This window comes from Chryseobacterium gotjawalense (assembly GCF_030012525.1).
GTDB lineage: Bacteria > Bacteroidota > Bacteroidia > Flavobacteriales > Weeksellaceae > Kaistella > Kaistella gotjawalense.
Genome location: NZ_CP124855.1, coordinates 2,421,854 through 2,652,539, shown reverse-complemented (window position 1 = coordinate 2,652,539; position 230,686 = coordinate 2,421,854). Strand labels below are relative to the sequence as shown.

Annotated in this window: 215 protein-coding genes, 1 tRNA gene and 2 pseudogenes (1 of these 218 only partly in view); 73 read left to right on the top strand and 145 right to left on the bottom strand. The window is 36.3% G+C overall.

Annotated elements, in window-relative coordinates:
• Positions 1-211, bottom strand: partial view of an RNA polymerase sigma factor gene (locus tag QGN23_RS12145; RefSeq protein ID WP_133439576.1) — the beginning only. 302 nt of this gene lie to the left of the window's left edge; the window shows 211 of its 513 coding nt (coding positions 1-211); the start codon lies at positions 209-211; its stop codon lies beyond the left edge, outside the window.
• Positions 212-568: 357 nt separating this feature from the next.
• On the opposite strand from QGN23_RS12145, the gene QGN23_RS12140 reads away from it, so the two are divergent.
• Positions 569-2,017 carry an IS1182 family transposase gene (locus QGN23_RS12140; RefSeq protein ID WP_282904540.1) on the top strand — a complete coding sequence of 483 codons (1,449 nt, stop codon included), beginning with the start codon at positions 569-571 and terminating at the stop codon, positions 2,015-2,017.
• Between the two features lie 225 nt (positions 2,018-2,242).
• Here the strand turns inward: QGN23_RS12140 and QGN23_RS12135 are convergent, their stop codons facing one another.
• The 10 genes from QGN23_RS12135 to QGN23_RS12090 form a co-directional block, all read right to left on the bottom strand.
• Positions 2,243-2,599 (bottom strand): helix-turn-helix domain-containing protein, encoded by a 357-nt coding sequence (locus QGN23_RS12135; RefSeq protein WP_282904539.1) that lies wholly within the window; start codon positions 2,597-2,599, stop codon positions 2,243-2,245.
• 145 nt (positions 2,600-2,744) lie between these two features.
• Complete coding sequence (locus QGN23_RS12130) at positions 2,745-3,158, bottom strand: PaaI family thioesterase (protein WP_282904538.1); 414 nt, start codon at positions 3,156-3,158, stop codon at positions 2,745-2,747.
• A 37-nt stretch (positions 3,159-3,195) separates the two neighbouring features.
• On the bottom strand, positions 3,196-4,344 hold the full coding sequence (locus QGN23_RS12125) for a 3-hydroxyacyl-CoA dehydrogenase NAD-binding domain-containing protein (RefSeq protein ID WP_282904537.1): 1,149 nt from the start codon (positions 4,342-4,344) through the stop codon (positions 3,196-3,198).
• 57 nt (positions 4,345-4,401) lie between these two features.
• Positions 4,402-5,199 carry an enoyl-CoA hydratase-related protein gene (locus tag QGN23_RS12120; RefSeq protein WP_282904536.1) on the bottom strand — a complete coding sequence of 266 codons (798 nt, stop codon included), beginning with the start codon at positions 5,197-5,199 and terminating at the stop codon, positions 4,402-4,404.
• 82 nt (positions 5,200-5,281) lie between these two features.
• Complete coding sequence (gene paaD / locus QGN23_RS12115; RefSeq protein WP_282906401.1) at positions 5,282-5,749, bottom strand: 1,2-phenylacetyl-CoA epoxidase subunit PaaD; 468 nt, start codon at positions 5,747-5,749, stop codon at positions 5,282-5,284.
• 128 nt (positions 5,750-5,877) lie between these two features.
• A complete protein-coding gene (gene paaC, locus QGN23_RS12110) occupies positions 5,878-6,627 on the bottom strand; it encodes a 1,2-phenylacetyl-CoA epoxidase subunit PaaC (RefSeq protein ID WP_282904535.1) in 750 nt (249 codons plus the stop codon).
• An 82-nt stretch (positions 6,628-6,709) separates the two neighbouring features.
• Positions 6,710-6,991 carry a 1,2-phenylacetyl-CoA epoxidase subunit PaaB gene (gene paaB, locus QGN23_RS12105; protein WP_027376696.1) on the bottom strand — a complete coding sequence of 94 codons (282 nt, stop codon included), beginning with the start codon at positions 6,989-6,991 and terminating at the stop codon, positions 6,710-6,712.
• A 35-nt stretch (positions 6,992-7,026) separates the two neighbouring features.
• The gene (locus QGN23_RS12100) at positions 7,027-8,100 is read right to left on the bottom strand and encodes a DUF695 domain-containing protein (protein WP_282904534.1); all 1,074 of its coding nucleotides are present in this window, start codon (positions 8,098-8,100) and stop codon (positions 7,027-7,029) included.
• Positions 8,097-9,326, bottom strand: coding sequence for an imidazolonepropionase (gene hutI, locus QGN23_RS12095; protein ID WP_282904533.1), 1,230 nt, complete (start codon positions 9,324-9,326; stop codon positions 8,097-8,099). The genes QGN23_RS12100 and hutI overlap by 4 nt, the downstream gene beginning before the upstream one ends.
• A gap of 77 nt (positions 9,327-9,403) precedes the next feature.
• Entirely contained in the window at positions 9,404-10,549 is a 1,146-nt protein-coding gene (locus QGN23_RS12090) for an MFS transporter (protein WP_282904532.1), read from the bottom strand.
• A gap of 353 nt (positions 10,550-10,902) precedes the next feature.
• Here QGN23_RS12090 and ruvB point away from each other — a divergent pair, with 353 nt between their 5' ends.
• The 6 genes and pseudogenes from ruvB to QGN23_RS12060 all read left to right on the top strand — a co-directional run bounded on the left by ruvB (position 10,903) and on the right by QGN23_RS12060 (position 16,569).
• Entirely contained in the window at positions 10,903-11,925 is a 1,023-nt protein-coding gene (gene ruvB, locus QGN23_RS12085) for a Holliday junction branch migration DNA helicase RuvB (RefSeq protein ID WP_282904531.1), read from the top strand.
• A gap of 238 nt (positions 11,926-12,163) precedes the next feature.
• A complete protein-coding gene (locus QGN23_RS12080; RefSeq protein WP_282904530.1) occupies positions 12,164-13,030 on the top strand; it encodes an MBL fold metallo-hydrolase in 867 nt (288 codons plus the stop codon).
• A 217-nt stretch (positions 13,031-13,247) separates the two neighbouring features.
• Positions 13,248-13,874 (top strand): dephospho-CoA kinase, encoded by a 627-nt coding sequence (gene coaE, locus QGN23_RS12075; RefSeq protein WP_282904529.1) that lies wholly within the window; start codon positions 13,248-13,250, stop codon positions 13,872-13,874.
• Between the two features lie 201 nt (positions 13,875-14,075).
• Positions 14,076-15,107, top strand: a pseudogene (gene nirK / locus QGN23_RS12070) (copper-containing nitrite reductase); the annotation flags it as partial.
• A gap of 38 nt (positions 15,108-15,145) precedes the next feature.
• Positions 15,146-15,997 carry a formylglycine-generating enzyme family protein gene (locus QGN23_RS12065; RefSeq protein ID WP_282904528.1) on the top strand — a complete coding sequence of 284 codons (852 nt, stop codon included), beginning with the start codon at positions 15,146-15,148 and terminating at the stop codon, positions 15,995-15,997.
• Entirely contained in the window at positions 15,994-16,569 is a 576-nt protein-coding gene (locus tag QGN23_RS12060) for an SCO family protein (protein ID WP_282904527.1), read from the top strand. Before QGN23_RS12065 ends, QGN23_RS12060 begins: the two co-directional genes overlap by 4 nt.
• Before the next feature lie 73 nt (positions 16,570-16,642).
• Here the strand turns inward: QGN23_RS12060 and QGN23_RS12055 are convergent, their stop codons facing one another.
• The gene (locus QGN23_RS12055) at positions 16,643-17,719 is read right to left on the bottom strand and encodes a DUF4407 domain-containing protein (RefSeq protein WP_282904526.1); all 1,077 of its coding nucleotides are present in this window, start codon (positions 17,717-17,719) and stop codon (positions 16,643-16,645) included.
• Between the two features lie 200 nt (positions 17,720-17,919).
• Here QGN23_RS12055 and QGN23_RS12050 point away from each other — a divergent pair, with 200 nt between their 5' ends.
• Both QGN23_RS12050 and QGN23_RS12045 read left to right on the top strand, forming a co-directional pair.
• Positions 17,920-19,743, top strand: coding sequence for a zinc-dependent metalloprotease (locus tag QGN23_RS12050; RefSeq protein ID WP_282904525.1), 1,824 nt, complete (start codon positions 17,920-17,922; stop codon positions 19,741-19,743).
• Positions 19,744-19,797: 54 nt separating this feature from the next.
• Positions 19,798-20,268, top strand: a complete 471-nt coding sequence (locus QGN23_RS12045) for a hypothetical protein (protein ID WP_282904524.1) — start codon at positions 19,798-19,800, stop codon at positions 20,266-20,268.
• Between the two features lie 6 nt (positions 20,269-20,274).
• On the opposite strand, the gene ruvC is transcribed toward QGN23_RS12045, so the two are convergent.
• Together ruvC and QGN23_RS12035 are read right to left on the bottom strand one after the other, a co-directional pair.
• Entirely contained in the window at positions 20,275-20,829 is a 555-nt protein-coding gene (gene ruvC / locus QGN23_RS12040) for a crossover junction endodeoxyribonuclease RuvC (protein ID WP_282904523.1), read from the bottom strand.
• A 33-nt stretch (positions 20,830-20,862) separates the two neighbouring features.
• Positions 20,863-21,924: a fatty acid desaturase gene (locus tag QGN23_RS12035; RefSeq protein WP_282904522.1), complete on the bottom strand. Its 1,062-nt coding sequence runs from the start codon at positions 21,922-21,924 to the stop codon at positions 20,863-20,865.
• Between the two features lie 169 nt (positions 21,925-22,093).
• Between QGN23_RS12035 and QGN23_RS12030 the strand changes: the two genes are divergently transcribed.
• Both QGN23_RS12030 and QGN23_RS12025 read left to right on the top strand, forming a co-directional pair.
• Positions 22,094-22,330, top strand: a complete 237-nt coding sequence (locus tag QGN23_RS12030) for a T9SS type A sorting domain-containing protein (RefSeq protein ID WP_282904521.1) — start codon at positions 22,094-22,096, stop codon at positions 22,328-22,330.
• A 195-nt stretch (positions 22,331-22,525) separates the two neighbouring features.
• A complete protein-coding gene (locus QGN23_RS12025) occupies positions 22,526-25,258 on the top strand; it encodes a M16 family metallopeptidase (RefSeq protein WP_282904520.1) in 2,733 nt (910 codons plus the stop codon).
• 176 nt (positions 25,259-25,434) lie between these two features.
• On the opposite strand, the gene QGN23_RS12020 is transcribed toward QGN23_RS12025, so the two are convergent.
• From QGN23_RS12020 to QGN23_RS11995, 6 genes are all read right to left on the bottom strand, one after another.
• Complete coding sequence (locus QGN23_RS12020; RefSeq protein ID WP_282904519.1) at positions 25,435-26,166, bottom strand: pirin family protein; 732 nt, start codon at positions 26,164-26,166, stop codon at positions 25,435-25,437.
• Between the two features lie 94 nt (positions 26,167-26,260).
• Positions 26,261-27,406, bottom strand: coding sequence for a serine hydrolase domain-containing protein (locus QGN23_RS12015; RefSeq protein WP_282904518.1), 1,146 nt, complete (start codon positions 27,404-27,406; stop codon positions 26,261-26,263).
• A 419-nt stretch (positions 27,407-27,825) separates the two neighbouring features.
• Positions 27,826-31,206 carry a methylmalonyl-CoA mutase family protein gene (locus QGN23_RS12010; RefSeq protein ID WP_282906400.1) on the bottom strand — a complete coding sequence of 1,127 codons (3,381 nt, stop codon included), beginning with the start codon at positions 31,204-31,206 and terminating at the stop codon, positions 27,826-27,828.
• Between the two features lie 109 nt (positions 31,207-31,315).
• Positions 31,316-31,864 (bottom strand): hypothetical protein, encoded by a 549-nt coding sequence (locus tag QGN23_RS12005; protein ID WP_282904517.1) that lies wholly within the window; start codon positions 31,862-31,864, stop codon positions 31,316-31,318.
• A 5-nt stretch (positions 31,865-31,869) separates the two neighbouring features.
• The gene (locus tag QGN23_RS12000; protein ID WP_282904516.1) at positions 31,870-32,247 is read right to left on the bottom strand and encodes a hypothetical protein; all 378 of its coding nucleotides are present in this window, start codon (positions 32,245-32,247) and stop codon (positions 31,870-31,872) included.
• Between the two features lies 1 nt (position 32,248).
• Entirely contained in the window at positions 32,249-33,835 is a 1,587-nt protein-coding gene (locus QGN23_RS11995; protein WP_282904515.1) for a hypothetical protein, read from the bottom strand.
• Positions 33,836-33,966: 131 nt separating this feature from the next.
• Here QGN23_RS11995 and QGN23_RS11990 point away from each other — a divergent pair, with 131 nt between their 5' ends.
• The 4 genes from QGN23_RS11990 to rpsB all read left to right on the top strand — a co-directional run bounded on the left by QGN23_RS11990 (position 33,967) and on the right by rpsB (position 36,265).
• On the top strand, positions 33,967-34,299 hold the full coding sequence (locus QGN23_RS11990) for a hypothetical protein (protein WP_282906399.1): 333 nt from the start codon (positions 33,967-33,969) through the stop codon (positions 34,297-34,299).
• 171 nt (positions 34,300-34,470) lie between these two features.
• Complete coding sequence (rplM, locus tag QGN23_RS11985) at positions 34,471-34,926, top strand: 50S ribosomal protein L13 (RefSeq protein WP_282904514.1); 456 nt, start codon at positions 34,471-34,473, stop codon at positions 34,924-34,926.
• 5 nt (positions 34,927-34,931) lie between these two features.
• Positions 34,932-35,318 carry a 30S ribosomal protein S9 gene (gene rpsI / locus QGN23_RS11980; RefSeq protein WP_282904513.1) on the top strand — a complete coding sequence of 129 codons (387 nt, stop codon included), beginning with the start codon at positions 34,932-34,934 and terminating at the stop codon, positions 35,316-35,318.
• Positions 35,319-35,494: 176 nt separating this feature from the next.
• Positions 35,495-36,265, top strand: a complete 771-nt coding sequence (gene rpsB, locus QGN23_RS11975) for a 30S ribosomal protein S2 (RefSeq protein ID WP_282904512.1) — start codon at positions 35,495-35,497, stop codon at positions 36,263-36,265.
• Between the two features lie 89 nt (positions 36,266-36,354).
• Here the strand turns inward: rpsB and QGN23_RS11970 are convergent, their stop codons facing one another.
• Positions 36,355-37,041, bottom strand: coding sequence for a DUF6759 domain-containing protein (locus QGN23_RS11970; RefSeq protein ID WP_282904511.1), 687 nt, complete (start codon positions 37,039-37,041; stop codon positions 36,355-36,357).
• 15 nt (positions 37,042-37,056) lie between these two features.
• Entirely contained in the window at positions 37,057-37,734 is a 678-nt protein-coding gene (gene trmB / locus QGN23_RS11965; RefSeq protein ID WP_282904510.1) for a tRNA (guanosine(46)-N7)-methyltransferase TrmB, read from the bottom strand.
• Positions 37,735-37,805: 71 nt separating this feature from the next.
• Here trmB and QGN23_RS11960 point away from each other — a divergent pair, with 71 nt between their 5' ends.
• Positions 37,806-38,015 (top strand): hypothetical protein, encoded by a 210-nt coding sequence (locus QGN23_RS11960; protein ID WP_282904509.1) that lies wholly within the window; start codon positions 37,806-37,808, stop codon positions 38,013-38,015.
• 85 nt (positions 38,016-38,100) lie between these two features.
• Here the strand turns inward: QGN23_RS11960 and QGN23_RS11955 are convergent, their stop codons facing one another.
• The 13 genes from QGN23_RS11955 to lpxB all read right to left on the bottom strand — a co-directional run bounded on the left by QGN23_RS11955 (position 38,101) and on the right by lpxB (position 56,051).
• Complete coding sequence (locus QGN23_RS11955; protein WP_317622305.1) at positions 38,101-38,817, bottom strand: hypothetical protein; 717 nt, start codon at positions 38,815-38,817, stop codon at positions 38,101-38,103.
• 253 nt (positions 38,818-39,070) lie between these two features.
• Positions 39,071-41,971 (bottom strand): reprolysin-like metallopeptidase, encoded by a 2,901-nt coding sequence (locus QGN23_RS11950; protein ID WP_282904507.1) that lies wholly within the window; start codon positions 41,969-41,971, stop codon positions 39,071-39,073.
• A gap of 249 nt (positions 41,972-42,220) precedes the next feature.
• Positions 42,221-42,880 carry a DUF6048 family protein gene (locus QGN23_RS11945; RefSeq protein WP_282904506.1) on the bottom strand — a complete coding sequence of 220 codons (660 nt, stop codon included), beginning with the start codon at positions 42,878-42,880 and terminating at the stop codon, positions 42,221-42,223.
• A complete protein-coding gene (locus tag QGN23_RS11940) occupies positions 42,846-43,322 on the bottom strand; it encodes a hypothetical protein (protein WP_282904505.1) in 477 nt (158 codons plus the stop codon). Before QGN23_RS11940 ends, QGN23_RS11945 begins: the two co-directional genes overlap by 35 nt.
• Positions 43,322-45,826 (bottom strand): zinc-dependent metalloprotease, encoded by a 2,505-nt coding sequence (locus QGN23_RS11935; RefSeq protein ID WP_282904504.1) that lies wholly within the window; start codon positions 45,824-45,826, stop codon positions 43,322-43,324. Before QGN23_RS11935 ends, QGN23_RS11940 begins: the two co-directional genes overlap by 1 nt.
• Before the next feature lie 30 nt (positions 45,827-45,856).
• Complete coding sequence (gene rlmD, locus QGN23_RS11930; protein WP_282904503.1) at positions 45,857-47,266, bottom strand: 23S rRNA (uracil(1939)-C(5))-methyltransferase RlmD; 1,410 nt, start codon at positions 47,264-47,266, stop codon at positions 45,857-45,859.
• 100 nt (positions 47,267-47,366) lie between these two features.
• Positions 47,367-47,672: a hypothetical protein gene (locus QGN23_RS11925; protein ID WP_282904502.1), complete on the bottom strand. Its 306-nt coding sequence runs from the start codon at positions 47,670-47,672 to the stop codon at positions 47,367-47,369.
• Between the two features lie 74 nt (positions 47,673-47,746).
• Entirely contained in the window at positions 47,747-49,243 is a 1,497-nt protein-coding gene (locus tag QGN23_RS11920; RefSeq protein ID WP_282904501.1) for a TlpA family protein disulfide reductase, read from the bottom strand.
• 183 nt (positions 49,244-49,426) lie between these two features.
• Complete coding sequence (locus QGN23_RS11915; protein ID WP_282904500.1) at positions 49,427-50,194, bottom strand: succinate dehydrogenase/fumarate reductase iron-sulfur subunit; 768 nt, start codon at positions 50,192-50,194, stop codon at positions 49,427-49,429.
• A 20-nt stretch (positions 50,195-50,214) separates the two neighbouring features.
• Entirely contained in the window at positions 50,215-52,227 is a 2,013-nt protein-coding gene (locus QGN23_RS11910; protein WP_282904499.1) for a fumarate reductase/succinate dehydrogenase flavoprotein subunit, read from the bottom strand.
• Positions 52,228-52,284: 57 nt separating this feature from the next.
• Complete coding sequence (locus QGN23_RS11905; protein ID WP_282904498.1) at positions 52,285-52,947, bottom strand: succinate dehydrogenase cytochrome b subunit; 663 nt, start codon at positions 52,945-52,947, stop codon at positions 52,285-52,287.
• A 176-nt stretch (positions 52,948-53,123) separates the two neighbouring features.
• Positions 53,124-54,800, bottom strand: a complete 1,677-nt coding sequence (locus tag QGN23_RS11900) for a ComEC/Rec2 family competence protein (protein WP_282904497.1) — start codon at positions 54,798-54,800, stop codon at positions 53,124-53,126.
• A gap of 144 nt (positions 54,801-54,944) precedes the next feature.
• Positions 54,945-56,051 carry a lipid-A-disaccharide synthase gene (gene lpxB / locus QGN23_RS11895; protein WP_282904496.1) on the bottom strand — a complete coding sequence of 369 codons (1,107 nt, stop codon included), beginning with the start codon at positions 56,049-56,051 and terminating at the stop codon, positions 54,945-54,947.
• 93 nt (positions 56,052-56,144) lie between these two features.
• Here lpxB and QGN23_RS11890 point away from each other — a divergent pair, with 93 nt between their 5' ends.
• Together QGN23_RS11890 and QGN23_RS11885 are read left to right on the top strand one after the other, a co-directional pair.
• Positions 56,145-56,651, top strand: coding sequence for a DUF2480 family protein (locus QGN23_RS11890; RefSeq protein ID WP_282904495.1), 507 nt, complete (start codon positions 56,145-56,147; stop codon positions 56,649-56,651).
• An 87-nt stretch (positions 56,652-56,738) separates the two neighbouring features.
• Complete coding sequence (locus QGN23_RS11885) at positions 56,739-57,401, top strand: DUF937 domain-containing protein (protein ID WP_282904494.1); 663 nt, start codon at positions 56,739-56,741, stop codon at positions 57,399-57,401.
• Between the two features lie 82 nt (positions 57,402-57,483).
• On the opposite strand, the gene QGN23_RS11880 is transcribed toward QGN23_RS11885, so the two are convergent.
• The gene (locus tag QGN23_RS11880; RefSeq protein ID WP_133439533.1) at positions 57,484-57,654 is read right to left on the bottom strand and encodes a 30S ribosomal protein THX; all 171 of its coding nucleotides are present in this window, start codon (positions 57,652-57,654) and stop codon (positions 57,484-57,486) included.
• Between the two features lie 299 nt (positions 57,655-57,953).
• Between QGN23_RS11880 and aspS the strand changes: the two genes are divergently transcribed.
• From aspS to recQ, 4 genes are all read left to right on the top strand, one after another.
• Complete coding sequence (gene aspS / locus QGN23_RS11875) at positions 57,954-59,708, top strand: aspartate--tRNA ligase (RefSeq protein ID WP_282904493.1); 1,755 nt, start codon at positions 57,954-57,956, stop codon at positions 59,706-59,708.
• Positions 59,709-59,773: 65 nt separating this feature from the next.
• Entirely contained in the window at positions 59,774-60,067 is a 294-nt protein-coding gene (locus QGN23_RS11870; protein ID WP_282904492.1) for a type II toxin-antitoxin system HigB family toxin, read from the top strand.
• 4 nt (positions 60,068-60,071) lie between these two features.
• Entirely contained in the window at positions 60,072-60,425 is a 354-nt protein-coding gene (locus tag QGN23_RS11865) for a helix-turn-helix domain-containing protein (protein WP_282904491.1), read from the top strand.
• A 132-nt stretch (positions 60,426-60,557) separates the two neighbouring features.
• Complete coding sequence (gene recQ / locus QGN23_RS11860) at positions 60,558-62,750, top strand: DNA helicase RecQ (RefSeq protein WP_282904490.1); 2,193 nt, start codon at positions 60,558-60,560, stop codon at positions 62,748-62,750.
• Between the two features lie 95 nt (positions 62,751-62,845).
• Here recQ and QGN23_RS11855 read toward each other — a convergent pair whose 3' ends face one another.
• The 8 genes from QGN23_RS11855 to eno form a co-directional block, all read right to left on the bottom strand.
• Positions 62,846-63,574 (bottom strand): SDR family NAD(P)-dependent oxidoreductase, encoded by a 729-nt coding sequence (locus QGN23_RS11855; RefSeq protein WP_282904489.1) that lies wholly within the window; start codon positions 63,572-63,574, stop codon positions 62,846-62,848.
• A gap of 9 nt (positions 63,575-63,583) precedes the next feature.
• On the bottom strand, positions 63,584-64,351 hold the full coding sequence (locus tag QGN23_RS11850; RefSeq protein WP_282904488.1) for an enoyl-CoA hydratase/isomerase family protein: 768 nt from the start codon (positions 64,349-64,351) through the stop codon (positions 63,584-63,586).
• A complete protein-coding gene (locus tag QGN23_RS11845; RefSeq protein ID WP_282904487.1) occupies positions 64,351-65,052 on the bottom strand; it encodes an SMUG2 DNA glycosylase family protein in 702 nt (233 codons plus the stop codon). Before QGN23_RS11845 ends, QGN23_RS11850 begins: the two co-directional genes overlap by 1 nt.
• A gap of 39 nt (positions 65,053-65,091) precedes the next feature.
• Positions 65,092-65,427 carry a DUF6150 family protein gene (locus QGN23_RS11840; protein WP_282904486.1) on the bottom strand — a complete coding sequence of 112 codons (336 nt, stop codon included), beginning with the start codon at positions 65,425-65,427 and terminating at the stop codon, positions 65,092-65,094.
• Between the two features lie 12 nt (positions 65,428-65,439).
• Complete coding sequence (gene paaZ / locus QGN23_RS11835) at positions 65,440-67,935, bottom strand: phenylacetic acid degradation bifunctional protein PaaZ (RefSeq protein ID WP_282906398.1); 2,496 nt, start codon at positions 67,933-67,935, stop codon at positions 65,440-65,442.
• Entirely contained in the window at positions 67,932-68,213 is a 282-nt protein-coding gene (locus tag QGN23_RS11830; RefSeq protein ID WP_282904485.1) for a hypothetical protein, read from the bottom strand. Before QGN23_RS11830 ends, paaZ begins: the two co-directional genes overlap by 4 nt.
• Positions 68,214-68,521: 308 nt before the next feature.
• Positions 68,522-69,808 (bottom strand): citrate synthase, encoded by a 1,287-nt coding sequence (locus QGN23_RS11825; RefSeq protein WP_282904484.1) that lies wholly within the window; start codon positions 69,806-69,808, stop codon positions 68,522-68,524.
• 82 nt (positions 69,809-69,890) lie between these two features.
• Complete coding sequence (gene eno / locus QGN23_RS11820) at positions 69,891-71,183, bottom strand: phosphopyruvate hydratase (protein ID WP_282904483.1); 1,293 nt, start codon at positions 71,181-71,183, stop codon at positions 69,891-69,893.
• 177 nt (positions 71,184-71,360) lie between these two features.
• Here eno and QGN23_RS11815 point away from each other — a divergent pair, with 177 nt between their 5' ends.
• Positions 71,361-71,786 (top strand): hypothetical protein, encoded by a 426-nt coding sequence (locus QGN23_RS11815; protein ID WP_282904482.1) that lies wholly within the window; start codon positions 71,361-71,363, stop codon positions 71,784-71,786.
• Between the two features lie 179 nt (positions 71,787-71,965).
• Here QGN23_RS11815 and rplQ read toward each other — a convergent pair whose 3' ends face one another.
• The 41 genes from rplQ to QGN23_RS11610 all read right to left on the bottom strand — a co-directional run bounded on the left by rplQ (position 71,966) and on the right by QGN23_RS11610 (position 97,935).
• Positions 71,966-72,496 carry a 50S ribosomal protein L17 gene (gene rplQ, locus QGN23_RS11810; protein ID WP_282904481.1) on the bottom strand — a complete coding sequence of 177 codons (531 nt, stop codon included), beginning with the start codon at positions 72,494-72,496 and terminating at the stop codon, positions 71,966-71,968.
• Positions 72,497-72,502: 6 nt separating this feature from the next.
• Positions 72,503-73,498, bottom strand: a complete 996-nt coding sequence (locus QGN23_RS11805; RefSeq protein ID WP_133439516.1) for a DNA-directed RNA polymerase subunit alpha — start codon at positions 73,496-73,498, stop codon at positions 72,503-72,505.
• A 34-nt stretch (positions 73,499-73,532) separates the two neighbouring features.
• Complete coding sequence (rpsD, locus tag QGN23_RS11800) at positions 73,533-74,141, bottom strand: 30S ribosomal protein S4 (RefSeq protein ID WP_193811643.1); 609 nt, start codon at positions 74,139-74,141, stop codon at positions 73,533-73,535.
• Positions 74,142-74,230: 89 nt separating this feature from the next.
• Entirely contained in the window at positions 74,231-74,620 is a 390-nt protein-coding gene (rpsK, locus tag QGN23_RS11795; RefSeq protein WP_027376638.1) for a 30S ribosomal protein S11, read from the bottom strand.
• 12 nt (positions 74,621-74,632) lie between these two features.
• The gene (rpsM, locus tag QGN23_RS11790; protein ID WP_133439512.1) at positions 74,633-75,010 is read right to left on the bottom strand and encodes a 30S ribosomal protein S13; all 378 of its coding nucleotides are present in this window, start codon (positions 75,008-75,010) and stop codon (positions 74,633-74,635) included.
• A 9-nt stretch (positions 75,011-75,019) separates the two neighbouring features.
• Positions 75,020-75,136, bottom strand: coding sequence for a 50S ribosomal protein L36 (gene rpmJ, locus QGN23_RS11785; protein WP_007839480.1), 117 nt, complete (start codon positions 75,134-75,136; stop codon positions 75,020-75,022).
• Positions 75,137-75,279: 143 nt separating this feature from the next.
• Positions 75,280-75,495, bottom strand: a complete 216-nt coding sequence (gene infA, locus QGN23_RS11780; protein WP_031503426.1) for a translation initiation factor IF-1 — start codon at positions 75,493-75,495, stop codon at positions 75,280-75,282.
• An 8-nt stretch (positions 75,496-75,503) separates the two neighbouring features.
• The gene (gene secY / locus QGN23_RS11775; RefSeq protein WP_282904480.1) at positions 75,504-76,886 is read right to left on the bottom strand and encodes a preprotein translocase subunit SecY; all 1,383 of its coding nucleotides are present in this window, start codon (positions 76,884-76,886) and stop codon (positions 75,504-75,506) included.
• An 8-nt stretch (positions 76,887-76,894) separates the two neighbouring features.
• Positions 76,895-77,341: a 50S ribosomal protein L15 gene (gene rplO, locus QGN23_RS11770; RefSeq protein ID WP_282904479.1), complete on the bottom strand. Its 447-nt coding sequence runs from the start codon at positions 77,339-77,341 to the stop codon at positions 76,895-76,897.
• Positions 77,342-77,418: 77 nt separating this feature from the next.
• Positions 77,419-77,595: a 50S ribosomal protein L30 gene (rpmD, locus tag QGN23_RS11765; RefSeq protein WP_133439507.1), complete on the bottom strand. Its 177-nt coding sequence runs from the start codon at positions 77,593-77,595 to the stop codon at positions 77,419-77,421.
• 11 nt (positions 77,596-77,606) lie between these two features.
• Complete coding sequence (gene rpsE, locus QGN23_RS11760) at positions 77,607-78,128, bottom strand: 30S ribosomal protein S5 (RefSeq protein WP_282904478.1); 522 nt, start codon at positions 78,126-78,128, stop codon at positions 77,607-77,609.
• Positions 78,129-78,146: 18 nt separating this feature from the next.
• Positions 78,147-78,494 carry a 50S ribosomal protein L18 gene (rplR, locus tag QGN23_RS11755; RefSeq protein WP_282904477.1) on the bottom strand — a complete coding sequence of 116 codons (348 nt, stop codon included), beginning with the start codon at positions 78,492-78,494 and terminating at the stop codon, positions 78,147-78,149.
• A gap of 17 nt (positions 78,495-78,511) precedes the next feature.
• Positions 78,512-79,057 (bottom strand): 50S ribosomal protein L6, encoded by a 546-nt coding sequence (gene rplF / locus QGN23_RS11750; protein WP_282904476.1) that lies wholly within the window; start codon positions 79,055-79,057, stop codon positions 78,512-78,514.
• 17 nt (positions 79,058-79,074) lie between these two features.
• Positions 79,075-79,473 carry a 30S ribosomal protein S8 gene (gene rpsH, locus QGN23_RS11745; RefSeq protein ID WP_282904475.1) on the bottom strand — a complete coding sequence of 133 codons (399 nt, stop codon included), beginning with the start codon at positions 79,471-79,473 and terminating at the stop codon, positions 79,075-79,077.
• 149 nt (positions 79,474-79,622) lie between these two features.
• Positions 79,623-79,892 (bottom strand): 30S ribosomal protein S14, encoded by a 270-nt coding sequence (gene rpsN / locus QGN23_RS11740; protein WP_133439502.1) that lies wholly within the window; start codon positions 79,890-79,892, stop codon positions 79,623-79,625.
• A gap of 1 nt (position 79,893) precedes the next feature.
• On the bottom strand, positions 79,894-80,445 hold the full coding sequence (rplE, locus tag QGN23_RS11735) for a 50S ribosomal protein L5 (protein ID WP_193811636.1): 552 nt from the start codon (positions 80,443-80,445) through the stop codon (positions 79,894-79,896).
• Positions 80,446-80,455: 10 nt separating this feature from the next.
• A complete protein-coding gene (rplX, locus tag QGN23_RS11730; RefSeq protein WP_133439500.1) occupies positions 80,456-80,782 on the bottom strand; it encodes a 50S ribosomal protein L24 in 327 nt (108 codons plus the stop codon).
• A gap of 18 nt (positions 80,783-80,800) precedes the next feature.
• Positions 80,801-81,169, bottom strand: a complete 369-nt coding sequence (rplN, locus tag QGN23_RS11725) for a 50S ribosomal protein L14 (protein ID WP_133439499.1) — start codon at positions 81,167-81,169, stop codon at positions 80,801-80,803.
• Positions 81,169-81,426, bottom strand: coding sequence for a 30S ribosomal protein S17 (gene rpsQ / locus QGN23_RS11720; protein WP_088263399.1), 258 nt, complete (start codon positions 81,424-81,426; stop codon positions 81,169-81,171). Before rpsQ ends, rplN begins: the two co-directional genes overlap by 1 nt.
• A gap of 10 nt (positions 81,427-81,436) precedes the next feature.
• A complete protein-coding gene (gene rpmC, locus QGN23_RS11715; RefSeq protein ID WP_282904474.1) occupies positions 81,437-81,628 on the bottom strand; it encodes a 50S ribosomal protein L29 in 192 nt (63 codons plus the stop codon).
• Between the two features lie 9 nt (positions 81,629-81,637).
• A complete protein-coding gene (rplP, locus tag QGN23_RS11710; RefSeq protein WP_282904473.1) occupies positions 81,638-82,063 on the bottom strand; it encodes a 50S ribosomal protein L16 in 426 nt (141 codons plus the stop codon).
• An 83-nt stretch (positions 82,064-82,146) separates the two neighbouring features.
• A complete protein-coding gene (gene rpsC, locus QGN23_RS11705; RefSeq protein ID WP_133439496.1) occupies positions 82,147-82,890 on the bottom strand; it encodes a 30S ribosomal protein S3 in 744 nt (247 codons plus the stop codon).
• Positions 82,891-82,897: 7 nt separating this feature from the next.
• The gene (rplV, locus tag QGN23_RS11700; protein ID WP_125024494.1) at positions 82,898-83,299 is read right to left on the bottom strand and encodes a 50S ribosomal protein L22; all 402 of its coding nucleotides are present in this window, start codon (positions 83,297-83,299) and stop codon (positions 82,898-82,900) included.
• Positions 83,300-83,301: 2 nt separating this feature from the next.
• Positions 83,302-83,580, bottom strand: coding sequence for a 30S ribosomal protein S19 (rpsS, locus tag QGN23_RS11695; RefSeq protein WP_039341565.1), 279 nt, complete (start codon positions 83,578-83,580; stop codon positions 83,302-83,304).
• Positions 83,581-83,582: 2 nt separating this feature from the next.
• Positions 83,583-84,404, bottom strand: a complete 822-nt coding sequence (gene rplB, locus QGN23_RS11690) for a 50S ribosomal protein L2 (RefSeq protein WP_282904472.1) — start codon at positions 84,402-84,404, stop codon at positions 83,583-83,585.
• Between the two features lie 66 nt (positions 84,405-84,470).
• Positions 84,471-84,761 carry a 50S ribosomal protein L23 gene (rplW, locus tag QGN23_RS11685; RefSeq protein WP_133439493.1) on the bottom strand — a complete coding sequence of 97 codons (291 nt, stop codon included), beginning with the start codon at positions 84,759-84,761 and terminating at the stop codon, positions 84,471-84,473.
• Between the two features lie 3 nt (positions 84,762-84,764).
• Positions 84,765-85,394, bottom strand: a complete 630-nt coding sequence (gene rplD, locus QGN23_RS11680) for a 50S ribosomal protein L4 (protein WP_282904471.1) — start codon at positions 85,392-85,394, stop codon at positions 84,765-84,767.
• Entirely contained in the window at positions 85,385-86,011 is a 627-nt protein-coding gene (rplC, locus tag QGN23_RS11675; RefSeq protein ID WP_282904470.1) for a 50S ribosomal protein L3, read from the bottom strand. Before rplC ends, rplD begins: the two co-directional genes overlap by 10 nt.
• Positions 86,012-86,307: 296 nt before the next feature.
• Positions 86,308-87,144: a GLPGLI family protein gene (locus QGN23_RS11670; protein WP_282904469.1), complete on the bottom strand. Its 837-nt coding sequence runs from the start codon at positions 87,142-87,144 to the stop codon at positions 86,308-86,310.
• Positions 87,116-87,367, bottom strand: a complete 252-nt coding sequence (locus tag QGN23_RS11665) for a hypothetical protein (protein ID WP_282904468.1) — start codon at positions 87,365-87,367, stop codon at positions 87,116-87,118. Before QGN23_RS11665 ends, QGN23_RS11670 begins: the two co-directional genes overlap by 29 nt.
• 372 nt (positions 87,368-87,739) lie before the next feature.
• The gene (gene rpsJ, locus QGN23_RS11660) at positions 87,740-88,045 is read right to left on the bottom strand and encodes a 30S ribosomal protein S10 (protein ID WP_056035238.1); all 306 of its coding nucleotides are present in this window, start codon (positions 88,043-88,045) and stop codon (positions 87,740-87,742) included.
• 19 nt (positions 88,046-88,064) lie between these two features.
• Positions 88,065-90,182 carry an elongation factor G gene (gene fusA, locus QGN23_RS11655; RefSeq protein ID WP_282904467.1) on the bottom strand — a complete coding sequence of 706 codons (2,118 nt, stop codon included), beginning with the start codon at positions 90,180-90,182 and terminating at the stop codon, positions 88,065-88,067.
• Positions 90,183-90,188: 6 nt separating this feature from the next.
• On the bottom strand, positions 90,189-90,665 hold the full coding sequence (gene rpsG / locus QGN23_RS11650; protein WP_133439483.1) for a 30S ribosomal protein S7: 477 nt from the start codon (positions 90,663-90,665) through the stop codon (positions 90,189-90,191).
• A gap of 25 nt (positions 90,666-90,690) precedes the next feature.
• Positions 90,691-91,104 carry a 30S ribosomal protein S12 gene (rpsL, locus tag QGN23_RS11645; RefSeq protein ID WP_034718671.1) on the bottom strand — a complete coding sequence of 138 codons (414 nt, stop codon included), beginning with the start codon at positions 91,102-91,104 and terminating at the stop codon, positions 90,691-90,693.
• A 415-nt stretch (positions 91,105-91,519) separates the two neighbouring features.
• Positions 91,520-92,713: an ADP-forming succinate--CoA ligase subunit beta gene (gene sucC / locus QGN23_RS11640; RefSeq protein WP_282904466.1), complete on the bottom strand. Its 1,194-nt coding sequence runs from the start codon at positions 92,711-92,713 to the stop codon at positions 91,520-91,522.
• 116 nt (positions 92,714-92,829) lie between these two features.
• On the bottom strand, positions 92,830-93,696 hold the full coding sequence (locus QGN23_RS11635; protein WP_282904465.1) for a DMT family transporter: 867 nt from the start codon (positions 93,694-93,696) through the stop codon (positions 92,830-92,832).
• A 2-nt stretch (positions 93,697-93,698) separates the two neighbouring features.
• A complete protein-coding gene (locus QGN23_RS11630; protein ID WP_282904464.1) occupies positions 93,699-93,962 on the bottom strand; it encodes a hypothetical protein in 264 nt (87 codons plus the stop codon).
• A 19-nt stretch (positions 93,963-93,981) separates the two neighbouring features.
• Positions 93,982-94,368: a DUF423 domain-containing protein gene (locus QGN23_RS11625; RefSeq protein ID WP_282904463.1), complete on the bottom strand. Its 387-nt coding sequence runs from the start codon at positions 94,366-94,368 to the stop codon at positions 93,982-93,984.
• A gap of 1 nt (position 94,369) precedes the next feature.
• Positions 94,370-94,540, bottom strand: a complete 171-nt coding sequence (locus tag QGN23_RS11620; RefSeq protein WP_282904462.1) for a hypothetical protein — start codon at positions 94,538-94,540, stop codon at positions 94,370-94,372.
• 1 nt (position 94,541) lies between these two features.
• A complete protein-coding gene (locus tag QGN23_RS11615) occupies positions 94,542-95,870 on the bottom strand; it encodes a hydroxymethylglutaryl-CoA reductase, degradative (protein WP_282904461.1) in 1,329 nt (442 codons plus the stop codon).
• A gap of 139 nt (positions 95,871-96,009) precedes the next feature.
• The gene (locus tag QGN23_RS11610; RefSeq protein WP_282904460.1) at positions 96,010-97,935 is read right to left on the bottom strand and encodes an ABC-F family ATP-binding cassette domain-containing protein; all 1,926 of its coding nucleotides are present in this window, start codon (positions 97,933-97,935) and stop codon (positions 96,010-96,012) included.
• 268 nt (positions 97,936-98,203) lie between these two features.
• Between QGN23_RS11610 and QGN23_RS11605 the strand changes: the two genes are divergently transcribed.
• Positions 98,204-98,335 (top strand): hypothetical protein, encoded by a 132-nt coding sequence (locus QGN23_RS11605; protein WP_282904459.1) that lies wholly within the window; start codon positions 98,204-98,206, stop codon positions 98,333-98,335.
• Between the two features lie 649 nt (positions 98,336-98,984).
• Here QGN23_RS11605 and clpB read toward each other — a convergent pair.
• Positions 98,985-101,576, bottom strand: a complete 2,592-nt coding sequence (gene clpB, locus QGN23_RS11600; protein WP_282904458.1) for an ATP-dependent chaperone ClpB — start codon at positions 101,574-101,576, stop codon at positions 98,985-98,987.
• A gap of 337 nt (positions 101,577-101,913) precedes the next feature.
• On the opposite strand from clpB, the gene QGN23_RS11595 reads away from it, so the two are divergent.
• The 10 genes from QGN23_RS11595 to pyk all read left to right on the top strand — a co-directional run bounded on the left by QGN23_RS11595 (position 101,914) and on the right by pyk (position 110,295).
• Entirely contained in the window at positions 101,914-103,002 is a 1,089-nt protein-coding gene (locus QGN23_RS11595; RefSeq protein WP_282904457.1) for an FAD-binding oxidoreductase, read from the top strand.
• 27 nt (positions 103,003-103,029) lie between these two features.
• On the top strand, positions 103,030-103,287 hold the full coding sequence (locus QGN23_RS11590; protein WP_282904456.1) for a hypothetical protein: 258 nt from the start codon (positions 103,030-103,032) through the stop codon (positions 103,285-103,287).
• Positions 103,288-103,315: 28 nt separating this feature from the next.
• Positions 103,316-104,236, top strand: a complete 921-nt coding sequence (paaA, locus tag QGN23_RS11585; protein ID WP_282904455.1) for a 1,2-phenylacetyl-CoA epoxidase subunit PaaA — start codon at positions 103,316-103,318, stop codon at positions 104,234-104,236.
• 24 nt (positions 104,237-104,260) lie between these two features.
• The gene (locus tag QGN23_RS11580) at positions 104,261-104,848 is read left to right on the top strand and encodes a hypothetical protein (RefSeq protein WP_282904454.1); all 588 of its coding nucleotides are present in this window, start codon (positions 104,261-104,263) and stop codon (positions 104,846-104,848) included.
• Positions 104,849-104,852: 4 nt separating this feature from the next.
• A complete protein-coding gene (gene hutG / locus QGN23_RS11575; RefSeq protein ID WP_282906397.1) occupies positions 104,853-105,776 on the top strand; it encodes a formimidoylglutamase in 924 nt (307 codons plus the stop codon).
• Between the two features lie 343 nt (positions 105,777-106,119).
• On the top strand, positions 106,120-106,359 hold the full coding sequence (locus QGN23_RS11570) for an acyl carrier protein (RefSeq protein ID WP_002976354.1): 240 nt from the start codon (positions 106,120-106,122) through the stop codon (positions 106,357-106,359).
• Positions 106,360-106,385: 26 nt separating this feature from the next.
• Complete coding sequence (gene fabF / locus QGN23_RS11565) at positions 106,386-107,630, top strand: beta-ketoacyl-ACP synthase II (RefSeq protein ID WP_282904453.1); 1,245 nt, start codon at positions 106,386-106,388, stop codon at positions 107,628-107,630.
• A 17-nt stretch (positions 107,631-107,647) separates the two neighbouring features.
• Positions 107,648-108,412, top strand: coding sequence for a ribonuclease III (gene rnc, locus QGN23_RS11560; RefSeq protein ID WP_282904452.1), 765 nt, complete (start codon positions 107,648-107,650; stop codon positions 108,410-108,412).
• Entirely contained in the window at positions 108,387-108,857 is a 471-nt protein-coding gene (locus tag QGN23_RS11555; RefSeq protein ID WP_282904451.1) for an IPExxxVDY family protein, read from the top strand. Before rnc ends, QGN23_RS11555 begins: the two co-directional genes overlap by 26 nt.
• Positions 108,850-110,295, top strand: a complete 1,446-nt coding sequence (gene pyk, locus QGN23_RS11550; RefSeq protein WP_282904450.1) for a pyruvate kinase — start codon at positions 108,850-108,852, stop codon at positions 110,293-110,295. Before QGN23_RS11555 ends, pyk begins: the two co-directional genes overlap by 8 nt.
• Positions 110,296-110,504: 209 nt before the next feature.
• On the opposite strand, the gene groL is transcribed toward pyk, so the two are convergent.
• The 4 genes from groL to QGN23_RS11530 form a co-directional block, all read right to left on the bottom strand.
• Positions 110,505-112,130, bottom strand: coding sequence for a chaperonin GroEL (gene groL, locus QGN23_RS11545; protein WP_282904449.1), 1,626 nt, complete (start codon positions 112,128-112,130; stop codon positions 110,505-110,507).
• Positions 112,131-112,227: 97 nt separating this feature from the next.
• Positions 112,228-112,506: a co-chaperone GroES gene (locus tag QGN23_RS11540; protein WP_133439465.1), complete on the bottom strand. Its 279-nt coding sequence runs from the start codon at positions 112,504-112,506 to the stop codon at positions 112,228-112,230.
• 160 nt (positions 112,507-112,666) lie between these two features.
• Positions 112,667-115,039, bottom strand: coding sequence for a M1 family metallopeptidase (locus QGN23_RS11535; protein ID WP_282904448.1), 2,373 nt, complete (start codon positions 115,037-115,039; stop codon positions 112,667-112,669).
• An 80-nt stretch (positions 115,040-115,119) separates the two neighbouring features.
• The gene (locus tag QGN23_RS11530) at positions 115,120-115,698 is read right to left on the bottom strand and encodes a HupE/UreJ family protein (protein ID WP_282904447.1); all 579 of its coding nucleotides are present in this window, start codon (positions 115,696-115,698) and stop codon (positions 115,120-115,122) included.
• Positions 115,699-115,865: 167 nt separating this feature from the next.
• On the opposite strand from QGN23_RS11530, the gene QGN23_RS11525 reads away from it, so the two are divergent.
• Both QGN23_RS11525 and QGN23_RS11520 read left to right on the top strand, forming a co-directional pair.
• Complete coding sequence (locus tag QGN23_RS11525) at positions 115,866-119,111, top strand: S8/S53 family peptidase (RefSeq protein WP_282904446.1); 3,246 nt, start codon at positions 115,866-115,868, stop codon at positions 119,109-119,111.
• A 78-nt stretch (positions 119,112-119,189) separates the two neighbouring features.
• Positions 119,190-119,705, top strand: coding sequence for a DUF6702 family protein (locus QGN23_RS11520; protein ID WP_282904445.1), 516 nt, complete (start codon positions 119,190-119,192; stop codon positions 119,703-119,705).
• Here QGN23_RS11520 and QGN23_RS11515 read toward each other — a convergent pair.
• The 5 genes from QGN23_RS11515 to QGN23_RS11495 form a co-directional block, all read right to left on the bottom strand.
• Complete coding sequence (locus tag QGN23_RS11515) at positions 119,702-120,274, bottom strand: acyl carrier protein phosphodiesterase (protein ID WP_282904444.1); 573 nt, start codon at positions 120,272-120,274, stop codon at positions 119,702-119,704. The two genes, QGN23_RS11520 and QGN23_RS11515, sit on opposite strands and share 4 nt — an antisense overlap.
• The gene (locus QGN23_RS11510) at positions 120,274-120,618 is read right to left on the bottom strand and encodes a type II toxin-antitoxin system PemK/MazF family toxin (RefSeq protein WP_282904443.1); all 345 of its coding nucleotides are present in this window, start codon (positions 120,616-120,618) and stop codon (positions 120,274-120,276) included. Before QGN23_RS11510 ends, QGN23_RS11515 begins: the two co-directional genes overlap by 1 nt.
• Positions 120,608-120,838, bottom strand: a complete 231-nt coding sequence (locus tag QGN23_RS11505; RefSeq protein ID WP_282904442.1) for a hypothetical protein — start codon at positions 120,836-120,838, stop codon at positions 120,608-120,610. Before QGN23_RS11505 ends, QGN23_RS11510 begins: the two co-directional genes overlap by 11 nt.
• 73 nt (positions 120,839-120,911) lie before the next feature.
• The gene (radA, locus tag QGN23_RS11500; RefSeq protein ID WP_282904441.1) at positions 120,912-122,258 is read right to left on the bottom strand and encodes a DNA repair protein RadA; all 1,347 of its coding nucleotides are present in this window, start codon (positions 122,256-122,258) and stop codon (positions 120,912-120,914) included.
• Positions 122,259-122,351: 93 nt separating this feature from the next.
• On the bottom strand, positions 122,352-122,879 hold the full coding sequence (locus QGN23_RS11495; protein ID WP_133439456.1) for a YceI family protein: 528 nt from the start codon (positions 122,877-122,879) through the stop codon (positions 122,352-122,354).
• Positions 122,880-123,091: 212 nt separating this feature from the next.
• Between QGN23_RS11495 and QGN23_RS11490 the strand changes: the two genes are divergently transcribed.
• The 3 genes from QGN23_RS11490 to QGN23_RS11480 all read left to right on the top strand — a co-directional run bounded on the left by QGN23_RS11490 (position 123,092) and on the right by QGN23_RS11480 (position 128,345).
• Positions 123,092-124,699, top strand: coding sequence for a CTP synthase (locus QGN23_RS11490; protein ID WP_282904440.1), 1,608 nt, complete (start codon positions 123,092-123,094; stop codon positions 124,697-124,699).
• A gap of 164 nt (positions 124,700-124,863) precedes the next feature.
• Positions 124,864-126,675 carry a membrane protein insertase YidC gene (gene yidC / locus QGN23_RS11485; RefSeq protein WP_282904439.1) on the top strand — a complete coding sequence of 604 codons (1,812 nt, stop codon included), beginning with the start codon at positions 124,864-124,866 and terminating at the stop codon, positions 126,673-126,675.
• 122 nt (positions 126,676-126,797) lie between these two features.
• Positions 126,798-128,345 (top strand): IS1182 family transposase, encoded by a 1,548-nt coding sequence (locus tag QGN23_RS11480; RefSeq protein ID WP_282906372.1) that lies wholly within the window; start codon positions 126,798-126,800, stop codon positions 128,343-128,345.
• 259 nt (positions 128,346-128,604) lie between these two features.
• Here the strand turns inward: QGN23_RS11480 and QGN23_RS11475 are convergent, their stop codons facing one another.
• Positions 128,605-129,195: a ribonuclease HII gene (locus tag QGN23_RS11475; RefSeq protein WP_282904438.1), complete on the bottom strand. Its 591-nt coding sequence runs from the start codon at positions 129,193-129,195 to the stop codon at positions 128,605-128,607.
• Positions 129,196-129,307: 112 nt separating this feature from the next.
• Here QGN23_RS11475 and QGN23_RS11470 point away from each other — a divergent pair, with 112 nt between their 5' ends.
• From QGN23_RS11470 to QGN23_RS11440, 7 genes are all read left to right on the top strand, one after another.
• A complete protein-coding gene (locus tag QGN23_RS11470; protein ID WP_282904437.1) occupies positions 129,308-132,286 on the top strand; it encodes a SusC/RagA family TonB-linked outer membrane protein in 2,979 nt (992 codons plus the stop codon).
• 30 nt (positions 132,287-132,316) lie between these two features.
• Positions 132,317-133,936: a SusD/RagB family nutrient-binding outer membrane lipoprotein gene (locus tag QGN23_RS11465; RefSeq protein WP_282904436.1), complete on the top strand. Its 1,620-nt coding sequence runs from the start codon at positions 132,317-132,319 to the stop codon at positions 133,934-133,936.
• Positions 133,937-134,021: 85 nt separating this feature from the next.
• The gene (gene argS / locus QGN23_RS11460) at positions 134,022-135,800 is read left to right on the top strand and encodes an arginine--tRNA ligase (RefSeq protein ID WP_282904435.1); all 1,779 of its coding nucleotides are present in this window, start codon (positions 134,022-134,024) and stop codon (positions 135,798-135,800) included.
• Positions 135,801-135,919: 119 nt separating this feature from the next.
• On the top strand, positions 135,920-136,954 hold the full coding sequence (locus QGN23_RS11455; protein ID WP_282904434.1) for an AMP-binding protein: 1,035 nt from the start codon (positions 135,920-135,922) through the stop codon (positions 136,952-136,954).
• Positions 136,955-137,044: 90 nt separating this feature from the next.
• Positions 137,045-137,440: an alternative ribosome rescue aminoacyl-tRNA hydrolase ArfB gene (gene arfB, locus QGN23_RS11450; RefSeq protein ID WP_282904433.1), complete on the top strand. Its 396-nt coding sequence runs from the start codon at positions 137,045-137,047 to the stop codon at positions 137,438-137,440.
• Positions 137,441-137,569: 129 nt separating this feature from the next.
• The gene (locus tag QGN23_RS11445) at positions 137,570-138,544 is read left to right on the top strand and encodes a deoxyhypusine synthase family protein (RefSeq protein ID WP_282904432.1); all 975 of its coding nucleotides are present in this window, start codon (positions 137,570-137,572) and stop codon (positions 138,542-138,544) included.
• 234 nt (positions 138,545-138,778) lie between these two features.
• Positions 138,779-139,084, top strand: a complete 306-nt coding sequence (locus QGN23_RS11440) for an MGMT family protein (RefSeq protein WP_282904431.1) — start codon at positions 138,779-138,781, stop codon at positions 139,082-139,084.
• Between the two features lie 103 nt (positions 139,085-139,187).
• Here QGN23_RS11440 and htpG read toward each other — a convergent pair whose 3' ends face one another.
• Positions 139,188-141,080, bottom strand: coding sequence for a molecular chaperone HtpG (gene htpG / locus QGN23_RS11435; RefSeq protein ID WP_282904430.1), 1,893 nt, complete (start codon positions 141,078-141,080; stop codon positions 139,188-139,190).
• Positions 141,081-141,505: 425 nt separating this feature from the next.
• Positions 141,506-142,513, bottom strand: a complete 1,008-nt coding sequence (gene recA / locus QGN23_RS11430; protein ID WP_282904429.1) for a recombinase RecA — start codon at positions 142,511-142,513, stop codon at positions 141,506-141,508.
• A 146-nt stretch (positions 142,514-142,659) separates the two neighbouring features.
• Between recA and QGN23_RS11425 the strand changes: the two genes are divergently transcribed.
• The 12 genes from QGN23_RS11425 to QGN23_RS11370 all read left to right on the top strand — a co-directional run bounded on the left by QGN23_RS11425 (position 142,660) and on the right by QGN23_RS11370 (position 155,212).
• Positions 142,660-142,730: transfer RNA gene (locus QGN23_RS11425), tRNA-Gln, on the top strand.
• Between the two features lie 363 nt (positions 142,731-143,093).
• Entirely contained in the window at positions 143,094-144,137 is a 1,044-nt protein-coding gene (gene xerA / locus QGN23_RS11420) for a site-specific tyrosine recombinase/integron integrase (protein WP_282904428.1), read from the top strand.
• Between the two features lie 133 nt (positions 144,138-144,270).
• A complete protein-coding gene (locus QGN23_RS11415) occupies positions 144,271-144,852 on the top strand; it encodes a hypothetical protein (RefSeq protein WP_282904427.1) in 582 nt (193 codons plus the stop codon).
• A 147-nt stretch (positions 144,853-144,999) separates the two neighbouring features.
• On the top strand, positions 145,000-145,722 hold the full coding sequence (locus tag QGN23_RS11410) for a leucine-rich repeat domain-containing protein (RefSeq protein WP_282904426.1): 723 nt from the start codon (positions 145,000-145,002) through the stop codon (positions 145,720-145,722).
• A gap of 162 nt (positions 145,723-145,884) precedes the next feature.
• Complete coding sequence (locus tag QGN23_RS11405) at positions 145,885-146,310, top strand: hypothetical protein (protein WP_282904425.1); 426 nt, start codon at positions 145,885-145,887, stop codon at positions 146,308-146,310.
• 280 nt (positions 146,311-146,590) lie between these two features.
• The gene (gene lnu(I) / locus QGN23_RS11400; protein ID WP_282904424.1) at positions 146,591-147,361 is read left to right on the top strand and encodes a lincosamide nucleotidyltransferase Lnu(I); all 771 of its coding nucleotides are present in this window, start codon (positions 146,591-146,593) and stop codon (positions 147,359-147,361) included.
• Positions 147,362-148,382: 1,021 nt separating this feature from the next.
• Positions 148,383-149,087, top strand: a complete 705-nt coding sequence (locus QGN23_RS11395) for an outer membrane lipoprotein-sorting protein (protein WP_218249355.1) — start codon at positions 148,383-148,385, stop codon at positions 149,085-149,087.
• A 176-nt stretch (positions 149,088-149,263) separates the two neighbouring features.
• Positions 149,264-150,091 (top strand): GLPGLI family protein, encoded by an 828-nt coding sequence (locus QGN23_RS11390; protein WP_282904423.1) that lies wholly within the window; start codon positions 149,264-149,266, stop codon positions 150,089-150,091.
• 622 nt (positions 150,092-150,713) lie between these two features.
• Positions 150,714-151,589 carry a hypothetical protein gene (locus QGN23_RS11385; protein ID WP_282904422.1) on the top strand — a complete coding sequence of 292 codons (876 nt, stop codon included), beginning with the start codon at positions 150,714-150,716 and terminating at the stop codon, positions 151,587-151,589.
• Between the two features lie 285 nt (positions 151,590-151,874).
• Positions 151,875-152,966, top strand: a complete 1,092-nt coding sequence (locus QGN23_RS11380) for a DUF4369 domain-containing protein (RefSeq protein ID WP_282904421.1) — start codon at positions 151,875-151,877, stop codon at positions 152,964-152,966.
• Positions 152,967-153,267: 301 nt separating this feature from the next.
• Positions 153,268-154,506 carry an erythromycin esterase family protein gene (locus tag QGN23_RS11375; protein WP_282904420.1) on the top strand — a complete coding sequence of 413 codons (1,239 nt, stop codon included), beginning with the start codon at positions 153,268-153,270 and terminating at the stop codon, positions 154,504-154,506.
• Between the two features lie 166 nt (positions 154,507-154,672).
• Positions 154,673-155,212, top strand: a complete 540-nt coding sequence (locus QGN23_RS11370) for a GNAT family N-acetyltransferase (protein ID WP_188322013.1) — start codon at positions 154,673-154,675, stop codon at positions 155,210-155,212.
• 58 nt (positions 155,213-155,270) lie between these two features.
• Here the strand turns inward: QGN23_RS11370 and QGN23_RS11365 are convergent, their stop codons facing one another.
• Entirely contained in the window at positions 155,271-156,272 is a 1,002-nt protein-coding gene (locus QGN23_RS11365; RefSeq protein ID WP_282904419.1) for an IS110 family RNA-guided transposase, read from the bottom strand.
• 418 nt (positions 156,273-156,690) lie between these two features.
• On the opposite strand from QGN23_RS11365, the gene QGN23_RS11360 reads away from it, so the two are divergent.
• Positions 156,691-158,475 (top strand): outer membrane beta-barrel family protein, encoded by a 1,785-nt coding sequence (locus QGN23_RS11360; RefSeq protein ID WP_282904418.1) that lies wholly within the window; start codon positions 156,691-156,693, stop codon positions 158,473-158,475.
• A gap of 100 nt (positions 158,476-158,575) precedes the next feature.
• Here the strand turns inward: QGN23_RS11360 and QGN23_RS11355 are convergent, their stop codons facing one another.
• From QGN23_RS11355 to QGN23_RS11190, 34 genes are all read right to left on the bottom strand, one after another.
• A complete protein-coding gene (locus tag QGN23_RS11355) occupies positions 158,576-159,649 on the bottom strand; it encodes a phytase (protein WP_282904417.1) in 1,074 nt (357 codons plus the stop codon).
• A gap of 69 nt (positions 159,650-159,718) precedes the next feature.
• A complete protein-coding gene (locus QGN23_RS11350; RefSeq protein WP_188322134.1) occupies positions 159,719-160,720 on the bottom strand; it encodes a metallophosphoesterase in 1,002 nt (333 codons plus the stop codon).
• Between the two features lie 76 nt (positions 160,721-160,796).
• Positions 160,797-163,607, bottom strand: coding sequence for a TonB-dependent receptor (locus QGN23_RS11345; RefSeq protein WP_282904416.1), 2,811 nt, complete (start codon positions 163,605-163,607; stop codon positions 160,797-160,799).
• Positions 163,608-164,007: 400 nt separating this feature from the next.
• The gene (locus QGN23_RS11340) at positions 164,008-169,644 is read right to left on the bottom strand and encodes a helicase-related protein (protein WP_282904415.1); all 5,637 of its coding nucleotides are present in this window, start codon (positions 169,642-169,644) and stop codon (positions 164,008-164,010) included.
• A complete protein-coding gene (locus QGN23_RS11335; RefSeq protein WP_282904414.1) occupies positions 169,644-170,297 on the bottom strand; it encodes a hypothetical protein in 654 nt (217 codons plus the stop codon). The genes QGN23_RS11340 and QGN23_RS11335 overlap by 1 nt, the downstream gene beginning before the upstream one ends.
• 145 nt (positions 170,298-170,442) lie before the next feature.
• On the bottom strand, positions 170,443-172,599 hold the full coding sequence (locus QGN23_RS11330; RefSeq protein WP_282904413.1) for a JAB domain-containing protein: 2,157 nt from the start codon (positions 172,597-172,599) through the stop codon (positions 170,443-170,445).
• Positions 172,600-172,635: 36 nt separating this feature from the next.
• Complete coding sequence (locus QGN23_RS11325) at positions 172,636-173,340, bottom strand: hypothetical protein (RefSeq protein ID WP_282904412.1); 705 nt, start codon at positions 173,338-173,340, stop codon at positions 172,636-172,638.
• Complete coding sequence (locus QGN23_RS11320; RefSeq protein ID WP_282904411.1) at positions 173,330-174,199, bottom strand: M23 family metallopeptidase; 870 nt, start codon at positions 174,197-174,199, stop codon at positions 173,330-173,332. Before QGN23_RS11320 ends, QGN23_RS11325 begins: the two co-directional genes overlap by 11 nt.
• Positions 174,180-176,168: a type IV secretion system DNA-binding domain-containing protein gene (locus QGN23_RS11315; RefSeq protein ID WP_282904410.1), complete on the bottom strand. Its 1,989-nt coding sequence runs from the start codon at positions 176,166-176,168 to the stop codon at positions 174,180-174,182. Before QGN23_RS11315 ends, QGN23_RS11320 begins: the two co-directional genes overlap by 20 nt.
• Before the next feature lie 11 nt (positions 176,169-176,179).
• Positions 176,180-177,049, bottom strand: a complete 870-nt coding sequence (traN, locus tag QGN23_RS11310) for a conjugative transposon protein TraN (RefSeq protein ID WP_282904409.1) — start codon at positions 177,047-177,049, stop codon at positions 176,180-176,182.
• The gene (traM, locus tag QGN23_RS11305) at positions 177,042-178,265 is read right to left on the bottom strand and encodes a conjugative transposon protein TraM (protein WP_282904408.1); all 1,224 of its coding nucleotides are present in this window, start codon (positions 178,263-178,265) and stop codon (positions 177,042-177,044) included. Before traM ends, traN begins: the two co-directional genes overlap by 8 nt.
• Positions 178,255-178,620: a hypothetical protein gene (locus QGN23_RS11300; protein WP_282904407.1), complete on the bottom strand. Its 366-nt coding sequence runs from the start codon at positions 178,618-178,620 to the stop codon at positions 178,255-178,257. The genes traM and QGN23_RS11300 overlap by 11 nt, the downstream gene beginning before the upstream one ends.
• Complete coding sequence (gene traK / locus QGN23_RS11295; protein ID WP_282904406.1) at positions 178,620-179,234, bottom strand: conjugative transposon protein TraK; 615 nt, start codon at positions 179,232-179,234, stop codon at positions 178,620-178,622. Before traK ends, QGN23_RS11300 begins: the two co-directional genes overlap by 1 nt.
• Before the next feature lie 48 nt (positions 179,235-179,282).
• A complete protein-coding gene (locus tag QGN23_RS11290) occupies positions 179,283-180,506 on the bottom strand; it encodes a type IV secretion system protein (RefSeq protein ID WP_282904405.1) in 1,224 nt (407 codons plus the stop codon).
• Positions 180,507-180,509: 3 nt separating this feature from the next.
• On the bottom strand, positions 180,510-181,334 hold the full coding sequence (locus QGN23_RS11285) for a hypothetical protein (protein WP_282904404.1): 825 nt from the start codon (positions 181,332-181,334) through the stop codon (positions 180,510-180,512).
• A gap of 35 nt (positions 181,335-181,369) precedes the next feature.
• Positions 181,370-182,044 carry a hypothetical protein gene (locus QGN23_RS11280; RefSeq protein ID WP_282904403.1) on the bottom strand — a complete coding sequence of 225 codons (675 nt, stop codon included), beginning with the start codon at positions 182,042-182,044 and terminating at the stop codon, positions 181,370-181,372.
• Between the two features lie 9 nt (positions 182,045-182,053).
• Positions 182,054-182,731: a hypothetical protein gene (locus tag QGN23_RS11275; RefSeq protein ID WP_282904402.1), complete on the bottom strand. Its 678-nt coding sequence runs from the start codon at positions 182,729-182,731 to the stop codon at positions 182,054-182,056.
• A gap of 16 nt (positions 182,732-182,747) precedes the next feature.
• Positions 182,748-183,404: a hypothetical protein gene (locus tag QGN23_RS11270; RefSeq protein ID WP_282904401.1), complete on the bottom strand. Its 657-nt coding sequence runs from the start codon at positions 183,402-183,404 to the stop codon at positions 182,748-182,750.
• Positions 183,391-186,456: a TraG family conjugative transposon ATPase gene (locus QGN23_RS11265; protein WP_282904400.1), complete on the bottom strand. Its 3,066-nt coding sequence runs from the start codon at positions 186,454-186,456 to the stop codon at positions 183,391-183,393. The genes QGN23_RS11270 and QGN23_RS11265 overlap by 14 nt, the downstream gene beginning before the upstream one ends.
• A 92-nt stretch (positions 186,457-186,548) precedes the next feature.
• Complete coding sequence (locus tag QGN23_RS11260) at positions 186,549-186,767, bottom strand: hypothetical protein (RefSeq protein ID WP_317622304.1); 219 nt, start codon at positions 186,765-186,767, stop codon at positions 186,549-186,551.
• 77 nt (positions 186,768-186,844) lie between these two features.
• Positions 186,845-187,138 carry a DUF4134 family protein gene (locus QGN23_RS11255; protein WP_317622303.1) on the bottom strand — a complete coding sequence of 98 codons (294 nt, stop codon included), beginning with the start codon at positions 187,136-187,138 and terminating at the stop codon, positions 186,845-186,847.
• A gap of 61 nt (positions 187,139-187,199) precedes the next feature.
• Positions 187,200-187,736 carry a hypothetical protein gene (locus QGN23_RS11250; RefSeq protein ID WP_282904398.1) on the bottom strand — a complete coding sequence of 179 codons (537 nt, stop codon included), beginning with the start codon at positions 187,734-187,736 and terminating at the stop codon, positions 187,200-187,202.
• A gap of 40 nt (positions 187,737-187,776) precedes the next feature.
• Positions 187,777-188,427: a ParA family protein gene (locus QGN23_RS11245; RefSeq protein ID WP_282904397.1), complete on the bottom strand. Its 651-nt coding sequence runs from the start codon at positions 188,425-188,427 to the stop codon at positions 187,777-187,779.
• An 11-nt stretch (positions 188,428-188,438) separates the two neighbouring features.
• The gene (locus tag QGN23_RS11240) at positions 188,439-189,884 is read right to left on the bottom strand and encodes a relaxase/mobilization nuclease domain-containing protein (RefSeq protein WP_282904396.1); all 1,446 of its coding nucleotides are present in this window, start codon (positions 189,882-189,884) and stop codon (positions 188,439-188,441) included.
• 41 nt (positions 189,885-189,925) lie between these two features.
• Complete coding sequence (mobC, locus tag QGN23_RS11235) at positions 189,926-190,279, bottom strand: plasmid mobilization relaxosome protein MobC (RefSeq protein ID WP_282904395.1); 354 nt, start codon at positions 190,277-190,279, stop codon at positions 189,926-189,928.
• Between the two features lie 246 nt (positions 190,280-190,525).
• Positions 190,526-192,472, bottom strand: a complete 1,947-nt coding sequence (locus QGN23_RS11230; RefSeq protein WP_282904394.1) for a T9SS type A sorting domain-containing protein — start codon at positions 192,470-192,472, stop codon at positions 190,526-190,528.
• Between the two features lie 9 nt (positions 192,473-192,481).
• Complete coding sequence (locus QGN23_RS11225; protein ID WP_282904393.1) at positions 192,482-194,014, bottom strand: hypothetical protein; 1,533 nt, start codon at positions 194,012-194,014, stop codon at positions 192,482-192,484.
• A gap of 715 nt (positions 194,015-194,729) precedes the next feature.
• Positions 194,730-197,132, bottom strand: a complete 2,403-nt coding sequence (locus QGN23_RS11220; protein WP_282904392.1) for an AAA family ATPase — start codon at positions 197,130-197,132, stop codon at positions 194,730-194,732.
• The gene (locus QGN23_RS11215) at positions 197,122-197,316 is read right to left on the bottom strand and encodes a hypothetical protein (protein ID WP_282904391.1); all 195 of its coding nucleotides are present in this window, start codon (positions 197,314-197,316) and stop codon (positions 197,122-197,124) included. Before QGN23_RS11215 ends, QGN23_RS11220 begins: the two co-directional genes overlap by 11 nt.
• Position 197,317: 1 nt before the next feature.
• Complete coding sequence (locus QGN23_RS11210) at positions 197,318-197,770, bottom strand: hypothetical protein (protein WP_282904390.1); 453 nt, start codon at positions 197,768-197,770, stop codon at positions 197,318-197,320.
• Positions 197,771-197,772: 2 nt separating this feature from the next.
• Positions 197,773-198,486: a Cthe_2314 family HEPN domain-containing protein gene (locus tag QGN23_RS11205; RefSeq protein WP_282904389.1), complete on the bottom strand. Its 714-nt coding sequence runs from the start codon at positions 198,484-198,486 to the stop codon at positions 197,773-197,775.
• A gap of 60 nt (positions 198,487-198,546) precedes the next feature.
• On the bottom strand, positions 198,547-200,523 hold the full coding sequence (locus QGN23_RS11200; RefSeq protein WP_282904388.1) for a site-specific DNA-methyltransferase: 1,977 nt from the start codon (positions 200,521-200,523) through the stop codon (positions 198,547-198,549).
• Positions 200,524-201,343: 820 nt separating this feature from the next.
• Complete coding sequence (locus tag QGN23_RS11195) at positions 201,344-204,049, bottom strand: restriction endonuclease (protein WP_282904387.1); 2,706 nt, start codon at positions 204,047-204,049, stop codon at positions 201,344-201,346.
• 258 nt (positions 204,050-204,307) lie between these two features.
• Positions 204,308-205,786 (bottom strand): RNA-binding domain-containing protein, encoded by a 1,479-nt coding sequence (locus tag QGN23_RS11190; RefSeq protein WP_282904386.1) that lies wholly within the window; start codon positions 205,784-205,786, stop codon positions 204,308-204,310.
• 362 nt (positions 205,787-206,148) lie between these two features.
• On the opposite strand from QGN23_RS11190, the gene QGN23_RS11185 reads away from it, so the two are divergent.
• Both QGN23_RS11185 and QGN23_RS11180 read left to right on the top strand, forming a co-directional pair.
• Positions 206,149-207,333, top strand: a complete 1,185-nt coding sequence (locus tag QGN23_RS11185; protein ID WP_282904385.1) for a Shedu immune nuclease family protein — start codon at positions 206,149-206,151, stop codon at positions 207,331-207,333.
• Between the two features lie 50 nt (positions 207,334-207,383).
• Complete coding sequence (locus QGN23_RS11180; protein WP_282904384.1) at positions 207,384-208,223, top strand: hypothetical protein; 840 nt, start codon at positions 207,384-207,386, stop codon at positions 208,221-208,223.
• A 54-nt stretch (positions 208,224-208,277) separates the two neighbouring features.
• On the opposite strand, the gene QGN23_RS11175 is transcribed toward QGN23_RS11180, so the two are convergent.
• From QGN23_RS11175 to QGN23_RS11145, 7 genes are all read right to left on the bottom strand, one after another.
• On the bottom strand, positions 208,278-208,508 hold the full coding sequence (locus QGN23_RS11175; RefSeq protein WP_282904383.1) for a DUF2188 domain-containing protein: 231 nt from the start codon (positions 208,506-208,508) through the stop codon (positions 208,278-208,280).
• Between the two features lie 100 nt (positions 208,509-208,608).
• A complete protein-coding gene (locus tag QGN23_RS11170; RefSeq protein ID WP_282904382.1) occupies positions 208,609-209,451 on the bottom strand; it encodes a toprim domain-containing protein in 843 nt (280 codons plus the stop codon).
• A 408-nt stretch (positions 209,452-209,859) separates the two neighbouring features.
• Positions 209,860-210,957 carry a hypothetical protein gene (locus QGN23_RS11165; protein ID WP_282904381.1) on the bottom strand — a complete coding sequence of 366 codons (1,098 nt, stop codon included), beginning with the start codon at positions 210,955-210,957 and terminating at the stop codon, positions 209,860-209,862.
• 49 nt (positions 210,958-211,006) lie between these two features.
• Positions 211,007-211,222, bottom strand: a complete 216-nt coding sequence (locus QGN23_RS11160) for a hypothetical protein (RefSeq protein WP_282904380.1) — start codon at positions 211,220-211,222, stop codon at positions 211,007-211,009.
• 18 nt (positions 211,223-211,240) lie between these two features.
• Positions 211,241-211,969: a hypothetical protein gene (locus QGN23_RS11155; RefSeq protein WP_282904379.1), complete on the bottom strand. Its 729-nt coding sequence runs from the start codon at positions 211,967-211,969 to the stop codon at positions 211,241-211,243.
• A complete protein-coding gene (locus QGN23_RS11150) occupies positions 211,962-212,216 on the bottom strand; it encodes a DUF3853 family protein (RefSeq protein WP_282904378.1) in 255 nt (84 codons plus the stop codon). Before QGN23_RS11150 ends, QGN23_RS11155 begins: the two co-directional genes overlap by 8 nt.
• A complete protein-coding gene (locus QGN23_RS11145; protein ID WP_282904377.1) occupies positions 212,216-212,500 on the bottom strand; it encodes a DUF3853 family protein in 285 nt (94 codons plus the stop codon). The genes QGN23_RS11150 and QGN23_RS11145 overlap by 1 nt, the downstream gene beginning before the upstream one ends.
• 335 nt (positions 212,501-212,835) lie before the next feature.
• On the opposite strand from QGN23_RS11145, the gene QGN23_RS11140 reads away from it, so the two are divergent.
• The 5 genes from QGN23_RS11140 to QGN23_RS11120 all read left to right on the top strand — a co-directional run bounded on the left by QGN23_RS11140 (position 212,836) and on the right by QGN23_RS11120 (position 217,620).
• Entirely contained in the window at positions 212,836-213,285 is a 450-nt protein-coding gene (locus tag QGN23_RS11140) for a hypothetical protein (protein ID WP_282904376.1), read from the top strand.
• Between the two features lies 1 nt (position 213,286).
• On the top strand, positions 213,287-213,961 hold the full coding sequence (locus tag QGN23_RS11135; RefSeq protein ID WP_282904375.1) for a hypothetical protein: 675 nt from the start codon (positions 213,287-213,289) through the stop codon (positions 213,959-213,961).
• A 14-nt stretch (positions 213,962-213,975) separates the two neighbouring features.
• Entirely contained in the window at positions 213,976-215,244 is a 1,269-nt protein-coding gene (locus QGN23_RS11130; protein ID WP_282904374.1) for a site-specific integrase, read from the top strand.
• A gap of 1,049 nt (positions 215,245-216,293) precedes the next feature.
• The gene (locus tag QGN23_RS11125; protein ID WP_282903875.1) at positions 216,294-216,647 is read left to right on the top strand and encodes an ISAon1 family transposase N-terminal region protein; all 354 of its coding nucleotides are present in this window, start codon (positions 216,294-216,296) and stop codon (positions 216,645-216,647) included.
• A 28-nt stretch (positions 216,648-216,675) separates the two neighbouring features.
• The gene (locus tag QGN23_RS11120) at positions 216,676-217,620 is read left to right on the top strand and encodes an ISAon1 family transposase (RefSeq protein ID WP_282903905.1); all 945 of its coding nucleotides are present in this window, start codon (positions 216,676-216,678) and stop codon (positions 217,618-217,620) included.
• 59 nt (positions 217,621-217,679) lie between these two features.
• On the opposite strand, the pseudogene QGN23_RS11115 reads toward QGN23_RS11120, so the two are convergent.
• Positions 217,680-219,650 (bottom strand): annotated as a pseudogene (locus tag QGN23_RS11115) (M1 family metallopeptidase); the annotation flags it as partial.
• A gap of 269 nt (positions 219,651-219,919) precedes the next feature.
• Here QGN23_RS11115 and QGN23_RS11110 point away from each other — a divergent pair.
• A complete protein-coding gene (locus QGN23_RS11110) occupies positions 219,920-220,588 on the top strand; it encodes a carbonic anhydrase (protein WP_282904373.1) in 669 nt (222 codons plus the stop codon).
• A 103-nt stretch (positions 220,589-220,691) separates the two neighbouring features.
• Here the strand turns inward: QGN23_RS11110 and pth are convergent, their stop codons facing one another.
• From pth to mfd, 3 genes are read right to left on the bottom strand one after another with little or no spacing between them, the layout of a single operon-like run.
• The gene (pth, locus tag QGN23_RS11105; RefSeq protein WP_282904372.1) at positions 220,692-221,255 is read right to left on the bottom strand and encodes an aminoacyl-tRNA hydrolase; all 564 of its coding nucleotides are present in this window, start codon (positions 221,253-221,255) and stop codon (positions 220,692-220,694) included.
• 9 nt (positions 221,256-221,264) lie between these two features.
• A complete protein-coding gene (locus QGN23_RS11100) occupies positions 221,265-222,143 on the bottom strand; it encodes a hypothetical protein (RefSeq protein WP_282904371.1) in 879 nt (292 codons plus the stop codon).
• A 55-nt stretch (positions 222,144-222,198) separates the two neighbouring features.
• Positions 222,199-225,609 (bottom strand): transcription-repair coupling factor, encoded by a 3,411-nt coding sequence (mfd, locus tag QGN23_RS11095; protein ID WP_282904370.1) that lies wholly within the window; start codon positions 225,607-225,609, stop codon positions 222,199-222,201.
• Positions 225,610-225,883: 274 nt separating this feature from the next.
• On the opposite strand from mfd, the gene QGN23_RS11090 reads away from it, so the two are divergent.
• From QGN23_RS11090 to QGN23_RS11065, 6 genes are all read left to right on the top strand, one after another.
• Positions 225,884-226,312: a hypothetical protein gene (locus tag QGN23_RS11090; RefSeq protein ID WP_282904369.1), complete on the top strand. Its 429-nt coding sequence runs from the start codon at positions 225,884-225,886 to the stop codon at positions 226,310-226,312.
• A 293-nt stretch (positions 226,313-226,605) separates the two neighbouring features.
• Positions 226,606-226,887, top strand: a complete 282-nt coding sequence (locus QGN23_RS11085) for a hypothetical protein (protein ID WP_282904368.1) — start codon at positions 226,606-226,608, stop codon at positions 226,885-226,887.
• A 68-nt stretch (positions 226,888-226,955) separates the two neighbouring features.
• Positions 226,956-227,324, top strand: a complete 369-nt coding sequence (locus QGN23_RS11080; RefSeq protein WP_282904367.1) for a hypothetical protein — start codon at positions 226,956-226,958, stop codon at positions 227,322-227,324.
• Positions 227,321-227,935, top strand: coding sequence for a hypothetical protein (locus QGN23_RS11075; protein ID WP_282904366.1), 615 nt, complete (start codon positions 227,321-227,323; stop codon positions 227,933-227,935). The genes QGN23_RS11080 and QGN23_RS11075 overlap by 4 nt, the downstream gene beginning before the upstream one ends.
• 71 nt (positions 227,936-228,006) lie before the next feature.
• Positions 228,007-229,506: a GH3 auxin-responsive promoter family protein gene (locus QGN23_RS11070; RefSeq protein ID WP_282904365.1), complete on the top strand. Its 1,500-nt coding sequence runs from the start codon at positions 228,007-228,009 to the stop codon at positions 229,504-229,506.
• Between the two features lie 20 nt (positions 229,507-229,526).
• A complete protein-coding gene (locus QGN23_RS11065) occupies positions 229,527-229,898 on the top strand; it encodes a hypothetical protein (RefSeq protein WP_282904364.1) in 372 nt (123 codons plus the stop codon).
• Here the strand turns inward: QGN23_RS11065 and QGN23_RS11060 are convergent, their stop codons facing one another.
• Complete coding sequence (locus tag QGN23_RS11060) at positions 229,899-230,237, bottom strand: DMT family transporter (protein WP_282904363.1); 339 nt, start codon at positions 230,235-230,237, stop codon at positions 229,899-229,901.
• Positions 230,238-230,686: the final 449 nt, after the last annotated feature.

The window sequence follows — 230,686 nt, the reverse complement described above, 5'->3', positions numbered from 1 at the left end:
GTCGGTTCAGACATTCATTTTTCACCGATTTCATCGCGTAGGATTTCAGATTGCCGAAATTAGCGAGTTCTTCTTTTTTCTGCCAGAATTTCATCATTAAATCCTGTACAACATCTTCGGCTTCATCGCTGCTCATGACAAATCTTTTCGCAAAACGATACATCTCATCTTTGAGGCAAAATACCGTATCCTTAAAAACTGCATGAGTCATTGTTTTGTTTCTATAAGTAAGACAACTAATTTCCGAATTTTATTACATCAAAATAAAAAAAACTTCAAAATTGTTTTTGAAGTTAAGTTTTTAGAATGAGTTTTCAATCGGAAAATTTATATTTGGGCAGACATTTCCGCCTTCCACTCCCGCTTTTTTTCTTGGCAGCGTCGCCTCCGCTCAGCTACCAAGAAAAAAGAGCTCCGTTCAAGTCGGGCTGCAGTTCAGGTTTTATAAAAAAGTGGGGCGAAAATATGAAGCCACTGAAAAAGTGTTTTTTAATAAACAAAGGAGCGAAAACAGTTTTGTTTTCGCTCCTTTTTCGTATCTTAAAGAAGTATTTCAAAAGCAGAATATATGTTGGTACAGCAAGAGAAACTAGCACTGAGTTCCTATTCCGGATTATATGATTTAATTGTTCCCAGAGAAAATCTTCTTCGTAAAATTAATGAGCTTATTGATTTTTCTTTTATCTATGATGAGCTTTTGAACAAATATTGTTTAAGCAACGGGCGTAATGCAGAAAGCCCTGTGCGGATGTTCAAGTACCTGCTTTTGAAAAGTATTTATACGGTTTCTGATGTAGATGTGGTGGAGCGTTCCCGGTATGATATGTCGTTCAAGTATTTTTTGGGAATGACTCCCGAGGAGAATGTCATTAATCCCAGTTCGCTTACAAAATTCAGAAAACTGCGTTTGAAAGACAGCGATCTGTTAAGTTTACTTATAGGCAAAACTGTGAGCATTGCCATTGAAAAAGGGATCATCAAATCCAAATCAATTATTGTAGACGCGACGCATACCCTGTCGAGAAGCAACCCGTTTTCAACGATAGAAGCATTGCGGGAACGCTCAAAATTACTTCGGAAAACCATTTATCAGTTTGATGACGAATTTAAAACCAAAATGCCTTCAAAAAACACCGATAATGATCTAAACAAGGAATTGGATTATTGCAGAGAACTCGAAAAACGTATTGAAAACGAACCCGCTGTCTGTGAGATCCCTGCCGTAAAGGAGAAGCTGAACCTTCTGAAAGAAATGATGGAAGATACTAACGAGCAATTGGTTTTTTCAAAAGATGGTGACGCCAAAACAGGTCACAAATCTGCTGACAGTTCATTTTTCGGATACAAAACACATCTGGCGATGACCGAAGAGCGCATTATCACGGCAGCCGTTGTAACTTCTGGGGAGAAGGGTGATGGCCCGGAGCTTCCAAAATTATTGCAGATGAGCCAAGATAACGGGATGGAGGTAGATGCCATTATTGGCGATGCCGCGTACAGCGGAAAAGAAAATCTGAAATTAGCAAAGGAACAAAACATCAAAGTGGTCGCCCGACTGAATCCCGCCATCACTCAAGGGTTCCGAAAAGATGAAGATCAGTTTGATTACAATAAAGATGCTGACCGTTTTGTTTGTCCCGCAGGGCACATCGCAATCCGCAAGGCTAGGCAGGGCAAAAAAAACAAAGGAAAAAATCAGGTTGACACTTATTATTTTGATGTCGAAAAGTGCAAGGTTTGCCCACTGAACGAAGGCTGCTACAAAGCCGGGGCGAAATCCAAAACCTATTCAGTCTCCATCAAATCCAATTTTCATCAGGAACAAATGGTTTTTCAGGAAAGCGATTATTACAAGGAAAAATCGAAACACCGCTATAAAATTGAAGCCAAAAACAGCGAACTTAAAAATGTGCACGGCTATGACAGAGCGATTGCTTACGGCATCGAAAATATGCAAATGCAGGGTGCAATGGCTATTTTCGCAGTTAATTTGAAGAGGATACTGAAGTTAATATAGAGAAGAACGATATCTGAGCAGTAATTTATCAAAAGTCGTCACAGAGCACACATCCAAGACCGTAAAGCCACAAAAATTTTATACTCAAAAAAAGAAAAGAGCTTATTACGAAAGTTTTAAACATCGTAATAAGCTCTCATTGTAACCCAAATTAGAAGGATAAACTAAAAATCATAGGGTTTTTCAGTGACCTCGAAAATATAATTTGTTTTTTTTATTAAATCATCAATAAGATTGAATTAATACTTCAGTTGGTATTTTCATGATTGCATGCAGGTTTCTAATCATTTCCAAAGAAAGTTTTCTTTTTTTATTTAAAATTTCACTTGCTCTACTTTTTAAACCAATAACTTTTGCCAAATCATTTTGGGAATAATCCATTTGTTCCATCCTGAATTTTATGGCTTCAATAGGATCCGGTAAATCAATCGGAAAATTATTATCTTCATATTTTTCAATCAGAATAGCCAAGACTTCAAGTTCGTCGCCTTCTTTTGTTCCTTTTTTTGCATCAAAAATAAGTTCAAGTCTTTGCAATGCCTGGTTATAATCCTGTGCAGTTTTTATAGGTTTAATTTCCATTTTCTTTAAATTTTATTTGCATCAATTTTATCATATTCAGCGTGAGTTCCAGTAATGTACAATTATTTCCCAATATGGGAATTGTGTAGAAATAAAAAAACTTCAAAATAGTCTTTGAAGTTTTAGTTGTAAATTAAAAGCAGGATTACAAATCCGTCACCTTTTTCTCAATTTTATAAACCGTTCCACGGAAAGTCGCCACCAGAACTTTATGCTGATTGGTGATCGAAATATCATAAACTCCGGTTTTTCGGGTGTCGGAAATCAGAACGCTTTCCGCAATTAAAGTATCACCCAATCTTACGGCTTTGGTAAAGTTCATGGAACAATGCAACGCCACAGAAGCTTCATTGGTATTATTGCTCGAAAAAGCCAAAGCAGAATCGGCAAGTGAAAAGGTAACGCCGCCGTGAACGGTTCGTAAACCATTGATCATTTCCTGTTTGATTGGCATTTCGATCAGGCAATATTTTTCCCGCACTTCGATGAGTTTTATTCCCATCCATTGCGAGAAATGATCCTGATTGAGCATGTATTGAGCGAGTTCGTGTGGAGACATATTGATCTGTTGATGTGGTGATTTGATGATGAGGCGATTAATGCATTTTCCGAAGTAACGGGCTTTGTCTGTATCTTTCTTCCTGATATTCGTCGTACAATTTTTGCAAGGTTTCAGAAATTATTGAATAACCGATTTCTTTTCCCCAAGCCAATAAACCTTTTGGATAATTCACGCCTTTTTGCATCGCGAGTTCCAGATCTTCATCATTCGCAATTCCGAGTCGTTTTGCTTCTACGGCTTCATTGATGAGCATTGAAATAATTCTCATGAAAATCATTTCATATAATTCTCTGTTTATCGCAATGTCTTGGCTCTTTACTCTTGGCTCTTGGCTCTCTTTAGAATAATCATAGAATCCTTTTCCAGTTTTTCTGCCGAGTAATTTTCCTTCTGCCATTCTTTGCTGCAGCAAACTCGGTTTGTATTTCGGATCGTGAAAATAATCAGCGTAAACGGTTTTCGTTACTGAGAAATTGACGTCAATTCCAATAAGATCCATTAATTCAAACGGTCCCATTTTGAAATTCCCCAAAGTTCGCATCGCATCATCAACCTGTTCAGGAGTCGCGATGTTTTCTTCAACAATTCTCAACGCTTCACCATAAAACGAACGTGCAATTCGGTTCACAATAAATCCTGGAACATCTTTCGCAATCACGGGAATTTTCCCCCAGCTTTCCATTAAAGTATAAATTTCCTGGGCTAATTTATTTTCTGTTAATAATCCCGGAATCACTTCAACCAAAGGCATTAAAGGTGCAGGATTAAAAAAATGAATTCCGATAAATCTTGAAGGTATTTTTAATTCCGAAGAAAGGGAAGTAATTGAAATCGAAGAAGTATTGCTCGAAATAATACATTTATCGGAGACAATTTCTTCTAAATTCTGGAAAACTTTGGTCTTGATTTCTTTGTTTTCAATAATGGCTTCAATCACCAAATCGCAATCTTTGAAATCCAGAAGTTTGGTGCAAGGTTTGATTTTATTGAAAATATACTCGCTTTTTTCTTCAGCTATTTTTTGTTTTTCAACCAATATGTCCAGAATTTTCTTAAGGTTTGCTAATGATTTTTCTGTTTGCGCAACATTTGTGTCATACAGAAAAACCTCACATCCAGAAGTTGCCGCAACCTGCGCAATTCCTATTCCCATTGTTCCAGAACCGATAATTCCTACTTTCATAATGTACTATATATTAATGTGTTGATAAGAAAATCGTCAAATTATCACATCATCGAATTATCTTCCTTTATATTCCGGCTTTCTTTTTTCTAAAAACGCAGAAACTCCTTCCATAAAATCTTCTGACTCAGCAGCTTCCTGTTGTAGAATTCCCTCGATATCCAGTTGTTTGCTCAAGCTGTTATCGTAAGATTCATTGAATGCTTTTTTGGTTAAAGAAATTGCTTTTGTCGGTAAATTTGAAATCTGTTCCAAAACTCCCATTGCATTCACAAGGAAATTCTCGTCTTCAAAAACATCAGCAATTAATCCTAAATCTTTTGCTTCTTTTGCAGATAATTTCTTTCCTGTAAAAGCCAGATAATTCGCCTGTTGTCTTCCCAAAAGTTTTGGTAACCAGTATGTTCCGCCCGTATCAGGAATCAACCCGATGTTCACAAAAGCCTGGGAAAAATAAGAAGATTCCGTCGCCAAAGTAAAATCACAAATCAAAGCCAACATCGCGCCGGCGCCAACTGCAGGACCGTTCACCAAAGAAATAACCGGCTTTCTAGCGTTTGCGATTTCTTTCACCAAAGGATTATAATAATCGATCACCATTCTTTGAATCACGCGGTCTTCTTCGGGATCGCTAAAAGACATGGCATCTTTTAAGTTTTGCCCGGAGCAGAAGGCTTTTCCACGACCTGAAATCGCCAGACAACGAACTTGTTCATTGCGGCTTCCATCGTGTATGAAGTTTTTCAGTTCCGTTAATAAAGTTTTATTTAAACTGTTAAAAGTTTCCGGATGATTCAGGAAAGCGATTTGTAATTTTCCGTCAAGGTGAGATTCGATTTCGAGATTCGTATACATGATTTGTTAATTTTTTATTGAAGGTCCAAATTACCATTATTTTCTCAGTCGGAAAATTTTAAAACTATGCCATCAATTCTATTTAGTGGCATTTGAAATAATCGAAAGGTTCCAAACAGTCGTTGCACTGATAACTGGCTTTGCAAAGCGTAGAACCGAAACGGCTGATCTGTCTGGTGTTTTCAGAACCACATCTCGGACATTTTTTCGGGATATTCAAATGATCTTCGTGCGAACCTTTTTCGGGAGGCGTGATTCCGTAAACGCGGAGTTTTTCCCGGGCTTCGTCGGTAATCCAGTCGGTGGTCCAAATTGGGGAGATTTTCGTGGTGACTTTTGCCTGTATTCCTTTTTCTTTAAAAAGTTTAATAATGTCTTCTTCAATATTAAACATGGCGGGGCAAGCCGAATAAGTCGGTGTAATCACAATTTCGACTTCATTGTCAGAAATCATTTTTGCTTCGCGCACGATGCCGAGTTCCACAATATTGATCACGGGAATTTCGGGATCGGGAATCAGGGAAAGGAGTTCGAATAAGTCTTGTTCTATTTTAACCACAGGATTTATTTTTTTTAACCAAAAAGTCACAAAAATTTTAGGATTATTAAAGTGAAAATCATGCTACATAAAAGTTCAAAAAAACTGAAAATCAATAATTTTATAACTATCAACTAAATTTACCAAGCGCAATTCGGATAAGTTCTCTGCATAAACTGCAGTTCGCACAAAATAAAACCAAAATATTCTGTGTGATAACCGGTTCGCGAACCTTTTTGCATAAAATCACTTTCCGGAATTTCTATTCCAAAATTTTTGAAATCTTCAGTCACTGTTTTTGTCCACACTTCGTGAATGTGTTTTCCGTCGGGAACGATTTCTAATTTTGCTAAATCTTCTTCGCCTGGAGTTTCCGCAAACATTCCGCCGGTATATTCCCACAGATTTTCAACTGCATTTTTTACGCGGATTTTACTTTCTTCGGTTCCGCCTGCAAACATTTTAATCCAGGTTGAAGTATGCGTATAATGGTATTTTACTTCTTTTAAAGATTTTTCGGCGATGGCGGAAAGTTGTTCATCGCTGCTTTTCATTAATTCCTGATAAAGAATTTTCTGATAAACCGAAAAGAAATAGACTTTCAAAATTGTGTTCGCATAATCGCCATTTGGAAGTTCGGATAACTGACAGTTCAGATATTCTTTTTCCAAACGCAGGAACGCCAAATCGTCTTCTGTTTTTCCCAAATCCTGAATTTGAGCGGCGTATTTATAAAAATTATTGGACTGTCCGAGATAATCCAGCGCGATATTCGTCAAGGCGATATCTTCTTCCAGATAAGGTCCCTGTCCGCATAATTCGCCCAGTCTTTGACCAAAAATCAAAGTATCATCGGCTAATTTTAAAGTATAATTAAAAAGTGGATTCATTTATTTTTTAGATTAAAGATGAAAGAACAAAGAGTAAAGACGATTGTCTTTTTTCTATTCTCTTTTTTCTCAAAGTCTATTGCTACATGTTTTTTACATCATTCGGGATTTCGTAAAAAGTCGGATGACGGTACAGTTTATCATCTGCCGGATCAAAAAATGCTTCTTTATCGATTCCTTCAGAAGTTACCAAATATTTACTCGGAACGACCCAAATTGAGGTTCCTTCCATTCTTCTGGTATACACGTCTCTTGCGGCTTGAAGTGCCATTTCTGCCGTTGCGGCCTGTACAGTTCCTGCGTGTTTATGGGAAAGTCCGGGTTTTGTCTGGATAAAAACTTCCCATACATCTAAGTTGCTCATTGCTCTGTTTTTTATGGTTTTAAAGATAAAGATTTTTAATGAATTCCGTATCGTTCAAATGATTGCCAATACTTATCTTTATAGATTTCGAACGTCATATCGTAGTCCGGATATTTTTGAACGGTTTCTGCCAAAACTTTAGATATTTTACGGAAATCTTTGCTCACGAAGTAAATTTCTCTGATATTATCAGCAGTTTCCCTGCCCAAATTCAAGTTTCCTTCTTCAGAATTGAGTTCGAGTATTATTTCCTCTTCGATTTTATTAAACAAATCATAATCTTCATCATCCGGAAAACCGTTGTCTTTGTCACCTAAATAGGCAATTCTCAAAACTGAGATCCACGGATGCGAAGCTTTTTCATTCCATTGTAATAAATCGACATTCACGGTGGCGAGCAAAGGAAAACCGTTTTCCAAAGTTCCTTCTAATAAAGAGTAAGAATCTTCAGTAGTGTCAATTTTTGAATCTTCGTATTTTTCAGTAAATTCTCTTTCGCGCCAACTTAGAAAATCTTTTAATTTTCCGATAGGAATCAGTTCTTTTTCAACTTCACTTTTTCCTTCGATGCTAAAATTATCAATCTGAGTTACAAAATTTAATTCACCCAAATAATTATCGATAAACAGATAAGTTCCATTGATGATCTCGTTTTCATTTTGGTCATTTAAATCTTCATGAACAAAAACCAAATCAATTTCATCCGGATAATCCTCGTCGTCGTTGGAATAGAAATAGATATTGTTTTTGTCGAAAATGTAATCACCCATTCTGATGCTCACATTCTCAATATCCAGCTCCGGTTTGAGCGCGGTGAGCTTCCAATTTTCAAGAGGAGGAGCTTCAGCAATAAGTTCTTCGGCGTACACGATATCTTTAATGCTTCCATCAACGGTGATAATGAGTTCGGCAGTAAGATCATCAGACATTCCTACAAGGATGAAGAAATTTTCATTCAATTCCTTCAATCGCGGCAGAATGATATTTAAGAAAATTTCATCAATATTTTGGCGTTCTTTCACCGCATTGAAAAATTCTTTTTCCTTGGTTTCAAACCACTTCCAAAACTCTTGATAAGTGGATTTGTTCAGTTTTTTTAATTCAGTCATGATGATTGTTTTTCGCCGTCAATATAAATAGATTCCGCTTTTAAACTTCCCTGCTGATAAAGCACGTTCTGGAAATTATCAGTTTCAAAAGTAACAAAATCTGCTTTCTTCCCTTTTTCTAAAGTTCCGCGGTCTTCTAAATTTAAAGCAAAAGCCGAACGGAAAGTGATTCCCGCCAAAACTTCTGCCGTTGATAATTTTTCGAAAGTGGCTAAAATGGAAGCTTGTGTAATCAGATTTCCCATCGGTGCAGAACCGGGATTCCAATCGGAAGCGATGGCTAGAATTCCACCTGCATCTAAAATTTTTCTGGCTGGCGTAAATTTTTCTCCTAAACCTAAACTCGCTCCCGGAAGTGCTGTTGCCACAGTTTCTGATTTCGCTAGAAACTCAATATCTTCATCAATTGTTGCTTCTAAATGATCGGCGGATTTTGCGCCAACTTCTACCGCAAGTCTTGAACTTCCCGACGTAAACTGATCGGCGTGAACGGTTATTTCAAAACCTAATTCTTTAGCTTTTAATAGAAACGTTTTACTTTCTCCCGGTAAAAACGCAGATTTTTCAATGAAAATATCAACTCTTTTCGCCAGGTTTTCTTCTTTTACTTTGGGTAAAATTTCAGCAATAATATAGTTTAGATATTCTGCTGAACTTCCTTCAAAATCTCTTGGTTTTAAATGCGCTGAAAGACAAGTCGGAACTAAAGTCGCTTTTGTAAATTCCTGTGCTTTTTTGATCACACGCAACATTTTCAACTCATTTTCTACATCCAAACCATAACCGGATTTTATTTCAATCGTCGTAATTCCCAATGAAATCAGGAAGTTGATTCTTTCTAAAGTCGTTTCTAACAATTCTTCTTCATTCGCCAATCTTGTATGTTGCACGGAACTCCAAATTCCGCCGCCACTTTCTGCGATTTCAAGATAAGTTTTTCCGGCATTTCGCATGGCAAAATCATTGGCCCGGTTTCCACCGAAACAAATATGCGTGTGAGAATCAGTAAAAGCCGGCAAACAAATCTGTTCACTTTCTATATTTTCAATCTCAACATCTGGGAATTTGTTTTTTAAATTTTGAAAAGAATCTACGATTTCTATTTTTCCGTCTTTAATTAAAAGTCCGCCTTCATTAATGATTTCAAGTTGATTATCTGATAATTTCCCACGTAAAGGAAGATTGGCAAGGGTAACAATTTGTTTGAAAGGACCAATTAATTTCATGACGGAGGTTTTTTTAAATATTTTCAAAAATAACACAATAGACTTGAAAACCTAAATAAATTTAATTTTAAAAAAGTCTAAGTAGTTTTCTTTAAATGATCAAAAACGAATTTGGAAAGTGGTATGAACATCAGGCCAGCAAAAATAAAGGTGATAAATGCTTTTTGCAGTCCAAATGCACTTGCGAGATAACCAATAATGGGCGGTCCTAAAAACATACCCACCGTAGAATACGTGCTGATAATGGAAATCACAATGGGAACCGAATATTTTTTAGTCTTACCAGCCAGGATAAAAGTCATAGGATAAAGGCCGGAAACGCCAAATCCCACCATGCAAAATCCAATAAGAACAGGTAAAAGGAACGGGTAAATCGTAGCAAGAAGAACTCCCGAAATGATAAGAATTGAACTTGTGATGTAGAGTTTTTGCATACCAAATCGCCCCATCAGATTATCGATCGTTAATCTGGAAATCGTCATGCAAACCATGAACAGTAAATAACCGTAAGTGAAAACTTCTTGATTTACAATTTCTTTTAAATAAACGCCATTCCAATCGTACATTCCACCCTCGCAGATAGCCGCAAAAAAAACAATGAATCCTAACAGGGAAATGTATTTGTTGGGCTTTTGAAATTTGAATGGATTGCTGGCCTTGGCTTTGTCATTTTTAATGAGAAAAGGAAACATGCAAATAATTATTAAGAGCCCAAACAACATGATCATCAGAAAGTGCCAGAAAATCGAAACCTCATATTTGATCATAACCGTCGAAAAAAGCACGCCTAAAATACCGCCAATACTCCAAACCCCATGAAATTTCCCCACGATTCTCTTTTCGAATTTCTGCTGTATCGAGAGTGATTGCGTATTAATTGCAACATTAATAATTCTGAGCGATATTGAAAATAAAACAAGGGAAATTACAAGTCCAACCAGAGAAAATCCCCAACCGATAGAAAATAAAGATAGCAGAAACATTACACTGGCGAATTGTAAAGGAACTCTGCTGTCATATTTTGCGACGAGCCAGCCGGAAAGCGGAATTCCAATAATGGCGCTTGCTGGCATAATCATTAATAAATTTCCCAGATCTCCTTCTGTAAGATTGAAAATCGCTTTGATGGTGGGTATTCTTGAAGCCCAGGTAGAGAAACAAATTCCAGATAAAAAGAAGTAGGCAGATAATGCAATTCTTTGCTTTTGAGGTGTTGAAAACATAATCGCACAAAATTACGACTTTAGCCTTTTAATACCTGCCTAAAAATTCAAACTTTTCTTTTTTTAACCGCAGAAGTGACAAAAGAAAGATAAATGCATAAATAAAGATTTTCAAAAGTTTGCAAAATAAGGAAATCTTGATTTTTTAGGGCTTTTACAAACTTTTGATTCATTTATATTAAAATAACACTGCTGCCTTTTTTGCGGTTTAAATAAATTTATACAGTCGCTTATATTTTGGATTTTAAATTAAAGGTTGAAGAAGAAAAGACAAGTCTCTATTTTTTTATTTAAAAAAAAGATAAGAATATTTCCGTTCTAAAATTTTCTATCTTTGAACAAAATTTATAAAAATGCCCGATTTTTTGCATCCCGATCAAGAAAATTTCTCCGAGGATGAATTGATTTTAGAAGAAAAGATCCGTCCGCAGAGTTTTCAGGATTTTGCCGGTCAGCGCAAAACTTTAGATAATCTTGAAGTATTTGTGGCGGCCGCAAAAAACCGAGGTGGCGCTTTGGATCATGTTCTTTTACACGGTCCGCCGGGATTGGGAAAAACGACTTTAGCCCATATTATTGCGAATGAATTGGGAGTGGGCTGTAAAATCACTTCGGGTCCGGTTTTGGATAAGCCCGGAAGTTTGGCAGGACTTTTAACCAATTTAGAAGAAAATGATGTTTTATTCATCGATGAAATTCACCGGCTTTCCCCGATTGTAGAAGAGTATTTGTATTCGGCGATGGAAGATTATAAAATCGACATCATGCTGGAAAGCGGTCCGAATGCCAGAAGTGTGCAGATCGGTTTGAATCCTTTTACGTTGGTTGGAGCAACCACCAGAAGCGGAATGCTGACCAAACCGATGCTCGCAAGATTCGGAATCCAGTCCCGGTTAGAATATTATACGATTGAACTTTTATCGATGATTATCGAAAGAAGTGCACGGGTTTTAGATGTTAAAATCTACGAAGATGCTGCTTTGGAAATTGCGAGAAGAAGTCGTGGCACTCCCAGAATTGCAAATGCACTTTTGCGGAGAGTTCGGGATTTTGCAGAAATTAAAGGAAATGGCGAAATCGAAATTGAAATTACGAAATTTGCATTAAATTCTTTAAATGTTGATGAATTCGGACTCGATGATATGGATAATAGAATTATGCGCGTGATGATTGAAAATTTCCGTGGGAAACCCGTGGGGATTTCTGCATTGGCAACTTCAATTGGCGAAAATCCGGAAACTTTGGAAGAGGTTTATGAACCGTTTTTGATTCAGGAAGGTTTTATTATCCGAACTCCGAGAGGACGGGAAGTAACGGAAAAAGCGTACAAACATCTGGGGATTTCTGTGCCGAAAAGACGGGATGAATTGTTTTAGATAATAGATAATAGACGAAAAGATAATAGATTTGAATGTTGTTTTTTAAGAAGCAGAACTCTACAGCCTGACTTGAATTGAGTTCATGTTTTTAGCGTTCCCAAAAAGTAGCGGCAAGAAAAATAGCGGGAATCCCGTCTTTTAGGACGAGAGAAAAAAGCTGATTAAAAAAAATAATTAAATTTAAAGCGTTGTTAGAGCTTAAAGTTCTAACAAAGCTCAACAAAAAATATAATTTATGAAACTCTATCCCATACAATGCGGAAAATTTAAGTTAGATGGTGGTGCCATGTTTGGTATCGTGCCGAAAACCCTTTGGCAAAGAACGAATCCTGCCGATGAAAATAATTTAATTGAACTCGGAACCCGTTCACTTTTGGTGGAAGACGGTAAAAAACTGATTCTCATCGATTGTGGTTTGGGAAATAAACAGGATGATAAATTCTTTGGACATTACTCCTTGTACGGCGATGATACTTTGGATAAAAATCTTAAAAAATATGGTTTTGTAAAAGAAGATATTACCGATGTTTTCTTGACTCACCTTCATTTCGACCATTGTGGAGGAGCAATAGAATGGAATGATGACCGAACAGGTTACCGATCTGCTTTTAAAAACGCGCATTTCTGGACGAATGAAAACCATTGGAAATGGGCGACCGAACCCAACCCGAGAGAAAAAGCGAGTTTTTTGAAGGAAAACATTCTTCCGATTCAGGAAAGCGGACAGTTGAATTTTCTGCCAACACCGAAAAGTGGAAATTATGCTTTCGCCCCAGATTTGAAAATGGATGTTATTTTTGTCGATGGACATACCGAAAAACAAATGCTTCCGGTGATTCAGTATCAGGAAAAAACGATTGTTTTCGCGGCCGATTTAATTCCGACGGTTGGGCATATTCCGCAGGTTTATGTTATGGGTTATGATACGCGTCCACTTTTGACCATGGAAGAAAAAGGAAAGTTTTTGAAACAGTGCGTTGATAATGATTACCTTCTGTTTTTTGAACACGATGCACACAATGAATTGGCAAGTTTAAAAATGACTGAAAAAGGAATTCGGTTAGACCAAACCTTTAGTATGAATGAGGTTTTTGGCTATTAAGTAAATGTCAAAAATTTAAATCTCTATTCTTTTAACCGCAAAAGTAACAAAAGACAAATGAAGATAAAGAGATTTTCAAAAGAATGCAAAATAGTAAATGCGTTATTTTATAGTGCTTTTGCAAATTTTTGATTTGCTAATATGATGAAGCTTTTGCATCTTTTGTGGTTAAAAAAAATTAGACAGATTGTAAGTATAGAAAATTTTAAATAAAGTTATGATAGAAGAAGAACCTGAGCCTGAACCCAGGGTCAACACAAAGATTATTGGAATAACCGGAGGAATTGGCTCCGGAAAATCAACCGTATCGAAATATATCGAAGAAGCAGGTTTTCCTGTTTACTATTCAGATATCCGTGCGAAAAATATTGTTAATGATCATGCACAGCTTCAGCAGGAGATTGTAGAACTCTTAGGCGAAGATGCCTACGATGAAAACGGATTGTACGACCGGAAATATGTTGCTGGAATTGTCTTTAATAATGAAGAATTATTATTAAAATTAAATTCACTGATTCATCCGGCGGTAAAAACCGATTTTGAAAACTGGGTTTCTCAGCAAACCACGGATTTTGTTTTTAAAGAAACCGCGCTTTTGTTTGAATTAAAATTAAATGAAAGTTGCTACAAATCTATTTTGGTCACTGCGGATGACAATTGCCGACTCAAAAGAGTCATGGATCGCGACAACAAAACCTACCGTGAAGTTGAATCAATTATGCTGAAACAAATGCCGGAAAAAGACAAAGTGAAACTGGCCGATTTTGTTATTTTTAATAATGATGGTTTGGAAGAGCTTCAACAGGAAACGAAGAAAGTATTAGAGGAAATAAAATCGTTGTAACTAAAGTTTTATCAAAAAATTAAATCAAACTCTATCGGATTTTTTGTAGAAAAATAAAATGACAGACAATGACAGCAAAGTCTTACATGCAATTTTCAAATTATTGTGTTTTAATCTGATAAAACTCATGCCACCAAATTTTCAAACACAATCTAATTAAGATAAATTTGTCCTATTAAGAAACAGCATAACAAATTAATTATGAAACGAATCGTAACCTGTTTTACATTAGCCCTTTTAACATTGCAGGCTTGTAAACAAAATCCTTCCGAAAATCCCACAGCAACATCGGAAAACACAATGGACATCAAAGTCAGTGGTGAAACCGAAACCCAGGCAATTGTAAATCCACCGATGGTGCCTGCTCCAATTGGTGACCGCGCTGCCAAAAAAGTAGTCGTTCATTTAGAAGCAACCGAGGAAGTTGGTGAATTAGCCGACGGGGTAACTTACAAATTCTGGACTTTCAACAGTACCGTACCGGGAACTTTTATCAGAATCAGAGTGGGTGATGAAGTTGAACTGCACGTGACCAACAGAAGCGACAGTGTAATGCCTCACAATATCGATCTTCACGCAGTGAACGGTCCGGGTGGTGGCGCAGAAGCGACCAACGTAGCTCCGGGAAAAGAGGCGGTCTTCAATTTTAAAGCGCTCAATCCAGGTTTATATGTTTACCATTGTGCCGCAGCGCCAGTTCCATTACATATTGCCAACGGAATGTATGGTTTGATTTTAGTAGAACCAGCAGGTGGATTGCCAAAAGTTGACCGTGAGTATTACATCATGCAAGGTGAATTCTATACTAAAGGAAAAACTGATGAGAAAGGACTTCAAGAATTTGATCAGGACAAAGGAGTTGATGAAAGACCATCTTATGTAGTTTTCAATGGTAAGAAGAATGCTTTAATGGGAGCAAATGCTTTAGAAGCTAAAGTGGGCGAAACAGTAAGACTTTTCGTAGGAAATGGCGGACCAAACCTGGTTTCTTCTTTCCACGTGATTGGTGAAATCTTCGACAAAGTATATATGGAAGGAGGAAGTGCCGTTAACAAAAACGTACAAACTACAGTAATCCCTGCAGGCGGAGCAGCCATCGTAGAATTTAAGGTTGAAGAACCTGGAAACTATATTATCGTAGACCACTCAATTTTCCGGGCATTTAACAAAGGTGCTATCGGAATGTTAAAAGTGACTGGAGAGAAAAATCCAAAAATTTACAATAAAGTAAAATAATCCTTTTACCATTAATTATAATTAAAGAAACCGCCATGGCCCAAATTATTAAAATATTCCTGTTCCTTGGTGGTTTCTTTTTTCTGATGGTTTCCTGTGAAAAAGCAAACACACTCAAATCAACAGAAGGATCTTCAAGTTCAACTCAAAAGGAAGTTGCCATCACTCCTGATATTAAAATGGTTTTAATAAAAGGCGGCGACTATCAACCCTTTTACGGTGAAGACAGTACTTTGGTGAAAGTAGAAGATTTCCTATTGGATGAAAGACCGGTTACGAATGCCGAATTCCTCGATTTTGTTAAAAAAAATCCGCAATGGAAACGCAGCAAAATCAAAGCAATATTCGCAGATGATACCTATTTGAAAGATTGGCAGGATGATGAAACGCTTCCTGAAAATGCGGATCCAAATGCAGCCGTAACTTACGTTTCGTGGTTTGCAGCCAAAGCTTACGCAAAAAGTGCAGGCAAAAGATTACCGACTTTAGATGAATGGGAATATGTAGCGATGGCCGATGAAGAAAGTCCGAACGCCAGAAATAAACCGACCTACTCTGCCCATTTGATCAATCTTTATAATGAAAAAGACAGGCAGAAAAACAAAGTAAAAAGTTCTGCGCCTAATTACTGGGGCGTTTACAATATGTTCGATCTGGTTTGGGAATGGACGGATGATTTTAATTCGATCATGACAACCAGCGATTCCAGAACGGCCGAATTCGATGACAAAGGATTATTCTGCGCCTCTGCAGCAACTACTGCAACTGATGTTTTAAATTACGCTTCCTTCATGAGGTACGCTTTCCGATCAAGTTTAAAAGCAAATTATACCGTTGGGAATCTCGGTTTCCGCTGTGCAAAAGATGCATCAAATACACCAAAATGAAAAATTTAATTGTAGCTTTATTTTCAGCGATATTTCTTTTTTCCTGTTCTGAAAAACAGGAACCTCAAACTGCAAAAAAAGAAACTTCTGCAGGATCCATCTTTACGTTGGATTCAAAATGGCAAAACCAGGATGGTAAAGAACTTCAGCTAAAAGATTTAAAAGGTAAAAACTTAGTTGTCGTCATGATATTTACAAGCTGTACCACGGCTTGCCCGATTTTGGTTGCAGATATGCAGAAGATCGAATCGAAAATCGACAAGAATAAACTGAAAGAAACCACCATGGTTTTAGTTTCCATTGATCCGGAAAATGATACACCGGAAGTTTTAAAAGCATATGCAAAACAAAGAAATATGGATGGCGAACCTTGGCTTTTCTTAAGAAGTGACAAAGAATCGGTGCGTGAATTAGCAAATGTTCTTGCCGTAAAATACAAGAAAATTTCGCCAATCGTTTTCTCCCACTCCAACATCATTTCGGTCTTTAATAAAAACGGCGAAATGGTGAGTCAGGTTGAAGGAACTGTGAAATCCGAAGAAGTTGCACAAACCGTAAATGGCCTGAATTAAAATAACACTAAATCAGCCATCAAAGCCTGCTTAAGAAATTTTGCAGGTTTTTTTTGGTCCTGAAAATAAGCAACTATGATTTTCCCAGTTTATCTTTAAAATCATCAATTCTAAAATCGGTTAAAGCATTTCCTTTTTCAATTTTCTCTTTCGAATACAGTTTAAAATCATTTTCGGTTTTTTCTAAAAGATGGTCATAAGGCCCCACAGAGGAAATTAGTTTTATCAGAACGGGAGAAATTTCCAAGGTAATAAAAAGGCCCATAATAAAAGCTGCGGCAAGCCCAATAACGGCTGAGTTTTTTCCGAGTTCATCTAAGGCTTGCAACCGGGCGGCAAATCCATTGAACTGATCTTCGAAAGTTTCGGTTTTATTTCTTTCTTTTTCGATATTGGTGTAGACTTTCGATACTTCTTTGTCCAGATATTCCAATCTTGGGGCAATCTGTTTTTGGTAATTTTCCAAATCCAGACGGTGCTGTTCTTTCAGTTCAGCTTTACGTTTTGCGTTAGACCCAAATCCCACTTTCCCACTGGTTAAGCCGCTTTCCTTGCCGAGAATTTCTTTTTCTAATTCTACAGAAGCAGAATCGTAGGATTTTTGGTAGTCTACAATTTTGGTCTGAATTTGTTTTTTCTCGGTTTCAAACGGGCCGGACTGTTGCAAAATTCGCCCATTCATTTCTGCCTGAAGCTGGGTTTTATTTCTTTGAATAATAGTATTGAGTTGTTTGTTGACTTCCTTTTCAAAAATTTTTAATTCTAAAGGTTTAGAAATAATGATTCCTAAAAAAGCAGCCAGGATTAATCTGGGAATCGCCATCAAAATCTGGTTCCACCAGGTTCCTGTTTTCTTGATTGAAGAAACAATATAGCGGTCCAGATTGAAAATCATCAATCCCCATAAAATGGCAAACGCAACCGAAATCCAGATATCATCGAAAACGGTAAACATAGCATAACCTGCCGAAAGTGTGGCAAAAACTGCCGTAAATAAAACAATGCCGCCAATACCGGAGAATTTATTCCATTCGCTTGGTGTTTTTCGAAGAATATGAAGGTTCCCACCAGAGCAGACCATCAGAAATTTCTGAAACCAATTCATGGAATGATTGACATGTTGTACGGGATTTATTTTTTGAGATTTCATTCTTTTTAAATTAGACTTTAAACAATTGGTATTCAAAAACGGAACAATGTTACAGACAGTATTAGGTTTAACATTCTAATCCTAAAAATTTTAGTAATTATTATGAATCAGTATTAAACATTCTTAAATTTTGAGCTGACTTACTCAAAAGCAGTAACTTAGCAGTCCGCCTTTCAATTTAATAACTAAAAACCTTAACCATGAAAAAAATTATTATCGTTGTAGCAATGGTTTTTTCAATTGGAATTATTGCTCAAACTTGTGGATTCGACGAGGTTCAGAAAAACCTGGAACTCAAATATCCTGAAATTAAAAAGAACAGAGAATTGGCAGAAACTCAACTTCTCGGTACCGATGTAAAATCCTATCTTAAAAAAATTGGAGCAACATCCAGAAACGGACTTTATGACGGGACGATTTACGAAATCCCTGTTGTCGTACATCTTATTACATCGACCGCAGCTAGTAATTCAGGTCTTGCTTTAACAGACAACCAAATTATCAACTGGATTAATAACTGCAATAAAATGTTTGCAACCACTTACGGAAACGGTTTTTTTCCGGAAGGTACAGGAAGTATTGACGGAAATGTAATTCCCATAAAATTGGTTTTGGCAAAAAGAACTCCCCAATGTACACCAAGTAACGGGATCGTAAGGTATAATGGCAGTACAATTTCTGGATATGACCAATTTGGTGTGCAAAGAAGCACAGTAAATGGAGCAATGATAGAACAGGTGAAAGCGCTGGCACCACATTGGCCGGAAAACTCCTATTTCAACATCTACGTTGTGATTGGCTTTGACGGAGATAAATCGACATTTGGCTTATTGGGCTGGAGCGGCTACCCAACTAATCCGGATGCTTTTTACGAAAGTTTTATGAAAGTTACGGTGGTCACCAATAACAACGATTCCACGCTGGCTCATGAGTTTGGTCACGGCCTTGGACTTCTTCACACTTTTGAAGGAGCACCGTCCTCACCCACCAACAATCCGCCAATCGCGGCAGACTGTCCTATTAACAACAACTGCCTTATCGATAATGACAGAGTGTGTGACACTGCTCCCTGCGCAAGTCTTTTGAATGTAAATCCCACACCGACAAATGCCGTTGTAAATCCCTGTACCGGAACATTTTATGACGGTGTGCAGTACAATATCATGAACTATACCCGCCAACCAAGAAAGTTCACAGCGGGACAGCGGGATCGTGCGCTTTCAGTTTTCATGCAGTATAGAGCAAATTTAACGAACTCCCTGGGTGGAACAGACCTTGCTACGGATCCTGGTGCAGGAACTTTAACTGCGGCAAACTGCAGCCCAACAGGAATCACAAATTCCGGTAATTTCGGTATGGGACCAACAACTGTTTTTCTGGGCAACATTAACAATGTTTCTGATCCTTACAACACTATCAATAATCAATATTATGTGGATTACAGCCTACAAAACTGTACCAGCAAAGCAGTATATACTGATATTCCACCCAATAAATCGAGTGAGCTCAATGTGAGTTTCGGTACCAATCCTCAGTTTATTAAAGCTTGGATTGATTATAACAATAATGGAATTTTTGAATCTTCAGAGTTAATTGGCGCTTCGGCTACAAGAGTTTCCACTGAAAGTTCCCCATTTGTCATCATATTTACTCCGCCGACAACTGCTGTGAAAGACACTTTCCTAAGAATGAGAATCATCGCAGATTATACCAATGATACTGCTTGCCAGAATTTGAGTTACGGACAAACCGAAGATTACTCGGTAAGAATCGCCACCAGTTTGGCAACTTCTGAAAATTCTAAAGATTCATCTGATTTACTTTATTATTCAAAATCCGAAAACAAGTTATCACTCACCAAGTTCAACAGCAAAGGTTTTGGGGCCTATAAAATCTATGATATGAATGGCAACATCGTACAGAAAGGAAATGCGGCAAGTGAAATCCTGATTAATCAAGTTCTTCCGAAAGGCACGTATATCGTTCACTATCAAAACACTTCTAAAAAATTCATTAATAATTAATAACACAAGAAAGGGCCATTTTACATGATGGCTCTTTTTTCTGAAATATAAATCATGAAAAGAACAATCCTGTTTTTCGCTATTGTTTCGTTTTTCTATCAGTGCTGTTCTCAAAAAAAAGAACCAAATCCTCAACCCGTTTTAGAAAAAACCAGTAGTGAGCTACCAAGTAAAAAGTATCTTGTCGGCAAATGGGTTAATACCGAAACATATTACCTTACCGCAAGCAAGAAAAAGCTGCAACCGGCATCCCTTTGTCAGCTGAATTCCTACTGGGAATTTAATGAGGAAAATGAAATTTTGACCCAATCAAAATTTACCGCAAAAGGAAAAAACTGTTCCGAGTTCATATCTACAAATAACGGTTCGGTAATTTTCACAAATAACGACATGCAGTACTTTGTTGATGACGTCTTATATTCTGTAAAAATAAAGGTCATTTCTGACCATAAATTCATGCTGATCACCAATGATTTTGTTGGCGGGGAAGCGGTGAAAATTGAAAAAATTTATGAAAAAAAATAAAGTTGACTACTTTACGCGATCTGGATTTTGTTTTAAAAAACTGTCCCAACCGGTATATGATTTCTCCGACGATAAGTTGCCGGAATTAAAATGATGACAAACCGCCACCGCCAATCCATCCGAAGCATCGAGGTATTTCGTTGGAAATTCTTTTAGATTGAGTAGACTTTTCAGCATTCCTGCGACCTGCTCTTTACTGGCGTTTCCGTTTCCGGTGATGGCCATTTTAATTTTTTTCGGAGAATACTCGGTAATGGGAACATCGCGGTATAAGGAAGCTGCCATAGCAACACCCTGCGCCCGACCCAACTTCAACATCGACTGTACATTTTTCCCAAAGAAAGGAGCTTCAAGAGCTACCTCATCGGGATGATACTCATCGATAATTGACAGGGTCCGTTCAAAAATATATTTAAGTTTTGTTTCGTGATTGGGATATTTCTTTAGAATAAGTTCATGCATTGAAACCAATTCCATTTTATTTCCTTTCACCGAGATGAGTCCGAAACCCATAATTGCGGTTCCGGGATCGATCCCTAAAATAATTTTTTCGCTCTTCATCACCGCAAAGGTAAGATAAGTAAATATAGAATATTAAGATTTAATTCGAATTTCCTTCAGTTGCGAGAATTTTATCATGCGGTTATTCTCTTCATCCCAAAGGGTAAAAAATGCGTACTTTAGGCTACTCCAAAAGGTAATCTCAGAAACGTGCTTCTGAAAGACCGGATTTTCATGGCTGCATTTCTGCAACTTATAAAACGGAATTTTTGGCGCCAAGTGATGGAGATGATGGTAGCCTATATTTCCGGTAAAGAAATTTAAGACGGCGGGCAACTTATAATAAGAACTTCCTTTTATCGCAGCCAGTACGTATTCCCAATCTTTTTTCCAGGCTTTGTAATTGGGGTCGTGCTGGTGTTGCACGTAGAAAAACCAGATGGCGGTAAAAACAAAAGTGAGTAAAATAGGCACATAAATAATTGCCAGTTTTTTGAAACCATATAACAGATCAAAATGCGGCAGGCAGAGTATGAAACCCAACACCAAAAAGAAAAGCACCAAATAAACATTGGTAAGATGCAGCATTTTTCTTTCTTTATCCCATCCCTTTAAAGTTATAAAAGGAATCCGGTTATGGATAAAAATATAATAAGCCGGTCCAATAATAAACATCACCGGAACAGAACGGTAAATGCGGTATCTGAATTTTTCAAATTTGGAAAGTGCTTCGTACTCGCGTACCGTAAGAAGATTTACATCTCCGATCGTCCGTGTATCAAGCTGTCCCTGATGCGCGTGGTGGTGGTTATGGGATCTAGCCCAGTATTTATAAGGGATACAGGTGAGAAAGCTTGTCACAAAGCCGGTTCTGTCATTTTTCTTTCGATCCGGAAAGAAAGCTTGATGTCCACAATCGTGCTGAATTATAAATACGCGGGTCAAGAAAAGCCCGCCAATAATTGAGATCAATAAAGTAGCTAACAATGAATAATCATAGACAATCGCCGCCAGGACGAATATGCCGATAAATGGTAAAATGGTGTTGAAAATCTGTTTCCAGGCTAGTTTTGTTTCGGGTGAAGCATAAGGTTTAATGAGGCGTTTCCAGTCTTTTAAGTCTTGAATAATAATTTCTTCGTGCTCTTTCGTCATATTTTATATTAAGTTGCAAAGATATTCAATTAAAGGAATTATGTCATAGATGAGACGCACCAATATTCAATGAACTATTGATATAAAATTTCTGCAGTCTTTCCGGCTTTTGCGTCTATTGTTATAGCATACCAAATTCCATCGAAATGCAGCTCAGCGAAATTTTCAGGTGTATCCAAATCCTGCAAAATCTCAGATTTTCATTAAAGATGAAACTAAAAATTTAAAAAATATCACCGTAGAAATTTCAGATGCTGTTGGAAGAAATTTAAAAAATCCACGGGTTCAAAACTTATCTTCAACTGAGATTTCTGTAGATGTTGACGGATTATTGCCACAATCTTACATTATTAAAGTATATGAGAATAAAACCTTAATCCTGACTCAAAAAATTATTAAAGAATAAAAATATTACTTAATCTAAAGTTAATCCGGTGTCGAAAACACCGGATTTTTTTGTGGAATTTCAGCATACATTAAAACAATGGTTTTGTAGGGTTAAATCACCCTTTTTATAGGTTTCCTATTAAATAATTCAGTCTATGATATTAAATAACTAAAACATCTCCATAAATTTGATAATATCAAAAATAAAAAACCTATGAAAAAATCATTACTCGGCTTGCATTTACTATTGGTCATTATGTTGTCCAATTTTATTTTAGCCCAAAAAGCGACAGCTCCAAAATTCCTCGGAAATATAGAAGGAATAAAAGAATACTCCCTTATCAACGGCATGAAACTTTTGCTGATTCCAGATGGATCACAGAGCAATATGGTCGTGAATATTGTATACAATGTCGGCTCCAAAGATGAAGGTTACGGCGAAAAAGGAATGGCACATTTGCTGGAACACATGCTTTTTAAAAGCACCAAAAACATGGGCGATATCAAAAAACAACTTTCTGATAAAGGCGGTGCTGCAAACGGAACCACTTACTACGACCGAACCAATTACTACGAAATATTTCCGTCCAATGATGAAAACCTGAAATGGGCAATTCAGATGGAAGCAGACCGAATGATTAATGCAACAATCTTGCAAAGTGATCTGGATAAAGAGTTTTCCGTAGTAAGAAATGAATTCGAAATTGGAGAAAATCAGCCCAGTGGTGTTTTAATGGAAAAAGTTTTTTCCACCGCTTATACATGGCACAATTACGGTAATTCCACGATTGGAAGCAAAGAAGATATCGAACGCGTAAAAGCACCAACATTAAGAAAATTCTATGAAAAATATTACCAGCCCGATAACGCAACATTAATCATTGCCGGAAAATTCGACGAAACGAATGCATTAAAGTACGTAGGTGAATATTTCTCTACGCTCCCAAAACCGACACGGGCATTGGGCGGAACTTACACCGTAGAACCATCACAAGACGGTGAAAAACTAATCGAACTGAACCGCACCGGAGAAAGTAAAATAGTGGCTGCGGCTTATCACACTGCTGCGTATGCAGATAAAGATTATGCGGCTTTAGCAGCTTTGAGCGAAATCTTAACCTCCAATCCTTCCGGATATTTGTATAAAAATCTAGTCGAAACTCACAAGGTTTCAAGTATCTGGGCTTATTCACCGGAAGTAAGAGATCCGGGGATGATGTATATTAATTTCGATGTGGCGAAAGACAAAGATTTAGAAACAACCAAAAACTTAGTAAAAACCGAACTCGATAAAATTTCCGGTTTGAAATATACGGAAGAGGATTTGGCAAGAGCAAAATCAAAACTTTTAAAACAAATTGAAGATTCTAAAAACAACACCATCAACTTCGCCATTAATCTCACCGAAATTATTGGTGCAGGAGATTACAAGCTCGCTTATTTATATCGTGATAATGTAGAAAATCTAAAACTTGCGGATATTAAAAGAGTAGCTGAAAAATATTTCAAAAGTAATAACCGCACCATCGGTCTTTTTATTCCAACCTCAAACGAAACCAGAGTACAGCCTGCAGAATTCCGGGCGGATCAGATTGCTGCCTTAACTCAAAATTACAAAGGCAAAGCGCTGGAAAAAGACATTGCACCTTTTGAAGCAAGCATTGCAAATCTCAAAAAAAACCTGACAGAAGGCGCTCTTTCAAACGGAATGAAATACGGATTAATCAGTAAAGAAGTGAAAGGCGACAAAGTTATGGCCAACTTTAAAATGCTTTTAGGAAACGAAAAAGACTTAGCCGGTAAAAATGAAATAGGAAGTTTAACCGCCGAACTTCTTAATGCAGGAACAAAAACGAAAACGAAAGAACAGATTCAGGACAGACTTGATCAACTGAAATCGTCGATCAGTACAAGGATCATGGGCCAAAATTTACTTATTTCCGTAAACACTTATAAAAACAATTATCCTGAAGTAATGGAAATCCTGAAAGACATGCTGATGAATTCGACTTTTCCTCCAAACGAAATCACCAAAACTGTCACAGAATACAACACTTATCTGGAAGGCCAACTGAAAGACCCACAGGCCATTGCCCAAAATGAACTCCAGAGAACTGCTTCCCCTTATCCGAAAGAAAGTGTTTTCTACACGCCTTCTTTGCAGGAGGAGATCGATAACAACAAAAAGGTTACCCGCGACCAAATCGTAGATTATTATCAAAATATTTTGGGTGCAAATAATGGTTTTGGAACCGTTCTCGGGAATTTAGATGCGAAGACTGCCGTTAATTCTTTAGAAAACACTTTCGGAAAATGGAATGCCAAATCAAAATATACGGAAGTAAAACCTACTTTTTTTGAAACTAAAAAATCAGATAAAAACTTCCTGACCCCGGACAAAGAAAATGCAATGGCTTTAGGAACCGAAAGTTTCAAAATGAATCAGAAAAGTGCAGATTATCCGGCCTTGGTTTTAGCCAATGAAATATTGGGAAGTGGCGGCTTTTTATCAGCACGTTTGCCAATGAGACTGCGTGAAAAAGAAGGAATAAGTTATGGAGTTGGCTCGTTTGTGAATATTCCTGTTTCTCATGAGGTGGCTTCCTGGGGCTATTACGCGTTACTTAATCCGACCAAACGTGATGCTGTAGAAAATGCGGTAAAAGAAGAGGTAAGCAAAGCACTGAAAGATGGTTTCACTGCTGATGAATTGGTGACGAACAAAAAAAGTTACGCCAATATTCAAAAAACCATGTTGGGAATGGACAATACCTTGATCAATCTGGTCAACAAAAAATTACAATATGGCGTTTCTTTGGATGAGTACGACGCACTTCAGTCAAAAGTTCAGGCATTGAAATTAGATGAAGTGAATAATGCGCTTCGAAAATATGTAAGCTTAGACCGAATAACTTCAGTATATGCGGGGGACTTTAATAAAAAATAGAAATGGATTCTTCAATATCAGTCCGGCTCAGAAATGAGCCGGATTTTTTCGCCTTAAAAAAAATAAAAAAAACTTTGATTTTAATTCTTAATGCATCGTGTGAAAATTGATAAAAAAATCCTCTAAAATTTTCAGAAAAAAAAACCGACTTATCACTAAGCCGATTCTTTTACCGTTTACTGTTTAAGATAATCTGGCAGTTCCATTGGCACTTCCATTAAAAGAATTTCAGTGTCATCTAAAGCTTCCACATTAAAACTTTTAGTATCCCAAATTCCTAAACCATCTCTTTCATTTAAAATCTGGTCACCAATTTTTGCACTGCCTTTCAAAACAAAAGCATAGACTCCATTTCCATTTTTGTTGAGCGTATAATCTTTTGCGTAGCCTTTTTCAAAATTTGCCAAATTGAACCAGGCATCCTGATGGATCCAAACACCATCATCGTCCTTATTGGGAGATAATATTTGCTGAAAGTCATTAATTTTTGCACCTTCTACAATACTCTTTTGATCATATCTTGGTTCAACACCTGTTTCCCGGGGGAAAACCCAAATCTGCAAGAACTTAACTTCTTCATCTTTGTTTTTATTGTATTCACTATGCTGAACTCCGGTTCCTGCACTCATCACCTGGATTTCGCCTTTTCTGATTACCGCAGTGGTTCCCATAGAATCTTTATGTTCTAAATCGCCTGATAATGGAATTGAAATAATTTCCATATCCCGGTGCGGATGTGTCCCAAACCCCATTCCTTTCGTAACTGAATCATCGTTCAGCACGCGCAAAACTCCGAAGTGGACGCGTTCAGGATTTTGATAATTTGCAAAGCTAAAAGTGTGATAACTGTTTAACCAGCCATGATTTGCATGACCTCTTGAATCTGCTTTATGATAAATTGTTTTCATATTTAATGATTTTAACAATGCAAATTTACAACATGTTCATTTACAAACCATTGATGTATGACAAGAAGATATTTCAACTTTAAACCTCTCCGTATTATTCGGAAAGGGAAGTTTTCAACATCTCTTTTCGAAATTCAACAACTGCATTTTCCACCCAATCAGTTGCTTTCTTCACTTCTTTGTGCGGATAAAAAACGGCATTTTTCCCTTTGCTTTCATCGGCGAAATTAGACAAAACCACCACCGAAGTATTTGTTTCCGGATAATACATATTTAAAGAAGGCGACCCTTTTACATAACCGGTATGAAAATACGATTCAGGTTTTTGTACATTCATCATCAAACCAAAACCATAACCCATTTTCCCTAGAATCTGGTGATTCCGGTCAGCAGATTTTTCCGTTACCTTTTTTAAAGAAGATGTTTTTAAAATATTCCCATTAAATAAACCATTATTCCAACGGTGCAAATCAGTAACCGTTGACAAAATACCACCTGCAGGCACAGAAATTTCTTTTGCTGAAAGTCGCTCCGGCATATTTTCAACTTTAGAAAAATTCTTTGAATTACCGATATAAGCGGACGCGAAATGCGCTCCTTTAAAAAGATTCGCAGTGGAAGAATTTTTCATCTCCGCTTTTCTGAAAAGATCCATGACATTTTCATCATACGACTTACCCGAAACCTTTTCAATGATCTTTCCCAAATAATAAAATCCTTTATTGGAATAATTAAATTCCTGCCCCGGTTCTGAAAGCAAACCATTTCCGAAATCGCTGATTCCTGAAGTGTGATTCAGTAACTCTTTAATCTTAATATTTTCAAATTGTCGTGGTTGAAATTCCGTTAAATATTTTGAAACTTTGTCCTCTGTGGAAAATTTTCCTTCTTCTTCCTGCAACAAAATCAAAACTGCCGTAAACTGTTTGCTTACCGAACCAATTGCGAAAACCGAACTGCGGTTGAGTTTCGTTTTGTCCTTAAAATCTTCAAAACCGTTTTCTTTTTGATATAAAATTTTCCCATCCTGAAGAACAGAAACGCTGCCATTAAACTGGGTTTTCGCAAACACAGAATCGATTTGAGCCTTCAAGAGCTTTTGCTTAAAAACGGTGAGTGTACTGTCGATGACCGCATTTCGCGCTACGGTTCGCTCAACCTGCTTATCTGCTTCCGATTTACAGGAAAACATTGCAGCTAATAGAAAGAGAAAATAAAGCAGTTTGAATTTTTGAAGCATTTTTGAAGTTTTTATAAAAATATTGAAATTAACCTGAAAGAAAAAATGGGGATTAAACCATAAAATTTGGGGAGAAATATATAAATATTTAATTTTGAAGAATATTGACTGCTTTGATTTTTGCAGATCTGAAAAGAGCAATAAAAAAACCAGTTCTGGAAATTATTTCCCAAGACCGATATTCGGACAATGAAACAATGAAAGGAGTCAGCATAAGGTCAGCATACACCAGGGGTTGCTATGGCGTTGAGTGCAGTTTGAACACCTTAGAGAATACGTGTAAGCGGAGATTATTTACTGGGTTCCAATGTCTTTTTAGAGACCACTGAAGCTAAAATATTCTTAAATAAAAAACCGTGTCAATATTTTTAAACATTGACACGGTTGATAAAATCACATTTAAACTTTTCGAAAGCAGCCTACATATTCCTTCTGTACATTCCGCCTACTTCAAACAAAGCGTTGGTGATTTGCCCAAGCGAACAATGTTTCACCGCTTCCATCATTTTTTCGAATAAATTCTCCTGGTTGATGGCGGCAGTCTGTAAATCTTTCAAAATTTGCTCACTTTTCTCAGCATGCGACTTCTGGAAATTTTCCAAATTCTGAATCTGTAATTGTTTTTCTTCTTCGGTGGAACGGATCACTTCTCCCGGACGGACCGTTGGCGAGCCGTCTTTTCCAAGGAAAGTATTTACACCGACAATCGGATATTCTCCCGTATGTTTCAGCATTTCGTAATGCATACTTTCCTCCTGAATTTTGGAACGTTGATACATCGTTTCCATCGCTCCGAGAACACCTCCTCTTTCCGTAATTCTGTCAAATTCCGTATAAACTGCTTCTTCCACTAAGTCTGTTAGTTCTTCAATAATAAACGAACCCTGTAATGGATTTTCGTTTTTCGCTAAACCTAATTCTTTATTAATGATGAGCTGAATTGCCATTGCACGTCGAACAGAATTTTCCGTCGGTGTTGTGATTGCTTCATCATAAGCATTGGTGTGCAGAGAATTACAGTTGTCATAAATCGCATACAAAGCCTGCAAAGTGGTTCTGATATCATTAAAATCAATTTCCTGGGCGTGGAGCGATCTTCCGGAAGTCTGAATATGGTATTTCAGCATTTGACTTCTTTCGTTCGCGTGGTATTTGAACCTCATCGCTTTTGCCCAAATTTTACGGGCGACGCGACCGATAACTGCATATTCAGGATCAACTCCATTGGAGAAAAAGAACGATAAATTCGGTGCGAAATCATTGATATCCATTCCACGGCTCAAATAATATTCTACGTAAGTGAAACCATTGGCCAACGTAAATGCCAACTGCGTAATCGGATTGGCGCCCGCTTCTGCAATGTGATAGCCGGAAATGGAAACCGAATAAAAGTTTCTCGCTTTCTGATCAATGAAATACTGCTGTACATCGCCCATTAATCTCAACGCAAATTCCGTAGAGAAAATACACGTATTCTGCGCCTGATCTTCTTTCAAAATATCTGCCTGAACCGTTCCACGAACTGTCGCGATGGTTTCTGCTTTAATTTTATTATAAGTTTCAGCATCAATCACTTCGTCACCGGTAATTCCCAATAATTTTAAACCTAAACCATTATTTCCGTGCGGAAGTTCGCCTTCATAAGCGGGTCTTTTCAAACCTTGATCGTCGAATTTTGCTTTTAATTTTGCTTCAACCGCTTCCCAAAGATTATTTTCTGATAAATATTTTTCAACATTTTGATCGATGGCAGCATTCATGAAAAACGCGAGCAACATTGGAGCAGGACCATTAATCGTCATGGAAACTGATGTCATGGCATTTACCAGATCAAAACCGGAATACAGTTTTTTAGCGTCATCTAAAGTTGCAATGGAAACTCCGGCATTTCCGATTTTCCCATAAATATCGGGCGGAAAAGCTGGATCCTGCCCATATAAAGTCACCGAATCAAATGCGGTTGACAGACGTTTAGCATCCATATCTGCGGAAACATAATGGAATCTTCTGTTTGTTCTTTCCGGACCGCCTTCGCCGGCAAACATTCTCGTTGGATCTTCGCCCGTTCTTTTAAAAGGAAATAATCCTGCAGTATAAGGAAATTGTCCCGGAACATTTTCCTGACCTTTCCATCTTAATAAATCTCCCCAATCCTGAAATTTCGGCAAAGAAATTTTCGAGATTTTTAAATGCGATAAAGATTCATATTTGGTTTCCACTTTAATTTCTTTTCCACGAACGAAATAAGAAAACGCATCTCCGGACATTTCTTCTTTGAAATGCTTCCATCCTTTTAGAAAAGCGGTATTTTCTTCGGAAAGTTCTTTTTTAGTTTTCAGAAATACTTTCTCTAATTTATCATGCGTATGCTGATCATCGGTAATCAACACTTTTGCACCTTCCAAAAGATACATTCTTTTTGCAATTAAAGCCTGGCGCTCAACTTCTTTATCGTACTCGCGGTTCGATTCTACAATTTCAGAAAGATAACGCACGCGTTTCGGCGGAATTACAGTAGTATCATCGGAAACATTCTGTTCTACGAATTCTTTAAATTTATGCGCATTTTCACCTTCCGATTTTTCTAAAGTTTCATTGACTTTATTAATTAAAGCATTGTATAATTCCGTGGTTCCGTAATCGTTGAACTGGCTGGCTTTTGTAGAAAAAACCGGCATTTCTTCCAACGTTTTATCAAAAGCGGTATGATTTCTCTGATACGTTTTCCGAACGGCCTGAAGCGCATCTAAAGCGCCCCGTTTGTCCGATTTATTTAAGGCAATCAAATCAGCATAATCCAACATATCGATTTTCTCCAATTGCGTAGAAGCACCATATTCGGGAGTCATGACGTACATTGAAACATCGGCGATATCGGTAATTTCAGAACCTGACTGTCCAATCCCTGAGGTTTCAAGAATAATAACGTCAGGTTTTGCTAATTTTAAAATATTTAAAGCGGAATGAATATAAGGCGAAACCGAAACATTATTTTCCCGGGTCGCCATTGAACGCATATATACACGCGGATCATTAATGGAATTCATACGGATTCTGTCGCCCAAAAGCGCTCCTCCCGTTTTCTTTTTTGAAGGATCTACAGACACGATCGCAATTTTCTGATCAGGATTTGAACGTAAAAAACGACGAACCAATTCATCCGTCAAAGAAGATTTTCCTGCTCCACCAGTTCCGGTAATTCCGATTATTGGAATTTTAGAATCTTTTGCTTTTTCATCGATGGCTTTTACGAGATCCGGTTTTTCATCGGAGAAATTTTCTACGGCAGAAATGACTTCTGCGATGGATTTAGAATTTTCAAATTTAATCTGATCTAAATCTGAAACTTGAATATGTTCACCAGTTGCGAAATCTGATTTTTGCACCAAATCATTGATCATTCCCTGCAATCCCATTTCGCGGCCATCATCAGGAGAATAGATTCGGTCGATTCCGTAGTCCATCAATTCTTTGATTTCTTCGGGAAGAATTACGCCTCCGCCACCACCAAAAATCTTGATTTGAGGTGCACCTTTTTGACGTAAAAGATCGTAGATATATTTAAAATATTCGTTGTGACCGCCCTGATAAGAAGTTAATGCAATAGCGTTTGCATCTTCCTGAATCGCACAATCCACCACTTCTTCAGCAGATTTATCGTGACCGAGATGAATAACTTCGGCCCCAGTTGCCTGAATCATTCTTCTCATAATATTAATAGCAGCGTCGTGTCCATCAAACAAAGAAGCAGCGGTTACGACACGGACTTTATTTTTGGGCGTATATTTTTGGGATTCCATAATTGAATTTTCGATTGGTTTCAAAGATAGGGATTTTTGAAATTTTGGGAAAAGAAAACCCTTCCTGTTTATGGAAAGGGTTTTGTAGATTTATTTTTGAAATTTCAGGTTAGAAATCGTAACCGATTTTAAAACTTAATTCCGGTACAACTTGGGTATCATATCCTTTTTGCAAAATTTTACCAATTCCTAAACCTGCTTTAAATTCATAATTAAAATTCGTTGCGATATTTCTTCTTAAACCCCAAGTTGGAATAAAAGAAATCATGTCATTTACTCCAATCCCCGGAACATTTGAAATAACAAACCAATTAGGAACATACTCTAATTTTGCGGAAATATAATTCCCTGAATTGTTGGAAATATTTCTTCCTTTATCTTTTCTTTTTTGGAGATTATAATAATATTTTGGAGTAACTGAAAGCGCAGGAGCCAAAGCGAAACCTGTTTTGCTGTACAAATCCCCGCCCCAAATGGAAGAATATAAAGCCAATTGACTTCTCAGTGAAACCGCATCTGAGAGTTTTGCTTCATTATAAATTTCCACCCCGAAAAACCCAATTTGTATTCCGGTTACAGATTTTTCTAGGCTTGCTTTTTCTTGTGCAGATGTATAAATTGCAATGATAATTGAAAAAATAAGAGTAATTTTTTTCATAAGTTTTATTGTTTTTTAAGAGTGAAAGTACCTTTGGCAGTTCCGTTCTGCAAAATTTGCGTCCATTGACCTTCTAAAGGTTTTACGTTGTCTAAATAGCCTGAAAAATAATATTTTGCTTTAGTGTTAACATCAAACTTTCCATTAAAATTAACATAACCCTCAAAGTTTTCTGAAAAACCAGAAGTAGTAGAAGATAAATTTCCTTCAAGGGTTCCTTCTTTTTTTACGTTGAACGTGATAATTCCAGTATCATCACCAGTAAAACTGCCGATCCATTTTCCTTGATAGCCAGAATTTACTTGCCTTTGCCTTTCTTCATCAGAAATACAAGATATATTCACAAAAAAACAAAATAAGAGTAACCAATGGATTTTTTTCATATTACTTTGCATCCAGCTTTACACCATGCCATGCACCATTCTTTTTAGCAATACCATACATTTTAACAGCAGTCGCTTTTGGTCTTAGAAAATCAAATTTATAACTTGTAATTGATACTCCATTACCGACACCACCTCCAAATGTGTATGTAAATTGTGGAGTTGCAATACCCCAGTCAAAAACCCTTTCAATTACATCTTGATTATCTTCTATTTGGCTAAAATCATAATAACGTATATATGTTGAACCATAGGAATCTACAATAAAAGCAACTCTATTCAGTTTTTTATTTTGCCCCTCAAGAAGTTCATTAGCCTGTTTCCAAGCATTTTCCCAGAATAGTTTGTCTAATTGTTCCTCAGTAAGACTAGTAAAGTCTGTAACAAACTGAATGACTCCATCTAAATTAGATGCGAAAGGTAAAGATGGTATATTTTGGTTTTGCTCAAATGTGAAAGAAATTCCATTAGTAGATGTATACATATTACTTCCAAACCAATATGCTTGCTTCGGAACTCCAACAGGGGCGCTCATATTCATTGAGTGGCTAAAAGTCCAACTGATGGAATTTACCCCAATACCTAACTTGTCTGCATTTTCTTTTCTCCATGTTCCTGGCCATCCTTTATATTGGTGTTTTACTTTACTACCAACAGTATAAACTAAATACAAATTTTGAGAATAAAATTTCACCTTAACCCTTCTTTTACTTTCATATACGTCATCAGTTACCCATGTAGTACCAAAAAGGTTTCCTAATTTAGGTTTTCTGACTTCCCCGATTTTCAAATTATTTATGATTGTTGCTAAATCTTCCGTGGGTGGATTTGTCGGGGGATTATATGGCGGGTAATAAGTGTCGCCACCTCCATTAGGATCATCTTCTTCCTCCGTTATAGATCGATTATTAAAATACGTGATACCATCAGCAACATTAGTTTCCAATCCGGCAGGTTTACTTTGAATATAATTGGTTTGCACAGTTTTATTGGTAGGATATAAAAGATCATCAGAAATATTGTTAATTGCTAAGTATTGGCTTAATTCGTCATATCTTGTATCTTCAACAATAAACAAACCAACATCTGTATATTTATAAATTTTGTTTGCTACTTGAATTTCTGCACGGCTATCTAAAAAGGCAGCGTAAGCATCATCTCCGATAATTTCTTCTAAATCATCAATATCATCTACAATTTCTTCTGTATTTTCTGTTTTGCTTTGGATTCCTTTAGATTCCAAATAAGTCATGTACCTTTTATTACTTTTTAATATAGCTATTCTTTCTTTCAGTTGTTTTCCGATTTTATTTTCATTTTTTTCGGTAACAATAGGTCTCAGAGAAATAATATTCTTAGAATCTACATAATCAGCAATTACTTCATCCTCCGCATTTTTAATTTTGTCATATGCAAAAGTTAAAGATTCCTTATTTAGGAAATATAACCTCCCGTTTTTTACTGTAGCTTCCGCCAATTCAACTTTGTTCTCTGCTGAATCTTGCTGCACCATTTCTTCCCTACACGAGTATAAACTCACCGCAAGCGCTGCTGTTAAAACGATTTTTGAAAACTTAATTTTCATCATTTCTTGTTGTTTTTTGTTGTTAAAAATCGCTAGTAAAAGAAAAAAAAAAAAAACTACATACACAAATGTTATTTCTTTTTTTTGACAGGGCAGACAAACAATTCATTATTTTTGTGGAAACTTTAGTCATTATGCAAAGAGCTTTTCTTTATTTATTCGCCGGAACCGCCCTCAGTTTTTTCCTGAGTTACTTTTTATTGGGAAGTCAAGGTTGGGAACTGGATTTGTATTACGGCTTTGCTTTTGGTTTAGCCTGGGGAACTGCTTATTTTTTAGATGACCCCAGATTTTCTCTTCCTCAAAAATTGGGAATTTCTTTTCTGGGAATGGGTTTACTCATTTTATTAGGTTTGTTTCTTTTTAATCTTCAGCTCGCCGTTCCTTCTGTAATTAAATTCTCGATGGTTTTTGTTGCCTATTATTTAATTGCAAGTTTTCGAAGATCGAAATCTCTGCGTAAATAAGGCATTCAGAACGTTCCTTGGCTTTCATTTAATGAATAAAAAATGATGCTAAGAATTTCAATTTCGAATCCCTGAAATAATCTTGTTGAAAACATTTTCAGTTAGAAAAAAAATTTATACCTTTGCACACCCGTATTGGGGAAAATTATGTTTAATCGTAAACGAAAAATTGTGAATACATTAAGTTACAAAACCGTTTCAGCTAACAAAGCTACTGCAAATAAAGAATGGGTTGTGGTAGACGCTGAAGGACAGCCTCTAGGAAGATTAGCTTCTAAGGTTGCAAAGATTTTGAGAGGTAAGCACAAAACGAATTTTACACCTCACGCAGATTGCGGAGATAATGTAATCGTTTTGAATGCAGGGAAAGTTACTCTTTCCGGAAACAAGTGGGCTGACAAAACTTACATTTGGCATACTGGTTATCCAGGTGGTCAAAAGTCAATGACTGCGCTCGAACTTCAAAAGAAAGATTCTTTGAAAGTATTGGAAAAATCCGTAAAAGGAATGATTCCAAAAACTAAATTAGGGAATCAACTGTTCAAAAACCTTTATTTATATGAAGGAACAGAGCACAAACATGAAGCTCAGCAGCCAAAAGTAATTAATATTAACGAATTCAAATAATTAATATGTCAATAGTTCATAAAATCGGAAGAAGAAAAACTTCTGTTGCAAGAGTTTATGTGAGACCAGGTTCTGGTATGATCACGATAAACAAAAAGGATTCTAAGGAATACTTTGGAACTGACGTTTTAGTTTACAAAGTGAATCAGCCATTTTTGTTAACAGAATCAGTAGGTCAGTATGACGTAACTGTGAATGTTTTCGGTGGAGGTATTACCGGTCAGGCTGAAGCTATCAGATTAGCTATTTCTAGAGCAATGTGCGAAATCAACGAAGAAAACCGTTTGCTTTTGAAGCCACACGGATTGCTTACGAGAGACGCAAGAATGGTGGAAAGAAAGAAACCAGGTCAGAAAAAAGCAAGAAAGAAATTCCAATTCTCGAAACGTTAATACGAGACTGGAGACTTATAGATTGGAGACCAGAGACTTTTTGTCGAATGTCTGTTATCTATTCATCTATTATCTAATCAAAAAATGCCCCGTTAGTTTAGCACCCAAACATTTCTCCCATCAAAGAAATCGTTGATTGCATAAAGCGGCACGTAAACTAAAAACAAAAAAGAGACATGGCAAAAGCAAATGTTAAAGACCTTTTAGAGGCAGGCGTACACTTTGGTCACATGACCAGAAAGTGGAATCCAAATATGGCTCCATACATTTTTATGGAGAAAAACGGTATTCACATCGTAGACTTACATAAAACAGCTGTGAAATTGGACGAAGCTTGTTCAGCTTTGGAAAAAATCACTTCTGCAGGTAAAAAAGTTCTTTTTGTTGCTACTAAAAAGCAAGCGAAAGAAGTTGTATCAAAATATGCAGCAGAACTTAATATGCCTTATATTACTGAAAGATGGCCTGGAGGAATGTTAACAAATTTTGTTACCATCCGTAAAGCGGTTAAGAAAATGAACCATATTGATAAAATGAAGAAAGACGGAACTTTCGAAACTTTATCTAAAAAAGAAAGACTTCAGGTTGACCGTCAAAGAGCTAACCTTGAGAAAAACTTAGGTTCAATTTCCGATATGGTTCGTCTTCCATCAGCACTTTTTGTTGTTGATATCATGAAAGAACACATCGCTGTTACTGAGGCTAAGAAATTGGGAATTCCAATTTTCGCAATCGTAGATACAAACTCTGATCCAAGAAAAGTGGAATACGTAATTCCTGGAAATGATGATGCATCTAAATCTATTGATATGATCTTGAGCGTAGTTTCAGCTTCTATCAAAGACGGTTTGTCTCAAAGAAAAGCAGATAAAGAAAAATCTAAAGAAGAAGGAGAAAAAGCTTCAGCTGATGCTGATGTGGATTTCGATTCCGCTTCTGCAGAATAAGATTTTATCTTCCAAATAAAAAAAGGTTCAGAATTATTTCTGAACCTTTTTTTTATTACATAATCGGATTTTGTTTATTGTATAACTTTCTAATTAGAAATCCCGTTGGCATTGTTGCCAGTTCTTTCCGCATAGCTGGTATTTGGTGCTTTATTCAGTGTTACCAGCATGTTTTTGGCGATATTCTTGCTCGAATTATATCGCGCTTCACACATATTACCGGAGAGCTGATACTCTCCTTTTTTTACTGTCAAAAAATTTTCGCCATGCGCAGGAACCGCAAGATTGTAAAATTCTTTTCCTTTAATCCTAACAATAATATTACAGTCGCCTGTATTTTTAATTAAAAGAATTGCATGCTCATTCGAAATATCATTATCAAAAAGTTGATTTAATAATTTCACTGTTTTTTCCTTATGAGTTGCTGATGTTTCGGAAATTAACTTTCGGAATTCTTCATCTTCACTGCTGTGATTAACCAAACCTGAAGAGGTACTTTTCACAGAAATTCCTGTTGGATTAGCCTGCTCCACCGCTTTAGCTTTTGAAGGCTGCACCGGTGAAAAACTCGATTTCTCCTGTTTCATCCACTGCTGATTTTTCAGCGAAACCAGTTTGCGTTTCAGCGTGAACCGTCGTGAATCATCAGGATGAGCCTCCTTCAGAAAGTTTTCGATCTCGGTAATATTATTACTGTTGACGATATTATTATATTTTTTCTGAGCAGAAATTGAAATACAACTTACTATCGAAAGTGTGAAAAATATTTTCTTCATTAATGTAATGAGCGGTTATTTGATTTTAAATTTAATATAAGTGATGGTTTTCCCTTTGGCAGAAAACAATCCTTCATAATAGGTTTTTATTTCTCTTAATAAAGGCGTCTCAGGATCAAACTCCGGAGCACCGTAAATATCGTGGTTAGCAAACATAATTTCATGACCTAAACCCTGAAGAAGTCCCAACGTATATCCATGCAAAAACTCCGAATCTGTTTTAAGATGCATGATTCCATCTTTCTTTAAAATTTTCTTGTACCGTTCCAGAAAATCCGGATGGGTCATTCTATGTTTGGTCCGTCGGTATTTTATCTGCGGATCTGGGAAGGTAATCCAGATTTCATCAACCTCACCTTCATCAAAAAAATGATCAATTAATTCAATCTGCGTTCTTAGAAACGCAACATTGTGCAAATTATTGTCAATGGCATCTTTTGCACCGAACCAAAATCTGGCTCCTTTGATATCGACTCCTATAAAGTTTTTTTCCGGGAAAGCTCTTCCCAAACCTACCGAGTATTCACCTTTGCCACATCCTAATTCTAAAACGATAGGATTGTCATTTTTAAATACCTCCTGGCGCCATTTACCTTTGAGATGAAAATCAGCTAAAGCCTCAGCTCTGGTTGGTTGAAATACATTCGGAAGCGTCTTGTTTTCGGCAAATCTTGCCATTTTATTTTTACCCATATTTTTTTCAAAAATCGCTCAAAATTACTTAAAAATAATTTCTTACCGCTTTAAAAATTTAAAAAGAAATCATGATTTCAATTCTTACAATTAAATTACAGTCTGATTTATTCCCGATCAATAGAATAGTTTCTTTGCGGAACAGTCTTATTCTTCATTTCAACAGAAGTTGGGTTCATCACCATTTTAAATACGAGGAGAATTACAAGAGGTTTTTTGGCGGAAAAAGAAAAGCTAAAATCGCAGTTTCAGCAAATGATGCGCAAGAACATATTGTATAAAATATTAACCACATTATCATCTTTAAAGTGAATACATCTCCAATGATAAAAAATAATCAGCAAATTAATTAATGAGGATTTCAACTTACTTAAACTCGTTCATCAACTGCGAATTTTTTAATCTCCGTTGATAAATAGGCAGATATTTGTCGATATAAATGGCGATTGCTTCATAGTTATTAGCCTTTACGAAAGGATAAAGGTTGTCGGAAGAATAGACAAACTGCAGAAAGTTGTCGATGAGATTTACCGGTATTTTAAGGTTGGTAAAGTATGCGTCACCATAGTAGTTTCTGATATTGGTAACTGCCCCATTCATTTTTTCATATTGTTGTGCCCGCTCCTGTTTTTTACGCTCGCCGGATAAAATATCATAAATACTTTCTAAACTAAAAGTAAGTCCACCACCGCTGAATCCAGCAACGGGTAACTGAGGGGAAGTTCCATCTCCAACGGGTGCCGGAAGGCCAATCATCTTTTGCAATGCCAATATTTTTTCACCATTTTTCAAAGAACTCACATCCTTTTTAAGATTTCCGGTAGGTTTAAATTTATTAATCACCACTTCCTGTATGTCATAGTAGGCGATTTTCAATTCGACAAAATTTTTATTGGTCTGGAGTTGTTCGGCAGTCACCTTCACATCTGTACGATCGGTCATTATCGAAGTAAAACGGATTATATCTCCCGGTTTTGCAGGGATCTTGAAAGTTCCAAAATAATCGGTATAAACCGTCTTTTGAGCGGTAATATTGGTGACATACACCTGATTAAGATAATACACCGATTTATCTCTAATCAAAATTTCACCGGAAAAAAACTGGGACTGCACTTTAATTAAAATAAAAAAAGTGAGCAGTAAAAAAACTTTCCTCATACAGTGCGCAAAATAAATGAATTTTTTACTAATAATTCTAATTTGGATTTCAAAACATCGTTAAAGTTTGGTTAAATGCTCCAAATAAAATGTTAATTGATTTAATTTTAATGGTTTACTTTATTAAAACAAAAAATCCCCGAAAAATTCCGGGGATCAGGATGATAAAAACCAAGTCCTATTTTTTGATAAATTTCAGTTGGGCTGTCTCGCCATCACTATCTATCGTAATAATATATACTCCTTTCTGCAATTGAGAAACCTGTACTTTATTATCTACTACTTTGCCTTTACTTACAGTTTGTCCTGTCATATTGTAAATGGTGTAAGTTGCTTTATTACCTACTTTAGTAACATTTAGTACATCAACTGCCGGATTGGGGTACACCTGTATATTTGCTTTGGCACCACTTTCACCTACGGCAAGACTGCCAATATCCAGTGTATAATCTTCAACTTGACCATAACCTGAATAACCACAAGGAGTTTCATTACCGCCTTCAGAGGTATCATGTAATCTCACTCTCATTCTGGTAGGGCCTGATTTTGCATTTTGTGGAATAACTACAGATCCAGTCCAAGGAGATTTTTTAATATTTGATACAAATACAAGTTCTGAATCATCGAAGTTTTTATCCTGATTAAAGTCAATCCAAACTCTTACTTCGTCAGTGGCATATGAACCTGAACCCGTTGCGGTGAATGCATAAGTCATTCCTTTGGTTACATTTCCCACTACGGCGGTAAAATCTTCATATCCCACATCACTTGTTGAACTTTTATTAATGTTAGCAAATGTTACATTACTAATTTTCTCATAACTAGTAGAACCCGCTCCCGCTGTGCAGTATGTAGCAACTGTCGTCGTAAAATTAACAGAGGCCGAGAATGTACCTGTAACCCCAGTACAAACCGCCGCAACCTGAATTTCATAAGTAGTACCTTCAGCTAATTCGGTAATGCTATAGCTGCTTTTGGAAGAGGCGACCTCTTTCCATATACCATCTGATCCTATTTTATACCTTACTTTATAGGTAGCATTACTAATTGGATCCCAGCTCAGATTTGCCGCAGTATTTGAAATTCCATAAACTGCAAGTCCTGCCGGAGCTGAGTCATCACAAGCACTGGTCACGGAGACTACAACCGGAGCAACTGCATAAAATACATTTCCGATCGCAGAAATTCTCAATTTCATAGCCGTGTTTGTTGCAAACGATGCAAAGATAAAGTCTTCAGTTCCGTCGTTTGGTGTAGATTCTGTTAAAACCGTCCATGTTGTGCCATTATCTGTTGTATAATCAATTTTCACATTCGTCACATTGAACGGAGCGGCGTTGGTTCCTGCTACATCCCAGTTCAATGGACCTCGGGCATTGTTATAAACTTTAGTAGAGGTGATTTTAAATGGTCCATTAGCACTTACCGTTACTTTCTGAACAGCAGTTTGAGTTTGCTGTTGTGTTACATCGGGATTATTATCTCTAACTGTAACTTTAAAGTTAGAGTCTCTCGCTATCGCTGACACCGCTTCCCACCCATTCGGGTTACTTAAAATGCCTGCCATTACGGTTTCCAGTTTTGGAAAATATCTTGTTGGATTATCAGTTCCCATAATTGATCTAAAACTTGCGCCATTTCTTGTGGTTCCTAAATTAGATTTAGAAATAGACTCAAATGTATCATCTACCTGTTCCCAAGTATAATTCAGAACATCACTTTCGGGGTCAGTCGCCTGGGCGGTCAATACAAAAGCGGTTCCTTTGGGAATGGTTACATTTGGCATTGGAGTAATAACAGGCGGGTTATTGGTAACAGCCGTTTCGATATCACACGTTTTATCGTTCAAATTAGTTTGAACCTGTATAATAGAGTTGATATGAAAATAAGGATCAGAATGGCGCTGAATATCAGTTGCACCAGTAATTCCTGCATACCCCATGATTGTAGATCCTGACCCAGGTTCCACATTTTGTCCTGACACCTCCGTATTATGAGAGAAAGTATGGTTTGCTCCTAATTGGTGACCCATCTCATGAGCTACATAATCGATGTCAAAATTATCGCCAAATGGTTTTCCATCAGCAGGAGATGTGACACCTGAACCTTTACCGTTCTCGGTCGGCACTCCTGAACCATTTAATAAAGGACTGATACAAACACAACCGATACAACCTGCGTTACCGCCTCCTCCAGACGCTCCAAACATGTGACCAATGTCATAATTCGCTTCACCTGCAACTGCGGTAATTGCTTTCTGGGCAGCAAGATTCCAGCTACTAAGAACAGTTGAATATGGATCCGCTGCTGGATTCTCATAAATTAAACTCGGGAAATCCTGAAGAATTAAATGAAGACCAAAATCTTTTTCAAAAACAGCGTTGCAACGGGTTAATGTTGCATTAATGGCAGCCATAGCTCCATCAACACCACCGAAAAAAGTAGTATACTCGCCGTTAGTCGTCATTACCAGGCGCATTGTTCTGTATTTTCTATCGGAAGCTTTGCTAAAATCAGATGGATTATTACTAAATGAACTTCCTGACCTATAAAGTTTATTAATTTCCTGCTTGGAAAGAGGAGACTCTTCAGTCGAACAAGCAAATGCTTTATCCGCTTCCGATTTATTGGTTTTCGGGTGAACACCGTAAACTGTTTTACTTGTATTTTGTGGTTCAATAAACTCATAAGCGCCATTCCTAAGAATCATCGACTGGAAATCGTTGGGTCCCACACTGAATCTTACATAAGCAGTAGGATCATCAATCCCAACCCCTACATAAGAACCCAATTGATAACGATCCTGCAAAGACTTCACAACAACAGGCGCACTGTACACGGCAAATCTTTCAACTTTACCATCAAGCGTAGGCAGTTTAATCTCTACCGCTTTTGCGCTCTTTCCGGTTTCCTGCGCATTGGCAAGTTTGGATCTCATCATCTTGAGATCTAAGGAGTAGTAATTTTTTACGTTGGATGTAAGCCGGATTTTCTCACCTTGCATTGATGTTGGACTCCATTGTGCAAAAGCTGCCGTGCCCATCAATCCACAAAGTAAGGAAATAATAATTTTCTTCATAAGACTAATTTATTAAATATCATTAATCAAAAGTAATTTTTTTTTTATTAGCCGTCAAAATAAAATTGGCAACATTCCCTTTAATAATAAATTAATCCGTATTTATTCAACACGAAAATCAACATATATATATAAATTATATATCACAAAATTATGAAAGATCAAATTTCGGGTAAACAATTAAGAAATAATTATCAAAATAACATCGCAAAAACAACTTACCAGCCATTCACACCGGAAGATATATCATTAAAAAGAATAAGCGATATTCCAGGAAAATCCCATATTAAATTTTGCAGAACTTTTTCCAAATCCCGGAACGATCATCGGTTTAATTTCATCCTGTTTAGTGGTAAACATTAAATACTTGGGCTGTACAGTGGCTTCAATATAAAAAGGGGAATCAAACAACTGTACTCTTCCGCCAATATTTACCTCCATCCAATAAGAACTTTGGTTAGATGCAGGGAATGCCTGAGACGCATCGCTCCCTCCATATCCACGAATCGGAACAGCTTTATATTCCTGATTATAAAAGGAGCCCGCTACTTTTCCACCTACAAAAAAACCATTCATCGGATTTTCCTGGTCGTGGGCTAACATGTAAAGTGTCCCTAATTTTAGAAAAGGGCCACTGACCGAAGCATCGTATCCGTTTTTTTGATAAATATTCTTTTCAAAACCTGCATCTGCAATGGCGTACCAATTCCCTTTAAGATGAGAAGAGACAAAACCCTGAAATAATTTCCGATCTGAAAAAGCGCTAGTTCCCGCATTCAAAACATCGAAACCCACTAAAAAATTAGGTTCGTATTTCCATTTTACTTTTAGCGAATCCTGCTTTTTTTGAGCAAAAGTCATCAAGAAAAGAAAACTAAAAAAGAAGGTAAAGATGCGTTTTGCTTTCATCGATGATTTGGTTTTGATTTTGTTCAACTCCTAAAACTGCCTTGGGAACTTCGAGCACAGAATTTACATTCTGATACAATTTTTTTATTCCACACGCTGGGGAAACATATTGGGAAGTCGTGGTATAATTAATTTTAATTTCAGAATTCACGGCCACTCTGGAAACGCCTACGTACATCTTCGTAAAAGGCTGGTCATCTACCCGCAATGGAATCAAAACAGAATCGGTTTTTACGACAGTGCCAAAAACCCCAATCGGGCCTGAGCCATAATCTACCGCAATAAAAAGGGAATCCATCGTTTTCATTTTTCCGGTGGATTTGGTCTTGAATTTAATCTTCATCCGCGGGGTTGCTTCACCACCGATGCAGATATCATCATCTGAACCACAGGAACAGAGAAACAGGGAAATGAGCAGCAAGAAAAGGATTTTTCTTTTCATTATTTTGGATCCAGGGCTTTTTGTATTCTATACGTCAAATCTTCATAATGATACTTATTCACAAGATCAGCCGGTTTTTTTACGGCAATATTTTCCTTAATGTTATTTAAAGTTCCACGCACCACTGCCGCAACATCGGAATTTTTAGAAACTTCCGCAGTTCTTGAAAATCTGTTTGCAGCCGAGGGTTTGGCATTTAGTAAACCGATCAGCGACTCCACGTAATTGCGTTGTAGATTTCGACGGTAAATATCTTCACTCGAGTTATTGAAAATGTTTTCCTTCAAATCGTTCATATAATCAACCAATGCATACGCATCTGCATCCTCCGTTTGGCTCTGATTAATCATTTGAAGAACATTGTCCGCCAAAATTCTATTTAAAACGGTGGTCTGAAGATTTTCTACCAAATTAACAGGTGTCTTTTCTGTGTTCTGAAAAACCTCTTTCTTTAAAAGCCATTGCGGTGTTGTAAAAATATTTTGATTTAAAAATTCCAAGGCCCGTTTTTGATCAGCTTTAGAAACTACTTCATAAACAGCACCACTTTGTTCAATTGTTTTCGGTGTTTCTAACTGTCCGCCAATATATTTGGAAACATGTCCCAGATATCTCGAAAACTGCCCTGTCACCTGATCGTACATTATTGAAAGATTGCTGAAATCTTCATTCGGTTTCTTCGTCCAGTCCTGAAGATTATCTACAATCCGTTTTAAATTTTTAATACCGTAGGCACTTGCAATCATGGCATCATCACCCACCTGCTCGCTCTGAGAACGTGGATCGTAAGGATTACTTTCTGTACCAAACCAAAGACGGTTATTTTTCAACTTTGTCATCACCCATTTATTAAGGTGCTCTTTTTCTTTATCCGGAGAATTATATTGGTAAAACCGGCGGTAACCCCACTCAATTGCCCAATCATCATAATCACCAATTCTTGGCATTATGCCAGCTTCGGTGACTTTATCTTCTGGCTGCGCAACATAATTAAATCTGGCATAATCCATAATAGACGGAGTGTGACCGTTTTTTTCCAGCCAGGTCCGATCACGAAGTTTCTCTACCGGAACGGTTGAACTGGATCCAAAATTATGTCTTAACCCTAAAGTATGACCCACTTCATGAGAAGAAACGAAACGAATAAGCTGACCCATTAATTTATCGTCGAAATCCATCTTTCTTGCGCGCGGATCGTTGGGTGATGCCTGCACAAAATACCAATTCCGCAGCAAAAGCATTACGTTATGGTACCAATTGATATGGCTTTCTAAAATCTCTCCGGTTCTGGGATCAGAAATCGACGGACCTGATGCATTGGGAACATCAGAAGGTTTGTAAACAATTGCAGAAAATCTGGCATCTTCTAAACTCCATTCCGGATCATCTTTAGTATTTGGAACTTTAGCATAAATTGCATTTTTAAATCCTGCTTTTTCAAAGGTTTTTTTCCAATCATTTACCCCTTCCATTAAATACGGAACCCATTTTTTAGGAGTTGCCGGATCGATATAAAATACAATCGGTTTTGCAGGCTCTACCAACTCGCCTCTTTTATATTTTTCCAAATCTTGTGGTTTTGGCTCGAGTCTCCATCTTTTAATCAAAGAAACTCTTTTTACACCTTGAGGGTCTAAATCAAAATCGGTATAACCCACTGCGAAATAACCCACCCGAGGATCAAAATATCTCGCCTGCATTTTATTCTCCGGCAGCAAAACCAGAGAAGAATTTATTTCTACCGTATAGTTTCCGCTGACTACGGGTTTTTCCTGTCCCGGCGGAACTGTAATGCGCCCTAATGTTTTAGCGAAAGTTTTGGTGGTATTAATTTCAATATTATTGGGAAAAGATTTAACAAAATTAATGTAAGATTTGTCTTTCTGGTAGGCGCCGACTTTGTAACCCATTTTCATAGTGGCATCAAAGGATACCAATTCGTTGTCTGCATCAAGCATATCTGTGGCATCGATAACGTACGATTTTTTATCTTCTCCGAATGCCTTAATATCAAAAGACATAATAATGGCGTGTACATTATTCCGCATTACAGAATTATACATTTGAGAGGTAGAATCTTTTGCGTAATCTACGAAGGAAATCGATTTGATGAAAATTTTATCCTGCGGCCCCTTTTCAAAAGTGATTACATTCTGCCCAATTTGGTCTCCTGCATAACCACTCGTTCCCGAGCGCATTCCAGCAGCAGCTTTGGTTAATCGGCTCACCAGTAAAAATTCTTTACCCAGAAGCGTTTGCGGAATTTCAAAGTAAAATTTGTCCTGAACTTTATGAACGGAAAGAACCCCTAAATCTGTGATTGCTTTATCAGTAATGACTTCTTTGTACGGTTTTATCTTCTCTGGTTTTTTAGCACCAGGTTTAGCTTTAGCAGTTGCAGAAGAATCTGATTTGACAACCAAGGTATCTTTAACCTGCGCTGTTGCAGCATTCACAAAGCCTACCAATACAGTAAGCACAAAAAAATTCTTTAATCCTTTCATAATTATTTATTAAAAAAATAAAAATAGTGTTTATATTTTAATTAGTAAAGCAATATTTTCAACATGATGTGTTTGTGGGAACATATCTACCGGTAAAATTTTCACCAGTTTATAATGATCTTTCATCAACGCTAAATCTCTGGCCTGTGTGGCAGAATTACAACTTACGTAAACGATTTTTTCCGGTGCGATTTTCAGAATCTGCTCCACTACTTTCTGGTGCATTCCGTCTCTTGGCGGATCGGTAATCAGGACATCTGCTTTCGGATGTTGTGCGATAAATTCATCATTGAAGATTTCTTTCATGTCACCGCAATAGAAGGTACAGTTGGTTAAGCCGTTTAATTCTGCGTGTTCTTTCGCCGCATCAATCGATTCCTGAACCGACTCTATCCCGATGACCTGTTTTGCTTTTCTGGCGACATACTGAGCAATAGTTCCGGTTCCGGTGTACAAATCGTAAACAACCTCATCTCCCTTTAAATCTGCAAATTCCAAAGTTTTTGCATATAAATTTAAGGCTTGTTTATAATTCGTCTGGAAGAAAGATTTCGGTCCAATTTTAAATTTCAATCCTTCCATTTCTTCCATTAAAAAGCCTTCTCCGAAATAGGTTTGAACGTCCTGATCGTATAAAGAGTCATTTTGTTTTGAATTGATACAGAAAAGTAAAGTTTTAATCTGCGGGAATTCGCCCAACAAAAAGTCGAATAATTTCTGCTGATTTTCTTTCTCCTCACGGAACAATTGGAAAAGAACCATCCACTCGCCTTTTGAATTTTGACGGAACATGACGGTTCTCAAAAAACCTTGCTGACCTTTGACATCGAAAAATTCCAGACCATTTTCAACAGCATGTTTTCTGATAGCCAATCGCATCGCATTCGACGGATCTTCTTGCAAGAAACATTCTTTCAAATCTAAAATTTTGCTCCACATTCCAGGAATATGAAATCCTAAAGCATCTCTGTTCCCAAAATTTTCCTCAGAACTGATCTCATATTGGGTGAGCCAACGAGCATTGGAAAAAGAAAATTCCATTTTATTGCGGTAGAAATATTGTTCGTCGCTACCAAGAATTGGCAAAGTTTCAAAATCTTCGATTCCTCCAATTCTTTTAATATGATTAAAAACTTCGTCCTGTTTAAATTCCAGTTGTTTTTCATAAGAAAGATTCTGCCATTTGCAACCGCCGCAAACTCCGAAATGAATACATTTTGGTTCCACACGGAAAGGTGATCTTTCGACAATCTCGATCATTTCGGCTTCGAAGTAATTGGATTTTGATTTTTTTACGCGGGCATTTACAACATCTCCGGGAACCGCACCGGAAACCAAAACGGTTTTCCCCTCGTCGGTTTTTCCTACAGCGACGCCTTTTGAACCGGCAGAAACCAATTTGATGTTTTCTAAAACGATATTTTTATTTCTCTTTCTCATTTCAATTAATCTGTCCGCAAAAGTAAGGTTTTAAAATAAAAAAAAACAGAAGTTTTCCCGCTTTGTAGTTTTTAATTATTAAATTATAATGGGCTTCTATTTAATTACTTGCATTCAAATAATAATCACGACCTCTCAAGTAGAAAAAGCCCAAAAGTCCACCAGAGAACAGAAAGGCTAAAGTCCAAAGATATCTTCCATTCATATGATTAGTAAAAACATCGACAATCAATACAACAGAAGCAATAAAACTGGAAAATAAACCTATATAAATAAGAACTTTTGCCGCCGCGAGTGGAATATCCAAACTTGTAATACTGAAAAAAACTGTAAAAAAATTAAATACAAAATTTACCAAAATAAGCGTATACAAAACATTTTTAGGAAGAAGTAATTCTTTTTTCATTTTTTAAATATTTTCTGAAAGATAAAAAAATCCTGCCATAAAATGACAGGACTATATTTTGAACAGGCGTAATATTATTTAGTTGCAGGCGCTGGTGGCTGAACTAAATCGTTTTGCAGGGTTGCTTCTGGTGCAGCTGGTGCTTTTAAGCCCGTCATTTTATCAAGCTGGGTCACCAATTCCGGATCACCTAAATTAAAGAAAAACTTGCTGGCCACTTTCCCTTCTTTATCAATAAGGATAAATGATGGAAGTTTGAAACCATAGATTCCTAAATCTTTTGCAATCTGAGAATTCATACCGCCTTCACCGTACACATTGGTTCCGGGGAATCCCATCAGCATTGCTTTGCTTGTTTTTGAAAACTGGTCTTTAGTATCATCTAAATTGACATAAATGAAATCCATTTTCGATTTGTAAAAGTTGGCAATTTCTCTTAAAACCGGAATGGTCGCTTCGTTAATGTAAGGATTCCAGGAAGCGTAAAACATTACCATTGCAGGTTTTGCTTTGTTATCTGTTAATTTAAAAGCACTGCCATCTTCTTTCACTAATTTTGCAGCTGAAATTGGCTCACCTGCTTTAGGTCCGGAAAGAACGAACTGAATATGCGCTAAATCCTTTTTAATTGTTGCATCTTTAATTTTATCCTGAATCAGTTTATTGATTTTTGCAGCATTTTCAGGAGTCGTAGAAGGATTGATATCACTGTTTGACATTACAAATGCCAACAGATAATCTTTCTCTAACTGAGGCATATCTTTTTTAGTATCTAAAAAATTAGAAAACAACACGGAAGAAGTTTCCTGTCCCGAATTATTGTGGGCTTCTGCATAAGTCTGGAATTCTTTGCTTAATTTCCCTAATAAATAATTTCTGTAAATCGGTTGATTTTTCAACATTCTGTCGTTGTTTTTACTCATTTTCGCCTCAGCATCGGTAAAGTTTTTGGAAACTTTATAATCTGCTTTTCCAGTTGCCTGTGCGTGATTCATTTCGTACTGAGTCATCAGTCCAAGAATACTTGCATTTAATTCGTCTTTTTTCCACTGAACCGCTTCACTGTCGGCAGATGTTTTTTTAGCGGCAGCATCAATTCGGCTTTCTAAATCGGCTCTAATTTTTTCAACTTCTTTTAAAAATGTAGCTTCATCCTTAGTTACTAATTCACCAACATTTATTTTTCCTGCATATTCCTGGATTGCAGCTAATGATTCCTGGATGAAGTCATTATTTTTCTTCGCATCGCCGGTTACTGTAAATTTCGCCGGGAAAGCTTCTGCCTGTCCTGAAATATTTACCTTCTGACCTCCTTTAAGATAAACCATTGCCTGTTTACCTGCATAAGTCATAATATACATACCGTCTTTCGGCGCCTCGAAACTTCCGGAAAAGCTTCCTTTGCTGTCTACTCCCATATTAACCAACGGAAGTGTCGCTACGCCAGAGGCTTCTATAAATTCAATTCTTTCTAATGGTGATCCACCGGCAAAATTACCGGAAACCTCGACTTTTTTTGAACATGACATCGCAACGAATGCAACCAATAGCATTAAAAAATACTTACTCATCTTTATTGTTTTTCTTTTATTTAATTAAAATTGATTCAACCAAACTAACCTTGTTTTTAAATCGGAGCAAAAATAGGGTTTTAACCGAGTTATTAAAAATTTATTTTTAAGATTTGTGAAAGTTTAACAAAGAAAAACTGCTTTCATTTCTGAAAGCAGTTTTTTATGATTGTTAAAATAATTTTAACCTTGATCGACACTCGCTGAAAAGTATTCTCTGTTCATTCTGGCGATTACTTCTAAAGAAATTCCTTTCGGACATTCCACTTCACAAGCACCTGTATTTGAACAGTTACCGAATCCTTCTTCATCCATGGCTTTCACCATGTTCAGTACTCTTCTTTTCGCTTCTACTTTACCTTGAGGCAGTAAAGCGAACTGAGAAACTTTAGCACCTACAAATAATGACGCGGCACCATTTTTACAGGTTGCCACGCAAGCGCCACAACCGATACAGGCTGCTGCATCCATCGCATTATCTGCATCTTCTTTCGGAACTAAAATTGCGTTGGCGTCGAGTGTGTTTCCAGAAGTATTTACCGAAATAAAACCTCCCGCTGCCATCACTCTGTCAAAAGCACTTCTGTCTACTACCAAATCTTTAATAATTGGGAAAGCGGCACTTCTCCACGGTTCGATATGAATTGTTTCGCCGTCTTTGAACATTCTCATGTGCAGCTGGCATGTGGTGATTCCTGTATCTGGTCCGTGTGGGCGGCCATTGATATACAATGAACACATACCGCAAATCCCTTCGCGACAATCATGATCAAATGCAATCGCCTCTTGCCCTTCGTTGACCAGGTTTTCGTTGAGCATATCCAACATTTCCAGGAATGATGAATCCGTAGAAACGTCGGAGATTTTGTAAGTCTCAAACTGTCCTTTTGTTTTATTATTTTTCTGTCTCCAAATTTTCAGAGTCAGGTTTAATCCTTTTTGTGCACTCATATTATTAACTTTATTGGAGATTATTTATAACTTCTTGTTTTAACTTCGATATTTTCATAAATCAGATCCTCCTTATGCATGGTTTCCTGATTGATATCGTCTCCCTGATATTCCCAAGCTGCAACATATTTGAAGTTTTCGTCATCTCTTTCTGCCTCACCTTCCGGTGTTGCGTGATCCCAACGGAAATGTCCGCCACAAGATTCTTCTCTTGCCAAAGCATCTTTCGCCATTAACTGACCCAACTCCAAGAAATCTGCAACTCTGAATGCTTTTTCAAGCTCCATGTTCATTCCGTTTGCGTCTCCGGGAACTCTTACATCTGCCCAGAATTCTTTTCTTACGTCCTCAATTTCCTTAATCGCTTCCTGTAAACCTTCAGGGGTTCGTCCCATTCCAACTTTATTCCACATGATGTGACCTAGTTTTTTATGGAAATAATCTACACTGTGTTTACCGTTATTGGTCATAAAGAAGTTCACTTTATCTTGAATCTCTTTTTCCGCAGCATCAAAAGCTGGACTGTTTGTTGGAATCTCTCCGGTTCTGATATCTGCAGATAGATAATCTGCAATCGTATATGGAAGAACGAAATATCCGTCTGCCAAACCTTGCATCAAAGCGGAAGCTCCAAGTCTGTTTGCACCGTGATCTGAGAAGTTAGCTTCACCAATTACGAAACATCCCGGAATAGTTGACTGTAAGTTGTAATCAACCCAAACACCACCCATTGTATAGTGAACTGCCGGATAAATCTTCATCGGAGTTACATAAGGATTGTCTGCGGTAATTTTTTCGTACATCACGAAAAGGTTACCATATTTCTCTTCAATCCATGCTTTTCCTAAATCATAAATCTGCTGATCGGTCGGATTATGAATATTTTTTTCGACAGCAGCTTCTTTACCTTTCTTCTGAATTTCAGTAGAAAAATCTAAGTATACTCCTTCATGCGTATCATTATTTTCAATTCCGTAACCAGCGTCACATCTTTCTTTCGCTGCTCTGGAGGCAACGTCTCTCGGAACTAAATTTCCAAAAGCAGGATATCTTCTTTCTAAATAATAATCACGGTTTTCCGGAGCAATATTTTCCGGTCTCAGTTTACCTTCGCGAATGGCTACGGCATCTTCAATATTTTTCGGAACCCAGATTCTCCCGGAGTTTCTTAATGATTCTGACATTAAAGTCAGTTTTGACTGTGCTGTTCCATGAACCGGAATACAGGTTGGGTGAATCTGCACATAACAAGGATTTGCGAAATACGCTCCTTTTTTATGAATTTTCCAGGCGGCAGAAACGTTAGATCCCATCGCGTTGGTAGAAAGGAAATATACATTTCCATAACCACCGGAAGCGATTACTACTGCATGAGCAGAATGTCTTTCTATTTCGCCGGTTACTAAATTTCTGGCGATAATTCCTCTGGCTTTTCCATCAACGATTACTAAATCAAGCATTTCGTGACGGTTATACATTTTTATTCTTCCTTTACCGATTTGACGGCTAACGGCTGAATATGCTCCTAATAATAACTGCTGCCCGGTTTGCCCTTTAGCATAGAACGTTCTTTTTACCTGCACTCCACCGAAAGAACGGTTGTCTAACTGACCGCCATATTCTCTTCCGAAAGGAACACCTTGTGCAACACACTGGTCGATGATGCTTGCGGAAACTTCTGCAAGTCTGTAAACGTTTGCTTCTCTCGAGCGGTAGTCACCCCCTTTAATCGTGTCATAAAACAATCTATAGGTCGAGTCACCATCACCTTGATAATTCTTTGCAGCGTTAATACCACCCTGCGCAGCAATCGAGTGCGCTCTTCTTGGTGAATCCTGGTAACAAAATGCCTTTACGTTATATCCTTGTTCTGCTAATGTAGCTGCGGCTGAACCACCTGCCAACCCAGTTCCTACAACAATGATATCAATTTTATCACGGTTGTTTGGTGAAACCAAGTTCATATGATCTTTATGATTTTTCCATTTGTCCGCTAAAGGACCTGCTGGAATTCTTGAATCTAATTTGCTCATTTTTAGAAATTTTAAATTTTAGATTTTAAATTTTAATGTCGATATAAAACTTAAAATTTATTGAGTTACATAATGAAAAACGGCAACAAATATAAAGCCCACTGGGATAAGGATAGAATACCAAGTTCCCAAAGCTTTAATCATTGGTGTATATTTCGGATGTCTCGCCCCTACCGACTGGAAAGACGACTGAAATCCGTGCGCTAAATGCAGTCCCAGTAATACAAAAGCGACAACATAGAAAATTACTCTTCCGATGTTACCAAACTGTGCATGAAGTTCCGGCCAAAACCTTGCTTCGTCTCTAACACTTCCTACAACATATTTGTAGTCCATTTCATGCCACCAAAAATCATACATGTGTAATCCTAAAAATGCTAAAACAACAATTCCTGAAAGAAGCATGTTTCGAGACATCCAGGTAGAATTTGCAGCGCGATCATTCATTCCGTACTTTATTGGTCTTGAATTATTGTTTTTAATTTCAAGAATAAAGCCCATTACAAAGTGAAAAATTACTGCGAAACCGAGAACTGGTTGCATTAAAAACTGAATAAGAGGGTTGTAACCCATAAACTCCGATGCGGAATTAAATGCATCTTTACTAATAACCGATAGTAAATTGACCGAGAGGTGCATAATTAGGAAAATGAGCAAAAACATTGCAGATAATGCCATTGCGTACTTTCTTCCAATAGAAGAACTAGTTAATCCTGCCATAATTAATGTTTAAATTTGAATTCTTACAAAGTTAGAAAAATGCTGAGTGTATTTCACGTGAGAAATGTCAGAAAATTTTAGTTTGTAATCTTTCTAAATAACAACGATGTGTCTTCCATTCTATTTTCGAGCCCAAATTCTTGAGAATAATACATTTAGTTTAAAATCAAAGTCTTTTATTTCAAATCATACTTAATTCCATTGATTTGAATATGTTCCGCTGATTTTGAAACCGTGACAATTTCAAAAAACTTGGTTCTTCTTGACGTGAGATAAGGCTCAATCACATATTTTTCTATCTTTTCTGAATTTGAATTTTCTCTTACCACAAACTTAACTTTATCATTTTGCTTCACTGAAACAATTTTTTCTTTAAAATATTGATGTACTAAAATCTCATTAATTTGATTCGCTTTAAAATTTAATATAAACCTTAACGCCACAAAAGTCAAGATGAAATAGGTAACTTTAAGACTGTTTTTAATATTAAATTTCAAAACCACCGCTCTTAAGAAATAAATAATGATAAAAGCAACAACCACTTCCAGCAAAGTCATGGGAATCATTTTCTGAAAAGCAACATCAAAATCCGCAAAAAAATGAATAAGTTTTAAAGCATAAGTTACGCAGAAATCGTACATCAAATTCAACCATGTAAACTTAATAGAAAAGGCAATAATAAAAGTCATTAATAGCGAAAAAATAATCAGAATCTCCGAAAAAGGAATAACCACCAGATTCGCCACAATCGAAATAACGGAATATTGATGAAAAGTGAAAACAACCAAAGGAAGGGTGGCAATTTGCGCCGAAACACTAACGGATATGATATTTACCATATTATTCTGGAAGGTGTTTTTGGGTTTCGGCAAATGTTTCAAAATCGGTTTATTGAGCCAGAAAATACCGAATACTGCGATAAAACTCAACTGAAAACCCACATCAAAAAACTGATTTGTATCGACAATTAAAATCCCAAAGGCCGCAACCGCCATGGAATGAAGCAAATCGGGTTTCCGCTGCAGCAATACGTAAATATAGTAGACCGAAATCATGATACAACTCCGAACCACCGAACTTCCGTAATCGATAAAAATACCAAAAGCCCAAATTAACAGCAACGATATTATAATTTTATAATTTCTAAATCTGGCTGGAAAAACAGGTTTTAAAATCACCAGAATCAACCAGAAAATAATCACCATGTGAGAACCGGAAATCGCCAGAACATGCATTAATCCAGATTTACTGAAATCCTGAATCGTTTGGTCATCCATTTCTGTTCGGTCGGAAAGAATAATTCCTTTGGTGAATTCACGGGCCTTTTTACTGAAATTTGCGTGGTCGATTTTACTTAAAGTTTCTAACCGTTTCTCCCTAATTTTTTCAGCAAAAGTTAAATCTTTTCTTTCTGCTATTTGAAAAGAATCCGGAAGGTAAGATTGAAAGTAAATCGCTTTCCTCGCCAAATATTTGCCGTAATCAAACTGAAAATCGCTGTACGGTTTCTTCACTGTATTGATGTATGCTTCGGCTTTATAATAATGAGAAAAATCAAGATCTTTTTCAGATTTTGGCAAAGACAATACACTTAGAAATGATTCCTTGTCTTTCCAAGCGGTAATTTCATAGCGGCGGTTTTTCTCGTTGGAATTGAGTTTCTTGTTGATTTTGAAGACAATATTTTCTTTGCTTTTCAGATGCGGAAGTTCCGGTACTTTCGAATTCAGAAAATGGGCAAGAATTCCCAAAGAAAAAAACAAAAACAAAAGAGGAAGAGGACGAACTTGCTGGCAATAAAAATTCTTAATCAAAAATAGAAACAACAACAAAAAGCTGAAAATCAAGAACATATAAATATACTCTATTTTCAGAAAAAGAAAATCCTGCAAAAGAATCCCAAGAACAAAACAAATGCAGATAATAAGTAAAGGTTGTTTATGCAAGGTATTTTTCTGTAAAATTATCAACTTCCGCTGATAAAATCACGGGTAAAATCACCCTTTTACAATAATAGCTGCCGCCTCATCACTAGCCCCTTTCCCACCTAACTTTTCCCTAAGTTGTTTGTAATTGTTTAATATTTTTTCTCTTTGTTCTCCATTCAATATTGCGGATAATTCTTTAACTAAATTCTTCGTGTTTAAACCACTTTGAATAAGCTCCGTAACGATTTCTTTATCCATAATTAAATTGACCAGAGAAATATATTTGATATTTTTAACCACGCGTTTTCCGATCTCATAAGAAACAGTGCTGCTCCGGTAACAAACCACTTCTGGTATATTGAGCAAAGCCGTTTCTAAAGTTGCCGTTCCCGATGTCACCAAAGCCGCTTTTGAACATCTTAACAAATCGTAAGTTTTGTTGGAAACGAAATGAACATTTTCATCAACATATTTCTGGTAAAATGACTTCGCCAAACTTGGCGCTCCTGCAATTACAAATTGGTAATTCTTAAAATGTGGACGCACAGAAAGCATTAATTCAAGCATTTTGGTAACTTCCTGTTCACGTGAACCTGGCAAAAGTGCGATGATTTCTTTCCCGTTTAAATGATTGTCTTTTTTAAACTGGCTGATATTCATTTCCGGCAAATCGGAAATCGCATCCAATAAAGGATGTCCTACGAAATGCGCATCAACATCATGCTTCTTATAGAATTCTTTCTCAAACGGAAGAATCACCAACATTTCATCGACAAACTTTCTGATTTTTTCGACACGGCCCTCTTTCCAGGCCCACAGTTGTGGAGAAATATAATAAATAACTTTAATTTCTAAACTTTTAGCAAACTCAGCAATCCTTAAATTAAAACCAGGATAATCAACTAAAATCAAAACATCAGGTTGATATTGGTTAATATCTTCTTTGCAAATTTTAATATTTTTCAGAATCGTCCGCAAATTTTTGGCAACTTCCAGGAATCCCATAAAAGCTAAGTCTTTGTAATGTTTCACCGGTTCAAATCCAGCAACAGCCGTCATTAAATCTCCGCCCCAAAAACGAAATTCCGCGTGGGAATCTTTTTTGAGAATCGATTTCATTAAATTAGAAGCGTGCAAATCTCCGGATGCTTCGCCAGCGATGATGTAGTATTTCAAAATAGATTCGGGATTTAAAATTTGAGATTTGAGATTTTGGCTCAAAGCAAATCATTAATTATACTTAAATTTGTTCAAAGATAAAATAAAAAAATGTCTGATTTAGAAATAAAAAACAAAATTGCAGAAAGCGGGCTGGTCAACTTCGATCTCTCGGAACTGGTGCCTAAAGGCAAACGGATCGGTATCGATCTGAAGGATTATCTTTTTCAGGAATTGATTTTAAAAGAAAAAGATTTCCGTGAAAAAATAGCAAATATTAACGTCGAAGAATATAAAGATTGTTACGTCTATATTTATAATTCTGCCGATGCGATTGTCCCACTCTGGGCTTACTTTCTGCTCACTGCAAAATTAACAGAAACCGCAAAGAAAATCGTTTTCGGAAATAAAGAAGATCTGGAAGTTTTATTGATGCACAATGCCATTCAAACTTATGACTTTTCTGAACTGACTGGTAAAAGAGTTTTGGTAAAAGGCTGCAGCGATCAATCGATTCCGGAAAATGCCTATATCGAATTGGTTGAACAACTGAAACCACTTGTAAAATCTTTAATGTTTGGCGAAGCCTGCTCAAACGTTCCTATTTTCAAAAATTAAACTTTAACATTTCTTTACGTTTTTAGAAAAAATAAAAGGACTAATTTTTGATGACTTTAATTATTAATTTTCTAAAAACACACGAATATGAGTTTAATTGACCTTATCACAGGAAACACAGGAAATCAGGTTGCGGCAGATGCTGAAAACAAATTTGGAATCAGCAAAAACCAAATTATCGCTTTATTGGCAGTCGCTGCACCACTGGTCATTTCTTATCTGAGAAAAAAATCTCAGGACAATCCGCAGGAAGCAGAAGCGCTGAATAACGCACTGGACAAAGATCATGACGGAAGTATTTTAAATGATCCTTCTCAGGCAGCAGCAAGACAACAGGAAGGAGCTTCGATTCTCGATCATGTTTTCGGCAGCCAAAAGCCAGATGTTGAAAATCAACTTTCTGAGAAAACAGGAATTTCAGTGGATAAAATCGGACCAATTTTAGCAATGCTGGCTCCTGTAATTATGGGATTTATCGGCAAAGAAAAACAAGCAACCGGCGTAAATTCGGGCGGAGGTTTGGGAGATCTACTGGGTGGAATTTTAGGCAACGCGACCAGTCAGGTTCAGCAACAACAAGCGCAAGGAAACTCAAATCCTTTAACTGAAATCCTCGGCAGTGTGCTTGGCAGTGCTAAGCAAGGTTCCAGTGGTGGACTCGGGGATATTTTGCGAAGTGTTCTTGGCGGTGACCAACAATCAGAAGGCGGATTAGGTGGACTTTTAGGAAGTCTATTTGACAGAAAATAACATTACAATATAAAAAAACCGAAGAATGTTCTTCGGTTTTTTTATATTCAATTTGGTTTGCTGTTCTTTTTAATTTAACCTCTTATTTTTCTGCTTTAGGTTTTGCCGCAGCTTTGGGCTTCACTTCTTTTTCTGGTTTTTCAACCTGATCGACCGTTGCAAGCATTGGCTTTGATTCTTTTCGTGGTCTTTTTTTACCATAACTTCCCGCTACAATTTTTCCTCTTTTCGATTTTTGATCTCCTTTTCCCATAATAAATAATTTGTTTTTTTAATGTTGATATTCACAAAGTTAAGTAATAATTAAATAATCTAATTCTTAAAAAATCATAAAGTTTTCGGTGTTTACTCCTTACTTGTGCTTAAACCGAATTCGGTCCCAGACATCGTCTTTTTATTACGAATTGTCTGTATATGAAACCAAGGAGCATTATTTGTGCGGCAACAACAATAAATAATCCCTTCTTACAATCGTCCAAAAAACTTATCTTTGCCACTGAAATTTTAGACCAAATCTACCTTTCAATTTTAACTTCTAATATCTGAAAAACTATGTTTCGTACGCACACCAACGGAGAATTGACTATACAAAATCTTGATCAAAACGTAACCCTTTCGGGATGGGTTCAAACCATTCGTGACAAAGGTTTTATGATGTGGATTGATTTACGCGACCGTTACGGAATTACGCAATTGGTATTTGATGCAGACCGTTCTTCCGCAGAATTATTAGAAAACGCTCATAGACTCGGCCGGGAATTCGTGATTCAAATCGAAGGAAAGGTTATCGAAAGAATCAGTAAAAACCCGAAAATCCCAACAGGAGAAATCGAAATTCTGGTTGAAAAACTGACGATCTTAAACGAATCAGAAACGCCACCTTTCACTATTGAAGATCAAACGGATGGCGGTGAAGAGCTTCGAATGAAATACAGATATTTGGATATCCGCAGAAATCCGGTGAAAGACAAATTAATTTTCCGTCATAAAATGGCGCAGAAAGTGAGAAATTATTTATCAGAACAGGATTTTATTGAAGTTGAAACGCCGGTTTTAATTAAATCAACCCCTGAAGGCGCGAGAGATTTCGTGGTTCCGAGCAGAATGAATCCGGGACAGTTTTATGCACTTCCTCAGTCGCCCCAAACTTTCAAACAGTTGCTGATGATTGGCGGAATGGACCGTTATTTCCAAATTGTAAAATGTTTCCGTGATGAAGATTTAAGAGCGGACAGACAGCCGGAATTCACGCAGATCGATTGCGAAATGGCTTTCGTAGAACAGGAAGATGTTCTGGAAATCTTCGAAGGAATGACCGCGACTTTATTGAAAGATATTGCCGGAAAAGAATTCGGAAAGTTCCCGAGAATGACTTTCGAAGATGCGATGAAAAATTACGGAAATGACAAACCGGATATTAGATTCGGGATGAAATTCGTGGAAGTGAATGATTTGGTAAAAGGAAAAGAATTCAAAATTTTTGACGAAGCAGAACTGGTTGTCGGAATCAATGTTGAGGGTTGTGCAGTTTACACCAGAAAACAGATCGATGAACTGATCGATTGGGTAAAACGCCCACAAATTGGTGCCAACGGAATGATTTGGATTAAATTCCAAAATGATGGTGTGGTGACTTCTTCCGTAAATAAATTTTACAGCGAAGAAGATTTAAAAAAAATCACAGAAAAATTCGAGGCAAAAGGAGGAGATTTAATTTTCCTAATGTCCGGAAACGAAAATAAAGTGAGAACCCAGCTTTCCGCTTTAAGAATGGAATTGGGGAACCGTTTGGGTTTAAGGAATCCGAAAGAATTTGCACCGCTTTGGGTCATCGATTTCCCGCTTTTGGAATGGGACGAAGAAACCGGAAGATACCACGCGATGCACCATCCGTTCACTTCGCCAAAACCGGAAGATGTTCATTTATTGGAAACCGATCCGGGAAAAGCCCGAGCAAATGCATACGATTTAATTCTTAACGGGAACGAAATCGGTGGCGGATCGGTAAGGATTTTCGATAAAGATTTGCAGGCGAAAATGTTTAATTTATTAGGATTTACGAAAGAAGATGCAGAAGCACAATTCGGATTTTTGATGAACGCTTTCCAATATGGCGCACCGCCGCATGCTGGTTTAGCTTTAGGTTTTGACCGTTTGGTGGCAATTCTTGATGGTAATGAAGTGATTAGAGATTATATCGCTTTCCCGAAAAACAATTCCGGACGTGATGTGATGATTGATGCGCCAAGTGCAATTGCTGAGGAGCAGTTGGATGAATTGGCTTTGAAAGTTGAGTTGAAAGCCTAGGTCGTGATTTTGTTTTTTGGTATTATGATTTGAAATTCAAAATATAATTATTAAATTTGTACTGAATGAGAATCGTAAGTTTTTTGAAAATTAAAGATTTTGTTTTAAAGTATCCCGATGCGGAAATTGCTTTAAAAGATTGGTATGCGAGAACTAAAGGCGAAAGTTGGATGAATTTTGCAGAAATTAAGAATTCATTTAATTCTGTAGACTATGTCGGAAATAATCGTTTTGTGTTTAATATCAGAGGAAATCATTATCGGTTAGTAGCAATTATAATTTTTGCGTCACAGAAAGTTTACATCAGATTTATTGGAACTCATTCTCAATACGATAAAATTAATGCTTCAGAGATCTAACATCATGACAAAAAAACAGTACGAAGTAGCCTGCGAAAGAATTGAAGAACTTCTGAAAACAGTAGGAAATGAAACTTCACAAGATGATAAGAATTTCATTGAATTAGATTTTCTTTCTGATTTGGTTGCTGATTATGAGGAGAAATATTTTCCAGTAGAAAAGCCTTCTTTAAAGGAAATTTTGAAATTACGCATGTTTGAAATGGATATTAATCAGGTCAAACTTTCAGAATTATTAAATGTAAGTCCCTCAAGGATCAGTGAATATTTAACTGGAAAGTCTGAGCCTACTTTGAAAGTAGCAAGGGAAATAAGTAAAAAATTAAATATAGATGCGTCTGTCATTTTAGGAGTTTAAAATTCTCTTTTAAAATATCAAAATCAATAAAAAATTCTCATTGTTTTCCGAAACGATGGGATTTTTTTTATTAATCCCAATATAAAATTATTTTTTAATTTACTATTTTTACCATAACACAAATTTTGATCTATGGAAATTTCTACACAAATACTTCAGCAGTATTTTGGTTACGATAGTTTCAGACCTAACCAAGCCAGTGCGGTTAAAAATGTAATTGCAAAAAAGGATACGTTTGTACTCATGCCAACCGGTGGCGGGAAATCTTTGTGCTATCAGGTTCCGGCATTGGCTTTGGACGGAACAGCAATTGTGGTTTCGCCTTTAATCGCTTTGATGAAAGACCAGGTTGATGCTTTGCGTGCGAATGGGGTTTCTGCAGCCTATATGAATTCTTCGATGAATCCTCTTGAACAGAATGAAACTTTCCATCAATTAAAAGAAGGAAAACTCAAACTTCTCTATGTTGCGCCCGAAAAACTGAGTGCAGACAACGGTTCTTTTTTAAACTTAATAAAAGGCATCAATATTTCCTTATTTGCAGTTGATGAAGCGCATTGTGTATCGCACTGGGGACACGATTTCCGGCCGGATTATTTATTCTTGAATGGCTTAAAAAGACAATTTCCACAAATCCCAATCATCGCACTCACTGCAAGTGCTGATGAAATTACGAGGCAGGACATCATTAAACAGCTCAATCTTCAACAACCGACTGTTTTAATTTCATCTTTTGACAGACCCAATATTAAATATTTTGTTCAGCCAAAACAATCCGTTTTAAGTCACATAATTCAATACCTGAATGATCATCCGAATGATTCAGGAATTATCTACTGTCTATCCCGGCGAGGAACGGAAGATATGGCAAATAACCTTAAAGAAAACGGCATCAATGCAGCATTTTATCATGCCGGAATTTCTTCACTAGAACGCGCGCAGATTCAGGATGATTTCATCAAAGACAAAATAAGGGTCATGGTTGCTACCATTGCATTTGGAATGGGAATCGACAAAAGCAATGTGCGTTTTGTGATTCACGCCGACCTTCCAAAAAACATCGAAAGTTATTATCAGGAAACCGGTAGAGCCGGAAGAGATAGTTTGCCTAGTGAAGCCATTTTATTTTACTCCAATGCCGATGTGATGAAGCTGAAAAAATTTGCAGTGATTGAAGGAAATGAGGAACAGTCCACATTAATGCTTCGAAAACTGCAACAAATGACCGACTTTGCTGAAATGCAAAAATGCCGCCGACAATATCTCATGGAATATTTTGGAGAACCGCATCCCGGAAATTGCAATTCCTGTGATTATTGTCTCAGTGATTTTGAAAATTGGGACGCCACTATTGATGCTCAGAAATTATTGAGTGCTGTTTTCCGTTTGAAAGAACGCTACGGGAAAAATTTGATTATCGATTTTCTCCGGGAATCAAAAGGAGCGAAAATCACGGATTATATGCGCAGTTTACCAACTTATGGAATTGGAAATAACGCTGATAGAACGTATTGGCATAATTTAATAAAGCAATTAGTAATTAATGATTTCCTGCATGAATCAAATGAAGAATTCTCTGTATTAAAATTGACGGAAAAAAGCAAAGAAGTTTTATTTAACAAGAAAAAAGTTAACCTTCAAAAAGTAAAAGAATTAGCCAAAGCAGTGACTGTAGCGGAAATAGAAACCTCGTATCCGAAAAATGAAATCGCAGAACATCCGGAATTATTTGATGAATTGAGAGTTTTAAGAAGACAGCAAGCCGAGAAAGAAAATGTACCACCTTATGTTATTTTTTCTGATGTCACTTTGCTGGAATTAGCAACTTATCTCCCCAATACCAAAGAAGAACTGAACCAGATAAGTGGTTTTGGAGCTTTTAAAATAGAAAAATACGGGGGAATATTTTTAGATCTTATATCAGATTTCTGTACCAGAAATAATCTGAGCAGTAAAATAACCGAGAAAACTCCGAAAAAACAAAGCGCACCAAAAAAAGCAAATAAATACGAAGCGGGAACCTATACCACAACTTTCCAAATGTACAGAGCCGGCAACAGCATAGAAGAAATTGCAAAAATCCGGAATCTGTCCATAACTACCATCCAAGGTCATCTGGCCAATTTCGTGGAGGTAGGAACCATCAAACCAAGCGAACTAATGGACAGTAACAAAATAGATCCTGTTATCGCGCTCGCAAAGTCTCAAACTCTAACCTCTTTAAAAGCCATAAAGGACGAATTGGGTGAAGAATATTCATATTTTGAAATCAATATTGCTGTTGCCTTTTATAAATGGCAGGAAAAACAAAAACGTGGTTTATAGATATGCATATTTTAATACAAAATGAAGTTGAACTTTTCATACCGCGAAAGGAATAGCAAAACTTGATATTGAATGGTAAAATTATACTGCATTTTTCACGGCAGTTTCGCTACCAAAATTTCCGGCGATAATTTCAGAATCCAATAAATAATTTTCCATTTCCAGTTGGGGACAATGCTGAATGAATTTCCAGCGTTGACGATATGTTTTGCAACATAATCAGGCTCCATGATTAATGATTCGTTCAAGTTTAAACCCTCATTTATTTTGGTTCGGATATAGCCGCTTACTAAAACATTTACAACAATATTTCTTGAATGCAGTTCCTGCCGCAATCCGGAAAGATAAGTGTTGAAAGCCGCTTTCGTACTTCCGTAAATGAAATTGCTTTTTCTGCCCCGAACTCCCGAAAGTGATGACAAACCGATGATTCGCTCGAGATTTGTATTGGAAAAATCATTTACAATAATGTTTAAAACTGAAACGGCGCCGGCGTAATTCACTTTCATCATCTGAAATGCATCATTAAAATTCCCGCGCGCATACTTATTCTGACTTAAAAATCCCGCAGCATAAATCACGATATGAGGTTTTACAGGTAATTCCTCATAAAATTTCTGATGTGAAGAAAAATCAACCGCATCAAAATAAATAAGCTTAACCTGATTTTCCAGCTGATGTTCAATAACAAAATTCTTCAGGGAAACTAAATCTCTTGACGCTGCCATAACCTCAAATCCTTTTTGGGCGTATTGTAAAACACACTGCTTCGCGACATCTGAGTTTCCGCCGAGGATGAGGACGGTTTTTGAAGTTTTCATCATTAATAAAAACTATTTTGCTCTCAATCTTTCCTTAATCATTTCAATATTTTTTTTGGCAGAATCTTCCAGAATTAAACTCGCGCTCATGTGAATTCTTTCGGGCATCAACTCCTCGAAATGTTCCGTCCCTTCCCATGAAACCTTTTTAATTAAAGCCAAAGCATCTGAACTTCTGTGAGAAAGTTTCTCCAAAAAAAGCTGAAGCTGAGCGTCCATCTCTGCAATAGTCGCAGAAACTGAATGATAGACATCGTGTTTTTCGCACCATTCTGCACTACGGAAATCCGCATCTATCGACATCGCTGAATAAGCTGACTTTCCGATTTTTCTTTCTACATAAGGTCCGATTACAAAAGGTCCGATTCCTAAATTCAATTCTGTTAAAGCCATTGCAGCATCTTTCGTCGCAAAACAGTAATCTGCCGCACACGCAATTCCTACACCGCCACCGGTTGTTTTTCCCTGAACGCGTACGATTACTAATTTACCGCAAGATCGCATCGCATTTAAAACTTTAGCGAAACCTCCGAAGAATTTTTTTGATTTTTCTAAATCTTCAATTTCAAGCAACTCATCGAAACTTGCTCCTGCACAGAAAGCTTTTCCTCCTTCAGATTTTAAAAAGATTGCTTTTACTTCTTCTTTTGCTCCTTCATCTAAAATAGTTTGGGCGAGCTTCTCTAAAATCTCACCTGGTAAAGAATTGCTTTTCGGCGTTCCAAAAGTGATTTCGGCGATGTTATTTTTGATTTCCTGGGTTACAAATCCGTTATTCATTATGCTTTATTTAATGCGATTAAATATTTGTCGATGTATAATTGTTTTTCTTTGCTTTTATATTGCTGGATATATCTGGGATGTTCTAACACGGTCAGTTGATCGAAAAACTTTTCCTGACTGTTGATTTTTTCAATAAAAGTGGCGTTCTTTTTTCCTAAAACAAAGACCTCCGAAGTATCTAAACCTAGACTGATATGATCTTTTAAACTTTTAATCATAAAAGGTTTTACGGCTTCGAAGAGTTTTTTGTCGTCATAGTAATTAGCATTTAAATTACCTCTAATCGTATTTCTGACAATAGCTAAAGGGAAAGGAGAATTGATATAAAATTCTTTATAAAACCTTTCTGGTCCACCAAATTGCTCAATGACATCATATAAAAAAACTGATGAAATTTCATGAGTATGCGCAGATTTCATTTCGATTCCGCAAACCGTTTCCAGTCTTTTGGTATCGGTAAACGGAACACCTGTAACTCCTGCTCCGTGGCGGCTGGGATTAATTCCAATGATGAATTTTCTCTGCTGATTATCATTATAAAATTTTCGATAAAATTCGGTCATTACCGTTAACGTTTCGGGATTATCGAAGAACGGATTGAGCACGTGGAAACCTTCAGGAAGATTGCCTGAATAATGCAACTGCTTGTTGAACGCTACTACTTGCTCTCCAATGTTTTTTATCACTTCGACATTCATTAAAAGTTTAACACAATAATCGCAAAAGTTTTCAATTAATTAATACATCAACTGCTTCTTTTCCTTTTTCTTCCAACCTGCCTGACTCTGGTATTTGACAAAGAAAATTTTTAAATCTGCCTGACTTTCATAGTCTACGAAAAAAATCTTTTTATCGGCCTGGCCGGAATATTTTACAAAAAACCATTTGCCATCGTTTCCATCGGCTTGACTTTGGTAATCGACTTTATAGACGTTTAAATCTGCCTGACTTTCATATTTCACTACAAAAACCTTTACATCTGCCTGACTTTGATAATCCACGGAGAAAACCTTCTGCGCAGAAAACTGCGAAGTCAAAAAGATGATCAGAAACAGGGAAAGGATTGTTTTCAATTTATTATAAAATTAGTCCGTTAATCCAAACTGCTCAAAATGGTGCGTGAAATGTTTGCGGTGAAACAGTTCCCACATTTCTTTACCAATATTGCAGAACAGCGGATGGGTATGCTCTGCCAAAGGATTTTCGCGGTAATAAATGAGATATTTTTTAAGACTTTCAATAAATTTTTCTTTAGCTTCCTCAAGATTTTTGTAGCGTAGTGATGCGTTTTCGTTTTCCGGTAATCCTTCAAACTTTAAATCTCTGGTAATTGCTTTTTCCTTGTACAGCCAGTCGCGAAGCTTTTCAAGTTGTTCTTCGTCTTTTGTGCGGCATTCTATACGCTCTTCGCCAACGGACATTTTCAGGAAATCTTCTAAATGTTCCAACATATTCTGAGGCGTCATGATTCCCCACTTTGGCAGAGAATTCACCGTTAAACCATTTAAATGTTTTTGAATATTTTTTAAATTGAGATCTAAAAACTGTGATTTCTTCGCCACCAAAGTAAGAATGGTAGCAACACAAACGATCTCATCGCGCTGATTCACCACTTCCACCAACCATTTTACAACACCACTGGGGATGTTTCTTCCTTTCACCCCTTTGTTGATTTTTTCTTTCGCTGTTAAATAAACCGTAATGGTGTCGCCGGCGTAAACAGGTTTAAAGAAACTGGCATTTTCTAAACCGTAATTTGCAATGACCGGACCTTTTTTACCGGAAACAAATAATCCTGCTGCGGCGGAAAGGATAAAATATCCGTGCGCCACCGTTTTGTCGAAAATGGTTCCGTTCAAAGAAGTTACGTCTGTGTGCGCATAAAAATGATCCCAGGAAACATTGGAAAAGTTTACGATATCAGCTTCAGTAACCGTTCTTCCCGCAGTTTCTAAAGAATCACCGATTTCAACTTCCTCGAAATATTTTCTGAAAGGATGCTTATCTGAAAAATGCTGCGTTGCACCTTGCTGGTAAATTTTCGTAATTGCTGTCAGAATATCTGGCGAACCCTGAATGGCTGTTTTCTGAAGAAAGAAATGAAGTCCGTTTAAACCGCCCATTTCCTCGCCTCCGCCCGCTCTTCCCGGACCGCCATGCATTAATGTTGGCAAAGGCGAGCCGTGACCGGTCGATTCTTTGGCATTATCTCGGTTCAAAACAAAAATTCTTCCATGAGATGAGGCCATTTTCCAGGAGGTTTCTGCGACGAATTTTTCATCGCAGGAAATAATGGAACCTACCAAACTTCCTTTTCCGCGTTTTGCCAAAGCAGCAGCTTCTTCCGCATCTTTGTATGGCATAATTGTGGAAACCGGACCGAAAGCTTCCACTTCATGAGAACTGTTTTTTTCAAAAGGTTTATCGTTGTAAAAAACTTTTGGAGTCATAAAGGCACCTTTTTCGTAATCTGCATTAACTAATTCCTGTTTCCCGTCATAAATTAATTCGGTTTCAACTTTCAACAATTCAATTTTATCCTGAAGAACCGCCATTTCTTTTTTACCAACGATGGAACCCATTCTGGTTTCGCGGCTTAAAGGATTTCCAATTTTGGTTTGATCCAAAGCTTTCGACAAAGCGTGCTGAACGTCGGCAACCAAATCTTCGGGCACTATAATTCTCCGGATTGCGGTACATTTCTGTCCGGCTTTCGTCGTCATTTCCGTACGGACTTCTTTGATGAACAAATCAAATTCCGGTGTTCCGGGTTTGGCATCGAGACCGAGGATGGAACAGTTTAAAGAATCGGCTTCCATATTGAATCGGACCGCGTTATTGGAAACTGACGGTAGCGATTTTAATTTTTTTCCCGTAGAAGCCGAACCTGTAAAAAGCACAGAATCGCCATCCTGAACATAATCCAGGATATTTCCCGGTTCTCCACAAACCAACTGAATGGCTCCTTCGGGAAGAATTCCGCTTTCGATCATATCATGGAAAACCGCATTCGTAAGGTAAGATCCAGGCGTTGCTGGTTTTACAATACTTGGAACTCCGGCCAAAAGGGAAGTTGATAATTTTTCTAACATTCCCCACACCGGAAAGTTGTACGCATTAATCTGAACGGAAACGCCTTCGCTTGGCGTCAGAATATGCGTCCCAATAAAAGTTCCGTTGGCAGAAAGTTTCTGCGTATCGCCATCAACCCAAAATGGTGTATTCGGGAGCATTCTTTTCGCTAAACCAGAATACGTGAAAAAAGTTCCGAAACCTCCTTCGATATCAACCCAGGAATCTGCGTGAGTTGCGCCGGTTTTATATGATAAATCGTAATATTTCTTTTTTCTTTCCAATAAATAAAGAGCCACTTTCTTCAACATTTCACCGCGGTCGTAGAAAGTCATGGAGGAGAGATTTTTGTAACCCACAGTTCTACCGTAATCTAAGGCTTGCTCAAAATTGATTCCACCGGTATCTGAAATTGCGACCAATTCGCCATTTACGGCGTTATATAATGGAATTTCATTTCCTGATCCTTCGATCCATTGTCCGTTGATGTAATTTTTTAATTTCATTATTGAGTAGGTGTGGATTTTTTTAAACTTTTGAACAGCATTTTAATTAAGAGATAACACAAGAAGAAAATCAGAACAATATCAATGGTAAAAACCAATGACGGTAAAACATCACTTAAGATTTGTTTTTGCTCTAATGACTTTAAAGCTTCTTTATTTTCTGTATTATTAATGGCTTTTGCGATCCCTATTGCTTCCTGAAGAATATAGAATGCGACCGAGTTCAAAGCAATTAAAATTAAAAATGCGGCTATTATTATTTTTTTAAATTTTGAATTCATTATTGTTAATGATATTTATTGGAACAAGGTTAAGGTGTAAAATTAACGATTTTTTTAAATTGATTTTTTCCACATTAATGATAATTTGGTAGATCTTTCGAGCGTTAAGATACAGAAATTTTCAATTTTGCTAAAATCTAATTTTAATAACAGAGTTGCGCCCCGGCTTGAGTGGAGCTCTTTTTATTTTTTGGCGGAGGGAATAGCGAGGAAAAAATAAAAAAGCGGGAACGGAAGACGGAAATGTGCGCCCAAAAAAAATCCCTCTCAAACTAAATTGAAAGGGAAATCACTATTTAAAGATCTGATTATCTTGCGTTCATATCAACGTAATCACGTTTTGGCGCTCCTTGATAAACCTGTCTTGGACGTCCGATTGGATCGTTGTGCAAACGCATTTCTTTCCACTGAGAAATCCAGCCTGGTAAACGTCCTAACGCGAACATTACGGTGAACATTTCGGTTGGAATTCCTAAAGCGCGGTAAATAATTCCGGAGTAGAAATCTACGTTTGGATATAATTTTCTGCTTACGAAATAGTCATCTTCTAAAGCTACTCTTTCTAATTGACGTGCAATATCTAAAGCTTTGTCCTGAATTCCTAATGCATTCAAAATATCATCTGCTGCTTTTTTGATGATGGTTGCTCTTGGATCGAAGTTTTTGTAAACTCTGTGTCCAAAGCCCATTAGACGGAAATCATCGTCTTTATTTTTAGCTTTTTCTACATATTTTGCAACATTTCCACCATCCTGTTCGATCATTTCCAACATTTCGATTACTGCCTGGTTTGCCCCACCGTGAAGTGGTCCCCAAAGTGCAGAAATACCTGCTGAAACTGACGCAAACAATCCTGTATGTGCTGAACCAACCATTCTTACCGTAGATGTAGAACAGTTTTGCTCGTGATCTGCGTGAAGCATTAATAATTTATCTAAAGCTCCTACAACGACAGGATCTAATTCGAATTCCTGGTTTGGACGACGGAAGCACATTTTGTAGAAATTCTCTACATAGTTTAAACTGTCATCTCCGTGATTGATCGGAAGTCCCATTTTTTTACGGTAAGTCCAAGCACAAAGGTGAGAGAACTTGGCAATAAGCATTTCTGCTGCGTGGTCCATTTCTTCTTTTGATCGTACATCTACGGCTTTTGGATTAAAGGCAGTAAGTGCAGAAGTTAATGAAGATAAAACTCCCATCGGATGGGCAGAACGAGGAAATACATCGATCAGTCTTTTCATTTCATCAGCAACGAAATTGTACTTTTTAATTCCCTTTTCGAAACCTGTGAACTGATCTGCTGTCGGTAAATTACCATTTAACAAAAGATACATTACTTCTGTAAAGTTTGATTTTTCGGCAATTTGCTCAATCGGATATCCTCTGTAATACAGTTCACCATTATCACCGTCAAGATAAGTGATGTCGCTCAAAGTAGCTCCTGTGTTCTTATATCCTAAATCTAAAGTAATCAAACCGGTCTGGTCTCTTAACTTTGAAATATCGATTCCTCTGTCACCGATGGTGCTTTCTACGATTGGGTATTCAAACGCTTTACCATCATAGTTTAATATAACTTTGTTATCTGACATTATAATTTAATTTTTTACTAATTTATAAATAATGGAATACTACCGCAAGTGTTTTGCGCGGTCTTTCCATGAATTTTTTCTATTATCGTTTTATTTTGAATGCGTCAAGTCCGGGGAAATAGGCGGTTTCTCCCAAAGCTTCTTCAATACGAAGTAATTGATTGTATTTCGCCATTCTGTCTGAACGGGAAGCAGAACCGGTTTTGATTTGTCCGCAGTTCATTGCAACGGCTAAATCTGCGATGGTATAATCCTCTGTTTCACCAGATCTGTGAGACATCACGCTTGTATAACGGTTGTGCTGAGCCATTTGCACAGCATCCATCGTTTCTGATAACGTTCCGATTTGGTTTACTTTAACGAGAATTGAATTTGCAATTCCTTCGTTGATTCCTCTTGAAAGTCTTTCTACATTGGTTACAAATAAATCATCTCCAACTAATTGAACCCTGTCGCCGATTTTGTCGGTTAACATTTTCCAACCTTCCCAATCATCTTCGTGCATTCCGTCTTCGATTGAAATGATCGGATATTTCGCTGCCAAATCTGCTAAGTAATTAACCTGTTCGCTTCTGTTGAAGTGCGCAGATTCTGGTGTCTCGAATTTTCTGTAATCATACATTCCGTCTTTGTAGAATTCTGACGCAGCACAGTCTAATGCAAACATGATATCATCTCCAACTTTATAACCCGCTTTTTCAACGGCTTTAGTAAGTGTGTCCAGAGCGTCTTCCGTTCCCTTGAATTTTGGTGCGAAACCACCTTCATCACCAACTGCAGTTGATAATCCTCTGTCGTGTAAAATTGATTTTAAACTATGGAAAATCTCAGTTCCTTTTCTTAATGAATCAGAAAAAGATTCTGCTTTGACCGGCATGATCATAAATTCCTGAAACGCGATCGGCGCATCAGAATGCGAACCACCATTAATTACGTTCATCATCGGAACAGGAAGTGTATTGGCATTAACTCCGCCAACATATTTGTACAAAGGCATTCTCAATTCTGTCGCTGCAGCTTTTGCGGCGGCCAACGATACACCTAAAATAGCATTAGCTCCGAGATTACTTTTGTTTTTTGTACCGTCTAATTCGATCATAATCTGATCGATAAAGTTTTGGTCCCACACGGGAAGTCCAACTAATTCCGGTGCGATAACTTCTCTTACATTTTCGATTGCTTTTAAAACTCCTTTTCCTGCGAAATCAGAACCGCCATCACGTAATTCTACCGCTTCATGTTCACCCGTAGATGCTCCGGAAGGAACAGCAGCACGACCCATCGCACCACTTTCTGTGAACACGTCGACTTCGATGGTAGGATTTCCTCTGGAATCTAAAATCTGCCTCGCTTCAATGTAAGAAATGTAACTCATTGTATAATTTTTTAGTATTATTTAATATGAAGTACAAATTTAGTGAAAATGGAATGATTGCAAGGGTTATATGCGATGATTTTAAATAGGTTTGAGTTAAATTTTAGTTAATTTTAACAGGATATTGATAATTAGAAAACTTATTATTAAATTTGATTAACCACTAAAACTTTAATAATGAAAAAAATATTCATCCTCGCCGCAAGTTCCTTGCTTCTGCTCACATTCAGTTGTAAGAAAAACACCGAAGGAAATAAAAGCATTATCAAACAGGAAAGCGGATATTCTGCGGATCTTCCGGAGGACAGCACGACCGTTCCTGCAACTGCCACCGCCGGTGTAAATACTGATGCACCTGAATACACGGAACGTTATGTGGCAGATGATGGATCGTCAGCTTTGGTTACTTTTAAAAACACACCTAAAGAAAAAACGATCAGCATCCGAAGTAATAATAAGACCATTTCCGCCCCACAGAAAGAGGCTTGGCCAAAAGGAGGAGTTTATGGAAACTTTGACATTACGATTGTGGCTAAAAACGACTCTGTTACGATTACACAGGAAAAAAATGTGATTCATTTGAAGAAAGCGAGAGGACAATAGCAAGAGCCAAGTTAAAAGAGCCAAGTAAGAAATGTTCAGATTTTACCTTTGATTTCAAAAGTAAATTACAACGATCAAAATAAAAAGTTAAGGCAGATAAAAACGAACCTTATTTCTTAAAATAAAAAATCCGTTCAAATTAAATTGAACGGATTTTTCTTTATAAAAAGTCGGGAATATTATTCGCCAGCTTTTTCTTCTGTAGCATCAGTAGCTTCTGCAACTGGCTCGTCAGTTTTAACTTCTTTAGCAGGAGTTTCTTTTACTTCAGCAACAGTTTCTGCTGCTTTAGGAGTCGCTCTTCTGCTTCTTCTTGTTACTTTTTTCTCTTCAGCGTTCGGGTTGTAAAGTTCGTTGAAATCTACAAGTTCGATCATTGCCATATCGGCAGCATCTCCCTGTCTGAATCCAGTTTTGATGATTCTTGTGTAACCACCGTTTCTTTCTGCGATTTTAGGAGCAATTGTTCTGAATAATTCAGTAACTGCTTCTTTGCTTTGCAGGTAAGAAAAAACTGTTCTTCTGTTGTGTGTTGTATCTTCTTTCGCTTTTGTAAGGATCGGTTCAACATACACTCTTAAAGCTTTCGCTTTAGCAACAGTTGTGTTGATTCTTTTATGCTCAATAAGAGAACAAGCCATATTAGAAAGCAAAGCACTTCTGTGAGAAGCTGTTCTAGATAAGTGATTGAATTTTTTACCGTGTCTCATTGTTTGTTATTTATCAGCGTCTAATTTATATTTAGCAACGTCGAAACCGAAGTTAAGACCTTTTGCATGCACTAATTCTTCTAATTCTGTTAAAGATTTTTTACCGAAATTTCTGAATTTCATCAAATCAGACTTGGTATAAGAAACCAACTCTCCTAAAGTTTCCACTTCAGCAGCTTTCAAGCAGTTTAATGCTCTTACAGACAGATCCATATCTACTAATTTAGATTTAAGAAGTTGTCTTGTATGTAAAGTTTCTTCATCGTATTGAATAGATGCTTTCACCGCTTCAGTTTCCAAAGTAATTCTCTCATCGGAGAACAACATGAAATGATAAATTAATATCTTAGAAGCTTCAGTTAAAGCATTTTGAGGACTGATAGAACCATCAGTTTCAATATCCAAAACAAGTTTTTCGTAGTCTGTTTTTTGCTCGACACGATAGTTTTCAACACTGTACTGTACTTTTTTGATCGGAGTATAGATTGAATCAATAGCAATAGTTCCGATAGGAGCATTGTTTGATTTGTTTTGTTCGGAAGGAACATAACCTCTACCTTTTTCAATATTGAACGTGATTTCAAATTTCACGTCTTTGTTTGTTGAACAGATTACTAAATCAGGATTCAATACTTCAAAATCTTGCATTGATTTTCCTAAGTCGCCAGCTGTTACAGTAGTTTGCCCAGATACTTTGGCAGTAACTTCTTCTGCAGTTGCAGTCTCAGATTTTGCTCTTAGTCTTAATTGTTTCAGATTCAGAATAATTTCTGTAACGTCTTCAATTACACCTGGAATTGTTGAAAATTCGTGCTCTACGCCTTCTATTTTGATAGATGAAATAGCATATCCTTCAAGAGAAGAAAGTAAAACTCTTCTCAAAGCATTACCGATGGTAAGTCCGAACCCTTGCTCTAATGGTCTGAATTCAAATTGACCTTTGAATTCATTGGAGTTAAGGAGGATTACTTTATCGGGTTTAATAAATGTTAAAATTGCCATATAATTTGGGTTGAGCAAAAATTTGAAAAAATTATTATTTAGAGTAAAGTTCGACGATCAACTGTTCTTTCAAATCTTCCGGGATTTGGATTCTCTCCGGAGCAGATACGAAAGTACCAGATTTGGTTTCGTCGTTAAATTGTAACCACTCATAAGTAGATCTGTAAGCCAATGAATCAGCAATTACTTCAAGAGATTTTGATTTCTCTCTCACAGCAACTACGTCACCAGCTTTCATAGAATATGAAGCGATGTTTACCAATTCTCCGTTTACAGTGATGTGTCTGTGAGAAACCAATTGTCTTGCTCCAGCTCTGGTTTTTGCAAACCCTAATCTATACACTACATTGTCTAATCTTGATTCACATAATTGTAAAAGAACTTCACCTGTAACGCCTTTTGCTCTGTTAGCTTTTTCGTATAGGTTAGCGAATTGCTTCTCTAAAATTCCATAAGTATATTTCGCTTTCTGCTTCTCCATTAACTGAACAGCATATTCCGATTTCTTCTGGTTTCTTCTTTTGTTCACACCGTGTTGTCCCGGCGGTTGGTTTTTTCTTTTCTCGAAGTTTTTGTCATCTCCGTAGATTGCAACTCCAAACTTTCTTGCAATCTTTGTTTTTGGTCCAATATATCTTGCCATATTTTTTAAGATTTTAGATTCTAGATTTTAGATTTTAGATTAATAATGTATAATCATTATTATTTAAAGCTAAAACATAAAATAATAGATTATACTCTTCTTCTTTTTGGTGGTCTACAACCATTATGTGGCATTGGAGTCACATCAACGATTTCACTAACTTCAATTCCTGAATTGTGGATGGTTCTGATCGCAGATTCTCTACCTGCTCCAGGACCTTTCACGTAAACCTTTACTCTGCGTAGTCCAGCATCGTGTGCTACTGTTGAGCAATTTTCCGCAGCCATTTGCGCTGCAAAAGGAGTATTCTTCTTTGAACCTCTGAATCCCATTTTTCCGGCAGATGCCCATGAGATTACTTCTCCACTTTTATTTGTTAAAGAAATGATAATATTGTTGAAAGTCGCCTGGATGTGTGCTTCACCAATTGCTTCAACTTTTACTTTTCTTTTCTTAACTGCTTTTGTCTGTTTTGCCATAATTCTTACCGATTATTTACTTGCTTTTTTCTTGTTAGCAACAGTTTTTCTCTTTCCTTTTCGGGTTCTAGAATTATTCTTTGTTCTTTGTCCTCTTAAAGGTAATCCCAGTCTGTGACGTATTCCTCGTTGGCAACCAATATCCATCAATCGCTTGATGTTTAGTTGTGTTTCAGAACGCAATTCACCTTCCACTTTGATGTTTTCAGTGATGTAGTTTCTGATTAATGCCAATTCATCGTCATTCCATTCGTTGACTTTCTTGTCTTCGCTGATGCCGGCTGCTTTCAAGATCTCAGAAGAAGTACTTCTTCCAACACCATAGATATAAGTTAAACCGATAACGCCTCTTTTGTTTTTTGGTAAATCAATACCGGAAATTCTCGCCATAATTTAATTTTAGCCTTGTCTTTGTTTAAATTTTGGGTTCTTCTTGTTGATTACAAACAGAACGCCTTTTCGGCGAACGATCTTGCAATCAGCACTTCTTTTTTTGATAGATGCTCTAACTTTCATTCGTTACTTACTTTGTTAATTTTACAACGGTTAAATGAGATCTTACGGAATCATTCCCATTTTGTTTAAATTTAGAACTTCAATATAATTCTTCAATTCTATTGAAGTTCTCTTTATATACTTAAATTCAGTTTTAGCTGAAATTAATATCTGAAGGTTATTCTTCCTTTTGATAAATCATAAGGAGATAATTCTAACTTCACCTTGTCGCCAGGGAGAAGTTTAATATAATGCATCCGCATTTTACCAGAAATGTGCGCGATAAGTACGTGACCATTTTCTAGCTCAACACGAAATTGGGCGTTCGAAAGTGCTTCCGTAATAACGCCGTCTTGTTCAATATGTTTTTGTTTTGCCATTTATCTAATTACAAATTATTGTTCGTTCTAGATAATTTAGACTGCATTAAGCCATCATAATGATGATTCAACAAATACGTATTGATTTGCTGTACAGTGTCTAAGATCACCCCGACCATAATCAAAAGTGATGTACCCCCGAAAAACAGGGCAAAACGATCGGTCTGAACAAACGCTCCATGCACAAGTGCTGGAAGGATTGCAAAGATAGCTAAAAAGATAGAACCTGGCAAGGTTATTTTTGACAAAATATCATCCAGATAATCAGCGGTTTCTTTCCCGGGTCTTACCTTCGGAATCAGTCCACCATTTCTTTTTAAATCATCAGCCATTTGATTCACCGGAATTGTAATTGCGGTATAGAAAAATGAGAAGATGATAATTAATAACGCAAACAATACATTGTACTGCCAACTAAATACATTTTTGAATCCTGCTAAGAAGGTGTTTGTCTCATCAACTTTCGTCAACAATCCAGGAACAAACATTAGTGCCTGCGCAAAGATGATTGGCATTACTCCAGAAGCATTTACTTTTAAAGGAATCCATTGTCTTGCACCTTGCATTAAATTTTTGTTTACCCCACCTCTTGCTTGCGCTCTACTTACATATTGAATAGGAATTTTGCGAACTGCGACCGAAAGAACGATTGCTAAAAGGACAACCAACATCCAGAAGAGAATTTCAATAAGGATCATAATGGTACCAAAACCACCTTTACCTGTTTGAGTTGCAACTTCCTGAATGAAAGCACCTGGGAAATCAGCAAGAATACCAACCATAATAAGGATAGATATTCCGTTTCCGATTCCTTTATCGGTAATCTTTTCTCCTAACCACATCGCGAATACAGAACCAGCGACCAAAATTACGATACTAGGCAACCAGAACATAATGGACTGCGGATTTACATAGTAAGCAGAAGCAAACTGTGCGTGCGGCAAGAACATCTGAGTGATTGAAGTAAGGTAAGAAGGTGCCTGTACCAAACAAACTGCAATAGTTAACCATCTTGTAATTTGGTTTAAGGTATTTCTACCACTTTCGCCATCTTTCTGCAATTTCTGAAGGTACGGAATTGCCATACCCATTAACTGCACAATAATGGAAGCAGAAATATAAGGCATAATACCGAGTGCCATAATCGACGCTCTACTGAATGCCCCACCTGTAAACGAAGAAAGCAAGCCAAGAAGTCCTGCTCCTTGCTTGTTGCCTCCCTGGTTTTTGTAAATATCCAAAAGATTCCCTACCTCTGCCATGTTAATGGCCGGTAAGGAAATATAAGATGCGAATCTATACACTAGGACAATTCCAAGAGTAAAAAGTATTTTTTCTCTTAGTTCCTTAAGACTCCAAATGTTTTTTAGTGTTTGTATAAATTCTTTCATTGTAAAAATTATAGAGTAATTGCTTTACCTCCTGCTTTAGCAATTGCTTCTTCTGCAGATTTAGTGAATTTGTGCGCAGAAATTGAAATACCAGCTTTCAACTCTCCTCTACCCATAATTTTCACGATTTCGCTTTTTTTAGCTAAACCATTTTCTACTAATACCTCTTGCGTAATTTCTGTGATATTTTTGGTATCCGCTAAAAGTTGCAGGGTATCAATATTAATTCCTCTATACTCTTTTCTATTGATGTTGGTGAAACCGAATTTCGGTAATCTTCTTTGCAAAGGCATTTGTCCACCTTCGAAACCAATTTTCTGAGAATAACCAGCTCTTGCTTGCTGACCATTGTGACCTTTCCCAGCTGTACCACCTTTTCCACTACCTTGTCCTCTTCCGATTCTTTTCGTACTGTGAGTAGAACCTGCTGCAGGTCTAATATTATTTAAATTCATTATTTTTAGATTTGAGATTTAAAGATTAGAGATAAGAGACTATCATTATCAAGTCTCTTGGTCTCTTTGTCAATTTTCTATTTTTGTACTTCTAATAAGTGACCTACTGCCGCTACCATTCCTAGAATTGCAGGAGTATCGTCATGTTCTACCACTTGGTGAAGTTTTTTCAATCCTAATGCTTCAAGCGTTCTCTTTTGAGTTTTGGTTCTACCAATAGCGCTTCTTACTTGTTTGATTTGAATTTTTGCCATTGCTTTACTTATTAACCGTTAAACACTTTATTTAATGAAATACCTCTTAATCTTGCGATTTCCTCAGGTTTTCTAATATCCAATAACGCTTTGAAAGTTGCCTTTACTACGTTATGTGGGTTAGATGAACCTTTAGATTTAGAAAGAATATCTTTAATACCAGCAGATTCCAATACCATACGAACTGTACCACCAGCGATTACACCGGTACCATGAGTTGCAGGTCTCAAGAAGATATCTGCACCACCATATCTTGCGGATGTTTGGTGAGGAATTGTATGATCTTTCATAGGAATTTTCACTAAATTTTTCTTCGCATCTTCTACTGCTTTTGCAATAGCCGAAGCAACTTCTTTAGATTTTCCTAAACCGAATCCTACAGTCCCAGCTTCGTCTCCTACAACCACGATTGCAGAAAATCCGAAAGCTCTACCTCCTTTGGTTACTTTCGTAACTCTGTTTACTGAAACGAGACGATCTTTAAGTTCTAATCCTCCCGGTTTGATTTTTTCTATATTATCTAGTCCTAACATATTTCCGAAATTTAATGATTAGAATTTTAGTCCGCCTTCTCTCGCACCATCAGCTAAAGCTTTCACTCTACCATGATATACGAATCCGTTTCTGTCGAACACTATTTTTTCAATTCCTGCAGCTTTAGCTTTTTCAGCGATTGCTTTACCTACCTCTGCAGAGATTTCTGTTTTGTTTCCTTTTGCATTCAGCGCTCTTGATGAAGCTGAGGCTAAAGTTTTACCATCTTTATCGTCGATCAACTGCGCGTAAATTTCTTTATTGCTTTTGTAAACTGATAATCTTGGTAATTCAGCAGAGCCAGAGATTTTCCCTCTTACTCTTCTTTTAATTCTATTTCTTTTTTGTACTTTGCTTAGTGCCATGTTCTTAAGTTTTAAAATTAAGCAGATTTACCAGCTTTACGTCTTACAATTTCTCCAACGAATCTAACACCTTTTCCTTTATATGGTTCTGGTTTTCTGAAAGATCTGATCTTTGCAGCAACCATTCCTAATAATTGTTTGTCAAATGATGTTAAAGTGATGATAGGGTTTTTACCTTTTTCAGATAACGTTTCTACCACGATTTCTTTCGGAAGATCCAGTACGATCCCGTGTGAGAATCCTAAAGCTAAATCTAATCTGTTTCCTTGATTAGATGCTCTGTATCCTACTCCTACCAATTCCAGTTTTTTGGTCCACCCTTCGGCAGTTCCAAGAACCATATTATTGATTAACGCTCTGTAAAGACCGTGTAATGCTTTATGTTGTTTAGATTCCGACGGACGATCTAAAGTTAGAATCCCGTCTTCTTGCTTTAGAGTGATTCCCTGCTCTAATTGCTGTGTAAGTTCTCCTTTCGGTCCTTTCACAGTTACCAATCCGTCTTTCTCGGTTACGGTAACATTAGCGGGAATTTCTATAATTGATTTACCAATTCTTGACATTTTCCTTTGATTATTAATTAATAAACATAGCAGATTACTTCTCCACCCACTTTTTCCTGACGTGCTTTTTTATCGGTCATTACTCCTCTCGAAGTTGAGATAATTGCAATTCCCAAACCGTTCAATACTCTTGGCAGTTCACCTGATCCTTTGTATTGTCTCAAACCTGGTCTTGAAGCTCTTTGGATGCTTTTGATGATAGGTCTGTTGGTTGTTTTGTCGTACTTTAAAGCGATTTTGATGTTTCCCTGAACAGCGTTATCTTCGAACTTGTAGTTCAAAATATAACCTTGATCAAACAAAATTTTTGTAATCTCCTTTTTGATTTTCGATGCAGGAATATCCACCACTTTGTGGCCTGCGCTTTGTGCGTTCCTTACTCTGGTTAGGAAATCTGAAATTGGATCTGTTACCATTTTTCTATTTTAAATTATTGGTTTGTGATGAGCAGTTTTGAAAAGAGAGCCAAGAGCCAAGAACAAAGAGCCAAGATTAAAACCCTTTCTCTTTATTCTTTTTTCTTTTATCTAATAATCAACTTGATCATCTTGATTGTTCTAAATTATTACCAACTTGCTTTTTTCACTCCCGGGATAAGACCGTTGTTGGCCATTTCTCTGAAAGTTACTCTTGAAAGACCGAATGTTCTCATGTAACCTCTTGGTCTTCCAGTTAATTTACATCTGTTGTGTAGTCTTACTGGCGAAGCATCTTTTGGTAATTTTTGTAAGCCAAGATAATCTCCAGCTTCTTTCAAAGCTTTTCTTTTCTCTGCATATTTAGCTACCGTAGCTTCTCTTTTGCGCTCACGCGCTTTCATTGATTCTTTAGCCATCTTAGTTCTTTTTGAAAGGCATACCGAAATGCGTTAATAGTGATTTAGCTTCTTTGTCAGTTTTCGCAGAAGTTACAAAAGTAATGTCCATCCCCTGGATTTTTTTTACTTTGTCAATTGCAATCTCTGGGAAGATGATTTGCTCAGTAATCCCTAAGTTGTAATTTCCTCTACCGTCGAAACCATCTGCTTTGATACCGTTAAAATCACGGATACGTGGTAAAGCTGAAGAAGTTAATCGGTCTAAGAACTCATACATTTGATTTGCTCTTAAAGTAACTCTAGCACCTACAGGCATTCCTTTTCTTAATTTGAAAGCTGCCTCATCTTTCTTAGAAAGAGTTCCAACTGCTTTTTGACCAGTGATTGCTGTAAGTTCTTCGATTCCGTAATCAACAATTTTCTTGTCAGCTGTTGCTGCACCCAAACCTTGTGACACAACGATTTTCAATAATTTAGGAACCTGCATTACAGATTTGTACCCAAATTCTTCCATCATTGTAGGAACAATTTTCTCTTTATATATTTGTTTTGGTCTTGCTATATATTCCATCGTCGTTTTATTATAAAGTTTCACCGGTTGATTTAGCAACTCTCACTTTCTTATCACCTTCTACCTTACTTCCTGTTTTTGTTGGTTTACCGTTTTTGTCGATCAACATAACATTTGAAATATGGATTGATGCTTCTTTTTCTACAATTCCGCCTTGTGGATTTCCTGCAGATGGTTTAGTATGTTTTTTAACAATATTTAAACCTGCAACAATTACTCTTGCGTCTTTGCCTTCTTTTCTGATCACTTCTATAACCTCACCTTTTTTACCTTTAATTTCTTTCTTTCCGGTAGTGATGATTACGTTATCTCCTCTTTTGATTTTTAACTTTGTCATTTTTTGTAAATTTTAAAATTAAAGTACTTCAGGAGCTAATGAAATGACTTTCATGTATTCTTTGTCTCTTAGTTCACGAGCCACAGGTCCGAAAACTCTGGTTCCTCTCATTTCACCAGTAGCGTTTAAAAGAACACAAGCGTTGTCGTCGAATTTGATGTATGAACCATCTTTTCTTCTTACTGCTTTTTTTGTTCTTACCACTACTGCTTTAGAAATAGTTCCTTTTTTTGCAGTTCCTTGTGGTGTAGAATCTTTGATAGTAACTACGATCTTATCACCAACTGAAGCATATCTTCTTCTAGTTCCTCCTAGAACTCTAATAACCAGTACTTCTTTTGCACCTGTGTTATCAGCAACTTTTAATCTTGATTCGGTTTGTAACATTACTTAGCTTTTTCAATGATTCTTACTAATCTCCATCTCTTACTTTTACTTAAAGGTCTTGTTTCAGTAATTAATACTGTATCGCCTTCAGTACACTCGTTGTTCTCATCATGAGCGGTATATTTTTTCGTTTTCAAAACGAATTTACCGTACATCGGGTGTTTTACTCTCGTCGTTTCACTTACAACAATGGTTTTTTCCATTTTATTGCTAGAAACGATTCCGATTCTTTCTTTTCTTAAATTTCTATCCATGATAAAAGGAAAATTATGATTGTTGTTTTAGTGTTAATTCAGTTTCCAGTCTTGCGATTGTTCTTCTCAAATCTTTGATTTGAATAGGATTTTCAATCGGGCTGATGCTGTGCGATAATTTCATTTTATTGAAATCTGCTTTCACTTCAACTAGTTTGTTCTGAATGTCTCCTGCGCTTAGATTTTTGATGTCAGCTTTTTTCATTTTAATAAATTATTGAGGTTGAACAAAATCGTTAGCAACTACAAATCTTGTAGTAACAGGAAGTTTCTGAGCGGCAAGACGAAGTGCTTCTTTTGCAACTTCATAAGATACGCCACCTACTTCAAACATAATTTTACCAGGTTTCACTACAGATACCCAATATTCCACAGCACCTTTACCTTTCCCCATCCTTACTTCGGCTGGTTTTTTAGTAATAGGTTTGTCTGGAAATACTTTGATCCATAACTGACCTTCTCTTTTCATATATCTTGTTGCAGCAATACGCGCTGCTTCAATTTGTCTTGCAGTGATCCAAGCTCCTTCATTAGCTTTGATCCCGAAAGTTCCGTATGCAAGTTGACTGCCTCTTTGGGCAATCCCCTTCATTTTCATCTTGTGAACTTTACGGAATTTGGTTCTTCTTGGTTGTAACATAATTTCTAGGAATTTTAGATTTTAGATTTTAGATTTTAAAAAAGTAACGGTCATTTAAAAAGTATCCTCCAAAATTTCATTAATTATTTTCTATCTCTTGGTCTTCTATCGCCTCTGTCTCCTCTATCATTACGATCGTTACGATCTCCTCTTCCTGCAGGTGCTTTTTTCTGTTGTCCTACTAATGGGCTAAGGTCTCTTTTACCGTACACTTCCCCTTTCATAATCCAAACTTTCACTCCTAGTTTCCCGTACTGAGTAAGTGCTTCACCGATATGGTAATCGATATCTGCTCTAAAAGTTGACAATGGGATTCTTCCTTCTTTGAAAGATTCGCTTCTTGCCATCTCAGCTCCGTTTAATCTTCCAGAGATCTGTACTTTGATTCCTTCTGCTCCCATTCTCATGGTGCTTTGAATTGACATTTTCACAGCTCTTCTGTAAGAAATTCTATTTTCGATTTGCTTTGCGATGCTGTCTGCAACTAAAACTGCGTCGAGTTCAGGTCTTTTGATTTCGAAGATATTGATCTGGATATCTTTATCCGTCAATTTTTTTAATTCTTCTTTTAATTTATCAACTTCCTGTCCTCCTTTACCGATAATTAATCCCGGTCTAGCAGTCGTAATTGTAATGGTTACTAATTTCAATGTTCTCTCGATGTAGATTTTTGAAATTCCACCTTTAGATAATCTTGCCTCAAGGTATCTTCTGATCTTGTAGTCTTCTGCGATTCTGTCTCCATAATCTTTACCACCATACCAGTTTGAATCCCATCCTCTGATGATACCTAATCTGTTACCAATTGGATTTGTCTTCTGTCCCATACCTTGATTATTTATTATCTTTAGTTCCTAAAATTAAAGTGATGTGGTTTGATCTTTTTCTGATTCTATGACCTCTACCTTGTGGTGCTGGTCTTAGTCTCTTCAATTGTCTTGCACTGTCAACCATAATTTCTTTTACGATTAAGTTTGCTTCTTCGATATCAGCACCTTCGTTTTTTGATTGCCAGTTAGCCATCGCCGAAAGAAGTACTTTCTCTAATTTATTTGAAGCATCTTTCTTGGAATATTTAAGGATACTCAACGCCTTATCTACTTCTACTCCTCTAATGATATCAGCTACTAATCTCATTTTTCTTGGAGAAGACGGGCAGTCATTATGTAACGCTTTTGCTACATCTTGATTTGCTATTTTACGTGCCAATGCACTTTCTCTTTTTCTTGATCCCATGATTATCTACCTCCTTTATTTTTGTTACCGCCGTGACCTCTAAAAGATCTTGTCGGAGAAAATTCGCCTAACTTATGACCTACCATATTCTCAGTTACATATACAGGAATAAAAGATTTTCCGTTGTGTACTGCGATGGTTTGCCCTACGAAGTCTGGAGAGATCATTGATGCTCTAGACCAAGTTTTGATTACTGTTTTCTTACCAGACTCTATATTTGTCTGAACCTTCTTATCTAAAGTGTGATGAATGAAAGGTCCTTTTTTAAGTGATCTTGACATAATTATTTTCTTTTAGATATGATATGACGGTTAGACGCTTTGTTTTTCTTTCTGGTTTTGTAACCTTTAGAAGGCATACCATTTCTTGATCTTGGGTGACCTCCAGAAGATTTACCTTCACCACCTCCCATTGGGTGATCTACAGGGTTCATTACTACTGGTCTCGTTCTAGGTCTTCTACCCAACCATCTGCTTCTACCTGCTTTACCGGAAACGGTAAGCATGTGATCGTGGTTAGATACTGCACCAACCATTGCCATACATTCTCCAAGAACCATTCTAGATTCTCCCGAAGGTAATTTAATGATTACGTATTTTTTATCTCTTGAAGTTAACTGTGCCGATGATCCTGCACTTCTTGCCATAATTCCACCTTGACCAGGTTTCAATTCGATACAAGAAATAACAGTTCCCAAAGGAATGTTTTTCAACTTCATTGCATTACCAACATTTGGTTCTGCGGTTTCTGAGGAAATTACTTTCTGATCTACTTTGATACCAGTTGGAGCGATGATATATCTCTTCTCTCCGTCTGCATATTCTAATAGAGCGATGAAAGCAGTTCTGTTTGGATCGTACTCAACAGTTTTTACCGTAGCTTCAACATCAAACTTGTTTCTTTTGAAGTCGATAATTCTGTATTTTTGTTTGTGTCCACCTCCGGTGTAACGCATGGTCATTTTACCAGTATTGTTACGACCACCTGACTTACTTATACCAACTGTTAGAGATTTCTCTGGTTTGTTGGTAGTAATTTCATCAAAGTTGTTTACAACTCTGAATCTCTGTCCCGGGGTGATAGGTTTTAATTTTCTAACAGACATTACAATTATTTATAATTAATAAAATTTTATTGTTCAAGTCACAGGGTGATAACCCGTTGTGCTTTTTTAGTTGGTTGCAAAAATATCAATCACTTCTCCTTCTGCAAGGGCCACGACTGCTTTTTTCAATTTGCTGGTTTTTCCAACTTGTAATCCTTTTTTGGTGTGTTTACTAGAAACTTTAGGCGCATAAATCATTGTACTAATGTCTGCTACTTTTACACCGTAAGCAACTTCTATCGCTTTTTTGATCTGGATTTTATTCGATTTAGGGTTAACTAAAAAAGAATAATGTCCTCTCAAATCTGTAAGATAGTTTGCTTTTTCTGAGATGATTGGTTTAATGATAATAGACATGATTTATTTTCTTAAATTTTCTTGAAATTTCTCTATTGCACCTTCTAAAAATACGATCTCACCAGCGTTTACTAAATCGTAAGAACTGATTTCGTTATAAGTTAAAACTTTGGTTTTCGCCAAGTTTCTAGAAGACAGATAAACGTTTTTGTTCGCTTCCGGTAAGATATAAAGAGCTTTTTTACCTTCAAATCCTAACGCGTTGTTCAAGTTGATAAATTCTTTCGTTTTAGGCGCTTCAAAATTGAAAGCTTCTAATACTATGATTGAATTATCTCTCATTTTTTGCGAAAGAACAGATTTTTTTGCTAATCTTTTCAAAGCCTTATTCAATTTGAATCTGTAGTCTCTTGGTTTTGGACCGAAAATTCTACCTCCACCTTTGAAAATTGGGGATTTGATACTACCGTATCTTGCAGAACCTGAACCTTTTTGTTTCTTAAGTTTCTTAGTTGATCCTGAGATTTCGTTTCTTTCTTTTGATTTGTGCGTACCTTGTCTTTGTGCAGCAAGATATTGCTTAACCTCTAAGTAAACCGCGTGCTGGTTTGGCTCAATTCCGAAGATAGCTTCGTCTAGAGACACACTTCTTCCGGTTTCTTTTCCTGATGTATTTAATACTACTAGTTCCATTTTCTGATAATTACATAAGAATTTTTCGCTCCCGGAACAGCACCTTTTACTACTAAAAGATTTTGTTCTTCATCTACTCTTAACACTTCTAGGTTTTGTACGGTAACTTGCTTACCACCCATTCTTCCTGCCATACGCATTCCTTTGAATACTCTTGACGGGTCGGAACCTGCACCAATAGAACCTGGGGCTCTTAATCTGTTGTGCTGACCATGAGTCGCTTGCATTACCCCACGGAAATTGTGTCTTTTCACAACCCCTTGGAAACCTTTACCTTTTGAAGTTCCTGTTACATCAACATATTCGCCTTGAGCAAATAAGTTCACTTTCACTTCATCTCCTACGCTTAACTTTTCTACGAAAGCATGATAGAATTCTACCAATTTAGCTTTAGGAGTTGAACCCGCCTTTTTGAAATGGCCGGCTAACGCTTTACCAACGTTCTTTTCACTCTTGTCATCGAAACCAAGTTGAGCAGCTTTGTACCCATCCTTTTCTATGGTTCTGACCTGTAAAACCGAGCAAGGACCCGCTTGAATAACGGTACAAGGAATATTCTTCCCAGCCTCGTCAAACAGCGATGTCATCCCGATTTTTTTACCAATAATACCTGACATGTTTATATATATCTAATTAAGTTCTCGTTTATCAATCAAGGTTTGGGTGATTTCTATATTTGAAATAGGCGCACTTCTTCCTTAAATTGAGTGTGCAAATGTATGAAGAATATTTTAATTGACAATATAACAGTGTAAAATATTTTGATTTTTAACATATTACAATTTTTTATCATTTTATCGTATGAAAATATTCCGTTTCTTTTTTCTTTTCGCATTGTCCTTTTCTTGACACGAATCAAAAAAGATTTCTCAAATGTAGAGAATCTTATTATTTACAAATTTTTCAAAAGAAACTACTCTAAATAATTATTGTTCTTTTTCATATTATCTTGAATTTGTTTTATTCGTTCAGCACTTACTTCTTGACCAAAAGGTCCGCTTCTGATCCTTGCTATTAATCCTTCCCTATGGTTTTTTTTAGCCGAAATGAATTTCTCTTTAGTCGTAGTTATTAAATTCCTTCGCCGTAACTCCGGAATCTTCATCATTACATCAGTATCATTTTTTTGATATCTAATTAATGAAAATAAAAAATATTTCCTGTCATCATAAACTTCAACAATGAGTCCTGGCAAGCCTCTGAATTTATAAGGACCATCACTTATTGGAATCTCAGTTGTAAACCATGCAATATATTTTCTACCAAAAGCAAAAGTCTGCGCTTTTTGACAAGAGAAGCCTGCAATCTGTTTTTTTTCATTGATTAGTTCCCATTCTAATTCAGAGGGATCTTCAAACAAAAAATTAGCCGTTCCTACTTTATCATAAACCTTTACATTGCTTTTCGGGACACCTAAATCTTTGCTGATATAATATTTGAATTTTGCATTCGGAACACCTTTATAACTTATCGTTCCGCTTTTAGTTCTTTTATAATCTGCCCAAATTATTGCTTCTAAAGAATCCGCCTTTTTATTTTGAATATCTGTAAACAAAGTACTGTCATTTTTTTTCATTAAAACAAAAACATGATTGCTTTTAGAATATATATCCAATGAATCAGATTGATTGCTGAAGCTGTAATAAAATTTAAAGCAGGAGTTACACTCCTGCCCATAAATAATTGAACATAATAATACGAGAAAAAACAATAAAAATTTCCTACTCTCCATATCCACAAAATGCTTCATTTAAATTTTGTCTCATTTCATCAACTACTTCATGATCTAATTCGCCATCGGAGTTTTTTTCACCACAAGCGAACCAGATTCCGCCTCCACCGCAGTCTGATTCTACGCCAACACAAGTGCGGCTAGCGAGCACGATCGTAGTCCCCTCATTTGCAATTTCTGTGTTGCTCGCACTCATCATTCCTGCAACTCCGAAAGCTGCCAATAATAACAGTTTTTTCATAATACATCGTTTTTATTGGTTAATGTATCACGAATATAAAGCTAAAACTGAACCTCTGCAAGATATTCTTCTTAAAACAATGCGAAAGTGACAATTTATAATGAATGTAAATTACAAAATTCTATATGCCAAAATGAGATTTACAATTAACATCCTCAACCTTTCATAGACTGAAAAGCTGGTAAAAATGGGATCGCCAGGAATCGTAATATACGAAACTCCTGTTGCTCCAAAAAAAATAAAAAAATTTCATCAACAACTGAAACTTTAATCAAACAAAAAATCCCCAATCTTTCGAAAAGGGATTTTATTATCATAGCAAAGTGCTTGTAGAAAAACTTCGCTCTTGCGACTTCTGTCCTCCGACTTTTATCACACTTTAATTTCTACGTCAACTCCTGAAGGTAACTCTAATTTCATTAGTGCATCTACCGTTTTGGAAGAAGAAGAATAGATGTCCATCAATCTTTTGTGTGCAGATAGTTGGAACTGTTCTCTTGCTTTTTTGTTTACGTGAGGAGATCTCAACACGGTGAAGATTCTCTTATTCGTTGGCAAAGGAATCGGACCGTTTACAACAGCGCCGGTAGCTTTTACCGTTTTTACGATTTTCTCAGCAGATTTGTCTACTAAACTGTAATCGTAAGATTTTAATTTTATTCTGATTCTTTGTGACATTTTGATCTAATTTAAATAATTAACCTCTTGCTTTTTCGATTACTTTTTCAGCGACACTTTGTGGGGCTGCTTCGTATTTTTCGAATTCCATAGAAGATGTTGCTCTACCTGAAGACAGGGTTCTCAATGAAGTTACATAACCGAACATTTCTGAAAGTGGAACGAATCCTTTGATTACTTTCGCGTTGTTTCTGTCATCCATACCGTTTACGGTTCCTCTTCTTCTGTTAAGGTCACCTACGATATCTCCCATGTATTCTTCTGGAGTTACTACTTCCAGTTTCATGATTGGTTCCATGATTACCGGTTTCGCTTTTTTACCTGCTTCTCTGAAGCCCATTTTTGCTGCAAGTTCGAAAGATAATGCATCTGAATCCACTGCGTGGAAAGATCCGTCTTTCAAAGTTACTTTAATTCCTTCTACTTCAAATCCTGCTAAAGGACCGTTTTTCATAGATTCTTTGAAACCTTTTTCTACCGATGGGATAAATTCTCTTGGAATGTTACCACCTTTGATTTCATTTACGAATACTAAACCAGCTTTACCGTCATCGGTTGGGCCTAATTCGAATTGAATATCAGCAAATTTACCACGTCCACCAGATTGTTTTTTGTAAACTTCTCTGTGAGCAGCAACTTGTGTTAAGTTTTCTTTGTATTCTACTTGTGGTTCACCTTGGTTTACCTCTACCTTAAACTCTCTTCTCATACGGTCGATCAAGATATCAAGGTGAAGTTCACCCATTCCTGAAATAATCGTTTGACCGGAAGCTTCGTCAGTTTTCACTTGGAAAGTAGGATCTTCTTCAGACAATTTTGCCAAAGCGTTCCCCATTTTATCCTGATCTGCTTTTGTTTTAGGTTCTACTGCGATACCGATTACTGGATCAGGGAAAACCATCGATTCTAGAACGATTGGGTTTTTCTCGTCACACAAAGTATCTCCAGTTTTGATATCTTTAAATCCAACCGCTGCACCAATATCTCCTGCTTCAATATATTCTACAGGATTTTGCTTGTTAGCGTGCATTTGGTAGATTCTAGAAATTCTTTCTTTGTTACCTGATCTTGTGTTCAACACATAAGAACCCGCATCAAGTCTTCCTGAATATGCTCTAAAGAATGCCAATCTTCCTACGAAAGGATCGGTAGCAATTTTAAATGCCAAAGCTGCAAAAGGTTCAGTAACTGAAGGATGTCTTGCAACTTCCTCGTCAGTTTTTGGATTAATACCAAAGATTGATTCTTTATCCATTGGTGAAGGCAAGTATTTACATACTGCATCCAACATAAACTGTACTCCTTTATTTTTAAATGAAGAACCACAAGTCATTGGGATAATCGACATATCGATCGTTGCTTTTCTCAAAGCTGCGTTGATCTCGTCTTCTGAAATTGAATCTGGATCTTCGAAGAATTTCTCCATCAAAGTGTCATCATAATCAGCAACTGCTTCAACTAATTTTTCTCTGTACATGTGTACTTCATCCAACATATCTTCCGGAATTGGAATAACGTCGAAAGTAGCTCCTTGGGTATCATCATGCCACATAATAGCACGGTTCTTAATCAAATCTACTACTCCTGTAAAAGTTTCTTCAGCACCGATTGGTAAAACGATTGGAACTGCATTGGAACCTAACATTTCCTTAACCTGGTTTACAACCATAAGGAAGTCAGCACCTTGTCTGTCCATTTTGTTTACGAATCCCATTCTCGCAACGTTGTAATTGTCTGCCAATCTCCAGTTGGTTTCTGATTGAGGCTCAACACCATCAACCGCTGAGAATAAAAATACCAAACCATCTAATACTCTTAATGAACGATTTACCTCAACCGTAAAATCTACGTGTCCTGGTGTATCGATAATATTAAAGTGGTATTCGTGAGAATCTGGTGTAGGCTGTCCTTCAAATCTTGGGAACACCCATTTACAGGTTGTAGCTGCAGAAGTAATTGTAATACCTCTTTCTGCTTCCTGCTCCATCCAGTCCATTTGTGATGAACCCTGGTGAGTTTCTCCTAGTTTGTGAACTTTACCTGTATAGAATAAAATCCTTTCTGTAGTGGTGGTCTTCCCTGCATCAATGTGCGCAGCGATACCGATATTTCTTGTGAATGTAAGATCTCTTGCCATTTCAGATTAGAATTTAAAGTGTGAAAATGCTTTGTTTGCTTCAGCCATTCTATGAGTGTCTGTTTTCTTTTTGTACGCAGCACCTTCTTCTTTCGCAGCAGCGATAACTTCCGTAGCTAATTTCTGAGCCATTGATTTATCATTTCTTGCTGTAGAATACTTAATTAACCACTTCATTGCCATAGAAATTTTTCTATCAGCTCTGATTGGCATTGGAATCTGGAAGTTTGCACCCCCGATTCTTCTTGATCTCACTTCTACGTGAGGCATAACGTTAGTCAAAGCATCTTTCCAGATTTCCAGAGCTGGCTTTTCGTTATCTCCTTTTTTGCTTTCTACGATATCTAATGCATCATAGAAAATTTTGAATGCGATTGATTTTTTACCATCAAACATCAAATTGTTTACAAATCTTGTTACCAGTTGATCATTAAATTTTGGATCGGGTAACAACGGTCTTTTTTTCGCTTTTGTCTTTCTCATTGTTTCGTTTCTTAAAAATTAATGATTACTTTTTCTTACCTTTTGCAGGTGCTGCAGCTGCTTGACCTGGTTTTGGTCTTTTCGCTCCGTACTTTGATCTTCTCTGGGTTCTTCCAGCTACTCCTGCGGTATCCAAAGCTCCACGAACAATGTGATAACGTACTCCCGGTAGGTCTTTCACCCTTCCGCCTCTAACCAATACTATCGAGTGCTCTTGAAGATTATGTCCTTCGCCCGGGATATAGGCGTTAACTTCTTTACCGTTTGAAAGTCTTACCCTTGCAACTTTTCTAAGTGCAGAGTTAGGTTTCTTAGGAGTGGTAGTATATACTCTTGTACATACACCTCGTCTTTGTGGACAAGATTCAAGGGCCGCCGATTTGCTCTTCTTGGCAAGCGAGACTCTTCCTTTTCTTACTAATTGTTGAATAGTAGGCATTAAATTGCTTTTTATTTTAGGGGGCAAAAATAGGAAATTATTTTGAATTAGCAAACCCTGATTTACAATAATTTACAAATACTTTCAGTGAAATTATTTTTTATGAGATTACAAAGGCATTACCGAGAATTCTTCGAAATTATTCCACCAGCTGTTTCGGACATTACTTCTAAAGTAGAAAAGATATCTTAAATCTAAGAAATTATTAATCCGACGCTATTCAACATATATTAAGGAGTTGTACAATAATTCTTTGCCGCCCTCTTATTCTACAGCGGAACCAAATCCCTGTCACGATAATACATAAAGCAATTAGCCTTTCCGTAGATGTAAAATATATTTAAAATAATAATTCGTTACACAAAAAAACCGCTCCAACTTAATGAAACGGTTTCTCTTTTATATTTTGAAAATTTTAGTGTCCTAAAACTTCTTTTACTTTATTAGCAGCTTCTTCCAAAGTAATCACAGAATGTACCGGCAAACCAGAATCATCGATTAATTGTTTTGCTTCAACTGCATTGGTTCCTTGCAATCTCACGATCAATGGAACTGGGAGACTCCCCATTGCTTTGTAAGCATCTACAATACCTTGTGCAACTCTGTCGCAACGTACGATTCCACCAAAGATGTTAATCAAAATTGCTTTTACATTTTCATCTTTCAAGATAATTCCGAAAGCTTTCTGAACTCTTTCTGCATCAGCAGTACCACCAACGTCTAAGAAGTTCGCTGGATTACCGCCGGATAATTTAATGATATCCATAGTCGCCATCGCAAGACCAGCACCGTTTACCATACAAGCAACGTCACCATCAAGCTTCACGAAGTTCAAACCAGCATCACCAGCTTCAACATCGGTAGGATCTTCTTCTCTTGTATCTCTCAGCGCAGCCAAATCTTTGTGACGGAACAATGCGTTGTCATCTAAAGAAACCTTAGCATCAACAGCGATAATCTTGTTATCAGAAGTTTTTAAAACCGGGTTGATTTCAAAAAGACTTGCATCAATACCAACATAAGCGTTGTATAAAGAAGCAATGAATTTTACGAAATCTTTATGAGCAGCGCCTTCTAAACCTAAGTTAAACGCGATTTTTCTTGCTTGAAAACCTTGCAATCCAACTGCAGGATCTACCACTTCATTATGAATTAAATGTGGAGTTACTTCAGCAACGTGCTCGATATCCATCCCACCTTCTGTAGAATAAACGATCATGTTTTTACCTTGCGCTCTGTCTAAAAGGATAGAAACATAAAACTCTTTGGTTTCTGTTTCTCCCGGATAATATACATCTTCAGCTACCAAAACGAAATTTACTTTTTTCCCTTCGGCAGAAGTTTGTGGAGTAACCAACTGCATTCCGATGATGTTTCCAGCATTTTCTTTCAGTTTTTCCATGTTCGGTGAGAACTTTACGCCGCCGCCTTTTCCACGCCCACCTGCGTGAACCTGTGCTTTAACGACCCAGCCTTCGTTACCGTTCATTTCAGTCAGTTTTTTCGCGGCTGCTTCTGCTTCTTCCACAGTGTTTGCAATAAAACCTCGTTGGATGTTAACTCCGTATTTTGCCAAAATCTCTTTGGATTGGTACTCGTGAAGATTCATAATATTTTAATTAGATATTTATTTTTTTTAAAGATTGACAAATTTAAGAAAATTTGAGAAGATAACAGTTGAACCCATTGAATTTTTTGGCAAAACCGGTTTTAATGTTCTTAAAATTACTTGATTGCAGGTTTTGTCTTTTCATAAAAGGTAGTTGCAATCCCGGCTAATATAATAATACTACCAACCATTTGAACCACCGTTATTTTTTCATTCACAAAAACTGCCGCTAAAATAGTGGCAAAAATCGCCTGACTCAAAAGACTTAAGGAAACTCTGGTCGCCCGCATATTCTGGGTCGCATAACTGATGAGTAACCACGCAATTAACTGACAAACAACTCCCTGAATAACAAGTGAAACCCACGCCTTATTTGAAAAACCGAAAAACTGTTCCCCAAAAACAACATTAATAATGAAAAGAAAAATGGTACTGAAAATCATACTGTAGGTGATAAAAGTAATGACTTCTAATTTCTCCAACAGGCTTTTGCTCACCAAAATATACAAAGCATACAGTAATCCGGAAAGAATACCGAGGAAGAAAGCGACATCTAATTTCAATTCTAAAATCACATCAATACCTACAAAAACCGTCATTCCGATTAAGGCAATTAAAGTTCCGAGCCAAAAACTTTTTCGCGGACGATAACTCAAAAAAACAAAGGAAAAAATCCCGACCCAAATCGGAGAAAGATTTGTAAGCAAAGTTGCCTGCGTGGCAGATGAATTCTGAATTGAAATATTCCAAACGGCAATATCTGAAGCAAACAAAACGCCGCAAACCATTATAGGCAAAAGCGTTTTGAGGTTTTCTAACTTAAGTTTGTTCTTATAAAGGGCAAAAGGCAAAAGAATCGCGGTTGCAATTGCCATCCTGTAGAACGCAGAAATTAATCCCGACGTGAGATTCATCCGCACAATTACGGGGAAAATGGAAATACATAAAATTCCGAGAAATAAAGCGATTCTTGGTTTCGTCATGTTTAATATTTTCTACCTACTTCTTTGCAGATTTCTAAATAGTCTGCAGGCATTTTCGAGAAATAATCATTCTCATAATACTCATCTGAATGCGGAATATAGAAGCTGTATTTTTTACCAAGCGGAATGAGTGGAATAAAGAAAAGTGTAATATAATTCTTAAAAACTTTGATTTCTGCATTTACCAAAAATCCGTTTTTATTGATTTTACGGGTTTCTTTTCCGACTAATTTCTGGAGTTTCCAGCGATGAAGAAAAACATACACTAAGTTTGAAGTCCAGGATTTAAAATTTTGCTTTCACAAAATAAAAGATCAGCATCGCCCAGGAAATAATCATCAGTAAACCACCAATCGGCGTTATTGGCCCGATTGCTTTTGTAGGAATTGCGGCCACTTCACTGAATGCCAGTAAATAAATACTTACCGAAAACAGAAATGTTCCGGCAATCATTAAAATAGAAATCCATTTTTCTGAAGGGGTTTCAAATTTTAAAATATATCCCACGATCAATAAAAATAATGCGGAATACATTTGATATTTCACGCCAGTTTCGAAACTTTGCAATTTATCTACGGATAAAACTTTCTTTAAAGCGTGCGCTCCGAAAGCTCCTAAAATTACGGAAACCAATCCATAAACGGCTCCGATGATTAATGTTAAATTTTTCATATTATAATTCTCCCTGTTGATACATGATGACTAATTTTCCGATAATACACAATATTCCGATGAGAATAAACATCCACGAAAATTTCTTTGATTTGGCAAATCCCGGATCCTTTGTTGTTTTCAGAAAAATCCCAAAAATTAAAATTAAAAGCCCTAAAAAAAGTTGCAACATATTATTTATTCCTCAATTTATTAAACTCTGTAATCACTTCATGATGCGTCACCGTTTTGTCTTTAAAATAAGTAACGAAATGATTTTTCTCTTCTTCCGTTGCTCCTAATTGGTTCAGGATGTTGAACAAATGCATTTTCATGTGCCCTTTCTGAATTCCGGTTGTTACCAAAGACCGAAGTGCTCCGAAATTTTGCGCCAAACCGGAAACCGCCAAAATACTCATCAGTTCCTGCGCAGAAGGTTTCCCGAGCAAAGCCAAAGAAAATTTCACCAGCGGATGAAGATTCGTCAAACCACCAACAACGCCGACAGAAATTGGAAGATCGATCCAAAATCTGAAAATTCCGTTATCGGTTGTGCAATGCGTCAGACTTGAATACTTCCCGTCTTTTGCGGCATAAGCATGCGCGCAGGCTTCGGTTGCACGGAAATCATTTCCTGTCGCAATTACAACCGCGTCAACTCCATTCATAATTCCTTTATTATGAGTGGTCGCACGGAAAGGTTCGATTTCGGCGATGGTCACCGCGCGTTTAAACTTGGTTGCAAATTCCTCATTAGAAATTCCGCTGTCGTCTTTCAGGTCTTCAATTTTGCAGGAAACTTCAGCACGTACAATACAGTCCGGCGTAAAATTGGAAAGGATATTCATGACAATCTGCAGCGAATCTTTTTCTTCCGGCGTGAAATTTTCTTCTGTCTGAACTTCTTCTGTCAAAGTTTTTCCGAACTGTTCCAAACAGGAATTGATAAAATTGGCGCCCATAGAATCTACCGTATCGAAACTCGCTTTCAGTTGAAAATAATTTTCCAAATCCGCAGTTTTGTCGATGAGACGAATGTTTAAAATTCCACCGCCACGATTTCGCATGTTTTTTGTGATTTCTTCGGTCGCTTCAAATAATCTTTTCTTTAATTTAAAGTTGAAGAAATGCTGTAATTTATGAGGTTCCACATTCAGAATAAAATGCGTGTGACCTAATTTTTTAGTATTAATGATGGTTGTTTTGAAGCCGCCTTTATCAATCCAGAATTTTGCGGCTTTTGAAGCGGCTGCGACTACCGAACTTTCTTCCACGGCCATTGGCAATGCCAATAATTTCCCGTCGATAAGGAAATTAGGCGCAATTCCGTACGGCATATAAAAATTAGAAATGGTGTTTTCTGAAAACTCTTCGTGTAATTTCTGCAGCGTGTGATCGCCATTCCAATACTGCTGAAGAACCTGTTCGTAACTGCGGTCTTCGCTCAGATATTCTTTGATGAGCCAATCTATTTTTCTTTGTTTTGAAAGTTTAGAAAAACCTTCTACCGGACTGTGATTCATTGAAGTTTAATTAAAGTTCAAAGATAGGAATTTTTGGCTGGAAGTTTTTAGTCATCACGCCACGAATGCACGAATTAAAGACATTCGTGCATTCGTGGCAATTTAATAAAAATAAAATTTTAGTACTTCGAAGATTTCTTTAATTCTCCAACTGCGTTCCCAGAAACTCCCATTCCTGCAAAGCCAGATCTAAATCTGATTTCTTGGTATTATAAATTTCTAAAGTTTCTGCGGAAGGATTTCCTGAAGTGAAAGTCGCTTCCATTTCCTCGATTTTCAATTCGAGTTCAGAAATTTTTTCTTCTACTTTCTTTATTTTGTTTTGAATATTTTTTTGATCTTTACTCACGATAACCACCTTTTTCTCAACAGGCTTCTCAATGACCTTTTCCTGAATTGGCTCGTTTCTCAGTTCCTGCAATTTGGATTTCTCAGCAGAAATTTCGCGGATACTTTCTTTTTGACGGAATGCCAGATAATCATTAACATCTCCCAAAAACTCTTTCATTCTTCCATCTCGGAATTCAAAAATCTTATCGCTTAACCCTTGTAAAAATTCACGGTCGTGAGAAATAACAATCAATGTTCCTTCAAATCTCTGAAGTGCCAGTTTGATAATCTCTTTGGATTGAATATCTAAGTGATTCGTCGGCTCATCCATAATCAACGTATTGAATGGACGAAGCAGTAATTTACATAGAGCCAAACGGTTACGCTCACCTCCGGAAAGTATTTTCGTTTTTTTCTGAACGTCATCTCCCTGAAAAAGGAAACTTCCCAACAAGTCTCGAACTCTTGGACGGGTTTCTTCGGTCGCAGCATCTTCCGCTTCTTCTAAAACTGTTTTATTCGGTGTTAAAACTTCTTCCTGGTTCTGAGCAAAATATCCAATATTCACGTTATGTCCGAGATTCCATTCTCCCGAATAATCGGTAATTTCTCCTGACAATATTTTTGCCAGAGTCGTTTTACCTTGTCCATTTTGTCCAAGCAAAGCGATTCGCTGTCCACGTTCGATAAAGAAATCAACCTTATCAAAAATTTGTTTATTACCATAAGCTTTTCCTAAATTCTTGGCTTCAAAAACGACTTTTCCTGGAGTTACAGCGGGCTGAAATCGAATATTAAATTTTGAAACATCATCGGTATCAACTTCAATTCTCTCCAGTTTATCCAGTTTCTTAATCAAAGATTGCGCGAAAGAAGATTTAGTCGCAGAAGCGCGGAAACGGTTGATATTATCTTCCATTTGCTTAATTTCGACATCCTGATTTTTCTTGGCTTGAATTTGTTTTTCTTTTCGCTCCTTACTCAACTCCAAATATTTGGTATAATTGGCTTTATAATCGTCAACTTTTCTATTATTAATATCAAAAGTTCTATTACAAACTGAGGTCATAAATTGCTTATCGTGACTCACTAAGACGATTGCGCCAGGATAATCTTTCAAAAAAGCTTCCAGCCAAATAATGGATTCCATATCCAGGTGATTGGTTGGCTCATCGAGTAACATTAAATCATTTTTCTGCAAAAGCAGTTTCGCCAATTCAATTCTCATTCTCCAACCTCCCGAAAACTCATCGGTTATTTTATGGAAATCATCAGCTTTAAAACCCAGTCCTAATAGTACTTTCTCTACATCACCTTCTAAATTATAAGCGTCGTGATGCATCAAAAGATCATTCAGCTCGGTCATTCTATGAATTAAATTTTCATAGTAATCACTTTCGTAATCAATTCTCGTAACCATTTGATTGTTGACGTCATCGAGTTCATTCTTCATGGCATTGATCGCTTCAAATGCCTGAAGCGTTTCATCCCAAACGGTACGACCTTTCACGAAATCCAAATCTTGTTTTAGGAAACCAATGGTTACTACTCCTTCTTGTATAATACCTCCTTCGTAGAAATTAATTTCGCCGGTAAGCATCTTTAACAAGGTCGATTTACCCGCTCCGTTTTTGCCGACCAAACCGATTTTATCATCTTTTTTAATGGTGAAATTTACATTTTGAAAAAGGTAATTCCCGGAGTGATGAAGACCTAAATTTTGAACAGAAATCATATTTTTTGAATACTAATTGATAAGTGAATTTTCGAGGTGCAAAAGTAGTGAAACTAATTGAATTACAGACTAAGTTGCGTGGGCAGTTGCTTAATTTTTTCACTTAAATATTTACCTTTCCAGTTATTTTAAAATGAAAAATCGAACCAGCCTTTTCACCGTCTTATACTTTACTTCCCATCAAGCAGAACCTTTAAGGCAATAATTTTCCTAAAAATCTGACCAGGAAAATTCAGAAACCAACATAAAAACGGAAATTTCAGAACTGATGGATGATGATCATGCAGACTTTTTCTTTCCGGAAGCGGATCCACGACAAATGACTGATATTAAAAACGGTTTAAAAAACTGCGGTTTTGTAGAAATGGGCTGCAGTGATGGAAAAAACAAAGCTGAATAGCCAGAGCTAAAAAAGTCAGCAAAAAGTTTTGGGCTTTCAATGTTGATTTGGACCATATCGTAAATGCAGTCGCAGAAGCCATTTTTCCATCATTGCAAAGCTTCATTTTTAAGAAAAAAAGAATCCACCGATGAAAGTGGATTCTAAAAACACAAATGATGAAAAAAAATTATTCTTTGCTTTTACAAGCATTGAATGCTACAAAGGTCGGTATTATTCCTTGCATAACAAAACATATTGGCTGTTTTTTTTAAAAATTTATAATATTTACGATTTCAATAACAAAAAAAAAGAATCCATCATGACTGATGGATTCTAAAAACACAAATGATGAAAAAAAATTTATTCTCTGCTTGTACAAGCATTGAACACTGCAAATATTGCGCTTATTTTTTGAATATCAAAATTTTATTCAAAGTATTTTTAATCTTTTTTCCACAACCATAAATTTAAAAAAATGGATCCGCTGATTACTCAGCGGATCCAAAAACACAAATGATGAAAAAAAATTTTTCAATTTAGAGAAAGCAAATACTTTGCCATTTTGAAAATTGAATTCTTCGAAATGCACTTCGATATAGGCCCACACGCAAAAACCCGTCTATTTGAAATTTCAAATAGACGGGTTTAAATGATTTATAAATCTGAATTATTCTGTCGGCCGGAAAATCAAACCACTCTCATCAAAATAATCCAGGGTAATTCGGTCGCCATCATTCACATGTCCTGCGAGAATTTCTCTGGACAGTTTATTCAGAACTTCCTGCTGAAGAACTCTTTTTAAAGGTCGCGCTCCAAATGCCGGATCGTACCCTTTGTTCATCACATATTCTACAGCATCGTCGGTCGCGGTGATAATAATTCCTCTTTTCTCCAACATTCTGTTGAAGTCCTGCAATTGATAATGCACGATTTTTCCGATTTCTTTTCTGTTCAAAGGCTGGAAAAGAACTATTTCGTCAATTCTGTTAATGAACTCTGGTCTTAATGTTTGTTTAAGCAGTTCAAAAACCTGTTCTTTTGTTGTGGCTACGACTTCTTCTACATTACTGTCTGTAATTTTTTCAAAATTTTCCATAATCAAAGGTGAACCTAAATTCGATGTCATGATAACAATCGAATTTTTAAAATTGACGACTCTTCCTTTATTATCAGTTAATCTTCCATCATCTAAAACCTGCAACAAAGTATTGAAAACATCCGGATGCGCTTTTTCAATTTCGTCTAAAAGAACGACTGAATATGGTCTTCTGCGGACAGCTTCCGTTAACTGCCCACCTTCCTCATAACCGATATATCCCGGAGGAGCACCCACCAGACGTGAAACAGAATGTCTTTCCTGATATTCGCTCATATCGATTCTGGTCATATTATTTTCATCATCGAACAGATATTCTGCAAGTGCTTTTGCCAACTCAGTCTTTCCGACACCTGTTGTACCAAGGAAAAGAAAACTTCCGATCGGTTTCTTCTCGTCATTTAATCCGGCACGGTTTCTTCTGATGGCATTCGCTACCGATTCTATCGCCTCTTCCTGACCAACAACTCTTCTGTGAAGCTCATCTTCCAGATGCAATAATTTCTGTCTTTCGGACTGAATTAATTTAGTCACCGGAATTCCTGTCCATTTCGAAATTACTTCCGAAATGTTTTCTGCCGTAACTTCTTCTTTAATTAATTCATTTTGGTTGTTTTGCATCTCGAGTTCGAGTTTCTGCAAATCGCTTTCTTTTTCTTTAATTTTACCATACTGAATTTCGGCAACTTTAGCATAATCTCCAGCTCTGGACGCCCGCTCTGCTTCTAATTTCAATGCTTCGATATCTTTTTTAATGGAAGTTAAATCCTCTGATTTTTGTTTTTCTTTGAGCCATTTTGCGTTGATTTCATTTCTTTCCTCCGCAACTTTTGAAATATCTTCTTTCAGATGACTTACTCTAATATCATTTCCTTCCCTAGAAATCGCAGCGAGCTCAATCTCCATCTGCATCAGTTTGCGATCCAAAACATCCAGCGATTCTGGTTTTGAATTGATTTCCATTCTTAATTTCGCAGAAGCTTCATCAATTAAGTCGATGGCTTTATCCGGTAAAAAACGGCCAGAAATATACCGCTGAGACTGCTCTACTGCTGCAATAATCGCTTCATCTTTTATTCGAACTTTATGGTGAGCTTCGTACTTATCTTTAATTCCACGTAAAATAGAAATCGCAGATTCTGTATCCGGTTCTTCAACCATCACTTTTTGGAAACGCCTTTCTAATGCTTTGTCTTTTTCAAAATACTTTTGATATTCATTTAAAGTAGTCGCTCCGATTGCCCTGAGTTCTCCTCTTGCCAAAGCCGGTTTCAAAATATTTGCAGCATCCATCGCTCCTTCTCCGCCGCCTGCGCCAACTAAAGTATGGATTTCATCGATGAAAAGAATAATTTGACCGTCTGATTTTATGACTTCATTGATTACAGACTTCAGTCTTTCCTCGAATTCTCCTTTATATTTTGCACCAGCGATCAGAGCTCCCATATCAAGCGAAAACAAAGTTTTGTCCTGTAAATTTTCAGGAATATCACCGGAAATTATGCGGTGTGCAATTCCTTCTGCAATCGCAGTTTTACCCACGCCGGGTTCACCGATCAAGATTGGATTGTTTTTGGTTCTTCTGGAAAGAATCTGCAAAACTCTACGGATTTCTTCATCTCTACCGATAACCGGATCAAGTTTTCCTTCAGCAGCGAGTTCATTAAAATTCTTGGCATATTTATTCAAACTTTGATAGGTTTCTTCGGAACTTGCTGAAGTAGCTTTCGAACCTTTCCGCAATTCCTTGATGGCGGTTTCCAGACCACTTTTAGTTAGTCCCATATCTTTGAGCATTTTCGAAACATCGGAATTCACATCGAGAAGCGAAAGCCAAAGATGTTCGATGGTAACAAATTCATCACCCATTTTTTTGGCAACATTCGGAGCATCCAGCAAAACCTTGTTTGTCGGCTGTGAAAGGTAAATATTGCCACCTTCTACCTTCGGCAACTTTTCGATATTCTCGCGGTTTCTTTCTCTGACTAAAGTTAATTCGGCTTCCGATTTCTTTAATAAAAATTCAGAAATATTCTCATCTATTTGAAAAATCCCTTCCAGCAAATGCTGTGGTTCGATACTTTGGTTTCCAAACTCCATCGCAATCTGCTGCGATTTCTGAATGGCTTCCTGCGATTTTACGGTATATTGATCTAAGTTCATAATTATATGTTTTTAGTGTTCTGAAAAAGAATCCATACCCATTTTTGAATTCTCACTATTTTTTTATCATTATTAAATTCTTATTTCTACTCTTCAAAAACTGTTCTTTTGATTATAATCAAATAAAATCAGTCAAAATTTCCGAAATCAATAAATTTAAACTAAACAATAAGCCAATATTTCCACTTTTGAGGATTTATCAATTTCTTGCATCCCAATATCCTTCAAGAAAAATGCACGGATTTAAAATAATGAATGAAATAAATACGCCGTTTTTATACTTTTCAAAAAATAAGTATATTTGTTGAACTCACTTTTATTGAGTTTTTAAAATACTATGCATCATTTTCATCAACTAAAAGCAACAAAAGTATCACGCGAAACCAATGATTGCGTCCATATCGCTTTCGAAATTCCGGAAAACTTAAAACACGAATTTTCTTTTAAACAAGGACAATATCTGAATGTAAGATTTGTTTTTGGGGAAGACGATTTGCGCAGAAGCTATTCTATCATCAACGCGCCGAGCGAAGAAAATCCGGAACTGGAAATTTTAGTAAAACATCTGGACAAGGGAAAAGTTTCTACTTATCTTAACAGCGAATTAAAAGTGGGCGATAGTGTTGAAGTGATGGCTCCTAGCGGACATTTTTACACACACTATCATATTTCGAATCAAAAAACCTACATTGGTTTAGCTGCAGGAAGCGGAATCTCGCCGGTATTGTCCAATATAAAAGAAGCGCTTTATCAGGAACCACAGAGTTCAGCTTATCTTTTCTTCAGCAATAAAAGTTTCACCGATATTATCTTTAAAAAAGAAATTGATGATTTAGTGGAGAAATTCCAGGGAAGATTGAAAGTTATTTTCCTGTTATCCAGAGAAAAACATTTTGAAGATGAACTTTTTGAAGGCAGAATTTCTGCGGAGAAATTAGATCTGTTATTCCAGAGGTTTACCGATATTCCCGTTCAGGATTCCACTTATTTCATCTGCGGACCGTCTGAAATGATCAAAGGAATTTCTGATTATCTGAAAAAAGAAAAGAAAGTTCCGTCGCTTCAGATCATGTACGAATATTACGCCGCACCCGACGAAGAAGGAAATGCAGAAATGAGTGATGAATTCAAAGCCATTCCTAATTTAGAAAGCATGGTGACTTTAATTATTGATGATGATGAATATTCATTTCATCTGAATTCAAAGAAAAAGAGTATTTTAGACCAGGCTTTAGCAGAGAAACTTCCTGTTCCATTTGCCTGCAAAGGAGGCGTTTGCTGTACTTGCAAAGCACAGGTCATGGAAGGTGAAGTATTTATGGAAAAAAACTTTGCACTCACCGACGACGAGGTGGAGCGCGGTTTTGTATTAACCTGTCAGTGTCACCCGACCACCAATGTAGTGATGCTGAATTATGATGTTTAATCTGTTTTATTTAAAAAATCACCAATCATGAAAAACTGGAAATTTGCGTCCTTAATTGAAGAAGAAAAAGAATTTAAAGTAGAAGGCATTAATATTTGGAATCATTATTGGCATTGCGCTGATCGAAAGATTGAGGTAATCGGACCATTAAGTGGAAATCCATACCTCTTCAACGAATATGAAATTAAAAGCCCCGAAAAAACCATAAATTTTGTTGTTGGCGAATTCTCTGAAGGAAGAATCGGACTTTATCTGCCGGAAGAAGATGCAATCAGCGCACAGTAAACCGGCAATTTTAATTAAAAGAACTCACATGAATCAAGATAAATTTTTAGAATACGTACAGGCAGAAAATAAAGTAGAACCGAAAGACGTAATGCCCGATGATTACAGAAAATTATTGGTGAGACAGATTTCCCAGCATGCCCATTCCGAAATCGTGGGAATGCTTCCCGAAGCAAACTGGATTTCACGCGCTCCTACTTTGAGGAGAAAAATGGCACTTTTGGCAAAAATTCAGGATGAAGCGGGACACGGCCTTTATTTATATGCGGCGACAGAAACTTTGAATAACGGCGAAATTGCTGCAGACCGCGATTCCACTTACAATGATATGCTTTCAGGAAAGGCAAAATATTCCAGTATTTTCAATTATCCTGCGCTTTCCTGGGCAGATATTGGCGCAATCGGCTGGTTGGTAGATGGCGCTGCAATAATGAATCAAGTCATGTTAATGGGGAATTCTTACGGTCCATATTCCAGAGCGATGGTGAGAATTTGCAAAGAAGAATCTTTTCACCAGAGACAAGGTTATGAAATTTTGATGACGCTTTGCCGCGGAACGAAAGAACAGAAAGATTTGGCGCAGGAAGCCTTGAATCGTTTTTGGTGGCCGGCTTTGATGATGTTTGGTCCGAATGATGCCGATTCTCCGAACTCTCAAAAATCCATGAATTACCGGGTAAAAAGAGAAAGCAATGACGATTTGCGTCAAAGATTTGTAGACGTAACTGTTTCTCAGGCTGAGTTTTTAGGCTTAAAAATTCCCGATGAAAATTTAAAATGGAATGAAGAAACCCAACATTACGATTTCGGAGAATTGCCTTGGGATGAATTCATGGAAGTTTTGAAAGGGAATGGTCCGTGTAATAAAAAACGTTTGGAAACGAAGAGAAAAGCACAACGCGAACATTCTTGGGTGAAAGATGCGGCGATGGCATTTGCGGAGAAATAGTTATAAACAATTAATTTATCATAAATGAAAGAAAAATTAATTTTATTGTTATTCATTATAATTACTGATTCTATATATGCTCAAACTTCAGCTAATTCGGGAAATTGGTTTGCAAAAGATTGGAATAAAGATATAACTGTATTTAGATCTAACGAATTTCTAATTAAGAACATTCTAGGGAATTCTGATGAAATTTCAAAATTTGAAAATATCGCATTAGCATCTTCTAATTCAGGCGAAATAACGACATTGCTTTACAAATCTGAGACAAAGAACAAAGAAGGCTTACTGCTTTGTTTTTATGGCAATTTTTGGAATGACAATGGCACTGAATATCAAGGTTATGGTTTTAAAAACTTTAATAAGGATGAGGCATGTAATTTCCTTAATAAACTTCAAGAAGTTCTAGACGCAACTGAAGATTATCGAACTAACAATAACACAAATGCTTATGCTGAAAAAAATATTTCTTTTAGATATGGAGATATGGATTTACTAATTAGCAATATCTATGGAAAAGTAGTTATAAGGATTTTTTGGAAAGGTTTCGATAGTAGTTGGGATTTTAATTCATATAAAAAATCTAAAAAAAGATTTGAAAAAAAAATCTAAAATGATGATCTGGCAAGGACGTTTCGATGGCGATGAACCGCTTTATCACAGAGTTTTTCAAAGGGTAACTTTGGAGAATAATTACGATAACATTTTGGAAAACGATTTCGTTTTGCATGGTTTTGCCGTTGATGAAGGTGTAAAAAGAAATCAAGGAAGAGTTGGCGCAAAAGACGCTCCGGATATTATTAGAAAAAACAGTTCGAATTTCCCGGTCGTCAATCCTGAATTTACACTGAAAGATTTTGGCAATATATATTGCGCAGACGAAAATTTAGAAAAAACCCAAAATGAACTTGCTAATAAAGTTGCTGAAGTTTTAAAAAGAAAAGCCAAATCAATCGTTTTCGGTGGCGGTCACGAAGTGACATTCGCACATTATTCCGGAATTAAAAAAGCATTTCCCACTCAAAAAATCGGAATTATTAATATTGATGCGCATTTTGACAATCGCGAAATTGATCCTGAAATTGGCGCAAGTTCAGGAACTGGTTTTTGGCAAATTGCGCAGGAAGGCACAATCCATTCCATGCATATCGGAATTCAGAGAAATTCAAATACTTTGAAACTGTTTGATACCGCTCACCAATATGGGATGAACTATATTTTGGCAGAAGAACTGTTTTTTGAAAATCTGCCCAACCTTTATTCTAAACTCAATGACTTTATAGAAACATCAGATGTTATTTACATAACCGTTTGCATGGATGTTTTCAATGTTTCAATCGCTCCGGGAGTTTCTGCTTTGGCTTATAACGGGATTTTTGCAGACGCAGCTTTCAACCATTTGTTCAAGCATATTCTGAAATCTAAAAAACAGGTTGCGATGGATGTTGCCGAAGTAAATCCGACCTATGACCCTAATGAAATTACAGCGAGACTGGCCGCCTCTTTGATCAATGAATGGTTTATACTGACCGAAAATTAAATTTTTCACTGATAATTAGAAGCAAATTTACCTAATCGCAGTTTACAAAAAAAGAACAGGTTCCTTCCCAACTTAAAAGAGAAAAAAAAGAATATCATTTTCGAAACCTACAGATTAAAGTTTTTAACTTATTGACTTTCAATTCGTCAAAAACACCAATAAAAACAACAAGGTCAGTTTTGCAATAAAAATATTACAGCGGCATTACACAATCAGAGCAGTTTAAATTCAGTCATTATTAAATTTCATTTGACTCCTCATTTAAAATTTGGTAAAAAAAGTTCAAATCATAAAGAATTTTATATCTTTGCAGCAACTAACAATTAATTAAAAATAACTTACTATGTCAGACATTGCATCAAGAGTAAAAGCTATCATCGCTGATAAACTCGACGTTGAAGAAACAGAAGTAACTCCAGAAGCTAGCTTCACTAACGATTTAGGAGCTGATTCTTTGGATACTGTAGAACTAATTATGGAATTCGAAAAAGAATTTAACATTCAGATTCCTGATGATCAAGCAGAAAAAATAACTACGGTAGGACACGCTATTGCTTACATTGAAGAAGTAGTGAACAAATAATATTCTATCAACAAAGAACAAAATTTATGGAATTGAAAAGAGTAGTTGTAACCGGCTTTGGCGCGATTACGCCTGTTGGAAAAAACGCTAAAGAATACTGGGAAAGCCTTGTCAAAGGTGAGAGCGGAGCCGCTCCTATTACTCTTTTTGATGCCTCAAAGTTCAAAACCAAATTCGCGTGCGAAGTCAAAGACTTCGATCCATTAGAACATTTCGATAAGAAAGAAGCTAAAAAAATGGACCGTAACACGCAACTTGGGCTCGTTGCCGCAAGAGAAGCCGTAGCGCACTCCGGCATCATTGAGTCCAATGTTGACAAAAATCGTGTAGGCGTAATTTGGGGTTCTGGAATTGGTGGTTTAGAAACTTTTGAAAAAGAGGTTTTGGGTTGGGCGAATACTGATATTCCTCGATTCAATCCTTTCTTTATTCCAAAGATGATCGTTGACATTACACCGGGACACATTTCCATAGAATATGGTTTCCATGGTCCTAACTATGCAACGGTCTCCGCATGTGCATCTTCTGCAAATGCTCTTATCGATTCCAAAATGCTGATTCAATTAGGAAAAGCTGATGTAATCGTTTGTGGCGGATCTGAAGCCGCAGTCACTGCAAGTGGCGTTGGCGGATTTAATGCAATGATGGCACTTTCTACCAGAAATGATGATCCTAAAACCGCATCAAGACCGTTTGATAAAGACCGGGACGGATTCGTTCTGGGCGAAGGAGCGGGTTGTATTATTTTGGAAGAATATGAGCACGCTGTAAAACGTGGCGCAACTATTTATGCCGAACTAAAAGGCGGTGGAATGAGTGCAGATGCCTATCATATGACAGCACCACACCCTGAAGGACTGGGCGCTTATCTCGTAATGAAAAACTGTTTAGAAGACGCAGGCATTACTGCCGATGAAGTAGACCACATCAATATGCATGGGACTTCTACTCCATTGGGAGACATTGCCGAATCTAATGCAATTTCAAAATTATTGGGAGAACACGCTTTCGACATTCAGATTAATTCTACCAAATCGATGACTGGCCATTTACTTGGCGCAGCGGGAGTTATTGAGGCGATTGCAGCAATACATACCATTATTCACAACATCGTACCTCCTACTATCAACCACTTTACGGATGATGAAAAAATCGACAGAAGACTGAATTTTACATTTAATCATGCCGTGAAGAAAGAAGTGAAAGTTGCCATGAGTAATACTTTTGGTTTTGGCGGACATAATGCTTGTGTACTCTTTACCAAAATTTAAGACCTTAAAAAAACTCAATGGAGTTAAAGAAATACATTTCTAAATTCCTGGCTAAAAGAAAGAAGAACCTATCAGAGAAAGACTATTATTTAAGTAACGAGATGACCAAAATCACTGGTTGTCCTGTTCAAAATATTAATCTCTATCGGGAAGCATTTTCTTTAAAAACCTCATCTAAAAACAAGCAGACCAAAAACTACGAACGTCTTGAGTTCTTAGGCGACTCCGTGTTGGGAACGATTATTTCCTGCCATCTTTTTGCGACTTATCCCGATGCCAATGAAGGATATCTCACTCAGATGAAATCAAAAATTGTAAACAGGAAAAACCTTAATAAATTAGGGAACGAACTCTCACTGACTAAGTTTTTGCAAAATGAATCCAATACTTCTCTCAGTGAAAATATCGCTGGGAATCTTTTTGAAGCCTTAGTTGGAGCGATTTATCTCGACCAGGATTATGATACCTGCAGAAAAATACTTCTCGACCGCTTGCTGACGCCAAAAGCGATCAATCAACTTGAAAACAAAATAATCAGCTATAAAGGGTTATTGCTGGAATGGAGTCAGAAGAAAAAAGTCACGATCAGGTATGAGACTTTAGAAGAGATTCAGGCCAATAAAAATTTTGTTTTTAGAACTCATGTCTGGCTGGATAACGATAAAATCTCGAATGCTACCGAAACTTCTAAGAAAAAAGCAGAAGAAAAAGCTGCACAAAGAGCTTTCTATATTTTAAATAAAAAACAAAGTATTCTTGAAAACCCAAAAGTTCACTCTTGAGATTGATAAAGACGATGAAATTACCTTAGGTTTAGTTCGTCTTGCAAAAGAAGTTCCCGATTACGAACTTTTTTATCATCTCAATGTATTGAACCCTTTCAAGTTTACCCGAATCACAGATTTAATTTATCATGGTAAGTATTATGACTATTATTTTCCGCGGTTTCGGTCATTTCATCACGATACCAAAATCTGCATTCACTTTATTGCAAATCAATCAAATCACAGCATTCAAAAAAGCAGTCCCGTAGAACTCTTTAATACAGAGCAGGATACAAAATATTTACTCGACCATTATCCCGATGTAAATTACCTCATCAAGACTTCGGAACCATTTGATGATTTTTCACTAATTTTGCTGCCTGAAAACCTGATGTTTCAAATACAAGATTTTCAATTAAGCCCTATCGAGGAGCTTTATCAATTAATTCAATATTATGAATAAATATATAAAAAAAACAAAAATCATCGCGACGCTCGGCCCAGCTTCTTCTGACAAAGAAACGATGATGCAACTGGTGCAAGCCGGTGTAGATATCTTTAGAATAAATTTCTCTCATGCAGATTACGATATCGTAAAAAAGAATGTAGATACCATCCGCGAAATCAACCAGGAACTGGGACAATCTGTAGGAATCCTGGGAGACTTACAAGGTCCGAAACTACGTGTTGGCGTGGTGAAAGAAGGATCATACCTGAATCCAGGCGATATCCTAACCTTTACCAATGAAAAAATAGAAGGTGACTCTGAAAGAGTTTACATGACTTATCAGAAATTTCCGCAAGATGTAAAAGTCGGTGAAAGAATTTTGATTGATGACGGAAAGCTCGTTTTAGAAGTTACCGAAACCAATAATATAGATACCGTAAAGGCAAAGACGATTCAAGGGGGACCGCTAAGTTCTAAAAAAGGCGTAAATCTTCCTAACACCAACGTTTCTCTTCCGGCTCTAACAGAAAAAGATATTGAAGATGCTAACTATATACTGGATTTGGAATTAGATTGGATTGCTTTATCTTTTGTCCGCCATGCACAGGATATTATTGATTTAAAGGAGATTATAAAAAACCATCCTACCAACAGACAGAAAACGCCAATTATCGCAAAAATTGAAAAACCGGAAGGAGTCAAAAATATTGAAGAAATTCTTTTGGAATGCGATGGTATCATGGTTGCGCGTGGTGATTTAGGTGTAGAAGTTCCGATGGAGGAAGTTCCTGCCATTCAAAAAAATCTGGTAGAGAAAGCCCGTAAACACTCGAAACCCGTGATCATCGCCACCCAGATGATGGAAACCATGATTACAAGCTTAACCCCGACCAGAGCAGAGGTAAACGATGTTGCGAACTCTGTATTAGATGGTGCTGATGCAGTAATGCTTTCCGGAGAGACTTCCGTAGGCCGTTATCCTGTTGATGTTGTTAAAAACATGGCTAAGATTGTTAAAAATATTGAGCAAACTCATTTTTACAGAACTAAAAACTCACCAATTGAACATGATTTCGATTGTATCGATGAGCGTTTTATCACAAAAAGAATTTGCCTTGCTGCCGTAAGAATTGCAAAAACCACCAATGTGGAAGCGATTGTTACTTTAACGTATTCCGGTTACACTGCCTTTCAGATTTCAGCACACCGCCCAAATTCTAACATCATCGTATTCAGTTCTAACAAACGCGTTATTACGATGTTGAATTTATTATGGGGAGTCCGTGCATTTTATTACGATATGCAAAAATCAACCGATGAAACCATTATCCAGGTTAATATGTTGGCTCACACTTATGGTTACGTAGAAAAAGGTGATTTTGTATTGAACCTGAATGCAACCCCAGCTTATGAAGATGGAAAAACAAATACTTTGAGATTGACTAACATTTAATCCCATTCAAATATTAAAAAAATTGCGTTCTTTTTGAATGCAATTTTTTTTGCTTTTTTAAGAACAAATAAAATTTACTTTAAAATTTCTTCAAATTTGAAGGGAGAGGCTGAAAGCTTTAACAATCATCTCTTTATAATAAAAAAAATAATCCGCTCAACGAATTGAACGGATTATTTTTTTATAATTAAACCTTTGAAGGTATAAAATTACATCATTCCCGGCATTCCGCCACCCATTGGCATTGCTGGTTCTGCGCTTTTAATTTCCGTAATTACACATTCTGTTGTTAATAACATTCCTGCGACAGAAGCGGCATTTTCCAAGGCAACACGAACTACTTTTGTAGGGTCGATAATTCCTGCTTCGTACATGTTTACGAATTCATCGTTTTTCGCATTGAAACCGAAATCTCCACTTCCTTCTGCTACTTTCGCAACGATTACAGAACCCTCACCTCCTGCATTGGCAACGATTTGTCTTAATGGTTCTTCGATCGCTCTCTTTACGATTTTGATACCTGTATCCTGATCCTGATTATCACCTTTCAAAGTATCCAAAGCTGGAATACTTCTTACCAAAGCAACACCACCTCCGGGAACAATTCCTTCTTCTACGGCAGCTCTTGTTGCATGAAGTGCATCATCAACTCTGTCTTTTTTCTCTTTCATTTCTACTTCAGAAGCTGCTCCAACGTAAAGAACTGCAACTCCACCGGCTAATTTTGCCAATCTTTCCTGCAATTTTTCTTTGTCGTAATCAGAAGTAGTTGTTTCCATCTGCGCTTTGATCTGGCTAACTCTTCCTTTGATCTGAGCTTCGTCTCCTCCACCGTTTACCAAAGTAGTGTTGTCTTTATCGATCACCACTTTTTCAGCAGTTCCCAACATTTCCAAAGTAGCGTTTTCCATTGTGAAACCTCTCTCTTCGGAAATAACTGTTCCTCCCGTTAAGATGGCGATATCTTCTAACATTGCTTTTCTTCTGTCCCCAAATCCTGGAGCTTTTACAGCAGCAATTTTCAAAGAACCTCTTAATTTATTGACTACTAAAGTTGCCAAAGCTTCCCCTTCAACTTCTTCACAGATAATTAATAAAGATTTTCCTGCCTGTGCAACCGGCTCCAAAACCGGAAGCAAATCTTTCATTGAGGAGATTTTTTTCTCAACTAAAAGAATATAAGGATTCTCTAATTCTGCAACCATTTTCTCTGGATTAGTCACGAAATAAGGAGATTGGTAACCTCTGTCGAACTGCATTCCTTCAACAACGTCAACAGTTGTATCGGTTCCTTTGGCTTCTTCAACCGTAATTACACCTTCTTTACCAACTTTTCCAAACGCCTCAGCGATTAAAGTTCCGATGGTATCATCATTATTGGCAGAAATAGAAGCAACCTGCTTAATTTTTTCTGAAGAATCACCCACTTTCTGAGATTGAGACTGTAAGTTTTTCACTACTTCAGAAACTGCTTTATCAATACCTCTTTTCAAATCCATCGGATTAGCTCCAGCTGCAACGTTTTTCAAACCTTCGCGAACGATTGCCTGAGCAAGAACGGTTGCTGTAGTTGTACCGTCTCCTGCGATATCACTGGTTCTGGAAGCTACTTCCTTCACCATCTGAGCACCCATATTTTCAACCCGGTCTTCGAGTTCGATTTCCTTTGCGACAGAAACTCCGTCTTTGGTTACGTGGGGTGCACCGAAAGATTTTTCTATAACTACATTTCTTCCTTTTGGTCCTAATGTTACTTTTACTGCATTTGCTAATGCATCAACGCCTCTTTTCAAAGCATCTCTGGATTCGATATCGAATTTTATTTCTTTTGCCATTTTTTTTATTGTATTAATGTATTATGTACAATGATTCTTAAATATTAATTAACAAAAAATACTTTGCACTTTGTACATCGTATTCTTCACCACTATTTTATCCCAAAATTCCCAATAAATCACTTTCTTTTACGATAAGATAATCTTTGCCATCTAACTTTAATTCTGAGCCTGAATATTTTCCGTAAAGCACTTTGTCGCCTACCTGAACCGTAGTCGGTTCATCTTTTTTTCCTGGTCCTACTGCAACTACAGTTCCTTCCTGAGGTTTTTCTTTTGCGGTGTCTGGGATAATAATTCCTGAAGCGGTTTTCGTTTCAGCTTTAATCGGTTCAACTAAAACGCGATCTGCTAATGGTCTGAATTTTACTGACATATTACTTTTGTTTAAATTATTATGTTACGCTTTCTTATTCACTAAAACAATGCCACAGCGGCTTAACTGAAAATCTGTCATTAAGTGTTTAATCAATAAGAAATTTTGGCAGAAAAAAAGCCATTCAAAATACGAATGGCTTTATATACTTCTTTTAAAATCAATTCTTCTTTCCTGCCGCCTGCATAGGATTAATCTTCCCGCTGGCAGCTCCACGCACAGCACCTTCCTGTTTTTGTTTAAAAACCTGAAACTTCGAAGTCGGTTCAGGCACTTCGCCCCAGAAATTATTTGAAGTATCGATGTCTGCGGTTTCGCGCATCGGGTCGAGCTGGATGGATTTTAATTTCTTGTCAAAATAATATGTTTTAGAAACCTTCTGTTCGTTCTTTCTCCAGATTTGTGCAGAAGATTTATCATTCAATTTACTTCCGTCTTCAAAAGTAAATTCCAGAATAATCGGCATTACCAAACCTCCTTTGTTGCTGAAATCAATTTGATAAGCATAGACTTTTTCTAATTTCGATTTCTCTTTTTGAGGCACATTCTCAAAATTATCCATCTTCATTTTATATTCTTTTTTGGTATCTACTTTTTCCTGACCACGGTTGTACCGCCAGTAGAAATCCTGGGATTCTTTATTGGTATCGGTATAGAAAGTGATGGTTTTATCTTCTCTGTTTCTGATTTTCGAAATATCTTCAAAATCACTTTGCAACGGTTTTTCAATTGTATAAGTAACTTCTCTTGATTTTGGGGCAGAATCTAAATCCGGCGAAGCAACCGTAACCTTATCAATAGAAATATCCACAGGATCGATACCATAAAACCAACCGCGCCAAAACCAATCGAGATTTTCAGCACTTGCATCATTCATCGTACGGAAAAAATCCGCCGGTTCCGGATGTTTGAAAGCCCATCTTTTGGAATACGTTTTAAAAGCTTTATCAAACAGTTCTCTGCCCATAATGGTTTCACGAAGAATATTCAGTCCGGTTGCAGGTTTTGAATACGCATTTGGTCCAAACTGCACAATGTTTTCAGAATTGGTCATGATAGGCTCCAACTGATCTTTGGGCAACTTCATATAATCGACAATTTCGTAAGCAGGACCACGGCGGGAAGGGAATTTGCTATCCCATTTCTGCTCGGTCAGATATTCTAAAAAAGTATTTAAACCTTCATCCATCCAGGACCACTGTCTTTCGTCGGAATTAATGATCATCGGGAAAAAGTTATGGCCGACTTCATGAATAATCACGCCGATCATTCCATTTTTAATACCTTCAGAATAAGTTCCGTCTTTTTCTGTTCTTCCATAATTAAAACAGATCATCGGATATTCCATTCCGTTTGCTGCCTCGATGGACTGAGCAACGGGATAAGGGTAAGGAATACTGAATTCAGAGTAAGTTTTGATGGTATGAGCGACCGCGCGTGTTGAAAATTTCCGGTAAAGACCATACGCTTCTTTCGGATATAAACTCATCGCCATGACCTCATTGTTATTTTCAGGAATCGTAACTTTCATTCCGTCCCAAATAAATTTCCTCGAAGAAGTCCACGCAAAATCACGGACATTTTCAGCCTCGAATTTCCAGATTTTTCTTTCTTTTGATTTGCTTTTTTCCGCTTTTTTCGCTTCGTCTAAAGTTACAATTTCCAAAGGTTCATTTGCATTTTGAGCCTGCTTCCATCTTGCAAGTTGTGCCGAAGTTAAAACCTGTTCATAATTCTTACCAGTTCCCGTTGCAGCCACAATATGATCCGCAGGAACATTCATGGCAACTTTATAATTACCAAAAACCAGAGCAAATTCGCCCCGCCCGGTAAACTGATTATTCTGCCAACCTTTGAAATCACTGTAAACGCACATTCTCGGAAACCACTGTGTGATGGTATATAAATCATTCCCATCTTCCGGGAAAAATTCATAGCCTCCACGTCCGCCCATTTTAATCCGGTCCGGTATATTATAATTCCAGTCGATTTTAAAAGTGATCTTCTCTCCTTTCTTTAAAACTGTGGAAAGATCGATGCGCATCATGGTTTTATTGACGATATATTTCAAAGGTCTTCCTGAAGCATCGGTAACTTTTTCTAAATTTACACCGTAACCATTGTTTTTTTCCGGCAGATCTGTAGCTTTTAATCTGTCCGACGTTACCATTTTCGGCAATGTAGATTCTGATTGGTAGCCCGCATTTTTTACGGATGACTGTTCATTTTCGTCCAGCTGAAGCCAGAGATACTCTAAATCATCGGGAGAATTATTAAAATAAGTGATGGTCTCTGAAGCTCTCAAATTTCTTTTGTCTTCATCCAGAAAAGCAGTAATATCATAGTCGGCGCGGTTTTGCCAATAGCCTTGCCCCGGCGCTCCCGAAGCGGTTCTATACACATTTGGAGTTGGTAAAACAGTACCTAACTGTTCAAACTTATTCCCGTGATTACTCTTAGGGTTGTTTTGAATATCCTGTGCAGAAATTCCCAAAGGAATAAAAAGAGAGAAAATGAGATATTTGAAATTCATTGTAAAGGAAGTTTAAGTAATAGTATTCAAAACTAAGGATTCGTTACAAAAATAGGATTATAAATAAAAAATTTAACATTTTAAAACGGAATTCTTTCCAAAGCCATTTTTAAAGAAAGTGCAAAAACAGCAGAGGAAACAAACATAATCCAGTCTTTTTTGTTGACTTTAAAAAGGTTAAGTAACAGAAAATGAATGATTAAAATTACAGCAACGACAACAATTTGCCCCAATTCCAAACCAATATTGAAGCCCAAAAGCGGCAGAAAAACATGCTGTTCGTTTGCCATCATCATTCTTGCAGTATTCGCAAATCCCATCCCGTGAATCAGCCCAAAAAACAAAGCGAGATAATAATTTATTTTCATTAAATTATTCTGCCTGTTTCTCATTAAAATATTGTCCAAAGCGGTAATCACAATGGTGAGCGGAATTAAAAACTCAACCCATTTTCCCGACACCCGAACAACATCTAAAATACTTAACGCTAAAGTAATGGAATGACCAACCGTAAAAGCGGTAACGATCCACAATATTTTTTTCCAGTCCTTTAACGAATAAACCGCCACCAAGACCAAAACAAAAAGCTGATGATCCAAAGCATCCAACGAAATAATATGTTCCCAACCGAGTTTCAGATAGAATATAAAGTCCTTCATTAATTTTTTTTGTAAACATATAACAGTTGAATCAAAAAATCAATACTTTAAATGCGATTTAAGGAAAAAACAATCTTTTGAACATTTACATGAGCATTCTGTCATAATATTTTCTAATTACTAAATAATTCGATAGTTTTGCGAAACTTAAATTAATTAAATTAAACATGAAAAGAAAAATACCTTTTTCACTTGAAATTTTTTCAGGAGCACCTTTGCACATAAAACTACTACAGGTTAAGCACTTCTTAGCCTTGTTGTTTTTACTGTCGTTTGGGATCATCTTCGGACAATACCAAAAGATCGACTACAAATTTGAAATGCTTATTAAAGAAAGCAAAAACACTGCTCAAACTGCACAGAAGTTAAGCAGTTTGGCAAAAGGCTTACAACTGGATCAACATCTCGTAGTAACTGGAAAAGGAGCACAGACCATGTATTCTTGTATTGTTTACACAGAGCATGCTGAAAAATTAAAAGCAAACGGAATCTTGGTACAAAGTACGCTGCCAAAGTTTGTAACCGCTCTGGTAACGATTGATGATTTAGAAAAAATGGCTCAAATGAAGGATGTTATTTCCATCATTTCACCAGAATTTGATGAATTGCATAATGATACCAGCCGTATTCAATCGGGAGCAAATCTACTTCAACAAGGAGTATTAAATAACACGAATTATAATGGTGAAGGAGTTTTAGTTGGAATTTATGATACGGGAATTGACTGGAAACACCCTGATTTTAGAGATCCAAACGACCCTACTAAAAGCAGAATTATAAGCATTTGGGATCAGACCCTAACTAAAACTGGCGCAGAGGTCAGTCCTGCAGGTTTTGCAAAAGGAGTAGAATATACCAAAGCACAAATCGAAGATGAATTAGATGGCACCCCTGCAAATTTTGTAAGACAAAAAGACATCAATGGTCATGGAACACATGTCTCAGCAACAGCTGCGGGAAACGGGGCCGCTTTTGCGGATAAAAGACACAGAGGATTTGCTCCTAACGCAGGAATCGTTTTTGTAAAAGGTGGGGACGGATCGTTCCCTCAAGCAAATACAATTGATGCAATTACTTACTTTCAAAATGTTGCAACAGCGCTCAACAAGCCCATCGTCTTCAACATGAGTATTGGTGGTCAGGGAAGCGCTCATGATGGAACTTCTCCACATGAAATCGCAATTGATGAATTTACTGCTTCAGGTCCCGGCCGTGTTGCTGTAATTTCTGCCGGAAATGATTATGGAACAAATCTTCATAGAAAAGTGAATATTGAACCTAGTTCTACAGGAACTTTCAGCATTACTGCAGGAAGTAATACTTCACTTTCATCTGTATTTTCTTTTTATATGTATGGAAGTAATGACAATGATGTGACCGCAAAATTAACTTCACCGGATGGTGGTGTTTATCTATCTCCATCTGGAGCCACGACTTCTCATCCTATTCAAGATGGGAAATTCACGGCTCTCGTCTATAATTGGGTTTCGTCTGCCAATAATAAAAGATATGTGCAGGTTGTAATTACAAGAAACTCAGGAACTACAGATAACAGTCAAGGTCTTTATACCATGGAACTTACCAACAATGGTTCCACCCCGATGATGGTTCACGGCTATAAGGTGACAGAAGGCGCTGCTTCAATCTTGGCAGATGCTGACAACGAATATATTGTGGGTTCACCCGGTAATTCAACAAAAGCAATTACGGTTGCTTCTTATATTGCACGGTTAACCTCTTATAAATCAAACGATACTCCAGGAGGATATACTCTTACAAACAATTTGGCTGAAAACATTTCATCATTTAGCGCACAAGGACCGAGAGCAGACGGTTTCCAAAAGCCTGACATTACAGCTTCTGGACAATATATAATTTCTGCAATGTCTTCAGACGCCATGTTAGCAGCAACTTCTGCTGATAATATTGATGGAACTTATTACAAAAAAAACCAGGGAACAAGTATGTCTTCACCAGGTGTCGCGGGAGCGGTAGCATTGCTTCTGCAAGCCAATCCTAATATAACTGCTGCAGAAGTAAAAGCAAAACTTACGGCAAATGCACGACAAGATGCTATGACAGGAACTATTCCTAATCCGCGATGGGGATTCGGTAAATTAGATATTTATAAAACTGTGGCAGATGAAATCGGGTGTCAAACTTCTGAAACAGAAACAATCGCTTATGATGAGCAGTTCTACATCAGTACTCAAGACAGTAATACCACTTCTACCAATTATGTTTTTGCGGTAAAATACACACCTACCATTACAGGAAAATTAGGATCTGTACTGTTTTACACTGGTTCCGGAGCATCGGGTGATATTCCAGTTACGGTTGCAGTAAGAACGGTAGAAAATGGCAAACCAGGACAGGTTCTGGCTTCCAAGACTTACAATTCTCTTCTAAACGATTTTCAAAGAAGTGCGTGGAACTCTGTAGACTTTAGTCAGTTTGGACTTTCAGTTACAACAGGAAAAGATTTTTATGTTACCATTGATGCCTCAGGTGGAGCAATGTCATTAAGAAGAGAAAACATCAGCTTAGACAATAGAAGTATGTTCTCTACTGATGGCGGAACAACTTGGACGCCGTCAACATCTGATTACAGAATTAGAGCGATGGCTTATGAAGACAAACCTCAAATTAAAGCATTAGCCACTCAAAATGAAACAGTTTCTTTCGTGGCGGCACAAGGCAAAAACTATGCAACTACGAATTGCAATTTGGTTGGAATGGTAGAAAAAACAGCTACCAATACGGTCACTGGAAATGTTACGGCAAAAGTTTGGTTGACCAATCCGGAATCTACCCACGTAGCAAGAAGATATGAATTCGCTCCAGCCACAAATCCTGCAACAGCGACAGGAAAAGTTACTTTATATTTCGAGCAATCTGAATTCGACGCTTACAACGCAACGAATTCAAAAAAATTGCCAGCTTCACCAAATGACAATGAAGGAAAATCAAACATTCTGATTGATAAATTTGCTGGAACAAGTTCTGATAACTCAGGTTCAATCGCATCTTATACCAACGGGTTTGTAACTTTAACTCCAGGCACTGAAAACGTGAGATGGAATCCTACTTACCGTTATTGGGAAGTAACAATTGATACAACAGGATTCAGTGGATTCTTTGTGAGAACAAGTTCCTCTTTCTTGGCAGCGACAGATACGAAACAGGATCAAGTGGTGATTTATCCAAATCCGGTTAAAGACGTTCTGTATATTAACCTTAAATCAAAGCAAGGAAACGTGAAAATTTTCGACTTATCGGGAAAAGTTGTTAAAACGGCTACCGTAAATAACTCTGGTTCAGTTGATGTTTCCAAACTTTCAAAAGGAATGTATATCGTAGAAATTACAACGGATGGAAATTCTAAATTGACCAAAAAAATCATTAAAGAATAAATTCAATTCTATAATTTATATTGAAGTGGCAGTCGAAAGATTGCCACTTTTTTTATCTTTGTTTAAAATTGTTCCTCCATGACATTTAAAAGATTCCTTTTATTTTGCGCAACTGCCTTTCTAGTGCTGAGTTTAAGTTCCTGGTCAACAAGAATCCATCCATATCATGTGGGCTCAGTAGAGTTTAATTATAATCCTACCTCAAGAACTTTTGAAATTACGGGGAAATTTTTTCTGGATGATCTGGAAAATGCGCTGAAAGAAAAATACGGAAAAGCAGTTCATTTTGATGATGCAAAATACAAACAGCAGATTAATGAATTACTAAAGAAATATTGTGAAGAATACCTGAAAGTAAAAACAGACAATAAATTCCTGAAAATCAATTATATCGGTTTTGAAGAAAACAGTGAATCAGTTAATATTTACTTAGAATCTGAAACGCTGAATCCACCCAAAAAAGTAGAAGTTGCCGTGAGTTTGCTCTATAATTTTTTTGATGATCAGATGAATATCATTCATATCATCGTGAACAGGAAACGGGAAAGCGACAGACTGAATTACCCGAACCGGTATTTGTATAAAATGTTTTAAAACTCAGAATTTACTTTTTGAGCATACTCGAAAAGTTCGGGGAAAAACCGATCAAAATGTTGTTGCAGTTGTGGTTTGTTAGCTATAAATAATTCAAAAACAGGTAGGTCTTCCTCCAGATATTTGGCTTTATTCAATACATTTTGAATCGAATATTTGATTCCCCAATCTTCTTTGTAATTATAAAGCCAATTGTCTTTTTCCATACCATCGACCATCCTTATTAATTTTTCAGGAAGCAGTTCCTGATATTTCCGCAAAACCCGATAGACCCTTTGGGCGTGATTTTTCAAAACCTCATCGGCTAACGAATTCGCCAGAAAATAATCCATCGACACATCCACAAAAGCACCGGAATACAATCTTACGAGCGGACTGAAAATTTTCTTCGCCTCACTGATTTCCGGATGGGCATCGGTAAAAGTATCGATTTTCCGGTGCAGCGTAATTCCCTCCTGGATGTTTTCGGGGAAAGAAAAGCGGTCTCTGTTCGGAATAACATCTTCCAAAAACTGACCAACGATCTGTTCATCGGTAAAGGCGAGATAGGAATGGGCGAGGTAATTCATCAATCTAAATCCAGTACTATTTTCAGTCCGGTTTTTACTTCCTCAATGATTTGAGGAGAAACCATTCCAATTTTTTTAATAAACCGCGTATTGTCTAATGCTCTGATTTGATCAATCATAATTTCGCAGTCCTCAAAAACACCTGTTGTTTTCGCATCCAAAAAAACACGGATCAATTCAGCATTTTTAATTTTGGTGGTGATCGGACAAATAATGGTAGAAGTATGCTCTATTTCATTAAGCAAATTAGTTTGTACCACTAAAACAGGTCTTGTCTTTTCTGTTTCAGTACCGATTTGTGGATTCAAATCTGCAATCCAAATTTCAAATTGATTAAAAATCATTTTCTAAACTTTCAAATTCTTTTAAAATCTCCAAATTATCTTCCCGTACCAACAAAGAACTTTTCAAAAGCTTCGCCTTCAAAATTTCCCTTTTCTGCATCTTATTATAATAATCTAAAGCCTCATTAATATATCTGTTTCTGGGCTTTTTATATTTTTTCAAAATATCTTCTGTCTCCGAAAAAATGGATTCATCTATTTTTAAAGAAATCACTTTCATTGATTCAAATTTTACACAAATATATGAATTTAATATCCATAAAGTATATCCTTTTTACACATTCGTGATCTATCTAAAACAGCCGTTCATGAAAATCCTCAATCTTACTCACTTCTTCCACAATAATCCCATATTTCTTTTTCGGAATTTTATTTAAATTAGAAACAAATATTTTCTCGTAACCCAATTTCTCTGCTTCCGAAATCCTTTGTTCAATCTGCGGAATCGGACGGATTTCTCCACTCAACCCGATTTCTCCGGCAAAACAAAAATGTTCCGATATCGCAATATCTTCATTCGAAGAGAGAATCGAAGCCACCACCGCCAAATCCAAAGCCGGATCTCCCGTTTTTATTCCGCCTGTAATATTCAGGAAAACATCTTTCGCGCCCAACTGAAAACCGGCTCTTTTTTCTAAAACCGCCAAAAGCATATTGAGCCTTTTCGAATCAAAACCGGTGCAACTTCTTTGCGGCGTACCATAAACTGCGGTACTTACCAATGCCTGAATTTCTATCAGCATCGGACGGTTTCCTTCTAAAGTTACCGCGACAGAATTCCCGGAAAGTTCTTCGAATTTCTTGGTGATCAAAATCTCAGAAGGATTTTTTATCTCCTTTAAACCTTGCGAAACCATTTCATAAATCCCGATTTCGGCCGTCGACCCGAAACGGTTTTTACTCGCTCTCAATAATCGGAACAAATGATTTCGGTCACCGTCAAAATTCAGCACCACATCTACCATGTGCTCCAAAACTTTCGGACCTGCGATCTGGCCGTCTTTTGTAATATGTCCGACTAAAAAAGTCGGCGTATTGGTTTCTTTAGAAAACTTAATAATCTCGTTCGAACATTCCCGAATCTGCGAAACCGTTCCGGGCGAGCTCTCAATCAACTGGCTTTGTAATGTTTGAATAGAGTCGACAATCAAAAAATCCGGCTTCAGCTTTTTAGCTTCGTGCAGAATCTTTTCCACCGAGGTTTCGGTAAAAAGAAAGCAGTTTGGATTTTGCAGTTCCGTAAGTCGGTCAGCGCGCATTTTTATTTGGGATGCGCTTTCTTCACCGGAAACATAAAGAATAGTTTTCTTCATTTTCAGTGCCAACTGGAGCAGCAAGGTCGATTTTCCTATTCCAGGTTCGCCCCCAATTAAAGTCACGGAACCCAAAACAATTCCGCCACCGAGAACGCGGTTCAGTTCTTCAGAAGGCGTTGTAATTCGGGGCTCTTCGAAAGTTTCAACCTCGATAATATTGATGATATGCTGTTTCGACCGGTCAGAAAAACTTTTCGCGGGAGATTTTTCAACAATCTCTTCCACCAAAGTATTCCACTCGCCACAATTCTTGCACTGTCCCAACCACTGCGGATGCTGCGACCCACAGTTCTGACACAGATATGCTGTTTTCACTTTTGCCATGTTGCGAATTTCCCGCTTTTTTTTGAATTATTAAGATTTCAGCAAAAAAATAACCGCCAAAAAAGCGGTTATTGATATTTGTAATAAAAAATATTAGTTGGCTACGATGTTTACGGTAACTTTAATAGCATCACCGGTTTTCACGCCCATGAAACCAGGTCTTTCAATTCCGTACGTTGACAATTTCATATTTTCCGTACCTGTTATATGATAAGACGCGCCGTTTTTCGTAACGGTAACAGGAAAGTTAACCTCTTTGGTAACCCCTGCGATTGTCATTTTACCCGCTAAATTTCCTTTTCCAACTGTTAATGTTGGTGCAGCAAAGATAATATTGGGGAATTTGTCGGATTTCAATGCGCCATAGGCCTTGTTATCCATCATTTTTCCTTTGGTGCTTTTCAGGCTTTTTACCGGCATTGTGAATTTCACATTGGTAATGGTGTTTCCACTGGCATTTCCTGTGAAGCTCGCTTCAGATCCGTTCATCACCCAATCATGCATTGGTGAAGTCCCGGCAATATTAACTGTTGTAGATTTCCCCGTAATGTTTTGCGCATTTACAAAACCAACAAGCGTTAAGGCAACTAATACAAGAATTGATTGTAATGAATTTTTCATTTTTTTAATATTTATCAGTTACTGAAGTGTAACTATAGTTTAGAGCTCAATTACCAGACCAAGTTAAACATGTTTCAGCCCTTTATGGCGTGACATATCTCATGTGTCATACCCGGGAAGAATTCATCTGAATGAATGTATTTAATTAAATTTTGAAGTAACCTAATTGCCCCGTTAAAGTTTTTACGCTAACTTTGCCAAAACCTAAACTAATGAGCAAAAAGAACACGAAATACATCTTCGTAACTGGCGGTGTAACTTCTTCTTTAGGCAAAGGAATCGTCTCTGCTTCACTTGGCTTACTGCTGAAATCGAGAGGATTCAATGTCACCATCCAAAAGCTTGATCCTTACATTAATATTGATCCGGGAACGCTAAATCCCTATGAACACGGAGAATGTTACGTGACCGAAGACGGCGCAGAAACCGATTTGGATCTCGGACATTACGAAAGATTCCTGAATTCCAATACTTCTCAAAACAACAACGTAACCACCGGTAAAATTTACCAAACCGTTATTGAAAAAGAAAGAAAAGGGGACTTCCTGGGAAAAACCGTGCAGGTTATTCCCCATATCACCAACGAAATTAAGCGCCGGATTAAAATGCTGGCGAAACAAAACTACGATATCATCATCACCGAAATTGGTGGAACTGTAGGCGATATAGAATCACTTCCTTATATTGAAAGTGTGCGCCAACTGAAATGGGAACTGGGCGAACACAATTCCATGGTTATTCATTTGACGCTGTTGCCGTATTTGGCTGCCAGTGGTGAATTGAAAACAAAACCTTCCCAACATTCTGTCCGTCAATTAATGGAATCCGGGATTCAGGCTGATGTTTTGGTTTGTAGAACGGAGCATATTATTCCCAAAGAACAGCGAATGAAATTGGCTCAGTTCTGTAACGTAGCTTTGGAAAACGTGATTGAATGTAAAGATTTGGAAACCATTTATGAAGTTCCACTTTATTTGCAAAAGCAGGATTTTGATGATGTTGTCTTAAAGGAACTTAATTTAAAATCTGATAAACAGGCTGATTTAAAAGACTGGAAAAGCTTCCTTAAAAAATATAAAAACCCCAAAAAATCAGTTGAGATTGCTCTGGTTGGAAAATATGTTTCATTGCAGGATTCTTATAAATCCATCGCGGAATCGTTTATTCACGCCGGCGCTGATTTGGAAACCGAAGTAAAGGTAAGATGGGTTTACAGCGGTGATATCGACAGCGGAAATGTTGCAGAAACTTTTGCCGGAATCGACGGAATGCTGATCGCTCCCGGATTTGGGGACCGTGGAATTGAAGGGAAAATTGAAGCTGCAAAATACGCCCGGGAAAACAATATTCCTTTATTGGGAATTTGTTTGGGAATGCAGATTATGACCATCGAATTTGCCAGAAACGTTCTTGGTTACAGAAAAGCCAATTCTATGGAATTCGACACTTCCACGCCGGAACCTGTAATTTCTTTAATGGAAGATCAGAAAAATGTGGTTGAAAAAGGTGGAACCATGAGATTGGGTGCCTGGAAATGCACTTTGAAAACAGGTTCCAAACTGAATGAGATTTACGGCACGAAAAACATTTCAGAAAGACACCGTCACCGGTACGAATTCAATTCGGAATACCGGGATGAATTTGAAAAAAACGGCTTGGTTCCCACCGGTTTTAATCCTGAAACAGAGTTGGTCGAAACACTGGAACTGAAAGACCATCCTTTTTATATCGGTGTACAATATCACCCGGAATATAAAAGTACGGTTGCCTCGCCACATCCTTTATTTAAGGCGCTGATTAAAGCAGCTTCTAAAAAATAAGACAAGGAGATAAAAGACAAAATGTTTTTTATCTCTTTTGTTTTTAAATCATTAGTCAAAAAATTCTTCATTGCCAAAAATTTCAGTATTTTTGTCACCCAAAATTAAAAGGGAAGAAACGGATAACTTTCAAACCCAAAATTTTAAAATTCAAATAAATTAAAATGCAGCAAAATAACGGTTTAGATAAAAATCAATTGATCATTTTCGCACTGTTTTCAATGATTATTATGGGCGCAATGTTTTACTTTCAAAACAAGCAGGCCACTGAACAACAATTAAAAGAAGCCAAAAATAAAACCGAGGTAAAGCAAACAGCGCCAGCCAACGTCACAAAACCGGCAATGGTAACCAACCTGAACGACAGCGTAAAAACCACGTCGATACAGCAGGTAGAGCTGAAAAACAAAGAACTGACTTTAGAAATTTCGACTTTGGGTGGCCAACTTACTACCGTGGAATTAAACCAGTATAAGGCTTACGATAAAAAAACCGATGTCAATGATAAGAAGCTTCTGCTTTTTGATAAAAATAATTCATCGTACGGTTTTCAGTTTAAAGATAAATCAGGAAAAACCTTTAACACTAAAGATTTAGTTTTTGCTCCGACTCAAAACGGAAATTCGGTAACGATGCAGGCTAATGTGAACGGTGCGGTGATACAGTTTATTTATACATTGTTAGATAAATACACGGTCGACTTTAATGTAAAAACACAAAATCTGGCGCAACTGGTTTCTGATTCCAAAGCAGATTTCATCTGGGATCTCAGCGCAAGACAAATGGAAAAAGGCCGTTCTCAGGAGCAGACCCATACCGAATTCAATTATACTTTTAATGATTACAAAAGTTTTGATTATGACGGCAGAACCACGATGGAAGAGCCGAAAGAAACGCTGAACTGGTTAGCAATTAAACAACAGTTTTTCTCGATGGTGATCGAGCCACAACATGGTTTCAAAAACGCTCACGGTTCCCAAGACACGATCAATGAAGGCGAGTTTGTAAAGAAATTCAATTTCAATGGCCAGGTTGATTTGGCAGCAGGAGAATTGAATCAGGATTTTAAATGGTATTTTATGCCATTAGATTTACCTTTATTAAAATCTTACGACAAAAACTTCGATGAATTACTGCCTTTGGGTTGGTCATTTATCGGAACATTGAACAGATGGTTCTTTATCCCGATGTATAATTTAATTTCAAGTTGGGGCCTTGCAGCAGGATGGGTTATTTTCCTGATGACCATTATCGTGAAAATCATTTTGTCACCGGTGATGTTCAAGCAACATAAACTGAGTGCGATGATGCGGGTAATTCGCCCGGAAATCGACGAGGTAAACGCAAAATACAAAAATGCGGATCCCATGAAAAAACAGCAGGAAACAATGGCTGTTTACCGGAAAGCCGGTGTAAATCAAATGGCGGGCTGTCTGCCGGGATTAATTCAGGTTCCGATTTTCTACGCATTGTTCCGTTTCTTCCCGAATATGATTGACTTACGCGGAAAAAGTTTTTGGTTCGCTAAAGACTTAACAGCTTATGATGATGTGATTAAACTGCCATTCAGTGTTCCATTACTAGGAGACCATTTAAGTATTTTCGCAATTGCTTGTACAGTGGTGATTTTAATCTATACGATAATGACGGCAGGAAACATTCAGCAACCGACTCAGGAAGGAATGCCGAATATGAAAGTGATTATGTACATCTTCCCGATTACCTTCTTATTCTTTTTGAATACTTCTGCATCAGGTTTATCCTGGTATTATTTTGTATCGAATGCCATTAATATTTTAATTATTTTGGTCATTAAATATTGGATTTTGGATGAGAAAAAGATTCATGCACAGATTCAAATGAACAAACAGAAAGAACCTAAAAAAGAGGGAAAATTCCAGAAAAGAATGCGTGAAATGATGGAGAAAGCACAGGAACAACAGAAAGTGCAGCAAAATCAAGGAAAGAAAAAATAAGCATTTTTATCTTGTCATCTATTTACAAAGAAGCCGTCTCAATACTGAGACGGTTTTTTTTGTTTTTTTTCTACATTTTTTTTGGTGAAATTATTAGATTTTATTATCTTTAAGTATTGATAATCAATGACATGAATATTAAATTTAAGGATTATAACCAACAACAAAACTGGTTATTCCCGCCATCAATCGAAGAGTTGATTCCTGAGAGTCATCCGGTTCGGATTGTCAATGGAATAATTGAGCAACTGGATCTGAAATTGCTCATTGAAGAATACAGCAAAGATGGCAAACCAAGCTTTCATCCCAAGATGATGCTTAAGGTGATGGTTTACGCTTATATGGATAATACGTATTCCAGCAGGAAGATCGAAAAAGCGATGCGCGAGAATATTAATTTCATGTGGCTATCGGCTCAACAGGTTGCAGACCATAATACTATTGCCCGTTTTCGGAGCAAGAAACTCAAGACTATTTTCAAAGATATTTTTAAACAGGTCGTCCTGTTATTAGCCGAGGAAGGACTCGTTAGTTTGAAAGAAGTTTTTACCGATGGCACCAAGATAGAGTCTATTGCCGGGAGGTACACCTTTGTTTGGGGCAATGCCATTAAAACCAGAAAAGAAAAGATGGCAGAGCAACTTGAGCAAATGTGGAACTATGCTCAAAGCATTGCTGATGAAGAAGACAGCGATCCTACGCCACCGGAGTTTAAAACCATCGATAAAGATAAAATAGAGAAGACCGCCAAGAAAATAGAAGAGATTATCAGCAAAAACCCGAAGGCTTCTACTAAAGCAAAGGCAAAACTGAGATACATTCAAAAGAATTTTTCTCAGAACCTGGATAAATACGAGGAGCAGGAAAAACTTTTAGCAGGTCGTGGCAGCTACAGCAAGACCGATCCCGACGCTACCTTTATGCGCATGAAAGATGATCATATGCAGAATGGGCAGCTTAAACCCGCCTACAATGTGCAGGTAAGTTCCGAATCCCAGTTCGTCATTCATTATAGTTTGCACCAAACCACCAACGATTTAAATACGCTCAAACCACACCTTAATACTTTTGAAGATCTTTATCAGTTTTTACCGGAAGAACTCACCGCTGATGCAGGTTACGGCAGTGAAGAAAACTATGATTTTCTGGAAGAAAAAAATATAGAAACCTTCGTAAAATACAACACCTTCGATAAGGAACAGGGGATTTTAAAATCGAAAAGAAAGAAAATCAACGAGGACTTCCATCGCGATAAACTCTATTATAACGAAGAGAAAGATCAATACATCTGTCCGATGGGACAACCAATGAACAAAATCACCAACCGAAATCGAAAAACCAAAAGCGGCTATGCTCAGACAAGCTCACTTTACCAAGCTCAAAACTGCAATGGTTGCCCGCTGCGAGGGACTTGCCATAAAGCCCAGGGAAACAGAGTAATAGAACGGAACCAAAATTTAGAACGGCATAAGGACAGAGTTCGGGAAAATCTCTTAAGTGAACTAGGTGAAATAAAACGCAGACAACGCACTGCCGATGTAGAGCCTGTATTCGCGCATATCAAATCCAACCGGAACTTCAAGCGTTTTACGCACATCGGAATAGAAAAAGCAGAACTGGAGTTCGGATTACACGCTTTAGCACATAATCTAAGAAAGAAAAGTGCTTAAATGGAGCACTTTTTTAGACTATTCTGAAAAACCACATTATCATCTAAAAATTTAACGTCTTAAAAAAGAAAATTAAAAACCGCCTCAAATTTTATTTTGAGACGGCTTCTTTTCCTTTAATCCCTGCCCATAAAAGAGGCATCGTTCGTACGTACGAAATTTTTTTTCGTCTGTACGAACAATTCATTTCATACGTATAAAAAGTTAAGTCCGTAAGTATGGATAAAAAAGGTAACCCCCAACTGCCTGTTTCCTAATTTCAACTTATGCCGTAATCCAGCCTGAAAGATTTCCGGTGATGAATCGTAGGCCCAAATTTGATTAAGGCTTCCCGGTGTTGTTTGGTCGCATATCCCATATTTTTGTTCCACCCATATTCTGGAAATTCTTCATGCAGCTCAATCATCAGTTGATCGCGGTAATTTTTTGCTAAAATAGAAGCGCACGCGATAGAAAGAATCTTAGAATCACCTTTTACAATACATTGATGTGCAATCAACTGATAAGGATGAAACCGGTTTCCATCTATTAAAAGAAGTTCCGGACGTATTTTCAGTTGATCTAAAGCCAAATGCATCGCGTGAATACTTGCATTTAAGATATTATGCTCATCAATAAAGGCTGGAGAAAGCTCTGCAATGGCAAAATCTTTCACATTTTCTTTAATATAATCATCGAGCGCCATGCGGGTCTTAAATGTTAATTTTTTAGAATCGTTAACCAAATTTTGGTTAAAATTTTCATCGAGAATAACCGCTGCAGCTACTACTGGTCCACAGAGACAACCTCTGCCAACTTCATCACATCCAGCTTCTAAATAACTTCCGGAGAAGGTTTTCAATAATTCCATTAAATCTAATATAAGTGTAAAACTATAAAATTTTTAAGAATTAATTAACAAAATGTTTGGTCATATTACAAAAAGTTTGCACTTTTGTTGTAATGAAAAAATTTAATTTGATATGAAGAAACTAACAACAAGCGTTTTAGCTGTAGTTTTGACTGCGTCATTTGCTTTGGTAAATGCACAGAAAAAAGACACGATTAGAACGCAAAACATCGGTGAAGTTATAATTACCGGCGCTTTAGGCATTAAGAAAACAGCCGACGCGGTAACATCATCACAACAGGTAGTCTCCGCTGAAGAACTGAATCAAGCTGGAAACTCGAATGCTGTTCAAGCCTTAACAGGTAAGGTAGCTGGTTTACAGATTAACCTAAACAACAGTTCAGTAAACAGTAACAACTCAATTCAATTGAGAGGTCTGCGTAGTATTTCAGGTAACAACGACGCATTAGTGGTTATAGACAATGTAATCTCTTCTGCTACTGTACTTGGATCTCTTCCACCTGATTTAATCGAATCGATTAACGTAATCAAAGGAGCACAAGGTGCTGCTTTATACGGTGCTGACGGTGTGAATGGTGTAATTATAGTAAGTACCAAGAAAGGTGCGAAAAATAAGCTATCCGTAAGTTACGACGGAACTGTTGATTTTGAATCAGTAGCCTTTGTTCCAAAGAGACAAATGAAATATGGTCAAGGCTGGGACAAAGCCAGAGATCAGTATGAAAATGGTGCTTGGGGACCAGCTTTTGACGGTAGTATTACCGCTTATGGTGTTCCCTTGTATGATTACAATGGTGACGGATTCATCACTCTAGATGGTATTGGATGGGATGCAGGTTTACCTACAACAGGCGATAACCCAGCTGCAATTGTTGCTCCTTATATCGCAAGACCGAACGAAGTGAAAAACTTCTTTCAAATGGGTACAACTTTAAGCAACAGTATTACTTTAAATGCAGGAAGCGAAGGAAAATACGCGCTATTGAGTTTGAACAATACCAAGCGTGACTTTGTTATTGATGGAGATAAATCTAATAAGACTTCATTCTTATTCAAAGGAGGTGCGAAAGTAAACAAATTCACTTTTGACGGGGGTCTGAATTATATCAGAACCGATTTTTCCCAAACAACTAGTATGTATGATGAAACTACTAATGATTCATTGTATTGGGGTTTATTACAATCTGCACCAGACATTCCTATTACAGCTTACAAAGGTATCTCGGAAGAAACTGCTTATACGTACAATATCTACTACCAGAACCCGTACTGGAGAATGAAACATGTAAGACAGGATTATACAAGAGATTACTATAGTGCAAATCTTGGTGCTGGTTATGATATTAACGAACACGTAAATGTTAAATATACAGGTAACTTACAAGGGACTTTTTCTAAAAACACCAGTCACAGAGATGCTTGGTCAAAAGCAAAATATAATGGCGCTGCTGCATCACAGTTGAAAAATGTAACTTCTGCATTATTTGTAGATGACAGAAACAGTTTTGATTACTATGGTGATTTATTGTTAAACTTTGATTACGATTTAACAAGCGATGTAAACCTTAAATTAAATCTTGGTCATAACTATCAGGAACACAGATTATCAATCATGCAAAATGGTGGAGCCAATCTAGCTGTACCAGGAGTTTATGTAATGACCAATGTTACTCAACCCCTATCTGCGTCTGCATTAATAAATGAAAGCTATAGAAGGAATTCTCATGCGGTTTTTGCAAATTTAGATTTAGCATATAAGAATTTCCTTTTCTTAAATGCAACCGGTAGAAATGAGTGGGCTTCACAATTACCTGTGGAAAACAACTCTTATTTTTACCCATCTGTAGGAGTTTCATTTGTTCCAACTAAAGCGTTCAATTTTGGAGGAGATCTTGTAAATTACATGAAAATCTCAGGAAACTGGACTAAAGTAGGAAACTCTAACACCATAGGATGGTATGACATCAATAAAACAACTGAAGTTGTAGCAGGATATCCATTCGGTGGCGTAAACTCTTACAGAAACAGTATGGTTCAGACAGATCCAAACATCCGTCCAGAGTTTATTACTACCAGCGAGGTAAATCTTGATTTAGGATTTTTAAAAGACAGAGTTAGAGTTAGTGGATCTATCTATCAGCAGGACACTAAAGATTTGATTACCAATCAAACAAGCTCTTCAGCTGCAGGGATTAATACAAAGAAAATTAATATCGCAAAAATGCAGTCAAAAGGTGCTGAAATCAATTTAGGATTAGTACCAATTAAGACTTCTGATTTCAAATGGGAGATTAATGCAGGTTATTCTTACAACGAATCCATTGTTCAGGAAATTATGGAGGGTGTAAATGAGATCGCTTTAGTTGCTGGTACAACTTGGGGTATTTATGCACAAAAAGGATCGGTTTTCCCATTGATCAAAGTATCAAAAATGCAAAGAGATGACCAAGGTAGAGTTATTATCAATGCTGCAAATGGTAACCCTCTACTTACTTCTTCTCTAGAGAATGCTGGAAGTGCAGCGCCAAAAAGTATTTATAATTTCAGCACCAATGTTTCATTTAAAGGATTCAAACTTGGAGCAGTTGCCGATTATAGATACGGAGCTAAATTCATAGCAGACGTTAAGAGTGGATTAGCATTTAACGGATCATTATATGACTCTGGTGAAGTTGTTCGTGAAAACGGTGGATTCATTATGGAAAACTCAGTAATTTCTGACGGAGCGGGTGGATACAAACCAAACACAACTGTTTATACCGGTGGTACAAGCTACGGTTCTCTACTTACCTACTACAGTAGTATTTTCTCTACCTACGGAGAAAATCTTCTAACTGACGGTCAAGCATTTAAAATTAGAGAAATATCTTTATCATACAGTATACCTAAGACCTTGGTTAAACCATACGGATTGGAAGAGATTACATTTGGATTACATGCAAGAAATCCTTTCAAAAAATTCGCAGATAATAACTTAGATTACGCAGATCCAGAATCCAGTTATTATTCAGGTAATGCAAGAGGTGTTGCTAATCGTACGCAGTACCCTAGTACGAAAGTTTATGGCGCAACGCTAAACCTTAAGTTCTAATATTTAATTTTTAATTTTTAATTTAACAATATGAAAAAATATATTTTATTATCATTTGTTGGTCTAGCATTAGTTTCTTGCCGATTAGATGATAATTTAAACCCAAACAAAGTCTTGGCAGACCAGGCTACGCCAGGCTTGAGATTATCGGGAGCTTCTGTTACTGCATACGCAGTTCAAGCTGGAACGATGAACGGATTAGGAAATGCATGGACCAACGCTTGGTCAGGAAATTTCGCCACATTTGGAAATCCGTTTACTACGGAATCTAACTTGGATATCACAACTACATACCGTCAAACTATATTTACGGATACGTACAAAGCGGTTACAAGATTTCAAAGAATTATTGACTTTGGCGCTACGGCTCCAAACTATGTAGCAATAGCAAAAATTCAAAAGGCCTATTACATGCAGATTTTAGTTGATCTTTATGGTAATATTCCTTTTTCTGAAGCTTTCAAAGAGTCTGATAATCCAACTCCAAAATACGACAAAGATGTTGATATTTACAAAGCTTTAGTTGCTGAACTTCTTGAAGCAAGAGCTCTAATTGCCAGTACTCCTGCAACCGCAGCTTTTAAAGTAGAAGCTACTTCTGATCCAATTTTCAAAGGAAATATGGTGAAGTGGAACGAATTCTGTAACACGGTAATGTTGAAATATGCAATTCACCTTGCAAATACTACTAACGCCGATGGTATCGCACTAAGAAATCAAATTATTAGCGCTCTTGCAGGTGCTTCCTATATTTCTGGTGACGTTACTATTAATCCAGGTTACAGTAATGCTTCTGCAGATACTCAAAACCCTTTGTATTTAAACTTTGGTAGACTTACATATGCGGGAGCAGTTGATACTCAAGCATACCAATTGATGACAGCTTCAGATCATGCTGTAAAATCATTACAAGGTGATCCATCAAAAATTACCAGTGGAGTTACAGATTCAAGAATCGGATATTTATTCACCACTGGTGTCAAGTACAACGGTACTGCAGCAGGTGGAGCAACAGGCTACTATGGCTTCCCTCAAGGAATGACCAATGATGACTATAAAGTTTTTCTTGGCTACACTGTTAATGATAGAAAACCAGTTATCGGTAACTTCTCATTCTTGGGTGGAAACTTTGTTCCAGCAAGTGGCGCTAGTGCAAATGGATTCTTGATGTTACGTTCAGAAAGTGAATTCTTACAAGCTGAAGCAGCTCTAAGAGGTTATGCTGGATTTGCAGGAGATCAGGCTCATTTTGAACAAGGAATCAGATATTCATTTATCTTTGATTATACGCAAGTTGATCCAGCGGCAGCTAATACTACAGCAGCAAATGCTGCAGCAACCGCATATATCGCAAGCGCAGCAGCCAAAGTTAAAGTTGGATGGGCTGGAACTGTTGATAATAAAATTGCTGCTATCCAATATCAAAGATGGGTTGCTTTAATGAATTACAATGGAATCGAGTCTTACATCAACTACTTAAGAACTGGTTATCCAGAAACTCCACTAGCTACAACTACAGTTAAAGCTAACAAACCTTGGAGACTTCTATATCCATCAGCTGAATATTCTAGTAATAGTGCTAATGTTCCAGTTGTATCACAGGCTGAAGTATTTACCAAAAATGCTACAACGCCGTTTATCTACAAATAGAATACTTTTTTTAAGTATATATTTCTTAAACCACTCCTCGGAGTGGTTTTTTTATTTCCGTATATTTGTCATTCAAAATAAAACCATGAACATTAAAGAAATCATCCAAAATAAAGTTGCTGAAATCATCGAAACCGTTTTTCAAATTAATGATGTGAATCAGAGAAATAACATCACCCTCGATGTTCAGCAAAATAAATCTGAATTCGAAGGAGACTTTACCATTGTTACTTTTCCGCTGGTCAAAATTTTAAAAAGAAGTCCAGATACTATTGCTATGGAATTAGGCGATGCTTTTACCACCCAGTCAGACTTCGTCGAAAGCTATAATGTGGTTAAAGGATTTCTTAATTTAAAAATTAAGAATAATTTCTTCTTAGAGAATTTCCATTCGGTCGAAGAGAATTTTGATAAAAAAGAAGCAAAAAACCAAACGGTAATGGTGGAATATTCTTCACCAAACACCAATAAACCCCTGCATCTTGGTCATATCCGGAATAACCTTTTAGGATATTCCGTGGCACAGATTTTAAAAGAAGACGGTTATCATGTTATTAAAACCCAGATCATCAACGACCGCGGAATTCATATCTGCAAATCGATGCTTGCCTGGCAGAAATCCGGAACCAACGAAACCCCGGAATCTACCCACCTTAAAGGAGATAAACTCGTGGGCAACTATTATGTCGCTTTTGACAAAGAGTATAAAAAAGAAATTGCGGAATTAGTCGAAAAAGGATACGAAGAAGAAGTAGCCAAAAAACAGGCACCGATCATTTTAGAAGCTCAAAAAATGCTTCTCGATTGGGAGAAAGGTGACGAAACGGTAAAAAACCTTTGGTCAGAAATGAATTCCTGGGTATATGCCGGTTTTTCGCAAACCTACAAAAGGCTGGGCGTTGATTTCGATCAGGTTCAGTATGAAAGCGACACTTATCTTTTAGGAAAAGACTTAATTCAGGAAGGATTAAATAAAGGCGTTTTATACAAAAAAGAAGACGGCTCGGTTTGGTGCGATCTTTCTGAGGAAGGTTTAGATCATAAATTATTGCTGCGTGGCGATGGAACTTCGGTTTACATGACACAGGATTTGGGAACAGCCGTTCAGCGTTTCAAAGAAAATTCAATCCAGAAATTAATTTATACCGTAGGAAACGAACAGGATTACCACTTCGATGTATTGTTCAAAATTCTCAAAAAACTAGGCTATGACTGGGCAGAAAACCTTTTTCATCTTTCTTATGGAATGGTCGAACTGCCGGCAGGCAAAATGAAATCCCGCGAAGGAACCGTGGTCGATGCCGATGATTTAATGCAGGAAATGTATGACACTGCAAAAGAAAAAGCACAAGAACTGGGTAAACTGGAAACTTTATCTGACGACGAAAAAGAAAAATCCTACGAAACAGTTGGCTTAGGTGCACTGAAATATTTCATGCTGAAGGTGGATCCAAAGAAAAAAATGTTGTTTAATCCCGCTGAAAGTATCGACTTTGCTGGGAATACAGGACCATTTATTCAATATACTTATGCCAGAATTCAGTCTTTATTGGCGAAAGCAGATTATAAAAAAACAACCGTTTCCGATTACGAACTCAATGTTTCAGAAAAGGAATTGGTGATGAACCTTTCCAATTTCAAAGAAGTGGTTTCAAGAGCTGCGGAAACGTTGTCGCCGGCCCTCGTAGCGAACTATGTATATGATGTGGTAAAATCATATAACTCCTTCTATCAGAACAATCCGATTCTAAATCAAGAAGACGAAAACGCGAAAAACTTCCGCTTGGAATTATCAGAACTTACTGGTAAAACGATCAAAAAAGGATTGGAATTATTAGGAATAGGAACGGTAAACCGGATGTAGCATTGAGGCGCATTCTCTTGTTTACGACGGTGAGCGCTGTTAGGGCTTCGGGCCCTAACAGCGCTTTGCAATTGCCCCTTCACAAAGGGAATTCCTACCTTTAAACATTATTTTTCAAAATGAACATTGATTTTTCAACCAATAAAATACCATCTCCAACTACTGACTTTGATCAGCGGGTTATTTCTTTTATCAAAGATTGGTTCGATGATTCAGAGACCGTAAAAGTTCAAACTTCAGGCTCAACAGGAACACCGAAAATTTTTGAGATTGAAAAAGAAAGAATGTGGCATTCGGCAAAAATGACCTGCGATATTTTAGGTTTAAAAACTGGTGATTCTGCCCTACTCTGCCTTCCCGTAGAATATATTTCCGGGAAAATGATGGTCGTCCGGGCGATTGAAAGAAAATTAAATTTAGTTATAAAAACGCCATCAATAAATCCGATAAGTGATTTAAATGAAGAAATTGATTTCTGTGCAATGTCTCCGCTTCAGGTTGAAAACTCACTGGAGAAACTCCATTTAATAAAAAACTTGATTATTGGTGGAGCTGCAGTTTCCGAAACTTTGAAGGATAAAATTCGCCAAAGTCTCAAATCTCAAATCTCAAAATCTAAAGTCTATGAAACCTACGGAATGTCGGAAACGCTTTCCCATATTGCTTTAAAAGAAATCTATCCCAACACTGAAGAGTATTTCAAAACTTTAAATGACATTGAAATTTCTTTAGACCGAAGAGGATGCTTACAGATTTCCGCTCCGCAACTTAACCCGGAAACTCTTATCACGAACGACTTAGTTGATATAAAAAACGGTAAAGAATTTAAATTTTTAGGGAGAATTGACAATGTGATTAATTCCGCCGGTTTAAAAATCTATCCCGAACAACTCGAATCATTGGTCAAAAAAGAAATGGATAATGAACTTGTTTTCTTGGGAATTGCAGATGAATTGCTCGGCCAAAAATTAGTTCTGATTATTGAAGGTCAGGAGAATTCAGATCATGTTCAGCGATTAAAAAAAATTGATTATCCTTCAAAAAATCATCAACCTAAGGAAATAGTTTTTATCGCCAAATTTCCGCGAATCCCCAATGGGAAAGTTGACCGTAAAGAATTAACCGAAATTGTTTCCAATATTTTGACGAAATAGTTTACAGTCCTATTATTCCTGATGCTCTTTACTTTGGGCTATTGACTGCATTATCTTTATTCTTTTATCTTTGTTCTTTACTCTTACATCATGAAAGATTTTACCAAAGAAGTCACTTATAAAACTTCCCGCAGCAGTGGCGCTGGCGGTCAAAACGTGAACAAAGTAGAAACTTCGGTAACCGTGATGTGGAATGTAGCAGAAAGTGACTGTTTTTCGATTGAAGCAAAAGAGATGATCTTCAATAAACTCAAAAACCGAATTAACAGTGAAGGAATACTGCAGCTCACGGTTTCTGAAAGCCGTACTCAGCTTCAAAATAAAAAAATCGCAACGGAGAGGATTTTAGAAATAGTCAAAAAATCGTTGTTCATTCCCAAATCCCGAAAAGCAACTAAACCTTCCCGAGCCAAAATTGAGAAAAGAATCAAAGCCAAGAAACAACTTTCTGAAAAGAAGGAAAACCGCAGGTTTAAAGGGGAATAGGTAAAACCATTGTATCATTAAATGATAATTGCAAAGGAAAAAAGCGGGTGGGGTTTTGAAAAAAAGCAAAATCTCGCTGCTCCTGAAAGAATTCTTAAAATTGATTATCTTTGCTGAAATCAAAAAATTATGAGTAAACCGATTACGGAATTTATCGAAAAATATTATCTGCATTTTAATTCTGCAGCTTTGGTAGATGCTTCAAAAGGATATGTTGCCCATTTGAAAGATGGCGGAAAAATGATGATTACCCTGGCTGGAGCAATGTCCACGGCAGAGATTGGAAAAATTTTAGCAGAAATGATCCGTCAGGATAAAGTACATATTATTTCATGTACCGGTGCGAATTTAGAAGAAGATCTAATGAATCTGGTAGCACATTCCCATTACAAACGCGTACCGAATTACCGTGATCTGACGCCGCAGGAAGAATGGGATTTAATGGAAAAAGGGCTGAATAGAGTTACAGACACGTGTATCCCGGAAGAGGAAGCGTTCCGAAGATTACAGCAACATATCGTGGAAATCTGGAAAGACGCGGAAGCAAAGGGCGAGCGGTTTTTTCCACATGAATACATGTACAAAATGATTCTGTCAGGCGTTTTGGAGCAGTATTATGAAATTCCGAGAGAGAACTCCTGGATGATCGCTGCGGCTGAAAAAAACTTACCGATTGTGGTTCCGGGTTGGGAAGATTCCACGATGGGAAATATTTTCTCAAGTTATTGTATCAAAGGTGAATTAAAACCTTCTACCGTGAAATCCGGAATTGAATACATGATGTATTTGGCAGATTGGTACCCTAAGAATTCAGGTGGAAAAGGCGTTGGTTTCTTCCAGGTTGGAGGTGGAATCGCCGGTGATTTCCCAATTTGTGTGGTTCCAATGTTGTACCAGGATATGGAAATGACAGATACGCCATTCTGGTCGTATTTCTGTCAGATCTCTGATTCAACGACTTCTTACGGTTCATATTCCGGAGCAGTTCCGAATGAGAAAATCACTTGGGGAAAACTGGACATTACTACACCGAAGTTTATCGTTGAAAGTGATGCAACCATTTGTGCACCGCTGATGTTCTCTTATATTTTGGAGAATTCTTAAAAAGATAAATTTATAGCGCTGTTAGAAATCGGAGCTCTAACAGCGCTTAAAGATATAATCGCCTCAAATTTTTGGGGCGATTTTTTTGTTTTTTGCTAAGTCGGAAATTGTTATTGCAATTCCAATAAATCAGCTTGGGTAGCGTTTTTAAAAAGTCATTGACGGTTATATTCCCGCGCGGATTTCACAGATTTTTCTATAAATGATATTAGAATAAAATCCTAACTTTATCTTATGAATGACTTATTCAACAAACAGGTTTTCGAAATTATCAACATGATTCCCAAAGGAAGAGTGACCAGTTATGGTGCGATTGCAAAAGCGGTCGGTTATCCGAATCACGCCCGACATGTCGGAAATGCTTTGCGGAATTATGATGAAGATTTCCCAGCACATCGGGTTTGTAATGCATCTGGAAGAATTACGGCCAGCTGTATTCGGGATTTTGTGGGGAAACTAGGAAAAGAAGGCGTAGAAGTGAAAGACGGAAAAATTCAGAATTTCAAAAAGGTGTTTTGGAATCCTTTGGAAGAGTTATAATTCCGGATTCGGGAATAAAAAAAAACCTTGTCAAGGTTTGAAACTCTGACAAGGTTATTAGGAAACGAAAAAAGTCTTTTCTCTTTGTTCTTTTCTCTTTAATCTACTTACTCAACTGCTGGTAACTTCTCTGGATAAAATCAGTCAGGTCTTTTCCTTTCAATAAATTCTGAGACAGTTTAGCCAAGTCTAAAGCGTATTTTATTTTAGAATTTTTATCCTCTGCATCATCAATTTTTAAAATTTCAGAAGCCAATTCACTGTTGGAATTCACGACCAAATTATACATCTCCGGGAAACCGCTCATTCCGAACATTCCGCCACCGCCGGTCGCCTGCATGTCTTTCATTCTGCGCATGAATTCCGGTTGTGTAATTAAAAACGGAGCTTCTGAACTGTCCAAATCTTCAACCTGAACTGAGAATTTCTTGTCGTTTACAGCGTCTTCGATATTTTTCTTCAAAGATTCTTTTTCATCCTCATTCAATTTGGAAATTGCGGTATCTTCTTTTTTAATTAAATTATTGATGTGATCTGCATCAACTCTCGCAAAAGAAATTTTGTCTTTCGACTGCTCTAATTTCTGAATCAAATGCGGCACAATTGGAGAATCTAAAAGCAACACTTCATAACCCTTATCGTTTGCAGACTGAATGTAACCATGCTGTTCATCGGCATTTGTCGCGTACAAAATAATAAAGTTTCCGTCTTTATCCGTTTGCATTGGTTTTACTTTCTCTTCCAGTTCAGACCACAGATAATATTTTCCGTCAGTAGTTGGGTATAATGCAAACTTGTCGGATTTATCAAAGAATTTATCTTCTGAAATCATTCCGTATTCGATCACGATTTTGATGTCGTTCCATTTTTTCTCGTAATCTTCGCGGTTTTCATTAAATAAAGAAACCATTTTGTCGGCTACTTTTTTAGTGATGTACGAAGAAATTTTCTTCACCGCACCGTCCGCCTGCAAATAAGAACGGGAAACGTTCAACGGAATATCCGGAGAATCGATGACACCGCGCAACAGCATTAAGAAATCTGGCACAATTCCTTTCACCTCATCGGTTACATAAACCTGATTTTGATACAACTGGATTTTATCCTTTTCGATATTCAAACCGTTGGTTAATTTCGGGAAATAAAGAATTCCGGTTAAATTAAACGGATAATCAACATTCAAATGAATATTAAATAAAGGCTCTTCGAATTGCATTGGATACAGCTCGTGGTAGAATTCTTTATAATCCGCGTCACTCAGTTCGCTTGGCGCTTTGGTCCAGGCTGGAGTTGGATTATTGATGATATTATCGACTTCTACCGTTTCTGCTTTTGCATCTGCTGCTGCATCTTCCGGCAAAGGCAACGTTTCTTTTTTCATTCCAAATTTAATCGGAACAGGCATAAATTTGTTATATTTCAATAACAGTTCGCGGATTTTGGACTCTTCTAAAAATTCGATAGAATCATCAGCAATGTGAAGAATGATTTCCGTTCCTCTGTCAGTTTTATCAGTTGTTTCTTCTAAAGTAAATTCAGGACTTCCGTCGCAGATCCACCGAACCGCCGGTTCATCTTTGTAGGATTTGGTAACGATTTCCACTTTTTCTGCAACCATAAATGCAGAGTAAAATCCAAGACCGAAATGACCGATAATTCCAGAATCTTTTGCCGAATCTTTATACTTTTCCAAAAATTCTTCGGCACCCGAAAAGGCAACCTGGTTGATGTATTTCTCAACTTCCTCCGCGGTCATCCCAATTCCCTGATCGATAATGCGGAGTGTTTTTGCTTCTTTATCAATTTTAACTTCGATTTTCGGTTGTCCGTAATCGGTTTTAATTTCACCAATGCTTGTCAGATGTTTCAGTTTTAAGGTCGCATCCGTTGCATTAGAAATCAGTTCACGTAAAAATATTTCGTGATCGCTGTACAAAAACTTTTTAATTAAGGGAAAAATATTTTCCACCGATACATTAATATTTCCTTTTGTCATGTTAATTGATTTTTAAATTATGCAGTTGAGTTCTCAAATAAAACACCAATCTCCTCAAAGTGACACATTGTCAATTTTTTTGGGCAATCCCCTCGCCAAAGCTTTCCCACCGCTCGGGTCGGGCTATCCACTGCAACTCCTCGAGCCATTTCTTTCCCCACGCTTTCTGCGGGGTTTCCGTTTCTATCCCTATTGCAGCGCGGGATTTCAAAATTACCAAAAATTTAAAAAAAACAGGATGAAGCCCACCTCTATTGAAGAAAATAATTTTCAAACAATTATTCCGCTCTTCACATTCACAAAAAAAGACAGCAAAAAATGCTGTCTTTAATAATCGAAAGATTCGTGACTGAAAAAGTTAAAAGCTGATGGCTTACCATCTCTTAGTCTATCCTCTCTTAGTCTATTGTCTATTAGTCTATCGTCTAACCCTTCTTATTTTTAATCTCTTCTCTGATTTTGCCTTCCAGTTCATCAGAAAGTTCAGGATTGTCTTTCAACATATCTCTTACCGCATCACGTCCCTGACCTAATTTGGTATCACCATAGCTGAACCAGGATCCGCTTTTCTTCACGATTCCCATCTCCACTGACGCGTCCAAAATTTCACCGGTTTTAGAAACTCCTTCACCGTACATGATATCGAATTCAGCAATTTTGAATGGAGGCGCTACTTTATTTTTCACAATCTTCACTTTCACACGACTTCCAACCGCCTCATCACCTGTTTTAATCGGCGCACTTGCTTTTCTGATATCAATCCTTACGGATGCATAAAACTTCAACGCATTCCCACCTGTAGTCGTTTCAGGGTTTCCGAACATCACTCCAATTTTTTCTCTCAACTGGTTAATGAAGATTACGGTACATTTTGTTTTGGAAATAGTGCCTGTTAACTTTCTTAAAGCCTGTGACATCAATCTTGCGTGAAGCCCCATTTTGGAGTCGCCCATTTCACCTTCGATCTCCGCTTTCGGCGTCAAGGCTGCTACAGAGTCGATCACTACGATATCCACAGCGCCGGAACGGATTAAATTATCCGCAATTTCTAACGCCTGCTCCCCATTATCCGGTTGTGAAATAATAAGATCATCTAAGTTAATTCCCAACTTCGATGCATAATGACGGTCGAAGGCGTGCTCTGCATCAATAAATGCGGCGATACCTCCTAATTTTTGCGCTTCTGCGATGGCGTGTAGCGTTAAAGTTGTTTTACCAGAAGATTCCGGGCCATAAATTTCAATGACTCTTCCTCTTGGGTAACCGCCCACTCCTAAAGCTAAATCAATTCCTAAGGATCCAGACGGAATCACTTCAATAGAAGTATCCGCAGATGCATCTCCTAAGGTCATCACAGTTCCTTTTCCGTAGGTTTTATCTAGTTTCTCAAGCACCAAAGCCAGTGCTTTTTTCTTATCTTCGATACTGCTCATTTGTAAAATTATTTTTTCAAAAATACGAATTTAAAATTTGAAAAAAATGCCTAAAAAAAATAAAGTTTACTTTTTTTAAAAAGTTTTTGAAAAATAATTGTTCGATAAGAAAAATTTTTCTAGATTTGCACCACCAAAATAAAGACAGACCCATGGTGTAACGGTAGCACTTCGGTTTTTGGTACCGCCAGTTGGGGTTCGAATCCCTGTGGGTCTACAAACAAGTACTGTTAATCAGTACTTTACTATTATCAGGGACTAAATCAGGGACTAATGTTCCTGATTTTTTTAGTTTCCAAATAAAATACTTTTAATTTCCGGTAATATTTCTACGGATTTTTAAAGGTTCGTTAACATAACGCTACTTTAATATATGGTGCTTCTATTTTATTAAATAACATAGTTTTCAGTCAACAAAAAATTGCTTTAAATAAGGGCAGATTTAGCGAATCAACCACTCTTTTTGCGATTTAGTTCAACATCATAAAAGGTACTAGTCTTGCTATCAATACTTTTGTGCAGCCACGAAATACCTAATAATTTTAAATTCGATATCTTTATATCTAATTATCAGCACTGTATGAAGTGGAGCGCAAAATTAATTACACATCGAAACCAAGATAGAATTGCGGTAATTTTCGATAAAGATGAAGAGTTGATCCGACGGATAAAACTAATTAATGGAGCGCGATGGAGTCAGCAGAAAAAACTATGGCATATCCCAGACACGCGAGAAAATAGAGAAAAATTCCAAATCACACAGAAACAAGACACCACACTTTCGGAAGATGGACAACAACATCTAAATCAATTCATCCGGTGGCTCTCGTCGAAAAGATATAGCCCAAATACAATCAAAACTTATTCTGAGGCATTAAGATCATTTCTCGTTTATTACCAAGCTAATGCTATTTGCGAACTAACCAACGCACATGTACTTGATTTTAATAACGATTACATTTTGAAAAAAAAATTATCCGCATCTTACCAAAACCAAGTTATTAGTGCTATCAAATTATACTTTAGAACAATACGTAAAACAAAAATAGAAGTAGATAAAATTGACCGACCCAAAAAGCCTAAAACATTACCAAATGTTTTGAGTAAAGAAGAAGTAAAGAATATATTGGAAGCACATGCCAATATGAAACACAAAATGATGCTTTCCTTAATTTATAGTTGTGGTTTGCGCTGCAGTGAGTTACTACAATTACGACCACTGGACATTGATTCTAAAAGAAATATTGTTCTGATTAAGCAAGCAAAAGGAAAAAGAGATAGAATTACGCCATTGTCTCCAAAGATTTTAGAATTATTAAGAACCTATTACCAACTTTACAAACCAAAAACGTATTTATTTGAAGGTCAAGAACCAGGTACTATTTATTCTGCAAAAAGCCTTCAAAGTGTATTAAAACAAGCATTAGAAAAATGCAATATAAAAAAGCCAGTTACCTTACATTGGTTACGGCATAGTTATGCCACGCATTTATTGGAAAGCGGAACTGACTTGCGTTACATTCAGGAATTACTTGGGCATAACAGCAGTAGAACAACAGAAATTTACACCCATGTAAGCACGAAAAGCTTACAGCACATAAAAAGTCCGTTTGATGATTTGTAATGGAAAAAAATATATCTTAGTGATTCGAAATAAGTCCTACGACTATCAGACAAATCCCTACCAAACACGTTGTATTTGTCTGACGAAGTAAGACATATAAATAAGTTACCCGTCATTTTAAACAAAAGCAGTTTTGAATATAAAAACCCAGTTCTTATTCCTAATTTTATCACTGTCACTTTGCTCAAATTTTCATGCACAAAGTTATGAGCCAGCAACAGATGGAGAAAATCTGCTGAATCAAAAAATCGAAAAATATAAAGATGTAGATTCTCTTAATTACAATTCGCCCTTAAAGGCAATGCGCCAAAATAGAGAATTGACTTACGAAGTTTTGCGAAGCGAAGGAGATTGGTCAATTGCTAATAAAGTAACTAAAGTTTTCGGAACAGGCGGAGTAAATATTTACAATTTTAAAGATAAAAAAACTAAGAAAACTTTAAAGATTGAATATAATATTACGAAGCACATATATAGAGACGAATATTTGAAAAATTATATAAAGTCGGAAATCAGAAAGATCACTATATTTTTTGACAGTGATGAAAAGGCAGATTTCGCGAAAATCTATGAAAATCAATATGATAGTGGAAAGGTTCTCTCGAGTGAAATATACTTTTTAAACTTATCAGGAAATAGTGAAATTTATCAAAGCGGGCCTACAAGAGATTTCCATAAAGAGATTTTTGAGATAATAAAAAATTATAAAAACTAGAAAAAACGTCGGGTAACAAAGTATTTCTACAAGCGGGTATGAAGTTTTCATCGAAGATTTTAGCGATTAATCTAGTTTTTTAGCAAGTATAAAGATTTCGTACTTTTAGCCCGCCTGCAGAAATACCCGGCCGTTAGCCGCAATTTTATGAACGATTCTACAAAATTAATGTATGGATTTTGGAATTTCAATCTTGACTTTTGGAAAGGAAATTCTTTTAAATATGATGATGTAAGAATATTCGACACAAATGTTCTAATTGTAGATACTTCTGCAATGAATCCCGAATTTTATTATATGTCAACTAAGCAAAAGAAGACTATTAGAAATCATTGGATTAATGCTTTGCCACATCTAAAAGACGTTGAATATTTAATGACAACCCACCAAATTGATCAAGAATTTTTTGATGCAATTTGTCAAATGAAGCAACTTAAAGGTTTATATATTAAATGGGGAAAAGTTGAATCAATTCTAAACCTCCAAAATCTTCAAAATTTAGAACACTTATATTTTGGAAGTAATCCAAGATTAAAATCTTTAGATGGAATTGAAGGTTTAAAAAAGATTGAATATCTTCAAATAGAGAATTTTCTATCACTTAATGACTTTTCTAAAATAGGCGAATTAAAATCTTTAAAAAGTTTTGTTATAACTGGTTCTGTAAATAGTCCAGTAACTAAAATGAATGATTTATATTTTTTAGAAAAACTAGAACACTTAGAAGAAATAGTTCTTGGAATTTCATTAGTAAATAAAGATACTACTCCATTACATAGATTTTCAAAAATTGAAAGATTAATTCTTCCAACACAAATCGAAAAAAAACTGTTTAAAGAAATCAGCGAAAATAAAAAAAACTGCGGCTAACACGCTATTTCTATTAGCGGGGTTGAAGTTTACATCATGAAGATTTTCGCTAATTTTTCTTTCTGTTATATTTACAAAAACCAATTATAATAATCCCCGCCAACAGAAATACCCAACCGTTAGCCGTCATTTAAAAAAAAGCACGTTCCTAAATAGAAATACATGAAAACATTAATTACTCTTTTGACGCTTTTTATTTTATCAAGTTGTAATTTTAATAGTACTTATCAAAATCGTGAAAATGATAAAATTGATGCTGAAAAAATCACACACAAATTTTATTATTCCCAAACTTATGGAAACAAAAATGACGCTCTAAACCTTTTCAGTGAAAAATTTTTTGCAGTAACAAACAGAGATAAATTGAATGAAATGATTTCAAGTTCTGAAAATGATTTTGGAAAAATTACTGAATATAATCTTAAAAATTGGGAAACGTTAATAGTTAAAGGCAGCAATCCTAAAAGCGAATATCTTCTGACCTACGATGTAAGAAGAGAAAAGGAACCAACGCAAGAAACTTTTTCAATGATTAAAGAAGACGGAATAATTAAAATTATCGGTTATAGAATTACAAAATTATACTGATATAAAACGACGGCTAACATGCTATTTCTATTAGCGGGGTTGAAGTTTACACCATAGAGATTTTTGCTAGTTGTTCTTTTTGTTATATTTACAAAGACTTGTTATAAAAATCCCCGCCAACAGAAATACCCAACCGTTGGCGGTAATTTGAAGAAACGATTAACAACGAAAAATATTTAAGAAAATGAAGCTATAAGTAACTGTAAGGTTGAATAAGAATTGAAATACCCTTTCCAACGCAAAATAGAAAGGGTAAGTTTTAATATTAAAAAATTAGAAAATGACACAATTACAAATGATTGACAAAACAAAGTCAATAGCTCAAAATGATAAAAATATTTCTGCTGTATTTATGTACGGGTCATTTACCAAAAATGAAGGAGATAAATATTCAGATATTGAATTCTACATCTTCTTAAAGGACAAAGAATATTTTTCGGCTGGAAATTGGGTAAGTCAAATTCATCCTTTGGCATTATATTTTACCAACGAGTATGGAAGTGACGTTGCTATTTTTGAAAATATGGTAAGAGGGGAGTTTCACTTTATGACAAACGACCAAATGGAAGTTATCAAATCGTGGGACGGTTTGGTAGAGTTTAGCGACTTTGACAAAATGATTTTAGTAGATAAAGAAGGCTTATTGACTAACACTCTCGAAGAAATAGAAACTAAAATACCTGACCGAACAACAAATAAAAATATCTTGTGGTTGAGTCAATCATTGTTGAATGTTTTACTGACAACAAGCAACTTAATTAAACGACGAGAATTTGCTCACGCTTACCAAAGTTTATCAAACACTCAGAAATACTTACTTTGGCTAATCAGAATTGAGACATCTGAAACCAAACATTGGGAAAGTCCAACAAAAAGTTTGGAGAAAGACATAGACCAAGATTGGTATTCGTTATTTCAGCAGACTACAACTAAATTAGAGCCAATAGATATAAAAGCAGCTTTTAAAAAGTCATTAGAACTTTCGAGAGAATTGTTTGATAAATTGAAAGTTGAAACAAAATTAAAGGAATTATTAATGAAGATTGAATAGAAAAACTACCGCCAACAGCACCTACCCAAAAGTGGCGGTTCAGTGGTTAAATCAAGCTTTGTGCTTCTATCAAAGTTTGTGCTTGGTTGACAGTGAATCGCTTCGAAATCGCCACCTTCGAGTAGCTGCGAACCGTTGTACGCAATTGCTCGCCCCCGTTATCTGATAAATAGGATTAAAATTCAAAATGGAAGCGGAAAGAGTTAAGGGATGTAAAAGAGAATCTTTTTCGTCAAGCCTTGCAAAGTTGGATTTGCTGAAAGTTTACTTTCAAAGCGGAGCCGCTTAAAAGGCTTGCCAAAGTTATAAGAAAAAATTGATAAAGTCAAGTTTTTTATTATGTAACTGACTTAACTCTAAAGTGTTGCAGGAATTTTAACGCTGAGATTTTATAAAGCTGCGCCTATCATTACGGTCTGATAGGAGACAATTTTCTAAAATCATTTATCCGGATTCCGAAGTCGGCAACTGTAAACTGTTTTTGTTATCTTAGCAGAGAACAAGCAACAGCGCACAACAAGTGATAGGCGCCATTGCAAGCAACGGCGCCTATCACCAACCGTTGTACGCAATTGCTCGCCCCCGTTATCTGATAAATAGGATTAAAATTCAAAATGGAAGCGGAAAGAGTTAAGGGATGTAAAAGAGAATCTTTTTCGTCAAGCCTTGCAAAGTTGGATTTGCTGAAAGTTTACTTTCAAAGCGGAGCCGCTTAAAAGGCTTGCCAAAGTTATAAGAAAAAATTGATAAAGTCAAGTTTTTTATTATGTAACTGACTTAACTCTAAAGTGTTGCAGGAATTTTAACGCTGAGATTTTATAAAGCTGCGCCTATCATTACGGTCTGATAGGAGACAATTTTCTAAAATCATTTATCCGGATTCCGAAGTCGGCAACTGTAAACTGTTTTTGTTATCTTAGCAGAGAACAAGCAACAGCGCACAACAAGTGATAGGCGCCATTGCAAGCAACGGCGCCTATCACCAACCGTTATGCGACATAATATAAAAACAGATCAGAAAATGAAATTTACTACAACTATTTGCACATTTGTACTTTCCACAACCACTCTACTTGCACAAAATTCTCAAATCAATAAATCAAATGAAATTGTTGAAAAGTCAATCCAAGCACAAGGCGGAAAAAAATTACTTGAAAATATAAAAACTTTATATACTAAATCTGAAACGGTGATGGATGGTAGAAATGTTTTTTGGATTACAAAAGAAATGGAACCAAACAAAGGCAGTTTCGAAATTGAATATCAAGGAAGAATTGTTTATAAATCTTTTTATGATGGAAAAATCGGTTATGATGTTGTAAATGGTCAGAAAACTGTTGCTGACCAAGAACAATTTAAGGACAAAAATTATCGAAACCAAATTATAAATTCTTTGGACTATATTGATACATCTCTTTATACTTTGGAATTTATTGGGGAAGAAAAAGCGAACAATAAAGATTGCTACAAAATCAAAGCAACTTTAAGTAATGGAAAAGTGACTTATTTGTACTATGACAAAACCTCAAATTTATTAGCAAAATCGGAAGTTGTAAAAAATCCTGAAAAAAATTCATTCTCAACTGTGCTTTATGACGACTACAAAAAGTTTGGTGATTTGACATATGAAACTAAGCAAACTTTTGTTTCTGAAGATGGTAACCAAGTCGCAAAAATTGTTGATTTATACTATAATAAAAAGATTTCAGAGAAAGACTTTAAATAATTACGTCGCATAACAAAGTATTTCTATTAGCGGGGTTGAAGTTTACATCATGAAGATTTTCGTTTGTTGTTCTTTTTGTTATATTTACAAAAAGCAGTTATAATAATCCCCGCCAACAGAAATACCCAACCGTTATCTGCTATGTTAAACAAGATTACGTTTTAAAAATAAAATTAATGAATAAAACCTTTTTACTATTTATTGTGATTTCAAGTATTTTTTGCAAATCTCAAACTAACAGATTTATTTACGAACTAGAATATAGAAATAATTCAAGTGAAGATTATCGCAAAAATTTAATGACACTGGACATAAATCCGACTTCTACAAAATTTTATGACTACGATTTTATTGAGTATGATTCAATAAATAAAAATTCAGGAGAATCACGTTCTCGTTACAGTACGAAAACTGACCAAATAATTGTTCGACAACCAAACTCTTTTATAAACAAGCGATATCGTGATTTCTTCGATTATTTTGTTGAAGAAACAAATGACGAACTGAAATGGGAATTATTTCCTGATACTCAAATGTACAACGAGTACAAACTTCAAAAGGCTACAACAGAATTTGGAGGAAGAAAATGGATAGCATGGTTCTCAAATGACGTAAACATTTCTGAAGGACCGTATAAATTTCGAGGTTTGCCTGGAATGATTTTTTTACTGCAAGATTCTGAAAATACCTTTGTCTATAAACTTGTAAAAAACAACAAATTAAAGCAGACATACAATACAAATGAATTTTTAGAAACTCATTATGGTAAAACAGCGCTTCCAATAAGTAGTAAAAAGTTTAACAAATATATAGAGGAAATTTATCAAAATCCACAAAGAATGTTTTCTGACAGAATAAAAAGTGGAGAAAAAGCAACTTTTAAAAATGAAACTGTTGAATCAATTGACGAACTCAATCGAAAAAAATCGATGTTACAAAATGGAATTAAGGGACGCTACATTTACGTTGAAAAAGATTCAAAGCCGAATTTTGAAAACAAATAAATAGAAGAAACACACTAGATAACAAAGTATTTCTACAAGCGGGTATGAAGTTTTAACCGAAGAATTTAGCGATTAATTAATATTTTAGCAAGTAGAAAGTTTTCGTATTTTTATCCCGCCTGCAGAAATACCCAACCGTTGTACGCAATTGCTCGCCCCCGTTATCTGATAAATAGGATTAAAATTCAAAATGGAAGCGGAAAGAGTTAAGGGATGTAAAAGAGAATCTTTTTCGTCAAGCCTTGCAAAGTTGGATTTGCTGAAAGTTTACTTTCAAAGCGGAGCCGCTTAAAAGGCTTGCCAAAGTTATAAGAAAAAATTGATAAAGTCAAGTTTTTTATTATGTAACTGACTTAACTCTAAAGTGTTGCAGGAATTTTAACGCTGAGATTTTATAAAGCTGCGCCTATCATTACGGTCTGATAGGAGACAATTTTCTAAAATCATTTATCCGGATTCCGAAGTCGGCAACTGTAAACTGTTTTTGTTATCTTAGCAGAGAACAAGCAACAGCGCACAACAAGTGATAGGCGCCATTGCAAGCAACGGCGCCTATCACCAACCGTTGTGTGTTATGCGACAGCGACACTCTAATAATTTGACCAACTGACAAAAAGTACAAATGACTGATAATTTAGAGGATAAAAATGTAGATTATTCTACAATCCATCCACCGGAAAATGTTCCAGAAGAAAAAACCCTGCCTAACAACACTGAAAAGAGTGAATCTACTCATCCGAAAGAAACTATAGAAGTACATCACCATCCCAAAGTTGAAAAGAAAAAAGTAAAGGAATATTTAATGGAAGGGTTGTTTATTTTTATTGCAGTTAGCTTGGGTTTTATTGCCGATAACATTCGTGAACATTTTTCTAATAAAGAAATTGAAAAACGTAACATGGAACTTATTGCAGATAATTTGAGAGGGGATATTGAAAATATTAAAAAAAACATACGTTACAATGAAGAGAAAGTAAAAATATTAGACACCCTTATTTCCTATAAGGGCATAAAAAATGTTGATAGTTTATATTCACAGAGGTTTAGCTATTTAGTTACCAAAAGCATTTACAACCCTACATTTTTTTCTAATACGGCCGCCATTGACCAAATGAAGTTTTCAGGAAGTCTGAGACTTGTCAAAAACAAAGAGATCCTAAGTGGCATTTATAAGTACGAGGGCATGAATGAACATATTGCTACGATCAGAGAAGGCATAAATGATGATGATGACAGATTGGTAGAAAACGCATCAACGTTCTTGGATATGCAAAATCTCGCAAAAAGCCGGGGCATACATTTTCTTGAAACTAATCAGATAATCTCCAATAAACAACTGCTAAATAACCAACAGAATATTTTTAAATTTTTTAATCAAGCTATAATGCGCAAAAGCATTTTGGAAATCATTTGGCTTCCACAAATGCGTAAGCAGCAGAAAAATGCCGAAGAACTAGTAAAGCTATTGGAACAGGAATACGATATAAATCAAAAGTAAAAAAGCACGAACACACAACAGCGTATTGGCAATAGGCGGGCTGAAGCGATTCGTAGCAACGGAAGTAAAAAATTCAACGTCTGCTTTTCGTATCAAGTTCAGTACTAATAATCCCGCCCATCGCCAATACACGGCCCGTTGTGCAGCATTTTAAAATGACAAAGTTCGGTTATTAAAACGTCACATTTCTTTACGACAATCCTTATAGATTAACATTTAACACAAATTATGACACGTTACAATCTCCTTTTTTTTCTTGGCATTTATTTGGTGCTAACAGGCTGTATGAACCGAGAAAAAAAAGAAAGAGATTTCGTTCCATCCTATACTATACAGGGAAATGTAACAGGTTTCTCGGAAGGAACTAAATTCTACCTATATAGTTTGGAAACTAATGCGAATGTTGATAGTGCTCTTGTTGAAGATAACAAGTTTCAGATGAAGGGACATATTGCTAATCCCCCTGTATCCTTTTGGTTAAAAGCCACTGACGGTGAAGATTATGTCTATACACCTTTACTCATAGGAAATGACAGTCTTACAGTAAGCGCTGCCAAACAGGATTTTGCGTGGAATGTAAATACATCTGGATCTACTATAGATACTAATTACCGTAAATTAATGAATTTAACCAAAGACTTAGACATTAAAAGAGACTCGTTGATATTTGGCTACCACGCCAAAGCAGATACAGTAAAAGAGAAAACATTCGAGGAGTTTATGCAAACCGTTGGTGAAATTGATAGTCTTATTAAGCGAACGACAATTAAGTATATAAAAGAAACTAAGGATACTTATGCAGGTATGCTCAGCCTAAGTTTTCACAAAGATGATATTCCCAAGGATTCGGTGCAACTAATTTATGACCAGTATAATGATGAGCTCAAGCAAAGCAAATATGGCAGAGTTGTAAAATTATATCTTGAGAGTAATCATATCGAAAAAGGAGATCCATTTCTCAATTTTGAAGGAATAAATCAATTCGGTGAAGAGACCAATTTAGCTGACCTCAGAGAAGAGAACAAATTTCTTCTAATCAATTACACTTCAGCATATTGTGGATATTCTATTAGAGCTACGGACGAACTAAAAGAGATTCACAACCAATACCAGAAATTTATGAAAATTGTTAACTTCTCTGCTGACACGCAGAAGAAGGATTGGCTGTATTCGATTGAGCGTGATGAAAATGGATGGCCAAGCTTGTGGGATGGTCAGGGGAGATATAGTGAAAGTGCTATCCGCTATAATTTTTCAGTTACCCCTACTTTCTTGCTCATTAGTCCTGATGGTAATATAGTGGATCGCTGGGTTGGTTATAAAAAAGGAGATCTTAAAAAAGGTTTAGAAGAACATCTACAATCTCCTAATCGATAAAAACGCTACAAAAAGATATGAAAATATGCAAAATATTAATAAAATCGAGGTTTTTAAATAACATCTAGTTTGATGACTATCGGAAAATACAGTCTTCCAGTAAAATCCGAGTTCGAAAAATATTACGGTGAAAAACGAATGCACAACAAGTTATTTCTATTAGCGGGTCGGAAGTTTCTTTCAACAAGATTTTCGCTAATTGTTCAATTCGTTATATTTACAAAGACTTGTTATAAAAAGTCCCCGCCAACAGAAATACCCAACCATTATCTGCTATGTCACCAAAAAACTGTCTAAATAAATGAAAATAAGATTCTTTTTAATAATTCTTTTTATGTTTTCTTTTTATTCAATTAGAGCACAGAATGGAAATGAATTAACTAATGAGCAAAAACAATACATTACCAAATTTATATATCCAATTTCGACTTATGAACCCTCTACTTCCAATAATGATGATTTGGAAGTATTAAGTAAATTTATTGGTAATTCTGATATTGTTGGATTGGGTGAATCAACCCACGGTTCGAGTGAAGTTTACAAAATGAAATATCGAATTAGTCAATATTTAATTAAAGATTTAGATTTTAATATTTTCTCATTAGAAGCAAATATGCCAGAAAGTTATTTGATGAATAATTACATTAGCAAAAATATTGATTCTCCAAAAGATATTTTACGCGGAATGTATTTTTGGCTTTGGCAGACACAAGAAACTTTAAATTTTGTTAAATGGTTAAAAATTCACAATGAAAATACAAATAATAAAATATTATTTGATGGATTCGATATGCAATATTATTTCGGAGCATTAAAGCAAGTTAGAGATGTATATAATGCTAATAATTATCCTTTAGATGATATTAACAGTTTGATTAAAATTTTAAAGGATAATAAAAGAGGTCAAAAAAAGTATAAAAACAAAATTCAGAAAACCGTAAACCTTTTGTTAGATAAAGTTTCGCAAAAAGCATCACAAATAAAAGATGAAGAAAGTAAAAAAAGATTTTTACAAAATATTACAATCATCAGACAACATATAAAAGTTGGCAGTTCAGTAACGAGAGATAAATTTATGGCCGAAAATGTTGATTGGATAAAACAAAACTATAATCCAAGCAAGGTAATTGTATCTGCTCATAATTTTCACGTGTCTAAAGAAAATTCTCTGTCAATGGGTTACCATATAAATCAAAAATACCAAAATAATTACGTGAATTTTGGATTTGCGTTTTTTGAAGGTAATTATACCGCGAGTATAGATAGAAAAATAGGAACATTCACTTCACAAACAGCACCAATAGGAAGTGTGGAATATAATTTAAACTCCTTAAATCTACCCTATTTCATTTTAGATCTAAAAGCAATTAAAAAAGATAATAATGAATTGGGAAATTGGGTATTGAAAAAAATTCCATTTCGGAAAACCGGTTCAGGAACTAAAAATGATGAGTTTAGAAAAACAAACATTGCAGATTCTTTTGACTATTTGATTTTTATAAATAAATCTTCACATTCAAATTTGTTACGAGAATATTAAACTGAAAGACACATCAGATAACATCGTATTGGCAATAGTGCGGAGGAATCGGAAGTTTAAACATTTTAGAGGTTCCAAAGTTTCATTTATAATAAGTAAGTTTTCGTGTTAAAGCCGCCCCATCGCCAATACGCAAAACGTTATCTGTAATTGCAAAAAAAACGCCGTGGATAAAACGAAATTTCCAGAATTAAGAACAGAAAGACTTATTCTAAACCAACCTAAAAATAGTGATTTAAAAAAAATTACTGAAATCCTGAATAGTGAAGTTTATTCAAAAAATACAGTAAATATACCTTCACCTTATACTGATAAAAGTGCCGAATTTTGGTTAAGATTATCAGAAGAAGGTTTTATTAATGAAAATCAATATGTTTTTGCAATTCGCTTGAAAAATAGTGAAGAAATTATTGGTGGAATTGATTTAGGAATTGACAAACGTTTTAACAAAGCAGAACTTGGTTACTGGATTGACCAAAGATTCTGGAATATAGGATATGCAACTGAATCTGTAAAAGCAGTAATTGATTTTGGTTTCAAAACTTTAAACTTAAAGAGAATTTTTGCTACCCATTTTGATTTTAATACTTCTTCGGGAAAAGTTATGCAAAATGCAGGTATGAAAAAAGAAGGCGTTTTGCTTTGTCATACTTGCAAAAATGGAGAGTATCAAAATCACGTTATTTACGGAATAATTAATGAATAAATAAATGCAACTACAGATAACATATTCTATGACAAAAACCAAACAAAAAGTGATAAAATTAAGCTGCAAATTTATGCAGGTTCACAAAGTTTGATTTCCGTTGGATGACGGCAAAGATTCTGTACACCATTTTACATTTTATGTTGTTTAAGACCAGCATAGTATGCTTTCCTTCTGCTTTTTTCCTGTTATAATAGTCCTTGAGTTCCGGATTGTATTTTATTGCCGTAAGAGAGGCCATGTGCAGCAGTGTTTTCATTTTTTTATCCGCCAGGTGACTGACTCTGGTTTTTCCTTTAATACTTGTGCCGGAAGAATGCTCGAAGGGCGCCACACCTGAATAACACGCAAATTTTCGTCCGCTTGTAAATGCCGTAAATCCTTTTGTCGCCATTAAGATATAAACCGAAGTAATATCCCCGATACCCGGAATACTTTTTAGAAGTTGCTGCTGTCCGTACAGGTTTTCGTCTTCCCGAATCAGTGTTCTGATCTTCTCATCCAACATTACAAGTTGTTTTTTCAGGTGTTTTACCGTTTGGTTATTAATTGCTTTTACGCTGTTGAAAACCTCTTTTGTCAGGAACATTTCGTTTTCCTTTGTTCTTTCAAATGTTTTAATGGCTGCCACGGTTTTTTCACGCTCGGCAAACACTATTTTCAGTTGCTGCAGACTGAGCTCAGGAAGGGTGGAAAGCGCGATTTTATCCGTGTTTCGTTTGGCATAATGAGCAATCTCTTTCGCATCTACCTTATCGCTTTTGCCACGGGTAATCCCTAGAGAACGTTTGATTTCCAGAGCAGGAACCTGGGCGTAATCCAGGCTGTTTTCGCTTAAAACCAACGCAAGCAGCGAGGAATAAATGCCGGTGTTTTCGAAGACGAAAAGAGTCTCATTCATCTGGCAGCCGGTTTTTTTCAATGTTTTTAAAAACTTATCGACCGATTTTTGAGTGTTCAGTATCTGACCCTGTTCGAGCTGTGGATCTTCTTTTACGATGCAATAATCGAGGGTTAATTTTGCTACATCAATTCCGATGTAAGTTCTGTAATTTTTCATAATTTAGTGGTGTTAAATTGATGTTGAATTGCTTTAAAATCTTTATTAGATCTGGGTAATCTGGTATTCTATCTAAAGCTTTTTCAACCTTTTAAAACAAGGCAGAGGACTGATATGTTAGATGAGACTTTTAATCTCTAACGGTATTTCTAGTTCACCTCTGTCTTGTTAATTTTAAAGGTATTAATTTATGGGTGTAAAGTAAAGACGGTATTTCTATTAGCGGGTGTGAAGTTTACATCATAAAGATTTTCGCGAGTTGTTCTTTTTGTTATATTTACAAAAACTAATTATAATAATCCCCGCCAACAGAAATACCCAACCGTTAGAGGCAACTCCTCAATCTGTGCTTCAATAATTGCAATCCTTTCCGCAGTCATTTCAGTCTGTTTTTCTATCTCTGTCACATTTACTCCTTTTGAAGCAAGATGCCCAAAAATATCTTTCCGCGACCTATTCCGGGAAGTATTCCTTTAGCAATTACGATAAATTCCGCAGCCGCACCAGCAATTCCATTTTGTTGAATGCCAAAAACAAACTCTTCGGATGGCAACTGAATGTGGGACAAAACTACCGCGAAGGCTTCAGAAATTCCACCATTGCGGATATTACGGGTGTTAATACAGATAATGTTCAGCGTGGCTATTTCATGAAATCGGCATTAACTTTTGACATTGGTAAAGACCGCCTTTTGGTCAATTACGATCTGAACCACAATAATAACGATGCCTATACCAACAGTTTCGGATTCCTTCCCGTGGTGAATCCAATGACGCAAACCATCACCGGAATTGCCGATTACACAACTGATGACGAGGGAAAAACGCAGAACACCCGCCACGATGCGAGCGCCACTTATCAGGTTAAATTTGATGACCGCGCGAAGAAATTGGATTTGAATTTCGGGTTCAATCAATTCGATACGAAATACAACCAAAACAGCCTACAATTTTTAGGAACGGCACAAAATCCATCAGCCTACGAAACTACTTCCCAGCAAAACATCTACACCATGAAGGTGGATTATTCCCAACCTTTGAAGATTTTGGATGAAGGGAAGATTTCCGTGGGTGGACTTTACGAAAAACTTAATTTCGACACGCAACTAAACGGCTTTACCAATCTGGATTACCAAAGACAGACCGCTTCCGCATACACAGAATTGCAGGCAAAGCTGAAGAAGTTTGATTTCATCTTGGGAACACGCGCCGAAAGTTATGACATTTCGGGACTTTCAAGATTAAACACCAACGGTAGCCTGAAAGAAACAGCCCTGATTCCTTTCAACCAGTTCCGCTTCTTCCCGAATGCGAGCGTTCAGTATAACTTTATGCCGCGGATTTATCTTGCATTTAATTATAACAAAAAAATCCAGCTCCCGAATATTTCTTGGCTTAACCCGAACAACACGAATTACCAAGGAGGAAACATCAGTTTTGGCGGAAATGTAAACCTGCAACCGACCATTTTTGATAATTATGAAATCAAACTTTCTGCGTTCGATTACGCGTTTATAGGATATAATTTGAGTGTTGCCAAAAACCAGAGTTTCCAGGTGGCAGAGAAAGTCTATTTCGACCCGAACCAGCACACCATTGGCGGCAGAGAAGCATATTATGTAAGAAATTCCTTCCTGAATGCGCCTACGATGAGGATTCATAATTTCAATCTTGGGTTGCCATTGCCGCTCATGCTTTTCACCAAAGGAATCAAGGAGGCAATGAAGTTTAATTTTAATCCAGATAAAATTAATTTCGTGTATATCTACAGTGGATATCAACTCCATGAGTTAGAAGATAATACCAATAAGGGCTTTTGGATTTTCAACGTGATGGGTCAGTTTATCCTTCCGGCGGATATCAAATTGGTAGCCAACTATTCCACCATGACAAAAGGAAATTGGTACTATTACCACATGGAAAAACCGTGGATGAATAGTTTCGACCTTACAGCGACCAAAAAATTCATGAACGACCGACTCACGGTTTCTGTTTTTGCCAATGACATTTTCCGTTGGAATGAGAATGCGGTAACTTCGCTTTATAACAAATCCAATATCTATTTGGGAAATAAATTCGATTCTCAAAACTTCGGAATCTCAGTCAATTATAAAATCCCGACCAAAAACAAATTGGCTAAAGAAGCACCAATACTTTTAAACAGAGACAAAAAAGATGAAGGTGTAGCGCCGGTAGCGCCGTAAAAATGTATTTTAAACTTTTTCATTAAAAACCTTCAAGAACCTAAAAGCTTGGAGGTTTTCATTTATTGGTTATTATGTTCTTCTAAAAAGTGATTTAATTTTATTTCTGCTGAACCTTATCGATTTCTTTTTGCAAAAGCCTCCAATCGTAGAGATGAAAAACATTTCCGTTACTCATGGTAACCAAAACGCCTTTCGGATAATTGGTTCCTAAATTTACATTGGTGGCATCAGCTCCGTCGCACTCAATAGCAGAAACCGAAATATCTGCGATCAGTTGATGATGATTGGGATCCATTTCGGAGCCTTCTCTTTTATAAACCATCATTGAATTATTTTGCTGATTGGACACAAGCAGATACCCCGTTGTATGGGTTGTTTTGTAAATAGCAATCCCTTCGTGATCACGTTTTGCATCATTTTGTGCAAAAAATGCAATCTCATTATTTCCTTTTTCAGGATCAGCATAATATTTTCGGACACCGCTACCTTCGTCGGAATAATAGATATACCCCAATTCGTTATCTACTGCGATGGCTTCTATTTCTTTATTTCCGCTGTAGGTTCCAAACTTACGGATCACCTCGGCGGTTACAGTTCCCTTCGGGGTTATCGCGAGTTTATATTGCCATAAATAAGTTCCTGAAGGCCCGGTTTTTCTACCCACTATGGCATGAATTTCAATTGCGTTTGTACCGGTTTTTTTGGTGTAAAGCGCAATTCCCATTCCTTCGCGTACTTCCTCTCCTATTTCCCCATCAAAAATAGAAATTCCCCCATTATCAATAGGTTTAAGATCGGGAAGCGAAAAAACCCGAAGGCGCTTTGCATTGCGTTCTGTGGTTACTGCGATATCGGTTTTAACCCCATTAATGAGTAATCCATAAGCAATGTCGACATTATTAGGACGCTGCATTCCTATGAATTTGTTGATAATTTTCCCATTGAGATCGTAAACATACAATCCACCACCGTCTTCTTTATCGGTTCCTACGATTAAACTTTTGGTAGCATCTGTTGGATGAATCCAAATCGCAGGATCATCGGTATCATTAGGTGTAGGTTGGGTGATCGCAGTCGGACGAAGGGCATTTTCTGCTACTGGCGCAAATTTGCTGGTGCATGAAAGAGTAACTAAAGTTGATGCCAACAATGGCAGAAATATCTTTTTCATTATTATTAAATAGGTCTAAAATTAAGAAATTAAATTTTCATCAGATTTTTTTTGCAAACGAAAAGGAATTTATTTACTGATTTCGTGCTGATGCAAAACCTGAGCTCCATTCGCATTGGCTTTAACCGTTTGTACTAAAAGTTTATTTTTCAGAATAGAAAAAGTCATAAAACCAGGTTCTGCAGCTGCGAAAATGGTTCCTTCCCGATTTCCGGTAGTGCGAACTTCACTACCCGAACCCGATAAAAACTGAGCTGTTTTTCTTCCTTTTGGTTTGATGATTTGTAGATCGTGTTCGTGGCCACAGATATAAGCATCTACCTTATATTTCTCGAAAACATTCGCAAATTTCTTTTCGAAACTTAAAGTATTTTTATCGGTTTTTCTTTTTCCACCGCTGTATAATGGATGATGACCAACTACGATTTTCCATTTTATTGATGGATCTGAAGTTCCCAAAGTTTGCTCCAGCCATTTGGTTTGTGCTAAAGTATCTTGCTTCTTAATTCCGTCGTATTTTTCCGGGCTTTTATGGTAATCCTCGATGAACGGGTTGGTGTCCATCACCACTAAAAGCAACTTTTCTCCATTTTCTATTTCAAATGTTTTGCTGTAATATCGACTTGGCAAATGCCATCTTCTGGAGATTTTGGAGTAATCGATTTGTGCCTGAACGCTCCCCCGATAATCATGATTCCCCAACGCAACATACCAATCTGTATAAAGACTTGGATTGGTATAAATGGATTCAAAAGAAGAAATCCAATGATAATCCTGAGTGCTTTGAACGCCATTTGGATAGAAATTATCGCCCACCGAAACGATAAACTCCGCATCTAAAACCACCGTAGCATTTCCCAATTCTCGGGCAACATCTTTTTGGTAATAATCTCCTACTCTTCCGAAATCTCCCAAAACCAGAAAGTTGAAACTGTCTTCAATATAGGTTAATCCAGGGATATTATTTCCCTTATATCCTGTTTCTTTTTCGTACTCGAAAGGTGTTTGAGCATTAAAAAAATTTAAAACCAGAAAAAAAAGCAGGCTAAATTGTACTTTAAAATTGATCATAAAAGGTTTCATTAAAAAGAAATAAAAGCTCACCGCTTTTGCCAGCGAGGTTTTTAATTTCGGTTCGGTTATATTTTTAGAAATCTATTTTAACTCCCAAATTAAATTTTGGTTGATAATATTCCTCCTGCATCGTACGATCCAAAACGCCTTGGTAATAGCGAAGTGGCTGATTGGTTAAGTTATTGGCTTCGGCAAAAATTCTAAAATTTTTGTTGATTTTATATGAAGCATTCGCATCCAAAAAGGTTTGTTTATCGTAATATCGGTCTTCAAAATCATCTCCACCCAATTCATCCAGATAATCCGAGGCGTGATTTAAAGAAACTCTTGCAGAGAATTTTTTATTTTCCCAAGAAAGTGAAGCATTGAAAAGATGAGGAGCGGTTCCCGGCAAACCAAGACCAGATCTTTGTTCACCATCCTCATTGGTAATGCCATCCGCAGTAGATTTGGTGTAAGTATAATTTAAATAAACCCCAAAACCTTGAAGAAATTTACCCGGTAAAAAGTCCAGTTGTCTTTGCAAAGCCACTTCGAAGCCGAATAAATCTACCTTGTCTCCGTTTCTTTGTTGGATATAATCCCATTCTTCTCCCGTAGGAATTGGATTTGTTTCGTTTCCGTAATCATTAGCAAAATCGGATGCCGAATAATTATTGCTGCTGTAAGTGTAGATGAAATTCTTTAAGTTTTTGTAGAAAACACCACCAGAAATAATCCCAATAGATGAGAAATATTTTTCTACCAAAAGATCAAAATTATAAGCATAAGTCGCTTTCAAATCTGGATTTCCAACGAAGATTTCTTGGTCATCCGGAATTGCATTCACATAAGGAACCAATCCGTAGTAGTTTGGTCTTGCCAAAGCAGTGGTTGCCGCAGCTCTTATAATGAAATCGGGCTGAACATCATACCGCAGGGTAAGACTTGGAAGGATATTGGTATAGCTGTTTTTTCTGTTGATTTGGTTGACTAATTCTTCTTCATCCAATACAAAATTTCCATTATAATCAATCGTTGTATGCTCTACTCTGGCTCCGATGATCGCGGAGAATTTATCAGTAAAATTCTGATCCCAACGGATGTAAGCCGCGTAGATATTTTCTTTGGCTTTAAAGTTTTCTGATAAAAATTCAGAAGGATCAGATTCCGATTCAAATGAAGCCGGATTATTTAAATCTAAACCTCCTAAATAAGCCGCTGTTGCGAAAGTTCCCGGTACATATTGAGAACCCGGGTTGAATCCTTGCCCTGAAAAATAAGTTGTTGGAACGTCTGTAAGTCCAAATTCATTCACAGGTTCATATTCAAAATAGTCATTGTTGCGGTCTTTGTCTTTAATTCTTACCCGCGCTCCGGTTCTGATTCGCCCTTTCTGATCGGCTACCACAGAGAACGGGAAGCGAAAATTAAGTTTTGCGCCAAGCTCTGATTCTTCGGTAAGTCCGTTGCTTTGTGACAAACTTGCAAGTTCATAATCTCCTAAATCCTCTCCAACAGCACTAATTAAAGGTTTTCTTGGATTTCGCAAATCAGACATTAATGTTAAATCTTCATTTTCGAATTCTATGTAACGTTCATTTGGTTTTTTCTCACTTGCAAAAGCGTAGTTTACGGACCAATCCATATCAACAGAAGAACCCAACAAATGTTCTCCGGCTAATGAATAATTTTGAACTTTCTGAATTTCTAAACGAGTGTTTTTATTCTTATTATCTCCGATTCCTCCTTTGTTTTGTCGGAACATATTGCCTTCGTAACCAATAATTTCATTATTATCATCATAAACAGGATCCACTTCGTACCCAACAGCAAACCGGTTTTCTCGGTCATTTCTTTGGTTGTACATTGCATTGAAGAATAGTTTATTATTTTGGTTGAATTCGTAATCCAATGCCAAAGCTACACTGCTTCTGACACGCTGTACATCATATTTTCTAATTTCAAAATCGGATACATAAGGTTGATCGCCATCGCCCAAAGCCCATTCTGCCTCTATATTATCAGAACCAAAGGTATTGTTGTTGTAAGAAGCGCTTAATACCGCACCCAATTTACTATTCAAAAATCGGTTACCATATACAAATCCGGAAGTATAGTTGCCATGCTCACGAATAGGAGAATACCCACCTGCTAAAGTAGCCGAAATACGCTCTTTGTTTGGTGCAGCTCTCAAAATAAGATTTACAGATCCACCAATCGCATCAGCATCCATATCAGAAGTCAAAGTTTTATTCACTTGTATGGTAGAAATCATATCAGAAGGAATAAGATCCATTTGCACATTTCTATTATCGCCCTCTGCAGAAGGGATTCGATCTCCGTTTAATGTTACCGAATTCAAGTGTGGAGCCAAACCTCTTATAATGATATTTCTCGCTTCACCCTGATCGTTTTGCATCGTAACTCCTGGAACTCTTTTTAAAGCATCGCCCACATTCGCATCCGGAAAACGCCCGATTTGATCTGCCGAAATAATGTTGGTAATATTCGCATTGGTCTTCTGTTGGTTCATCGCTTTTGCCTGCCCACGAAGATAATCACCCAATACCACCACCTCTTTTATGTCTTGAAAACGAGCTTTCAACTGAAAATCAGCCGATGAGGTTTGGTTTTGAGTAACCACAATTTGTTTCGATCCCGAAGTGTACCCAATATAATCCACATAAACGGTATAAGTTCCTACGGGCAAACTCAAAAATTCATAACTCCCGTTTTGGTTGGAAATTGTAGTTCGGTTAGAATTTTCAATCTTGATTGTAGCACCCGGCAATGAAAACTGGTTGCTTTCATCCACAATTTTACCCGCAATAACACCCGATTGAGCATAAGACCAGACACTAACAATAGAGGTAAGCGAAACAAATAAATACTTCAATTTCATAATTACATTTTTATTAAATGCGAAAATACAGTTTAAAATATCCCATGTTATTAAGCCAAAGTCACATTTTTATTAACAATTTTTTAACAAAAGAGTTCCCTATTGATCATTTAGAAATGAAGGGTGAAAAAATTGGTAACCACAAACGCTGCTACAAAAAAATTCTCATTATATTCTTATTCACCTCTTTTCACCTTTGTTTTTCTTTAAAATCGAAAATTTAATAGAAATGATTGAAAGAATTATTCAAAATCAGATATTGGAGCCATTGACAGAAAACTTCGCGTGAAATCGCCTTTTTTTGAAGGAACATAATGCCCTAAAAACAACAAGAATCTGCCTCAGTTGTGAGACAGATTCTTTTTTTCTTTTAAAAGTTTTTAGACCTAAACTATGACAATTACCTTCGAGCTGCAGTTCTAAAATCATGTTCGGTATTTAAGTAATTGTTTTTTGCTCGATCATTGTCTATTTGCTTTCTAAAATTTTTATTGTCAACAGAAACACTTGTCGGAAAAAGGACTTCATTTTCAATCTTTCTCTCTTTCACATAATCGACATCCTCATTCAATTTCATTCGCACTTTCTTTTCTTCTTCATATTGCTCAATTAAAGCAATCTCCGTAAGTGGCAATGCGTCCAATTTCTCATCTATTTTGGATATATTCTCTGCGGTTGCTTGAGATTGCTGTGCTATCTCCGTTACATTCACGCCTTTCTCAGATAATTTTAAAATTGTATTATGGACTTCCGCTTTGGCTAAATCTATACTTTTTTGGTATGATGCTAATTGGGTTTGCCAATAATTTGAGTTTACGTCTTCACTACTATTTGAATATCCCAAAATACGGTCATAGGCCTTTTCAGCCTTATGAACTTCGGACTGTACCTTCGTAAAGTCTTCATATTTTCTTAAAATAAAAGCACTATCTGCAAGAAATTTATTCTTCTCACTTTCTAATTTTTTTTTCAGCATTTCAATTTCAATTTTTGCTCTGGTTTCAGGATTGGTAATGATTGAAGTTTTCAATTCTTGGGTACTGATATCCGAAATATCTAAAACATCCGCTCCTTTTTTCATCGCTTCTAAATATCTCGCCTGTTTCGCCTGCAATTTTTGCAACATAAAAACATCGATGCTGTCGTTGGTTAACATAAAATTGATACGCACGTTTTCATTTCTGTTTCCTTGTCTCCAGGCGCGACCTTCAATCTGTCGAAGCGAGGTGAAGTTGTATGGTAAAGTCAGTAAATAAACGTCGGTTGTATTTTCCTGGAGGTTCATTCCTTCTTGAATGGCTTCACTGCCGATAATAACTTTAATTTTTCCGGAATTAAAATCATCTTGAATGGAAATTCGTTGCTTCTTGCTTGTTGCTCCGGTTATAATTCCAATTTCTTGTGGTTCATAATTTACTTCTCTAATGAGGTATTCTTTCAATTTTGGAAATTGTGCCACTGCCAATTCAGAATAAATAATCTGTCCAGAATCTGGAAGGTCATTTTTATTCTGCCGGATTAGATTCATGGTTTCTTTTAATTTTGGAGAGTTTTCTATAAACTCTTTTAATGGTGGCTCCTCGCCTTCATAGTAGATTGATAAATAGGGAGAAAATGCGATTAATCTTGCGTTAAGAATATGAGTTAAAATTGCTCCCTTTTCAGCATCATCGAAATTTTGATTTAATAGTTCATATTGATCTTTTGTCAAATCATTTTGCTCAATCTTGTATTCTTTATTGATTTTATTCGGACGAATTAACTCCAAATTATCTTCTTCCCCTTTAATGTCAATAAATTCTGAAAGTAATTGCTGGAATAACTGATTGTTTTTAAATCTTCGCACGTTTGGTTTAAATTTAACATCACCTTTCGCATCAATTTCCATATCGTTATCCGCTTCCATAAAAGTTTCGAAGAATGTATTCACATTAAAATATCCAGATTCTTCCAAACGTTTGTTGGCAATTAATGATAATATGGAATAATATTCTAAAGGTTTATTGGTAAAAGGCGTTGCGGAAAGTAGCGTTACATTTCTTCCGTTTTGTTTATCCTGAATATATTGCGCGGCCATCCAAGTGTTGATACCTAATTTAGAAGTCTGTTGATTTTGATTCCTGAAATCTGATGAAAACCTACGATCTTCGATTTTTACTTTTCCCACAATATGATTCGCGTTATGAACTTCATCGTAGGTTAAATGGTCAAATCCAAAATCTTCCCAATCGTAGATTTTACCGCGTTTCATCTTGCCTTCAATTTCTTTCTCTCTTTGAAGTTCAATTTGTAAATCCCTTTCTGTATTGGTTACGCTTTTGAGTTCATTAGCGGAAATGTAATTGAATTTTGACGAAAGCTTCTCAGTAATTTCCTGTGAAAAACCAATATTATTAAATCCTTCATAAGTAACAATCGAGATCTCACCGTATTTATTATCAAATTTAGACAGGTCAAAATCTTTACCCAGATTACCTAAGACATTGACTTTTGCATTTGGAATCGTTTCAAAAATCGTTTCTACCCACTGTTTTAATATACTGTCATTTGGAACCACAATCAAGGGCTTTTTTGAATTTCCTCTGTGCATTGCTTCGTGTAAGGAAAGAATCCCCGATAATGTTTTTCCAAAACCCACTTCATGCGCCAGAAGTCCTACACCTTTCGTGGTTTGCCGTCCGATACCAGATTTTTGAACTTCTGTTAAATGCAGTTCTGTTCCCTTAAAGTTTTGATAGATTTTCGAAAATAGCGGAAATCTTGAATAATCCGGGACGTGAATATGATTATAATTTTTGTTGAACTCCTTTACAAATCGATCTCTTAAATCATCAGACAATTCATCTCTTATAAATTTTGAAAACAAATCATTAGCCGCAACTTTTCTACGCTCTCTAATGAGTGCATTTCTTTCTTTATCGCTTCCAGTAACCGTCTCATTATCCACAAAACTTCGAACCTCCCAAGAAGATGACCCGGCGAAAGCCTCACTGGGTAAATCACTCACAAAATCTTTAAATTTTTCTGCAAGATTATATTCGACAATAACTGTTTCAGTCTCTCTTTTTTCGTAATTATACTGTTCTTTTTCAACAGATCCTAAATTAAATTGATGGACGAATTCGTGGTTGGGGTTGATGGAAATTTCATCTAAACTTTTCAGTTTCGGAAGCACATTAAATAAAAGTGCCTTCTGCTTTTCATAATATTTCTTTTCTAGACCCAAAATTCCCCAGTCTTCTTTAAAATCCTTTTCGAGTTGATCCAACTTCTCATAAATATTCCCTTCTGCATAATAAAAATCGTGAACATATTTCCCGTCTTGGTAGTTCACGTAATCAAAATGTCGAGAATGATTTTTAATCGTACCGTCATATGAAGTGGCTTTAAATGCGGCAATTTGTTCCTCCGTAAGATCTGAGCTATTTTGCAAGGAAGCGTCAACAATAATATCTTCCTTTACAAATTGGTATTTCAAAATGCCCTTCTTAATTATTGGTTGGGATTGAATTTCATATTCAGAATTTCTACTGTTTTGCGACTGTAGCACCTTATCAATTATCTCTGACAGATCTTTCAATTTTTCCTTTGAAAAGTTCTCGTTTTTTTCAAATATTCGATCTTTTAGCTTTGTGAATTTTTCAATTTGTGTAACAATTGAAGGGGATTTAAACTTGACGGTATTTAGTGTTAGTAGGACTTTCTCCAATTTTTCTAAAAAAGATTTTTTAAGTGTTTCATCCTCAAGTTTAGATTTGTTCCGAATATCTTGAATTTCAGGAATTATATTCTTTAGCGGAACGATCTTCTTAACATCACGTTCATTGATTACTAGATCCTCGAAGAGATTGCCGGTGCGGACAGTTTCTTTTTTATTTCGAAGGTTAGTTAATAATCCAATTGCATCATCCAGATTGCCATGAACGTAAAACTCCGCACGGCCGAAGCGATTGGTTTTCTCCCTAATTTCCCCCAAGATATTTTGTGGGTTTTTATCGAAGTAATCAGAAATATTTTGAGCGGGAGATTGACTATTCTTTTTAAGAATTATAATATCCGTTCCAATTTGTGTACCCGCAAAGGCACCAGTTGGCAATCGATAAGCGCTTAACAATTCAGCGTTATTCAGTTTTTTCTGACGGTTTAACCAGCCGGACGGAACAACCATTGCCAAAATACCCTCATGTTTCAAAGCATCGAGACCACGTTTGATAAAATAATCCTCATACTTTGAGATTTTGCTTTCCTCCCCTAATCCTTTATAAAACCCTCTGTGCTCTCCATAAGGTGGATTTCCAATGACTAAATCGTACTTCTCGATATAATCATTTGGACTTCTTTTGTTTCCATTATCGTCAATAAATTCTGTTTCAAAAGATCGGACATTGATTTCTGCTTCCGGATGAAAAATCTTTGCTATTTTCGCAGTGTTTGGATTTATTTCAAATCCTTTTACGTTATATTTTATGGCTAATCCATCACATGCATTGATAAAATTACCGGTCCCGGCACTTGGCTCTAAAACAAATATTTCTTTTTTATTTTTGAAATGATCTGATATTAAATTGCGAACTGCATCCACAATTTTGTGGTCTGTGTAATATTCATCAAGAATTCCGCGCCCTTCTTTGGCAGTTCCCCCGCTCTTAAACTGGTTACAAATATCTTTAAGATCATTTGTAACGATCACATTTTCATTAATTAATACTTTGCCAGTTTCAGAAACAAAACAAGCCGCAGAAACTACTTCCGCGACTTGTTCATTGGTCAGTTTTTGACCTTTATATTTTTCTATTAAGTTGTCTAATTCTCTCGAATCTGTGGAAATTTGTATTAATTTTCCGTCCAGGGGAGTTTCTCTGCCTTCATTTTTCGAAGCATCTTCTCGTTGTGCATTTGTAAAGGATTTTGTAACTCTTCTTCCTGATAGATCGATCCACTTTGATTCTGCAGATCCATTTCCAGCATTTTCGCTGCCCACTCTTTGTCCGCTGGAGTTATCTCGTGTCTGTTTGGGTTCGAGAGCTTGGCTAAATTCTCCGCTACCTTTTCTTTGCGATTGGATTTTAAAGTTTTCATTTGTGACTGTGTTTTGTTCTACTAAATTAGCATTTATATTTTGAAGTCCCAGCTTATTTTGCAAATACTCATTCAAGTCATTGTGTCCAGTTTCTGAGATATTATATAAGGACCGAATGTCTTTAATACTGCGGCTAAACGAGTTCAGCACCTTTGTTGTGGCTTCGTTTCCAGCCTTGTCACCATCGAAACAAAGAAAAATTTTTCCTTCGTAATCGTTATATCTTTGTATAAAATTGTCAAGGTTCGTTATGGAGTTAAGACTTACGAGCGTTCTGTTATTTTTTTGATTATTTAATTTCAAAAGTTGCAAAAAGGATAACATATCGGTCATTCCTTCAAAAACTATTACTTCCGCTTTTTCACCTTTAATTTCTGAAATATTATTTTTCCCCACCTTCGACTTCATTAATGAATTTCGAATTTCAAATCCGCCAGATATATTTTCGATTCCGATTCCAAAATAGTTCTTACCTGCAATTTCGTAATGAATTTGTTTAGTGTGATCCAATAAAATTTGCTTTAATATACCGCGACCTTCAAAATAGGATATTAACTTTTCATTATTGGGTATTAGAGAATTTGTAAGCCGAATGGTCGCCGAATTCTTCTTATCTTTCAATAAATTTGTTTGTTCGTTTTTGATACTATTTTCGTACAGCATAAAATTTTGATTAAAGTTCTTCACAAATTCCAGCGCATTTTTCCAACCAGTGTTCTCGAATTGCATTACTGCTTTTAAGATTTGTCCACCTTCACCACTTTTAAAGTCATAATAGCCATAGTCCGAGACCGAAAATTTATTATGGTCTGTTTTAAAGTAATATTCTCTTCCAATTTTCCGGTCGAAGGACACTTCACCTCTCGTTTCAAGATGATGAAAGTAGTCTAGCAAGGATAAGCTGTTTGAAATGTTTTCAATTTCTGCAGGGGAGAAGTAGACTGAATCTGCGGGCATTATTTTTTCTTTTTTACAAACTCATTAAACTCAAATATTTCGCTGGCTTCCTCGTCCCAATTCTTTCTGGGTAGCAATTGAAGTGTTACGAAAATATCTTTGTCTTTATTGTAGGAATCAATTCGTTCAAGCCTTCCGCCGTAATCAATTTCTGCGTGCCTATAAATAGAATAAGGCAAAATAGTGTCGGTTGGAAAGATGTAATAGCGTGAAAAACTTTTTGCAGAATTCACTTCAAATCGTCTATATTTTTTATTGAAAAGCACGGTGTCACTAATGTTTTTACGATGAAGATAATTTGGAATCCATTCGTCTGAGAAAAGTGCGCCTTCTTTCTTTTTAGAAACTAAAAGCGCCCTTTGATGTTTTGAAAGATCTGAAAGAATTGCACTGCCACTATTCTCAAGTCCAACTTTATAACAAATTGAATCTTTGATGTAATAAATGTTTTCTGTCACTTCAGGAAAAGTCAAATCCGGTATTAACTCTATCAGGTTAGAACCTGAATAATTCATTCTTGAAATGTGAAAATTCTGCACCTTATCCAGTCCTTTTGAGGCATCCAAATAAACATTCGAAATAAGATCCAGACCACCCTTTTCAGGTCTTATTTCTTTTCTACAAGAGTAAGGCACCAGTAATAATAGTGGCACTAATATTAATGTCACTTTCCTCCGTGACCTGCATATATTTCTACTAAACATCCTAACTTTTTGTAACATATCTTTGTTTTTAAAAAAGAAAAAAACGGTTAATTAAGGAAAACCAACCGTTTTTATAGTTCAATGATTGACGGTCTTACCTTTTGATACTCTGCTCCTTCACCTTATTTTTATCGTGCTTATTCTCGTTCTCCAAACCTTCCAGAGGCTTATTGGTATTAATCCGGTTCATGTCCTGATCGTAGATACTCAAGTTCTTATATTGCGGATTGAGCACTGCTTTCCCTTCAACAACGTTGTCGTCCATTTCAAATTTCACTTTTACCACGTTTCCTTTTTCCAGAGATTTGATCGTGCTTTCTCGATATTCCGGCTTGTCGAAAATTAAATTGGATTTCTCTACAATCTGATCGGTATCTACTCCATAATTTTTGTAAAAATTTTGAAAATTATAATTCCCTTTTTCCGTTTTAGGTTCCGCAAAGTTCAGTTTCACAAAAGCAGGTTCAAGCTGTTCTGTTTTTGGATTCGTAAATTCAATTTTTACAGATCGTCCCTCTAATAAATTAATTGCTTCCTTCGCTGTAAATGTATTCTCTCTATTCACCGGGAAGTTCTGTGATATTTCTTCTCCCTTATTATTGTTCAAAACAGCCCTATAGGAATTAAGGAAAACTCCGCCACTGTCTGTCTTATTAAACTTTAAAGTAAAATCCACCTCATTGCCAGCTGATGCTTTGTCTGAACCGATCGTAATTTCAAATTGATTATCGGCCGAATTTATGCCAGTTTCTAAATCTTTGTGAAGTTTATCGCCTTCACCAAAGCCAAGATATTTCAGTTGGTTTTGTAAATAATCTTGTTGATCGAATTCCTTCTTTTCCATAATTTTTGATTTTTGATTTTGTTTGTAATTAGTATTATTTGAATTTTCGCGTACTTCGCCATTCATTTCTTTTGGACTTTCTAATACCCCATTATCAGCAAAAGACTCATATAATTTCTTTGCGTTTCCACTGTTGAATCGAATTGCATCTAAAATTTCAATACCCGAAAAGTGAAGCTTTTTGTTGTAGACGTTAACTTGTTCCGGAGTGATGTTATTACCATATAAAATACATTTTGATCCACCAAACCGTGCAACCTTGGCAATAATAAAGTCGAGCTGTTTATCGGGAGGCATTATAAATTTTCCAACGATATTCAGCTGGTTGTTGAGCACCAACAATTCCGTCTTATCGGATATTCCAAATTTTTGCGAAGTAATAAATTTTGCAATATCAGCTGAGCTCGTAATTTTCACCGGTTGATAATTCTCTACCAGAACCTGTTTACTAAAAGAATAGGGCTGTATTTCCTTGAAAGATTCCGGATTAGATTTCATGTAGATATGAGCAGTTTCATTTTCATCAAAAACGACATACTTTCCGCTTCTTAAATTGATAATGATTCCACTGTTTACGTTAATATCTGAATCTTCTAATGCTTTTTTCAACTTGTTAATACAATCCACATCTGCTTTAGAAACTTTCAAATTTCCGCTTGGATGATTATGTACCAAAGTGATTGCTGAAGGGTTTGCTTCAAGAACATTCCCGATCAAAAGCCGGTTATCAACAAATGCCGCATCAAAAGTTCCAGTTGAAATATGCTGAACAAAATATCCTTTATCTTTAAAATCATAGACTAAAAAGGCATGCTCTACGGCTTCATCTTCTAGGGCTTTGAATAACCACGCAACATCATCAATACTTCCGATTTTTTCATTTCCAAAAAGTTGGAGTGATTTGTTTTCAGCGAAACGTCTTTCTACTAATGCAAAATCGTTGGATCGTAAAGAATCTTGCGGTTCCCGTAGCAAATTGGATCCGGCACCAGTTTCATTGGGATTGAACAATTTAAAGGGTAATTTTTCGCCAGATGATGTTTTTGCATACCTTGTCGTTGCATCCGCTTCAAAACTAAAGTTTGAGTTTGCCGATATTTTCGCTTCGCCATTTGCTGTAATCGATCGGATTTCTTTTTCATTTTTCGTTAAGTTTGGATGGTATTTATCTTCGAGTTCTTTTCTAATTTCTTTAATCGGAATAATTGCATCGTAATCAATCAAATGGGATTTTTGTCCTTCATCTAATCTCACTACAAGTGATTCCCCCGTTTGAAAATAGTTGAACCCCATTTTCATAAATTCGAGATTAGCAATCGCTTCATCAATGTCGGAAAATTCCATTTTCTGAAAACCCGCGGATTCAATTTGTTCGTTGTATTTGCCTATTTCTAATGTTACACTCATATTTAGTTATTAATAATGGTGGAATTTTTTACAATTTTATCTTCTGAAACCTCGAGATTTTTCCTGGTTTTCTTCTCGCTCAAGTTCTTCATCTCTAATCCGGTTCGCATCTTGATACAAATCAGGATCGTTCACATTAAGTTGAACATCCGACTGTTGTTGCTTCGAAAGATTATTTTGATTCTGAGTAAGTGAGTTGACGCTGTTGATTTCCTTTGATACGATATTCAAATCGTTGGTTATTACTTTTGCCATCTCTGGGAATTGATCGATTTTATCCTGCAGAAAGCTTTTCAGTTTTTGCAATTCTATTTTATATCTATTCGTTTCAGATACATCATTTTTATCTGCTATGATTGCAGTCAGTTCCAGTGCGTTTTTCACCAAATCAAACTCAACCACATTTTTGGTTTCCTTGTCATAAACAAAAGCTTTCTTCTCAAAGTTTAAATGGCTGTCGCGTTTCGAAGGGTTCATGATTTCCGAATACACTATCCTTTCTTGGCTTTCTGCCAAAATGGTAGAAATGTTTTTATCTCGTTCCAGAAATACGACGTTTAAACGGTTGTTGTTTTCAACCAGCTGAAAAGTTGCTCTGTTCTTTTTATTATCGGCTACAATGCTGTAACCTTGAAGAAATTTTTGAATATCCTCCGCTGATAGTTTTTTTGAAAATGAATTGTCAGGCTCTACAATGCCATATTTCTTTAATTCGTCTGTAGGTAAATTGTTAGTTTGCATGGTATGTTGCTATTAAATTATTTGCTTTTATGAGATCGTTTAAAAAATGAATTGGATTAATATATTCTCCATTTTCACTTACAGAAAAATGAAGATGTGCGCCGGTTGAATGTCCAGAGTTGCCGCTTTTAGCAATGATAAATCCCGCTTTTACAATTTCACCGACTTTATAGTAAATTTCGGATAAGTGCAGATAGGAGGTGACAACGGAATTAGCATGTTTTATTTTAATATAATTCCCGCCTCCTTTAGAATCCCAACCGGAATCGGTTACTACGCCGTCCATCACGGCATACACCTTTTCGTAATACGCTTTTATATCTGCACCGTTGTGCATCTTGTGCATTCCAAAGATTGGATGAGTTCGGGTACCAAAAGGAGAAGTAACAGCGATTCCATTTTTTAGGGGCATGTGAATTTTAGTTGTAATGCTTACTTCCCTGTCATCTACATAATTGAATGTTTTAAGAGATTTAGAATTTTTTTTCAATGAGGCGCTTGCTTTCAAAATGAGTATTAATGAATCTTCGATCCTTTTAAAATTAAATTGCTGTTCTTTAATTTTTGAAGAATTAGTTTTCATCAGCATCGATTTTATAGAATTAATTTCCCTTTTCAGTTCTGCTTTTGAAGGAGAACTAAATAGCTTTATCCCTCTTTTTTTCTTTTCTCTTTGATCGTTCCTCTGATTTTGAAACTTTTTCTTATCTAAGTCCAAAGGAGCAGCGACCTTTTTTTCCATGGCCGTGCGCGTCAAAGTATTGAATTGTGCATTCATCATTTGGCTGCTAAGAACTCCAAACACGAGAATTATTATTTTTATTTTGGTAGTCATACTTTTATCCTTTAGCCGTTTCATTCACAATTAATTCTACTTCTTTATTTATTTTCCGGAAGTTGGTCATCAGTACTTCTTCCTTTCGGTTATTTCCTTTCTTATCAAGGAATGAGTAATAATCAGGCAATGCAACATAATTACCCTCCTCCTTTTTAATGGCGACCATATCAAGATTAATCTTGCCACTAATCGCAGATGTTTTATATTCGTCGGTGTTGTTTTCCTCCCCCTGAGCAATCATTCCCACCATTTCTCCGGTTTTAAGCGCTGCTATTTTACCTGCGGGAATCATGACATCCATTTTTTCATTAATGCTTGTAGAAGTACCTGTCTGAGATATTGATTGAGAGTAACTTTTCTGCTTAATCTTTCCAAACATCTTTTCCATCCAATCCAGCGTATTTTTATCTCGGGCAGATCCTGAAATAATATTTCCAACAATCGCGGAAATAGTATCTGCCACTTCCTTTTTGTAAAACTGTCGCAACTGCGGAATTTCCTGCAGACCCAACAAAACCGCGATTTTATTACTTCTTGCTGTTGCTACTACATTGTCGATCTTGTGAATGTAAATGGTTGGAAATTCGTCCGCAATGATTCCACCGGGCAAATTATGTTTGGAATTTATCAGCCGTAATGTTCTATTCAAAACTGAAGAATAAAGGGCAGAATTAATGTCTTGCGTTCCTGGATCAGAAGCTAATATAATAATGGAAGGTTTGTCTATATCTGTGATTTTTAATTCTACTTCATCCCCCGAAAAAACCCAAAAGCTTTCTTTGGTTGCTAGCCGGGAAAGAAATATTTTTAACGTCCCAACTTGTCCTTCTAACTGATCAAATGCCTTATTATCATAAGCCGTTTTGAAGGGGGAAAGCAAAGAGAATATTTCTTCATTGGTAAAAAGCGTGTCAAAAATATCTTTATAACTCCTGTTCATAAAAGACAGGATGTGGGGTAAATCTGAATATTTCCCATGTTCAAATCGTGCAAAGAAATAGATACAGGAGGAGAGAAAATTTATGGCTGATTGCGTAAAAAACGCTTCTGATCCGCCACCCGAACTTGAACCCCCCTTTTGCAGAGAGGAAACCATAGATTCTGCCATCTCCTGGGCTTCTGCTAAAGTTTGTATGTATTCTTTTTTAAACGGATTTACCCTCTTAGATTTTTCTACTTCGTTTAAATTAATGACATGGAATTCGTGGTTATAATTTGGATCTTTATTTTTCTTTAGTAAATAGTGATAGTAGGCAATCTTGGCTAAATCTGGAAACTTAAAATCATAAATACAGAGACAAAAACCTTTATCAATCATCTGGCGAATGGCCGGATTAATGACCCCAAAAGATTTTCCTGAACCGGGCGTTCCAATGACCATCGTTCCCCTAAATGGGTTTATATTAATCCATCCTTTATTGGTTTTCTTGTTGAATCTAAACAAATAGGGAATATTAACTGACGTGTCCGTTTTTACTAACTGCTGATTTTGCGCAAAGCTTTCTTCTTCAACATTCCATCTATCTTTTCCCATTTTCTGCTGCATTAATTTTGAAATATTATCTGCACCTACCTGCGCCACCAAGGCTCCTGAAAAAGATAGTAGCGTGTAAATAATTTGAAAAAAATTTAAAGGCGGAATTATTTTCGGCAAACTATTATTGCTTGCTTCTGATACAATTAGAAGGGAACCAAACATTAAGGCAAGACCAATGATTATTGGTAAGATGATCTGTTTTGCTATATTAAGATCAATTTTCTTCTTTGCTCTGGTTCCTATTGCAACCAATCCTATTAAAATTATTGTACAAATCTTTGCATTCAGAGGTGGGTAAAATAAACCCATCTTTGAGAATCTTGTGAGGAGATCGGTCACAAATGGAATCTTTGCAGAAATAAAAAACAATGAGGCACAGTCCAGTAAAACGATGAAGTACACCATCTTTTGGAAAAAACTGTAAATCTTTATTTGATTCTGTTGTTCTTGCATTTTACTTTCCTTTAAAAAGTATCAGCCTTCAAAATATCGGAATACTTAACGGTCATTTCTATGGCTCTGCCTGACAATTGTTCCTCCAATAGGCGTATTTTCATCACTTTACTGTTTGGGTATGTGAATTTTTTGAAAACATAAATATTCCGGTAACTTTTTCTAAATTGTTTCTGATTGTACAATTGGTAAACTGGAATTAATGCGATACTTTGATTGTTTGTTGCCTTGTAGATCTTTTTATCTTCTACTGAAAATTTTAAGGCGTCGATATCGTATCCTAAGTTTGACGAATTGAGGAAAGTCATATCTAAAAACATGTAGTCATTCACGACGTACACATTATTTATCTGCATGGTCAATTTTAAACTCTTCACCTCCCGCATTGGCTTGTTTATTATTTTTTGCCGCAGAATATTAAGTGAAAATTTCTGCAGTTCAGTACTTGAGAAAGCCAATTTGGGATATTCTAGAGGTTGCATATCTTCCGGCTGTATTTGAATATTCGTTACTGCATCTCTTTTAAAATCTAAATAATTGACTTTGTACTGCGCCATGTAAGATTGACAAACAATAGTGATGACACCCAAATCATTGATGTCAATATCCTTTTTGGTTGCAAGAGAATCTGAATCTGACACCTCAGTTATTTTAATTCTTGCAATATTTTCTGCCGGCAAATCGCCCGTTAAGTTATTAGTAGATAAATCCACAAACTGAATCGGTTCAGGCGAAATGATATGAAGACTCACGCCCCTCGAAATTTCCAGACTGGTAAGATCTGTTACTCTTTTTTCCGGTGTTTCAGTTTGCGCAAAAGTGGATGCGGAAGAAAAAAGGAATATTCCGCACATCAGGTTCTTTATTGAATTTTTAATCATCGTTGTTTTTTTTAAGTTCTTTGTCATCTATAAGATATAAGTAGGAGTTGTATTTCAGTTTCGCTTTATTTTGCCGTATCATATTTGCAATGGTTTTAGAAGTTGAACTGAATAAGCTGGAAAAAAGGCTCGTAAAAAAACTTTCTCCTCCGCTATCCATTTGAGTTCCCTGAACAGAATTACTGCCCATTTCGCGGAGCATTTCCCGAAAGTCACTTTGCGGAATATAAAGTCCCTGCATTCCGTCCATATCAAAAACCGAAAGATTGACCGGCAAAATATTTCCGTCTTTTAAAATGGAGATTACATTCAGATTTACGCGCTGTAAGGAGAATCCTGAAATCTGACCATAAAGGATAGTTCCCTTATTTATTTTATGCTTTCCAACATTAATATCTTCAAGTAATCTAAATCTAATCCTGCTTCCCAAATAACCTTTGGTGTTCTCATCTATCACTGCTTTAATAAAGCTATCACCGTTTTTCTTTGCGATTGAATTGAAGCGTGGATTGAGCGTGGCTTTATCTACGCGAAGTGTGGAATTAAGAAAAGCGGCCATCTTTTCTTTGTTCTTTTTTAATTTATTTTCGGCCGCAAGCGTGGATTGATATTCGGGATCTTTTGCTTTTTCCAGAGAATCAATCATCAACATTTGTTTTTTCAACATTTTTACCGGATCACTTTCTACTTCATTTCTTGATGTTTCGAAACTATTTTGGTTGGCAGAGTTGGCATTCATATTTAATCCAGTTCCATTGCTTTCATTATTAAGCATCCTGATCATTTCTGCGGAACGTTGAAAATCTTTCTCATCCGTATTTCTTTGAGACTTTTGGCTGTAATACGATTCATTTCCGCCATTTCCGGTGGCGCGGTTATTCAGACTTCGTACGATTTTTAGCGAATCGATGTACCGCTTCTGGTCGTGATCCAGATTATCAGAATAATTCTGCAGACTGTCTTCGTCTTTATCAATGCCATCCAGCATGGAACGGCCATCTCCTCTCTGGAATAAATCGTCGTAGGCGGCATTTTTAGAAAGAATAGAATCCTGCGTTTCGCCCAAATCTAGAGACAGATCTTGCGATTTTTCTTCTGGCTGTTTCTCTTTATCCATATATTTTGTAGTCTGAAAACCGAGAAATAAAATGACCGGTAATAGTATCAAAGGGAAAATATATTTAGGTTGTTTAAAATTAATTTTCTTAAAGTCCATTTTTTAATTTTTGATATTGGTTGAACAAATATTCTATTCGTAGACTGTCATTTTTAGATAATGGACCACTTTCTCTTTTCTTTTTTAATGATTGCAGTTCATTTACAATAACATTGATTTTTTGATCGTTTTTGTCCATGTCAGCTTTTATCTGATCACTTTCGGAGTACATGGTCGGAATCTTGTTAACGGTAGAAAGCTTGGGTTTAAAGAAGTAATATTGAATGAAAATCAACCCAAAAGAAATCACCAAAACAACCATCACATACCGGTAAACTTTTTGTGGGTGCTTGTAAATCCACTCCTTCAGTCGAAGTAGATTTTCTTTTATTGAATTATAGTTTAGTGTAAACATTAGTAATTAGATTTTGCTTTGTTAGACAATTCACTGTTATCTAAAATCCTCCAGTTTCTCAATAGTACTCCATGCGGATTGTTAGGACTTCGGATCATATCTTCAAAATTTCCTTCCGTAATTAACTTTCTGATTATTAAAGTGTTCTTCCTATTGATCATTTGAGTGCCGTAATAGATGAATTTTCTGTTGGGTAAATCCATTTTTATCGAATCGTTGCGTACTGTAACAAGAGAGTTTCCCGAGATTATCTGATTGTAAAAACCTTTTTCTCTCAAATTGGTGTATTCTTTCTTTCCGCTATCATCAATGAGATAAAGTGACTTTTCAACATTTTCTTTTATGTATCTGTCGTCCGGTGCAAGTGTGAAAAATAATCGATGAAACAATTCAATCTGAGATTTGTACTCAACAGGTCTGTTTAGAAGTTCATCAGTCTGTTTTACTAAAATCGGCACCCCGTTATCAATGACATAGAGTGATTTTCTGGAATCCTGGACGAGTTTATAGGCGAAAACAAATCCTACAATCACAATCAATACAGCAAATAAAATCGATGCTATGGACACCACTTTATTTATTTTGATCTTTTGTTCTATGTTTTTTACAAGCATTTAAAATTGATTTTTTATTTGAAATGAAATCTTTTAGAAAATTTTGATCTATTTTTTATTCATTTTGTGTACTGATTTTGCAATTTCTCTTGCAGCAGTTATGGCACCTGCTGCTCCCCCCGCGGCAGCCGCTGTCGCAGCTCTTCCAACACTTGCAACCGCACCTCCTGCTGCTTTGCCTTTGCTCATAATTCCTGCGCCACCCGCAGAAACAATAGAATCTGCAATAGAAGGAACCATCAAAACGCCAATTCCTGTTATGATGTAGGCAACGCATGGAAAAAGCGCGGTGTACATCATTCCGCTATTTTGTACATAAACCCGAAGGGTGTTCATATCTGCCACTCCACCCGAGTCAATGATAAGTGCATAGCGATCCAGTTCCATTTGATAGCCAGACATGATGAGTTGTTGACCAATATTAATTATGGTGTAAATGATAAAACTGTAAAGATTAATGTTGATGAATTTTGTGACCCAATTATTAAATGAATTTTCAAATCCCGGGATGAGAGACATCCCAACTGCTATAGGACCTAAAACAAGCAGAACATAACTCCATATCTTTTGTATGAAAAAGATGAGATAGGTACAGACGCGGAGAATAGTTAAAGACACTGCTTCGATTATTTCAGACAGCGTTTTTTGAATTTTAAACTCCATCTTCATATACCACTCCTTCGCAGGTGCGAGAAGTTTATCTACATCGATGTCAAACCAATTATCATCTGCTTTTTTCTCCAGTTTATCTAAGGTTTCCTGTTTCGCTTCTTCCTCTGCCTGTGTTTTAATTAATATTTCTAAAATTTGATTTTGCTTTTTAAACCGCTCAATTCGCAAATCATTTGCATCTTTCTCTATATCTTGAAACAGTGCAATTCCCGGTTCCGCAAGAGATTGTAGTGGATATTGAATCATGCTGGTGAAAGCACCCCAATACATTAAAATAAAAGCAATAATCGTCGGTCGAATCATGGGCGTGACTTCCCACGGTCTTGCACCTTCCTGCATCTGCCAACCGAGATAACCCATGTAACACAAGGCCCCAAAACCACCAATTGCCTGACCCAACATTACCGCGCCCGCAGATTGTGCCGCCATCGTGGTATCGAGTTTTGTGAATGCTTCCATAAACCACTTTTCAAAGGCACCGTCACCTTTTAAAAATTGCAGCAGTTTGCTGTAACTTTCAGTATCTCCAGTTTGTCCAAAGGCAACCGTCGGCAAAAGAAATAGGACAAAACAGGTTATAAGAGTTAAATATTTTTTCATGACCTAAAATTTATTATGATATTCAATCATTATTTTTTGCGCGATTTGTAGATCTACAGAATTCCAATCAGCTCCTAATTTCCTTGTTGATGTTGCCAAAAGAATTTTATAGTCCATAAATAAATTGTTTTTCTGATCGAATGCTCGTAACTGATTCGCAAACCTTCTCCAACCGATTAGAGTTTCATGATACATCAGAAATCGTTTTCCGCGGGGCATGTCCATCGTCCTGGAGTTTTTGTATTTATCTTTCAGAAGTGCTAATTCTTTTTCCAGGTGCGCAATTCCCCCATTTGCTAACATATTCTGATAAATTTTATCATTCTTTAATTGCCATTGCATATAATTTTGAGGATTCTCCGCAAAGTCGTTTAAAGGTTTTAGCATTTTTTTATAATAAAGTAGCCACAATGGATCTGCAGCGACCGTTGCCGAAGTCCAGTGTGCTAAATCCTGAACATTTCTTGTATAAAGTGTATCAACCTGAACCTTAATTTTTTCCGCTTCCGCTCTTTGAAATTCCAGTTCTACCAATCTTTGTACTTCTAGTCCAGTGGGTTTCAAGGGTCGAATATCTGCCCCGTCTTTATACTCCCGATTTCTTGCCGGAGCGAGCCAACCCCAAACCGTTGCATAGGCGAAATTGGTTTGTATTCCTAGTGTATATTTTGGATAAGGCCTGAAGTCCCCCCAAGATTCGAATACCATTCTCTTATTGTGCGCAACAATTGAAGGATCGTTTAGTCTTTTTACCTGCGCGAAAACACAACCAGCAGCGCAGAAAAACATCGTTACTAGAAGTGCTTGAATAAATTTTTTTTTCATCATTGTGTTTAGCGTTTTTTTGAAATAATCAGCGTTATTTATTTTACGGATAGAATAAATTTGTACTTTTCGATAATTCCTTTTACAATCATTCTATCCAAATTGACATACGTATTAATGGTTGGGATCTGATAGATGTAAGGTGTTTTTTTGGCGTTTTTCAACCTAATCTTAATGCATATCAGATAGCCATTGATCATCTGTGCCTTGGTAGATAGGTTTTGAATAAGTTCCTGTCTGTCGTAGGGATCCATCAAAAAATCATTTTCTTCATGCAGAATATCATTAGTTAATTCGGACTGCATTTTCAAAAGCTCTTGTGTTGCACCGATGTAAAATCTATTCAGTAGAATTGCATATTCCGGATGTTGCGCCGTCAGCGATAGAACATCATTGGCATTGATGCCGATTTGCGCAAATGTTTTAGACAGATAATAAAGTTGTTTCCCTTGTCTAATTGCTGAATTTACATTGGTGAGCTTGTCATAAATATATTCTTGAATTGCTACTATCTGTGCGATCTTTTGATTGACATCATCGTAGATTTTTTTCTGTTTTTCGTAAGAGTTTAAATAAGATTCGTTACTGGCCAAACGCACCGCTTGATTTTTGGTTAACTGCACCAATAATTTGTCATTATAGACTAAAGTTTGCGCGTTTAATTGTAGGGAAGCGCCATAAACAGCAATGGAAAGGGTTAGAAGCTTTTTCATAAAATTGAATTAAAAATGACTGATAATCTGTTCTACAATCTGCTTGTCTTTATTAATATAATTCAGTAGTACGAATTTTGTCCATTCCACTTTCCGTTTGATATCTCGAACTTTCATTAGCATAAAGAGTGAATCTCTTCTCAAATTCGTAACCTCTTCTAATGCGTATTCCAGTAAAATTTTTCTTTCTGCTTTTTCCATTTGGTTTATTGCCCCATAAGAAATCACGATGCCTGAAAGTAATCTCACCACCATTTGCATATCATCAACAAATCTGATTTGTGACGGAAGAACTACTATTAATGAATAAGGTGCGCCTTGTATTTCTTCAACAATTTTAGATTGAACATCCTGTATTTTCTGACTTTCCAAAAAAATGGCATAACCTGTAGGGATGGCCTGCATGGCAAAATCCACAAGTCGTAATCTCTCCTGAATTTTGGTCGTGGTTTCTTTAAATTTCTCCCATTGCTTTTTATTTACAATTTCCGAGGTCAGATTGACGTCTTGTTTGTTTTTCATCGTTTTCTGCCGGTCGTTTTCTTCCATGGTGTGACGAATTTCTTGATTCATCATTGGAAACGACACATTTTCCTTTTGCCAAGGCGGAGTTGTATTTCCACCGGAAGACGTTAAAACCACATAAGCTGCGGGTATAATAATTGAAGGGATCAATCTCTTTTTCATGGCGGAATATTAAATTTTAAAAGCGATTCTTGTAGGTCCACATGATATTTTGAACGATACTCATATCCGTATTGATGTAGCCCTGAAAAGGATTGATGGATTGAAACCAGCCTAATCTAATTGCTCGTTCAATATTCAATTTTGTAGCAAGCAACCAGATTTTAAGCATCGTAACATTCTGCGAAACTGAAAAAAGCAGTTTGTACCGATCGCCTGCAGTTGCAAGATTTAATTCTCCTGGTTTTAACAACTCGGTAACATCCGTTGACAGTTTTATAACTTGCTCATAGGCTTTCTGCGTTGCTTTTACACCGAAAACCGAATATTGTGGCTTATCGCCTGTCAACGTTAAAATGTCGTTTGAATATTGTAAACATCGGTCTAACTCATTATAAATACTCACAACCTGAACTCCATTTTTTAAAGTTCCGGATACTTCATTCAGACCTTTTAAGACTTTATTTTGAATATTATTTGCAACCGCCATTTGAGTGCTTACCCAAGTTTGAGCCTGCTGTAATTTGGTCTGCTGCTCGATTGTTTTTTCCTGTTGATTTTCTAAATTATCAGAATATAATTTAAGAGCGAGTGTGGTGGTTACATCGATATAGGTATTTTGAGCAAAGGCAAAACTCGCTGCGAAAAACAATACGGTGATACTAAATTTTTTCATATTCAAATTTTTTAGATTCAATGAGTTCTATTAAATTAATTTGTCTGTCGGTTAGTTCCTGATCCAATATTTTTAGAATATTTTGATCCTTGTGTTGGACTTTTAAGGATTTGTAGTAAGCAATTACATCCTGATCCAATGGCTGTCGGTAAAGATTTACCAAGCCCACCATATTCTCCATTTTATCATCAAGGATTGTAAAATCACTTACAAATAATTGCAATGCTTCATCATAATTATCGCACTGATGTGCATAATATTCAATGGCTATCTTTTCTGGCTTTTCTGTAGTGTAGGTTAAGTATTGCTCAAGAGAAACTTCATTTCCATACACTTCTCCTTTGGATCCACGTTTTATATAAAACTCCTTAAAACGGCTTCTGCCATACTTGTTGTTCAAATTATTAATCGTGAAAATCTTGTTCTGCTCCACTTTATTTAAAGATAGAAGAGAAGCGATTTTATCAAAATTATCCTTGAATTTTGTCTGATCCAATAGTATAAAAGTGTCCGAATTATTAATGATGGAGTCTTTTACTACGGTATTTCCGATAATGTCATCCAGCTCTTGCGTAACGACCACAGCTTCTCCCCAGAATTTTCGCACCGTTTTGTATAGATACAGAATGTATCCGCCCATTAGTTTAGAAGCGATTGCTTTCCAGGCTTCTTCAATAATAAGTGCTTTCCTTCTGTCCTTCCGCAGCCGCATTTTCTGGATAAAAGTGTCCATGATAATTAGCGTTACAATGGGAAACAACTTCGGATTATCTTTTACATTATCAATCTCGAAAACGATGAAAGGCTCATCAAATAAAGTGTTATCCGCGTTTTCATTGAGCGTTGTTCCATATCTTCCACCTTTGTAAAAATCTTTTAAGACAAATAAGAATGTCCGAAGTTTAAACTCGCTTTCATCTATTTTGTGCTTTTTATTATTCAAATAAATTGGCAAAAATTGATCACAGTAATCGTAGAAACTATTGAAAGATAGTTCCGAAACGGATAGTTTTTCCTCCAGCTCTACGATTCTTTTTATCAGTGCATTCCTGATTGCATCCTGCCATTCATCATTATTTTCAGGGCGTTTAATAATGGATTTTGTTTTGGTGACAATGAGTTGCGTTTCGTCATAGATCTTTCTTCTCACTTCATCATTTAAAGTTTCGTACGCTTCAAAAATTTCAAAAAACTTTGCTGGGTCATAATCAGGATTATTAGAATTTTTATCCGGATGATACAGCTGGATTAATTTTCGTCCTTTCTCTCGGATGTCTTTCGGACTTGCATCAAACATAATTTCCAAGATGTCGTAATAAGTTTGATTTTCTTTTACCTCATTTTCATATTCTGCCTGAATATCTTCATCGTGAATATTATATTTTCTTAAATACTGAAAGAGTTCTTCAGAACTTTTGTCTTCGAACCAACCACTTCCACCATTATAAAATTGGTGATAGTAGGATACCAATACATTATCTAAAATTGATTTTTGAGTAGAACTCATCGAAGCATCTGCACCTTGCCAGATTAGAAAAATAAGGTTGGTTAAAAATTCAATTTTTTCAATATTAAATTCTTCTTTATCCATTAAAAAAGGATTCATCGTAATCGGCTTTTCTTCTGTGTACTGAACATATCTTCCGCCTTTATAAGCACAAAGTCCAGAGTATGAATCACCGGTATCTACAATGATTACATCGTAATTGTAGGTAAGATACTGCTCTACAATATTATTCATAAGAAAGGACTTACCCGAACCGGACGGCCCAAGTACAAACTTATTTCTGTTATTTATTCTACCTGTTTTCATAGGCAAATCGGAAGGATCAATCTTTAGTGGAACTCCCTGTCTATCGGTAAACCGGAGGTAAAAATTGGAATCTTCGTTCACGGGATAACTTTCTTTAAAAAAAAAACAAAGCGCTGCTTCGCTTGTCGTTGTAAAAAGATCATAGGATTTTAATTCCACCGCATTTCCTGGAAGACAACAGCGAAAAAGTTCTAATTGATTATAGGAATTCTGGGACACTATAATCCCTTTCATGAACAGTTTATTCTCAATCAGGGATTGGGTTTCCTCCATTTTCTCCGGGGAATCTGTGGAGTAGGATATTGAAAAGTGAGCGTCTACAATGAGTTGCCCGTCCATTGCAATATTGCGTAAGAGTTCATCTATTTCATCCGCAACAATAGCGTTCGACGGAGAATTATTGGCCACACCTTCGTGTTTTTTCTTCTTCTTTTCTAATTCTCGTTGCTTCGGTGCTTGCAGTGGAATGGAAATAATTTGATTATAAATAATGGTTTTATAATCTTCGAGTTCATTAATAAAGGAAAAGTTATCCACCGCAGTTTCCGAAGCGGAACCGCTTCCACCTAAATAGGAATAGGTCTCAATTTCAGAAGGCAATTCAATTTTCTCTACATCTACAAAACTGATTGTTTTCACGAATTTTTCTCCGATAATTAAATGCTCGCTGGTGGCTTTGATATTATTGAAGGAAGGTGTTTCGTAAAAGTTCATCGAAAGAACACCGTTGATATAAAAATCGAATTCTTTCTCTTTCAGAAATTGTGGATCACATTCATTCTGAGAAAGCAGCATGAATATCTTCAGACATTTGTCGCGCAAGATTTTATAAGATTTTGCAGAATATTTGTAGGTATTTTTCTTGTTGTTCTGGTCTACAATATCAGTAAAGAGCAAAAGCGTATCTATTGATTTAAATAATCTTCCGTCAAAATGCTTAGAATATTTATTTTGTAAAAATTCTGTAGATTGTTCTGCAACATATTTTTGTCTGCTGAAAATATCAATTTTCTGTACGATGTGATTTTCTCCAATGATCGCTACCACTTGATTTAAGATAGCATGAAATTGCAGATAGGCGTTTGGATCTGCAGAATATTGTTGCACATTATTTTTAATTTGAATCCCAATAATTGGATTGCCAAACTGCCCGATTAAAACATCAAAATTCCAATTGTTGTCACTTCCATAATCATAGCCGATAAAGGGAATTTCAAATGTTTTTTTCTTTAATTTCATCTGTAGATATTTATTGTTTTTAAAGGTCATATGTAATCGCCTCAATCTTAGTCAGTGTTTGCTAGCAAATTTGTTAAGAGCGATTTCATATTCTATTTTTTAGATAAAAATTTTACATTTCTAAATTTGATAGGCATGATGTGTAATTCTTCTTCGTTTTTTGTTTTGTTGAAAAGCCCTTTAGAATCCTGTGTTTTATAACTTAAAAAAATACCGGTTCCTCCGATTGCTGCTCCGATGAGCATTCCAAAAATCCCAAATAATGAAGATAGTATCGCGATGGTGACGAGTCCGCCAACAGCTGAACCCATTGCGTAGTAGATGTATTTGTCTTTCAGACCGAAAAATATAAGGGGTTTTTTAAGCCCCTTATAAAGAAAGTACCCCACTAGAATATTGCTGCAATGAATGTTGGAACTAACAGCAGGAAAATACAAGCGCCACCCCAACCAACAATTTCTTTGTTGATGTCCTGATCGCCGTTGGTCCATTTGTTATAAATCCGGATTCCGCCTACTGTTCCTACAATAGCACCAATTGCGTAAATCAGTAAACCAAGATCATTGATATATCCTGAAATGGTAGTTGCAGCTGCTCCCAATGCAGCACTTCCCCCAGATTGCGCAAGCGCCGTACTCAAGGAAAAGAGTACTGCAAAAGCAGTTAAACTTCTTTTCATCATTTTGTGTTTTTTTAAATTTTGAATCATCTTCTTTATAATATTTAAGGTTAAATTGTAATTTTTAAAATCCTGCTGCCTGATAGACTTTATGGCCGTTCGTATTCGAAATCATTTGCACGGTCGTTTCTGCATCATTCAACATTTGGTACCATCTATCGTTGTTGATTTTACGAAGATTCTGATTCACTTCGCTATCAGCTTCATCTCGGAGATCCGCCTCATTTCTTTCGGTCCCAATTACTTCGTCCAAATTATTATCATCTCCTACAGATCCTAAAGTGCCAGAATCAAATGAATCTATATTTTGTTCCGATTCAAATCTTTGTCGCCAAACTTCTATATCTTCTCTTTCTTCAGACATTTCAGTGTCTACCGGAAACTCTTTTTTATTAAATGATTTCGGCGTATTCAGGTTTTCTACATCTTCTATTTCCACAGTTGTTATTGCAACTCTGTTTTGCTCTTCAAAATCGAGCGAAAAGACATCAATTTCTTCGGTAGCTACCGTGGATTCCTTTTTCAGGAAGAGATCGTACACGATATTTCCGATATAGTAGAGGAAGTATAGCGCGAGAAGAATGATTAGGAATTTTGTCATATTCAACAGTTTTTCTAAAGATTGGTAGTGAATTATGGGATTAAATATTGGTATCCAGGGTTTCATTGATACAGGTAATTAGTTCATTAAACGAATTTCTAACCGCGTACTTCTGTTCATAATTCAGGTATCTGGTATTAATGGTTTGCAGACAGTTTCTTTTAAACACGGGACTTTTTAGTAGTGTTCCGTATTTTTGTATTTCAGCGTCCATGCCTTCCTGATTTAGATATTTATAGCCTTTGTCGTACTTTGAGCGAATGAAAACCCGCTCTGCCTGACTTTCCAGCATTCCTAAAAAATTCACAAACACCAAGGTGGACTTTGCAGACACATCTGAATACTCAAATGGAATGATGATAAAATCGCTGTAAATCAATAAATCACTGTACTTCGCATCAAGCGTACCGGCCAAATCAAAAAGGCTGATGTCATCATTATCTTTTAAATCCAAGATCGTTTCGTAGTCTGAAAAAGGTTGCTCCACTTCGTCTCCTATAATTTCAACATCATATAATTTGGGCAGATCCAATAATTCATCCTCTTTCCATTTCTGGTAAAATGACTTTTGATAATCAAAATCGAAAACATTTATTTTCCTTTTTGAGATTGTCGAAATGTAATTCGCAAAAGTGATTGCAAGTGTTGTTTTCCCCGTACCTCCTTTTTGAGTTGCAAAAGTGATTATCATTCGTAATTTTATTATTTCCGTTTTCTTCTTTTCCTTTTGAGTTCGTTTTCTCCGGGATCTTTTGATATTCCTGAAGTCTTCATGACTTCAAAAAGCATTTCATCTACAGCTTCCATTACTTCACTTCTGGAATGTTTTTCATGTTGTGATTTTTCACTATTGACTATTTCTGAATTTAATATTCTCTGATATTCTCTATCTCCTATTAAACTCTGCAGTTCACCAACAAAATGGTGTTTAGTGCTAATTGCGTAGACCTTCCCACTTTCACTTTTTATAATAAACACTTTGTCTTCATCACTATTTTTGTATATGTTATTTTGTAAATGGTCTCTAACTTCACTCTGGATTGCTTTATAAGTTTCCAATTTTTTCCGCTCTCTGTTTTCGAAGAGCATGAACTCTTGCAGCTTCGCTTCTGGATTGTTTTTATTAAAAAAGCCCAACAGAATCAATTTTGATTCTTTATCCGGAATAGTAAAATCTTTCAAAACTTCAAAAAGTCGCTTATCAACTTTCTCTTCCGTAAACTCAAACAGCTCACTCATTTTTAATACCTCACTACCTTTATAGACTCTCTGTGATTTATGATCGATCAACGAATATCCAAATGGTTGGTGATTATCTTTGTGATGAAACACGATGTCTATCCCAAATAATTGCCTCAGTTTGTGCTGCAGTTCACTTTCAAATTCCAACCTTATTTTAAGTTCATTTTCGCCAAACCTACCTTTTGTTGCAGGAAATACTGATTCTTGTTTTCTCTTGTCTTCAACCCTAAACACTTTGTTGGAATGAAGATCTTTGTACTTTATTAAGATTGCTTTTATCTGATTTTTCCTGCTGTCCTTTTGATTCTTCGCAAAATTTATTCTCTCAATATTTATTTTCCTTTGGGTCACTCCGTTCTTCAGGATATCAAAAGCATTTTCATCTAGTTTATTTTTAATCATTTTGAAATCATTTCTTTCAAGTAAAGTTTCGAGTTGCTTGAAAGTGCTGACTTTATAATTCAATAATTTATCAAGATCCTCATCGGGTTTAAGATGGTATAGTTGTTCAAGGGATCTACTTAATGCTTCTTGCGATTTTAGTTTTTCAAAACTATCGTTGATCTTTTTTCCAGTAGTCTTATCTACTCTTGTCGATACGATGTGGACATGGTTATTATCTGTGTCATTGTGGAAAACGACGGTGAAAGGTTGCTTGCCGTATCCCATTTCAATCATGAAATTTTCTGCGATTTCGGCAAGTTGTTCTTTGGAATGTTCCTGAAACTTTGTGGAAATCATGGCATGAAATTGAGGTTTGATTATTTTTTTGTTTCCTATTGAAATGGCCCTTAAATAATCTCTTACTTGTTGTTTACCACTCGATTTATTAATGAAGGAAGGAAAATTTTTCATCGTCATCAACTCACCTTTTTCACTTTTAATCTTTTTATCGTTGTAATTCACCCCTGGGAAACCTGAACCGGCCGCCGGCATAATTTTTACGATCATTTCGCAAGGATAGAATAGATCTTTTCAAATATTTCATTCTGCCTTATCTTGAGAAGTATCAGCTCACGAAGCGTTTCCGAAAAGTTCTTAAGCTCCGGTTCGGAGATATTCTTTTGTCCGTTCACCAGTTTTGCCACCTGATTGATATTTGTTTCTATTTTGACAAAGAGATTATCCTGTTTTTCGATGAACGCCAGTACTTCTCTCCTTTCATTATCTAACAGTCTTCCTTCTACAGAGTTGACGATAAAGCTGGTTAATGTGATCTGCCTTTCTGAACAGAATTTTATCCAAACCTGTTTCCTCTCCTTATCTATCCGAAATTTTATTGTTTCTGCTTTTTCTACCATACTTTTTATAAAGACCGACATAAACAATTATAAACACAGATAACGCTAACAGGAATGGGATAAATTGGTCAATAGAAACCGTGGGGTTCCCACCGCCGAAATCCGGTGGTGCGCCCGGGCCGTCACCGCCGACAGACTGCTTTTGTTCCATATAAACATTGTCTGTGAATTGCGCATTAAGAATGCCAGTGCATACTAGTAAGGCAACCAGACACAATCTCATCAATTTATTTTTCAAAAAAATTATCATCTGTTTACTATTATTTTAGAAATTACAGTTTCACCCTTGTTTGAAATGATTTGAACCGTGTACATGGATTTTATACTATTGTTCAGTTCAATAACAAATGGGGTTGATGTCTCAATATTATTAGTTTCTTTGATGAGCCGACCGCTCATATCAAAAACAGCAACTTGAGCTCTTTGCCATTCCGGATCGAATAAGACCACATAACTCTTGATACTCGGATTGTATGTTACAACCGTTCGATTTGCTTTAATCGATGAAGAAGACGAAAGTGTTTTGGGAGTGCCGTAGTAAAAACCATAAGTTTGGGCAGTGAGGGGAACAATGTCTCCTTGTTTAACTTCTATTTTTTCACCGCCGTCAATCTCATAAAAGAATTTTTTGTTTGTCGATAGATTTCCTTCTTCAACTAATTGGGCATTTTCACGGATTTCGAATTTCAAATATTTGCCGCCATAAACGGCCATAGAAAGTTTTTTACCTTCGAAATCTCCTTCATTCGCTTCATTGATGTAGAGCCTGTATCTCGTGGCGAAATTTTCATCTATACCTCCGATCTGAGTATTTTCTTCGTAAGAACTTATTAAACCTGAATTGCTGGCCTGGGCCTGAACTGAGTATTCACTTGGGTTTCCATTGTTCCCAGTTTTAAAATGAGGAGCTACCGCATAGTAAGTTTCACCAATCTGATTGTAATTATCATCTAATAACAAGACGCCTAACTGCTTTACCGAAGTGCCATTTATCCGGTTTGCGTTTACATGATAATTCATGTTTTCCTGTCGGGGAATATTTGAAAATCTTCGAAGATTATCAAAATTTAAAATGGCTGGAGTACTATTGCGTAATTTTATTTTAAAAGTACCAAGAGGCTTTATCACCAATGCATTGATATTACCCACAGGACGGTTGTTGATATCGAAGGTCACGATTTGATTAGCCGCGTAGTTTGAAGTTGTTCCTGAGGCAGTATTGAAATGGACATTAGTTGGATTAACGGCAATTCCCCAAATGTTGTCAATATTATTGTCGTCGCCAACTACAGTGCCCTGCAGAGTCTCATTTATTCCTATTAAAGAAAGATCCAGGTTCGTGAGAAAGGGATTAGAAAATTGATAGATAAACTTGCCGTAAGTCTGTTGCCACGGATTATCTATTTCGAAAATATCAGTGATATACGTGTTATATTTTTCTCTGTATAAATTTGTTCCGGTTCCATTAGAGCCAAACTGAACTGTTTGGGGACTTAATGGTAAAGTCAGATTGTCTGCGTAAGGAACTCCGTTTATAACGCTTACATTTTCTGGGATCAGACCACCTCCCGTTCCGAGTGCGTAATAAGAAGCCCTGTCTTCAAATTTTGTTTTATCCGTGAGCTCAACGGTGATCCCTGGAGTCTCTGCAGAATTGATCGGAGTAGCCGGGATGATTGACCCATCAAATTGAACTAAGCTGTTATTCCATTTAAGAATCTCAGTTTTGCTCCATCTTTGATTAGTGAAAACAGTATTAATTTCAGATTGTAATGTCCCAAATTCCTTATCAAAAAACGGCACACCGATTTGCTGATAATCTCCATGCTTATTACTCGCAAACTCTTTACTAACTACCAAACTAATTTGGTTTTGTTCTAAACCGGTAATAAATAATTGACCGTATTTAGAAGTTTGCCAATTAGCTGGATCTGTTAACCGCAAGAAAAAGTTGTCGTTAGTGGCATTAATTGCCCTCACAACGTCATTTTCGGTTTTTGCTTCAATTAGCATCTTAGAAAAAACTTCTACCCTACCATTTCCTTTCGTCTGCAGTCCACCCCGATTATAAAAAAGAGCATCATTGACAATAGATAACATACTCTCCTCTGCGATATGAGTAGTTACGTCCTGCGCATGGATTGATAAAGTAGAAGTCAACACAAATAATAACACAGTATTTTTTTTCATCATCCTCATGATTTAATCCTTTGATGGAATCCACTGTATTACTCCATCAACAGACTGTAAAACGAATGTTCCTTTCGATGGTATCGCGGGAATTTTAGTTTGACTGGCGACATAATTTTCCACCCATATTTTCGGTACGAGCTGATTATTCTCGGTGATTGAAACAGAAGAATCCACCGTCACTTTGCCCGGTAGTGAAACACCTCGATAAGTGACGTAAAGCCCTTGAATCTCACCCGTTGCTTTATCTTTCACAAATACTCCCGGAATAATGTCACCGTCGTTTTGTATGGCAAAACCTGCGATTCTATCAGCAGTTTCACTATAAAGGCCATACGTGCCAGGATATCCTATTGTGTCCCCTCCTGCAATTTCGATTTGACCAGTAATCGGGTTTCCCAGCTGAGTTCCGGTGGTGGTGAGTACTGCACTAAAATCTTTTGAGCCAACTTCTCCATCGGCAGGATTATAAACTAACATTTTAGTGTAGTTTGTAGTAGCAGCGCTAATTCTTGTGGGGTTTATTTGAAATCGTCCATTTACTTTAAGCCATCTATCAACAAAATCACCTGATATCAGTGCGTTTGCCAAGCTACTTTGACCGGGATCACTAAAAATGCCTTCATTGGTCACTGAATTTGAATCAGCGGCCTGCAAAGAATTATTTGAATGAATAATTAGTTTGTTGTTGAGATTGGCTTCGCCAAAACCTGCACCGGTTCCAATAAGTACATTATTATTTCCGAGGTTTGAAACAGGCGCTGTTCCACTTGATGATCCTGCACTGTTTCCAATAAGGACATTGTATTTTCCCAGATTTCGAAATTGCCCTGCTTTGTAGCCGAAAATAGAATTAAAACTGCCAGCGCGGTCATGAAATGCAGCTGCCATTCCAAATATTGAATTTTTATGACCGGTGGTATTATTAGCTCCGGCTTCATCTCCAAAAAAACTGTTTGCATTACCTGTCGTGAGTTTCTGTCCAGCCATGGATCCAACCGCAGTAGAATACATTGAAGTTGAAATTTGCTCAAGTGCACCGTAACCGAAACCAAGGTTATAGAAACCTGTATGATTTGGATTCATATTTCCGAAATACATTGAGTATGTTTCTTCGCTCATACCCAACGCACCATCTCGTAAAGGAGAATTGGTGCTCCCAATAAATGTGATGTATTTCGGAGTGTAATTTCCTTTTTCAACAACTTCTTCAAGAGTTCCATTTTCAAATGCTTTCCAGGTCGCCCCATCAAAATAGTAATAACCGACCTTTCTGACAGCACCTGTTTTAATTGTGGTGTCTTCAGAAGACAACGGCTCATTAACATACACTATGGTTCCTGTCTGCTCACTGTTATATAGATGATCCTTGTTCTTTAACTGAAAACCGGTTACCCTCGGGGGAATGATTCCGTCTGCTTGTGAGATGTCCTGTGTATTAATAGATACATCCAACGTCGCTTTTGGTGCCGTGGTGTTAATTCCAACTTGAGAGAAAGCGAAAGCGTGGAACATAAATAATAAAATAATAAAACTCTTTTTCATAATTGTTGTTGCTAAAACAGTTACAAAATTGAAATTTTATTATCAGAATTATAGCATAATTCAGCCTCAGAACATTATTCAGTAATGTACTGGCATATAAACTATGGGATGCGTAAAATTTCTGGCTTATACTGGATTAAATTGGATGATTGCACATAAATCTGCCGCTGCATGAATTTGCTAGCCCCAAATAAAAAACGAGTTCCGAAGTTTTTTCCCCTTTTGAAAAAAGGCAAGATTCGTCTTTGTAACCCAACTTGAAAAGTTGTGGGTACAAAGACACATCTTGCTATTCAAAACCGACTTATTTTTAAGAGGTTTGAAAAACAATTTTTAAAACTGATAAATAGTTGATTTGTATTACGTTAGAAAAGATTGCTTCTAAAAAAGAAAAGAAAATTGGGATTGTGCTATTTTACGCAGGTTAAGTGCAAACCTATATTTTAATTACGCAGGTTTTGTTGCCAACTTATTGATTTATCGCAGGTGGGTGCTATTTTACGCAGCTTTTTGGAAGGACTGCTATGATCATTTTACTCAGGTACCTAGGATCTTTTTACGCAATCTATTTTTTGAACCTGTGACTTAATTACGCAGGTTGGAAAAAGGAACCTTCCCTTGATCTACGCCCGATTAATAAATATAATTCCTAAAATGACCGAATATTCGTTACACAGGTAGAAATTTTTATTAGAACGATTAGTAAAATTCTATATCATTTATCCTTCCATTCATATTTAGTTTTCCCACAACCACATCGGATTGTTTTCTCTACACTGTCGTAAAACTTCATCGCAACTTCCTGCTTTTTGCAATCATCTTCCTGGCAGTAAAACAAGTTTATAAACTCTTTAAAATCAGCCCACATTGCTTTTAAGTCGGCAATTTTAAAAATTAAAGTGTTATCGTGCGATGCAGAATTCGTGAGTAAACTAGAATTTTGAATTCTGTCAAAAAGCGTAGCATATCTCTTAAGTTGGGGACTTTGCCCATTAATTTGAGACCGAATTCTTGCAAATAGTTCGTCTAGCATTCTGTGTTCATTATCATCTCCATACTTAAAAGCAAATTTTGCCTGCAGGTTATGCGCAATCTGTTTAAATTTATTTTCACAAAATATTCTCATCATATTTCCCACTACATCAGTATTACCTTCTGCTAGCAACTCATTAATCCTTTCTTCATTGCCATTGCTCGAAAGTTTTAAAACAGTTCCATCCTCGTCATTCCATGCAATTTCTTTTATCAACCAACCTTTACCTTTTGCTTGTGGTTTTACAAAATTCTTAAACCACTCAAATTCGTGTGTTAATAAGATTATCTGAAATTGTTTAGATTTTTCAAATAACAATTCGGAAAATCTTTTCCGGTGTGTCGAATCAAAACTTGAAATTACATCATCAAAAACAATAAATTTTGAATTTTTCCCAAATGCATCTATTGATGCAAGAAAAAATGAAATACCAAAACAATTTAGATGAGATTCGCTAAAAAGTGCTTGAGGGGGCGAAATTATTTTATCTTTAAAGTTAAATTCTATCGTTAAACCATCCAAATTATCTTCGTCACCAATCGTTTTTAATCTAAGGTTTTGAAAAGGTTCTTCGGGATTCATAAATTGATAATACTCATTTATTTTCGCCGAAAAAGAATTAATAAAGTTCTCTAAACCTTCTTTGAGTACTTTTATAAAGTGATTATAAATCAATTCTAAAGATTTACGCTGGTTTTCCAACTGCTCCCTTGCTTTTTCAAACTTTTTGATGTTAATGAATGCATCTTTTGCAGCAGATATGTCTGCGAAAATTTGGGTACTGCTATCCTTTTTAAATATTGCATCTATCTGTTTTATTCTTAAAGCGAGCATTTCCACAAACTCAAAGTCAGAATCCTGAAATAGGGCGCCTTCCAATGAAAGCAATTTTTCATTGGACACTACTCTTATCTTTGCATTTTCTTGAAACTTTTTGAATTTTTCTTTCAAATTTTCTAAATCAATAATTGGCTTTTGATCCTCAAAATATTTTGTGTAATCAATATTAAGGCGATCTAATCTTTCAATAGAAACTGATTCTAGCAATTTTCTTGCGTTATCAAACTTTACCTTTTTCTTGGATGCTTCTTCAATCTGTAATAATCGTACTTCAAGTTCTGCTTGCAATTCTAAATTGCTTTTAGGTTGCAAACAAAGCGGACAAGAGTCAGCTTTATGATACTTTTTTAAAATCGTTTTCCCAGTATCCAATAATTCTGCAAGAAAGGTTTGCATTATTCCATCTACATCTTTCGAAATTAGATCAAATTCATTAAAATAATTTGTGTATGTAGTATTGAGAAAATCTTTCTCGGATTTTATTGTTTCAATTTCAGTTTTAGCCTTATTTAAGATTTCATATTCTCTTAAAATATTTTCGTTGTGCGGTTTTTTAAGTTTTTCCAGAACAGTATCTATATCTGCCAAACTCGTTGCTTTTATTTCTAGTTTAAGATTTTTTATCTTCTCATTTACAGATTCTACTAGATTCGCCTCGGATGTTACATTTGCAGAAAGTTTTGATATTAGAGTTGATTTTTGAGTATTGATTTGGTTCTCAAAATTTTCTTTTTTAATCTCTGTATTAATTGAGCGGTAAACTTTACCAAGTAACTCTTTCTTCTTTGTTACCTCAGAAAATCCAATAATATCTAATAAACCTTTTAATTTGTCCCCTTTTGGAGAGAGTATAAAATTCCCCAAATCTCGATGACGTAAAATGAAATTTTCTTTCTGCGAATCATTTACAAATTTCTTGAAATCATCATCAATTTTAGAAAATTTCGGTGCATCATTAGACAGAAATCCTTTTGTAGCGTCTAAGGAATTATTATTGAAGTTTATTTCAACTTCTGTTCTCTCTTCTTCTGGCGCGAAGTAATTCCTAGTTGCACTTTTTAAATTTATTTCGGTACTAGATAAATGGTCAATTTTATTAGAAAAAAACCATTCTATAGAATCTGTAATGCTACTTTTACCAGTACCATTATCACCATACAAAACAATTGACTTCCCATTCAATAGAATGTTTAATTCTCTACGAACACCTCTAAAACCTTTTAGTCGTAAATTATTAATCTTCATCGGGAGAATTTTTTTCGTTTCGCAATTTTTCTAATTCATTTTTAACATGGGATTCCGTGAGAGTTCCCTCAAGGTATAGGTCCTTTAACAATTCAGCGATCTTGGAATCAACATTTTCTAAATCTACCAAATTTTCAAAAAATTCATCTAGGATTTCTACACCGGATTTTATTGTATTTTCCATATCATTTAAAATATCCCCAGTCAATTTCAAGTTTTATTGGTAAGTTTTCACTTAAAATGGCACTGTTTAATTTATTGTTACAAATAGGAGAAACACCATGATTTTTTACAAAACTATGTAAGAAATAGGTTTCCAATTCTTCTATTTTCAAGTTCCACATTTCTTTCAAAATATCAAAGTTTATATAGGTGAAAAATAATGTGTCTACTTTTCCATAATTTTTTAATCCTACATTGCTTATTCCGTCTAAATGTCCTACAAGTCTTTTCTTTATACTATTGGTTCTTTTTTCACTCATTCCGATATAAATCAATTTGGACTTATCGAAAGGATACTGAATGTTAATACCATGAGTGAAAATAAAGTACAAACCTGTAATACCGTCTAAAATATTCAGATTATCTGACGTTAATAATTTTGGATTATCAAAAAAAATTTTAATGCTTTCGCTCATTTCTAGCCTGTCTTTTCTTCAACCCAAGATTTATATTTTGTAAAATAAATATAAACTGAGTTTTCGATTATTTTATCAATGTATTTCTCGTAAGCATTTATTGCTTCAGTTATCCATTCAACTTTTCCCTTACGCCATTCTTTGATTTTGAACTCTAAATATCCTACTGGCATAATTAAATTAAGAGATTCCGTTTCCATGTCGAATTTTTTAGAGTTTCTGTACAAATTATCAATCATCGCAAGTCTCTCAAATTCGTCATCATAAAATTTTGCTTCATGGCTGTTTTTATTCCTGAGAAATTTAATTGTTTCAAACGTTTTATCATACGCCTCAATCAACTGTATGAAATTTTGATGATGTTCTTCCGGCAACTTTTTCTTCAAAATATTCAAATTGCAGTTGCGGTTTTCAATATTTAACTCAAAAAGCACATTCACCAAAAGTTTCAGTAAGTCAGATCCAGTTGCTACTTTATGAAAAAAAACCTCCAAATGATATTTTACGTAGTCTAACTCACTAATATTATTTTCATCAATAAATCTCTTGTCTGGAATAAGACGTAAGAATACTGCGACCTTTTCTAAATCCTTCATAACACCATCCAATGCTACAAATTTTGAATTGATATCAATATTTAGTTTGTGAATTGAAGTTAGAAGATGTCTTTTGTTTCCTTCTCCTTGCATTTCAGGCAAATCTTTTACTGCGGCCATCAATTGCCCCGAATGCGCGGTAAATTTCTTTAAAAGCTCAGAGTATGTCATATCTATATATTAAAACACATCCACCAATTCACCCAAATAATGCTTTAAATTATACTTCTTCGTGGTATCTAAAGCCCGTTCCAGACAAATAAATTTCTGGTCTTTATGGGTTTTGAAATATTCTACGGTTTCGGGAGCTATGGTTACATCAAGGCAGATCAAAGTTTCCTTTTCACTGTCTTTTGCAAGGAGTATCTCGTTTTTGGTGAACTGTGATTGTTGTTCAGTGGTAAAATTGAGATTGAAACCTTTCTTCAATAAAATTTCGGTAAGTAATTCTTCACGGTTAAAAGCATTGACCAATTGGGCTTCTTTTTCTGCAATGTATTTTTTGAGCAATTCTATATTTTCTGCATCTGTTTTTGCAGGATCGGGTGCAAAATCTACGCGTGGGAAATTGGATTTTGCAAGCTTAAAAACTTTGAAACCTAAGCCTTTTAAATTTTCTTCTTTATTTTCTTCTGTAAATAAATCAGGTTGTTCCGCTTCTTTGGTGGCGATAAGCTTTTCGATCACTCTTTTATTACGCTCGATGGTAATGTCGCTTATTTTTTTATAACCGCCTTTATATGCTTCACTTTTTTCGTCGGTTTTCTCTGGCAGTTGAACTAAAATATATTTTCTGTTTCCGCCATCTTCTATGTTAAGCTCAGTTATCGCTTGTCCTGTTGTTCCTGATCCCCCGAAAAAGTCTAAGACAATATCATTTTCAATCGTTACAAAATCAAACAGCCTTTGTAAAACTGTTTGTGATTTGGGGTTGTCAAAAACACCCCTGCCAAGTAAATCATTTACAACTTTGGTAGAGCCACGACCATCTTCATAAATTACAGTCCGTAAAACATCTTTAACATTCTCTATTCTCTTTTTAGGTTTAATTAAAGTTGTTTCGTCATTTCCAAAAACTATTTCGTTCTGTAAAATCATCCTTCTCATAGTTTCCTCTGGAAATCTAAATCCTTTTTCTGGAATTTTGCAAGGCAGTTGAGTTTTAGGATGTAAAATTTCATAGTTATAACCTCCAAATTTTGTATTAGCGATATCTGCATCATGATAAACACCTCGTTCATCGACATTATCATAGTGGGTAACTCGGGGTAGGCTTTCTTTATTTTGTTTTATCCATTTTCGTAATTCAACTTGTAATGCACTTAAATCATTTTGAAAAATAGTTTTTAATTCTTCATATTTTGAAATAATTAAGTCAGATGCATGGCTTTTTGCTTCCCAAAATGGTTGTGCAATTTTTGATTTAGCATAGCACAATATATATTCGTGTTCGGTGTTTATTTGAGAAGGATTATTATCAGTTGCTGTTTGCAAAATTATATTTCCTACAAAATTTTCCTCTCCGAATATTTCATCGCATAATTTTCTTAAATGATGAATTTCATTATCATCAATGGACATAAAAATAACTCCATCTTCCCGCAATAGTTGGCGCGCTACTAACAATCTGCTGTACATCATATTGAGCCAGTTGCTGTGATATCTGCCGTCGGTTTCCGTATTGGTGTCTATTTTTAATCCATCTTCCACAATTCCGGAATCTTCCCAATAGGCTTTCTTATCCTGGGTAAAATTATCGGAATACACGAAATCTTTTCCGGTATTGTAGGGCGGGTCAATATAGATGCATTTTATTTTTTCGCGGTAGGCAGAATTGAGCAGTTTCAGCACTTCCAGATTTTCACCTTCAATAATTATATTTTCAGAGTCTGTGGGATTTACGCTGCGTTCTTCATCATAAATCAATGTCGCATTGCTGGGCGTGAAGGCATTCCGTTTCGCATTGCTTTTGCCAAACCATCGGAATTCGTACCGTTCGGTTTCACTAATACTGTCCGGCTCCACCAATTTTTTCAGTTCTTCCGTATTCAATTTGTTTTCACTGGTAAAAAGATCCGGGAAAAGTTCTTTCAATTTATCTAAACGTTCCTGATTGAAATCCGGACTTTCGGGCATATAGTCTTTTATGTTCTCCATTATTTGCTATTTTTAACTCTATTAAACAGAAAAGAGTCTTTTGGAAATGTTGTTAAATTGTCAATTTTAGTTTTCGGGAAAATTAAAGTGGATTCCTCAGTCTTATTGTATAGAAAAATGTAAGTACTGGTTTCACCTATAAATCGAAGTGTATCCTCTACTTTATAGGATTTCCCTAAGTAGTCGAAACTTAAATGGTGCTCAGTAATCTTTTCATTTATCACGTCGCTTGCATTCCACGTCGATTGAAGACACAACATTACAATTGCGTAAATATAAACTGCGCCGAATGCAAATACCTTTAGCAACGCTGTGTCTGCTGTGCGATTTTTTACTGAATAAAAAAGTCTAAGAATTAGGTAAGTAAATCCTGCTGTAACAACGACACTTTTAGTGAGGTTAATCAAAGGTAAGTAACTTAAAAAAACGGATAAAAAAGACAGAAAAAATGCGTAATACAGTAAATAAGTCGGCGTTTTTCGGTCTTCCATCTTTTTTACAATTTTAGCAACTTCTTCACCGCTGTACGGGATTTTTTTAGCCTCAACTTTAATTTTTAATTTTTCGATTATTTTCTTATAAATGAAAAAATTAAAAAAATGATCAACCAAAAATATTCCTGCGGATTCAAAAATCAAAAGCAGAATAGATATAAATAATATCTGTTCAACAGAAAAAAATAACAAGTCACTTATAGCGGTATATTGAAATACATTTACACTGAAAAAACTAAAATACAGATAGTTATATAAGTACGCGACTGAGTAAATTGCTATCAAAATGAATGACCAATATTCCTTGAAAGTTTGTAAATATTCTTTCATACGCTTACGGTTTTTTCCACTTCTGTTTTAAAGTAAGTGTATTCTTTCACCGGTGCTTTGTACTGTACTTCCACGCCGATGGACGCAAAATGTTTTAATGCACATTTTATCTTATATACTTCACTTTCCGTTAATGCTTTCTTATCATTAATATCGTTGGTTCCTTTGGTCTCAATAACGAAATAGAATTCATTTTCAGCACCGGTTTTTAGCTCTTTTCTTTTCATAACCAGGCCAAAGTCGGGCTCATAATCGCCAATGGGTGTTTTTATTTTATACCAGTTCGGAAGTTTAATGAAACATACAACTTCGGAATCCCCATCCGCATTTTCAGAAAACCTGCGCTCTACATCACTATCGATCAACATTTTGTCAAAAACTCCTTTTCTGGGTGTATCTACATATTGCTTTGCATCAATATTCTTTTCAAAATCTTTAAAATTGAAAGGGAATTCATCGCCATTCACGTTATATTCAATTTTACGCAGCATTTCATTAAGTTCTACATCTTTTATGATTCCCGAAACTTCGTGAATAAAGCGCGGCGGATTTTTAACCCACTCCTGGTGATTGTCTATTTTTTTAATAATTTCAAATAAAGTAGTATAGCTTAAACCCGTATTTTCACTAATTTCTTCTACCAAGTCCAAAGGGGTAAACACCGCTTTTTGTTTAACGGTTTCACTTCCCGCAAAATCATCTTCACGTCCTCCCTCCGTAAACTCTTTTACAAAATGACTGGAAGCTTCGATTACATAATCCGGAATGGTGATTTTATTTATTCTTTCTACGGCGTTTACAATTAATTGATCTTCATCAAAAGCAATACTGTAATCTGTTTTCTTGGCCATTGCCTTCCAGAATTTCTTAAAAGCTTTTTGGACATCATCTGAAGGATTTTTCTTGAATAGTACTTTATCCTCGTCTTTTCCTTTATGGTTATGCGTCATTCCTGCTCCCGCATTAGCGTCACCGTATATAGATTTTATTTCTTCCTGATACTGGGTTACGAAAGTTTCGTAGGTTTCATTGGGAATAACGGTTAATTGATTGATTCTTTCTGGATCTTCGACGGTACTTTCGTCATAGTTTCTCTCACCCTTATCATTAACGCAAATTCGCAGGCCGCGACCAATTTCCTGTCTTTTCTTTGTTTCCGAGTAAGTAGTGTTCAAAGTAGCAATATTGAAAACATTAGGATTATCCCAACCCACCCCTAGAGCCGAGTGCGAAAAGATGAATTCAATTTTATTGGCGACTTTGTCACCAAACTGCAAAATATCTTCTTTATCTCTTAAAATCGCGTCATAGATCTGTTTCTGTTGTTTCACTCCGCCTTCATTATCAGCAAATTCTCCACTGCTTTTCTGCGCAAAATAATAACCCTGAATATTTCGTATTTGCTCCTCAGCCGGATTTTCTCCGTTGTGATAATCTGGATAAACCTGTTTGTACTTTTCTGCAAATAAGTTTTTGATCTTCGGATCGTCACCCATATAATTGGCGACTTTATCGATGAAAATGAGGGAAAGACATTTAATCCCTTTTACCTTCAACTTTTGAGATTTCTGAAAGTGTCGGTGAATGAGCCATTCCAACTGTAAAGCCCAAATATTTTCTAAATTCCCAGCGATCTGTTTTTCGAAAATTTCTGCCCCATTGGAAAAGACTACGCTCCATTTACCTGTTTTCAAACTTTTGAAAATACGGTCGATTTTATAATTATTGTAACTAGGATTATTCGTTTTTGCTCCTAAATTATCTCCTTCCTTCAGCCACGGTGAAACTTTGAATTCTATTTTTCCCGTAGAATTATTTTGAACCCAAGCTTTTAATTTAACTTGGGGAATGCTCTTATTCTGAATATCTGATAATTCGATTTTTAATGAAGCTTCGTCATTTTTTTCAGTTACGGTTAGTACTTCGATTTTCTTTACCAACCCATTTTTATAGCTGTCGTAAGGTGTCAACCTATAAATTAAATTCTTTACTAATTTATGAGTAGCTGAATATCGGATTTTACAAAGAGGATTTAATTTAGAAATCTGCTTCACGGAGTTTTCTGTATCCATTCCTTCCTGGGGTTCGTCCATGATGATAATTGGTCGGGTTCTTCCAATGGCTTCGATAAAAGGAATATTATTAAAGAGATCCTCACGTTGTGCCTGATTAAGAATTTTATCTTCTGAATTGAACGAGGCCAAAGTCATAATCATAACTTGCGGATGCTGATCTTCTATAAAATTTGAAACTTTCGATAAACGCTTACTGTCATATTCAAAGACATTAGGTTTGAGCCCATAAATATTTTCGAGCTGCGTGCCGAAATTTTGAAACGATGCCCGAACTCCTTCTCTGATTGCTACAGAAGGAACCAAAATAATGAATTTCGTGAAATTATAGTGCTTGAAAAGCTCATAGATGGTTTTTATATAAACCAAAGTTTTTCCCGTTCCGGTTTCCATTTCAATGGACAATTCTGCTTCATCGTTCAAATGAATGTTTTCCGGTAAGATTCCATTTTCATCAGCAACCGATTTAATGTTTTGTTGTAACTCTTGGGAACTTATATCCGAAAAATTAGAACGTATTCCTTCAGAAGTTGCATTATCAAAAGTATTTCGGGTATTACCCTCAAATACCTTTACCACAGATTGTATGGCTTGCTCCTGATATTCAAGGCTTTCTAGTTTTAGTTGCATTTGTGTTTCTAATTTTTGTCTATCTTATGTTTTGGATTAACCACTGAATATCTGGTTTTATCATTTTCTTTTCGTCATTCCTGATTTACATTTCTATACAAGTCCAATAGCATGGCTTAGTTACACTAGCATACTTTTAATGTCATATTAACATCATTCATAATCTCTAGGAAGGAGCCCCCACACGAAGAAAAATGAAATCACGTCTAATATCAACTTAGTTATACTCCCTTACTTTTGCCCTCTCAAAATAGAGTATTACTTGATAAAATTTCTGCCAGCTTCAGTAGTTACATATTCCTGGCGCGGACTTGTAAGGTTTTGTGGAATTGTAAATTCTAAAAGATCTCGGTCTATCAAAGGTAAAATGTTTCGTACGTAATTCGCATGCTGGGTCTTTAAACCAATGTGTTCCAAAATTTCGCTCCTTTTTTGAGGACTAAGGCAAAAAGACAAAATCATTTTCTCTCTCTCTGTAATATCTTTTGTTATAAAAAGCGGATTAATAGGCATTACAAAAAGAAAGTACTCAAAATTATCATCGGTTTTAAATATGGGATTTGGCGAACCATTTCGTTCCATACTATCATAAATAGTCGGAAAACCCGATGCTCTTCCTTCAGTTAACTTTAGTTCTTTAAAGAAGTCACCAACCCTACGATTTCTATATGTTCTTGCTACTATTCTTCGCTCTTTAAGCATTTCTTTGGTAACAGGAGGCAATGGCCCAGGGAAACTCAAAATTTCTAATTTATCTGGCCAAATATTTATTTCTATAGGGCTTTCATTTTCATAACTTCTGTGATAAAACGCATTGGCCACGGCTTCCTCAACAGCATCAAATGGAAAATTTACAACTCTGGTCGCCTGTGCTTTATGGCTACTTTTACTTACCTTTTCTTTTAAAACATTGGTTTTAAAATATTCCAAAACATCCCGCATCTGTAAATGTATCGGTCCTGAGAATTTCTTTTCAGTAAAACTTTTGCCAGAATTATCTGAATAAATTATAAATTCTGTCACTGCACCTCTGAAAAATTTATGGGGTGCTTCGTTAAAGAACAGCAACCCAACATTTAATGGAAATAATGCTTCTGCCGGACCAGTTGCAATGTGCATTTGCACGGCAAGATCCTTCAGCGGCATTTTGATTGCTTCTGTACGGAGATCGCTTTTAACCTCTTCTAAAAACCCCCGAATTAAACCAAAATTCAAATCGTCTATGGTGGCATTATGATTTACTCGGTCATCAAATGGGACTTTTTTTGCCATCTCAAGAAGCAATTGTTCTTCCTGATGATTGGCTTGTTTTGTAACCGAGTTTCTTCTTACATAATATCTTCTTTTGGAATCTTTAGTACCGAATTTTACAGGACATTTGTAGGGTCTGTTGTCTCCACCAGGGACCCAAATAATCAGTACATCTTTACCGTCAATTTTATATGGTTGAGTCACTGGACAATAGTACGGCGAAATTTGGTTGGCAATATTTACCAATTCTTTTTGTATCCCATCAAACTGATTAAGTTGCAAACCCAATGGAGGTAATAATGGCATTCCATCTTTTTCTTCTATACCGATGAAGATGTAACCGGCACCCCAATTATTAATATCATTTGCAAAAGCACAAATAGTATGCATCACATCCTCAGGATTCCAACCTTTTTTGAATTCTATACGATCCCACTCAACAGTTTCGCCTGTTAAAAGATTTTCAATGTTAATTGGTAATGCCATTTTTAGATTAAATATTTGAATCAAAGATAATGAAGAATTTTACCTTCGCAAAATTGGCACTTATATACACTAGTATACTATTTTGAAATATAAGATAGCAGGAAATTTGTTTCGAACGTTTCTTATAGGACACATTCTGACATATTATGACATATGTAGCAGGAGAAATTGTAGGAACTTGTACATACTTGTATACACTAGTGTATTTACACATTTACTTAAGTGCAGCATTAATTACAATTCTCCTACACGTTCTATATGAAATTAATTGATTATTTTACTACAAAAACATTCTCAATTATTTGATAAAGCATTGACAATAATTTATAATTAGATTTGTTTAAATTTAAAATTTTCATGTATTGGTAAGTATATTAAAACACGATCATCAACTTATTTTAAAGTATTATTCTGAATATAGATCAGGAGATTGGGTTGATGAAAAGATGCAAAATGACGAAAATTTTTCAGTTTTGTCAATATTTCAATTGAATAGAGAATTATTAGTTGAAAGGATCTCAGATGATTTTGAGGAACCCGAATTTCATTTTTTAATTGGAGAATTAATTGATGACTACTACAAAATAGATAATGAAGTGCTGGGATTAACTAATAACTTTTTCTTTCATAAAGATATTGATATTTGTGTGGAACATTTCCACGTTCAGTCAAAAACATCTTTGTTATTACAAATTGATAGGTTTGTAGATACTGCAATATACATTGGAGGTGATAAAGAAGATATACTTCCTTTTGAGGCATTTGAAAATTTAATTGAAATTTTTCCAACTTCCCACGAAATAACTTTATATCGGCACGCTAAAGTCACATCAATTTTAACGAATTATTTTAATAATATTACTGATAAAGAAGAAAGTTATAAAAAGTATATTAATAAAAAAACACCTCTAATTAGGAGTGAATTAAGAAAAACATTTCAAGAATTAGATATTCTTAAATATGAAACATTGCTTGAAAAATTACAGCAAATGCTTTCCAATGAAATAAGTTATTCTGAAAAACAATGGCAAGAAGAAATTTTACAAATAATATTATTAATTTTCCCTAAATATATTGCGGTCTTTGAAGAAGTACAATTTAAAGATATTTACAATAACAAAACTAGGCGTCTAGATTACGGGCTCATAGATTTCATGGGAAATTTAGATTTAATCGAAATTAAAGTCCCTTTCGATAAAAGTATCGTGTCTGTAAATCCATACAGAGACAACCATATTCCAAATAGGGATTTATCAGGAACAATAATGCAGATAGAAAAATATATCTATTATTTAAATAAAACGGGAATTGCGGGTGAAAGAAAATTGACTGAAAAGTATAAAGAACAATTACCAGACAATTTAGAGATTAAGATTACAAATCCCAACGGAATGATAATTATGGGTCGCGACATTAATCTAACAATGGAACAGTTGGCGGATTTTGAAATTATCAAAAGAAAATACAAAAATGTAATTGATATTTTTACATATGATGATTTACTGCGGAGAATGGAGATTATGATAAAACAATTACGGAAGCTGTAAATTCTGTAAAAAAATAAAAGTACAGCAAATAGAATGTTTTAAAACTAGATATGAATATTTTAAAGCCAGAAAATCTAATATATATTGATTGGAATCTATTTTCAATATTAAAAAATCCAAAACAGGAGTCGCACTTAATATTGCGGGATTTTATAAAAAAATATGAAAATGAAATTGTACTCGTTTATTCAGATGCACATCTTGGAGATTTATCTAAAACTTCATCTGATTCTCAGCAAATTTTAATAGAGGATTTAAAGTTTTTATCTGATAAAACAAATAATTTATTAATTGTAAAGTATTTTGGCAGAGGTTATATAGACCTGGAAAAGAGAGATGTACTGTCGTTTTATGAAGCGAATAACTATGATAATTCCACAGGAGAAATGTTTTATTGGCAGACAATTGTGAAGACCTTTACAGATCAATATAGTCCAATTAGAGACAATATAGTCAAAGAGCACTTTAAACTCGATCCAAAAGAAATTTGCAACTTTACTGTCGAACAAATAAATAAACTAATCAAATTGATTGGAATAAGTACATCTTTGGACGAATTTGTTAAATTTGGTTTGGATTTACGAGGCGATACGTCTGCAAATCCTTTGGCGTACACAGACTATTATACGACGGCTTATATGAACCTCGATTTTATAGGATTTTATCCAGATTTATTTAATTCAAAACAAGGATTTGATAATTTATTAAATGATTCCAAACATTCAGCATACGGCTCTATGTGTAAAGCATTCATCACAAACGACAATAAATGCTATCTAAAATCAAAATTTTTATTTGACTACTATAAATCTAACTCAAAATTAATAAGAACTTGTAATCGAAAAAACCAATTAGATGAATTACGAAATGAGTTGCAAAGTATAATATGAAGAGTCAACAGGAAATGCAAACAAAACCAGTCATTCAACTAAAGATATACGCCATTAATGCTTCGTGTCTTTTGGCGGGTTAGGATCATTTCCATAACTGTCAGAATCTCTTATTTTACCGTCCCGCCCATGAATTACTACTTCTGATTTTTGATTTTTAGCAATTGTTTTTGCAAATTCTATTGCATCTTTTTGTGTCGGAAAGTTTTTTGTTGATTTACTATTACCTTCACCTTTTACTCCCCACTGATCTGAATTTTTAACTACGTGTTGATTTTTGCCCATAATTTAAGTTCTTAAAAGTTATATTTTATTTAACTTAATAAAGATACAAAATAGTTGCAATTTTCCCAGCGAAACGATCTGACGTGTTAAAAGTAAGTGTTTACTGCCTATTAATACTAAACCATTCATTCAAATCCTTAAAATCCTCATATAAAATTGAGCAATCCTCCACATTCTCATATTTGCAAAATATCTCTGCAGTCAAATTTCTTCCACTCAAATCATTATCCAGAAAAAGTACAATCTTATTATATTGCGTCAGTTGTTTTTCAACTTTAAAAAACATCGCCGTCGAATTTAATATCAAATAATCAGAATTGGAAATCTGAACATTTGGTAAATTGAGATAGGTAAGAAAATCAAAAAAACCTTCGAAAACGCAGATCTCATTTTTTAGGTTCAATTCATTTTTTATTAAAGTAATATCCTTTTTGCCCAGACAGATTTTAGAATATTTATTTCGGATTTCAACTCCTCCAGAATTGTTGTAAAAGCCGACGCCAAAGTAATTCTTTCCATTCATTTGATAGTGAATTTCTTTAACCAAATGCTTTTGATTAAATACTTTTCTTGACAATAAATATTCAGCCAATGCCAAATGTTCAATTTCTTTTACTTCTAAAATTTCATAATTTTTGTTTGACTCAAGAATACTTTTGTTTGTTGATTGGACTGAAGTGTCAAACTTTTCTAAATATTGCAACGCATTTGAAACGGAACATTTACTTAGTTGCTGAACAATTGAAATCACATCGTAACTTTTTCCGGTTCCAAAATCAAAAGCTTTGTTTTGGGCAAAATCTACACAGAGACTTGGCGATTTTTCTTCTCGATCAATCGCGAAATAGAAAGCGGTCTCTGAATTTTGCTTCACAGGAAACAGGTTAAACGATTCTAAAACAGTCCTGATGCTTATTTTTTCTTTGATCTGTCCGCAATTCATTTTTTTTCTTTTTTAAAGCAAATTTTTATGATGGATACCTTTTTAGATAAAAAAAAGCTTTTCTTTACTTTTAAATCTTTTTTACTGAAGCCATATATAACCTTATAGCAAAGGTTTTACGTTAGGTCCGAAATGAGTCCAATTCCGAAAGTTACATGAGTCCAATCCCGAAAAAGAGATGAGCGCAATTCCGAGAAGAAGCCCACACCTGAATGAGTACAATTCCGAAACTATATATAACGGCCTACATACTTATCCACAATTTCATTCTTATATTGCAAAGAATGAGTCCAAATCCGAAAAGCGTAACTCAGAAAAACCAATAGTAACATGTTTTTAACTTCAGGGAGTCCAATTCCGAAACATGAAGGAGTCCAAATCCGAAATTACATGAGTGCAAATCCGAATTCAAATTATGACAGGATAACCATTTGGAAACAATTCGCCCATTTTTGTCTTTGCGTAATTCTTTTTTATGATGTTCTGAATTTCATTTAAAAATGGAAAACCTTGATAATCGGTTGATTTTTTTTTTAGCATTCTGTTCGACTGTACAAATTCAAGAAATGCATTTTCAATTAAATCTCTGGTTTGTGCAATATTTCTGTAGTGGTAAAAAAACTGAACCATTTCACCTTCCTCTAAACCATATCTCTCTTTAAAATAATTCAACCTTCTACTAACTTTTAACTGCTCTTTTGAAACTTTTGTAGCTTCATTAATAACCTGTTTGCTGCTGTCGTATGGATAAATTGTAATTAAATCTTTGTCGCATTTAAAATTGAAAGACAAATTGTTGTGTTTATTTAAATTTATTCTTGCGGGCTTTAAGAATTTGAAACAAAAATCATTGGCTGTTTTATAATTAAGTCCGAATTTTTTATTGAGTGTTGAAAGCTTTACAGATGTTCCCATTGGAGGAATTTTTGACAGCCATATTGCAAAGATTACGTGTTTGTTGTTTCGAATATTATATACCAAATTGTATAAAACGTAATTATATTCAGGAATGACCATGAGTTTCTTTAACCAGTAACTGCTTATTAAAAATGTGGTATATCCTCTAACATCGTAGCTCGGAATGGAAATAAGACCGCCATAAGTTTTAATTTCCTTGCCCTTTGAGTTTTCAGATTTGTACCAACCCATTTTAAATTTCGTAAGAAATTCATAAGCCGCAACTACTTGTTTGGTAGATCCACTTGGCGAAATCTTATTGTTTCTAATTTTTATGGAAGCGAATGTGTTGTCGTCTGTTTCAAACTCTTCATCGAATAATGATAGTTGATGCGGTCGGTCAACTGGTCGAAACTGACTGTTTCCTATTATGGAAACAATGTTGAAAATAACCCGAAGCGCATTGATAGGAATGTCTGCTGCTTCGCTATTTTCGAAAATAAAATCGTCCACGAAATTATTCCCTAATCTTATTTTATCAGGAAATTTTTCACTTCTACTCTCAAATTCTTTTCGGATTATTCGCAGATCCTTATTTGTATGAGCCATACATTGATTTCAAAATTCTCGATTAAATTGACACTTATACCTATGTGCATTACGCTACAATAAGACAACCCTGGCTTCCCAGCGTTTTACAACCATCGTTCAAACCATAATAGCTGTAGCCATTTTCTGTTGACTCGTTAAAAATTCTTCTTTCTACTCTGCAATCACTGGAAATTTTCACTTTTTTAATTCTTTCATGTTCTACTGATACGTCGGTGATTGTTACTTTTTGACCAATTTTTAAATTCTGTAATTTAATCCTCAATATCTATATATTAAAAGATCACTCCTCACTATTACTGGTAGCTTTAATCCTCCTTATGGTTGGTATTGTAGGAATTAAGACAGTATTACTTTTGGAACTGCTTTGCAGATACGGCAATGCGTTTTTTATTGTGGATTTCCAATCAGAAATCGGACGGTCAAAATTGTTTTTCCAGCCATTGTTAATCCAATCGAGGTACTTCATCTTCACCGGCTCATCTAAAGAGCTATCGTACATCTGTAATGACTTCACATAGGAGTAAACTTGCTCGAGCGTTGGAATTGGTGCGGATTTCCTTTTATGCAATCGGGTTTCTGGCGGCCATTTTTCAATACTGCATTCTGGACTTTGTATTTTAGGACCTACAGCGTCCGAAATCTTTATGTCTTTTTGCCTTATACGTGGTTGGTGGACTTTTGGTATCGAAGTGTCTGGTGGCTTCGTTTCTGATTCCAACGTTTGAAATAAATAATCAGGAATGATTGTGTACGTGCACGCAAGTCCGTTCTTTGTAACGTATTTTATAACTCCAGAGTTTTGAAGTTTCTCCTTGGTAACTTTTACAGTCTTTCTTGTCAATCCTAATTCTTTTGCAACTTTAATATCAGAAATGCTGACACTGTAACTATTTTGATCATGTCCTAGTTTTAACAAATAGAAATAAATTAATAAAGCTGTAGAGCCCAATGGTTGACCATTATTGTATTCCCAAAACCGCTGAATTAAATTATGATAATTACTAATCATCTTTTGCAAAAAGTTGAAGTGCTTTATCTTTATCTATGACGATAATTTTCCCATTCTGAACGATGGCATCGTCCAAAAGACCCGATCTTTTCACTTCAGAAGCTTTCGAAATTGAGCATCCAAGAATTTTCGCTAATCCTTTTAGTCCAAATTCATAATTCTTTTCAGCATTAATCAGTTTTGAAACCTCTAAGAATTCTTCAACAGTCAGCTGCCAAATTGGAGTTTTGGGATCGATATTTCTCATCACGTTCTGTTTTTGAAAAGCTCCAAAGCTTTTTCCGAATCGATAATTATTTTTCTACCGTTCTGGATGATCGCCTCATCAAAAATCCCAGTACTTTTTAGTTTTCCAGCATGATTTTTTGAACAACCCAGTAGATCTGCCAATCCAGATAAGCCGTAAACATATTTTGTTTTAATAACAGTAAGTTCACTGGCAGCACGTTCCACCTTGGTCGATCTGGAATCTAATATATCTACCAATTCCCCTATTGTCAGTTGCCATATTGGTTTATTGAAGTCCTCCATTGTTAAATCGGGTTTAGTTGTCTATCGTAAAAAATTTCATTTTCTGTAAATCCTTTTTCTTTGTAAAATTGAACAGCGATAAATAATGTTAGCTTATTGCTGTTTCGTTTTGCCAATCCCAATACGGACTGTTGCTGAATATCAAGTCTTTTAGCCAATTCAGTACTAAAAGCATTTTCACTTAAATTTTTTCAATAATTTCTTCACTTACTTTTTGCATTCCAATTATATTTTAATATAAATTATTTACTATATTTGTATTGCAAGTTCAAAGCAAATATAGATATTATTCTATATAAAACCAAAAAATAACGATAACGTTCAATATTACTGATATGACAATCACTGAAAGATTACAGAAGTATATGGTACACAGAAACTTAAATGCAAATAAAATGACGGTAGATGCGGGACTGTCTGTAGGATTAATTGGCAGAGCCATAAAAAAGGGTTCCGGCTTAAATTCTGAAACTATCGAGAAAATCCTGCTTACTTATACCGATTTAAATCCAGAATGGTTTGTTTCCGGAAATGGAGAGATGATTAGAACTAACCGTCAAACTATAAACAGTAATGGTTCAACAAACAGTGTAAACAGTAATATCAACGGAAATATTAGTGGTAATATAAATATTTCTCATAGTGAGTTTTCCGGTATGATTGAATTGCAAAAAGGTTGTCAAGCACATCAGGCAGAGTTAGCTGGTAGATTAAGAGCAAGCCAGGATCAATTAACAGAATGCATGAAGCAGGTCACTTTAGTTCTAGAACTTTTAAAAAAATAAAATGAAAAGAATTATACTTCTAACTTCACTTGTCCTATCGGGAACTTTCTTTGCGCAAAAGAAAAAAACAAGTCTTAACAACTGGCAAAATAAAGATACTGAAACTGCAACAAAAATTTTTTCGAGATATGGTGAAAAATCAAAATCTGCTGAAGAAATAAAAAAAGAACTGACCAAATCCCAAAAAATCGTAAAAATTGAAATCATTAACGAGGGGGATTGGGATCAATTAAAAGAAATTTCTTGGTTTCGCTTTGTGAAGGTCAATGACGGAAATTTTGATCAAATAATTAATTCCGATAATTTAGACTTAATAGCAAATTCTTCTCATACTAATAATTGGAAAGACGAAAATGGAAATGTAAGTTTTAGATCTGTTTCTGAACCTCTCAAAATCTCGCAGGAATTCAACGGAAAGAAAAATGAAAAAGGGCAATTGAGTACGCCGTTAACAGAGACTGAGATCTATGAAACCACATCGCCAATTTTCTCATTCTCTTTCCAAATTTACACCCATCGAAAAGATGACAACCCAGCCATTTCAACTGATCTGTCAAAAACCATCAACATTTATGCAGACAATAAATTAATAAAAACATTTAATTACGCTTACGCAGATCTAAGAAAAGTGAGCGGTATATCTTTAAAGAACTTCAATATAAACGAGGCGAAATAATAAAGGCAATAACAATGGAAATTAAATATCATGCTCAGTTCTTACTTGATAAAGAAAAGGATAAACCTACTGCAAAAATTCGTTATAGAATTAAATGGGATGATAATATCGTGGCTTTTAATTTAGGTTATCGGGTAGAAATTGACAAATGGAGTCTCGAAACTCAACGCTGTAAAACCAATACAACTCACGGTGACAAGAAAGTTAGTGCTTCAATTATTAATAAAAAAATTAAAGAATTTGAATCGGTTTGCGAGAAAGTTTTTCGCAAATTCGAAATCGGAAATTCTATACCTGAAAAAGAAAACTTTAAAAACTTGTTTAATCTTGAAATAGGCAAGAAACCCGTAGTTCTGATTGAACGAGATAAAACTTTGTTTGAAATATTTGATGTTTTTACGAAAGAAGAGTCTTTGCTGAATCTATGGTCTGTTAAGACCCAGGCAAAAATGAAAACTTTCAAAAAGCATTTGAAAACATTTGATGAAAATCTAAGTTTTAAATCCCTGGATGAAAACAAATTAATAAAATACCAATATTTTTTACAAGATGATCTAAAACTCCAGAACTCCACTGCCTTAAAGAATTTTTCTTTCCTCCGGTGGTTTTTAAGATGGGCGACTAAAAAAGGTTTTAATGAAAACAAAGCATTTGAACTTTTTAAACCGAAACTCAAAACTATTCAGAAAAAGATAATTTTTCTTACTCAACCCGAGCTAAGTCAATTGAAGAATTTTGACATTCCAAAAGAGAAAAAATATTTAGAAAGGGTGAGAGATGTTTTTATGTTCCAATGTTTTACCGGTTTGAGATATTCGGACGTAGAAAATTTAAAACGAAGCGACATTAAAGATAATTTCATCGAAATAATAACGGTAAAAACTTCTGATAGTTTAATTATTGAACTCAATGATCACAGCAGAGCCATACTTGAAAAATATAAAGATGAAGTGTATGAAAAATCTAAAGCTTTGCCGGTGATTAGCAATCAAAAAATGAATGAATATTTACGGGAACTAATGGAAATGGCGGAAATTGATGAACCTATTCGCGAAACCTACTATAAAGGTAATCAGAAATTCGATGAAGTTTCCCCAAAATACGCACTAATGAGTTCTCACGCCGGGAGACGAACTTTTATCTGCAACGCTTTGGCTTTAGGAATTCCACCGCAGGTCGTGATGAAGTGGACAGGTCACAGTGATTATGCTGCAATGAAGCCCTATATTGATATTGCAGATCAAACTAAAATAAACGCGATGGCAAAGTTTAATATGTTGTAAAACGACTGTCTTCGGATCCCACAACGATAGAAAATCTTTGTCGGATTGTCTCATAGAACCTCTCTCCCTTATAGTTTGCAATAGCCATTGAACTAGCTGATATTTGTAATGTGCACAAATGCGATAGCATATTGGATAATCGAATCCAATACAATCTCTACTCTTTAGAACTTCAGTATCATAGGAAATCAGTAGCCTTACTCAAGCACAAAGATGATGGCTGTCTTCCAGGTAAACTTCATTCCGCTCAAAGATGTAATCACAAACCTCGCAAAATCGTTTGGCGTTGAGCACTATCACGATGGGACGAATATTATCTGTACCTGCCGGAACATATTGGCGTGGGGAGCGGATTTCGAATGCGAGCTTTTTTTGCTGATCTACAAGGTCTTTTTTAAAGATGAATGTGCGGCTGGAATTTACGTCCTTAAGTTAAATGAAGTAACAATGAATTATCGGTCTTGCGAGGGAGACGCAACAGCTGGAAAGCCAATTGTAAGCACTGCGATTTGGCGCGTTAGGTTTCATATGCCGCGGTCGTAAAATAATGATCACGCATTAGATTGAATTTGCTTGAGTGAAATTCTCAAAGCTTCAAACTGTACTTTAAAAGCTTCGGGTTTAGTATATCATTTTTAAAATCCATCTAACATTAGTAGACTTGTACAATTTTTTTTAAAAATTTCTTGACAGAGACTACATATTATTAAAACCTTTTTAGAATTTTTACTCAATAAATGTAAGCTCTGATATTAGTCCCTACTTCTAAAATCAGGGACTAAATAGGGAATTGTTTAGTGGTTTATACGATGCCTTATGCTTTTATAAAATTATTTAACTTGCTTACTATCAGTGAAATGATGACTTACATTGCTTTATTGTTTTAAAAAAACACTCCCTGTGGGTCTACAAATTTAGGTATAACGCTCTGAGCAATCAGAGCGTTATTTTTTTGGGGTAATGACCTGAAAAATAAAAAAACCGTCCCACAAAAAAATGGATCAATCCCAAAACTTGGGGAGAAAAGATAAATTTAATAATTTTGTTAGATGCTAAATGAAACAGAAGTCCTCAAATTTTTATTACCTGAATTTTTAATTGACCATTTTGAGATTGTGAAATTCGAAGAAGTAAGTAAAGTGCTACATCTTTATTTTGAAGAAAAAAATACGATTCCAAAGGAGTTTTCTTCTCTTACTTTGCAGTCAAAGGGTTTTCTGCCGGAAATAATGGTAGATGATTTTCCACTGCGCGGAAAGTCCGTGAAACTGCATATCAAACGCCGAAGATGGACGGATGTAAAATCCGCAAACATTATTCAAAGAGACTGGAATCTCATCGCCAAAGGAACTCGCATGACACATGATTTTGCGGAGTTCTTAAAAAAAATCAGCCGATACTAAAGCGCTTCCCTGTAAGACCATAGCAGAAATGTATGGCGTAAATGGAAAGAAATTTCAAAGACAATATAAAAAAAGCATCAGCGATTTTAAAGACTGGGATCAAAAACAACACGCTGAAGACTGGATCTTATATACTGAAAACCTCTCTGACCAGCTTTCTTTAGATGAAGTCGCTCTTTCAGACGGGGAATTATACACCGTTCTTACTTCCAAGAAAGCGAAAGGCAAAAAAGGAAGCATCGTAGCCATTATTAAAGGTACTCAAAGCGATAAAGTCATTGAACAGATTCTGAAAATCAGCAGAAAATTCCGACAGAAAGTTAAAGAGATCACGCTCGACATGGCAGGTTCAATGAAACTCATTGCCAAAAGATGTTTTCCCAATGCCATTCAGGTCATCGACCGTTTTCATGTTCAGAAGCTCGCCACAGAAGCATTGCAAGACCTCAGGATACAACATCGGTGGCAAGCCATTGAATTGGAAAACAACTGTTTGACAGAAGCAAAAGAAAAGAAGAAAACTCCTGAAATTGAAATTTTTGAAAATGGTGATACCAGAAAGCAACTCTTGGCAAGAAGCCGATATTTACTCTACAAGACCAGGGAAAAGTGGACATCAACACAAAATGAAAGAGCACAAATACTGTTCTATCACTATCCTGATTTAGAAAAAGCGTATAATTTATCAGACGGGCTGAGGAAAATTTACAATCAAAATATTCAAAAGTCTGTAGCAATCCTAAAATTAGCACATTGGTTCAAAGAAGTAGAAGAATGTGGGTTTAAATCATTTTCAGTACTCATGAAGACCATTATGAATCATTACAATGACATTCTCAATTATTTTGACCAAAGAAGCACCAATGCGTCGGCCGAATCTTTTAATGCGAAAATAAAAAACTTCAGATTACAACTTCGAGGGGTAAGAGACAAATCATTTTTCCTTTTCAGATTATCCAAAATTTTTGCGTAGTCCCCAAGTTTTGATACTGATCCAAAAAAATTCGCAGGACGGTTTAAAGAAATTTTTTCAGCTGGTTTATTATCCATTTTTAAGATATTATCGGCAGGATTGGCATCAGGCAAACTTCCTTTTGGATCCAACTGAACAGAAACTATTTCCTTTTTCGTCGGAACTTCGAAAGACCATTCTGAGTTTCGCTTCCAAATTTCTACGGGAAGTTTTACATTTTGAAAAGTTCCATCTTTAAACTTGATATCTATATTTACCGGCATTGGTAATTGTCCAATGTTTTCAATTTTAACAATTACCCCTTTAGTAAAATCACCATTAATGTATTTTGCACTTTTTACAGCCTGGTCAATTTTCCATTTGTTTAAAAACCAGCCTCTCCAGAACCAGTTCAACTCTTCACCGGAAACGTTTTCTATTGTTCTGAAGAAATCATCCGGAGTCGGATGTTTAAAAGCCCATCTCCTGATATATTCGCGAAGGGCTTTATCAAAACGTTCTTCACCCAAAATATTTTCACGCAACATTTACAATCCTGCACTTGGCTTGTAGTAACCTAAATACCCAAGGTTTCTTTCTTTCAAATTGTCCGGTGCCGTCATTATAGACTCCATGCTTTCACTGTAGAAAGCAGATGACATCGACTGAAGTGGTTTCGGCTTGTAGTATTCTCCATTATTAAAATCTTTTTCGGAAACCGAATTGATGAACGTATTTAAACCTTCGTCCATCCAGGCGTAGAGCCTTTCGTTGGAACCGACAATCATCGGAAACCAGTTATGACCGAATTCATGATCGGTAACTCCCCATAAATCGGCACCTTTGGAATTCATGTGACAGAATACGATTCCCGGATACTCCATTCCGCCTTCATTTCCTGCAACATTTACCGCATTCGGATAGGTGTATTCATACCATCGCTTCGAATAATTTTCAATGGAAGTTTTAGTGTATTCGGTCGATCTTCCCCAAGCTGTATTTCCGTCACTTTCCACAGGATAGGCAGAAATTGCCATAGATTTTTTACCACTTGGTAAATTAATTTTTGCAGCATCTAAAATAAACGCAGGCGACGAAGCCCAGGCAAAATCACGGGTATTTTCAATTTTAAATTTCCAGGTTTTGGTGGAAGCTGTCGTTTTTGGTGCGGAATTTACTTCTGCCGCAGAACGGATGATTACGGTTTTGTCGCTGTTTCCAGCATTCGCCCATTTTTTATTTTGCTCGTTGGTATAAACATCTTTAGGGTTGAGCAATTCTCCGGAAGCCACGACATAATGATTGGCAGGAACTGTTAAATTTGCGGTGATGTTCCCATATTCCAGATAAAATTCACCGGCTCCCAAATAAGGCAAAGTATTCCAACCCATCTGGTCATCATACACACACATTCTTGGAAACCATTGTGCAACCGTGAATATTTTACCGTTTTTCGTAGGCTCAACTCCCATTCTGTCTGAACCATAACGCGGGGAAACAAAAGAATAATGAATGATCAACTTCACCACCCCTCCTTTTGCTTTCAGATCCTGTGGAAGATCAATCTGCATTCTTGTATCTGAAATCGTGTAAGAGGGATTTATTTTTAATTTCTTTCCGTTTGCTGAAAGAATCTCAACCGATTTTATAGTGTAACCGCCGTCGAGATCTTCACCGTGCGCGCCGTTTCTGCTTCCAGTTATGGGAATGACAGCATTTCCACGGGAATCCTTTTTAAATAAATTCTGATCCAGCTGCAGCCAAAGAAAATTCAAATTATCAAAACTATTGTTCGTGTAAGTAATTTCAGCAGAGCCGGAAATTTCATTTTTCGCTTCATTTAAAGAAGCATTCAGCACATAATCAGCGCTGTTCTGCCAATAATGATGACCGGGTTGCCCACTTGCCGAGCGGGTTTCTGTACCATTATTTAAATAGAAATACGGTTTAAATGCTTCGGTATAACTGTATTTTGGCACCTCCTGAGCAAATGAATTCACAGAAACTGCGATTGCACATATGACCAGCGCCCTTAAAAATTTAAATTTCATGAGTTTATTTTGTAATAAGTATAAAATAAACTCAACATTGTTACAGTTATCGTTTTTAAATTAAACTTCCTGAAGCTTTTCAAAAAAGCGGCTACCGATAAAATAAATGTTTTTTGATAAACTATTTGTTCGTTAGCATGAAAAATCGGGTTATTCTGGGAACAATTAATAATAATTCTTTTATATTTAATTTTTAGTACATATTTTTACAACGGTAATTAACCGATTTCCAAAAAGCGAAAAATCCTTTTACTCCGAAATATTATAGCATGAAAAAATCCTACGAAAAACTATTCGAAAATAATAAAAAATGGATGGAAGCTCAACTGGTGGAAAATCCAGATTTTTTTAAGACGCTTTCCGCAACGCAAAATCCAGAGTATTTATATATCGGATGTTCCGACAGTCGTGTTTCTGCAGAAGAAATGATGGGAATGAAACCTGGCGAACTTTTTGTTCACCGGAATATCGCCAATGTCGTAAATACTTTAGACATGAGCTCTACCGCGGTAATCCAGTATGCCGTTGAACATTTGCAAGTGAAACATATTATCGTTTGCGGCCATTACGGTTGTGGTGGAATTAAAGCAGCAATGACCCCGCAAGATCTGGGTCTTTTGAACCCATGGTTGAGAACAATTCGCGATGTTTACCGATTACATCAGGCTGAACTGGATGCCATTGAAGAGGAGCAAAAACGCTACGACCGCTTGGTAGAACTGAATGTTCAGGAACAGTGCATTAACGTTATCAAAATGGCATCCGTTCAGGAGGAATATATTTTAGACGAATATCCTATCGTTCACGGTTGGGTTTTTGATATGGCAACAGGAAAAATCATCGACCTGGATATCGATTTTGAGAAGATTTTGAAAGACATTCAGAAAATCTACAACCTTACAAATTCAGATTGGGTGATGAGCCGCAAGAAAAAATAGCGTTTATTTTTCATCAAACTCATTCTTATAATACGCACGGATTTCACGGATCATCATTAAAAAAATCTGTGGAAATCTGTGGAATCTGTGCACCATTTGTAAATTATTTCCCGTTGAAAGCCGTCATCGCATTCTGAATTCCGGCAAATACAAACGACAAACACGCTTTAGAAAACTTCTCGATTCTCTCCGGAAGTTTTTCTTTTTCTTCGCCTTCCCATTTTCCTAAAACGTAATCAACTTGTTTTCCTTCGCTAAATTCTGCAGAAATCCCGAATCTTAACCGCGGATAATTCTGTGTCTGAAGTTGTTCCTGAATACTTTTCAGTCCGTTATGGCCGGCATCAGAACCTTTCATTTTCATTCTTAATGTTCCGAATGGCAAAGACAGGTCGTCGGTAACAATCATCAGGTTTTCCAAAGGGATATTTTCTTTCTGCATCCAGAATCTCACGGCATTTCCGGAAAGATTCATATAGGTATCCGGTTTCAGGATAAAGACTTTCCGCCCTTTATATTTGCCTTCCGCAAGCAATCCAAAGTTGGAAGATTTAAAAGGAGCATCAATGGTTTCGGCAATTTTCTCTGCAACTTTAAACCCGACATTATGCCGGGTTTCAGTATATTCTTCGCCTTTATTTCCGAGACCTACGATCAGGTATTTCATATTAATTTTTTATTGGTAAACGAAAGTTAAAGTTCCCAGATTACCGGAAGCAACAGCTTTTGTCGGATAACCATCGGCATCATAAGTGTAAACATAGGTTAGCGACTGGCCTTCAGCCGCGACTTTTCTGTAGTTGTTTGCTGAAAAACCAGTCACCGCAAAACTGTTAAATCCATAGAGCGAACTTACGATATTGTAAGCTTGAGGCAATGTATTAAAGGGATTGATTTTAGTATCGTAGTCGCTGAACGCACTCGAAATGACAATCGGCGGGATGATAATCGGTGGAGTTGCAGGAAATATTGTGGAAAATTTCCATGTAGAAATATTATTTCCTGTATAAGTGATATCATTCTGTAGCGTAAACATATCGTAAGTAACAGCAGGATCCGCGGTATCAATCCCTGCCATTTTTGATAAAATTTTCGATACCTTATTATTGGTGTAATTTGCAGTGATGGTATTGGTAAAAGAATTCCCCGTATCTTCTTTACCGGTTCCCTTTGCTTCAACAAATTTTCCGTTATTATAGGTAACTGCAAAGTCGGTGGTGGTGATGGCAGATCCTTCATTCTGTACAATTGTTATTTTATTAACAGTGTTATTATCATAAGACAAACTGTAAGAAATAGAGTTATCACTCGTTTTCACACTGACCAGTTTTCCCAATAAATAGCTGTAATTATAAGTTATGGTTTCGCCAGTATCCTCTTTTGAAGTAACAGATTTCAACTGCTTCACAACGCCGGTTGTTTCGCCACTGCCACCTGTTTCACCCGGATTATTAACCCCGAAGAGCAAATCGCCATTTTCATCACGACCTGGTTCGCAGGAAAACAAAATAGCTAAACTGAAAACAAAACTTAAAAAACCGAAAAGCTTTTTCATTATTAAAACTGATTTTAGCAAAAGTACTCTTTTTTTAGAAATTCTAGAAGTTGGTTTATTTCCCCAAAATCCTTTCCAAGACCGAATTTACCTCATCTACATTCTGTACATTTTCTTTTCTCATCATGAGTTGATTTCCTTCCTTGCTGACTTTTTCCTTCAAAGTAGCTTCTTTCGGATTCTTTGACAAATAAGAAATAATGTTCCTGAACTTTTCACTCTGATAAAATTTATCCTGAGGATTTGGCGGAAAATACCCGAGGAAAACCCCGTTTTTCACCACGATTTTATCAAAACCAATTTCCGCGGCAATCCATTTTAATTCTACCGATTTCAGAAGATTTACAGCTTCCGAAGGCAAAGCACCGAAACGGTCGATTAATTCACTTTCTAATTTCTGCAATTCTTCTTTACTTTCTATTTCTGCTAATTTTTGATACAGTGATAACCGTTCTTCAATACTCTGAACATAAGAATCCGGCAACATCAGTTCTAAATCCGTATCGATATTCACTTCTTTGGTCGATTTGAAAAGTTTTTTACGGTCTTCTTCATTATCAAATAAATCTTCGAATTCCTCATCATTCTGCAATTCCTCCAAAGCTTCCTGCATGATTTTCTGATAAGTATCAAAACCCATTTCATTAATAAAACCACTTTGTTCACCTCCTAACAAATCCCCGGCACCACGAATTTCCAAATCCTTCATCGCGATCTGGAAACCGCTTCCCAAATCCGAAAACTGCTCGATCGCTTCCAGTCTTTTCCGCGCGTCATTGGTCACCATATCAAACGGAGGCGTAATCAGAAAACAAAAAGCTTTGCGATTGCTTCGCCCGACCCGACCGCGCATCTGGTGAATATCTGCCATCCCAAAACGCTGGGCATCATTAATGAAAATCGTATTCGCATTCGGCACATCCACACCACTTTCAATAATCGTCGTCGAAACCAAAACGTCATATTTGCCTTCCATAAAATCCAGAACATTCCGTTCCAGTTGTTTACCGTCCATTTGTCCGTGGCCTGTAATTACTTTCGCATCGGGAACCAAACGCTGAATCAAGCCCGCAATATCTTTCAGGTTTTCAATTCTGTTATTAATGAAATAAACTTGTCCATCTCTTTGAAGTTCATAAGAAATGGCATCCCGGATTATTTCTTCATCAAAACCAACAATTTGTGTTTCAACAGGCTGACGGTTTGGAGGTGGTGTTTTAATGACTGATAAATCTCTGGCCGCCATCAATGAAAACTGTAAAGTCCGTGGAATTGGCGTCGCCGTCAATGTTAAAGTATCCACATTACTTTTTATTGTTTTCAATTTGTCTTTAACGGCAACTCCGAACTTGTGTTCTTCATCAATAATTAAAAGGCCTAAATCTTTAAATTTAACGCTGCTCCCAACCAATTGATGGGTTCCGATCACAATATCGATCTTCCCCGATTTCAATCCTTCCAGTGTTTCCGCTTTTTGTTTTGCCGTGCGGAAACGGTTCATATAAGAAATGGTCACGGGGAAATCCTTCAATCTTTCGGTAAAACTCCGGTAATGTTGGAAAGCCAAAATCGTGGTCGGAACTAAAATCGCCACTTGTTTTCCGTCAGTCGCAGCTTTAAATGCCGCTCTAATTGCAATTTCTGTTTTCCCGAAACCTACATCACCACAAATCAAACGGTCCATTACGGTATCATTTTCCATGTCCGTTTTCACATCGACCGTTGCTTTTTCCTGATCGGGCGTATCTTCGTAAATAAAGCTGGCTTCCAGTTCATTCTGCAAATAAGAATCCGGCGTGAAGGCAAAACCCTTGGCCGTTTTCCGCTGTGCATATAAACGGATCAGGTCGAAAGCGATCTGTTTTACTTTCGCTTTTGTTTTTTGTTTTAAAGCTTTCCAGGCTGGCGAACCGAGTTTCGACAACACAATTTCCCGTCCGTCCGGACCATTATATTTTGAAATCTTATTTAAGGAGTGAATGCTCACATAAAGCAAATCACCATTTTTGTAAGTCAGTTTAAAACATTCCTGAACTTTTCCGTTATTATTCACCTTCACCAAACCCATGAATTTTCCGATTCCATGATCGATATGGGTGACATAATCGCCAACTTTCATCTGCATTAAATCTTTCAGCGTAATCTGTTCAGATTTTGCAAATGCATTTTTGGCTTTAAATCTCTGATAACGGTCAAAAATCTGGTGATCGGTGTAAACTGAAATTTTATGGTCCAAATCCACAAAACCTTCGTGAAGTTCTGATTTAAAAGATTTGAATAAAGTCTTGGTTTTTCCGTCAAAGGAAGTTTCATTATTTTCCGAACCCGATTTATGTGCTGACAAATCCTCAAAAATAGACTCAAGCCGTTCTTTCTGCTTTTCCGTGGAAAATGAAATCCAGGTTTCAAAACCGTCATTTTGCTTTTCCTGTAAATCCTCAAGTAATAATTCAAACTTTTTATGAAAACCCGGCTGTGGCGTTTGATTCAGCTGTACAATTGCCGCGTCGCTTCCCTTCACTTCCTGTAAAGTAAAATCGATCCATTCAAATTGATTGATGCCTTTGACGAAATCTTCTTCAGAAACAAAAAGCTGTTCCGGCGTCAGATGTCTGATTTCAGTTCCTAATGTTCCAAACTTTTCCTCTGCTTTTACGTAGAAATTTTTAATTAAATTAAAACCGACAAACGCGTTCTTCGTAATTACAACTAAATCTTTCGGTGCCAAATCGAACAAGGAAACCTTCGTTCCCTCGGCTGAAAAATTCATATTGGAAACCAACTGGAATTCTTTTACTTTCTCTTTGGAAAGCTGCGTTTCGATATCAAAAGTTTTAATACTTTCTACTTCATTTCCGAAAAAAGTAATCCGGTAAGGCTCTTCGTTGGAATAAGAAAAAACATCGACAATTCCGCCTCTCACAGAAAACTCGCCAGGTTCGGAAACAAAATCGGTATGATTGAAATTAAACTGATGCAGTAATTCTTCCGTAAAATTAAAATCCAGCTGATCGCCCGTTTTGATCGTATGAGAAATCGCTTTGAAATCAGCCTTTTTCATCACTTTCTCGGCCAAAGACGCGAACGGCGCGATCATCACTTTTGGTTTTTTATCATTATGAATTCTACTTAAAACTTCGGTTCTTAAAACCAAATTCGCATTTTGAGTTTTTTCAATCTGATAAGGTTCCAAATGAGTCGGCGGAAAATAAAGCACATTTTCTTTACCCAGCAAGTCTTCTAATTCCGAAGTGATATACAACGCATCTTCCTTGTCATCCGTTAAAAAAAGAAGAGATTTCTTTTTAATTAGAAATAATTCCGCTGCGAAAACCGCAGGCGAAGAACCGGCAAATGATTTTACCGCAAGATGTTTATTCTGATCGAGCTTCATGAACAGTTCTTTTCCAAATCCTAAATGAAGAAGTTGTGGGAGAAATGTATCGGTGATATTTTTTAACTGCATAAATTTTCTGACGGTAAAATCCGTCTTTAAAATGAGAAGGTCTAAAACGGGAAAAGCGATTTCGGGATTATTCCGAAATCGTTTGAAAGTACAAATTTAGGGATTATTTGTTTATTAATGCCAGAGAGAAAATCACCCTTTTTGATCTATCTATCGCATAAAGTAGTTTTAAAATTTCCCAAAAAATCTTAATTTTTTGCTAAAATTGATGGTCTTAAAAAGGGTAGGCATAAAGTTTGGCTGGTGTTGAACTTAATCTTTAAAATAAAAAATTATGAAATCGAAAAATTTAAAAAACGAAAGAAAGGCAACTGTTGAAAGAGCATTTAGATTTCTCGGATTATTCGTTCTTGCATTCTCTTTATTTGCATTTACTTCCTGCAGAAGTGATGATGATCCTGCAGACAACGACTTTTTCGCCGGAACTTACAAAGGCAGCATTTCTTACAACGATGGAAATTCAACCATATCCAAAGACAACGGAAGTGTTTTCGTAACCAAAATTGCAAGTGGCACAAAATACAATTTCCGGTTTTCTGATGGAATTCCTGATCTGAACGGTGTTGAATTCAAGAAAGAAGGCGATAATGTTTTGGTGATGGTAGGAGGAACTACCACTTCTTACATTAGAATTGACAATAATGAGCTGAAAATTTTATACGCCGCTAACGGGAAAACCTGGACTGCAAACTGTACCAGATAAGTTAATCATTTATTTTCACACGAACTGTTTCATTTAATTGAAGCAGTTTTTTTTGAAAAATTTATATAATGTTAAAACTCAATGGATATCCGTAATTAATAATAAAAATATTTTCTTCTACGTTTGCGAAGTGTAACGGCTTGATTAAAGATGGACAAACATTAGAAACTACTTCAAAATAAATACTGTGTTAAATTTTGGTTAAAGTTATTCAGAAGAAACTTTCGGCAAACTGAATTACTTAATTTTACATAGTTAAACAGCAATATATCAACTATTTAAAATACAAACAAATGAAAAAACTATTAGCCGCATTGTCTTTGGTGGTAGGCCTTGGACTTGCAAATGCTCAACAGGTGACACCAAAATCGACTGCAAAAATGGCTCCTGCCAAATCAGAGAAAATGGAAACTGCAAAAAAAGAAGCAGTCGAAAAATCTGCAACAGCGGAAAAACCGGCCGCAAAGACCTATGCAGTAAAAATGAAAAAAAACGGAACGCCTGACAAAAGATACAAAGCCAATGCCCATCTGAAAAAAAACGGTACGCCTGATAAAAGATACAAAACAAAATAATACAGTTTTAATACGTTGAGCTCCGGAATTTATTTCGGGGCTTTTTTTATATCTTTAATAAAAAAAATATGCGGTGTTTTTTTGCAATGATTCTTCTTTTTTCGCTCGGCCATTTTGTGGGCTGTACCTCTGAAAACAGAAACAATTCCCGAGCTTATGTGGAAGGAAAAATTACCGGATCTCAATTCGACTTCAATAAAATAAAAATAATTATTAAAAGCGATGGAAAAAATATCGGCGAAACCATGCCGAGCGGCTCAGGGCAATTTACGGTTTCAGGCCCGCTACTTTCGGACTCGTTTTCTTTGGTTTTAAATGAAAAAATAAAATCATTTTCTTCCTCAAAACCAGGCTGCAGAATTTCTTCGGATTCTTTGGAAATCCTTATTCCATCTGGAACTACGTATATTATTTTTAATGAAATAAACCTGGAATGATGAGAATTACATTTCTGTTTTTTTTCGGAATTTCAACTTTAATTTTCGGCCAGAAAAAGACAAACAACCTTGATGTTGTTTCTAATATCGAAACCAAAATGATTGTGATGAAACCCGTTGGCAAAAATCATTTAGCAAAATTACTCATGCCTTTTTACGGTTTCGGTTTTGGGGGAAACTTGATGACTCCCATTAATTTCGGAATTGGATTGGATTACAATGTGCTGTTTTCGAATGTAAAATACGGTGAACAAAACCGTTACGGAAATATCGGCTCACCAACCATCACTAATATCGATTTATACCTGACGCACCGCGAAATTATTTCCGAGGATTTTTCAATTGAAGAAATGGCCGGATTCAGTTATTATCGCCAAACTAATTTATTAGTTAACGCTGAAAATCAAAAATTAAAAGAGAATGCCACTGGCTTTAATCTTGGCGGAAAAGCTTTATACGCTTTGGATCGCGAGGGTTATCAACAGGTCTTTGTCGCAGCAAAAGTCAATTTTTATTTCGGGAATGTTTACAATGAAAATCCAGAAACCAAGAAATTTTATAGCGGCTCTGCTTTCCTGAGTTTAGGATTGGGATACCGGTATAATTTTTAAAAACAGACGTTTCGCTGCGTAATTTTTCGTTATACTAAAGGATTATTTCTAAAATGCTTTAAATTTGCGTTATGATCAATTTCATTAAGAAAAACATTGCTTTAATCTGGGCAAAAAATCACGTTAAAGGAACCCATTCCTTTAAAGCAAATTCAGTTAAAAATCAGGAAGAACTTTTGCTTTCTCTGGTGAAAACTGCCGAAAAAACCCTGTTTGGGAGAACCCATCAGTTTGAAAATATAAAAAGCATTCAAGACTTCCAGTCGCAAGTACCAATTGCTGATTATGAAGACTTAAAACCTTATATCGAAAAAGTAAAAAAAGGCCAGCGGCAGATTCTATGGACCGATACGCCGGAATATTTCGCTAAAACTTCAGGCACGACTTCCGGATCCAAATATATTCCCATTTCAAAAGAAGGAATGCCTTACCAAATCGCGGCGGCACAAAGCGCAATTTTTCATTATATCGCACAAAAAAACAATGCTGATTTCGTTACCGGAAAAATGATTTTTTTACAGGGAAGTCCTGAACTGGAAGAAATCAACGGGATTCAAACCGGCAGACTTTCCGGAATTGTCGCTCATCACATTCCATCTTATTTACAGAAAAACCGCTTGCCGAGTTTAAAAACCAACCTCATCGAAGACTGGGAAACCAAGGTGGACGAAATCGTAAAAGAAACCGAAAAGGAAAACATGACTTTGATTTCGGGAATTCCGCCTTGGTTGATTATGTATTTTGAAAAACTAATTGAACGGAACGGTAAAAAAATTACGGAACTTTTCCCCAACCTTCAGCTTATTATTACGGGCGGCGTCAATTATGAACCTTACCGCGAAAAAATGAACGAACTTCTTGGAAAACCTGTGGATACTTTGCAGACTTTTCCTGCGAGTGAAGGATTTTTTGCTTTTCAGGATGATTTTGAAAAAGAAGGTTTACTGCTGCTCACCAACCACGGAATTTTCTATGAATTTGTTCCGCTGGAAGAATATGGAAAACCTGACGCCAAAAGACTGACTTTAAAGGAGATTGAACTTCACAAAGATTACGCTTTAATTTTAACAACAAATTCCGGACTTTGGGCATATTCCATCGGTGATGTTGTAAGGTTTATTTCTAAGGATCCTTACCGGATTTTGGTATCGGGAAGAACAAAACATTTCACATCTGCTTTTGGGGAACACGTGATTGCTTTTGAAGTAGAAGAAGCTTTAAAAGCCACGGTAGGAAAATTTCCGGCACAGATTACAGAGTTTCACTTAGCTCCACAAGTAAATTCCACAGAAGGTTTACCCTATCACGAATGGTTTATCGAATTTGAAAAAGAGCCCGAAAATCTGGAAAATTTCAGAAAAAATCTGGATGATGAGATGCGGAAAAGAAACACATATTATAATGATTTAATTTCCGGTAAAATCCTGCAACCTCTTGTAATTACAACATTAAAGAAAAATGCTTTTCAGGACTATGCCAAGTCTGAAGGAAAGCTGGGTGGTCAGAATAAAATCCCAAGATTAGCAAATGACCGCAAAATTGGCGATTTCCTTGAAACACGCAGGAGCTAATCTTTGAAAAACTTTAAACGATGAGATATTTCTTTTACTTTTTAATTCTTCTGATCAGCGCTTCGTGTGTCTCGACGAAATACAGTGTTTACACAAATCAGGAGAATTTCGACAACATCCAGGCGGGAACGAGATATACTGTTTATGATAAAAGTGACCGTAAATTTTTTGTCGACGTCACTTCAGTAGAAAAAGACAGCATTATCGGAACCAGAAAAAATCAGCGGATCGCCATCGCTAAAAAGGACATCAAAGAAATTGACAAAAATAAGACTGGCGCAACCGTTATTTTAATCGGTGGGACAGTTGGTCTTTTGGTCACAGCTTATATCATTGCGGACACAATGCGAGCTTTGGGTGAGGGTTTCGGTCGCGTTATAGGAGGACAATAATCAATTCGAAACCACTTTCAGCCCAATCACAGAAGCAATCAAAGTGAAAACAAAAAATATTCGCCAGAAAGTCGCCGGCTCATTAAAGATAAATATTCCCATAAAAACAGCTCCTACCGCACCGATTCCCGTCCAGACTGCGTACGCCGTTCCAACAGGTATGGGACTGGCCCCAACAGAAATTGCTTTGTACAAAAGAAACATACTCAGAAAAAGAGAAATTGCAAAACCTGCCCACCAGAAATAACTTTCCCTTCCGGATGTTTCCTGGGCTTTTCCAAGACAAGTGGCAAAGCCGGTTTCAAATAAGCCGCCAATAATGAGTAAAATCCAATTCATTTTTCAAAGATAATTTTTTTTGGAAAACTTAAGTGTTTCTAAAAGCCACGAATGCACGAATTATCCACTTTAAATTACTTTGCTTCATTTCAACCATAGGAAACGCAACAACCTATTTAAATAGAACACCAAGCTGTTGAAGAAAAATTCGTGCATTCGTGGCAAAAACTTAATGCAAAAAGGGAAGCCTCGAATTCACGAATCTCCATTTTTTTAACATTACTTCATTTCAATTATAGGAAACGCAACAACCTATTTAAATAGAACAACAAACTGTTAAAGAGAAATTCGTGCATTCGCGGCAAAAATTTAGTGGAACCAGGAGAAGCCACGAATTCACGAATCCATTTTTTTTTAAAATCACTTTTTACTTCATTTCAATCATAGGAAAAGGGCCATTTAAAAGAACAAGCTGTTGAAGAGAAATTCGTGCATTCGCGGCAAATTTA

Bases quoted from the DNA above. Each gene is read 5' to 3' on its own strand.
- QGN23_RS12140 (WP_282904540.1), top strand. From the start codon at position 569: ATGTTGGTACAGCAAGAGAAACTAGCACTGAGTTCCTATTCCGGATTA.
- QGN23_RS12135 (WP_282904539.1), bottom strand. From the start codon at position 2,599: ATGGAAATTAAACCTATAAAAACTGCACAGGATTATAACCAGGCATTG.
- QGN23_RS12130 (WP_282904538.1), bottom strand. From the start codon at position 3,158: ATGTCTCCACACGAACTCGCTCAATACATGCTCAATCAGGATCATTTC.
- QGN23_RS12125 (WP_282904537.1), bottom strand. From the start codon at position 4,344: ATGAAAGTAGGAATTATCGGTTCTGGAACAATGGGAATAGGAATTGCG.
- QGN23_RS12120 (WP_282904536.1), bottom strand. From the start codon at position 5,199: ATGTATACGAATCTCGAAATCGAATCTCACCTTGACGGAAAATTACAA.
- paaC (WP_282904535.1), bottom strand. From the start codon at position 6,627: ATGAATCCACTTTTTAATTATACTTTAAAATTAGCCGATGATACTTTG.
- paaB (WP_027376696.1), bottom strand. From the start codon at position 6,991: ATGAGCAACTTAGATGTATGGGAAGTTTTTATCCAGACAAAACCCGGA.
- QGN23_RS12100 (WP_282904534.1), bottom strand. From the start codon at position 8,100: ATGACTGAATTAAAAAAACTGAACAAATCCACTTATCAAGAGTTTTGG.
- hutI (WP_282904533.1), bottom strand. From the start codon at position 9,326: ATGAAATTAATTGGTCCTTTCAAACAAATTGTTACCCTTGCCAATCTT.
- QGN23_RS12090 (WP_282904532.1), bottom strand. From the start codon at position 10,549: ATGTTTTCAACACCTCAAAAGCAAAGAATTGCATTATCTGCCTACTTC.
- ruvB (WP_282904531.1), top strand. From the start codon at position 10,903: ATGCCCGATTTTTTGCATCCCGATCAAGAAAATTTCTCCGAGGATGAA.
- QGN23_RS12080 (WP_282904530.1), top strand. From the start codon at position 12,164: ATGAAACTCTATCCCATACAATGCGGAAAATTTAAGTTAGATGGTGGT.
- coaE (WP_282904529.1), top strand. From the start codon at position 13,248: ATGATAGAAGAAGAACCTGAGCCTGAACCCAGGGTCAACACAAAGATT.
- QGN23_RS12065 (WP_282904528.1), top strand. From the start codon at position 15,146: ATGGCCCAAATTATTAAAATATTCCTGTTCCTTGGTGGTTTCTTTTTT.
- QGN23_RS12060 (WP_282904527.1), top strand. From the start codon at position 15,994: ATGAAAAATTTAATTGTAGCTTTATTTTCAGCGATATTTCTTTTTTCC.
- QGN23_RS12055 (WP_282904526.1), bottom strand. From the start codon at position 17,719: ATGAAATCTCAAAAAATAAATCCCGTACAACATGTCAATCATTCCATG.
- QGN23_RS12050 (WP_282904525.1), top strand. From the start codon at position 17,920: ATGAAAAAAATTATTATCGTTGTAGCAATGGTTTTTTCAATTGGAATT.
- QGN23_RS12045 (WP_282904524.1), top strand. From the start codon at position 19,798: ATGAAAAGAACAATCCTGTTTTTCGCTATTGTTTCGTTTTTCTATCAG.
- ruvC (WP_282904523.1), bottom strand. From the start codon at position 20,829: ATGAAGAGCGAAAAAATTATTTTAGGGATCGATCCCGGAACCGCAATT.
- QGN23_RS12035 (WP_282904522.1), bottom strand. From the start codon at position 21,924: ATGACGAAAGAGCACGAAGAAATTATTATTCAAGACTTAAAAGACTGG.
- QGN23_RS12025 (WP_282904520.1), top strand. From the start codon at position 22,526: ATGAAAAAATCATTACTCGGCTTGCATTTACTATTGGTCATTATGTTG.
- QGN23_RS12020 (WP_282904519.1), bottom strand. From the start codon at position 26,166: ATGAAAACAATTTATCATAAAGCAGATTCAAGAGGTCATGCAAATCAT.
- QGN23_RS12015 (WP_282904518.1), bottom strand. From the start codon at position 27,406: ATGCTTCAAAAATTCAAACTGCTTTATTTTCTCTTTCTATTAGCTGCA.
- QGN23_RS12010 (WP_282906400.1), bottom strand. From the start codon at position 31,206: ATGGAATCCCAAAAATATACGCCCAAAAATAAAGTCCGTGTCGTAACC.
- QGN23_RS12005 (WP_282904517.1), bottom strand. From the start codon at position 31,864: ATGAAAAAAATTACTCTTATTTTTTCAATTATCATTGCAATTTATACA.
- QGN23_RS12000 (WP_282904516.1), bottom strand. From the start codon at position 32,247: ATGAAAAAAATCCATTGGTTACTCTTATTTTGTTTTTTTGTGAATATA.
- QGN23_RS11995 (WP_282904515.1), bottom strand. From the start codon at position 33,835: ATGATGAAAATTAAGTTTTCAAAAATCGTTTTAACAGCAGCGCTTGCG.
- QGN23_RS11990 (WP_282906399.1), top strand. From the start codon at position 33,967: ATGCAAAGAGCTTTTCTTTATTTATTCGCCGGAACCGCCCTCAGTTTT.
- rpsI (WP_282904513.1), top strand. From the start codon at position 34,932: ATGTCAATAGTTCATAAAATCGGAAGAAGAAAAACTTCTGTTGCAAGA.
- rpsB (WP_282904512.1), top strand. From the start codon at position 35,495: ATGGCAAAAGCAAATGTTAAAGACCTTTTAGAGGCAGGCGTACACTTT.
- QGN23_RS11970 (WP_282904511.1), bottom strand. From the start codon at position 37,041: ATGAAGAAAATATTTTTCACACTTTCGATAGTAAGTTGTATTTCAATT.
- trmB (WP_282904510.1), bottom strand. From the start codon at position 37,734: ATGGGTAAAAATAAAATGGCAAGATTTGCCGAAAACAAGACGCTTCCG.
- QGN23_RS11960 (WP_282904509.1), top strand. From the start codon at position 37,806: ATGATTTCAATTCTTACAATTAAATTACAGTCTGATTTATTCCCGATC.
- QGN23_RS11950 (WP_282904507.1), bottom strand. From the start codon at position 41,971: ATGAAGAAAATTATTATTTCCTTACTTTGTGGATTGATGGGCACGGCA.
- QGN23_RS11945 (WP_282904506.1), bottom strand. From the start codon at position 42,880: ATGAAAGCAAAACGCATCTTTACCTTCTTTTTTAGTTTTCTTTTCTTG.
- QGN23_RS11940 (WP_282904505.1), bottom strand. From the start codon at position 43,322: ATGAAAAGAAAAATCCTTTTCTTGCTGCTCATTTCCCTGTTTCTCTGT.
- QGN23_RS11935 (WP_282904504.1), bottom strand. From the start codon at position 45,826: ATGAAAGGATTAAAGAATTTTTTTGTGCTTACTGTATTGGTAGGCTTT.
- rlmD (WP_282904503.1), bottom strand. From the start codon at position 47,266: ATGAGAAAGAGAAATAAAAATATCGTTTTAGAAAACATCAAATTGGTT.
- QGN23_RS11925 (WP_282904502.1), bottom strand. From the start codon at position 47,672: ATGAAAAAAGAATTACTTCTTCCTAAAAATGTTTTGTATACGCTTATT.
- QGN23_RS11920 (WP_282904501.1), bottom strand. From the start codon at position 49,243: ATGAGTAAGTATTTTTTAATGCTATTGGTTGCATTCGTTGCGATGTCA.
- QGN23_RS11915 (WP_282904500.1), bottom strand. From the start codon at position 50,194: ATGAGTGCACAAAAAGGATTAAACCTGACTCTGAAAATTTGGAGACAG.
- QGN23_RS11910 (WP_282904499.1), bottom strand. From the start codon at position 52,227: ATGAGCAAATTAGATTCAAGAATTCCAGCAGGTCCTTTAGCGGACAAA.
- QGN23_RS11905 (WP_282904498.1), bottom strand. From the start codon at position 52,947: ATGGCAGGATTAACTAGTTCTTCTATTGGAAGAAAGTACGCAATGGCA.
- QGN23_RS11900 (WP_282904497.1), bottom strand. From the start codon at position 54,800: ATGTTCTTGATTTTCAGCTTTTTGTTGTTGTTTCTATTTTTGATTAAG.
- QGN23_RS11890 (WP_282904495.1), top strand. From the start codon at position 56,145: ATGTCTGATTTAGAAATAAAAAACAAAATTGCAGAAAGCGGGCTGGTC.
- QGN23_RS11885 (WP_282904494.1), top strand. From the start codon at position 56,739: ATGAGTTTAATTGACCTTATCACAGGAAACACAGGAAATCAGGTTGCG.
- QGN23_RS11880 (WP_133439533.1), bottom strand. From the start codon at position 57,654: ATGGGAAAAGGAGATCAAAAATCGAAAAGAGGAAAAATTGTAGCGGGA.
- aspS (WP_282904493.1), top strand. From the start codon at position 57,954: ATGTTTCGTACGCACACCAACGGAGAATTGACTATACAAAATCTTGAT.
- QGN23_RS11870 (WP_282904492.1), top strand. From the start codon at position 59,774: ATGAGAATCGTAAGTTTTTTGAAAATTAAAGATTTTGTTTTAAAGTAT.
- QGN23_RS11865 (WP_282904491.1), top strand. From the start codon at position 60,072: ATGACAAAAAAACAGTACGAAGTAGCCTGCGAAAGAATTGAAGAACTT.
- recQ (WP_282904490.1), top strand. From the start codon at position 60,558: ATGGAAATTTCTACACAAATACTTCAGCAGTATTTTGGTTACGATAGT.
- QGN23_RS11855 (WP_282904489.1), bottom strand. From the start codon at position 63,574: ATGATGAAAACTTCAAAAACCGTCCTCATCCTCGGCGGAAACTCAGAT.
- QGN23_RS11850 (WP_282904488.1), bottom strand. From the start codon at position 64,351: ATGAATAACGGATTTGTAACCCAGGAAATCAAAAATAACATCGCCGAA.
- QGN23_RS11845 (WP_282904487.1), bottom strand. From the start codon at position 65,052: ATGAATGTCGAAGTGATAAAAAACATTGGAGAGCAAGTAGTAGCGTTC.
- QGN23_RS11830 (WP_282904485.1), bottom strand. From the start codon at position 68,213: ATGAATTCAAAATTTAAAAAAATAATAATAGCCGCATTTTTAATTTTA.
- QGN23_RS11825 (WP_282904484.1), bottom strand. From the start codon at position 69,808: ATGTCAGATAACAAAGTTATATTAAACTATGATGGTAAAGCGTTTGAA.
- eno (WP_282904483.1), bottom strand. From the start codon at position 71,183: ATGAGTTACATTTCTTACATTGAAGCGAGGCAGATTTTAGATTCCAGA.
- QGN23_RS11815 (WP_282904482.1), top strand. From the start codon at position 71,361: ATGAAAAAAATATTCATCCTCGCCGCAAGTTCCTTGCTTCTGCTCACA.
- rplQ (WP_282904481.1), bottom strand. From the start codon at position 72,496: ATGAGACACGGTAAAAAATTCAATCACTTATCTAGAACAGCTTCTCAC.
- QGN23_RS11805 (WP_133439516.1), bottom strand. From the start codon at position 73,498: ATGGCAATTTTAACATTTATTAAACCCGATAAAGTAATCCTCCTTAAC.
- rpsD (WP_193811643.1), bottom strand. From the start codon at position 74,141: ATGGCAAGATATATTGGACCAAAAACAAAGATTGCAAGAAAGTTTGGA.
- rpsK (WP_027376638.1), bottom strand. From the start codon at position 74,620: ATGGCAAAACAGACAAAAGCAGTTAAGAAAAGAAAAGTAAAAGTTGAA.
- rpsM (WP_133439512.1), bottom strand. From the start codon at position 75,010: ATGGCGAGAATTTCCGGTATTGATTTACCAAAAAACAAAAGAGGCGTT.
- rpmJ (WP_007839480.1), bottom strand. From the start codon at position 75,136: ATGAAAGTTAGAGCATCTATCAAAAAAAGAAGTGCTGATTGCAAGATC.
- infA (WP_031503426.1), bottom strand. From the start codon at position 75,495: ATGGCAAAACAAAAACATATTGAACAAGACGGCGTTATTACGGAAGCA.
- secY (WP_282904480.1), bottom strand. From the start codon at position 76,886: ATGAAAGAATTTATACAAACACTAAAAAACATTTGGAGTCTTAAGGAA.
- rplO (WP_282904479.1), bottom strand. From the start codon at position 77,341: ATGAATTTAAATAATATTAGACCTGCAGCAGGTTCTACTCACAGTACG.
- rpmD (WP_133439507.1), bottom strand. From the start codon at position 77,595: ATGGCAAAAATTCAAATCAAACAAGTAAGAAGCGCTATTGGTAGAACC.
- rpsE (WP_282904478.1), bottom strand. From the start codon at position 78,128: ATGTTAGGACTAGATAATATAGAAAAAATCAAACCGGGAGGATTAGAA.
- rplR (WP_282904477.1), bottom strand. From the start codon at position 78,494: ATGGCACTAAGCAAAGTACAAAAAAGAAATAGAATTAAAAGAAGAGTA.
- rplF (WP_282904476.1), bottom strand. From the start codon at position 79,057: ATGTCAAGAATTGGTAAATCAATTATAGAAATTCCCGCTAATGTTACC.
- rpsH (WP_282904475.1), bottom strand. From the start codon at position 79,473: ATGGTAACAGATCCAATTTCAGATTTCCTAACCAGAGTAAGGAACGCA.
- rpsN (WP_133439502.1), bottom strand. From the start codon at position 79,892: ATGGCTAAAGAATCAATGAAAGCGCGTGAGCGCAAAAGAGAAGCTACG.
- rplE (WP_193811636.1), bottom strand. From the start codon at position 80,445: ATGGAATATATAGCAAGACCAAAACAAATATATAAAGAGAAAATTGTT.
- rplX (WP_133439500.1), bottom strand. From the start codon at position 80,782: ATGACAAAGTTAAAAATCAAAAGAGGAGATAACGTAATCATCACTACC.
- rplN (WP_133439499.1), bottom strand. From the start codon at position 81,169: ATGTTACAAACCGAATCAAGATTAAAAGTTGCTGATAACACAGGTGCA.
- rpmC (WP_282904474.1), bottom strand. From the start codon at position 81,628: ATGAAAAAAGCTGACATCAAAAATCTAAGCGCAGGAGACATTCAGAAC.
- rplP (WP_282904473.1), bottom strand. From the start codon at position 82,063: ATGTTACAACCAAGAAGAACCAAATTCCGTAAAGTTCACAAGATGAAA.
- rpsC (WP_133439496.1), bottom strand. From the start codon at position 82,890: ATGGGACAGAAGACAAATCCAATTGGTAACAGATTAGGTATCATCAGA.
- rplV (WP_125024494.1), bottom strand. From the start codon at position 83,299: ATGGGATCAAGAAAAAGAGAAAGTGCATTGGCACGTAAAATAGCAAAT.
- rpsS (WP_039341565.1), bottom strand. From the start codon at position 83,580: ATGTCAAGATCACTTAAAAAAGGACCTTTCATTCATCACACTTTAGAT.
- rplB (WP_282904472.1), bottom strand. From the start codon at position 84,404: ATGTCTGTTAGAAAATTAAAACCTATCACCCCGGGACAGAGATTCAGA.
- rplW (WP_133439493.1), bottom strand. From the start codon at position 84,761: ATGTCTATTATCATTAAACCAATCATCTCAGAAAAAGCAAACTATCTT.
- rplD (WP_282904471.1), bottom strand. From the start codon at position 85,394: ATGGAACTAGTAGTATTAAATACATCAGGAAAAGAAACCGGAAGAAGT.
- rplC (WP_282904470.1), bottom strand. From the start codon at position 86,011: ATGTCAGGTATTATTGGTAAAAAAATCGGGATGACATCGCTGTTTGAC.
- QGN23_RS11670 (WP_282904469.1), bottom strand. From the start codon at position 87,144: ATGAAGCATTTTGTGGATATGGAGAGTAGGAAATTTTTATTGTTTTTT.
- QGN23_RS11665 (WP_282904468.1), bottom strand. From the start codon at position 87,367: ATGAAAAAACTGTTATTATTGGCAGCTTTCGGAGTTGCAGGAATGATG.
- rpsJ (WP_056035238.1), bottom strand. From the start codon at position 88,045: ATGTCACAAAGAATCAGAATAAAATTAAAATCTTACGATTACAGTTTA.
- fusA (WP_282904467.1), bottom strand. From the start codon at position 90,182: ATGGCAAGAGATCTTACATTCACAAGAAATATCGGTATCGCTGCGCAC.
- rpsG (WP_133439483.1), bottom strand. From the start codon at position 90,665: ATGAGAAAGACAAAAGCGAAAAAAAGACCGTTGTTACCCGATCCAAAA.
- rpsL (WP_034718671.1), bottom strand. From the start codon at position 91,104: ATGCCTACTATTCAACAATTAGTAAGAAAAGGAAGAGTCTCGCTTGCC.
- sucC (WP_282904466.1), bottom strand. From the start codon at position 92,713: ATGAATCTTCACGAGTACCAATCCAAAGAGATTTTGGCAAAATACGGA.
- QGN23_RS11635 (WP_282904465.1), bottom strand. From the start codon at position 93,696: ATGACGAAACCAAGAATCGCTTTATTTCTCGGAATTTTATGTATTTCC.
- QGN23_RS11625 (WP_282904463.1), bottom strand. From the start codon at position 94,368: ATGAAAAATTTAACATTAATCATCGGAGCCGTTTATGGATTGGTTTCC.
- QGN23_RS11620 (WP_282904462.1), bottom strand. From the start codon at position 94,540: ATGTTGCAACTTTTTTTAGGGCTTTTAATTTTAATTTTTGGGATTTTT.
- QGN23_RS11615 (WP_282904461.1), bottom strand. From the start codon at position 95,870: ATGAATCACAGTCCGGTAGAAGGTTTTTCTAAACTTTCAAAACAAAGA.
- QGN23_RS11610 (WP_282904460.1), bottom strand. From the start codon at position 97,935: ATGATTTCTGTTCAAAATTTAGGTCTTCATCACTCCGGGAATTACCTT.
- QGN23_RS11605 (WP_282904459.1), top strand. From the start codon at position 98,204: ATGGATGATGATCATGCAGACTTTTTCTTTCCGGAAGCGGATCCACGA.
- clpB (WP_282904458.1), bottom strand. From the start codon at position 101,576: ATGAACTTAGATCAATATACCGTAAAATCGCAGGAAGCCATTCAGAAA.
- QGN23_RS11595 (WP_282904457.1), top strand. From the start codon at position 101,914: ATGCATCATTTTCATCAACTAAAAGCAACAAAAGTATCACGCGAAACC.
- QGN23_RS11590 (WP_282904456.1), top strand. From the start codon at position 103,030: ATGAAAAACTGGAAATTTGCGTCCTTAATTGAAGAAGAAAAAGAATTT.
- paaA (WP_282904455.1), top strand. From the start codon at position 103,316: ATGAATCAAGATAAATTTTTAGAATACGTACAGGCAGAAAATAAAGTA.
- QGN23_RS11580 (WP_282904454.1), top strand. From the start codon at position 104,261: ATGAAAGAAAAATTAATTTTATTGTTATTCATTATAATTACTGATTCT.
- hutG (WP_282906397.1), top strand. From the start codon at position 104,853: ATGATCTGGCAAGGACGTTTCGATGGCGATGAACCGCTTTATCACAGA.
- QGN23_RS11570 (WP_002976354.1), top strand. From the start codon at position 106,120: ATGTCAGACATTGCATCAAGAGTAAAAGCTATCATCGCTGATAAACTC.
- fabF (WP_282904453.1), top strand. From the start codon at position 106,386: ATGGAATTGAAAAGAGTAGTTGTAACCGGCTTTGGCGCGATTACGCCT.
- rnc (WP_282904452.1), top strand. From the start codon at position 107,648: ATGGAGTTAAAGAAATACATTTCTAAATTCCTGGCTAAAAGAAAGAAG.
- pyk (WP_282904450.1), top strand. From the start codon at position 108,850: ATGAATAAATATATAAAAAAAACAAAAATCATCGCGACGCTCGGCCCA.
- groL (WP_282904449.1), bottom strand. From the start codon at position 112,130: ATGGCAAAAGAAATAAAATTCGATATCGAATCCAGAGATGCTTTGAAA.
- QGN23_RS11540 (WP_133439465.1), bottom strand. From the start codon at position 112,506: ATGTCAGTAAAATTCAGACCATTAGCAGATCGCGTTTTAGTTGAACCG.
- QGN23_RS11535 (WP_282904448.1), bottom strand. From the start codon at position 115,039: ATGAATTTCAAATATCTCATTTTCTCTCTTTTTATTCCTTTGGGAATT.
- QGN23_RS11530 (WP_282904447.1), bottom strand. From the start codon at position 115,698: ATGAAGGACTTTATATTCTATCTGAAACTCGGTTGGGAACATATTATT.
- QGN23_RS11525 (WP_282904446.1), top strand. From the start codon at position 115,866: ATGAAAAGAAAAATACCTTTTTCACTTGAAATTTTTTCAGGAGCACCT.
- QGN23_RS11520 (WP_282904445.1), top strand. From the start codon at position 119,190: ATGACATTTAAAAGATTCCTTTTATTTTGCGCAACTGCCTTTCTAGTG.
- QGN23_RS11515 (WP_282904444.1), bottom strand. From the start codon at position 120,274: ATGAATTACCTCGCCCATTCCTATCTCGCCTTTACCGATGAACAGATC.
- QGN23_RS11510 (WP_282904443.1), bottom strand. From the start codon at position 120,618: ATGATTTTTAATCAATTTGAAATTTGGATTGCAGATTTGAATCCACAA.
- QGN23_RS11505 (WP_282904442.1), bottom strand. From the start codon at position 120,838: ATGAAAGTGATTTCTTTAAAAATAGATGAATCCATTTTTTCGGAGACA.
- radA (WP_282904441.1), bottom strand. From the start codon at position 122,258: ATGGCAAAAGTGAAAACAGCATATCTGTGTCAGAACTGTGGGTCGCAG.
- QGN23_RS11495 (WP_133439456.1), bottom strand. From the start codon at position 122,879: ATGAAAAATTCATTACAATCAATTCTTGTATTAGTTGCCTTAACGCTT.
- QGN23_RS11490 (WP_282904440.1), top strand. From the start codon at position 123,092: ATGAGCAAAAAGAACACGAAATACATCTTCGTAACTGGCGGTGTAACT.
- yidC (WP_282904439.1), top strand. From the start codon at position 124,864: ATGCAGCAAAATAACGGTTTAGATAAAAATCAATTGATCATTTTCGCA.
- QGN23_RS11475 (WP_282904438.1), bottom strand. From the start codon at position 129,195: ATGGAATTATTGAAAACCTTCTCCGGAAGTTATTTAGAAGCTGGATGT.
- QGN23_RS11470 (WP_282904437.1), top strand. From the start codon at position 129,308: ATGAAGAAACTAACAACAAGCGTTTTAGCTGTAGTTTTGACTGCGTCA.
- QGN23_RS11465 (WP_282904436.1), top strand. From the start codon at position 132,317: ATGAAAAAATATATTTTATTATCATTTGTTGGTCTAGCATTAGTTTCT.
- argS (WP_282904435.1), top strand. From the start codon at position 134,022: ATGAACATTAAAGAAATCATCCAAAATAAAGTTGCTGAAATCATCGAA.
- QGN23_RS11455 (WP_282904434.1), top strand. From the start codon at position 135,920: ATGAACATTGATTTTTCAACCAATAAAATACCATCTCCAACTACTGAC.
- arfB (WP_282904433.1), top strand. From the start codon at position 137,045: ATGAAAGATTTTACCAAAGAAGTCACTTATAAAACTTCCCGCAGCAGT.
- QGN23_RS11445 (WP_282904432.1), top strand. From the start codon at position 137,570: ATGAGTAAACCGATTACGGAATTTATCGAAAAATATTATCTGCATTTT.
- QGN23_RS11440 (WP_282904431.1), top strand. From the start codon at position 138,779: ATGAATGACTTATTCAACAAACAGGTTTTCGAAATTATCAACATGATT.
- htpG (WP_282904430.1), bottom strand. From the start codon at position 141,080: ATGACAAAAGGAAATATTAATGTATCGGTGGAAAATATTTTTCCCTTA.
- recA (WP_282904429.1), bottom strand. From the start codon at position 142,513: ATGAGCAGTATCGAAGATAAGAAAAAAGCACTGGCTTTGGTGCTTGAG.
- xerA (WP_282904428.1), top strand. From the start codon at position 143,094: ATGAAGTGGAGCGCAAAATTAATTACACATCGAAACCAAGATAGAATT.
- QGN23_RS11410 (WP_282904426.1), top strand. From the start codon at position 145,000: ATGAACGATTCTACAAAATTAATGTATGGATTTTGGAATTTCAATCTT.
- QGN23_RS11405 (WP_282904425.1), top strand. From the start codon at position 145,885: ATGAAAACATTAATTACTCTTTTGACGCTTTTTATTTTATCAAGTTGT.
- QGN23_RS11395 (WP_218249355.1), top strand. From the start codon at position 148,383: ATGAAATTTACTACAACTATTTGCACATTTGTACTTTCCACAACCACT.
- QGN23_RS11390 (WP_282904423.1), top strand. From the start codon at position 149,264: ATGAATAAAACCTTTTTACTATTTATTGTGATTTCAAGTATTTTTTGC.
- QGN23_RS11385 (WP_282904422.1), top strand. From the start codon at position 150,714: ATGACTGATAATTTAGAGGATAAAAATGTAGATTATTCTACAATCCAT.
- QGN23_RS11380 (WP_282904421.1), top strand. From the start codon at position 151,875: ATGAACCGAGAAAAAAAAGAAAGAGATTTCGTTCCATCCTATACTATA.
- QGN23_RS11375 (WP_282904420.1), top strand. From the start codon at position 153,268: ATGAAAATAAGATTCTTTTTAATAATTCTTTTTATGTTTTCTTTTTAT.
- QGN23_RS11365 (WP_282904419.1), bottom strand. From the start codon at position 156,272: ATGAAAAATTACAGAACTTACATCGGAATTGATGTAGCAAAATTAACC.
- QGN23_RS11355 (WP_282904417.1), bottom strand. From the start codon at position 159,649: ATGAAAAAGATATTTCTGCCATTGTTGGCATCAACTTTAGTTACTCTT.
- QGN23_RS11350 (WP_188322134.1), bottom strand. From the start codon at position 160,720: ATGATCAATTTTAAAGTACAATTTAGCCTGCTTTTTTTTCTGGTTTTA.
- QGN23_RS11345 (WP_282904416.1), bottom strand. From the start codon at position 163,607: ATGAAATTGAAGTATTTATTTGTTTCGCTTACCTCTATTGTTAGTGTC.
- QGN23_RS11340 (WP_282904415.1), bottom strand. From the start codon at position 169,644: ATGCCCGCAGATTCAGTCTACTTCTCCCCTGCAGAAATTGAAAACATT.
- QGN23_RS11330 (WP_282904413.1), bottom strand. From the start codon at position 172,599: ATGAGTGTAACATTAGAAATAGGCAAATACAACGAACAAATTGAATCC.
- QGN23_RS11325 (WP_282904412.1), bottom strand. From the start codon at position 173,340: ATGCAAACTAACAATTTACCTACAGACGAATTAAAGAAATATGGCATT.
- QGN23_RS11320 (WP_282904411.1), bottom strand. From the start codon at position 174,199: ATGAAACGGCTAAAGGATAAAAGTATGACTACCAAAATAAAAATAATA.
- QGN23_RS11315 (WP_282904410.1), bottom strand. From the start codon at position 176,168: ATGCAAGAACAACAGAATCAAATAAAGATTTACAGTTTTTTCCAAAAG.
- traN (WP_282904409.1), bottom strand. From the start codon at position 177,049: ATGATTAAAAATTCAATAAAGAACCTGATGTGCGGAATATTCCTTTTT.
- traM (WP_282904408.1), bottom strand. From the start codon at position 178,265: ATGGACTTTAAGAAAATTAATTTTAAACAACCTAAATATATTTTCCCT.
- QGN23_RS11300 (WP_282904407.1), bottom strand. From the start codon at position 178,620: ATGTTTACACTAAACTATAATTCAATAAAAGAAAATCTACTTCGACTG.
- traK (WP_282904406.1), bottom strand. From the start codon at position 179,234: ATGCTTGTAAAAAACATAGAACAAAAGATCAAAATAAATAAAGTGGTG.
- QGN23_RS11290 (WP_282904405.1), bottom strand. From the start codon at position 180,506: ATGAAAAAATATTTAACTCTTATAACCTGTTTTGTCCTATTTCTTTTG.
- QGN23_RS11285 (WP_282904404.1), bottom strand. From the start codon at position 181,334: ATGATGAAAAAAAAATTTATTCAAGCACTTCTAGTAACGATGTTTTTC.
- QGN23_RS11280 (WP_282904403.1), bottom strand. From the start codon at position 182,044: ATGAAAAAGCTTCTAACCCTTTCCATTGCTGTTTATGGCGCTTCCCTA.
- QGN23_RS11275 (WP_282904402.1), bottom strand. From the start codon at position 182,731: ATGAAAAAGAGATTGATCCCTTCAATTATTATACCCGCAGCTTATGTG.
- QGN23_RS11270 (WP_282904401.1), bottom strand. From the start codon at position 183,404: ATGAAAAAATTTAGTATCACCGTATTGTTTTTCGCAGCGAGTTTTGCC.
- QGN23_RS11265 (WP_282904400.1), bottom strand. From the start codon at position 186,456: ATGAAATTAAAGAAAAAAACATTTGAAATTCCCTTTATCGGCTATGAT.
- QGN23_RS11260 (WP_317622304.1), bottom strand. From the start codon at position 186,767: ATGGGTTCAGCTGTTGGCGGACTCGTCACCATCGCGATACTATCTTCA.
- QGN23_RS11255 (WP_317622303.1), bottom strand. From the start codon at position 187,138: ATGATGAAAAGAAGTTTAACTGCTTTTGCAGTACTCTTTTCCTTGAGT.
- QGN23_RS11250 (WP_282904398.1), bottom strand. From the start codon at position 187,736: ATGACAAAATTCCTAATCATTCTTCTCGCGCTATACTTCCTCTACTAT.
- QGN23_RS11245 (WP_282904397.1), bottom strand. From the start codon at position 188,427: ATGATAATCACTTTTGCAACTCAAAAAGGAGGTACGGGGAAAACAACA.
- mobC (WP_282904395.1), bottom strand. From the start codon at position 190,279: ATGGTAGAAAAAGCAGAAACAATAAAATTTCGGATAGATAAGGAGAGG.
- QGN23_RS11230 (WP_282904394.1), bottom strand. From the start codon at position 192,472: ATGATGAAAAAAAATACTGTGTTATTATTTGTGTTGACTTCTACTTTA.
- QGN23_RS11225 (WP_282904393.1), bottom strand. From the start codon at position 194,014: ATGAAAAAGAGTTTTATTATTTTATTATTTATGTTCCACGCTTTCGCT.
- QGN23_RS11220 (WP_282904392.1), bottom strand. From the start codon at position 197,132: ATGAAGATTAATAATTTACGACTAAAAGGTTTTAGAGGTGTTCGTAGA.
- QGN23_RS11215 (WP_282904391.1), bottom strand. From the start codon at position 197,316: ATGGAAAATACAATAAAATCCGGTGTAGAAATCCTAGATGAATTTTTT.
- QGN23_RS11210 (WP_282904390.1), bottom strand. From the start codon at position 197,770: ATGAGCGAAAGCATTAAAATTTTTTTTGATAATCCAAAATTATTAACG.
- QGN23_RS11205 (WP_282904389.1), bottom strand. From the start codon at position 198,486: ATGGCCGCAGTAAAAGATTTGCCTGAAATGCAAGGAGAAGGAAACAAA.
- QGN23_RS11200 (WP_282904388.1), bottom strand. From the start codon at position 200,523: ATGGAGAACATAAAAGACTATATGCCCGAAAGTCCGGATTTCAATCAG.
- QGN23_RS11195 (WP_282904387.1), bottom strand. From the start codon at position 204,049: ATGCAACTAAAACTAGAAAGCCTTGAATATCAGGAGCAAGCCATACAA.
- QGN23_RS11190 (WP_282904386.1), bottom strand. From the start codon at position 205,786: ATGGCATTACCAATTAACATTGAAAATCTTTTAACAGGCGAAACTGTT.
- QGN23_RS11180 (WP_282904384.1), top strand. From the start codon at position 207,384: ATGAATATTTTAAAGCCAGAAAATCTAATATATATTGATTGGAATCTA.
- QGN23_RS11175 (WP_282904383.1), bottom strand. From the start codon at position 208,508: ATGGGCAAAAATCAACACGTAGTTAAAAATTCAGATCAGTGGGGAGTA.
- QGN23_RS11170 (WP_282904382.1), bottom strand. From the start codon at position 209,451: ATGAATTGCGGACAGATCAAAGAAAAAATAAGCATCAGGACTGTTTTA.
- QGN23_RS11165 (WP_282904381.1), bottom strand. From the start codon at position 210,957: ATGGCTCATACAAATAAGGATCTGCGAATAATCCGAAAAGAATTTGAG.
- QGN23_RS11155 (WP_282904379.1), bottom strand. From the start codon at position 211,969: ATGATTAGTAATTATCATAATTTAATTCAGCGGTTTTGGGAATACAAT.
- QGN23_RS11150 (WP_282904378.1), bottom strand. From the start codon at position 212,216: ATGAGAAATATCGATCCCAAAACTCCAATTTGGCAGCTGACTGTTGAA.
- QGN23_RS11145 (WP_282904377.1), bottom strand. From the start codon at position 212,500: ATGGAGGACTTCAATAAACCAATATGGCAACTGACAATAGGGGAATTG.
- QGN23_RS11140 (WP_282904376.1), top strand. From the start codon at position 212,836: ATGACAATCACTGAAAGATTACAGAAGTATATGGTACACAGAAACTTA.
- QGN23_RS11135 (WP_282904375.1), top strand. From the start codon at position 213,287: ATGAAAAGAATTATACTTCTAACTTCACTTGTCCTATCGGGAACTTTC.
- QGN23_RS11130 (WP_282904374.1), top strand. From the start codon at position 213,976: ATGGAAATTAAATATCATGCTCAGTTCTTACTTGATAAAGAAAAGGAT.
- QGN23_RS11125 (WP_282903875.1), top strand. From the start codon at position 216,294: ATGCTAAATGAAACAGAAGTCCTCAAATTTTTATTACCTGAATTTTTA.
- QGN23_RS11120 (WP_282903905.1), top strand. From the start codon at position 216,676: ATGTATGGCGTAAATGGAAAGAAATTTCAAAGACAATATAAAAAAAGC.
- QGN23_RS11110 (WP_282904373.1), top strand. From the start codon at position 219,920: ATGAAAAAATCCTACGAAAAACTATTCGAAAATAATAAAAAATGGATG.
- pth (WP_282904372.1), bottom strand. From the start codon at position 221,255: ATGAAATACCTGATCGTAGGTCTCGGAAATAAAGGCGAAGAATATACT.
- QGN23_RS11100 (WP_282904371.1), bottom strand. From the start codon at position 222,143: ATGAAAAAGCTTTTCGGTTTTTTAAGTTTTGTTTTCAGTTTAGCTATT.
- mfd (WP_282904370.1), bottom strand. From the start codon at position 225,609: ATGCAGTTAAAAAATATCACCGATACATTTCTCCCACAACTTCTTCAT.
- QGN23_RS11090 (WP_282904369.1), top strand. From the start codon at position 225,884: ATGAAATCGAAAAATTTAAAAAACGAAAGAAAGGCAACTGTTGAAAGA.
- QGN23_RS11085 (WP_282904368.1), top strand. From the start codon at position 226,606: ATGAAAAAACTATTAGCCGCATTGTCTTTGGTGGTAGGCCTTGGACTT.
- QGN23_RS11080 (WP_282904367.1), top strand. From the start codon at position 226,956: ATGCGGTGTTTTTTTGCAATGATTCTTCTTTTTTCGCTCGGCCATTTT.
- QGN23_RS11075 (WP_282904366.1), top strand. From the start codon at position 227,321: ATGATGAGAATTACATTTCTGTTTTTTTTCGGAATTTCAACTTTAATT.
- QGN23_RS11070 (WP_282904365.1), top strand. From the start codon at position 228,007: ATGATCAATTTCATTAAGAAAAACATTGCTTTAATCTGGGCAAAAAAT.
- QGN23_RS11065 (WP_282904364.1), top strand. From the start codon at position 229,527: ATGAGATATTTCTTTTACTTTTTAATTCTTCTGATCAGCGCTTCGTGT.
- QGN23_RS11060 (WP_282904363.1), bottom strand. From the start codon at position 230,237: ATGAATTGGATTTTACTCATTATTGGCGGCTTATTTGAAACCGGCTTT.